This is a genomic window from Gemmatimonadota bacterium (assembly GCA_016714015.1).
In the GTDB taxonomy this organism is placed as follows: Bacteria; Gemmatimonadota; Gemmatimonadetes; order Gemmatimonadales; family Gemmatimonadaceae; genus Pseudogemmatithrix.
On record JADJNZ010000001.1, the window covers coordinates 461,374 to 692,059 of the forward strand.

The window sequence follows — 230,686 nt, forward strand, 5'->3', positions numbered from 1 at the left end:
AGCACATCCAGCGGCGCGCCGCTCGCGCCGCGCATCGCCTCGAGCACGTCGGCGGTGCCGTACGCCATCGCCTCGAGGGCCGCGCGCACGAGATGCTCGCGCGTCGTGCCGCGCGTGAGGCCCACGATCGTCCCGCGCGCCTCCGGCTCCCACGCGGGCGCGCCGAGTCCGGTGAGGGCCGGCACGAAGTAGACCCCGTCGTTCGACGTGAGTTGCCGCGCCATCGACTCGCTCTCGGATGCCCGGCCGAGCAACCCGAGTCCGTCGCGCAACCACTGCACCGCCGCGCCCGCGATGAAGATCCCCGCTTCGAGCGCGTACGCCGCGCCACCGCGTGCATCGCACGCGACCGTGGTGAGGATCCCCTGCCCGCCGACGGGGCGCGCCGCACCGGTGTGCAGCAGCAGGAAGGCGCCCGTGCCGTAGGTGTTCTTGCTCTGCCCCGCCACCCAGCATCCCTGGCCGTAGAGCGCGGCCTGCTGGTCGCCCGCGACCCCCGTGATGGGGATCGCCGCGCCGAGATGCGCGGCGGCGGTCACGCCGAACTCGCCGGACGACGCTCGCACGGCGGGGAGGATCGACATCGGCACGTTGAACAGCGTGCAGAGCTGCGGACTCCACGCCATCGCGTTGATGTCGAAGAGCATCGTGCGCGATGCGTTGGTCGGGTCGGTCGCGTGGACAGCGCCGTCGGTCAGCTTCCAGATGAGCCACGTATCGATCGTGCCAGCGGCGAGTCGCTCCGTCGGGATGCCCGCGGCGCGCGCCTTGTGCTCGAGCAGCCACTCGAGCTTGGTGGCGCTGAAGTAGGGATCGGGCACGAGCCCGGTCGCCTGATGAATCGCCTCCGCCTGGCCAGCGGCGCGGAGGGCCTGACATCGCGCCGTCGTGCGCCGGTCCTGCCAGACGAGCGCGCGGTCGATCGGCCGTCCGGTCGCGCGATCCCAGAGCACGATCGTCTCGCGCTGGTTGGTGATGCCGATCGCGTCGGGGACGACGCCCGCCTGCGCGATCGCCTCGCGCGCGCTCTCGAGCATCGAGGTCCAGATCTCCTCGGGATCGTGCTCCACCCAGCCCGGCTGGGGGAAATGCTGCGCGAACTCGCGCTGCCCGCGGCCGACCACGCGGCCATCGGCCGCGACGACGAGTGCGCGCGAGCTGGTGGTGCCCTGGTCGAGCGCGAGAACGTGGCGCATCGAATGGTCTAGGCTGGAGGAGGAAGGATGGAGGTGTCGCTCGCGAACGCGTACGGCGGCGCGAACACCCCGACGTCGGTGACGATGCGCGTGATGAGCGTGTGCGGCGTCACGTCGAATGCCGGATTGTACGTCGCCGCCCCTTCGGCGGCGATCCGCACGCCGCCGAGGTGCGTGACCTCCTCGGCGTGCCGCTGCTCGATGGGGATCGCCGCGCCGTCCTTCGTGTGCGGGTCCACCGTGCTCATCGGCGCCGCGACGACGAACGGGATGCCGTGGTGCTTCGCGAGCACGGCGAGACCGTAGGTCCCGATCTTGTTCGCGGCGTCGCCATTGGCCGCGATGCGATCCGCGCCGACGATCACGAGGTCGATCTCATCGCGCGCCATGAGACTCGCCGCCATGCCATCGGTGAGCACCGTGACGGGGATCCCCGCCCGCGTGAGCTCCCACGCGGTGAGCCGTGCGCCCTGGAGCAGCGGTCGCGTCTCGTCGGCCCAGACGCGTGGCCGCCGACCTTCCGCATGCGCGACGTACACGGGTGCGAGCGCGGTGCCGATCCCTGCGGTGGCGAGCGCGCCCGCGTTGCAGTGCGTGAGGATGCGCATCCCGTCGGTGATGAGATCCGCCCCGTGCCGACCGATCGCGAGGCACATCGCCGCATCCTCGGCGCGGATGCGCTCGGCCTCCACCCGCAGCGCGGCCGCGCGCGCCGCATCGTCCGGGTGCGCGCCGCGCGCGGTGGCGAGCATCCGGTCGAGCGCCCACATGAGGTTCACGGCGGTGGGGCGCGTCGCGCGCAGCTCCGCCGCCATCCGCTCCACCTCGCGCAGCGGGTGCCCGTCGCTCGCGACGGCGAGGCCGATCGCCGCGGCGACACCGATCGCCGGCGCGCCGCGCACCGCGAGCGTGCGGATCGCCTCCGCGACCTCGGCGACGGTGCGCAGGTCACGCGTGACGACCTCGGCCGGGAGGCGCCGCTGGTCGAGGATGCGCAACGCACCGTCGGGGGACCACCCGACCACGAGGGTCGGCGGGGCGATCTGTTCCATGTGCCAAACGTATAGATTGGGAGCGTCACCCTCCAGCGACCCAGGCCCCGAGCATGTCCGACGCCTACGAGTTCCTCCTCCTCGATGTCGCCGACCGTATCGCGACGGTCACCATCAACCGGCCCGACAAGCTCAATGCGCTCAACGCGCAGGTGATCGGCGAGCTGGACCGGATGTTCACGGCCCTCGCGGCCAAGTCCGACGTCGGCGCGATCATCCTCACCGGCGCGGGGCGCGCCTTCGTCGCCGGCGCGGACATCGCCGAGGTCGCGGCGGCCGCGGGCGAGCCGTCCGGACTCGCGGCGGTGGCGGCGTTCGGTTCTGCCGTCTTCACGCGCATCGAGCGACTCAACAAGCCCGTGATCGCGGCAGTGAACGGCTTCGCGCTCGGCGGCGGCTGCGAACTCGCGCTCGCGTGCCACATCCGCATCGCGAGCAAGGCCGCGAAGTTCGGGCTCCCCGAGACGAAGCTCGGGCTCATCCCGGGATACGGCGGCACGCAACGCCTGCCGCGGCTGATCGGGCAGGGGCGAGCGCTCGAGCTCATCTTCACCGGCGAGATGGTGGACGCCGATCGCGCGTTCGCGCTTGGGCTCGCGAACCAGGTCGTCGACGGCGCGGGCCTCATCGACGCGGCGCGGTCGATGGCGCTGATGGCGACGAAGAACGGCCCGCTCGCGCTGGCGCACGCGATCACCGCGGTGACGCAGGGAGCCGACCTGTCGATGGACGCCGCGCTCGCGCTGGAGGCCGAGCATTTCGGGGCGGTCGGCCGCACGGCCGACATGCGTGAAGGGACCACCGCCTTCCTCGAGAAGCGCGCCGCGACCTTCCGCGGAGCCTGAGCGCGTGACCCGGACCGCCCCGCAGGCCGTGGCGGCCCGGCTCCGCGCGCTCACGCTGCGCGACTTCCGCAACGTCGCGCACGCCGAGCTCGCCTGCGCGGATGACGGCATCGTGGTGCTCGGCGAGAACGGGCATGGCAAGTCGAACCTCATCGAGGCGATCGCCTATCTCCGGCTGCTCCGCTCGCAGCGCGGCGCGCGCGACCGTGACCTGATCCGCTTCGGCGAGGCGGCGTTCCATCTCTCGGCCGACCTCGAGGGCACGGGCGCGCACCGCGCGACCGCGGCGGTGGACAAGCAGGGGCGCAAGAAGATCACCCTCGATGGCGGGGAGCCGGAGAAGCTCACCGACGCGCTCGACGCGCTGCCGAGCGTGAGCTTCTCGCCGCGCGACGTCGACCTCGTGGCCGGGTCGCCGGCCGAGCGGCGGCGCTACCTCGACATCACGCTCGCGCTCACCTCGCGGAGCTACCTGAACGCGCTCCGGCACTACCGCGGCGCACTGGCCCGGCGGAACGCGGCGTTGCGCGACGCGGCGCGCGCGACGCGGGGCGCCCAGGGCGAGGCGGTGGGCGCGGTGGCGGCTTGGGAGCCTGCGCTGGCCGAGCATGGTGCGGTGATCATCACGCAGCGGCGCGACTGGGTCGCGGCTCGCGCCACGGAGTTCCAGCGGCAGTGCGTCGCCATCGGCGAGCGCGGCGCACCGACGCTCGGCTATGCCGGGAGCTTCGCGGAGGCGGAGGACGTGCGGGGCGCGTTGCGCGAGCAGCTGGAGCGGCAGCGCGAGCACGACATCCGCCGATGCCTCACGCACGCCGGGCCGCATCGCGACGACCTCGCGCTCGCGCTCGACGGCCGCGACCTGCGACTCGTCGGCTCGGCGGGCCAGCAGCGCACCGCCGCGATCGTCCTGCGGCTGCTCGAGGCGGCGACGCATCGCGATGCCAAGGGCGTGACCCCGCTGCTGCTGCTCGACGATCCGTTCGCCGAGCTGGATCGGCGGCGCACCGGGCGCATCCTCGCGCTGCTCGAGGAGGTGGGGACGGGACAGGTGGTGCTCTGCGTGCCACGCGAGGACGAGATCCCCGCGCGGTACACGAAGCTCGCGCGCTGGCGCGTGCGGGATGGGGTCTTCACGCGCGAGGCCGAGGGATGAGACATCGCGACGACCATCACGGCCCGGGCAAGCCGCGCGCGATCGCCGAGGCACTGCAGGAGGTGTTGAAGCGCACGGGCCTCGACGAGGACGTGGCGCGCGCAGGGGTGATGGCCGCGTGGCCGCAGCTCGTGGGGACGCAGATCGCGGGCGTGACGCAGCCACGGCTCATGACCGAGGACGGAACGCTCGTGGTGGGCGTGAAGAGCCACGGGTGGATGCAGGAGCTGACGATGATGGAGCGGCAGCTGGTCGCGAAGCTCGCGACGGTGCCGTCGCCGACGCCGGTGAAGCGGATCCGGTGGGAGCTGCTGCGCTAGGGTGACGCAGGGGTCGTTTCCCCTCTGAAACCGCGGTCGCGGCGCGTTGCTTTCGCCCGCACTGCCGGGTATTTTTCGGGGTCGTGCGCGAGGGGGATTCTCCCTCTGTGGCGCACCCGTCCGGACCCCCGACCCCACTACCCGACGATGGCCAAGACCAACGACGCTTCCGAGTCCTCGTACGACGCCTCAGGGATCCAGGTACTGAAGGGCCTCGAGGCCGTCCGGAAGCGCCCCGGCATGTACATCGGCTCCACGTCCCACCGGGGCTTGCACCACCTGGTGTACGAGGTGGTCGACAACTCCATCGACGAAGCGCTCGCCGGCTACTGCGACTCGGTCGACGTCACCATCCACGCCGACAACTCGATCACCGTGGCCGACAACGGCCGCGGCATCCCGGTGGACATCCACCCGGTCGAGAAGCTCCCCGGCGTCGAGCTCGCGCTCACGGTGCTCCATGCGGGCGGCAAGTTCGACAAGAACACGTACAAGGTGTCGGGCGGCCTCCACGGCGTCGGCGTCTCGGTCGTGAACGCGCTCTCGGAGTACCTGAAGGTGTGGGTGAAGCGCGACGGCAAGGAGCATTACATGGACTTCTGCCGCGGCGACACGACCACCAAGCTCAAGGTCCTCGGGACCGTCAAGAGCAAGGACACCGGCACGACGGTCTGGTTCAAGCCGGACGCGCAGATCTTCACCGAGCTCGAGTACGACTACGCGACGCTCTCGACGCGCCTCCGCGAACTGTCGTTCCTCAACAAGGGCGTGACGATCACGCTCAAGGACGTCCGCGAGGGGAAGGAGCGCGAGGAGACCTTCCACGCGAAGGGCGGCCTCAAGGAGTTCGTCGGGTTCCTCAACGCCAAGCAGAAGCCGCTCCACCCCGAGATCCTCTACCTCGAGGGCGAGAAGGACGACATCGGGATCGAGCTCGCGCTGCAGTACAACGACGGCTACAACGAGAACGTCTTCTCGTTCGTGAACAACATCAACACGCACGAGGGCGGCACGCACCTCACCGGCTTCAAGTCGGCGCTCACGAGCGTGATCAACAAGCACCTCGACAAGTCGTCGTTCGCCAAGAAGGACAAGGAGGTCAAGCTCTCGGGCGACGACGCGCGCGAAGGCCTCACCGCCGTGCTCTCGGTGAAGGTCCGCGAGCCGCAGTTCGAGGGGCAGACCAAGACCAAGCTCGGCAACTCCGAGGTCGAGTCGGCGGTGAAGACCGTCGTCAACGAGTGGCTCGCCACCTACCTCGAGGAGCATCCGCGCGTCGCGAACATCGTCCTCGACAAGGCGCTCTCGGCCGCACGCGCGCGCGAGGCGGCCCGCAAGGCGCGCGACCTCACCCGCAAGAAGTCGGCGCTCGACGTCGGCAACCTGCCGGGCAAGCTCGCCGACTGCTCGCTCTCCGACCCGGCGATGTGCGAGATCTACCTCGTCGAGGGCGACTCGGCCGGCGGCTCCGCCAAGCAGGGCCGCGACCGCATGTTCCAGGCGATCCTCCCGCTGCGCGGCAAGATCCTCAACGTCGAGAAGGCGCGCATCGACAAGATCCTCTCCAACGAGGAGATCCGCACGATCATCACGGCGATCGGCGCGGGCATCAAGGAGGAGTTCACGCTCGAGAACGTCCGGTACCACAAGATCATCATCATGACGGACGCCGACGTGGACGGCGCCCACATCCGGACGCTCCTCCTCACCTTCTTCTTCCGCCAGATGCCGGAGCTGATCGACGCGGGCATGGTCTACATCGCCCAGCCGCCGCTCTTCCGCGTCGCCAAGGGGAAGGAGGAGTACTACGCCTACGACATGGTCGAGCGCGACACCATCGCCACGCGCCTCGGCAACGGCGATGCCACCAAGACCAACATCAACATCCAGCGCTACAAGGGCCTCGGCGAGATGAACCCCGACCAGCTCTGGAAGACGACGATGGACCCCGAGACGCGCACGATCCTCAAGGTCACGCAGGACGACGCGTTCCAGGCGAACGAGATCTTCCAGACGCTGATGGGCGACGAGGTCGAGCCGCGACGGCTGTTCATCGAGGCCAATGCCAAGTTCGTCAGCAATCTCGATATCTGAGCAATGCGGAAGGAAGAAGGCAGGAGGTGCGACACGAGGGGCCCGAGCTTCAGCTCGGGCCCCTCGTTCGTCCAGTCATCGGGCTCCAGCGGGCGGGCGGCGCGCCCAGCCCGTCAGCCCCGGATCGAGTCCGCCCCGCGCGTCAGCTGCGCGCCGAACCAGAGGTGCGCCGCCGAGAGCAACGCGAACGGCATCAACGACGCCGCGGCGAGACAGAGATGCAGCACCGCGTCGATCCCGCCCGTCGGACCCGGACGCGTCACGAACACGAATGCGAGCCACGCGACGAGCGCTCCCGCGCCGACGCCCTTCGCCCCGAGGGCGGCCATCTTCTCGAAGTTTTCCATGGTCCCTTAACTTGCACCCGCACCCGGGAGTTCCTCCACCCCCTCCCGGGTCACGCGGTGCGAGACCAGTGCCCGCGGGGACGGCGCCGTCGGGCCGAGGGTGATGGCCCGCCCGAGCGCGGCACGTGCGGCGGACTCCCCCGATGCGTCGCGGGCGAGGATCGTCGCCAGCGGCTCGCCCTTCCGCACCGCCATGCCGGGGCGCGCATGCACCAGGAAGCCCACCGCCGGGTCCACCACGTCGTCGACCTTGGTCCGACCGCCGCCCAGCGCGGTGATCGCCCGTCCGATGATGCGTGGCTCCACCCGCTGCACGATCCCGTCCTCCGCGGCGACCACCACCGAACGGATCGGCGCCTGCGGCAGGATCCGCTCCGGCGCGTCCGCCACGTCCGGGTCGCCGCCCTGCGCCCCCACGATCGCCCGGAACTTGTCCAGCGCGGCCCCGCTCTCGAGCGCCTGCTCCGCGCGCGCGCGGCCCGCGGCGACGCTCTGCACCGTCCCGCCGAGCGCCAGCATCTCGGCGGCCTGCACGAGGGTGAGTTCCCGCAGGTCGGCGGGTCCCCCGCCCTTGAGCACGTCGATCGACTCGATGATCTCCACCGCATTGCCGCAGGCGACCCCGAGCGGCGAATCCATGTTCGTGAGCAGTGCGACCGTCGGACACCCGCGGCGCTCGCCGAGGGCGATCATCGTCCGGGCGAGGCGCAGCGAATCCTCCAGCCGCGTCATGAACGCCCCCGCGCCGGTCTTCACGTCGAGCACGAGCCCGGTGAGCCCTTCGGCCAGCTTCTTCGACATGATGCTCGCGGCGATGAGCGGGATCGCCTCCACGGTGCTCGTCGCGTCGCGCAGCGAATAGAAGCGCCGGTCGGCCGGCGCGATCTCGGCCGTCTGGCCGATGAGGACGCAGTTGAGCCGCTCGACCTGGCGTGCGGCCTCCTCGAGCGTGAGCCGGGTACGGAAGCCGGGGATGCTCTCGAGCTTGTCGAGCGTGCCGCCGGTGTGGCCGAGTCCGCGCCCCGACATCATGGGCACCGCCACGCCGCACGAGGCCACGAGCGGCGCGAGCACGATCGAGACCTTGTCGCCGACACCGCCGGTGGAGTGCTTGTCGATCCGCGGCACGGTGAGATGGCTCAGGTCGAGCATCCGTCCGCTGTCGAGCATCGCCGAGGTGAGCGCCTCGATCTCGCCGTCGTCCATGCCGCGGAAATAGACGGCCATGGCGAGCGCGGCGATCTGATAGTCGGGCACCTCCCCGGCCGCGTAGCGCGACATGAGGTCATGCCACTCGGGCGGCGTGAGGGTCCCGCCGTCCCGCTTGCGTTCGATCAGCTCCACGACCGTCATTGACCCACCTCCCTGCGCCAGCGAACGTTCACGTCCAGTGTCCTCTCCCAGAGACGAGCCAACCCCCGCGGCGGTCCCGTCCGCCCGCGCCGTCGAACTGCGCCGCCGGCTCGAGCAGGCCGCGCACGAGTACTACGTCCTCGACCGCCCGTCGCTCAGCGACCGCGAGTACGACGCGCTCTTCCGCGAGCTGCAGGCGCTCGAGCGCGACCACCCCGAGCTGCGCGACGCGGACTCCCCCACCGCGCGCGTGGGCGCGACGGTCTCCGAGAGCCACCTCGCCAAGCACACCCACCTCGTCCCGATGGCGTCGCTCGACAATGCCTTCGACGAGACCGAGCTCGCCGAGTGGGAGACGCGGCTCGGCAAGCTCGTCGGCGAGGCCACGCGCGCCGAAGGGTATTGCTGCGAACTCAAGATCGACGGCGCGGCCGTCTCGCTCACCTATCGAGACGGCACCCTCGCGGTGGCGGCAACGCGTGGCAACGGCACCGTGGGCGAGGACGTCACCGCCAACGCGCGCACCATCGCCGACATCCCGCGCCACCTCGACGGGGCGAACTGGCCGGCGACCATCGAGATCCGCGGCGAGGTCTACATGACCTTCGACGGGTTCGAACGGATGAACGCCGATCGCGCGAAGGCCGGCGAGGCCGTCTTCGCCAACCCGCGCAACTCGGCGGCCGGCGCGTTGCGCCAGAAGGATCCGCGCGAGACGGCGAAGAAGCCGCTGCGGTTCTACGGCTACGCCTTCGCGGTGCCGGGCAACGAGGCGTTGCCGTTCCGCACGCAGTGGGAGCTGCTCGAGACCCTCGCGTCGTGGGGGATCCCCGTCGCGCCGCATCGCCGTGCCTGCGCCACGCTCGAGGAGGTTCACGAGTGGGCGCGCGCCCTCGAGTCGACCATCCGCCCCGAACTCCCCTTCGCGATCGACGGCGGCGTGGTGAAGGTCAACCAGCTCACGCTGCAGTCGGAACTCGGCGTGGTGGGCGGCCGCGTGCCGCGCTGGGCGATCGCGCGGAAGTTCGCGCCCGACATCGCCGAGACGACGCTGCTCGACATCGAGGTGCAGGTGGGACGCACCGGCGCGCTCACGCCGCGCGCCGTGCTGGCTTCCGTCGAGGTCGGCGGCGCGACGATCAACTACGCCACGCTCCACAACTTCGAGCTCGTGGCCGAGAAGGACCTGCGGATCGGCGACACCGTCCTGGTGAAGCGGGCCGGCGAGGTGATCCCGCAGATCCTCGGGCCGGTGCCGGAGAAGCGCACCGGCGACGAGCGCGTCGTCACGGCGCCGTCGCAGTGCCCGATCTGCGGCACCCCGGCGGTGCGCGACGAGGAGGAGGTCGCGAGCTACTGCCCCAATGTCGTCTGTCCAGGCCGTCGGCTCGAGGCGCTCGCGCACTTCACCTCGCGCGATGCGATGGATATCCGGGGGCTGAGCTACCAGCGACTGGAGCAGCTGATCGCGGCCGGGATGGTCCAGGACGCGGGTGACATCTACTCGCTGACCGCCGAACAGGTCGCGGGGCTCGAGCGGTTCGCGGAGCGCAGCGCGGAGCAGCTCATCCTCGCCATCGAGACCTCGAAGCAGCAGCCGCTCTCGCGCCTGCTCAACGCCATCGGCATCCGGCACGTGGGCGCGGAGTCGGCGAAGCTCCTCGCGCGGAGCTTCGGGACGCTCGACGCGCTCGAAGCGGCAACGGTGGAGGAGCTGGAGGCGTTGCATGGCGTGGGGCATACCATGGCCGAGGCGGTGCATACCTTCCTGCATGACCCGGCCGCGGTCGGGCTCCTCGGCAAGCTCCGGGCGGCGGGCGTGAGGACGGACGAACCCCGGGCGGCGGCGGTCGATGGTGTCTTCAAGGGCATGAAGATCGTCCTCACCGGGACGCTCCCGACGCTCTCGCGCGGTCAGGCGACCGAACTCGTGGAGAACGCCGGGGGCAAGGTGACGAGTTCGGTCTCCAAGGCCACCGATCTCGTAGTCGCAGGCGAGGAGGCGGGGAGCAAGCTGGAGAAGGCGCAACAGCTGGGTGTGCTCGTGATCGACGAAGCCGAACTGAAGCGGCGCCTTGGCGCTTTGAGCGGTAGACCCTCAGCACAGGACCGATGATGACGACCCTTTCCATCAGCCCCGCCACGCTCTCCTCGGTCCCGCACAGCTCGCTGCGCGCGCTGCGCGGCGCCCTCGTGCGCACCATGGGCGACGGCTTCGCCTCGGTGCTGCAGGAGGCGGGCTACGCGGGCGGCGCGGCCGTCTTCGAGGCCTTCCGCGATTGGTGCCTCGACCAGGGAATGGGCGCGGCGGAGTCCCTGCCGCTGAGCCGCTTCCAGAGTGCCGCCGCGCGGTTCTTCTCCGAGGCGGGCTGGGGAACGGTGACCATCAACGCGCTGGGCGACGCCGCGGTCGCGTTCGACAGCCCGGACTGGTCGGAAGCCGAGCCGGAGGCGGCGATGCCGTACCCCTCGTGCTACTACTCGGCGGGACTCCTCGCCGACTTCTTCGGCCGCGTCGCCGACGGCCAGCTGGGCTGCATGGAGGTCGAGTGCCGGTCGAACGGGGCATCGCGCTGCCGCTTCCTGCTCGCGAGCCCCGAGGTCCTCGCCCACGTCTACCAGCGCCTGACCGAGGGCGTGGGGTACGAGACGGCGCTGGCACAGCTGTAAAGGCGCCAGGATGATCGAAACGGGGGGCGCGGCCGAAGGCCGCGCCCCCCGTGAACGTTCGACCACTGTTCAGTTGACGGTGATCGTCCCGGTCATCCCCGCGTGCAGCGAGCACTGGTACGGGAAGTTGCCGGCCGCCGCGAAGGTGCGCGTGTAGGTCCCGCTCGACTGGTCGGGCGAGGTCGGGCCGTCGGCGAAGGTGACGTTGTGGGTGTTCGCCGAAGGGCTCCAGCGGAACGTCACCGTGGTGCCGACGGCGACGGTGCGGGTGGCCGGCGAGAACGAGTTGTTGCGGACACTCACCTCGTCCGCGGGCACGGGGCCGGTGGCCTCGTCGCTGCTGCAGGACGCGGTAAGGGCGAGCGCGGCGAGGCCGATCCCGCGCACGAGGCGGCGGCGCAGGGCAGCGAGGGAACCAGCGAGCATCGGATCTCCGGCAGTGGGGGTGACAGCGAGGGCCGGACGCCGCGCGGCGTCCGGCCCTCATCCTACCCCGGCAGAGGCTTCGGCGTGACGAGGCGACCCCGTCCGTCAGTACCGGCCACCATCCTCGTACTTCGGGTTCTTCCGGAGTTGCCCGTCCACGATCGTCTCCCGGTCCCAGGGCAGCACGATCATGCTCTCGGTCTCGAGCGCATGGAAATCCGGCTTGTAGCTGCCGGTCCGGAACGACACCGCCGTGCGCACCTCGGCCGCGCCGGCGTTGATGATCGCGGCGCGCGCGAGCCGCATCGTGTCGCCGGCGTTGCAGGTCTCGTCGACGATGAGGACGCGACGGCCGAGGACGTCGGCGGGGGCCGCCGAGAGCACCGCGGGGGTGTCGCGCACGGTCTCGGCGCGGAAGCGGCGGCTGACGATGATCGAGTGGAACGGCCGGTCAAGCATCGCGGCCACCACCGCACCCGGGACGACGCCGGCGGTCGCGACGCCGACGACGAGCTCGGGATCGAAATCCTTGGACACCTTCAGGGCCAGCGCCCGGGAGAGCTCGCCGAAGAGGGGCCAGTCCACGTGCATGGTCTCGCGGACGGGGATCGGCGGACTCTTGCGGGGCGGCATCGGGAGGCCTCGGGCGGGATGGGGTATGCACGCAACCTAGGGGGGTGCTCCGGCGGACGGAATGCGGTTGCTGGGGGTCCCGCCCATCTATAGCTTGTGCGGGATACCCGCCTCTCCCGATACGCCAGCCATGTCATTCTGGGACCGCCTCTTCGGCGGCCGCTCCGAGTCCCAACAGAACCGGCAGCGTCTCGACTACTTGAACGAGGCGCTGGTCTTGGAGCGTCAGGGCGACTTCGACGCCGCCGTGACGAGCTATCGCCTCGCGTTGCGCGAGCGCCCGAACGACCTGAAGATCCTCCAGAACATGGCGATCGCGCTCACGAAGATCGGGCGCGTGGAGGAGGCCATCCGCGCCTATCGCAAGGCGCTCGAGATCGACCCATCGCTCGGCGGGTCCCACTACGGGCTCGCGTTCCTGCTCATCAAGCGCGGCGACGCGACCGGTGCGATCAAGCACCTGTCGGCGTTCCTCGCGCATCCGCCCGAAGGACCCGACGCGGCGCGCTGGGTGGCGCATGCGCAGGGCACGCTCGATCAACTGCGCGCTCCCGACGGGATCGCGCCTCAAGCCGGGGAGTGACGTGGGGACCGTCCTCGCGATCGTGAGCCAGAAGGGCGGCGTCGGCAAGACGACGACCGCCGTGAACCTCGCCGCCGCGTTCGCGCGCCGCGGCCTCAAGACGCTGCTCGTCGACGTGGACCCGCAGGGCTCGGTGCGCTTCGGCGCCGGCCTCCGCCGCGGCCACCCGACGTACGGCTTCGCCGACTACCTCTCGGGCGAGCGCGAACTGCGCGACGTGCTCCTCCCGACGATGCTCCCCTGGCTCCGCGTGATGCTCGCGGGCAGCGTCACCGACGAGGCGGACCACACGCGCTACGGTGAGCAGATCGCGTCGTCCGATCTCCTGTCGAAGATGCTCGGCGCGGCCGCCGAACGCTGTGACATCGTGGTCGTGGACACGCCACCGGGCCTCGGTCCCGTCACGCGCGCTACGCTCGCCGCCTCGGACCGTGTGCTGATCCCGCTCCAGGCCGAGCCGCTCGCGCTGCAGACGACCCCGCAGATCCTCCGCGGGGTACAGGACATCGTGAGCACCCACGAACGACTCGTCTTCGACGGCATCCTCCTGACGATGTACGAGGAGGGGAATCCGGCGTGCGAGACGACCGCGAACTACATCCGCGAGAAGGTCCCGGCGCACCTGATGATGGACATCGTCGTGCCGCGGAGCCATGCGGTCGCCGAGGCGTTCGCGGCCGGGCAGCCGGCGGTGGTGCGCGCGGCCTCCGATCCCGCGTCGCAGGCGTACGTGAACCTCGCGACACGACTCGCCGAACGGCTCGGTCTGTGATCCGTCCGCACCGTCGTCGGGCCGGTCGCCGTGCGGTGCTCGCCGCGTGCGCGGCGCTCGGCATCGCCGTCGCCTGCGCCGACCTCGGGACCGGGCTGGACGAGGTGTCGTACATCGCCTTCGACCGCATCCCGTACCCGGCGCTCATCGCCGGAGACACGATGCGCGACTCGCTCGGCGCGGCCGCGCCGCTTCGCGCGAGCGCGTTCGACGCAGGGGGCCGCGAGATCACCGGGGCCGCCTTCACCTATCTCACGCTCGACACCGGCGTCACCATCGACGCCGACGGCTTCCTGCGCGCGACCACCCGACGCGACGGCACCGTGCGCCTGGTCGCCTCCTTCAACGGACTCCAGACCGACGACCGCACGGTGCGCGTCACGCGCCGGCCGGACTCGCTCCTCACGTCGGGCGCCACCGCGCTCTCGCTCTCGTACGTGATCCCCGATGTCGCGGCGACGAACATCAGTCCGGAGCTGCGCGTCTCGCTCGTGAGCCGCGACACCGTCGGCGTCGGCCCCGCCGTCGGCGGCTGGTTGGTGCGATGGACCACCGTCCACGGCACCGACACGCTCGGCGTGACCGACACGACGCTCGTCGCGTTGCAGACCGCGAACGGGGCGCGGCGCAGCACGGACACCACCGCCGCCGACGGCAGCGCGAGCCGACGCTTGCGGGTCTTCGCGAACCGCCTGACGGTCGCCGTCGACAGCTTCGTGGTCCTCGCCGACGTACGACTCCACGGCGTGCGCGTGCCGGGCAGCCCGGTCCGCTTCGTCGTCCGCATCGCCCCCCCCGCCGCGCCCTGATCCCCCCAGCCCGAGCCGGACTCCCATGCACGCTTCCGGTGGACCCCGCCCCGCGCCGACCACGCTGACCGCGATCTTCTTCGACGCCGTCGAGCGCCACGCGCTGCCCAACGCGTACCAGTACAAGAAGGACGGCAAGTACACGCCCCTCTCGCACGCCGACGTGCTGCGACGCGCGCGATGCCTCTCGCTCGGGCTCACCGCCCTCGGCGTCCAGCGCGGCGACCGCATCGGGATCATGTCGGAGAACCGTCCCGAGTGGGCGATCGCCGACTGGGCCTGCCTCGGCGGCGGGATGACCGACGTGCCGATCTATCCGACGCTCCCCGCCGACCAGATCGTGCATCCGCTCAACGACTCGGGCGCGGTCGTGCTCTTCGTGTCGAGTGCCCAGCAGGCGGAGAAGGCGGCGTCGGTGCGCGCGCAGTTCAAGACGGTGCGCACCATCGTCTGCTTCGCGGAGCCCAAGGTCGCCGGGGCGGACCTGACGATCGCGGAGCTCGAGGCGAAGGGGGCGGCGCTCGACTCGCCGTCGAAGGCGTCGGAATGGAAGGCAGGGGCACTCGCCGTCCAGCCGAACGACCTCGCGACGCTCATCTACACCTCCGGCACGACCGGCCTCCCGAAGGGCGTGATGCTCACGCACGACAACATCGCGTCGAACGTCCGCGCCTCGCAGCAGAAGGTGCCGCTCGTGGCCGGCGAGGTCGCGCTGAGCTTCCTGCCGCTCTCGCACATCTTCGAGCGGATGGGCGACTACCTGTTCTTCTCGTGCGGCGTGAGCATCGCCTACGCGGAGAGCATCGACACGGTGCCGTTCAACCTCTCGGAGGTGCGACCGCACTTCGCGATGTCGGTGCCGCGCCTGTTCGAGAAGATGTACGCCCGCGTGATCGAGAACGCCGTCTCCGGCGGGGCGCTCAAGGCGCGCATCTTCCACTGGGCGCGCGGCGTCGCTGACCGCTGGGCGGATGAGACGCTCGCGGGACGCCAGCCGGGCGGATTCCTCGCCTGGCAGTACGGCCTCGCACAGAAGCTCGTGTTCAGCAAGCTCAAGGAGCGCACCGGCGGCCGGCTCCGCTATTTCGTCTCCGGCGGCGCGCCGCTCGCGCCGTCGATCAACAAGTTCTTCTATGCCGCCGGACTCACGATCCTCGAGGGCTACGGCCTCACCGAGACGTCACCCGTGATCGCGGTGAACAGCCCGGATGCGTTCCGCATCGGCTCGGTGGGCAAGGCGGTCGCCGGCGTCGAGATCCGCATCGCCGAGGACGGCGAGATCCTGACCAAGGGCCCGCACGTCATGCAGGGCTACTACAACCGCCCCGACGCCACCGCCGAAGCGATCGACGCCGACGGCTGGTTCCACACGGGGGACATCGGCGTGCTCGAGGATGGCTTCCTGCGCATCACCGACCGCAAGAAGGACATCATCGTGACCGCGGGCGGCAAGAACATCGCGCCGCAGCCGATCGAGAACCGCATCAAGATGAGCAAGTACGTGTCGCAGGCGGTGATGATCGGCGACAAGCGGAAGTATCCGATCGTGCTCGTCGTGCCGAACTGGGACAACCTGGAGAAGTGGGCCGCGCTGAAGAACATCATCTGGACCGAGCGCCGGCAGTTGCTCGAGATGCCGACCATCCGCGCGAAGATGGACAAGGAGGTGCGCAGCACGATCGAGGGGCTCGCGAGCTTCGAATCGCCCAAGAAGATCGGCCTGCTGGAGCACGACTTCTCGATCGAACGCGGGGAGCTGACGCCGAAGCTCAGCGTGAAGCGGAAGGTGATCGATGCGAGCTACAAGTCGCTCATCGATGGGCTCTACGCGGGAGAGGAAGGCTGAAGGCGGAGGGATGCGCGCGCTCCATCGCGCGGTCATCCCTCCACATCGAGCCGTCGGCCTCTCCCCAGCTCGACGATCGCGCCGGTCACCTCGCGCGCGGCGACCCACTCGCGGTCGTCGCGCGCGAGTTCATCGAGTCCCGGCGGCGCCACGACGGACGCGGCCGCGACGACCCGGCCGCCGTTCACGATCACGCGCGGCAGGTCTGCGAGGAGCGCGGAGGGGAGCGACGCGTCGATCGCCGCGCCGCGGAACGTGCCGTCGGTGAACGGGATCGTCGCCGGGGCGCCGAGGACCGCGCAGACCAGGTCGTCGGCCGGCGGCGCCGGGTCGCCATGCAGCACGATGGCGCTCACGCCCGTCGCCGCGGCGAGTGGCGCGGCGAGCGCGGCGTATCGACCGGCCAGCAGCACCGTACCGCTCGGATCACCCAGCCCGAGCAGGGGGATCACGCGCTCGAGATCAGGCAGCGGCGCGGTCGTCGCCGCGTCGCCCGCAGACCCTTCGCCGACGTCGGCGGCGGGCGGCGACGCCGTGAAGCGCAGCTGGCCCTCGACGAACGGGACCTCCATGTGGCAGACCGGACAGCCGGCGAAGCCCGCCCGCAGTTCCCGATCCCGGGTCTCGCGGGCGAGCACGATGAGCGGCGTCGGCGCGTGCGCGCCCGGACAGCGGAGCCGTTCGGCGAGATCGAGTCGCATGGGGCGAAGGATCGCCGCCCGCGGACGCTCCGGGCAAGCGTGTCCTGCGCCCGATCAGCGCTTCTCCTGCGCCTCTTCCTCGGTCGCGTCGGCGATGCGCTGCACCCGCGACGCGGCGCGGCCGGACCACCCGATCGACGTCCCGAACCAGAGCTTCGCCCCGCGCGAGGCGTTGGGCGAGGCCACGAAGGCGTTCGGATCGACCCCGAAGAGCACGTGCACCGCTGGCACCACAGACATCGTGCCCACCGACCACTGCGTCGACGCGCTCACGTCCACATGCGTGAGGCCATGCCGGGCGAAGTAGCCGAGGGCGCCGCCATCGCCGGGGGACTGCCCGAGGTTCCATCCGCCGATCGCTCCAAGCGCGACCGGCCCGAGCTCGTGCGACACCCCGAACTCGGCGTAGGCACCGCGCACCTTCTGCACATCCTGCCAGACCGCGACCGACGGCGCGAGCGGCGCGTCGAGCGCGACCCGCGCGTACGCCTCGACGGTGTTGGACGCGCCGGTCGTGCCGAGCCGGTTCGGATAGCTATAGGTGGAGGCGCCGATCGTGACGCCGAAACGACCGAACTCGCGCGCCCCTTCGATGCGGAGGTCGTACTCCGCGAGCCCCGGGCGCTGGCCACCGTTCTCGCTGATGTGTCGCTGCGCATCGTCGTACCGGCCGCCCTCGAGATTCGCCCATGCACCGAAGGTCAGGCTCCCCTGCCCCGCCGGGAACGAGACGGCGAGGTCCGGCTGCACGACGCCGCGATTGGTGGTCGTGAGGCCGCGCCACTGGTACTGCGAGTTGAACCCCACCGAGACGGCGATCTCCGCCTGGGCGTTGGCGGCCGCGGCAGGGAACAGCAGGGCGAGGGCGGCGAGGGCGAGGCGGCGGATGGTCATGGCGGATCGGGCCGGAGGGAGGGACGGATGCTGTCGGTCCTCTCAGGGTCGGCCGGTCCACCCTCCGCTTGAGCGCGCCGTCAGGTCGTGACGGATCGGGTGAGGTCCCGGGAGTCACGGGAGGTGGAGCAGTGCCGATACTCCGCGACGACCCCTCACCCACACCCGCGCCTCGATCCCTCCCTCCGCTCGAGCGCACCCGGGCCGACGTCGAACAGGGCCATCTGCCGACCACTCGACCCACATGGATCGCCGAGCATGTCGCGGCGATCCCCAGCATCACCGCCGGCATCGCCGAGGCGGCACAACGGCAGAGCCACGAGATCGGACAGGTGGATCAGTCGGTGGACGCCGTGCGTGCGATCGCGCCGCAGTCGGTCGCGCAGCAGTCGGCCGCGGCGGAGGAGGAAGAGGCGGCGGCCAACCAACTGGCCGCGCGATCCGTGGAGCTGCGCGAGATGGTCGCGCGGTGCCAGCTGGAGGAACACGCGTCAGAGCCCGATGTCCGTGGCACCGCGGGCCTCCCGCGTTCGCTCAGCTCCGCGCGATCCGCAGCTCCTCGACGTCGACGTGCGCCGGTCGGGTGACCGCCCACAGCACCGCGTCGGCGATGTCCTCGGCGCGCAGCATCTCGTGCCGCGAGGGCAGGTGCGCCGTGGTATCCGGCTCGTGCGGGTCCCAGATCGCCGTGTCGGTCGCCGACGGTGAGATCAACGACGCGCGGATCCCGGTCCCGCGCGTCTCGGCGCGGAGCGTCTCGTGCACGGCCCGCACCGCGTGCTTGGAGGCGGCATAGGCGGCGTTGGACGGGAAGATGTTGCGGTCGGCCACCGACCCGATCGTGACCACATGCCCCGCGGCGCGCGCGCGCATCGCGGGGAGGAGCGCGCGCGTCAGGCGGAGCGGAGCCGCGACGTTGAGGGCGAGCGCGCGGTCCAGCTCGGCGTCACCCACCGCTTCCATGGCCGACATGGGGAAGCTCCCGGCGGCGTGCACGAGGATGTCGGGGGCGGCGCCCAGGACCTGCTGCGCCGCCTCAGCGACCCGCTGCGCCGCCGTGGGCTCGGCGAGGTCGCCGGGCAGCCCGACCGCGCCATGCCCGATCTCGCGCGCGATGACCTGCAAGGGCCCGTCACGCCGCGAGACCAGCACGCAACGCGCCCCCGCCGCGCCGAGCGCGCGCGCGCACGCCTCGCCGATCCCGCGCGACGCGCCCGTGACGAGCGCGGTCCGGCCGGCGAGCGGGAGCGGCGCGGTCACGTCAACGCCGTCCGACGGACGAACCGTAGGCGAGGCTCAGGAACTCGTCGCGCGTCTTCGCGTCGTCCTTGAACGACCCGCGCAGCGCGGAGGTGATGGTGCGCGACGACTGCTTCTCCACCCCGCGCATCATCATGCAGAGATGCTCGCACTCGATCACGACGCCCACGCCGGCCGGCTGGAGCACGTCCTGGATCGCCTGGGCGACCTGCTCGGTGAGCCGCTCCTGCACCTGCAGGCGGCGCGCGAAGACCTCGACGATGCGCGGGAGCTTGGAGAGCCCGACGATCTTGCCGTTCGGGATGTAGGCCACGTGCGCCCGTCCGAAGAAGGGCAGCATGTGGTGCTCGCACATCGAGTAGAGCTCGATGTCGCGCACCATCACCATCGAGGCGTGCTCCTCCTCGAAGACCGCGTCGCCGACGACGTCGGCGACGTCCATCGCGTAGCCGCGCGTGAGCCAGCTCATCGACTTCGCCACGCGCTCCGGTGTCTTGAGCAGCCCCTCGCGATGCGGGTCCTCGCCGATGATCTCCAACTCGCGCCGGATGATGTTCTCGAACTCCAGCATGCGGTCGCCGCGGATCGGCGGATCGGCCTCGAACTGGTCACTTCCCGAGATGGGCTTCGCCATAGGATGCGCCGCCTCAGCGGCCGTCGTACTCGACATACTGGTTCTCCGTCTCCCAGAGCTTGAGCTTCGCGAGTCGCGCGGGCGCGACGGCGGGCGCGAGGACGCGCCAGCATGCGAGTACAAGGTTCTCGGTGGACGGAATGGTTCCCTGCATGAACGGGACGTCGAGATTCAGGTTCTTGTGGTCGACGACGTCCACGATCTCCCGCTCCGCGACCGCCTTCACGTCCCGGAGGTTCACGACGAACCCCGTCTCGGGGTCCACCTCACCCTCGACGGTCAGTTCCAGGACATAGTTATGACCGTGCCAGTTCGGATTGTTGCACTTGCCGAACGTGCGCCGATTGCGCTCGTCGTCCCAGGCGGGATTGTAGACGCGATGCGCGGCATTGAAGCGAACGATCCGGGTGATCGAGACGATTGGCATCCTGACTGAATCCTGAGGAGGGGTCGACTGTTCCGCAAACCCGTCAGGGGGAAAAGACCGAAGCCCCGTCCCTGGGGGACGGGGCCTCGGCAAGGAGTGGGAGCAGAGAGGGGTTCTTGAAGCCCTGTCGAATGCTGAGGCCCTCACCCTGCTTCCGTCTTCCCGGCGTCCGGGCATGGCGTCGACAGAGATATCGGATCCGCTTCGGAGGACTTATCGGCTCAAGAAGTGCTTCTCTCCGTCCCGATCGCTACTGCGTCCGAATGTAGGGCGCGTTACTTTCAAGGTCAACGACCCTGACCCCTTGACCGTGGACCTGCTCACCATCGCCGGAATCGCCATGCTCGCCCTCTGGGCGGCGGGCACCTTCGCGTTCGACGCGCCGGGCCTGATCCACGGCCTGCTCACGCTCGGCGTCTTCTGCATCGTGCTCGCCGCGGTCAAGCGGGCGGAGCGGGCGCGTCGCGCGAAGTGAGACCGGGGCCCTGAGGGCGCCGCGTCACCGCCGCGCCGTCAGATCTCCCAGTTGGACAGCACCAGGCCGTGCACCGGCGGCCGCTCCTCGAAGCCGCCCAGGCTCATCCGCAGGTCGGTCCATCGCACCCGTGCCCCGCGCGCGATGAGCGAGCGGAACGCCGTCGTGTACTCCCCCTGAGCCCGGATCGCGCACCGGAGCGCCCCGCTGCGCCGCGCCTGCGCCGCGAGCGCCTCCGCCATCCGCGCCATCATCGACTCCTCGGCGAGCACGCACTTGAGCACGCGGATCTCCTCCTTCATGCGTCCCTCGACGAGCGGCACGTCGTGGAAGAGCGCGAAACCCTCGAGGAGGCCGGCGTCGTTCCGCAGCAGGACGACGTCACCGATGCCGTACCGGAGCGTGAGCTCGATCTCGCGCGTGAAGTCGACCCCCGGCCGCACGGCGCGCGTGAGGGTGAGGCACTCGGCGATCACCGCCGCGCGCTCGCCGAGGGCGTGTGCACCGAGGAGCGGTGGCCGCTGGTCGGTGAGCGGCGTCGCCTCGACGGTGAGGGTCAGGGTCAGCCGGCCGGGGGTGAACCCGAGCCCGGCGTAGAACCCGATGTTGTCCATCGTGCGCGGCATCGTCTCGAGCCCGATGACCGTGCACCCGGCGGCGCGCAGGCGCTCGATGCCGGCCCGCACGATCGTGCGACCGAGCCCGCGTCCCTGGAGGTCCTCGCGCACCGCGAGCGGCCCCATCCATCCCTCGGTGCCCGACGCGTGCGCGATGTTGAACGCGGCGATGCGGCCGAGGCCGTCGCGCCAGAGCATGGCGCCGTCACCGGCGCCCTCGATCGCGAAGCGCCAGATCGCCGGGTTGAGCGGCGGCACGCGCACGCCGGCCATCCCGTCCCGGCGATAGCGTTCGCTGAAGGCGTCGCTGAAGAGGACGTTGAGACCACCGAGGTCATCGCCGCGGATGGGGAACGGTCCGGTGATGCGCTGTGCGACGTCGGTCATGCGGCGCTCCCGGCGGTGAGGAGGGCGTCGTCGCCCCTGGCGGGATCGGGCGTCGTCACGACGGCCGCCCCGCTCCGTTCGTCGAACCCGACCGAGATGACGCGGTCGAGCCCGTCGCGCACCCCTTCGATGTGCGTGATGACGATGACCTGCTCGAAGCGGTCGTGCAAGCCGCGGAGCAGCGTCAGCACGTTCTGGCGCCGGACCTCGTCGAGCGACCCGAACACCTCGTCGAGCACCAGCAGCGAGAAGGCCTGCCCCGCGCGGTCCGCGATCATCTGCGAGATCGCGAGGCGGAGCACGAGGTTGGCGATGTCCTCCTCGCCCCCCGAGATCACCGGCTTCGGCACGCCCTCCTCCAGCACGAGGAGGCGATACTTGTCGTCGAGCTCGAGCTCCGTGTAGCGCGCGTCCGTGAGCTCGGTGAGGAAGTTCGACGCGATCTCGGAGACCTCCGGGCGCAGCTGGAAGTTGAGGTCGGTCCGCAGGTCCGAGTAGGCACGATGCAGCTCGTCGTGCAGGCGGCGGTCGCGCTCGAGGTCCTGCACGCGCTCGGCGAGCCGGTCGTGCTCGGCGCGCGCCTCGGCGGCGCGCCGCGCGGATTCGACGGCGATGTCGCGGCCGGCGCGCGCGCCGGCCGCGGTCCGCGACGCCTCCGCGTACGCCGCGGCCACCTCATCATGCAATCGGCGCAACTCGGCGTACTCCTCCTCCGGGTATCGCAGCGTCGCGAGCCGGGCATCGGCCACCGCGCGTCGCGCGGTGAGCGCGGCCCGCTGTCGGGCGAGCGTCTCCTGTTCGCGACGGAGCGCCGGCTCGCGCTCGATCCGCGTGGAGAGGCGATTGGCGAGCGTGGTGGACTCGGCGAGTCGCACCTGCTCCGACTCGAGGGCGCGATGGCGCGGCTCGTCGTAGCCGCCGGGGATCGCCGCGAGCTCGGTCGTCGCGGCCTCGAGGCGCGCGCTCTTCGCCTTGAGCTCCCGTTCCACCTGCGCGAGCTGGGCGACCGCGGCCTGCACCTTCGCGAGCTTCCGCTCGAGCTGCCCGACCTCCCCCTGCAGCTTCTTGCGCGTCTCGTCCAGGTGCGCGATGTCGGCCGGCATCGCATCGAGCTGCTCCAGGCGCGACCGGAAGTACGCGCCGTCGGCCTCGACGGTCTCCATCTGCCGTTCGATCACGTCGAGCACGTTGCGGAAGTGCTCGCCGAGCGGACGCGTGCAGGTGGGGCATGCCCCTTCCTCGCCGAGCTGGAGCAGCTTGTCGCGCTGGTCGCGCAACTCCGCGTACTGCCCGCGCAGCGCCCGGAGTCGCGTGTCGACCTCCTGACGGTCGCGCACCCAGTCGGTGCGTCGCGCCTCCAGCTTCCCTTGCGCGTCCTCGAGGGCGCGCCGGCGCTCCTCGAGCTCCAGCGTCGCCTCCTCCTCGAGCTGCGGCGCGACGGCGAGCCGGTCGCGCTGCTCACCGAGCGCCTGCACCTCCGCCGTCAGCGCGACCTGCGATTCGAGCAACGCGCGTCGCCGACCGTCCTGCATCGCCAAGGCGCGCATCGCCTCGAGGTCCGCCTGCGCGCGATCGAAGGCCGCGAGGTCCGGGAGCAACGGCGCGAGCGCGAGTCGGGCCTCCTCGACCTGCGCGAGCTCCTGCGCGAGCCGCTCCTCGGCGCGCGTGAGCGCGAGGGCCTCGCCGTCGACCGCGGCGACCTCGTTCTCCAGCCGCTGCCGCTCGTCGCGGCCCGTCTGCGCGGCGAGCCACCGCGGCGCCACCGTCTCCAGTGCGAGCTTCGTGTCCGTCTCCGCCCGCTCCGCGTCGGCCGACGCACGCTGTGCCGCGGAGAGCGTCAACTTGGCCTCGCGCTCCTGCGCGTCGATCACGTCTCGGTCCGGCATCCCCGACCGGAGGCCGGCGATCTCGCTCGCGAGTTCCTTCCGCCGGGCATTGCAGAGTTCCTGCGCCACACGCAGCCGCTCGTAGCCGAGCACGCGCGAGAGGAACTGCGCGCGCTCGCTCGCGGTGAGCGCGTTCATCACGGCGAGATCCTTCTGGCCCGTGAAGTACGTGTTGAAGAACTCGTTGCGCGTCATGCCGATGCGCCGCTGCAGCATCTCGGCGACCGCGGTGACCGAGTTGGCGATCGGATCCGCTCCACCATCGAGATAGAGCTCGGCCATCGAGAGGCCGCGCACCACGCGGTACCGATGCCCGGAGAGCTCGAACTCGAGTTCCACCCGGACCGGGGCACGGGGCCCGGCGCGATGGAAACGCAGCGTCTCGTTCCCGCCGCGCAGCGTGTTGCCACCGTAGAGGGCCCACGCGATCGCCTCGAGGATCGTCGACTTGCCGGCGCCATTCGGGCCGATGATCCCCGTGAGCCCGGTGTCGAACGCGATGTCCGACTCCGCGTGCTGGCGGAAGTTCACGAGCCGGAGGCGGGTGAGCCTCATCCGTCGCTCCCCGGGATCTCGCGTGCGGGCTCGGCCATCTCCGCCGCCTCGAGATAGCGGAGGCCGAGCGCGACGAGTTCGTCGCGCTCCACGCCGGTCGCGACGGCGCGCGTGCGCAATGCCTCACGGAGCGTCTCGGCCAGCGAGGGGCGGCGCCCGGGAGACCCCGACGACTCCCGCCGCACCATCTCCGGACGCCGCATGTCGAGGTGGAAGTGCAGCGCCTTGCGTTGCAGCTCGCGCAGCGCCTTGTGGTCGAGTTCGCGCGCGATGTGCCGCGGCACGTTCTTCGCGACGAGGCGCACCACCTTGCCCTCGATGCCGCCCGCGATCCGCGCGACCGCCGACTGGATCGCCGCATCGAGGTCGGCCGCACTCATTCCGCGCCCCTCCACCGGCGGCAGGTCGAGCACCGGCCGGCTCGGCGCGAGCGGATGGAACGTCTGCTTCCCCGTCGCGAGGTCGCGCTCGATCATCCCCTTGCCCGGGAGCTTCGCCGAGCGCTCCTCGGCGAGCTCGCCCCAGGGATTGGAGCTCGTGTACTCCAGCGAGCCAGAGTAGTAGACGTGGTCGGCGATGCGCTTGTAGACGTGGTAGTGCCCGAGGGCCACGTAGTCCCAGCCCGTGCGGGTGACCTCCTCGAGCGGGATCTGCATCGCCGCGCGGTCCGAGTCGTCGGCGGCGGGCAGCGCCCCCTTCACCTCGCCGTGCATGAGGAGCACGTTGTAGCGCGCGGCGGGGTCGGGCGTGAGCTCGACGGTGCCCGGCGGGAGGTCGGGCACGGCGAGCACCGAGAGCCCGAGGTGCGGGAAGCTGAGCCGCCGCGCGTCGCGGTCCGCCACGTAGATGGGCAGCGCCGGGAGCGTGACCGCACCGGCATCCGTGGCGCCGTCGCCGCCGGTACGCTCCTCCCCGTGTCGCGCGACGAAGCCCTGCTCGAAGAGGCGCAGGATGCAGATCGTCTCCGTCGAGCGCGGCATGTCGTGGTTGCCGGCGACGACGATGACATGCGTCTCGGGCAATGCGTCAACGAGCCGCGAGAACTGGCGGAAGGCGTGCAGGATCGCGGTGTTGGTCGGGCGGACGGTATGGAACACGTCCCCGCCGATGAGGATCACGTCCGGCGCGAGTTGGATGAGCTTGTCCACCGCGCGGGCGAACGCCAGCGCGACGTCAGCTTCGCGCTGGTTGATGCCTGCGGGCGTCTGCCGCTGGAACTGCCGGAAGCCGAGATGCAGGTCGGAGAGGTGGACGAGGCGCACGCCCGGGGAAATGTACGGGCAGAGGGCAGAGGAGAGAATGGAGACGGCAGGAGCGCGACCGACGTGCCGCCTTCGCTGCCCCGTCAGCCGTACGGATCATCCGACGCCGGTACGCGCAGCGCCGGCGGCCCGCGCCGCCCGGACACCTCTGGCGTCGCACGCTTCCGCAGCTGCGCCTTGAAGAACGCCTTCACGTCATCGGGCCGCGCCTGGAGGGTGCGGTTCCGCGCCCGCAATACGCCGTCCTCATCGTCCCCCGCGAGGGCGAGCACGTCCTGCATCCAGCCGAGGGTGATCGACGGGTCGAGGCGACGGAGCGACTTGGTCACCGCCTGCTCGAGGGTCTGCTCCTCGGCCTGCGGGAACCGCTCCACCCCCTCGCGCCCGGTCAGGACCGCAGGGCGCGGGAAGCGCACGAAGATCGGCTGTCCGAAGTGCGGGTGCCGCACCATCAGCTGCCCCTTCTCGAGGGTCGCGAGGCGCGCCTTGGTGGCCGGGGCCAGCGTCTGGTACCCGGGCGTCGCGAGCTCGTCTGGATCCATCCGGCCGTAGAGGGTGGTCCCGCTATTCCCCACCACGCGCCGATGCACCTGCGACCGGAACTGCTGCGCGCCGAAGAGCACGAGTCCGAGGTATCGGCCGCGCTCGGCGATGTCGAGCAGCATCTTGCGCACGTACGTGTCCGGGCCGTCGGCCGGCGCGTACTTGTTGAGCTCGTCGACGAACACCACCACCTGATCCACGCCGAGCTGCCGCTTCTCGAGGTGCTCGCGCAACTGCGAGACGATGCGCGCGAAGACGAGGTCCTGCGCATCCTCCTCGAGGTTCGCGACGTCCACCACGTACACCGCGCGGTCCTCGAAGCCCTCCTTGAACGGGAGGTCGCTCACCATCCCGTCGTCGGTGACGAGGCCCTTGCACCGCGTCGAGATGTTCGTGAGCCGGTTGCGCACCTTCCGGATGGTCGCGACATGATGGGTGCGCCAGACGTCGGCGTTGCGGCCCTCCATCGCGCGCAGGAGCTCACGGAACCACTGCTCCAGCTCCGTGAACGAACGCACCTCGTGCGCACCTTCGAGCAGCGGGTCGGTGAACGGCTGGTCGAGCACCCGCTCCTTGATGAAGTCGATCAGCGCATCGGCCTTCGCATCGACGTCGTCCTTGTTGAGCAGCACCTCGGCGTACTGCAGCGTCTCGCGCAGGCCCCAGGTGAGCGGTTCCACGTTCGCCTGCAACGCGTCGTTCGAGCGTAGCGTCGCGAGCTGGTGGCCCCTCGCGCTCCAGGGCGCGTAGTAGCGCACGTTCGCGAACGGCTCGGCCGGCACACCGAGCGTTGCGTACATCTCGCGGTCCGCGTCGGAGAGCGCCGAGGCGGGCTGGTCGAGGAAACAGAGATCGGGTCCCTTCACGTTGAAGCAGACCGCCGCGACCTTCCCCTTCGACGGCGGGCAGTGCGCGAAGATGCTCGCGAGCAACCACTCCACCGCGCTCGTCTTGGTCGCGAGCCCGGAGACGCCGGAGATGCTCAGGTGCGCCGCCTCGGGACCGAGCAGGAAGTCGGCGTCGAGGTGGATCGCCGCCTCGGTGCCACCGGCGCGATAGACGCCCACCGGGATCCCGCGCGCGGCACTCCCGCCGACATAGGTGTCCATGCGCAGCGCCAGCTGCACGTCCGCCTCCGTCGCGAGCTGCACCGTCCCCATCGGCACCGGCTGCAGCGGCTCCTCGGGGACCTGCCGCAGCACTGCGGCCGTGTAGAGGCGGATCTCGGTGCGCTCGGTCGGCGCGAGGGCGCTCGCGCCCGGATCACCGTCGGCGCCGAGGACGTCGTGCAGCGGCGTCTGCAGGTCCGTGTAGCCGAAGCCCTCGGTCACCACGCCGTAGATGCGCGGCAGCACGCCGTTCACGGGACGCCCCGACTCGACCACGACGATCGTCCCGATCCCGACCGGCGCATCGAGCGCGGTCCAGAAATGGAACTCGTGCGGCGTGTTGGGCCGACGTTCGGTGGCGACGACGCGCCCGAGGACTGGTGTGCTCACGCGGTGCTCATCTGAGGATGGCCGAAAGGTACTGCTCGCACTCGCGGACGCCGTAGACCATCACGTCCCATCGCGCATCGGGGAGCGCGACGGGCGCGCGCTCGGCGAGCAGCCAGCGGGAGACGAGGTCGGCGCGCGCGGTGAGGTCGGCCGTCACCGCCACCTCGACGCGCACGAGGCCGAAGAGCGGACCGCGGCCCGTCGCGTCGCGCGTGCGCAGGTACCACGAGGCCACCGGATGCCGGCGCGGCGAGCTGAGGCTCACCGCCGTCGTGCGCTCCCCCTCGCGGAGGCCGAGCACCAGCGGCAGCGCCGCGGCGTCGGCGTAGAGCGTCCGGTGCGACTTCACGACGCCCAGCACGCGATCGCTGCGCGCGCCTTCCGCGCTGTTGCTGATCCCGCCGTCCACCAAGAGCGGTCCGTGACCGCGCTGCACCCAGTCACTGATGAGCGCGAGTTCGGCCGCTTCGCGCGCGCGCTGCACCGCCGTGAGGGCGCGCGCGATGTGCTCCTGTGGATGCTGGATCCCCGGGGCATCGGGCTCCGGCTCGCCGGTGTCGTGGAGCGGGACGGACGCGCCGAGGAGGCGCACGACCCCCGCCTCGAGTCGCGCGAGCGGCGCATAGAGTCCCTGCGAGATCCGCGGCGCCTCCCAGGTGCGCGGGCGGCGCTCCACGCGTTCACGAACGGCGGCCGCGACGGCTCCGTGCACCACCGGGATCGTCCCCGCGTGCGCGAGGACGCGCGACCGCTGGATGCCGTCGAGGAAGGCGACGATCCCCTCGATCGGTCCGTCGGGAAGGGGTCGCACACGGACGCCGTCCCCTTCGAGCGGCGCCGCCGCCTCGATCCGGGGCGATTCGTCAGGGGTCCGCTGGGCTTCGAGCGTCATCGTCGGTGCGCTCGCGCCGAGCCCGCTCTCCCGCAGCGCACGGAGGGCGTCTCGAACGCTTGCCGCCCCCTCGGACGGGCCATAGCTTGGCCCTATGCGCCGACCCGTGCTCATCGCGAGCATCCTAGCCCTGCTCTCGGCATGCGACAAGCCGCAGGAGCAGCCCGCCTCCGACGTCCCGGCCGCACCGCAGACCGCGGTGACGCCCACGTCCACCATCCTCTTCCAGGTCTTCGGCGCGAAGGACGAGCCGAAGCTGGTGCCGATCGTCATCGCCGACGGCGGGCACCTGGCGCCGATCACGCTCGACGCGAACGGCTGGCGGTTGGTCGACTCCCTCTTCTTCGCCAAGGGGAAGAAGCTCCCGATCTACCGCAACGGCGCCGAGTCGGGCACGGTGGAGATCGTCCGGGGGATGTGGACCGACGAGGGGGCGCTGTACTCGCTCCCGGCCTGCTCCGCGGTCGTCCCGCAGGCGCTCGGCAAGCTCGATGCGAAGGGGTTCGTCGAGGCGAGCGTCGAGTATCTCGCCTCCACCACGCCGCTCAAGCAGCCGCCGGCGCAGCGCGCCGTGCCGACCGAGTCCGAGGCGCCGGGGCGGACGCTCGCCAATACCGTCGCCGCGGCGAAGCAGATCGGGAAGGAGGAGATCGCGGCGCTGGACTTCGTCTCCCGCTGGCTCCCGACCGGCGCCGGCCCGAGCGGCCGGACACTCTTCGCGAGCTACATCGACCCGAACGGCGGCGATGCCGGCGCCGGCGCGGGCCACACGGTGATGGTGATGGCGCTCGCCGAGGACTCGGCGGGGGTCCACACGCCGAGCTATCAGCATGTCTCGAGCGGCGAGGCACGCACCGTCGACTTCCAGCGCCTGGTGAACCACGCCGACCTGGACGGCGACGGGATCGACGAGATCCTGCTCGAGGAATGGCGCTACGCCGGCATCCCGGAGGTCGCGGTGCTCAAGTACGCGCAGGGGAAGTGGCGCCTGGTGTTCCGCGTGAGCCAGAACTGGTGCCTCGACACCAAGAAGCCCGACTGACGCGTCAGTCGACGCCCATGTCCCACGCCTGCTCGAGGTCGGCCTTGGAGTAGGCGCGGAAGGCGGTGAGGGTCGTCGTCTTCACGAGTCCCGGCACCTCGGGGAACTGCTCGGTGACGATCTTCGCGATGTCCTCGTACTGCTTCACCTTCACGATGACGACGAGATCCCACTCGCCCGAGACCGAGTAGACGTCGGTCACGCCCGCGATCCCGGCGAGGGCGGCCGCCGCCTTGGGGATGAGTCGCGGCTCGGCGTTGACGAGGACGATGGTGGTGATCATCAGGAGGCGGGGAACGGGGGAACGTTGAGGAACCAGAGGCCGGCGATCCGCGACCGGCCATCGACCTCGACGAGCAGGTCCTTGGCGACGCGGAGGGCCCGTGTCGAACGCGGCGGACCGATGCGGAAGTGTATCGTCCGCTCGGCCTTGTCGGCTACCGCCCGGATCGCGGTGTCGACCTCGACGGCGGCGAGGCCGGGTTGCGAATCGCGCGACGGGACGCGGATCCGCGCGGCCCCTGCCGCCTCGGGCACCACCAGCGGTTCGACGGTCTTCACGTCGGGCCAGACCGCGACCTCCACGGCCGCGAGCCTCCCTGCCGTCAGCTCGAGCATGAGCCACGCCCCGTCGGCGCCCTCGATGTCCATCGACCCGGTCAGCCCCTCCGCCACGCCGGCGGAGCGGAGGATGACGCTCAGGATCTCGGTGTCGGCATCCCACCGGTACGCCACCGGGGGGAGTTCCGACTCACTGATCTCTTCCACGCGCACGTCGAGCGACACGACGATCTCCGGTTCAGGGTGCCGCGACGATACGGCGCCGCGGCCCAGCCCCCGTCAGCGGAAATCTGCGGACCGGTCCCTCGTCGCGCATCGGGAGATCACCCGGCGGCGATCGCATCCGCGAGCTTGGCGATCCGGCGGCACGCCTCCACCACCTGCGACTCCGCCGCGGCGTACGAGATCCGCACCCAGTCCGGCGTGCGGAAGGCCGACCCCGGCACGATCGCGACCCCGTGGTCCTCGAGGAGCCTCGTGCAGAACGCCGCGCCGGCGTCCGGTCCGGCACCCGGGACCTTCACGTAGAAGTAGAACGCGCCGGCCGGGTCGAGCACCGTGAGCGCCTTCGACGCACGGAGGATCGGCAACGCGGCATCGCGCCGCTTCTTGAATTCGGCGACCATCGCCACCACCGCTTGGTCGACGGGCGCACCGAGCGTGAGCGCCGCGAGCGCCGCATGCTGCGAGACCGTGGCCGCGTTGCTCGTGGTGTGCGACTGGAAGGCGTTCATCGCCTTGGAGACGGCCGGCGGCGCGATCGTCCACCCGATGCGCCACCCGGTCATCGCGTAGGCCTTCGCGACCCCGTCCACGACGATGAGGTTGTCCCGGCGCGTCGTGACGTCGAGCGCCCCGACCGCGGGCGCATCATAGGCGATGTCGACGTAGATCTCGTCCGAGATCACCCACCAGCCGCGGTCGGCGGCGAGGTCGAGGATCGCCTTGAGCTCCGCGGCCGAGTACACCGAGCCGGTCGGGTTGCTCGGCGAGTTGAGCATGAGCCCCTTGGTGCGCGGCGTCGCATGGGCGAGCAGCGACGCCGGATCGACCTTGTAGCCGTTCGCCGGCGCGCCGTGCACCTCGACCACCGTCGCGCGCGCGAGCGTCACCATCTCGTAGTAGCTCGTCCAGCTCGGCGTCGGCACGAGCACTTCGTCCCCGGGGCCGAAGAGCACCACGCAGGCATTGTAGAGCGACTGCTTCGAGCCGTTGGACACGACCACCTCGCCCGGCGTGACGCGCGCCTCGCCCTTGAAGCGCGCATTGGCCTTGGCCGCGATCGCCTCGCGGAGGGGCAGGATGCCCTCCACGGCGGTGTAGCGCGTCGCTCCCTTGTCGAGCGCGTCCTTGGCCGCCTGCCGGATCTGGACCGGCGTATCGAAGTCCGGCTCCCCCGCCCCGAGATCGATGACCTCGCGTCCCTGCGCCTTCAGGGCCTTCGCCCGCTGGGAGACCGCGATGGTGGCCGATTCGCGGAGCTCCGCGATGTTCGCCGACGGGTGGAAGACGTGGGGTCCGGGCACGAAGAGTCCTCCTCGAGGACGCGAGGGGTGGCGGGGGCCGAGTTGTGGGAGGGCGCGGCGCGTCGCGGGGGGCGACTATATTTCGACGCTCAGAGAAGTTATCCCCGCGCCGACTGGCGCGCCATTGAAAACCGAGGTCCCGCAGTGCCTGCTTCCGAGCGCGCGACGGCTGGTGCCGTCCGCTCCGCCCATGTGGCGCATTTCCTCCCCCCCGATTGGGGCCGTGTCGCCCGACTCACGGCTCCGGCGCTCGAGCGTGCTGCGCGTGACCTCGCTGCCACTCAGGTCCTCATCCTCGTCCCCGACGCCGGTGCCGCCGTCGCGCTCGCGCGCGCCCTGGCGCCGCTCGACGCGGCCGACGGTCTGCGGGTCGTCGCCGCCACCACCGCGTCGCGCGCCAAGCGTCTGCTCGGCGCCGGTGCGGCCCATGTCGTGATCGGTGCGCCGTTCGCGCTCGCGCCGGCACTCTCGGCCTCCGTGCTCAAGCTCGACAAGGTCGCGACGGTGATGTTCGCTGCCGCCGATGAGCTCGACGCCGAGGATGCCGACCTCGCCGCCGTGGTCACCGAAGTGCCCAAGGGCGCGAGCCGCGTCCTCTCGGCCCTCGAGGCCACCGAGGGCGTCGAGACGCTCATCGAGCGGTACATGCACAAGGCGCGTCGCGTCACCGAGGACGTCACCGCGGCGATCGACAGTGCGGAGGGTGTCACCAACATCCGCTGGCTCGCCGTCCTGGGTTCCCCGGCCGACGCCGTGCCGCAGGTGCTCGATGATGTCGATCCGCCCACCGCGACCGTCGTCGCGACCGACGCCGACGCGGCGGAGGCGGCGCGCGCGGTGCTCCACGCCATCGGTCACGGCGACGAGGCGATGGCGCGCGTGAGCGACGGCGAGGTGGCGGCCAACACCGCGCTCGTCGTCGTGCTGGGCGTCCCCACGGGAACGGTCTGGGCCCAGGTCCTCGCCGCCAAGCCGGCGCAGGTCGTCTGCATCATCGCGCCGCGCCAGCGGGCCTCGCTCCAGCGGCTCGCCGGCGAGCAGCCGGTGCTGCCGTTCGTCCCGCGGTCGGCCGTGCTCAAGGCGCGGGCGGCCGAGGCGCGGGCGCGCACCGAGTTGCGTGACGTCCTCGTGAACGGGATCCCCTCGCGCGAGGTGCTCGCCCTCGAGCCGCTCATCAGCGAGTTCGATGGCCTCGAGATCGCCGCGGCGGCGCTGCGACTGCTCGAGAAGGCCCGCGCGGCGCAGGACGAGGCGGTGCGCACGGCCGAGGGCCGCGTGCGCGCGCTGATGAAGGAACAGCAGGCGGCCGAGCAGGCCGAGTCGCGTGGCGGCGACCGTGACGAGCGCGGTCCGCGCAGCTTCGCGCCGCGCGGTGACAAGCCGCGTGGGTTCGCCCCGCGTGGGGACAAGCCGCGTGGGTTCGCCCCGCGGGGTGCCGGCGACAAGCCCCGGAGCTTCGCGCCCCGCGGTGACCGCCCCGATTCCGATCGCGGACCGCGTTCGCGCGGCGGCGACGACTTCCCGCTCCGCGAACCGTCCGAGCGCGCGCCGCGGTCGTACTCGCCCCGCGAAGGTGGCGACAAGGCGCGCGGGTACGTGCCGCGGGCGAGCGCGGACAAGCCGCGCGGGTTCGCGCCGCGTGGTGGCAGTGACAAGCCGCGCGGCTTCGCCCCGCGTGGTGACGGCGACAAGCCCCGTGGCTTCGCCCCGCGCGGCGACAAGCCGCGTGGCCCGCGTCGCGACGACGATCGCGGCCCGCGGGGTCCGAGGGGCCCGCGGTGAGCGGCGGGTTCCAACTCACTGGCGGTTGGATGGAGGTCATCGCCGGCGTGATGTTCAGCGGGAAGAGCGAGGAGCTCATCCGCCGCGTCCGCCGGGCGATGATCGCCAAGAAGCGTGTCCAGGTCTTCAAGTCGCATCTCGATGACCGGTATGCCGGCGGCGTCTACGCCGTCGGCAGCCACGACGGCCGGACCATCGAGGCCCTACCGGTGGATTCGTCGCACCAGGTCGCGCTCCGGCTCGACCCGCTCGCGCAGGTGGTCGCGATCGACGAGGTGCAGTTCCTCGACGCCGGGATCGTGCAGCTCGCGTGCGACCTCGCGTTGCGCGGCCGTCGCGTCATCCTCGCCGGCACCGACACCGATTTCCGCGGCGAGCCGTTCGGTCCCATGCCGCAACTGATGTGCGTGGCCGAGGTGGTGGACAAGCTGCACGCGATCTGCGTGCTCTGTGGCAGCCCGGCGAGCCGCAACCAGCGCCTCATCAATGGGAAGCCGGCCGCGTACGATTCGCCGATCGTGATGGTCGGCGGGGCCGAAGCGTACGAGGCGCGCTGTCGTGCCTGTCACGCCGTCGCCCCGGCGGACGCCGGCCAGCTCCGGCTCGACGGCGCGGACTGACCAGGGATCCCGCGCGTCTCAGCGCGGGATCAGCAGCTCCTCGAAGTACGCCACGGCCCGCGCGTCCCCCGACTGCCCGAGCCAGAAGATCGCCGACCGTCGCATCTCCGGATCGCGATGCGCCCTGGCGATCCGCAGCAGCGCGGGGACCGACTCGTCCGCGGGTCGCTGCGAGAGCGAGAACACGGCGGTCTTCCGGATCTCGCGATCCCCGTTCGGGTCGTCGACGATCTCCTGCAGGCCGCGCGTCGCGGCCTCGGCCGCTCCCTGCCCCACCCAGAAGACCGCATCGTTGCGGACCGACCGCGGGCGACGGGCATCGCGGGCGAGCGCGAGCAGGCGTCGCCAGGGCTCCGCCCCTTCGGCCAGCATCGCCGGGAAGATCGCCGACTTCGCGGGCTGTTCCGGCGCCGTCTCGGCGAGCGTCAGGAGGAACTCCGTCGCCTGGGCCGCGGGTACCGCACCGAGGTCCGCGGTCGCTGCGCCGCGCCAGCGACCGCCGACGTACGCACGCACCTCGGTCACCGACCCTGACGCGATGTCGAGCGCGATCCGCACCGGCCCGGGCTCGCACTCGTCCTGCCACTCGCGCTCGGCGAACTCCCCTCGCGCGATGCGCGGCGCGCCCTCTCGCCGCATCTGGATGTTCCCGCGCCCATTGCCGCATACCCCATCGGCCGCGGGGAACTCGAACCGCACCGTGCCGCCACGCACCGCGCGAACGCGCGCGGCCAGATCCTGCGCCTCGGCGCGCGTGGCGACCGCGGCCCCCACGAGCGCGCCGATCACGCCGAGCCCATGCGACACCCTCCGCCACGCCGGTCGCCGCACGGTCGTGCGGCGGGCCGCCCCGATCCCGGTCACCGTCGCCACTCAGCGGTTGATGAGTTCTTCGAGGAACTTCGCCGCACGCGGGTCCTGCGACTGGCTGAGCCAGAAGACGGCCTGCTTGCGGAGCTCGCGGTCCGGCTCCTTTCGGGCGATGTCGATCAACTTGGTGATGGCGTCATCCCCACGCCGCTGCGACAGCGTGAAGATCACCTGTTCGCGCAGCTCGCGATCGTCGCCAGCGGAGTCGTAGACCTCGGCGAGATCCTTGACCGGCACCCCGCCCTGCCCCGCCCAGAAGAGCGCGGACTTGCGCATCTCGTTCGACAGCGAGCGATCCTTGGCGCGCGCGAGGAGGAAGCGCGAATTCTCCGGCGACGGATGCTGCGACAGGGAGAAGATGATCTTCTCCTGGACCTCCGAGGCGCGGACCGTCGGGAAGAGTTCGCGCAGGAAGGCCGAGTGCTCGCCGTCCCCCGACTCGCCGAGCCAGAAGATCGCCTCGGCGCGGACCTCCGGATCGACGTCCTCGCGCCGGACGAACTCCCGGAGCGCGCGTCCGCTACGCGGCGTCTCGCTCTGGGCGAGCGAGAAGAGCGCCTTCTTCTGCATCTCGCGATCGGCGGACTTGTCGAGCAGGATCGCCTCGAGCACCTCGGCGGCGCGCTCGCTCCCCGTCTGCGAGAGCCAGAAGACCGCGTCCTCGCGCGTGCGGCGGTCGGGATCGGTCTTCGCGACCTCAACGAGGATGTCCGCCGCCGCGTCCCCTTCCTGCTGCGAAACGAGGAAGACCGCCTTGCGCCGCAGGATCTCCGAGCACTTGTCGCGCCGCTGCAGGACGCGCTTGAGGATCGGAAGCGCCTGATCGCCATTCATCTGCATGAGCGCGTTGAGCGCCTCGATGCGCTCGTCGTCGATCGCCCCTTCACAGCCGGGCGGGATGTCGCCCTGCTCCCCCTCGAACCCACCGCGAAGATGCGCGAGCTCCGCGCGGGCCTCCGCCAGACCGGCACGCATCGCCGGCTCCACGGCGGCGAGCGCCGCGCGCATCGCCGGTTCCGCCTCGGCGAGCGCGCGGGCGGTCGCCGCCACACTCACGGAGGCGATCTCGTCCGCCAGCTCGGCCACGTCCACCGCGGCGGCGGCGTCGCCGCCGCGCGCGAGCCGCCCCTTCAGGCGCGTGAGCAACGCGCCCGACTCGCCGGACTTGAGCGTCTGCGCGTTCCCGTAGTCGTCCTTCTGTCGCTCGAGCGCCGCGACCGCGCGCCGGAGGTCCGACTGCCGGCCGAGGCGCTGCAGCGCGAACGCCTCCCAGTAGAGGGCGTCACCCGCATAGGCGGAGCGCGGATAGCGGTCGACGATCTCGCGGAACGACTCCGCGGCGCGATCCCACGATTCGTCGGAGATGGCGATGCGCCCGCGCCGCCAAAGCGAGTCGCCGGTGTCCGCAGGCGCCCAGGAGGCGGCGGGGAGTCGCGGGTCGGCCGCATGCGACTGCGTGACGACCGCGGTGCCGGCCGTGAGCGCGGCGACGAGCGAGAGTGCGATGAGCTTCATGGTGGTGTGTCCTCAGGTTCCGGTCGCGCCAGAGCGCAACCGCGTCAGGAGCTGGGTCTTCTCGAGCGTGCGATCGAGCATGTCGCGGTCCTCGTCGATGCGGCCGCTGCGTTGCACCAGCTGCACGAGCACCGTCTCGAGGTCCTCGAGCAGTCGCCGCCGGAGCGGGTCGTCACCCGCGGGGGAGTCGAGGAGGAGCCGCGTATTGGTGAGCACGTCCTTCGCCCACCGGGCGGTGAGGGAGTCCATCATGGCGTCGCGCGGCATCGCGGCGACGACCGCCACGAGCGCCTCGGCACGCGTGAGATGCTGCTGTGAAGCGACGGAGTAGGTACCGGAGTTGCCGCCGCGTCGCGAGAGCGTTCCCGCGCCCGACAGTGCGGGTGCCGGCACAGGTCCGGTCGTGGATTCGGGCGCGCGCCGGCCGTCAGCGGCGAAGCGGACCGCCGCGCCGCGCGGAGCCTGCGCGTGCTCGATCGCCGCGCCGGTCGAGGTGGACGCCGCGGTCTCGCCACTCGGCACGCCCGACGTCGCGAGGTCCGGCACGCGTGTCGTGAGGCCGGAGGTGGCATCCGTTCCCGACCTCAGCGCATAGCGGCCGATGCCGACCCCCAGCAGGAGCGTGGCGGCCATGCCGATCCAGGGCGCCGCGCGCATCGGTCGGCGCGGCGAGAGGGGGAGCGCGGGCGGAGTGGCCGGTGCGACCACCGGCGCCGGTGCCTGGCGGCGCGCGGCGCGCGCTTCGGCGATCTGCGCCCACATCGCGTCGCGCGGCACCTCGGCCGGCGGCGCGTGGTACGCGCGCGCCTCCCGATCCAGGAATGCCTCGAACCTGTCGTCGTCGTGCGTCATGAGGCCCACTCCCCCGCGAACTCCGCCAATGCCGTGCGCAGCTTGGCCCGCGCCCGGAACAACTGTGCCTTGCTGGTGCCGGGTTGGATGCCCAGCGCCGTCCCGATCTCCTCGTGCGTGAAGCCTTCCACGTCGTGCATCACGAACACCGTCCGATAGCCATCCGGCAGCGCGTCGATCGCCGCGCGCATCCGGTGCTTCAGGTCCGGCTCCGACTCGCGCGCACTGATCGTCACCTCCGGCAGCTCGTCCCCGCCGATCTCCCGGCCATGGATCCGCCTGACCTTCTTGAGCCCGTTCAGGATCACCGAGACCGCGATCGTGTGCAGCCAGGTCGAAAGGGCGCTGTCGCCCCGGAAGTCGGTGAGCCGTTCGAAGGCCCGGATGAACGTGTCCTGCGTGAAGTCCCGTGCCAGCGTCTCGTCGCCGGACATCCGGTAGGCGAGACGATACACGCGATCCACGTGCGCGTCGTAGAGCTCGCGCTCCGCCCGCACGTCCCCCTGCAGCACCGCAGCGATGATCTCGGGTTCGGTCACGGCGGGGGGTGGGGTGGGGCGCTGGCTCGTGGACGTCCCAGAGACAGGGGGTCCGCGAAAAGGGTTGCGCGGGGCGCGGACGCGAAAGGGGCGGGACCGGCCGTTCGGCCGTGTCCCGCCCCTACGGCCCCGGCGTCGGGGCGGTGTCGGCCGGCGCGCCGGGGCGTTCCGCCCTACAGGACCCTGCCCTTCAGGCGGAGGAGGAGCGTCCGGATCTTCGTCGGCGTGTTCGCCTGGCTCGCGTCCACCTCGAGTGACCGCACGAACGCGTAGCGGTTCGTCAGCGGGAAGAACGGCGGACGGTTCTGCGTCGCCTGGCAGCGATCGGGGGTGTGCAGCGTGCGGAACCCCGAGTTGGTGACCGAGCTCGAGTAGACGGACGAATAAGTCCGCATCGCCAGCCCACCGGTGACGGCGAAGCAGCCGCCATTGGAGTCGGTCGACCCCGCGCCGTCGTCGGGGCACGGGAGCTGCGCCGAGTTCGCCCCCTGTGTCACGTTCGGCTGCTCGACACCGACCGTGCCCGTGAGGCTCATCAGGTTCGCCTGCACGGAGAAGCGGGGCTCCCCGCCGAAGTGACCCGAGATGCTCGAGCCGAGGAAGCTGGAGAGGCGCCGCACGCGCGAGGTGAGGCCGGAGACGACGAGGACGTCGCCTGTGGCGAGGAGCCCGAGGCGGTCAGTGCACGCGGCTTCGTCGGCGTCGTTGGGGTCACGTTGCTGGAGCAGCTGGTCGACGATCACCGCGCGCCCGGCGACGCGCAGCGTCACGGGGCCGGCGACGCGACCGCTCACGTAGACCGGGCCGCTCGTGGCGCTGATGACGCCGCGCGCATTGGTGTTGTATGCGCTGTGCAGGGGCCAGAGGTACGGACGCTCGACCGACTGCACCACCGAGTCCGGGGCGGAGCCGATGGGCGTGCCCGCGAAGGCGCGCCAACTCCCGACGTCGAAGAGCGTACTGAAGACGCAACGCCCCGATCCGCTGCTGCTGACCTGGCACTGGCGACTGCGGATCGAGAAGGTCGTGTCACTGCCGCCGTATCCGTTGGGGGAACTCAGGGGCCATCCACCGGGCGGCGCCACGACGCCGAAGGGCACGGTGTCCGCGGCGGTGCCGGTGATCGCGCCGGCTGAATTCGTCATGCGCTCGGACGGCATGAGATACGGCGAGCCGGCCGGGAAGCAGCGCGAGGTCGGCTGTCCCATGATCGTCGTGACGGCATTGAGATCGTAGTCATCCATCTGGTTCATCGTGCCCGCGCTGACGGTCGGGTACGAACCGGCAGCGGCGGAGACGACGACCGAGTAGACGTACGACCGACGATGGGCCGAGATCGGGAAGAAGTGCCACCGCCCCGCGCGGAGATAGAACGCCCCGCACTGGTTCTGCACGATCGGGTCGTCCCACTGGAGCCAGGTCGTGCCGAAGAAGCTGTAGGTCACGGGGGAGGCGCGCAGCCGCGTCGTATCCCCGCCCGTCGCCGCCGCGTCGAACACGCGCGCGAACCCTTCGGTGGCCTCGACGGTGCCGTCGCCATCGATGTCGTAGGCGACGAACTCGAGCCGCGTCCCGCGCGCGCCACCCGAGACCGGCGCGAACGAGAGGTTCGCCGCGGACGCGAGCGTGTCGAGGCGGGGGAAGGTCGAGTCGCGCGGATAGGTGATCCTGGCGATCCCGACGATGCTGTCGATGTCGAAGGTGCCGGTGCCCGTCACTGAACCGACGGCGGTCACCGTGTCACGATAGCGATTTCCCGACGACGACTGGCGCCAGGTCCCGTTGGTGTGCACGCGGCCGTTCACCACGGCCGGTCCGTGCGTCGCGGTGGAGGGGAACGAGTCGACGAAGTAGCCGTACCGCGAGAAGCTCTCACGCCGCAGGTCGAGGCGGCGCACGTAGCGCGTGCCCCCCTGGTCATAGGCGGCCGCGATGAGCGTCACCGTCGGGAGCCCTCGACCAGTGGTATCGCCGGTCGCCGCCGCATACAGGTTCACGCGGACGCGGGGGATCACCGCCCCGGACGCATCGCGGATCTGGAGGCCGGCGAGCACCTGCCGCATGCCGGTGTCCGGGACCGCGAACGATGAGTCGCGCTCGAGTCGCGAGCGCACCATCTCCAGCGCCGATTCAGCCGCCAGCCGATACTCGCGCTCCTTGTCATAGAACGCCGAGAGCAGGTTCGCGCTCGAGGACATGAAGATCGCCGCGATCGAGAGGCCGGCGATCGCGAGCGTCATGAGCAGGACGAGGATGAGGGCCGAGCCCCGGCGCGCGCGCATCATGGCAGCGTGAAGGTCGGCGCCACCGCGCGCGTGGAGGCGCCGGTGCAGTCGAGGGCGCGCACACCGTACTCGTACGTGCCGCTCACGAGCGGCAACGTGTGAATGAACTCGTAGTCCGACTGCCGGGTCGCCGGCACCGACGCCAGGACCTTCCAGTCGCCGCCGTTGAGGCGCCACTCGAGGAGGTACTGTCGCACGTCGAGCGACCCGCTCCCGTCATCCGACGAGGCGTCCCAGTCGATGTCCACGCGGAACGGTCGCGAGTTGGTGGTCTTGTTGGCATCGAACGCCGGCGGGGCCGAAGGCGCCGCGCCACACCCGGTCGTCAGCCGCGTCGAGGCGTTCGGCAGCACCGTCGTCCACTGCACCGTCCGGATCGTCTCGGCGCCCGTCGTCCGATTGCGGTAGAATCCCGCCGCGCGGATGCCGACCGAGCGGATCGAGTCCACCGCGAGCGAATCCCACCAGAGCGGGAGCCGTGAGGCCGCGATCCGCGTGAGGACACCGGCCACGGGCCGATAGTAGGCGAAGAAAGCCGAGTCGGCCGGCACGTGCAGGTTGCGGACGACCTGCACCGAGTCGCGCGCGTTGACCCGTCGCCAGAGTACGTAGATGTCGCTCCGCCCCGACACGGTATCGGGATGGAGGAAGTAGCTGATCGTCTCGTTCCGGCTCACCGTCCCGGCGCCGTCGAGATAGTCCTGCGAGGGATACGAGCGCCCGCCCTTCGGCACCGCGGCCGCATCGGCGAACCGCCACGACACGGTGAGGGAGGTCGCCGCCCCCGATTCGACGTCGGCCGCACCGGGGTCGAGCGAATCGCTCGCGAGCAGGTTCGCGTTGAACGAGATCCCCATGGGGCCGGCGTAGACGAGCAGGGGTTGGCCGGGGTCGGCCGTCGCGAGGCGGAGGTCGGAGTCGACGGCGCGCTGCGCGTACCGTGCGACCTGGTCCGCATCGAGCCGCCCCGCGCTCTGGCCCAGCGCGTTGGTCTGCGCCCGTACGAACGGCAGCGTGATCGCGAAGACCGCGAGCGTCAGGGTCATCGCGACGATGATCTCGACGATGGTGAAGCCGCCGCGCGGGCGCTGCCGGGGCCGATTCATCGGAACGCGGCGATCACGGCCGTCTTCTTCAGGGGGCGACTCAGCACGGCCGCGCTCACGGTCACGGTCACGGTCACGAAATCCGTCGTGTCGTTCTGCGTGCGCACGGCGGCGGTCGTGCGCGTGTATCCCGTGTAGCCCGACATCGGCGGGTTCGCCCCCGAGGTCGCGGGCGTTTCGGTGGTGCCGTTGTAGGTCGAAACGAGCGTCGTGTACGTCGTGTGCCCGCGGATCGCCTCGAGGCGCGCCGCCGCGAGGTCGCTGGCGACGGCGAGGTTCGCCGAGTCGCGCGCCGCCCGCGTGAACGCCTGGCCGAATCGCGACATGGCGAGCATGACGCCGGCGAGGATGACGATGGCGAACATCACCTCGATGATCGTCATGCCGCGGCGGACGCGGAGGCGGTGGGCGGGCATTCGGGCGGGCACGGGGACAGGTGGGACCGGACGAGAGGATGACGCGCCGGACCGCCTCGTGTCACATCGTGACAGGCGACCCCCCGGGGCGTACCTTATCTTCAGGAGCAGGTCCCGTGCCGGGACCGCGCCGCTCGCCGCCCTACCCTGTCGGAGGTCCGGATCTTGGCCGCCATCGCCACCATGCTCCCCGACGCGCGGGCACTGCAGCGCGTCAACGCCGCCGTGAAGAACGAGCATCGCCTCGTCCACTGCCGCACCTGGGAGGAACTCGAGGTCGCCTGCCGCGACGAGGAGGTCTCGCTCGCGATCATCGACCTGTTCTCCGACGGGCAGGCCCGCTTCGACATGGTCCGACGGCTGAAGATGCGCGCCGAGCGCCTCACGCTCGTGGCGTACGTAAACCTGTCGGCCGAGCGCGCCCGCGACCTCTTCGACGCCGGCCGCGCCGGCTTCGACGGTCTCCTCCTGCTCGGGCAGGATGACACGCCTGCCGCGTTCCGCGCGGTCCTCGAGCGTGCGACCGCCCGCGGCGCGGCGCAGCTCCTGCGTCCGCACCTCGCCACCGTCGAACCGCTCGTCCGCGACGCGGTCATGGTCGCCGTCACCCGCGCCCACCTCCGCCTCACCTCGCACCGGCTCGCCGAGATCTGCGGCTCACCCAAGCGCACCTTGCTGCTCGCCCTCGAACGCGCCGGCTTCCCGCCGCCACAGAAGCTCCTCGCCTGGGGGCGCCTCATCGTCGCCGCCCAGATGCTGGAGGACCCGGCCAAGGCCGCCGACGCCGTCGCGCGTCAGCTCGACTTCCCCTCCGGCTCGGCCTTCCGCAACACCTGCCAGCGCTATCTCGGGGCCACGCCGCACGAGATCCGGGACCACGGCGGCGCCGCCTGGGCGGCCGGCAAGTTCCTGCAGGAGTTGGGGAAGGCCCGCGGGGGCTGATGAGCCGCACGCGCGCGGCAGCGCGGCAGCTCAGTTGTCGCGCTGCCGCCAGCCGCCCGCGCCGTTCGACCAGAAACCCGTGCGGGCGGTCGCGCCGATGATCGTCATCGCGCGGAAGTCCTCGTCACGGTGGCGCGGAGACCCGATGTAGACGACGGCGTCGCCGCTCAGCGCGCCGTTCGGCCCGATCCGGATCGCCCGCTGGAGCGGATTCCCCGTCTCCACCACGCCGGATCCGGTGATGTATGCCGCCGCGACTCCGTCGATCGTGCTCGGCGGCGCCTGGAACTCCGCGCCGTCCGCGAGCGGCCGATACCGCACCGTGTCGGTCGCGTCCATCACGCCGTTGTTGTTGTAGTCCTGGAGGATCCGCAGGCGGTGGTTGTTCGCGTCGAACATCACCTGCACCGCGACGTTCTTCGTGATGGCGGTCTGCTGCGCCCCGATGATCGCGTTCTGCATGAGGCGGATGTTCGCGTCCATCCGGAACCCCCAGAAGCTCACCCGCGTGACCGCGAACCCGGCGACGATGCCGATGAGCGCGAGCACGAACAGGATCTCGACGAGGGTGAAGCCGCGAGCGGCGCGGGGGCGGGGCATCCGACAATTACGCCCGCCCCCACCGTGGCGTCACACCCCCGATGCGCGTACGCTTCCCGCATGCGCATCGTCGGACTCACCGGGAACATCGCGGCAGGGAAGAGCGCGGTCGCCGCACGACTCGCGGCGCACGGCGTGCCGGTCGTCGACGCCGATCGGCTGGCCCGCGAGGCGGTCGCCCCCGGCTCCCCCGCCCTCGCGGCGATCGTCGCGCGCTGGGGTCCGTCGGTCCGCCTTCCCGACGGCACCCTCGATCGCGGGGCGTTGCGGCGCATCGTCTTCGCCGATCCGACCGAACGACGGGCCCTCGACGCGATCGTCCACCCCGAGGTCGCGCGCCTCCGGGACGCGGCGCTCGCGGCGCACCGCGCCCACGGCGAGCGCCTCGTCGTGTGCGACATCCCGTTGCTGTTCGAGGCCGGGCTCGAGGACACCGTGGACCACATCGTGCTCGTCGATGCGCCAGCCGTCTTGCGTCGCGAACGCCTGCTCCGCGACCGCGGTCTCGCGCCCGAGGACGCCGACGCGATGATCGCCGCACAGCGGCCGAGCGCGGAGAAGCGCGGCCGGTCGCAGGACATCATCGACAACACCGGCACCCGGGCCGAGCTCGACGCGGCGGTCGACGCGCTCCATGAGCGGTTGCTCGCCCTCGCCGCCGGTCCGCCATCAGCTTGACCCTCGCCCCGGGCGCAGGTAGCCTTCGATTCCGAACGTCCCGAACACACACCCCCCGCCGCACCGGAGCCACGCGTGTCGTCCATCCCGCAGGACCTCCTCTACACCGCCGACCACGAGTACGTGAAGAAGACCGCCGACGCGACCGTGGTCCTCGTCGGGATCACCGACTACGCGCAGGGCGAACTCGGCGACATCGTCTTCCTCGACCTCCCCGCCGCCGGCAAGAAGTTCGGCCACCATGAGGTCTTCGGTACGGTCGAGGCGGTGAAGGCGGTCTCCGAGCTCTACTCGCCGCTCGCCGGCGAGGTACTCGAGGTGAATCCCAAGCTCGAGGGAGAGCCGGCGCTCGTGAACACCGACCCGTATGGGGACGGCTGGATGATCAAGGTCAAGATCGATCCGTCGGCGCTGAACGGCCTCATGGATGCGGCGGCGTACACCAAGCATCTCGGCTGATCCCGCTCAACTGCTCTCGCCACAGAGAGCACAGAGAGCACAGAGGACACAGAGGACGGCGGAGGGAAGCGAATCGAAGGGGGCGCGGCGGACATTTCTGTCCCCCGCGCCCCCTTTTCGAAACAGTGCTCCGTCGTTCTCTGTGCCCTCTGTGTCCTCTGCGGTGAACGCGGTCGCCGTTCACCACGCATCAGTCATCAGGCCGACGCGTACTCCTCGATCGGCGGGCACGAGCAGACCAGGTTGCGGTCGCCGAACGCCGACTCGACGCGCCCGACCGCCGGCCAGAACTTCCGCTCGCGCACCCAGGCCAACGGGAACGCCGCCCGCTCGCGCGAATAGCCGCGCGACCAGCCATCGCTCAGCGTCACCTCGAGCGTGTGCGGCGCATGGTGCAGCGGGTTGTCCTCCTTCCCGAGCACCCCGGACTCGATGTCCTTGATCTCGCCGTGGATCGCGATGAGCGCGTCGCAGAACCGGTCGAGCTCCGCCTTCGACTCCGATTCCGTCGGCTCGATCATGAGCGTCCCCGCCACGGGGAAGCTGACCGTCGGCGCATGGAAGCCGTAGTCCATCAGGCGCTTGGCGATGTCCTCCACCTCGACACCCGACGACACCTTCAACGGCCGCGTGTCGATGATGCACTCGTGCGCGACGCGCCCGTTCTTCCCCTTGTAGAGCACCTCGTAGTGCCCGCGGAGCTGGTGCGCGACGTAGTTCGCGTTGAGGATCGCGATCTTCGTGCTCTCGGTGAGCCCCTCGCTCCCCATCAGGTCGATGTACATCATCGAGATCGGGAGGATGCTCGCCGAGCCCCAGGGCGCCGCCGAGACCGCGCCGATGCCCTGCTCGCCACCGGTCCGCACCACGGAGTGGCTCGGCAGGAACGGCGCGAGGTGCGCCACCACGCCGATCGGGCCCATGCCCGGGCCGCCGCCGCCATGCGGGATGCAGAACGTCTTGTGCAGGTTGAGATGGCAGACGTCCGCGCCGATGTCGCCGGGCCGGCAGAGACCGACCATCGCATTCATGTTGGCGCCGTCCAGGTACACCTGGCCGCCATGCTCATGGATGATCGCGCAGATGTCCTTGATGCTCTCCTCGAACACGCCGTGCGTGCTCGGGTACGTCACCATCAGCGCGGCGAGGTTGGCCGAGTGCTGCTCGGCCTTCGCGCGCAGGTCGCCCACGTCGATGTTGCCGCTCGCGTCGGTCTTCACCACGACGACGCTCATCCCGGCCATCACCGCCGAGGCGGGATTGGTGCCGTGCGCCGACTGGGGAATGAGGCACACCGTGCGATGGCCCTGCCCGCGCGCCCGATGGAAGGCGCGGATCACGAGCAGGCCCGCGTACTCGCCCTGCGAACCGGCGTTGGGCTGCAGCGAGACGGCGGAGAAGCCGGTCACCTCGGCGAGCGCCTTCTCAAGCCGCTCGAACATCGAGGTGAAGCCCTTGGCCTGCGCCCGCGGCGCGAACGGATGGATGCCGCCGACCTCACGCCAGGTCACCGGGAACATCTCGGCGGACGCGTTGAGCTTCATCGTGCAGCTGCCCAGCGCGATCATCGAGTGCGTGAGCGAGAGGTCGCGCGACTCGAGCTTGCGCATGTAGCGGAGCATCTCGGTCTCGCTGTGGTACTTCGAGAAGACCGGGTGCGTGCAGAAGGTCGAGGTCCGGGCGAAGCGCTCGTCGTAGCGCGCGTCCACGGCCTGGCCCAGCGCCGCGAGGTCGAGCCCGTGTGCGCGGCCGCCGTTGAACGCGTCGAGCAGGTCGCTCACATCCTGCACCGTCGTGTTCTCGCCCGTCGACACGCCGAGCGTGCGGCCGTCGATCACCCGGACGTTGATCCCCGCCGCGTCGAGCGCGCCGAGGATCGTGTCACGCTGCGCGCCGACATCCACCGTGACGGTGTCGAAGCTCACCGCCGGCGCCGGCGTCAGCCCGAGCTTGCGCAGCCCCGCCGCGAAGGTCTCGCTGCGATGGTGCACGCGCGCGGCGATGCGCTTGAGCCCCTCCGGCCCATGCCAGACCGCGTACATGCCGGCCATGACCGCGAGCAACACCTGCGCGGTGCAGACGTTCGACGTCGCCTTCTCGCGGCGGATGTGCTGCTCGCGGGTCTGCAGCGCCATGCGCAGGGCCGGCCGGCCGCTCGAATCGCGCGACACGCCGATGATGCGGCCGGCGAGCTGGCGCTTGTACTCGTCCTTGGTCGCGAAGAAGGCCGCGTGCGGGCCGCCGTAGCCGTACGGCACGCCGAAGCGCTGCGAGTTGCCCACCGCGACGTCAGCCCCCCACTCCCCCGGCGGTGTGAGCAGCGTGAGGGCGAGGAGGTCCGTCGCCACGATCACCATGCCGCCGGCCGCGTGCACCCGCTCGCAGAGGGCGCGATGATCCTCGACCGCCCCGAAGGTGTTCGGGTACTGGAGCAGCACGCCGGCCGTCGTCGCATCGGGCTTCATGTCCGCCGGCGCCACCACCCGCACCGCGACCCCGCGCGCCTCGGCGCGGGCCTGCACCACCTCGATCGTCTGCGGATGCAGGTCGCTCGCGAGCAGGAAGACGTCGCGCCCGTCCTTCCCGACGATCCCATGCACCATCGTCAGCGCCTCGGCCGCCGCGGTCCCCTCGTCGAGGAGCGAGGCGTTCGCGATCGGCAGGCCGGTCAGGTCGCTCACCATCGTCTGGTAGTTGAGCAGCGCCTCGAGCCGGCCCTGCGCGATCTCCGCCTGGTAGGGCGTGTACGCCGTGTACCAGCCCGGATTCTCGAGGATGTTGCGCTGGATCACCGCCGGCGTGTGCGTGTCGTAGTAGCCCATGCCGATGAAGGCGCGACGGATGTCGTTCGCCGACATCTCGGCGCGGAACGCGGCGAGCGCCTCCTGTTCGGACTTCGCGCCGGGCAGCGCGAGCGGCCGGCGGAGCCGGATGTTCTCGGGGATCGTCGCGTCGATGAACGCATCGAGCGAGGCATAGCCCAGCGCCTGCAGCATCTCCGCGACGTCGCTCGGCGACGGGCCAAGGTGGCGGCGGATGAAGGTGTCGGGCTGGGGATGGGCGGACGTGGACACGGGGGGTTCCTCGCAGGGGGCCGACGGCCCGTTCAGTGACATCGAAAACTACACAGGGCCCGAGGCCCTCGTACATTCCCATCCATGTCCGGACCCATCCTCGACCCCACCCCCCAGCCCCGCATGCGCTCCTCGACCCGCGTCGTCGAGGTCACACGCGCCGGGGCCAGCTTCGGCTCCGCCCTCGCGATCGTGATCTCGTGGAGCGTGAACCACTCCATCCTCTGGGCCATCATCCACGGGCTGATGAGCTGGTTCTACGTGCTCTACTTCGCGCTCACGCGCTGACCGGGCGCGTGGCCGTCCCGTCGCTCGCCGCGCTCGCGCCACGCTGGCGCCTGCTCCACTCCGGCGCAGCGGACGGCGTGACGAACATGGCCACCGACGCGGCATTGCTCGCGCACGCGCGCCGCTCGGGCGAGGCGACGCTCCGCCTGTATGCCTGGGACGGCCCCACCCTGTCGCTCGGGCGGCACGAGCGCGCCCGCGACCTGTTCGATCCCGCGCGACTCCGTGCGGAGGGCGTCGGCGTGGTGCGACGCCCCACCGGGGGGCGCGCGCTCCTGCACCATCGCGAGGTCACCTACAGCGTCACGGCCCCCACGACCCTGACCCAGGGCGAGAGCTATACGGCGATCAATTCACTGCTCCTGGACGCGCTCGCGCGGCTCGGCGTGCGCGCCGCGCTCGCGGCGCCCCGCGGCAGGCCGCTCCGCCCCGATGGCGCGGCCTGCTTCGCCGAACCCGGCCCGGGTGAGGTGGTGGTGGACGGCGCGAAGCTCGTGGGGTCGGCGCAACTCCGCGAGGACGGCGCATTGTTGCAGCACGGCTCGATCCTCCTCGCCGACGACCAACCGATGATCGCCCGGCTGCGCGTGCCCGTCGCCACGCGCGACGGGACGACGAGTCGCGAGACCGCGCGCCCGCTGGCGGCGGCCGCGACCCTGGAGCAGACGCTCGGTCACGCCGTCGAGGCCGCCGCGGTCGAAGCAGCAGTCGCCGCCGCACTCACCGCGCGTGTGCCGGCAGACCCGCTCGACCCGGCCTTACTTCAGGCCGACCTCGCGCGTCTAGTGATTGCGTTCGCCGCCCAGGAGTGGACCTGGCGGCGGTGACGCCGTCCCCCCTGAGCCCCGATTCCGATGCGCCGATCCCCGCGTCCGCTGCTGCTCTTGGCCCCGTTGCTCCTGGCCCTCGCATGCGACGGCCTCGGTGGTGCCACCGGTGGCGGCACCGTCATCATCACCTCCGCCGCCGACGCGGACGCCCTCGTCCCGCCGCTCCGCGTCTCGATCGGCGGCCGGATGATGAGCGAGCTCCTCTACGATCCGCTCGTCGAGATCGGGGCCGACCGCGTGCCCTTCGGCGACGCCGGCTTCCAGCCGCGCCTCGCCCGGAGCTGGCGCTGGAGCGACGACTCGCTCGTGATCGTCTTCACGCTCGACCCGAAGGCGCGGTGGCACGACGGCCGTCCGGTCGTCGCGACGGACGTCGTCGCCGGCCTCGCCGCCATCCGTGACCCGGCCAACGGTTCCACGACCATGGCCGACATCCCTGACATCGACTCGGTGCACGTGATCGACGAGCGGACGGCCGCCGTGCACTTCAACGCGCGCTCCTCCGAGCAGATGTACGCGGCGTCGCTGGTCTTCCCGCTCCCGTCGCACCTGGTCGACACCATCCCGGCCGGCACGCTCCCGACCAGCGCGTACGCCCAGCAGCCCGTGGGCTCGGGCCCGTATCGCTTCGTCTCGCGCGAGCCGACGGTCCGCACCGAACTCGCGGCGGTCGAGGACCACTACCGCGGACGTCCCGGACCCGATCGCATCGTCCTCCTCGTGTCGAAGGAGCCGGCGACGGCGATCGCGAAGCTGTGGACGGAGGAGGCGGACGTGTACGATGTGCTCCCGCCCCCCGACGTCGCCGAGGCGGCGAAGCATCCGCACGTGCGGCTCGTCCGCTCGCTCGGATTCGACTACACGTTCATGGGATTCAACTTCCGCGATCCGCGCGACACGTCGCGCGCGCATCCGCTCCTCGCCGACACGCCGATGCGCCGGGCGATCGTCCACGCGATCGACCGCCAGGACGTGGTGCGGGCGCTCTTCGACACGCTCGGCGCGCAGGCCCTCGGCCCGTTCGCGCGGATCCAGGCGACCGCGGACACGACGGTCCCCCAGCCCTCCTTCGACACCGCGCGCGCGAACGCACTCCTCGACTCCCTCGGCTGGAGGACGCGGGGTGCCGACGGCATCCGCATGCGCGACGGCCGTCGACTCGCGCTGCGCGTGCTGGTGCCAGGCCCGAGCGCCAATCGCGTCCGGGCCTCGGTGGTCCTCCAGGAGCAGTTGCGTCGCGTCGGCATCGACGCACCGCTCGACAAGGTCGATGGCCAGGCGTTCGGCGCCGCGCGCGATGCCGGCAGCTGGGACCTGCTCCTCGGCGGCTGGGGCACCACGCCCAGCATGCGTGGCATCCGGGGGACGTGGGGGAGCCGGAGCCACCCCGGCTGGGGGCGCCTGAACGCCGGCAACTACTCCAACGTCGACTTCGACCGCGAGGTCGAGGCCGGCCTCGCGGCGATCACCGCCGACAGCGCGCGCGCACACTTCCGCGCGGCGTTCCGCGTGATCGCCGAGGACGTGCCCGCGACGTGGCTCTACGAGGTGACGCCCGTGAGCGCGGTGCACGCCCGCTTCGAGGTCCCGTCGTGGCGGCCCGAGGCGTGGTGGCGCACGATCCCCCTCTGGCGCCTCGACCGCTCCCGCGCGCTGCTGCGCGACGCGCGCCCCGCCGCGCAGTAGTCGCGTCGTGCGCGCGGCACTCCTCTCGCGCATCGGCCAGGCGGCGCTCGTCGTCCTCCTGGTCGTCGCGACCTGCTTCACGCTCATCCGCCTCGCGCCGGGCGATCCGTTCTTCCGCGCCCTCGACGAGGCCACCGTCACGCCGGAGCAGCGCGCCGAGCAGCGCGCGCGCTTCGGGTACGACCGTCCGGTCGTCGAGCAGTTCGTGCGCTATGCGACGAACATCGTGCGCGGCGAGTTCGGCTGGTCGCACTCGCGCGGCGAGCCCGTCTCGCGCGCGCTCGTGAAGGCGATCCCCAACTCGATGCTCCTCGCCGGCACGGCCCTCGTCCTCGCGTTCACCGCGGGGATCGCCATCGGGGCGTGGCAGGGCTGGCGGCACGGCACCCTCCTCGCGCGGGCGAGCGATGCCTTGGGCCTCGTGCTCGTCTCCATCCCCGACTTCGTGCTCGCGGTCCTGGCGGTCATGGGACCGGCGCTCGCCTGGCGGCTCTTCCCCGTCGGCGGGATGCGCACCGAGTTCGGCCCCGGCGGCGTCGAGGGTGTCGTCGACCTCCTGCACCACCTCGTACTGCCCGCCCTCACGCTCGCCATCCCCATCGGCGCGGTCGCGGCGCGATTGCAGCGCGCGGCGATGCTCGGCGTGCGCGACGCCGACTTCGTGCGCGCCGCCCGCGCGCGCGGCGCCACCGAGACGCGCATCGTCACGCACCACGCGCTGCGCAACGCACTCGTGCCCGTGCTCGCCTACGCAGGCGTGCAGGTCTCGGCGCTCATGGGCGGCGTCGTCATCATCGAGCAGGTGTTCGACTGGCCCGGGATGGGGCGACTGATGCTCGCCGCCGTGCAGGCGCGCGACTACCCGCTAGTTGCCGGGGCGGTCCTCGTGAGCAGTCTTGGCACCGTGCTCGGGACCATGGCCGCCGACGTCGCACTGCTCTGGGCCGATCCGCGGCAGCGGAGCATCGCCTGATGAGCCGGCGCGCCCGACTCGCCGTGCTCGTCCTCGTCACGCTCGCGGCCGCGGCCGTCGCGGCGCCCTGGCTCGCGCCGGCGGACCCGCGCACACAGCACGACCTCGCGCTGATCTGGCGACCGCCGAGCGACGCCTTCCCGCTGGGGACCGATTCCGCCGCACGCGACGTGCTCAGCCGCCTGCTGCACGGGAGTCGCGTCACGCTCGGTGTCGCCGGGCTCGCCGTCCTCGTCTCGCTCACGCTCGGGACGCTCGTCGGCACCGGCGCGGCGGTGCTGCGCGGGACCGCCGATGCGTTGCTCATGCGGTTCACCGACGCGATGCTCGCCTTCCCGCGACTCCTGCTCCTCATCCTCGTCGTCGCCGGCATCGGGGACCCGGGCAACGCGATGCTGGCGGTGCTCATCGGCGCGACGGGGTGGATGACGACCAGCCGTCTCGTGCGGCAGGAGACCCGCCGCATCCTCGCCACCGACTACGTCACTGGCGCGCGCGCGCTCGGCGTCCCGCGTCGCCGTCTCCTCGCGCGCCACGTGCTCCCCGCGCTCGCGCCCACCCTCGCCGCGGCCGCCGTCCTGTCGTTCGCGTCCGCCGTCCCGCTCGAGACGGGCCTCTCGTTCCTCGGGCTCGGCGTGCAGGCGCCGAATCCGAGCTGGGGGAACATCATCGCCGACGCCGACTCGCGTCCGCTCGCCCACTGGTGGCTCGTGCTGTTCCCGACCCTCGCGATCGCCGCGACGGTGATCGCCGCCAACGTGATCGCCGAGAGTGTGGCACGTGCCGCGCGCGATGCGGCCGCCCCGCGGCGCGACGAGGACGACGCGTGAGCCTGCCCCACTCGGCCGCGTGGGCAGCGGACAACGCGCTGTTGCGCGTGAGCGACCTCACCGTGCGCAGCGCCCGCGCGGCGCGTCCGCTCGTCGACGGGATCTCGTTCAGCATCGACACCGGACGCGCCCTCGGCGTCGTCGGCCGCTCCGGTGCCGGCAAGTCGACGCTCGCGCTCGCCATCGCCGGGCTCCTCCCGCGGGACGCCCGGCTCGCGGACGAGAGCGCCATCCACCTTGGCACGAGCGAGCTGCATCGGCTCGGGCCGACCGAGATGCGCGAGGTGCGCGGCCGGCGCATCGGCTACGTCTTCCAGGAGCCCGCCCTCGCGCTCGACCCGGCCATGCCGGTCGGCGACCAGGTCGCGGAGCCCGCGATCGTGCACGGCGCGCGGCCGCACGACGCGATGCAGAAGGCGATCGCGATGCTCGATCGCGTGGGCTTCGCCGATGCGCGCCGCGCCGCGCGCCGCTTCCCGCACGAGCTCTCAGGCGGCATGCGCCAGCGCGCCGTCATCGCGTCGGCCATGATGCTCTCGCCCGAGCTGCTCATCGCCGACGAGCCCACCACCGCGCTCGACCCGACGATCCAGGCCCAGGTGCTCGACCTCATCGATCGCCTGCGCGAGGAGTCGGGGACCGCGCTGCTGCTCATCTCGCACGACCTCGCGACCGTCTCCGAACGGTGCGAACGCGTGCTCACGCTCGACCGCGGCCAACTCGTCGACGACTCGATCGCGCGCGAGGCCCTCAAGCGCTGGCGCGCCTCGCGCCCGGCCGCGCCGGCGCGACCGGCGGTGCCGCCGACGCCCGCGCCGCCGCTGCTCGAGGTGCGCGACCTCTCCGTCACGTACGACGCGAGCGCGCTCTTCCCCTTCAACGCGACCCTGCCCCGACGCGTCGCTGCCGTCGCCGGCATCGACCTCACCCTCGGGCGCGGGGAGGTCGTCGCGCTCGTCGGCGAGTCGGGGTGCGGCAAGTCGAGCACCGCGCACGCGGTGCTGCGCCTCGTGGCGGCCGACGGCGGCACCGTCCGCTTCGACGGCATCGACCTCCGGGCGCTCGGGCGCGAGCCGTTGCGCCGCCTGCGGCGCCGGATGCAGCTGGTCGCACAGGACGCGGGGGCGTCGCTCACGCCGCACCTGTCGGCGGAGACGATCGTCGCCGAGGGGTTGGAGGTCCACGGACTCGCCGAGGGCACGGAGGCGCGACGTCGCGCACGCGCGCTCCTCACCGAGCTCGGGCTCGCCGCCCGCGTGGCCGATGCGACGCCGCGCGAACTCTCGAGCGGCGAGCGCCAGCGCGTCGCACTCGCGCGCGCCCTCGCGCCCGATCCCGACCTGCTCGTGTGCGACGAGCCCTTCGCGTCGATCGACGAGACCTCCCGCACGCAGGTCCTCGCCGCGCTCGAATCGCGGCGCGTCAGCCGCGGACTCGCCGTCCTCCTCGTCTCGCACGACCTGGAGATCGTCCGCCGACTGGCGTCGCGCGTCCTCGTGATGTATCTCGGCAGGGTCGTGGAGTGGTCGGAGGGCGAGGTCGCCCTCGCCGCGCCCCGCATGCCGTACACGCAGGCGCTCGTCGCGGCGATCCCCACCGGAGAGCCGTCCGCGCGCCTCCGCCGCGCGCTGTTGCGTGGCGAGCCGCCCATCTTCGCTCCCCCGCACGCCGGCTGTCCGTTCCATCCGCGCTGTCCCCATCCGTTGAAGGACGACCGGTGCACGAGCGAGCGTCCGTCGCTCCGGCCGCTCTCGCCTGACCAGCCCGACCATCGCGCTGCCTGTTGGAAGGCCACTCTCCCCCCGAGCTCATGACCCCGTCCAGTCCCTCCCCCGCGAAGCCGGTCAGTGCCGACCTGGCACCGTTCGTCAACGACAAGCGCTTCTTCGGCCACCCCCTCGGACTCTCGACGCTCTTCGCGACCGAGATGTGGGAGCGATTCTCGTTCTACGGCCTGCGGCCGCTGCTCATCCTGTTCATGTCGGCCGCGCTGGCCGAGGGCGGCTTCGGCTTCGACCGCACCGATGCGGCGACGATCGTCGGCATCTACGCGGCCTCGGTCTACCTCGCCTCGCTCCCCGGCGGCTGGATCGCCGATCGCCTCCTCGGTCTCAGGCGCGCCATCCTCCTCGGCGCGATGCTCATCACCAGCGGCCACCTCTCCATCGGCCTCTCGGGCGTCGCCGGCGCCGGCGCCGGGAAGATCTTCTTCTTCCTCGGCCTCATCCTGATCGTCCTCGGCACCGGCCTCCTCAAGCCGAACATCTCGGCGATCGTGGGGGACCTGTATCCCGAGGGGGGCGCCCGACGCGACGCCGGCTTCTCGATCTTCTACATGGGCATCAACACCGGCGCGTTCGTCGGGCAGCTCGTCACCGGCTGGCTCGGCGAGCGCGTGAGCTGGCACTACGGCTTCGGCGCCGCCGGCGTGGGCATGCTCGCGGGCCTGCTCTGGTTCTGGCTCCGCCAGCAGGCGACGCTCGGCCCCATCGGCAAGGATATCGTGCGCGACCCCGATCCCGCGGTGCAGGCGCGACGCGAGTCCACCGTGCGGAACTGGGCGCTCGGCGGGCTCGCGACGCTCGGCGCCGTCTTCGCCGCGGCAGCGGCCGGGCTCGTCACGCTCTCGCCGCAGGCGATCGGCCAGTCGATGACCGTCGTGCTCGTCGGGGTGGCCGTCGCCTACTTCAGTTACATCTTCATCTTCGGCGGCCTCGATGGCGACGAGAAGAAGCGCGTCGCGGTCATCTTCGTGCTGTTCGTCTTCGCCGCGATCTTCTGGGCCGCCTTCGAGCAGGCCCCCACCTCGCTCAACCTCTTCGCCAACGACTTCACCGATCGCTCGCTGTTCGGGTGGGAGGTCCCGGCGACCTGGTTCCAGTCGATCAACTCGGCGTTCATCATCCTCTTCGCGCCGGTCTTCGCCGCCGTCTGGGTGTGGATGGCGAAGTCGGGGATCGAGCTGTCGAGCCCCGCGAAGTTCACGCTCGGGCTCGCCGTGACCACCGTCGGCTTCGCGATCATGATCAGCGCGGCGAACGCGGTCGTCGCCAGTGGCGGCACGGTGAAGGTCTCGCCCTGGTTCCTCATCGTCTCCTACCTGCTGCAGACCTTCGGCGAGCTCTGCATTAGTCCGGTCGGCCTCTCGTCGATGACGAAGCTCGCGCCGCGCGCCTACGTCGGGCAGATGATGGGCATCTGGTTCCTCGCGACGTCGGTCGGGAACCTCGTCGCCGGGCTCGTCGGGGGGCACGTCGACCCCACCAAGCTGGAGCAGACGCCGCTCGTCTTCACCGGCACGACGATCGCGCTGCTCGCCTCGACGCTCATCCTCGCGGCGATGATCGTCCCCATCCGCCGGATGATGGCCAACGTGCGCTAGCGCTCGGCGCGGGACGGCGGGACGGGATGGGGCGCGAGTCTACTCGCGCCCCATCTTCTTCTTGAGGGCCTCGAGCGCCGCGTCCGCACCGGCCTCGCGATCGGCCCGCTGCCGCGCACGACCGAGCGCATCGAGCTCTGAGTTGAGCGGCGCGTCGTTGCGCAGGCCGAGCTCCGCATCGGACACGCCCCCCGCGCCCCCCATCATCCGGTCGTGCGCGCCCGCGGCCATCCCGCCGCCCACGCCGCGATCGGCCCGCTTGAGCTGCGCGAGCATCTCGTCGTAATCGCGTTCCACCAGGCCGAGCTCGGCCAGTTGCACGTCGAGCTTCCGCTCGAGCACCCCGAGCCGCTCCTGATGCTGCGCCCCGTACTTCTCGGCGATCGCCGCCGTCTCGGCGTCGTTGATCCCTTCGGCGAGCGTCCGGCGACGGGACGCCGTCTCGAACTGCTCCCGCTCCACCTCCACGCGACGCTTCGTGAGTTCGACGCCCTCCTTGAGGTCGTCGAGGCCCATCTTCGCCTGGACCAGCGCACGCTTCATGTCGGCGATGACGGCACGCCGGTCGGCGGGGGCGACGCGACCGCCGAGGAGGTCGCCGATCGTCGCGCGAAGGGATTCGAACACCTGTGGCGGGCTCCGGTGCGGGTTCGCCCGGAAACTACTCGGCGTGCCGCCAGCGCGCCTCGTCGCGCACCTGCCGCAGCAGCCGGTCAGGCGAGTGATGGCGCGGGAAGAGCAGCGCATCGCTGATCCGGTTGAGCGCCAGGCGCAGGACGGGGAAGCGCGCCGACATCGCCGCGAAGAGCAGCGCGAGCCCGTGCTCGTTCGCCAGCCGGTGGCGCGACGCGAGCTGGAATCCGCGCTGGCCCATCTGCTCGAAGTAGCCCAGCCCCGGCGCGCCGCGCCGGTGCCGCCGATGCTCGATGTGATCCGGGAACATGCCGCTCATCCAGAGCGCATAGTTGCCGAGGTGGGCCTGCACCAGGAACGCGCGTCGCGGGTCGGGGCCGGCGGCGGCGTCGGCGAGCCCCACGAGCGTGTCGAACCGCTCGTCGTCCGCGTCGGCGACCTTGTGCGCGCGGTCGCGCAGGCCGAAGTGCAACAGCACCGACGCGGCGTAGTCGGCGAGCACGCGATCGCGCACTCCGCTGGCGACCAGCGCTTGCCGCACCACGACGTACGCGAGGAGCGGCAGAGAGGCGTGGGCGCCGCGCGGGGTCTCGAGCAACGAGGAGAGGAGCGCCGGATCGTCGAGCAACGCATCGAGCCCCTGCTCGCGCAGGGCGGTCTCGCCGCGGTCGCGTGCCTCGGCGCCCTGCTGGGCGAGCAGGGCCAGCGCGAGCGCGGCATCGTCACGGGTCAGGCGGGAGCGGACGTCGGCCAGGATCATCGCGGCTTCCTCCAGTCGGTCGTCTCAACGTTATTACGCACGTGCCTTCCCTTCGTCACCCATGAGTCTCGGCCGGGTTCCGTCACTTCGCGTCCTCCACGTGGATGCGGCGCGCGATTGGCGTGGCGGCGAGCGGCAACTGCTGCTCCTCGTGCAGGGCCTCCGGGCGCGCGGCGTCGAGCCGCTCGTCGCCGCGCGACCCGCCTCCCCGCTGCTCCAGCGACTGAAGACCGAGGGCATCGCGACCGCGGCGCTGAACATGCGGTCCGACCTCGACCTCCTCGCCGTTCGGCGCCTCCGTCGCCTCATCGCGACCTGGCGTCCTGCCGTCGTGCATGCGCACGACGGACGGAGCCAGGTCCTGGCGCTCGGCGCCCTCGTCGGACGCCGCGGCCGAATCCCGCTCGTCGTGACGCGCCGGTCGGCCGCGGTCCCGCGCGGACCCCTGCGATTCGGCCCGCGCGTCGCCCGATTCATCGCGATCTCCGAGGCGGTACGCGAGGCATTGCGTGCCGGTGGCGTTGCCGACGCGCGCATCAGCGTCGCCTACCCCGGTGTCGCGGCGCGCGCTCCCGAGCGCCCGCGCGATTGGCGGGCGGAGTGCGGCTGGCCGGCGGGGACGGTCGTCGTCGGCATCGTCGGCCCGTTCGCCGCCGAGGCCGAGCTCGCGCGGCTGGAGTCGCTGCTCGCGGCCTTCCCCACCGAGGTCACCCGCCAGCTCGGGCTCGTCCTGCTCGGCGGCCACGCCACCGGGCGCGGAACGGTCGGCGATGTCCGGAGCTTCCGCGCGGGCTTCGTCCACGACGTCCCGCACGCCCTCGCGGGGCTCGACCTCCTCCTGCATCCGGGCGGCGCCGAGGGCCTCGGCACCGCGGTCGTCGAGGCGATGGCCCTCGGCGTCCCGAGCATCGCCTTCGCGGCCGGTGGGCTCGCGGAGATCGTCGCGGATGGGGTCGATGGCGCCCTCGTCGCCCCCGGCGACACGGCCGGCTTCGCCCGCGCCACCGCGCGACTGGTCACCGACGCGGAGGCCCGGCTGCGGCTCGGCGCCGCCGCCCCCGAGCAGGCGAAGCGCTTCTCCCCCGACCGCATGGTGGGAGCCGTGCTCGACGTCTACCGTGACGTACTGGAGCGTTCCGGGGTCTGACGGGATATATCGGTGTGGTCCCTCGTCTCGCCCCCGTCTAGCTTTCCTCCGTGCTCTATATCTGCATCCCGACCTTTGATGAGGCGCCGACCGTGGGCGTGCTCCTCTGGCGCATCCGCAAGGTGTTCCAGGAGTACGCGCGCGAGTACGAGATCCTCGTGTACGACGACGCCAGCACCGACGCCACGCGCGACGTGCTCGAGCCCTACGCCAAGGCGCTCCCCCTCACCGTGATCGGAGGGAAGGAGCGCGTCGGCTACGCGCGAGCCGTCGAGGCCCTACTCCGCGAGGCCTCCCAGCGCACCAAGTATCCGCGCCGTGACGCGGTGATCCTCCTCCAGGCGGACTTCACCGACCAGCCCGAAGGGATCCCCGAGCTCGTGAAGCGCTTCGAAGGTGGCGCGGACGTGGTGGTCGCCGAACGCGTGGTGCCCGACGGGGCGCCGGAGACCATCCGCAAGCTGCACAAGCTCGCGGGGTGGTTGCCCAAGGTCTGGCCCATCCGGAAGGCGGTCACCGTCCCCGGCGTCTCGGACCCGTTCGGCTCGTTCCGCCTGCTCCGCATCACCGTCGTGCGCGACCTGCTCAAGGCGTCCGGCGACGGACCGGTCACGCGTGCCGAGGCGCCTTGGCAGGCGAACCTGGAGTTCCTGCAGGCGGCGGCCGCGCAGGCGCGGCGGCTGGAGAACGTCTCCTTGCCGCAGCGCTTCGACGTCCGCGTGCGCGACACGCGACGCGACGCATGGCCGGATGCCTGGGCCCTCCTGCGCGCCGGGTGGGCCGCGCGTGGTCGCGCCGGGGCCCGCCCCGCGACGTGATCCGCTCCGTGGCGCACCTCCTTGCGACCGCCGCGCTGACGGGGGCGCTCGCGCTCCCCGCCGACGCGCAGGTCGCCTCGAACGGGCGGGCGCCGGCGCCGGTCCCGTTCCAGGCGGGGGAGAACCTCACGTACGACGTGCGCTTCGGTGCCATCAAGGTCGGGACCGGCCGGATGCGCGTGGTCGGGATCGAGAACATCCGCAGTCGCCCCGCGTGGCACGTGCTCTTCACGCTCTCCGGCGGCACGTTCTTCTACCAGGTGGACGACGTCTACGAGAGCTGGATGGACGTCATGACGCTCAACTCGCTCCGCTACGTCCAGAACCAGGACCAGGGCCAGCGGGAGCGGAAGCGCACCTTCGAGATCTTCCCCGAGCGCGCGGTCTACAACGAGGTCTTCAAGAAGAACCGCGAGATGCCCTCGGTCGCGAACCCGCTCGACGACGGGTCGTTCCTGTTCTACATCCGCACCGTCCCGCTCGAAGTGGGGCGGACGTACGAGTTCAATCGCTATTTCAAGCCCGACCGCAATCCCGTGGTGATCCGCGTGCTCCGCAAGGAACGCGTGCGCGTCCCCGCCGGGACCTTCGACGCGATCGTCCTGCAGCCGATCATCAAGACTTCGGGCATCTTCTCCGAGGGCGGCCAAGCCGAGATCTGGCTCACCGACGACGACAAGCGGATGATGATCCAGATGCGTTCGCGCCTCTCGTTCGGGTCGCTCAACCTGTACCTGCGCTCGTACCGCTGGGCGGCCGACTCGACCGCGTCGGGCGATCCGGACGACACCGGGAGCCCACGATGAGCGGCGATCGGCGCCCCCCGCGCGAGATCGACCTCGCCCGCGTTCGGACCGTGCCCATCGCCGTGAGGCCCAACAAGGTGCGCGCGGAGGAATTCGCCAAGGCCCCGGGCGAGGACCGCTCGTTCGGCGCGTTCATCACGGCACTTCCCGACGTACTCAAGGCGCAGGACTTCCGGCGGGTCGTGGACGCAGTCGTCCGCGCCGCGAAGCGCAAGCGCGCGGTCATCGTCATGCTCGGTGGCCATGTCGTGAAGACCGGCATCGGCCCCGTCCTCGTCGACCTCATGAAGCGCGGTGTCATCACCCACCTCGCGATGAACGGGTCGGCCGCCATCCACGATTACGAGATCGCCCGTTTCGGCGGGACCTCCGAGGATGTGGCCGCCGGACTGAAGGACGGGTCGTTCGGCATGGCCGAGGAGACGGGGCGCGGACTGAATGAGGCGTTCATCGCCGGCCAGACGCACGGCTGGGGCATGGGCGAATCGGTCGCGCGCGCACTCGAAGGGACACCCCAGCTCGCGCATCCCGAGCACTCGATCATCCTCGCCGCGCACCGGCATTGGCTGCCGGTGACCGTACACGCCGCGCTCGGCGCCGAGATCATCCATCAGCACCCGGCCGCCAGCGGCGCCGCGATCGGTGATACCAGCCATCGCGACTTCCGTCGCCTCGCCGCGAGCTGCGAGGAGCTGCATCAGGGCGGCGTCGTCCTCAACCTCGGCAGCGCGGTGATCATGCCCGAGGTCTTCCTGAAGGCGCTCACCGTCGCGCGCAACGTGAACGGCGGGAAGCCGACCGACTTCACCACGGCCGATTTCGACATGCAGCGCCACTATCGTCCGAGCGAGAACGTCGTGCGTCGGCCGGTGCTCGCGGGCGGCGAGGGCTTCCAGATCACGGGGCACCACGAACTCATGATCCCGCTTCTGGGCTGGGCGGTGGCTGATGCGCTCGACCATCGCTGACCCGATCGGGTGATCGGGGTCACGGCGCGGCGGGCATCGGTGGGCGAGGTTGCGGCATGCGACACGAGCGCGCGCCGATGGATCGACCGGATGCGTGGCCGGGGACCCGCGCCGGCACGAGGGCGATCCGTGCGGCTCACGGCCGAGTGATCGTGCCGCTCGTGCTCGTGCTCTCCCTTCTGGCCGCCTGCAGCGGTGAGGCGCCATCGGAGGCACGGACGGACGGCGACTGCGTCCCCGTAAGCACGACGACGCCGCGGGTCGACGCGCCGCCCGACACCGCCAGGATCGGGCCTGTTCTTCCCCGTCCCGTCCCGCCGTGCGTCATCCGGCGCGACTAGGGCGTGCGCCCCCCACCCGAGGCGGACGCGGGGGAAGCCGGTCGAATAGAGCACAGAAGGGCGGGGCCATGATGGCCCCGCCCTTCTGTCGTGCTCCAGCCGCTGCGATACGGGTGTCAGCTCCCGTTTCCGCCGAACTTGTCGCGGAGGTCCTTCGCCGTCTCTGGCGCGAACAGCCGCAGCATGAAGTAGACAAGGAGGCCGAGGAAGAAGATCGGGATGGCCTTCCACAGGAGCCAGAAGAAGACCGCGAACACCCCGCCCAGGATCCCGAAGGCGAGCTTCAGGAGGAAGAGGCCGGCCAGGGCGAGAAGGCCGATCATGAAGATGGTCTGGAGCATGGCGTCGATCCTGTGAAGAGGAGTTGTGAGAGCGTACGCGCGAGCGCGGCTGCAGGTTTCGGGGCCCCGGCGGGCGCGTCGTCCGGCGCGTCGCGACCACCCCGGGTGGGTGACCATTGCTAACTTTCACAACATTGTATTGACGGTTACCGCAACTGGTCATTTCTCGACCCCGTCGGTATCCTCCACATCCGCCACACCCGCTCCCCTCCCCCAACCGGGCACGGATCAGAGATGGCCGAGCACCTCTATCAGATCATGGGTCGGCACCGCGCCGAGCCGCTCCCGGAGCGCAAGCCGTCCTGGCTCAAGGTCAAGGCGCCGGGCGGGAAGAACTACCTGCATCTCAAGAACATGATGCGGGACCTCGACCTGCACACGGTCTGCGAAGAGGCCCACTGCCCGAACGTCGGCGAGTGCTGGGAGCACGGCACCGCGACCTTCATGATCCTCGGCGATGTCTGCACCCGCAACTGCGCGTATTGCGCCGTCGCGCACGGCCGGCCGCCCAAGTTCGACCCGGCGGAGCCGAGCCGGGTGGCCGAAGCGGCCCTCAAGATGAACCTCCGCCACCTCGTGATCACGAGCGTCGATCGCGATGACCTCCCCGACTTCGGCGCCTGGGCGTTCGCCGAGACCATCCGGCAGGTGCACGAGGCGGTCCCGGGCTGCTCGGTCGAGGTGCTCGTGCCCGACTTCCAGGGGAACGAGGACGCGATCCGCTCGGTCCTCGAGGCGCGTCCCGAGATCTACAACCACAACACCGAGACCGTGCCGCGCCTCTACAAGAAGGCGCGGCCCGGCGGCCGCTACGAGCGCGTGCTCGAGATCTTCCGCCTCAGCAAGCGCCTCGCCCCCGACATCCCGACCAAGACGGGCATCATCCTCGGGATGGGGGAGACCAACGAGGAGGTCCTCCAGACCATGCGCGAGCTGCGCGCGGTCGACGTCGACATCCTCACGCTCGGCCAGTACCTCCGCCCGTCGAACGACCACATCGCGCTCGACCGCTACGTCACGCCGCAGGAGTTCCGGATGTTCTACGAACAGGGCATGACGATGGGCTTCAAGCACGTCGAGTCGGCGCCGCTGGTCCGGTCGAGCTACCACGCCTGGGAGCAGGTGCAGGCCGCGGGAGTCGCCGTCGAAGGTTGAAGGATGGAGGGTGAAGGAGACCCCGCATCCCGCACCACGACCGCATCCCGCCCCCGCAGCGAGCCCTTTCATCATTCATCCTTCAGCCTTCATCCCCTGATGGCCGCCAAGAAGAAGACGGACAGCAAAGGCCTGCCCGGCGACGCGACCCTGCGCCGCGAGCTGCTGCACTCGATGCTCCTCCAGCGCCGCTTCGAGGAGAAGGTCGGCGAGGCCTACGCGCTCGGGAAGATCGGCGGGTTCTGCCACCTCTACATCGGGCAGGAGGCCGTCTCCACCGGCGTGCTCTCCATGCTCCGCCCCGACGACTACGTCATCACCACCTACCGTGACCACGGCCAGGCGCTCGCGCGCGGCATGACGCCCCGGTCGATCATGGCCGAGCTCTTCGGTCGCATCGATGGCTGCTCGCGCGGCAAGGGTGGCTCGATGCACCTGTTCGACCGCAACCTGAACTTCCTCGGCGGCCACGGCATCGTCGGCGGGCACGTGCCGATCGCGGCCGGCGTGGGCTTCGCCATCAAGTACCGTGGCGGCGACCAGGTCATCGCCTGCTTCATGGGCGAATCGGTCGTGAACACGGGGGCGTTCCACGAGGCGCTCAACATGGCCGCGCTCTGGAAGCTCCCCTGCCTGTTCATCATCGAGAACAACAAGTACGGGATGGGCACCGCCGTCGAGCGCGCCGCGGCGATCAAGGACCTCTCGCGCCGTTCCGACGCGTACGACGGCATGCATGGCGAGTACGTCGACGGCCAGGACGTCTTCGCCGTGCGCGAGGGGATGGAGCGCGCGCTCGAGATCGCGCGGCGCGAGTCGAAGCCCGTCCTCCTCGAGATCCGCACCTACCGCTACATGGGCCACTCGATGTCCGATGCGGTCTCGGGCACCTATCGCACCAAGGCCGAGCTCGACGAGTACCTCAAGCGCGATCCGATCAACCTGCTCAAGGCGCGCATGATGGAGGCGGGCGACCTCACCGACGCCGACGTCGCCGCCATGGAGCAGGAGGTCAAGGCGACCTGCCAGGACGCCTGGGACTTCGCCGACGCGAGCCCCGAACCCCCGCTCGAGGCGCTCTACGAAGACGTCCTCGTCGACACCACGAGCTGAGCGAAGGCACACATACCATGGCCATCATCACGTACCGCGAAGCGCTCAACCAGGCCCTCCGCGAAGAGATGTCCCGCGACGACCGCGTCTTCCTCATGGGCGAGGAGGTCGCCGTCTACAATGGGGCCTACAAGGTCTCGAAGGGCCTGCTCGAGGAGTTCGGCGAGATGCGCGTCGTCGACACGCCGATCACCGAACTCGGCTTCGCCGGCGTCGGCGTCGGCGCGGCGATGGTCGGGCTGCGCCCGATCATCGAGTTCATGACCTGGAACTTCGCCCTCCTCGCGATCGACCAGGTCGTGAACGCGGCCGCGAAGATGCTCTACATGTCCGGCGGCCAGTACCCCATGCCGATGGTCTTCCGCGGACCCAACGGCGCCGCCCTCCAGCTCTCCGCGCAGCACTCGCAGGCCTTCGAGTCCTGGCTCGCCCACATCCCGGGCCTCAAGGTCGTCACCCCGGGCACGCCGTACGACGCGAAGGGCCTCCTCAAGGCGGCCATCCGCGACGACAACCCGGTGATCATGCTCGAGGGCGAGATGCTCTACAACACCAAGGGCGAGGTCCCCGAGCACGACTACATCGTGCCCATCGGCAAGGCCGACCTCAAGCGCGAGGGCGACCACTGCTCGATCATCACGAACGGCAAGATGGTGCTCGTCGCGATGAACGCCGCCGACCAGCTCGCGAAGGAAGGGATCCGCGTCGACGTCGTCGACCTCCGGACCGTCCGCCCGATGGACGTCGAGGCCATCACGACCTCGGTGCGGAAGACCAACCGCGCCGTGGTCCTCGAGGAAGGCTGGGAGCTCGCCGGCATCGGCGCGCAGGTCGTCGACTACGTGCAGCGCGAGTGCTTCGATGACCTCGATGCGCCGGTCATCCGCGTGCACCAGGCCGACGTCCCCATGCCGTACGCGAAGGCGATCGAGAAGGCCGCGAAGCCGGACCTCGCGAAGACGATCGCCGCGGTGAAGAAAGTCATGTACCTCAACTAGGCGATCGAGTCATGGCAACGAAGATCTTCATGGAAGCCCTCAGCCCCACGATGGAAGAGGGTCGCCTGGTGAAGTGGGTGAAGGCCGAGGGCGCCGCCGTGAAGGCCGGCGACATCCTCGCCGAGGTCGAGACGGACAAGGCCGTCATGGAACTCGTCGCCCGCGGCGATGGCGTGCTGCGCAAGCAGCTCATCCCCGAAGGGACCACGGCGCCGGTGAGTTCGCTCGTCGGCGTGATCGCCACGGCGGATGAGGACATCAGCGCCCTGCTCGGCGGCGCGGGTGCGCCGGCGGCCGCCGCGGCTCCCGCTGCCGCAGGGGGAGCCGCGGCCGCGCCGGTGGCGCCTCCGGCGGCCCCTGCGGTGACCGCTGTGGCGCCGGTTCCCGCGGCCCCGGCGGCCGCCATTCCCGCCGGGCGCGTCATCGCCTCACCGCTCGCTCGCCGCCTCGCCGGTGACTCGGGGGTGAACCTTGGCGGCGTCCAGGGCTCCGGCCCGGGCGGCCGCATCGTGAAGCGCGACATCGAGCAGGCGCTCGCGGGGGGCGGAGCGTCCGCTGCCGCCCCCGGCGCCGCGCCTGCCGTGCGCCCGCAGTCTTCCGCCGTCGCCGGCGGTGCGTCGTATCGTGACGAACCGCTCACCCAGATCCGCAAGACCATCGCGCGGCGCCTCGCCGAGTCGATCGGTCCCATCCCGACCTTCTATCTCACGGCCGAGTTCGACCTGGGTCGTGCGGCGGAGATGCGGGCCGCGGCCGCCGAGCTCGGCGACGCGTTCAAGTTCTCGTTCAACGACCTCATCCTGAAGGCGACCGCGACCGCGCTCACCCAGCACCCCGAGGTGAACGCGCACTGGCTGGGCGACCGGATCCGCTACTTCGACACGGTGCACCTCGGCATGGCCGTCGCGACCGATGACGGCCTCATCGTCCCGGTGATCTTCGACGCGCAGACGAAGCGCATGAGCGAGATCTCCGCCGAGTCGAAGACCCTCGCGAAGAAGGCGCGCGAGCGGAAGCTCAAGCCAGAGGAGTTCACCGGCTCGACCTTCTCGGTCTCCAACCTCGGCATGATGCAGATCGACCAGTTCACGGCGATCATCAACCCCCCCGAGGTCGGCATCCTCGCGATCGGCGCGATCGAGGACAAGGTCGTGGTCGGCGCGGACGGCGGCTTCGAGGTGCGCAAGAAGCTCCGCGTGACCATGAGCTGCGACCATCGCGTGATCGACGGCGCGGTCGGCGCGAAGTTCCTGCAGACGCTGCGACGGCTCGTCGAGAACCCGTTGCTGCTGGTGTTCTGAACGTCAGGATGAAGGCTGAAGGAGGAAGGATGGAAGTCACCTCGCATCGCTTCAGCCGTTCGCCATTCATCCTTCAGCCTTCACCCTCCATCTGATCCCCCAATGGCCCAGTACGATGTGATCTATCTCGGCGGCGGCCCCGCCGGCTACGTCGGCGCCCTCCGCTCCGCCCAGCTCGGCCAATCCGTCGCCGTCGTCGAGCGCGAAGGCCTCGGCGGCACCTGCGTCCTCTGGGGCTGCATCCCCGCCAAGGCGCTCCTCGAGGCCGCGTCCATCGCGCAGAAGGTCGCGAAGGGCAAGGAGTTCGGCGTCACCGCGGAGAAGGTCACGCTCGACTACGGCGTCGCCATGAAGCGCTCGCGCGCCGTGAGCGCGCAGAACTCCAAGGGCGTCGAGTTCCTCTTCAAGAAGAACAAGATCACCTGGCTCAAGGGCACCGGCGTGCTCGGCGCGGGCAAGACCGTGAAGGTCACCGGCGCCGACGGGAAGAGCGAGACGCACACCGCCACCAAGGGCGTGGTCATCGCGACCGGTTCGCGCGTGAAGGGCCTGCCGCAGATCGGGCTCGACCTCGACAAGACCCTCGTCCTCTCGTCCGACGAGGCGCTCACGCTCGACAAGGCACCGGCGACCATCGCCGTCATCGGCGCCGGCGCCGTCGGCTGCGAGTTCGCCGACGTCTTCAACGCCTTCGGGTCCAAGGTCACCATCCTCGAGGTCATGCCGCGCATCCTGCCGGTCGAGGACGAGGACTGCTCCGTCGAGCTGGGCAAGGCGTTCAAGAAGCGCGGCATCGAGATCGTCACCGGGGCCAAGCTCGGGACCGTGAAGAAGGGCAGGGGCAACGTCACCATCCCGGTCGAGGCGAACGGCGAGAAGAAGGAGATGACCTTCGACCTCGTCCTCGTCGCCGCGGGCCGCGCGCCGAACATCGAGCACGTCGGCCTGAAGGAGGCCGGTGTGCAGACCACCGAGCGCGGGTTCATCCGCATCAACGAGCGCTTCGAGACCAGCGCGCGGGGCATCTACGCCATCGGCGACGTCGCCGGCCCGCCGATGCTCGCGCACAAGGGCTCGCGCGAGGGCCACGTGGTCGCCGACATCCTCGCCGGGCATGCGCATCACCCGGTGAACTACGGCAACATCCCCAATGCCACCTACTGCCATCCCGAGGTCGCGAGCATCGGCCTCACCGAGGCGCAGTGCAAGGAGAAGGGGCTCAAGTACAAGGTCGGCAAGTTCCCCTTCTCGGCCAACGGCCGCGCCCGCACGAGCGGCGAGACCGAGGGTTTCGTGAAGGTCATCCGCGACGAGAAGTACGGCGAGATCCTTGGCGCGCACATCTGCGGGGCGCATGCCACCGAGCTGATCCACGAGTTCGCCGTGGCCCGCGAGAACGAGTACACCGTCGAGGAGATCGACCTCGCGATCCATGCGCACCCGACCCTCAGCGAGGCGATCGCCGAGGCGGTGCTCGACTCGATGGGGAAGATGCTGCACGCGTGAGCGTGAGCCTCGCGCGCGCATGAAGGACTTCCTCGTCCTCGACCTCGGCCTCCGCAGCTATGCGGAGGCCTTGTCGTTCCAGCGCGCGCTCGCGGCGGCGCGGATCGCGAAGCGCGTCCCGCACGACGTCCTCGTCCTCGTCGAACATCCACCGGTGATCACGACCGGGCGCTCGACGAAGGCGGGGAACCTGCTCGCGTCGCGCGAACTGCTCGCCGCGCGCGGCGTGGAGCTCTTCGACATCGAACGCGGGGGCGATGTCACCTTCCACGGCCCGGGGCAGCTCGTCGGCTACCCGATCGTGGACCTCACGGAGCACCGGCAGGACCTGCACTGGTACCTGCGGCAGGTGGAGGAGGTCGTGATCCGCGGCGTCGCGTCGGTCGGGATCCCGGCAGGCCGGCAGGCTGGCCAGACGGGGGTGTGGACTCAGGGCCGCAAGCTCGCGAGCATCGGCGTGCACGCGCGGAGCTGGGTGACCTGGCACGGCTTCGCGCTGAACGTCACGACCGACCTGGGCTACTTCGACCTCATGGTCCCCTGCGGCATCGCCGACGTGGTGATGACCTCGGTGGAGCGCGAACTGCTCGAACGCGCCGATGGCACCTGCCAGGCGCCGTCGCCCACGCTGGGCGATGACATGCGCGCGACGATCGTGCGATCTTTCGGCGAGGTGTTCGAGCGCGCGCCGCGGGAGACCACGCTGGCGGAGCTCGGACCGGCACTGGAGGAACGGACGTGATGGGAACCGGCATGAGGATGGACCGACGCGCGATCGTCGCGGTCGCGGCGCTGCTGGCCCTGAGCTGCGGCGGCGCGCCCGCCGCGGGAGCACCCGCGCCGGTGGTCACGCCCGACTCGAGCGGCCTCATCCTCCTCCCCGCTCCCGTCGAGTCGCTGCAGGTCCTGCCGACCGAGCCGCTCGTGCCGACCGTCCCGCGCGCCGAACTCCCGCGCGGCTGGAACGACCTCGACACCAACAGCGTCCGCATCCCGCTCCTCGTCGCGACCACCCGCAACTACATCAACGCCGACTGGCCGGGGAACCGCTTCGGCACGACCGACGCGAACACCCTCTCGTGGGCCGTGGCCCAGGTGAACGTCCCGTCGTACCGCGTGCGCGCCGAGGGCGTGATCCCGCGCGCGAGCGCCGCCGACTCGCCCGATGCGGCGCGCACGATGTACATCAACTCGCTCATCCTCGCCGACTCGGTGCGCTTCCTCCAGCGCGTCCGCGATGACCTCGCGCGCACCCGCTCGCGCGATATCCTCGTCTTCGTGCACGGCTACAACTCGTCGTTCGAGGATGCCGCGGTCCGCGTCGCGCAGATCGCCGCCGACATGGGGTTCGACGGCACCGCGATCCTCTTCGCCTGGCCGTCGCAGGGCGCCCTCTCGGGCTACATCCGCGACCAGCAGACCGCGCGCAATGCCGGCTGGCACCTGCTGCGCCTGCTGCGCGACCAGCTCCCGCGCGCCAATCCCGACCGCATCCACGTGATCGCCCACTCGATGGGCTCCGAGGTGCTGAGCAAGGCGATGTCCCTCGTCGATCCGCGGGACTCGCTCCCGCGGCTCGGGCAGGTCGTCTTCGCCGCGCCCGACGTCGATGCGCGCATCTTCTCGCGCGAGATCCTCCCCATCCTGCGCGCGCGCGCCCAGGGGGTCACACTCTACGCCTCGAGCGAGGACGAGGCCCTGCGCGCCTCACGCGTGCTCAACGGCGTCCTCCGCCTCGGACTCGGCGGCGACTCGCTCACCGTGCTCGACGGCATGACCACGGTCGATGCGACGCGCGTGCGCGGCGACCTCCTCGGCCACACGCTCTTCGGCAACTCGGCGCTGCTGAGCGACCTGCACGCGGTGCTCACCGAGGGGCGCACCCCGGCCGAGCGGCGGCTCCTGCAGGTGCGCCGCGCCGACGGCTCCGTCTTCTGGCGGTTCCGCTAGAAGTCGACGAGCAGGATCCCGACGAGCGGCGTCCCGCCGCCCGCGGCATCGGTCGCGACGACCGTCCGCATCGCGCGCTCGGAGATGAGCTGGTTCATGTCCAGCACCACCGTCCTGGTGTTGGCGGTGGTCAACCGGATCCGGTACCGGCCGACCGGGAGCGTGAAGTAGTCCGTGTTCCCGCGGAACACCACATCCTCGAGGATGGGGGTCGCGGAGTCGATCGGGACGCTGGGGTCGGTGATGTAGACGTCGACCGTCCCGGCCGAGGGTGCCGCCTGGATGACCCGGAGCTTGATCTCGCCGGGCCCAGGGATCGCCGCGGTGTCGGGGACCACCACGGCCTCGACGGCACCGACGACGCCAGTCGAGAACAGGGTGTAGGCACGCGGGAACTCGATCGGGAAGGTGTGGTCGAGCAACGGCGTCGCGGACCCGTTGGGGAAGAGCCGAACGCGCCGTGTCCCCGCCTCCACCTCGAGGAACCCGGACGAGGAACGGAATCCGATGCCCGACAGGTAGGGCGTCGAGTCGACGACGAGTTCCATGATGGGCGCATTCGCCACCGCTTGCACGACGCGCAGGTGCGAGGACGGACCCTCTTGGGTGATGCCGTCGCTGATGCTGCAGGCGGCGGAGAGGATGACCGGAAGCAGAAGGGCGAGGCGCCGGGCACGGCGTCCGACGAGCGTGTGTTCCATCCGCGGAATTACACCACTCGCGGTGCGGCGGACCAGTCGGCCGCACCCCGCGCCGAACGGTCGGCAAGGCGTCGCGCCGGACGGCGGCGTGGTGGTACGGCGTGCTGTCCGCTTCGGGATATATTCAGGGCGTGTCCGACAAGCCCATCGCCTATCCCGCGCGCGTGCGCGAGGTCGCCCCGCGACGGGCGGTCGACTTCGACGCCGACCTCAACGAGGCGCAGCGCAAGGCGGCCACGCATCCGGACGGTCCGCTGCTCATCGTGGCGGGCGCCGGCACGGGGAAGACGCGCACCCTTGTCTACCGCGTCGCGCACCTCATCGAGCGCGGCATCCGCCCCGAACGGATCCTCCTCCTCACCTTCACGCGCCGCGCCGCGCAGGAGATGCTCGGCCGCGCCGAGAAGCTCGTCGGCTCGGAGAGCCGGGCGGTGCACGGCGGCACCTTCCACGGCACCGCCCACCGGCTGCTCCGTCGCTTCGGCGCCGAGGCGGGGCTCCCCGGCGATTTCACCATCCTCGACCAGGGCGACGCCGAGGACCTGATGCAGCTGTCGCGCGCCGCGTGCGGCCTCGCCGACAAGACCAAGCGATTCCCCAAGAAGGAGACGCTCCACCACGTCTACTCGCGGCACGTCAACACCGAGTTCCCCGTCGGCGCGATCCTCCGTGAGGAGTATCCGCGGTTCATCGAGTTCGAGGACGACTTCACGCGCGTCTTCGCCGACTACACCGCGCGCAAGCAGTCGCGGAATCTGGTCGACTACGACGACCTCCTCCTCTACTGGGCGATGCTGCTCGAGACCGAGGCCGCCCGCGCGATCGGCGACCGCATCGGCGCGCTCTACGACCACATCCTCGTCGACGAGTTCCAGGACACCAACGTCCTCCAGGCGCGCATCCTCAAGGGGATGTGCCGCGTGCACCGCAACCTCACCGTCGTCGGCGACGACGCACAGAGCATCTACGCCTTCCGCGGCGCGACCATCCGCAACATCCTCGACTTCCCGCGCGACTTCCACGGCGCGTCGGTCGTCACGCTCGAGCAGAACTACCGTTCCACCCAACCCATCCTCGACGCGAGCAACCTGCTCATCTCGCGCGCCGAGGAGCGGTTCACGAAGGAGCTCTACACCACGCGCACGGGCGGCGAGAAGCCCTGGCTCGTCACGGCGCAGGACGAGTCGCAGCAGACGCGCTTCGTGGTGGACCGGATCCTCGAGCTCCACGAGGCGGGCACGCCGCTCCGCGAGATGGCCGTGCTCTTCCGCGCCGGCTACATGAGCGCCGACCTCGAGATCGAGCTCACCGCGCGCAACATCCCGTTCGAGAAGTGGGGTGGGCTCAAGTTCCTCGAGGCCGCGCACGTGAAGGACGTGCTCGCCTTCCTCCGCGTGCTCGAGAACCCGCGAGACGAGGTGAGCTGGTACCGCCTGCTGCAGCTGATGCCCGGCATCGGGGAGACCACGGCGCGCCGCGCGATCGAGGCGCTGGCCGAGCGCGATTGGAACCCCGAGGCCTTCGCCGAGTTCGTCCCGCCGCCGCGCGCCAAGGACGCGCATCGCGGTCTGGTCGACCTGCTCCGCGCGCTCCGCCGCGCGGACCTCGAAGGGGACGGCGGCGTCGCCAAGGACATCGTCCGCATCCGGACGATGTACGACGACATCCTCCGCGCGCGCTACGACCGCGAGGAGCCCCGCCTCGCCGACCTCGACCGGCTCCAGGCCATCGCCGACGGCTACGGGTCGCGCACCGACTTCCTCGCGGCGATCTCCCTCGACCCGCCCGCCTCCTCCACCGACCTCGGCTTTGGCAGCGAGTCGGAGGATGACGTGCTCATCCTCTCCACCGCCCACAGCGCCAAGGGGAAGGAGTGGGATGCGGTCTTCCTGATCTGGGCCGTCGACGGCTGGTTCCCCATGTCGCGCGCACTCGGGGACGACGACCAGATCGAGGAGGAGCGCCGACTCATGTACGTCGCCCTCACCCGCGCGCGCGACCACCTCGCGGTGACGCACCCGTTCAACGTCTACCAGTCGCGGCGCGGGGCGGACTACTCGCTCTCCCAGCTCAGCCGGTTCATCGACCGCGGCGTCGTGCGCACGTTCCAGCAGGTCGTGCTCGAATCGACCGAACGTCTGCCCGAGGCCGAGATCCCCACGGCCGCGACGCCGACGGTCGACCTCCGTGCGCTGCTCCGGAGTCGGTTCTCGAGCTGAGGGCCGGTCATCCCGCCGCGACCGCCGACTCGTGCACCCCGGCGATCGCCCGCCCCGACGGATCCGCCGCCGCCGCGAACGACGCGTCCCACGCGATCGCCGCCGGTGACGAGCAGGCGATGGACTTCCCGCCCGGCACCGTCGCCGCGCAGACCGCCCCGGGGAAGTGCTGCTCGAACAGCACGCGGTAGACGTACCCCTCCTTCGTCGTCGGCGGGTTCACCGGGAACCGCGCCGCCGCGCTCGCCAACTGGGCATCGGTCACCTTGGCCTCCGCCGACGTCTTGAGCGCGTCGATCCACCCATACCCCACGCCGTCGCTGAACTGCTCCTTCTGCCGCCAGAGGATCGCCTCGGGCAGCGTCCCTTCGAACGCCGTGCGCAGCAGGTGCTTCTCGATCGGGCGCCCTCCCGGAACGCGCGGCCGCACCCGCTTGTGCTCCGCATCGATCGACATCGCCGCGTCGATGAACGCCAGGTCGAGGAACGGCACCCGCGCCTCCACGCCCCACGCGGCCATCGACTTGTTCGCGCGCAGGCAATCGTACAGGTGCAACGCGCCGAGCTTCCGCACCGTCTCGGCGTGGAACTCCTCGGCCGATGGCGCCTTGTGGAAGTAGAGATAGCCGCCGAACAGCTCGTCCGATCCCTCGCCCGAGAGCACCATCTTGATCCCCATCGAACGGATCCGGCGCGCGAGCAGGAACATCGGCGTCGACGCGCGGATCGTCGTCACGTCGTACGTCTCGATGTGTCGGATCACCTCCGAGAGCGCATCCATCCCTTCGGCGACGGTGAAGTGGAACTCATGGTGCGCCGTCCCGATCGCCTCGGCGGCGACGCGCGCCGCGACGAGATCGGGCGCGCCCTCAAGGCCGATCGCGAACGAATGCAGTCGCGGCCACCAGGCTTCGACCTTCCCGTCCTCCTCCACGCGGCGCGCGGCGAACTGCTGGGCGCACCAGGCGACGATCGACGAATCGAGCCCGCCCGACAGCAGCACGCCGTACGGCACGTCCGACATGAGCTGTCGCTTCACCGCCGCGAGCATCGCGGCGCGGATCGCCGCCGGGTCGGCGGGCACGCCGCGTACGGCCGAGTAGTCACGCCAGGCGGGCGTGTAGTAGGGGCGGATGATGCCCTCTGCGCTGTCGAGGAGGTGCCCCGGCGGGAACGGCTCGATCGTCTCGCACACGCCGACCAACGCCTTCATCTCCGAGGCGACCCAGAGCCGCCCGGCGGCATCGCGTCCATGGTAGAGCGGACAGACGCCCATCGGGTCGCGCGCGATGAGGTAACGACGCGCCGCCGCATCCCAGAGTGCGAATGCGAAGATCCCGTTGAGGCGCGAGACCAGCGCCGCGCCCTCCCGCTGCCAGAGGGCGTTGATCACCTCGCAGTCGGAGTCTCCCACGAACGCGTACCCGGGCGCGCCGGCTGCGAGCTCCCGGTGGTTGTAGATCTCCCCGTTCACGCAGAGCGCGAGCGTCCCGTCCGTACTCGGGATGGGCTGCGCGCCGCCCTGGATCCCGACGATGGCGAGTCGCTCGTGCGCGAGGATTGCACCGTCGTCCGCGTACACGCCGCTCCAGTCGGGCCCGCGATGCCGCTGCCGCGACGAGGCCGCGACCGCCTGGCGACGGAGCGCCGCCAGGTCGTCGCCCGGCTTGAGATCGAACACTCCCACGATGCCGCACATGGACACACCCTCGGGATCTGGAGGAAACGGAAAAGGCCCGCATCGTCGATGCGGGCCTCGGAGACTTCGTCGCTGGTGCTGCCGTGTGCGCGACTAGACGCCGACCCGCTGAGGCGGATTGGCGTTGGTATTGCTGGCGCGCTCGGCGCGGGCGGACATCGTCGGCATGGTCCTATGGTAGTCTCGGCCGGAGCGCCGCGCAATCAAGTGCACGGCCGCGCCCGGGAACGTGGCATCATCGTGACGCGGGTGGTCCCGCCTCGTGCTCCTCGATCAACCGCCGGATCGCCACCTCGAGGTCGCGCCCCGACGCCTCGAACACCCGCTCGAATCGTTCGAGGTCCGTCAGGTAGATGCGCCGCGCGAGCAGCGCCGCGTTGTCCAGCCGCACCCGCTCGGCGTAGACCCGCGGGATCGTCAGGAATCGCGGGCCGACGGAATCCACGAGGAACCGCCGGGCATCGCGATAGGTCGAATCGCGGATGGCGAGCCGTCGCGTCTTGAGCGAATCCGCCGCGCTGGCCTTGAACGCCGAGTCGAGTGCCGTGTAGAGGCGCGCCCAGTACGCGGCGAGCAGCCGATCATCCGCCCAGCGGTCCACGGAGCGCTTCGCCGAGGTCGAGTCCCCCCGCGCGAGGAAGAACCGCTCCGCCCCGCGCGCCCCGACGAAGTTCGCGAACGACTCGTTGAAGACCGCGCCGTCCTTCGCGTAGTAGCGGTTGTGCGTGAGCTCGTGGATCACGGTGTTCACGAGGTCCACCGTATCGGCGACGAGCGTCGTCGACAGCAGCGGGTCGTTGAACCAGCCGAGCGTGCTGAACGCGGCCGCGGGGCGCAGGTACGTGTCGTATCCCTCGGCGGCGAGCTCCCGCTCCGCCCGCTGGGCGGCCGCCACGTCGAAGAAGCCCTTGTACGGCACGCGACCGACGACGGGGAACCACCAGCTCTTCCCTTCGAGTCGGTCCTTCCGCGCGCCCGAGAGCACGAGCACCAGCGTGTCCGACTCCAACTGGGTGAACTGCGTGAAGGCGTCCTTCGCCGGGAGCCGCAGCGAATCGCGCGCGAAGGCCCGCGCCTCGAGCACCAGCTGCAGCTTGGCGCGCGTGGCCGCGTCGAGCGTCGAGTCCTGCGCGAGGCGCGCGATCGGTCGGCGGCCCCGGAGGATCTTCCCCTCCTCCCACGCGGCGCGCGCGAGGTAGCGGCCGAGGGGGGTCGCGGCGAGGAACAGCGCGCCCCCTGCGGCGATCGCGAGCAGCACGATCCCCACCCCTCCCCAGCGCAACTTCAAGCGGCCAGCCCCCCGTGTGCGGTTCGATGACATCGACCGGAATCTGGGCGGCGTTTCCCGCGATGCAAGCCGAGCGCTCGCAACGAGTTACACGCACGAATCAAGGGCACTCCGTGCATGGCGGTGCGCCCCCGCGAGCGCTATTCTTCCGGGTCCATGTCCTTCGTCCATCTCCACTGCCATTCCGAGTACTCGCTGCTCGACGGCGCCAACCGGATCGATGACCTGATCCGCCGGGCGCAGGAGTTCGAACAGCCGGCGCTCGCGATCACCGACCACGGCAACATCCACGCGGCGTGGGAGTTCCAGGAGAAGGGCAAGAAGGCCGGCATCAAGCCGATCCTCGGCATGGAGGCGTACGTCGCGCCGAGCGACCGCCGCCTCAAGACCCGCGCGGCGCAGGGCGAGAAGAACTACTTCCACCTCGTCCTCCTCGCCCGCGACCTCGTGGGCTACAAGAACCTCGTGAAGCTCACCTCCCTCGGGTACACCGAGGGCTTCTACGGCAAGCCGCGCGTGGACCGTGAGCTCCTCGCGAAGCACAGCGAGGGCCTCATCGTCTCCAGTGCCTGCATGGCCGGCGAGGTGGCGCGGCACCTGCTGCAGGACCAGTACGAGGAGGCCAAGGCCGCCGCCGCCTGGTACGCCGACGTCTTCAAGGACCGCTACTACCTCGAGGTCCAGGCGCACGAGGCCGGCGAGCAGAAGAAGCTCAACGACCTCGTCTTCCGGCTCGCGAAGGACCTCTCGCTTCCGGTCGTCGCGACGAACGACGCGCACTTCCTCAAGGCCGAGGACCACGCGGCCCACGACGTGCTGCTCTGCATCGGCCTCAAGAAGGACCGGCTCGACGCGGACCGCATGAAGTACGACCGCGGCCTCTACTTCAAGAGCGCGCCGGAGATGGCCGCGCACTTCAAGGGCCGCCCCGACGTCCTCGAGAACACCCTCGCGATCGCCGACGCGGTCGACGTGAAGTTCGACAAGAAGTACTACGTCCCCGCCTTCCCGCTCCCCGCGGGCGTGAAGAGCGAGAACGACCTCCTCGTCCAGCTCGCCACCGAAGGCGCGAAGAAGCGGTACGGCGACCCGTTCCCCGCGGAAGTGCGCGAGCGGCTCGACTACGAGCTCGGCGTGATCACCAAGACGGGCTACGCCGGCTACTTCCTCATCACCGCCGACTTCATCCAGGCGGCCCGCGACCGCGGGATCCCCGTCGGGCCGGGTCGCGGCTCGGCCGCCGGCTCCCTCGTCGCCTACGCGACCGGCATCACGAACGTCTGCCCGCTCAAGTTCGACCTGCTCTTCGAGCGCTTCCTCAATCCGGAACGCGTCTCGATGCCCGACATCGACGTCGACTTCTGCGAGGAGCGCCGCGGCGAGGTCATCGAGTACGTCCGCGACAAGTACGGGCGCGACTCCGTCGGGCAGATCATCACCTTCGGGACGCTCAAGTCCCGCGCCTGCATCAAGGACGTCGGCCGCGTGCTCGGCTTCACGCCGGCCGAGACCGACGCGATCGCCAAGCTCATCCCCAACGCGCCCAACTTCTCGCTCACCGTCGCCGAGGCGATCGAGAAGGTCCCCGAGGTCGCCAAGCTCTACGACCAGGACGAGCGCCACGCGCAGCTCTTCGACTTCGCGATCTCGCTCGAAGGGCTCTCGCGCCACGCGGGCGTGCACGCGGCCGGCATCGTCATAGCGCCGGGACCGCTCGACGACTACGTCCCGGTCTGCACCGCCGAGTCGAAGGGCTCGGGCGGCGGCGACGGCGACGAGCGCGTGGTGGTCACGCAGTACGACATGATCGCGCTCGAGAAGGCCGGGATGCTCAAGATGGACTTCCTCGGCCTCACGACGCTCACGATCATCACCGACGCGGTGAAGGCGATCAAGGCGCGGCGCGGGATCGACATCGACGTCGACGCGCTCCCGCTCGACGACGAGGACACCTACCGCCAGCTCCGCGCCGGGCGCACCGCCGGCGTCTTCCAGTTCGAGTCGCCGCTCGCGACCGAGATGGTGCGCGGCATGCGCGCCGACCGCTTCGACGACCTCGTCGCGTCCAACGCGCTCATGCGCCCCGGCCCGCTCGATGCGGGCATGCACAAGGTCTACCAGCGCCGCAAGAAGGGCGAGGAGCCGGTGAGCTACCAGCTCCCCGAGCTCGAGGAGATCCTCGCCCCGACCTACGGCGTCATCACCTATCAGGAACAGGTGATGCGCATCGCGCAGCGGCTCGCGGGCATCTCGCTCGCCGAAGCCGACGTGCTGCGCAAGGCCGTCGGCAAGAAGGACGCCGAGCTCATCAGGAAGGAGCTGGGCAAGTTCGTCGAGAAGGCCGTCGCCAAGGGCTTCCCGCCCAAGGTCATCGACGAGATCTCCGCGCAGATCGAGACCTTCGGCCGCTACGGCTTCAACAAGTCGCACTCGGTCGCCTACTCCGTCCTCTCGTACCAGACCGCCTGGCTCAAGACGCACTACACGCCCGAGTTCATGGCCGCCGTCCTCTCGGCCTCCATCGGCGACACCGACTCGGTCGTGAAGTACATCAACGAGGCGCGCGACCTCGGCATGGAGATCCTCCCCCCCGACGTCAACGAGTCGGGGTGGAAGTTCACCGTCGTCGGCGACAAGCGGATCCGCTTCGGCCTCGGCGCCATCCGCAACGTGGGCTCCTCCGCCGCCGATTCGATCATCAAGGGACGCGAGGAGAAGCCGTACACCTCGCTCTACGACCTCTGCGAGCGCGTCGACCTGCGCACCTGCAACAAGCGCGTCTTCGAGGCCCTCACGCACGCCGGCGCGCTCGACGGGCTCGACGGACATCGCGCGCAGTTCGTCGCCGCCCTCGATGGCGCCATGCAGCATGCCTCGCTCGCCCAGACCGAGCTCGCCACCGGCCAGGGCTCGCTCTTCGGCGACCTCATGGGGGCGCCCGAGGAGGGCGCCTCGAAGGCCCCGCTCACCCCCATCCTGCCCAACCTCCCGCCCCTCTCCGAGAGCGAGCGGCTCACGCAGGAGAAGGCGATCCTCGGCTTCTACATCTCCGGCCACCCGCTGGACCCGTTCCGCGCCGAGTGCGAACTGCTCGCCTCGCACACGGTCTCGCAGCTCGGCAAGTGGAGCCCGGAGGCGATGAGCCTCGCCGGCGTGGTGACCGCGATCAAGCGCCAGATCTCCAAGAAGTCGGGCGCCGAGTTCGCGCGCCTCACCCTCGAGGACTTCTCCGGCTCCGCCGAGATCCTCGTCTTCCCCGAGGCGTGGGCCGCCATCAGCGATCGGGTCCGCACCGATGTGCCCATGCTCGTGAAGGGGAACTACTCCAAGCGCGACCAGGACGCCGACAACCCCACGTTCATCGTGGAGTCGGTCACGCGACTCGCCGAGCTCCGCGCCACCGGCCAGTTCGCGATCTCGCTCGAGCTCGACGCCGCCGCCGCAGTCCCCGCCGCCGTCTTCAAGGACGTGCGCGCCGTGGCGATCGCCCATCCCGGCTCGGCGCCGCTGGAGCTACGTTGGAAGGGGAAGGACGGCGCCCCGGCGCGCCTCCGGTCGGCCTCCCTGAAGCTGTCCACCGCCGGCCCCGCCCTGCTGGAACTCCGCGCACTGCTCGGGACCGAGCGCGTGCGACTCGTCAGAGGAGGTTGATCGTGGGAACGTCCGCCCTGGAATTCGAGAAGCCGCTCGCGGAACTCGAGAAGCAGATCGAGGATCTCCGCAAGTCGGCCGAGGAGCAGAAACTCGACGTCACGCCGGAGATCCAGCCGCTGCAGGCCAAGCTCACCGAGCTCCGCCGTGACGTCTACAAGAAGCTGACGCCCCTGCAGCGCGTCCAGGTCGCGCGCTCGGCGCGCCGGCCCTTCACGCTCGACTATCTCCGCCTCGCCTTCACGGACTTCATCGAGCTCCACGGCGACCGCGCCTACCGCGACGATCCCTCGATTGTCGGCGGCTGGGCGCGCCTCGACGGGGAGACCGTCATGGTCATCGGCCACCAGCGCGGCCGCGACACCAAGGAGAACCTGCACCGCAACTTCGGGATGCCGCACCCCGAGGGCTATCGCAAGGCGCTCCGCCTCATGAAGCTCGCCGAGAAGTTCCACGTGCCGATCATCACCATGATCGACACCCCGGGGGCGTGGGCCGGTCTCGGCGCCGAGGAGCGCGGCCAGTCGGAGGCCATCGCGCGCAACCTCCTCGAGATGTCGCAGATCACCGTGCCGATCGTCGCCACCGTCATCGGCGAAGGCGGCTCGGGCGGCGCGCTCGCCCTCGGCGTCGCCGACCGCATCCTGATGATGGAGAACTCCGTCTACTCGGTGATCACCGTCGAAGGCTGCGCCGCGATCCTGTGGAAGGACGGCAAGAGCGTCGAGATGCGCGAGAAGGCCGCGCAGTCGCTCAAGATCACCGCCCCCGACCTGATGGAGCTCAAGGTGATCGACGAGATCATCCCCGAGCCCGAGGGCGGCGCGCACGCCAATCACGCCGAGGCGGCCAAGGGCGTCCACGACGCGATCCTCCGGAACATCGACGAGCTCCGCCGCCTCAAGCCGGACAAGCTCGTCCGCAAGCGCCGCGAGAAGTACCTCAAGATGGGTGCGTGGAACGAGTGACGGCCGCCGCGGTCCAGACGCACCTCGTCGAGGTCGAGTTCAAGGGGAATCGGCGCGCGTTCTTCACCTGGGCGGGTGAAGCGCCGCCGCCTGCGCGCGCCGCCGTCATCGTCCAGGTCGAGCGCGGCGAGGACCTCGGCCGCGTCCACGCCACCGGCGAACTCGCCGAGAAGCGGAAGGCCGGGACCACGCACGGCAAGGCCTCGCCGAACGAGCTGCCGCGCGTCGTGCGCCTCGCCACCAAGGCGGAGATCGAGACCGCCGTCCGCCTCCGTGCCGATGAGGACGCCGTCCGCCGCGCGGCGCTGGAGATCGTGCGCGAGCTCAAGCTCGACATGAAGGTCAGCGACGCCGAGTGGCAGTGGGACCGCCGACGCCTCACCTGCTACTTCACCGCCGAGGAGCGCGTCGACTTCCGGCAGCTCGTGCGGCAGCTCGAGAAGCGCTTCGGCGCGCGCGTGCACATGTGGCACATCGGCGTGCGCGACGAGGCCCGTCGCCTCGACGGCATCGGCCGGTGCGGGCGGCAGTTCTGCTCGAGCTCCTGGCTCCCCGAGCTGCGCCCCGTGAAGTCGAGCAGCGCCAAGGACCAGCGCCTCTCGACGCTGAACCCGGCGCAGATCTCCGGCACCTGCGGCCGCCTCATGTGCTGCCTGCGCTACGAGCACGAGTTCTACGTGCAGTCCCGCAAGCGCTTCCCGAAGGAAGGGAAGGTGCTCGAGACGGCGGTTGGCGAGGAGAAGGTCGTGAGCAACGACATCTTCCGCGACCAGGTCACGCTCCGCACCGCGGCCGGCGAGTATCGCACCATCCCGCTCAATCAGCTCAAGCGCGAACTCGGCGACACCTCCGTCCCGGTGGATGACGAGCCGACGCATGACGACGACTCGCCCGAGGAGTCGGAGATCGTCACGCTCTCGCGCGCCGAGCCGCCGAAGGCGGCGCCGTCGCGTGAGCGTGAGCGCGCCCCGCGTGCGGAACGCCCGGCGCGCCCCGAACGCCCCGCGCGAGCCGAGCGCAATGAGCGTGTCGAGCGCCCTGCCGTCCCCGCACCGCCGCGGCAGTCAGCCCCGCCGACGGCCGTCAACGTCCCGACGCCCGACCTCGAGGAGGACGACGACGAGGGCGAGGAGACCGAGGACGCCACGTCGTCCGGAGACTCGGCCGAGGCGTCGACCGACGGCGGAGCCGACGCGCGCAAGCGTGGACGTCGCCGCCGCGGACGCCGCGGCGGTCGTCGTGGCCGCGGGGGGAACACCGGGAACCCCGGCAGCGACGGCGGGGGCGCGCCCGGTGGTGCGCCGTCCGGTCCGCCTTCAACGAACTGACGCCCCATGGCCCGCTTCTACCTCACGACCGCGATCGACTACGCCAACGGCGACCCGCATCTCGGGCACGCCCTCGAGAAGATCGGCGCCGACGCCATCTGCCGCTTCCGCCGGCAGCTCGGTGACGACGTCTGGTTCCTGATCGGCATGGACGAGCACGGCCAGAAGGTCGCGCAGACCGCGGAGGCGGCCGGCCTCGCGCCGCAGGAGTTCGTCGATCGCGTCGCCGCGCGCTTCGAGTCGATGTGGGCCACGCTCGGGCTCTCGCACGACCAGTTCATCCGCACCTCGCACCCCACCCACCACGCGGCGGTGCAGGAGCTCCTCGAGCGCATCTTCGCCAAGAGCCCCGACGACTTCTACGAGCGCTCGTACACCGGCCTCTACTGCGTCGGGTGCGAGAGCTTCAAGCAGCCCGCCGACATCGTCGACGGGAAGTGCCTCCTGCATCCCACCCGCACCCTGCAGGAGATCACCGAGCGCAACTGGTTCTTCCGGCTCTCCGCCTACACCGAGCGCCTCAAGGCCCTGTTCGCGCGGCAGCCCGGGTTCCTCGAGCCCGAGTCGCGGCGCAACGAGATCCTCGCCCTGCTCGACCAGGGACTCGAGGACATCTCCGCCAGCCGTGCCCGCTTCGCCTGGGGCGTCCCCTTCCCCAAGCCGCTCAGCGACGGCGAGACGCAGACCACCTACGTCTGGTTCGACGCGCTGCCGAACTACTGGACCGCGCAGTTCTTCGCCGGCTCCGGTGCCAGCTGGCCCGCGAGCGTCCACGTGGTCGGCAAGGACATCACCCGCTTCCACACCGTCATCTGGCCGGCGATGCTCATGGCCGCCGACCTCCCCCTCCCCGAGCGCGTCTGGGGGCACGGCTTCATCTCCCTCGGCGGGGAGCGCTTCAGCAAGTCGGCCGGCGTGAAGCTCGAACTCAGCGACGCCATCGCCCGCTTCGGCGCCGACGCGTTCCGCTACTATCTCCTCCGCGATATCCCCTTCGACGGCGACGGTTCGTTCTCGTGGGAGCGGTTCGAGGCCGTCTACACCTCCGAACTCGCCAACGGCATCGGGAACCTCGCGAGCCGCACGACGGCGATGATCGAGAAGTACTGCGAGGGCATCGTCCCTGACGGCGCGCCGGGCGACGTCGACGTTGCCGATGCCGCCGACCATGCGACGGCGCGGGCGGCCCTCGATGGCTCCCGTGGCTTCCTCTGCCACGAGGCGCTCGAGGCGATCGTCCGCACCGTCGGGCGCGCCAACCAGTACATCCAGGACACCAAGCCGTGGGTCCTCGCCAAGGACCCGCTGAATCGCCCCGAGCTCGAGCGCGTCCTCGCGTCGCTCGTGCGGCAGCTGGCGCGGCAGGCCGTCTACCTCGCGCCGTTCATGCCGGAGAAGGCCGAAGCCCTCTGGCGGGCCATCGGCGGCCCGGGAACGGCCGCCCGCGTCCGATTCGCGGAGCTTGAGTCGCTGCGGTGCGCCGGATGGCGTGTGAGCAAGGGCGAGGGACTCTTCCCGCGGCCCGAGCCACCCGCCAAGACCTGACGGCCTGTTCGGGGTATCATCGGGGCCGGAGCCTCCGCCGCCACCCTATCTTCCGAAGATGGACCGCCGTCGCTGGACCCTCCTCGTCATCCCGCCGAAGAACGGGGCCACCCGGGAGCTCTCGCTCCCCGGCTGGACCTTCCGTGCGCTCGGCTGGGTGGCAGTCGTGGCGGTCCTGCTGGTCGGCGGCGCGGTGACCGTGCTCTTCACGCCCTGGGGCACCCCGGGGGCCCGGCTGGTCGCCAGCGAGAACGCCGTCCTCCGTTCCGAGATCGCGGAGGTCGAGGCCCGGTTCCGGGTCCTGGAGGACACGCTCTCCCTCCTCGCCAAGCGCGAGGAGCAGCTCCGGATGCTCGCCGGCATGCCGGTGGAGGCCACCCGGATCAGCGACTCCGCGAGCCCAGCCAGCGCCGCCAGCGTGGTCGCGGCCTCGCTCGACGCCCCGCGCGACGAACCCGGGCCGGGGGCCGCGGTGCCCCGCCGCCGCCCCTTCCTCGGGCGCCTCGGCTGGAGTTCGCGGCCCGACGTCGACGGCCTGATCACGCGCGCCTCGAACCTCGCGCGCTCGTTCAGCCTCGTCTCGGACACGCTCCAGCGGAACTTCGAGAAGTTCGCCAACACGCCGAGCATCATGCCCACCACCGGCTGGCTCTCGAGCCAGTTCACGACGAGCCGCTTCCACCCGATCCTGCACGAGAACCGGCCGCACGAGGGCATCGACGTCACCGCCCCGACGGGCACGCCGATCGTCGCCCCGGCCACCGGCATCGTCGTCACCGCCGGCAATGACAAGGGCTTCGGCCTCTCGGTCGAGATCGACCATGGCAACGGCATCCGCACCCGCTTCGCCCACTGCTCGCGCCTCGCCGTCCGCACCGGCCAGCGCGTCACGCGCGGCCAGCTCATCGCCGCCGTCGGCATGACCGGCCTCGCCACCGCCCCGCATCTCCACTACGAGATCCATGTGAACGGGAAGCCGGTGGACCCGCTCACCTACGTCCTGCCCGACGCGCAGTGAGCGGTCGATTAAGGCAGAAGGATGAAGGATGAAAGAGGAACGCGGGGGTGGCCGATCAGGCCACCCCCGCGTTCTCTCATCTCCCTTCTGACTACAGCCCTCGCGGCGGCTGCGCCGCCGCTAGAACTTCACCGTCGGCGCCGTCGCCGCCGCCGGATTCGTGACCTCGAAGTACTCCCGCGCCTTCGCTCCCGTCACCTTCGCCGTGAGCACCGCCGGGAACTTGCGGATGTACGCGTTGTAGTCGCGCACCGCGTTGTTGTAGTCCGTGCGCGCCACCGCGATGCGGTTCTCCGTCCCCGTCAGCTCGTCCTGCAGCCGCAGGAAGTTCTGGTCGCTCTTGAGCGTCGGGTAGGCTTCCGAGATCGCGAGCAGCCGGCCGAGCGCCCCCGTCATCTGGTCATTGGCCGTCGCCATCTGCCCGACGTTGCCGCCCTGCACCGCGCCGAGGAGTCCGGCGCGCGCCTGCGCGACGGCCGTGAAGATCGTCTCCTCCTGCTTGGCGTATCCCTTCACCGTCTCCACGAGATTCGGCACGAGATCGGCTCGGCGCTGCAGCTGGACCTCGATCTGCTGCTTGGCGGCCGCCGCCGTCTCGTCCATCGTCTGGATGCTGTTGTAGCCGCACGCCGAGAGGACCAGCGGCAGCGCGAGCAGGAACCACTTCTTCATCGATCGTCTCCGAATGAGGGACTGTTGGATAATACGCAGGGAACGCGGCGCGGTGTCAGGCGCCGGACGGCGGTGCGGCCCGGACGCGACGCTCAGGGGCGCGCGTCGAGCCGGTCGACATGCGCCACGAACGTCTCCAGTCCGGCATGGTAGGCCGTGAGGATGGCGTCCGCGCGGTCCGCCGGGATCTTCGCCGACCCGGCGACGTGGCCGACCACCTGCAGGAACGGGGACGGGTCGAACCCGGCGCGCGCCGCCGTCCGGCGCACGACGTCCTCCGGACCGTCCGTCCCCGACTCGCCGTGGATCCGCAGCAGTGTGCGGAAGAGCACCAGGATCGCGCTCTTCGACGCCGCCAGCAGCTCGAGCTCCCGCTCCGGCTTCGCCCCTGACGCGAGGATCCCCTGGCGCAATGCGAGCAGCTTCCCCATCGCCTCGAACTCGAGTTGGTGCCGCAGGTGCTCCGTGGAGACGCGCGACGGCGAGGACGGCATCGCCCCGGCGAGCACACGGTGCCGCTCGAGGATGTCGGCCACTTCCATCGCGAAGATGTCGCCGCTCGCGCCCCACTCCGCCTCGGTGAGGATCAGCGGCGGCGGGTTCCCCGCCTCGCCCCACGCCTCGGCCGTGGACGCGAGCGTCCGCAGCGCCGCCGGCGTGAGCGCGCGGACGATCACGAGCACGTTGTAGTTGGCACGCGGGTCGCTGCGCTCGTTCCGGGCCGCCGATCCGTACAGGACCGCCGCCACGAGCGTCTCGCCCAGGTCGCGTTGCAGGCGCTCCGTGAGCGCCTCGAGGGTCATCGTCGTCTTCGCCATCTAGAAGCTCCCGCTCGAGCCACCGCCCGAGAATCCACCGCCGCCCCCGAACCCGCCGAACCCGCCACCGCCGAATCCACCGCCGCCGAACCCGCCACCGAAGCCGCCGCCGCGACGGCCGAGCGGGAACGGGACCACCACCAACCCGCCGCGCCGGCCGCGCCGTGTGGCGCTCATCACGTTGATCAGGACGAAGATCACCATGATGATGGCGGCCGGAGGGATCTTCGGGCGCTTCCTCGTCGCGCGCTTGGGCGCGATGGTGCCGTCGAGCGCGAACTGGAACTCCGCCGCATAGCGCTCCGCGAGGCGGCCCGTGATGAGCGTCAGCGCCTCGCCGTACGCACCCCGCTGCAGCGCGGGCGTCGCCTCGCGCCGGATGTCCCCGGTCATGCCGTCGGTGATGAAGCCCTCGGCCCCCTGCCCCGTCTGGATCGAGATGTAGCCGCGGCCATCCGCGCTCGTCTCCTTCGGCACCAGCAGCACCACGACCCCGGCGTTCCGAGCGCGGTCGCCGCTGTTCGCACTCGCGCCGACGCGCCATTCGCGGCCGATGCGGAGCGCGACGTCTCCCACGTCGCGCCCGGCGAGGTCCCGCAGCGTGACGACCGCGATCTCGCCCTGCGAGCCGGCGCGCACCGCGTCGACGAGCCGCGTGATCCGCGCCTCATCGTCCGGGCTCAGCACCTCGGCGAAGTCGTTGACGAAGCCCGTGGGGGCCGGGATCTGCGGGGGCTGCTGCAGCGCGACCGTCAGCGCGAGCAGCACCGGGGCGAAGGGGATCACGAGTGAATACTACTGGGGACGCGCCCGCGAAGTTGCAGGTGGGCACCGCCCCGTGGCGCCCTGCTGGCGGTCGCCGCCGATCAGGGGCGGCGGGTGGGCCGGTCCAGCCGTGATCTCGTGTAGATCGCGATCGCGCCGAACGGCGCCCGGTCGCCGAACTGCACTCGTGCCTCCGAGGCGCCCAGGATCGCGAGGAAATAGACGTCGTTGGGCAGCACCAGCGCGGTGGGGCCGAGGACGAGGCCGTCCACCACGATCGCGAGACACTGGTTGTTGCGCGTCGCCCGGAAGCAGTCGTTCGGTCCGCGGGGCGGATACACGCTCGTCACGCCGAGGGTGCGCATCAACTGCGGGAGATCGGCCGTGCGATCCCGCACGGACGCGATCAACTCGGGTTCGTACACCCGCCACCCACGCCGGTACGCTTCGCTCAGCCGCTTCTCGTTGAGCGAGGCGGCGCCCTCGACCCGCACCGCCTCCGCGGCGGCGGCCACCTCGACGAGGAGGAACTCGTACTCGATCGTGTCGGCGGCCTGAGGGGCCGGCACGACGTACGAGCCCATCTCGAACCCGAGCCGCCGCACCCGCAACTCCATCGGTCCTGCGACGCGGCGGACGCGGAGCGCCCAGAGGCCAGCCGAGTCCGAAGTCGCCATCGCCAGCACGTTCCCCGCCGAGTCCCGCGCTGTGACCGTCGCGAGCGGGATCGGTTGCGCGGTCGCGGCGGTCCGGACGGCGCCGCGAAAGATCTGCGCCGGCAGGAGCGACGGGAGCCCGGTGCACACGGCAAGCAATACGAGCGAAGCGCGGATCCGGAGTGGGAATCGCATTGCGTGGAGGAGTGAGGGCAGGGCCCAACGGCCAGCGGCCACCGACCCCAGAGTGGGGTCGGTGGCCGCGTGCCGCAAGGGTGGTGCGTCTTACGGCGTGGTCGTGCGGGGTGGCTGACGATCAGAGAACCAGACGATCGACGGGGCCGCCGCGGCGGCCGCCGGCGAGCCGGCGACCGAGGCCGGGAAGGCGATGGCCGTGAGGACCGATCCACCGACCGTGGCGCCCGCGATCGGGTCAGCCGCAGCGGTGCCAGCGACGCCCGCCGGGGCAGCAGCGCCCGCGAGGGAGACGGTGGTGCCGGTCGCCGCGATCTGCGCCGCGACCTGCGCGACGCCGAGGTTGGCGTAGGCCGTGGTGGTGTTGAAGCCCACGTTCGCGAAGGCCGGCGCCCCGGCGAGCGCGGTGTTGGCGAGCGGCGTCGTGAAGACGTCGACGGCGCCGATGCCGAGCCCGGCGTGGATCGCCCGGACCGCGACCTGGGTGTTCGACGGGGTCGGGACCGCGTCGTTCAGGATGTACACGCGCTGGGCCGGGGTCTGGCCGGTGCGCGAGTAGCCCAGGTGGAGGAGCGTGTAGTACTGGCCGGCGACGAACGTGAACGTCGTGTCGGCCATCTGGGCCGTGACCGCCGGCAGGCCGCCGGTCGGGGTCGAGAGGCGCGGATCGTAGGTGAACACGCGCAGGTGGCGCGAGCCCGCCTCGAGACCCTGATAGCCGCCCTGACCCATGCCGCGGAACGGCACGTTCACGAACGTCTGCGGGGTGAACTCGAGCTGATCGATGAACCGGACGGTGAGGTTGTTCGTGTCCGGCACCGCGTTGATATAGCGGACGAAGGCGAGCGGCGGGATCGACGATCCCACCGCGCTGCCGTCGTCCGTCTGGCAGGCCGCGGCTCCGAGGAGCAGCGCGCCGACGAGGGCGATTCGAGACATACGCATCAGAAGGAACTCCATGGAAAGTGCGAGACTGAGGAGATGATTGGCACGACGAACGGCATCACTTCTCGTTGCAGTTGGAGGTGCAGCCGCCCGTATCGAACGGACGTCCGTTCCCGCCTGCGACGAGGGAGATGAGACTTCCGAGCGCCATCACGCCGGCGACGACGCCGAGCGCGAGGAACGCGGTCCTCCCCCGCGAGAACTCCCGGACCCGGTAACCACGCACCCCCTCCCGGGGGATCACCACGCGCTCGCCGGTCCAGACCACCGAAGAACCCTGCATCAACACCGTTCGCGCCACACTCAAGGTGACCGAGGAGTCGGTCGAGCCGATCAACTGGCCCTGCACCTGCAACACCGACTCCCCCAACTGCCCGCCGACCAGCACGCGCCCGCGGTCATTCAGTTCGACCGAGATCGCCCGACCGGCTGCCGGCACCGGCTCCTGCGGTGCGAGATAGGCATGACAGCCCATCTGCGTCGCGAGCGCCAGCATGCTGAGCCCGGCCGTGAATCGGCGGGGCCAGCTGCGGCCCCGCGATCCACTTCGGTCGGCGCGATCCATCGATCAGAAGCCGTACGTCGAGGCGCCGGCCTGCTGGCGGGTGCCATCATAGAACGGCTGCTGACGGGCCTGCATCTCCTGGAACGGCACCGGCCACTCGATCGCCGTGTTGGCCGGCAGGTCGTTCCACCCGCGGCTGTCCGTGAACCAGACCATGTAGCCCGTGAAGGCCGTCTCCATGCGCTTCTCGTACTTCATCGCCTCGAGGAGCGTGCCGCAGGTCCCGGTCGGCAGCTTCGGAACGCACGCAGCACCACCCGGGACGACACCGGCGCCGACGCCGACGACCGACGGCAGGCCGTTGCGGAGGCGCGAGATGTTGATGAGCGGTTCGGCCGCCGCGAAGTTGCCCGCGCGGATGTAGCCCTCGGCCGCGAGCATGTCGATCTCGGTCTTCGAGAGCTCGGTGTACGGGCCGGCAACGGTCGTGTTGACCTGCGTGGCGCCGTAGCGACGGTGATCGTAGAAAGACTCGCCGTCGCCCGCCGCGACCACATCGTCGCCGGTGGGACGATTGCGGATGTACTTCGGGAGGATCTGGTTGTTCGGCGTGCTCGCCTGCTGCGCCGCACGGCTGTCACCGGTCGGCCAGCGGCTGTCGAGCGTGGCGACGACGAACGCGCGACGGCTCGACGGAGCGGTGTTGATCCACGCCTGATACGCGCCGGAGCTGTCGGCCATGCCGAGGTACTTCATGGGAACCGAGTGCCAGCCGCCCACGACGTAGATCTGACCGGCGTCGAAGCCGGCGCTCCAGCCCGTGTTGCCGTTGATCTGGACGACATGGTCGGCGGTGATGCCGGCTGTGGCATCCGCGATGACCGCGGTCCAGTTCACCGCGGCGCGCTCCGCCGGGGTGCGGGCGATGGCCACCCGCGCGCGCGCGCGGTAGCTGCGCACGAGGCGCTGGAAATCCGCGGCCGACATGTCGGCCGTCTGGCTCAACCACGTGGCCGGCAGCCCGACACCCGTGCCGCGCGCCGCGATCGCCGACGCGGAGTCGTAGTACTCGATCGCCTTCACGTTCGCCGCGGCTGCCGACAGCAGCCCGGGGATCACCGACGTCCCCGTCGCTTCGTCGAGCACCGCGAGCGAGTCATACGCGACCGCCGCATTCGCGACCGAGCGCGCGGCGATGAAGTACGCGAACGCGCGCATCTGGTTCTCGGCGTCCGCCGAGAGCGACGTGATGCCGGAGTTCCGCGCCTTGATGTCGGCGTATGCCTTGAGCGCCGTGAACGCGAGGCGCTGCACGCGCTGGTACGAGTTGAAGTTGTTGAAGTTCGACGCCGAGTTGTCGTTCCCGAGATCGTTGTCGATCTGGGTCCGGTTCGCGACGCGCGCCGCCATGCCGAAGTTCGCGACCGAGGCGAACGACTCCTCGGACATGATCTTCGCCTGCGTGTTCACGGACTCGCTCGTCCGCTGCGGATTGTTGAGCTGCGCGCCCAGACCGGCGACCAGCGAGACGACCGACGCCTCGTTGGAGAGCACCCGGGAGACGTCAGGGTTGTTGTAGTTGTTGACCGCGAGGGCTTCACCGCAGGCTGTGAGGCCCACGAGCGCCAACGCGCCAACGATTCGTGCGTGATATCGCATCATCATTCCTCAGAAGTGGGGTGGCCGGGGCGGGAGGCGAACCTCCCGCCCCGGCATCACCATCAGAAGCTGGTGCCGATCTGGAAGGAGAGCGTGCGCAGGTTCGGGAAGGTGAACCCGTCGATCGCATTCAGGGCACCCGACCCGAGCGTGCCGCCGCCCAGGCCGACCTCAGGATCGAAACCGCGGTAGTCGGAGATCGTGAGCAGGTTGCGGCCGACGAGCGAGACGCTCCAGTCGCCCACGCCGGCCAGACGGCCGATGCGATAGGCCACCGAGAGCTCGCGGAGCTTCACGAACGAAGCATCCTCGCCGGTGTTGTTGTTCGGTCCGAGCACGTCGTACAGACCGCCGACGCCGCCCGTCGAGGTGGCGCGGAAGTAGTAGCCGATCGGCTTCGCGGTGCCGACCGAACGACCCGTCTGGTCGGTCTCGCGGTGCATGAAGTCACCGAGCGACCACTGACGGCCGATGTTCCACACCGTCTTGCCGACCGTGGCGTCGAGCAGCGCGTAGGCCGAGAACTTCTTCCACGACCCCTGCTGCGAGAGCGACCAGCGGTACTTCGGGAGCGCCTGACCGATCGGCGTGTTGGGCACCGCGCCGTTCGCATCGCGCGCGAGGATCGGCATGCCCCAGCCGAGCGGCTCGCCCGCGCTGCCACCGGCCCACGGCGCGTTCGCCGCGGCGAGGCGGGTCATCCACAGGTTCTTGGTGATGCCGTCGCCGAGCGTGTTGCCGGCGCCGACCCACACCACGAACCCGTCGCTGTTGCGCTGGAACTCCGAGCCCGCGCCACCGCACTGCGAGGCCTGCGGCGCCGGGAGCTCGCTGCACTTCGTGACGAAGCGACGGCCGTACAGCTGACCGAACGTCCCGCCCTGGACGATCTTGAACATCGTCTCCGAACCCTGCTGACCCGCGGCGCTCGTGAAGAACTCCGGGATGTCGAGGCGCGCGATCGTCGACGTCGTCCGATCGTAGTTGATGCGCATCGAGTAGTTCAGGTCGCGCGTCTGGATGATCGGGATGTTGAGCGAGACCTCGATCGTCCGGTTGCTCAGCTTGCCGACGTTGCGCCACTGGCTGCCGAAGCCGGCGATGGCCGGCGGCGGGACCGGCATGATCTGCTGGTCGATGTCGTTCGCCGCGTGCGTCAGCGTGAGCCCGTACTTGCTGAAGAACTCGATGTCCGCGCCGATCTCGGTCTCGGTCGAGACCTCGGGACGGAGCTGTGGGTTGCCGATCTGGTTCGGCGAGAGCGTGACGCCGTCGCCGCCGATCGAATACGTCTCGTACTGCGCCGAGAAGCTCGGGCGGTTGCCGGCCTGACCGACCGACGCACGGAGCTTGAGGTCCGACACGGCGTCGAGCCCGAACCACGACTCCTCGCTCACGCGCCACGCCATCGAGCCGCGGCCGTAGGTCTGCCACCGACGGTCGGCGCCGAACAGCGAGGCACCGTCACGGCGCACCAGGCCGCTCACGATGTACTTGCCCTGCCAGTCGAGGTCGAGGTTGACGAACATGCCGATCTGACGGACCTGCTGGATGTACGAGTCACCGCTGCGCGTCGTCTGGCGCGTCGCCGAGATGTCGGCTAGGCCCGGCACCACGAGGTCCGAACCGTTCACCGAGAGCCCGCGGTCATCCTGGGCCTCGAAGAGCGTGCGGAAGGTCACGCGCGACGAGAGGTTGTCGGCGAACCAGTTCTTGCGCGCCGTCATGTCCATCGACGCGTTGAGCGAGACGCCACGATCGGAGCCGCGGCTCGCGGCACCGAGCTGCGTCGAACCGGCAGGGCCCGCCGTGGTGCGATAGCCCTTCGGGGTCTGCGTCTCCTGCAGGCTCTGACGGAAGTCGTAGCCGAAGTTCGCTTCGGCGTCGAGCCACAGCAGCGGCTGCCAACGCGCCGTCGCCTGCCCGAGGAAGCGGTTCGCGCGGTTGAGCGGCTGGAACTCCTCCGCCACGCGCGCCGGGTTGTCGTTCTGCGCGCCCTGCTGCTGCGCGACCGAGCGGACGTAGAGACGCCCGCGCGAGTCACGACCCAGCACGTTCGCCGAGGCCGGCTGACGCGTCACGCGGAACCAGCTGAAGCCGGAGTTCCAGTCCTGCGCGTCCGTGAAGTTCGTGCGGACCGAGAAGTTCCACGACGACGCCAGCTGCTGGTCGACGTTGAGGCGGATCGAATTGCGGGTGTAGCCCTTCATGAACCGCACCGCGCCTTCCTGCCGGAACTGGTTCGCCGACGAGAAGAAGTTCGTGCGGCCCACGCGACCCGTCGCGTCGACGGTCGAGTTCATCGTCTGCCCGTTCGTCAGGACCTGACGGATCGGGTTGTAGGTGCGGACGAAGGGCGTGATCTGATAGATCGAACGGGCGTTCTGCGCGCCCGGGTTGCGGGCGATGCCGGCGTCGTTCGCCAGCGTCACCGGCGTGAGGGCGAAGAACTCGCCTTCGTTGATGCGGCGCGTCTCGGCCTCGATGTCCACGGTGCGCGAGCAATCGCGCGCGCCGGCGGTCACGGTGCAATAGCGCGAGTAGTCCTCGTTCATCAACATGAAGTGCGTCTTCGGGAACTCGTACTCGTTCTCGATCGACGACGTGCCGTACTCCATCTGCGAGCGGAAGCGGACACCCTCACCCGCGTTCTTGCCCGTGCGCGTGGTGATCTGGATGACGCCGTTGCCCGCGCGCGAGCCGTAGAGGGAGGACGCCGCGGCGCCCTTCACCACTTCCACGTTCTCGATGTCCTGCGGGTTGATGTCCTGGATGCCACCGGCCGAGATCACGCCGTCGATGATGATCAGGGGGTCCTGACCACGACCCGACGCGTTGATCGACTGGGGGCCACGGAGGATGATCGCCGGCGCGGTGCCCGGACGGCCCGAGGCCGACACGATGTTCGCACCCGGCACCTTGCCCTGGATCTGCGAGAGCGGGTTGGCACCCGGGACCGGCATGTCCTCCGCCGTCACCTGGGCCACCGTGAACGGAAGCTTCTTCACTTCCGTCGCGCCCGTCACGCCGGTCACGACGACCTGGCTCAGGCGGTTCACGTCCTGCTTCAGCTCGAAGTCCTGGGTCTGCGACCCGGCATTGAGCGTGATGGTCTTCACCATCGGCACGTAGCCGATCGCACGCGCGCGGAGCACGACCTGCTGCCCGCGGATACGCGCACCCGGCACGTTGATGGTGAAGCGGCCATCCTCTCCAGTGCCAACGGAGATGTTGAGCGCCTCGATGGTGACATTCGCTCCGAAGAGCGGCTGACCCGCGTCACTCTTGACCGTGCCCGTGACCACCGCGCCGGCCTGCGCGCTGGCGGTCACCGCCGTCGTGAGTGACAGGAGCAGCGCGAGGATGGAGGCGCTGAGCCTCCGCATCCCGATCCGTCCCAGCATGAGCATACCTCGTGAAGGGGTTTTCCGACGGACGGTCACGTGCTCACGTGCCGTCGCCTGGCCAACGAACCGCCGGGATCCACTCGATCCCGCAGCGGTACTACGACAACAACCGCGTAACAACACCACATCCCCGCCCCTGGGCAGGGGTGGGGCACCAAAGCTCCCTACGGTAACTCATCCCATCAGCAGACCGCAACCCTGCCCGCCGGAGGAACCCTGACCGGCAAGGGGGCTTGCGGACCTCTGCGATAGGACTACCAAGGGGTGAGCCACATCACACGGAATCCGTGGATTCCATCCCTCCATACCCACCCCCGGCTCCCCCCGTCACAATCTCCCTTCGCCCACCCCCCGAGGGCGCGTCGGCCCGGCATCGCTTACCTTCCCCCTTCTATATGACCCTCTCCGCCCGCCGCCTCCTCGGCCTCGGCCTCCTCCTCGCCGTCGCCGCGCCGCTCGCCGCCCAGTCGCGCCCCGCCGCGCCCCAGGCGCCCGCGGCGGCCCCCGCCGTCGACCCCGCCCGCGACGCCCGCATCGCCCGGGCCGACCGCGCCCGCATCCGCGGCGCGCAGAACGGCATCTGGATCGTCGTCATCTCCGACTTCCAGTGCCCCTTCTGCAAGAAGTGGCACGAGGAGACCGAGCCGCTCATCGAGCGCGACTACATCCGCACCGGAAAGGCGCAGATCGCGTACATGAACTACCCGATCCCGAGCATCCACCCCAACGCCATGGCCACCCACGAGGTCGCCATGTGCGCCGCCGAGCAGGAGAAGTTCTTCCCCGTCGCCGACGCGCTCTTCCGCACCCAGGGCGACTGGAAGTCCCGTCGCGACATCAAGGCGTACCTCGATTCCCTCGTGGGCACGCTCCCGCTCGACCGCCCGCGCCTCCAGACCTGCCTGCGCTCGGGCGAGATGCGCCCGCTCATCGAGGCCGACATCGACCGCTCCACGCGGATCGGCGTCGGGTCCACGCCGAGCTTCCTCGTCGGCGGCCGCCCCGTCATCGGCGCGCAGCCGTACGAAGCCTTCCGCCAGGCGATCGAGGCGGCGCTCGCGGCCGCGGCAGCCGCGAGGCCCGCGCCCTGACCGCGGCCTGATCGCCGCCCCACCGCTCGCACGCGACCCCGGCGCATGCATCCGCTCCTCTCCGCGCCGTTCGCCGCGGCCGTCGGGCTCGCGGAGCTCCTCGCCCGCGCACCCTTCGTCGGCGCGGGAAAGGCTTGGCGCGCCGTCCGCGCCCGGCATGGGCTCCTCGAGCGCATCGAACGCTGGGCCGACGAGCACCGCGATCCGTCGCGTCCCCTGCTCTGGATGCACGCCCCCTCCGTCGGCGAAGGCTTGCAGGCGCGCCCGGTGATCGAGCGCCTCCGGGCGGCGCATCCCGACTGGCAGGTCGCCTACACCTTCTTCTCGCCGAGCGCCGAACGTTTCGCCGCGAGCATCGGCGCGGACCTGCACGACTACCTCCCCTTCGACTCCACCGCCGCCGCGCGACGGCTGCTCGACGCCCTCCGCCCCTCGGCGCTCGTCTTCGCCAAGCTCGATCTCTGGCCGCGACTCGCTGAAGCGGCGTGGGCCCGCGCGATCCCGCTCGGCATGATCTCGGCGACGTTGAGCGAAGGGTCCGGTCGGAGCGGCGCGCTCGCCCGCGCGCTCCTCGGCGATGCCTACCGCGCGCTCGACGCCGTGGGCACCATCGACGCCGCGGACGGCGCGCGACTCGAGACACTCGGTGTGCGCGCGGACCGCATCCGCGTCACGGGCGACACCCGCTACGACCAGGTCGCGGCGCGCGCGGCCGCCGCCGACCGTACGAGCCCGCTGCTCGCGCCGCTCGCGAGCGCTCGCCCCACGCTCGTCGCGGGGAGCACCTGGCCCGCCGACGAAGCCGTGCTGCTGCCGGCGTGGCTGGCGCTGCGCGAGCAGGTACCCGACGCGCGACTCATCATCGCGCCGCACGAACCCACCCCGGAGCATCTCGCACCGGTGGAGCGCTGGGCGACCGGCGCCGGACTCTCCCTCGCCCGGCTGGCCGACGCGCGCGCCACGCACGACGTGGTCCTCGTCGACCGCGTCGGCGTCCTCGGCGAGCTCTACGCGCTCGCGACGGCGGCGTACGTCGGCGGCGGCTTCCACGCCGCCGGCCTGCACTCGGTGCTCGAACCCGCCGCGTTCGGCGCCCCGGTGCTCTTCGGCCCGCGCCATAGCAACAGCCGCGACGCCGGCCTCCTCATCGCCGCGCGCGGCGGCGAGGCCCTCGAGGACGTCGCAACGATGACGCGCGCCCTCCGCATCGTGCTCTCCGAGCCGGACACCCGTGCCAATGCGGGCGCCGCCGCACGACGCGTGGTGCACGCCGGCCTCGGCGCCGCCGCCCGCTCGGCCGCACTCGTCGAGGACCTGGTCTCGCGCGCGAAGTGACGCGTTCGCGTACGAGCGGATGAAGGCAGGACCCGGAAACGACGAAGGGCCGCCCGAACGGGCGGCCCTCCTTCATCCTTCAGCCTTCCTCGCTTACTTCCGCAGCCCCTTCGGCGTCCACGCGAACGACAGCGCCACCGCATCATCATCCCCGAGCGCCGCGGCCACGCGAATGGCCATCTGCGGCTTGAACTCGAAGTTCGCGCCGATGTCCACGTTCAGGTTGGTGTCGCTGTTGGAGTTGCCGTTGAACGACGCGCGGTCCCAGCTGAGGCGCGGGTGCACGAACGGCGTGATCGCGATGTCGCCCTCGAGCGGGAAGCGATGGCCGATCGCCGCGCCGAACGGCACGCGGAGCGTCGTGACGTCGTCGCCCGTCGTGAGGCCGAGCCCGCCGGCGAGCACGATGTCGAACGGCATGTCGGTCGTCGCCGAGGTGAGCTGGTAGGCGAGCCCGCCGCCGATCAGGAGGCGCGCATCGGCGTTCGGCGCGTCGGGGTCGGCGAAGCCGGCATCGAGCGTGAACTGCAGCTTCGGATTGCCGAGCCCTTCACGCCACTGGAAGATGAGGCCGGTGCCGAACCCGTCGCCCATGTCGGCGAGCGCGAAGTTGTACTCGCGCTCGGCGATGCGGGACGGCTGGAGCGCGGGATAGACGTAGGCCTGCGCCTGGAGCGGCGCGGCGGCGGCGAGGACGAGGGCGCTGAGCGCGGCGATGCGACGAAGCATGGTCGAGACCTTCCGTGGGGAACGGTGAGAAGGGCGATGGACATTGCCACCGCGGAACGAAGACGGGCGCCGCGCGTTGCGCAGCGCCCGTGTCAGGACGAGTACACCGGAGCCCCGGTTTCAGTTCCGCCCGGGGTGGTCCTAGAGGCGCGACGCCTTCTCGGTGACGACGCGCACGACGTCATCGACGACCTGGAGGAACCCGCCCTCGACCTGGAAACGCGTGTTGCCGTCGCCCACGCGCAGCACGCCGGCGCCGAGGGTGGTGACCATCGGCGCGTGCATCGGCAGGATGCCCACCTCGCCATCGAAGGCGGGCGCCGTCACCGACGGCGCCTCCCCCTCGAACAGCGTCGCCTCGGGCGAGATGACCGAGACCTTCAGCATGCCGCTCACGCCTGCATCGCCTTGGCGTTCTCGACCACGTCGTCGATGCCGCCGGCCATGAAGAACGCCTGCTCGGGCAGGTGGTCGAACTCGCCGGCCACGAGGCGCTCGAACGAGGAGATGGTCTCCTCGAGCTTCACGAACTTGCCCGGACGGCCGGTGAACTGCTCGGCGACCGAGAAGGGCTGCGACATGAAGCGCTGGATGCGGCGCGCGCGGCCGACGATCTTCTTGTCGTCCTCGGCGAGCTCGTCCATGCCGAGGATCGCGATGATGTCCTGGAGCTCCTTGTAGCGCTGCAGGATGCGCTGCACGGCGGTGGCGGCCTTGTAGTGGCGCTCGCCGACGAACTGCGGATCGAGGATGCGGCTGCCCGACGCGAGCGGGTCGACGGCGGGGTAGATGCCGAGCTCGGTGATCGCGCGCGAGAGCACGACCGTCGCGTCGAGGTGGGCGAACGCCGTCGCCGGCGCCGGGTCCGTGATGTCGTCGGCGGGCACGTAGATCGCCTGCACCGACGTGATCGAGCCGTCACGCGTCGAGGTGATGCGCTCCTGGAGTTCACCCATCTCGGTCGCGAGCGTCGGCTGGTAACCCACGGCGGACGGCATGCGGCCGAGGAGCGCCGACACCTCCGAACCCGCCTGCGTGAAGCGGAAGATGTTGTCGATGAAGACGAGCACGTCCGACTTCTCGACGTCGCGGAAGTACTCGGCGACCGTGAGGCCGGCGAGACCGACGCGGAGACGGGCACCCGGCGGCTCGTTCATCTGGCCGTAGATCAGGGCGACCTTGTCGAGGATGTTCGCTTCCTTGAACTCGAGGTACAGGTCGTTGCCCTCGCGCGTGCGCTCGCCCACGCCGCAGAACACCGACTTGCCGCCGTGCGCCTTGGCGACGTTGTTGATGAGCTCCTGGATGACGACCGTCTTGCCGACGCCGGCGCCGCCGAAGAGCCCGATCTTGCCACCCTTCACGAACGGGGCGATGAGGTCGACGACCTTGATGCCCGTCTCGAAGATCTCGGTCTTGGGCTCGAGGTTGACGAAGTCGGGGCGCTTGCGGTGGATCGGCCAGCGCTCGACCGAGGCCGGGATCTCGGCGCCCATGTCCACCGGCTCGCCGAGCACGTTGAGGATGCGGCCGAGGGCGGCGGCACCGACCGGGACCGCGATCGCGGCGCCGGTGTCGCGCACGTCCATGCCGCGCACGACGGCGTCGGTGGAGCTCATGGCGACGGCGCGCACCTGGTTGCGGCCGATGTGCTGCTGCACCTCGGCGACGACGCGGACCTCCTGGCCCGACTCGGTAACGGCCTTGATCTCGAGCGCGTTGTAGAGCTCGGGCAGGTCGCCGGAATCGAAGGCGACGTCGATGACCGGTCCGATGACCTGGACGATCTTGCCGATGTGGGTAGCGGTAGCGGTAGTCATGAGTGGTCAGCCCTGGAGCGCAGAGGCACCGCCGACGATCTCGGCGATCTCCTGCGTGATCTGCGCCTGGCGGGCGCGGTTGTAGGTGCGACGGAGGAGTTGCAGCATCTCGCCAGCGTTGTCGGTGGCGTTCTTCATCGCCGTGCGGCGCGCCGACTGCTCGGCGGCGACGGTCTCGACCAGCGCGCGATAGACGGCATTGCGCACGTAGGACGGCAGGAGCTCGGTGAGGATCGCCTCGGCCGAGGGATAGAGCAGGTAGTCCTTCTGCCCGCCCTTCGCGGCCGGCGGCGTCACCGGGAGGACCCGGTCGGCGGTCGGCGGCGTGGAGAGGACGGAGTTGAAGCGCGACCCGACGACGTAGACGGCATCGAGGTCGCCCCCGACGAAGCGGGCCATCAGCGAGTCGACGAGCGACGCGGCATCGGCCGCGGTCGGCTTGTCGGTGATGTCGATGCGGCTCACCGCGACCGCGCGCCCGACGTACTTGAAGTAGCCGAGGCCCTTCTTGCCCACGACGTGCAGCTCGACCTTCGTGCCCGCGCCCTCGAGGCGCGTGAGCAGCGCACGCGCCTCCTTGATGAGGTTCGCGTTGAAGGCGCCGGCGAGGCCGCGGTTGGACGTGAGGAGGATGACCGCCGCGCGCGCCTCCTTGGCCGGCTGCCGGAGGAGCGGGAAGCGCTCCGCCAGCTCCGGGTTGTAGAGGCTCGCGATCACGTCACCGAGCGCGCGCGCGTACGGCCGCGCCGCGACGACGCGGTCCTGTGCCCGCTTCATCTTCGACGTCGCGACCATCTCCATCGTGCGCGTGATCTTGCGCGTGTTCTCGACGGACTTGATGCGACCCTTGAGTTCTCTGCCCTTGGCCATGTCTTATGGGAGACCGGATGAAAGTCGAAGGTTGAAGGGGGCGAGGCCGTACGGCCTCGCCTCTTTCATCCTTCAGCCTCTATCTGCTGTTCTTGTACTGCTCGATGGCCCGGCGCAATTCCGCCTCGGTGTCCTTCGACACCACCTTCTCCTTCTTGATCTTCTCGCCGATCTGCGGGAACTGGGCCTTCACGTAGGTGTGGAAGCCGGCCTCCCACTCGCGGACCTTCGACACGTCGACGTCGTCGATGAAGCCGTTGGAGATCGCGAAGATGATCATGACCTGCTGCTCGACCGGCATCGGCATGTACTGGCCCTGCTTCAGGACCTCCACCGTGCGCGCGCCGCGGTCGAGCTGGCGCTTGGTCGCCGCGTCGAGGTCCGACGCGAAGGCCGAGAAGGCCTCGAGCTCGCGGTACTGCGCGAGGTCCAGGCGGAGACGGCCGGCGACGCCCTTCATCGCCTTGATCTGCGCCGAGCCGCCGACGCGCGACACCGAGATGCCCACGTTGATCGCCGGACGGACGCCGGCGAAGAACAGGTCGGCCTCGAGGAAGATCTGGCCGTCGGTGATCGAGATGACGTTCGTCGGGATGTAGGCCGACACGTCGCCGGCCTGCGTCTCGATGATCGGGAGCGCGGTGAGCGAGCCACCGGCGGCGAAGATCGTCTTGTTGTCGATGATCTTCGGGTCGGCCGAGAGCTTGGCCGCGCGCTCGAGGAGGCGCGAATGGAGGTAGAACACGTCGCCCGGGAAGGCTTCGCGGCCCGGCGGGCGGCGGAGCACGAGCGAGAGCTGGCGGTACGCGGCGGCCTGCTTGGAGAGGTCGTCATACACCGCGAGCGTCGCCTTCCCCTCGTGGTACATGAAGTACTCGGCCATCGCGACGCCCGAGTAGGGCGCGATGTACTGCATCGGGGCCGGGTCGGAGGCCGAGGCGACGACGACGATGGTGTACTCCATCGCGCCGGCGGCCTTGAGCTTCTCGACGACGCTCGCCACGGTCGAGGCCTTCTGGCCGATCGCGACGTAGACGCAGACGACGTCCTGGCCCTTCTGGTTGATGATCGTGTCGATCGCGATCGCGGTCTTGCCGGTGCCGCGGTCGCCGATGATCAGCTCGCGCTGGCCGCGGCCGATCGGGATCATCGCGTCGATCGCCTTGATGCCGGTCTGCATCGGCTCGCCGACGGGCTGGCGGACGATGATGCCGGGGGCCTCGGACTCGACCTTGCGCGACATGGTGGTCGCGATCGGCCCCTGCCCGTCGATCGGGCGGCCGAGCGCGTCCACGACGCGGCCGATCATCGCCGGACCCACCGGGACCTCGAGCACTCGGGCGGTGCGGCGGACCTCGTCGCCTTCCTTCAGGCGCAGGTAGTCGCCGAGCACCACGGCGCCGATGTTGTCCTCTTCGAGGTTGAGCGCGAGGGCGGTGATCGTCTCGCCGGTCTCGGACGAGAGGATCTCGAGCATCTCGCCGGCCATCGCCTTCTGGAGGCCGTAGATGCGCGCGATGCCGTCCTTCACCTCGAGGACGGAACCGACTTCCTCGACATCGAGGCTGTTGAGGTCCGCCGCTTCGATCTCGCGGAGGAGGATGTCCTTGATCTCACCAGGGCGGAGCGACGTCTGGGAAGCCATGTTCAGGGGGGCAGAGCGTTGGTAAGTCGGGAGGCCTTCGCGCCTCGTCGGGCCCACACGAACGGGTGGGTCCGGGCGCGGTTCCGGTATAGCTTGTGAAAATTATCACAAGTCGCCGGGACCTGCAACACCCCCCTGCTGTTCCCAGTCCTTCCCGGCGGCTCCAACGGCCGTCACCACAGATGGCACAGAGGACACAGAGAACGGCGGAGGAAACGCTGTCGCTAACTGCCGTTCCCTCAAGCATTTAAGCAGTTGGAATGGCAGGCGAGGCGCACGAGACCTCGGAGGCCCCCGAAGCCCTCCGCCGTTCTCTGTGCCCTCTGTGTGCTCTGTGGTGACCGCCGTTGCGGTCCACGAGGACCTCAGGCCACCCGCGACCGCCCCCGCCCCTGCTTCACGAACCGGTCGATCAGGTCCGCCGGCCGCAACCGCGCCAGCGACGACGACCGCACCCCGATGATCCGCTGGCACGACGCGCTCAAATGCGACGCCGACGCGAATCCCAGCGTGCGCGCCACGTCCGGCAGGTCGTAGCCGGGATTCTTCGCCAGGTCCGCAGACGCGAGGATCCGCACGAGGTCGATGATCCGCTTGAGGTTCGGCGCCCCGTCCGCGGAGAAGCGCCGGCTCAGGTGCTCGCGCGTGAGCTGCACCGACTCCGCGAGCGCCTCGGTGCGCACCGTGCGCCCGCCATGACCGAGCACGAGCCGCCAGACCGCCCGCTGCAGGTCCCCCGTCAGGCCGAGCGCGGTGTCCGCGTCCAGCAGCGACTCGGCGAACCGGACCGTGAAGGTCAGTGGCAACACGAGCTCGCGGTGCATCGCGTCCTCCACCCCTTCCACGAGCACGTCGGCGAACTCGTACTCGGCGCAGGCGCGCGCGAGGTGCGGCACCTCCGCGGGCCGGAGCGGCGCCAGCGCGAGGAAGGGGATGCTCGGGAACTCGCGCGCGAGCGACGCCACCGCCCAGTGCTCGTCGCCCGGCTGCGCCAGGTCGACGACGACCGCGTCGGTGAGCGATGCGCGCAGGGCGTCGAGCGCCTCGGCGCGGCTGCGGACGAGCGTCAGGCGCCCGCGCCGCCGCGGGAAGCCGCGCTTGAGCACGTCACGCGCGCGCTCGCGGACGGCGAACGCGACGACCGCCGGCGGCGGCAGTGGGCCCAGCACGCGCTCCGGCATCAGTGCGCGCCGGGCGGGACGACGGCGCCGTCGCTCTCGAGGAGGGCTTGTGCCTGTCGGAGCACGGCGCGGGCATTGTCGTACGCCACCATCCGCTCGGCCTGTTCGAACGAGGCCCAGCGGCAGGCGGTGATGCCCTCGGCCCGCAACGGCTCGGTGCGCTGGTCCGGCGTCTCGATCAGGAAGAAGTGACAGGTCTTGTGGATGCGACGGCCGCGGAAGCGGAACTCCCAGTCGATGGTCTCGATGGGGGCGCGCAGCGCGAGCTCGGCGAGCCCGGTCTCCTCGCCCACTTCGCGCAGCGCCGCCTGCTCCGGCGCCTCGCCGTCCTCGAGGTGACCCTTGGGAAAACCCCAGTTGCGGTACGAGTCGCGGATGAGGAGGTAGAGCGTGCGCTCTCCGTCGCGGCGGAAGACGATGCCGCCCGCCGAGACCTCCTCGCGCGGTCGCCGCTGCCGCGTCACGCGCCCACGGCCGCCGCGGGCTCGAGCTCCGCCCGGCCCTCGATGAATTGGCGCACCACGGGGTCCGTCGAATGTTTGATCTCGTCCACGGTGCCCACCTGGCGCACGGTGCCCTCGTAGAGCATCGCGATGCGGGTGCCGACGGTGTAGGCGCTGCGCATGTCGTGCGTGATGACGATGCCCGTCACGCCGAGCTGCTTCTGCATGCGGACCATGAGCGCGTCGATGATCGCGCTCGTGACCGGGTCGAGGCCGGTGGTCGGCTCATCGTACAGCAGGTACTTCGGCCGGAGGGCGATGGCGCGGGCGATGCCGACGCGCTTGCGCATGCCGCCCGAGAGCTCGGCGGGGAGCTTGGTGCCGACCGACGGGTCGAGGTCGACGAGGTCGAGCGCCTCGCGCACGCGCGCGTCGATCTCCTCGTCGGAGAGGAGGCCCTGCTTGCGGAGCCCCATCGCGACGTTCTCCGCGATGGTGAGCGAATCGAAGAGCGCGGCGAACTGGAAGACGTAGCCGATCTTCGCGCGGAGCGCATAGAGGTCGCGCCGGGAGAGTGACCCCACCTCGACGCCATCGACGTGCACCGTCCCCTCGTCGGCCTCGAGGAGCCCGACGATGTGCTTGATCGCGACCGACTTCCCGGTGCCCGAGAACCCGATGATGACCATGGTCTCGCCCTCGTTGACGTCGAGGGTGAAGCCGCGGAGCACCTCGTTGTCGCCGAAGGCCTTGTGGACGTTGTTGAAGCGGATCAACGGCGGATGAAGGCTGGAGGATGGAGGATGAAAGTGAATATGCAAAGAAGAAGGGCGGACCGCACGGTCCGCCCCCCTTCAACCTTCAGCCTTCATCGAGCGGTCAGGCAGCGAAGCTGCCAAGGGCGCGCCCCACATCGCCTTCGCGCAGCCGCTTGAGCGCGCGGTCACGGAGCTGGCGGACGCGCTCGCGGGTGACGCCGAGCATGGAACCGATCTCCTCGAGCGTGTGCTCGCGGCCGCCCTCGAGCCCGAAGTAGAGGCGGAGGACCTTGGCGTCGCGCGGCGGGAGGGTGCCGAGGGCGTGCTCGATCTCGTCGTTGAGGAAGCGGTTCATCGCCTCCTCCTCGGTGTCGGGCATCTCGTCGGCGACGAAGCGCTCGATGAGGGAGCGATCGCCATCGGGATCCATCGGGGCATCGAGGCGGACGTCGCCGGTGTTGAGCGCGGCGAGCGACTGCACGACGTCGACGGAGAGGCCGGTGAGCTGCGAGAGCTCCTCGGGGGTGGGCTCGCGGCGGAGCTTCTGCCGGAGGATCTCCGAGGCCTTGATGATGCGCGAGAGGTCGGCGGTGCGATTGAGCGGCACGCGGACGGTGCGCCCCTGCCGCGCGAGCGACGAGAGGATCGCCTGGCGGATCCACCACACGGCGTACGAGATGAACTTCACGCCCTGGTCCGGATCGAACTTCCGGGCGGCCGTGAGGAGGCCGACGTTGCCCTCGCCGATGAGGTCGATGAGGGGGAGGCCGCGGTTCTGGTACTTCTTGGCGACGGAGATCACGAAGCGCAGGTTGCGCTTGACGAGTTCCTGGAGGGCGTCCTGGTCGCCCGCGCGGATCTTGCGCGCGACCTCGATCTCCTCGTTGCCCTTGAGCAGCGGGTAGGTGGAGACCTCGTACAGGTACTGGTCGAGGATGTCGCGCTCCGGCTCGCTGGGAGCGATCCCGGCGGGGGCCGTGCGGCGCTTGCGCTTCTTGACTTCGGTGGCCATTGCGATATGTCCTGGGCGGCTGGGACGGCCCGCCATGCATTTCAGAAGGTTCTGCGGCGAGCCCTAAGATAAAACGAATCAGCGATTTTGCCAGTTTCCGCGCTTGACCTCTGACCTACCCGCGGATAGCTTCTTTGGTTCCTGTCAGGACCCGGGAGCGGCATCCATCCCGGACCTGCGCGGGGGCGTAGCTCAGTTGGGAGAGCGCTTGAATGGCATTCAAGAGGTCAGGGGTTCGATTCCCCTCGCCTCCACTGCCGGAGGGGGTGCGGGTGGGGCCCTGCCGGTGTGGATCGTCGGTGCACCGGCCATAGTATCGGCCGACTGCGGGAATAGCTCAGTTGGTAGAGCACAACCTTGCCAAGGTTGGGGTCGCGGGTTCGAGTCCCGTTTCCCGCTCTGTCATCGCCTTGCTTCGCTTCGGCGGTGGCTGATGTTCAACGCTCGTCGCGTGCGGAACGTTGGAAGGCGCGATGGGTAGAGAGGGCGGTTAGCTCAGTTGGTTAGAGCGCCACGTTGACATCGTGGAGGTCACAAGTTCGAGTCTTGTACCGCCCATCGCCTCACGGGATAACACTCGTGAGGCGTGTTTTCTTCCAGCCGGTCCCCCATCGGTGCGGCGTCCACGCCCGCCCCGGTCCCTCCAGCCCCGCCGAACGATGCGTCTCCTCCGAGCCCTCCCGGCGCTCACCGTCCTCCTCGCCGCGCGCGTCGCGCAGGCGCAGGCGACGTGCCCGGTCGACGTCTACCAGCCGAGGGAACTCGGCCAGGCCGGCATCACGATCAGCCGCGCGGCCCAGCTCGCGGACTCCTCCGCCGCCCAGAAGCCCCTGCGTGACGCGCTCAAGTTCCTCGCCGACGACCGGAAGTTCGCCAACAACATGGTCGGCGCCGGCTACCTCCGCGCGCAGATCTACATCCTCTGGCTGCACCAGAAGGACCAGCCCGACCAGATCACCCGCGAGCGCCTCGGCGACCGTGGCGTGAAGACCGAGGTCGTCGACCTCGTCGCCGCGGCCGACTCGCTCCTCAAGGCCGTCGAGGCCCTCGACCCGTCCTGCGTGGCCGAGACGATGCAGTGGCGCGCCTCCAAGCCGTGGACGGAGCGGATCAACAAGGCCTACACCTTCCTCGGCGCCGACAACGTCGACTCCGCCGAGGTCTACGCCAAGCGCTCGGCGATGCTCTACGCCAACTCGCCGTTCGTCCACAACATCTTCGCGCAGATCGCCAACAAGCGCGGCGACACGCCCGCGATGCTCGGCCGCCTGCGCATGGCCATCGCCGAGGCGGCCAAGGACACGTCGCTCGCCGAGACGCAGAAGCAGATGGAGTTCCAGCTCGCGCAGACCGCGCAGGGCTGGGCGATGACCGGTGGCGCGAGCGAGAAGACCGCGCTCCTCAAGGAAGCGACCGACATCTTCACCAAGCTCCTCCGGCAGACCCCGGGCGGGACCGAGGGGGCGTACGCCTTCTCGGCGGTGAGCGAGATCATCTCGCTCAACCAGGACTCGACCGGCGCGCGCGAGCTCCTCGCGCCGATGGTCGCCGACCCGACGCCCTACTCGGACCTCACGCTGCTCCTCGCCGCCGACCTGGCGCGCATGATGAACCGCAACACCGACGCGATGGCGATGTACGCCGGCGCGCTCGCGAAGAACCCGAACATCCGCGACGCGAACTACTTCCTCGCGTACATGTACTACGAGGCGAAGCAGCCGGACAAGATGATCCCGCTGACCGACCGCCTCATGGCGATCGACCCGTCCAACGGCGACAACTTCCTGATGCGCGCCTACGCCTACCAGCTCATGGTGGCGGCCGAGCGTGACCCGCGGAAGAAGGCCGAGCTGCAGAAGATGCAGGACGAGTACGCGGGCAAGGAGAACGTCCTCGCCGGCCAGCACAAGCTGCTCATCACGCGCTTCGAGCGCCGCGCGCAGGGCGCCTCGCTCGCCGGCACCATCGAGAACCTCGGCAAGGCGCCGAAGGCCTTCACGGTCAAGATGGACTTCCTCGATGTCGCCGGGAACGTCGTCGAGACCGTCACGGCGGAGGTCGCCGCGGTGAAGCCGGGCGAGCGTGGCACCTTCGAGATGGTGCCGACGCGTCCGGGGATCGTGGCGTACAAGTACGAGGCGCTCAAGTAGGGCGCCTGGACCGAGGGCTGGACGAACGGGGCGGACACCGACTGGTGTCCGCCCCGTTCCATTTCCCCCGAATCGACGGTTTCGGCTCGTTGACTCAGCCCCGGGTGCGGCCTATATTTTGGGTTCCCTTGGACCCGCTACCCGAGCGGCACGGCCACGGGACGAGCGCTCGTAGCTCAATTGGATAGAGCATCTGACTACGGATCAGAAGGTTGGGAGTTCGAGTCTCTCCGGGCGCACTCGTTGCAACAGCGGGATGTAGGTGGAAGGATGAAGGAAGAAAGACGGGGCGTAGCTTAGCCCGGTAGAGCGCCTGCTTCGGGAGCAGGAGGTCGGAGGTTCGAATCCTCTCGCCCCGACTACCACAAGTTGTTGAGATTGCGATACTTAGGACGAATGCCCAGCGATTTTCATCGCTGGGCATTCTGCATTCAGGAAGCATATAGGAAGCAGTCGGTGCTATGTTAGACCGGTCGCTAGTTGAGTCCGCTTCCCGGACTCGGGAGCAACAGAACTCAGTGACGATCTTCCGCTACAACCACTACGTGCCGCGCTGGCTGCAACGGCGATTCCTCGATCCGTTTGGGGTCTCGCAGTACCACTACCTCGACTTGAGGCCGGACATGGTCGTCCGCGGCACACAGCTCCATTCGGCGCTGCCGGCCACCCGAACGAATCGTGACCGAATGCTCGGCTTCGTGTGGCGGAGCATGTCATCGCCGGGCAGAGCCAACTACGGATTCGAAACGGCCCGAACGACCTATCGCTCACCATTCGCCGAATTGAGCGTCAGTAAGTTCGCAGACGTCACGCCGGTCAGTCCGAAGAGACGACCTCCGCTGAAGAACGGTCGGGGCGCCTCAGGCAGTCGCCGTGGTTGGCCGCTACCGACCGCCGTGAAAACTCCCGTCGTGCTGTTCACCAAGGCCCACAGCTGCGGCTTGGGCGCTTGATCCAGTTCGCTGCACACCGTCACGCAGAGATTGCCGCCAGAGCAAAAGGCCAGGCCGGAGATTACATCGGTGCTATGCGTGCTAACCGGAGTAACAGCAGCAGTCGTGCCACTGACTCGAGAGAGTCTATCTCGCAGTCCGAAACTGCCGAACACAACCGGAACGGGAGGTAGGCACTATCAGGACTCACGTGGCTTGCTGGGGTCTGGTGACTGAGGTCTCGGTGACGTGGGTCACGATGACGCAAGTTGATCCGGTCGTACACTTCGAAGCGGCGTCTGCTCGAGTAGGCCGCTTGTGGGTATTTGGTACGCTCTGTAGCCTTTGGTGACGACGGACGCTTGCTCAGCTACTCGCATCGACCAACCCATCGATCCTGCTCCGTACTTGAGGACCATCCATGCTTGTCCGAACGCAACTCCGAATACTCGTGATTGCGTGCCTCAGCTTTGCATTGGGCGGCTGTCGCGATCAGGACCCACAAGGATCGATCTCCGGCGCTTGGATCGGAGTTGCCGATGGGCGCACGATCACGCTCCTGTTGACAGACAACGAGGGCGAAATCAGCGGCAGGGGACAGATCACGGACCCGAGCGGAACTCTTAGTATCACGGGAACCAGAAGCGACGCGGAGATATCAATAGAAATGCTCATAAGATCGCCTAACGGCGTCTTGAACTTCGCCAGCATTTACGGCGAGCGCCGCAGTTGGACCATCGTTGGAACGGTGTCGGGCGCAGTCTTCGACGATGAGCCAATCGTGTTGAAGCGTTGGGATCCATTCACTAACTAGGCGGAGACCGTCCATGCGACCTTCCACACGAGCGTTTCTGCTCGGCGTAACGCTGATCAATCTCATTGGGTGTGGGGATCCGAGCGGCCCGCCCCTGAGCCTGACAGGAGAGTGGGTCGGCACCGCAGACGGACGAACTATCACCCTGGTCCTCACTGACGCCGAAGGTGACATTGCCGGCACCGGTTCAATTACAAATCCGGCAAACACGCTCAACGCCGGCGGATCCCGAGACGCACGTCAAGTCTCCATCGACGTACTGGTCGGTACCACCTCGGTGTCCCTCTTCTCCCTTGAGGGTTCGCTCAGCGGAGATCACATCGACGGCACGGTCGATGGCGCGGGCTTCAGTAGTGCGACGATCCGACTTTCACGCGACTAGATGATAGCCCGCTAGCACGATAGGAATTGAAGACGCGGCGTCACGCTCTACTCGCGTGACGCCGCGTCTTGTACGAACCTGCGTTTAGGGTCGACCGAGACGACCCTCAGGCGGCTTCCGCGCAGGCGTGACGGGACGTTTCGCTTCAGCAGGGGCTGATCTGAGTTCTGGTTGGCATCCCGGGTCTTCTGGATCGCATCCCTGATTCGCGTACACGGACTTCTCAGCGTAGCCCGTGGCACCGTTGGCATCCGTTACGGTCACAGTGATCCAATGATCGGTGTACGCGCTCCAAGCCGGAGCGTAGATGCTCGATCCTGTCCCGTAGTAGCTGGCGTCAATCGTCCACACGTACGTGTAGGGCGCAGTTCCGTGTGCAAGTCCGGCTGAATACTGATTGCTCGTCCCGGATTGAACGATGGCAGGTCCGTCGACGGACGTGGTGATCGGGACTTCAACCGACTTGGTCACGATGAAGGTTGTGTCGAGCAGTAATTGGTCCACACGAATAGTGTGAGTTCCGGCAGTGGAGAGCGTGGCATACAACGTTTTCAGGTCGTTGTTCTCAGGAATCGGCGTCCCATCCACATACCAGTTGTAGCCGAATCCCAAGGTGTCGCCAGCGGGGACTACGGTCCAGTATCCACCCGTTCCCGCGTCGACGCCGGCGGGGCCGCTTATCAGGGCCGGAAGCGTATCGCGTTTCACCGACGAAACCGCCAGGAACTCACCAGCATAGTTTCCGAACGGCTTGCTGCCGCTCGAGCGCGAGATCCTCGAGAGATAGTAAATGGAGATACTGTCGCGCTCTATCAGATTCGTCACGACAGGCCAGTTGGTAACGAACTGAAGTGGGAGCTCAATCTCCTCGTAGTACTTACCGCTCTCGACGTAGCCGGTGTCAACGAACCAAATGCCGGAATTCTGCAGCGTATCTCCGCGCGCAGTGCCGTTCTGCGTGTAAGCGGTATTCTTCGTCCAAATCCTGTAATAGTTGCTCTCCCCGCCGGAATTCCCATTCTCGTTGGTGTTGAACCTGAATGTGATGCCGCCGCTGACCCTAAATGTGTCCGCCTGATACAGCGGCAGCTTGCAGTGCGACAGTTCTCGCGGCGCCGAAAAATCGCTTACAGTGTACTCCCAGTTCTTGGAGTAGAGCACCTGACACGGGCCGCCAGATGTTTCGGGAGGGCCGCCACCGCCACATGCGAGACTCGCAGCGACCACGATTGCGCATAGGATTGACTTCCTCGTCTGCATCGGCATTAGTACTGCCCTCGCGACACCGCTTCCCAGCGGATTGGCACGTCCACACGACGCATGAGGATGATTTCCCTCGATCCATTCTCGGTCCAGACGAGTTGAGGTTCGGCGCGAGACTCGTCGACAAAATCCGGATTGCCAAGCAGCACGCTCGGATCGCGCATGCCGCCGTTGATGCCGAACGCGAGCGAACCACTTTGGCGGCTCGTACCGCTGTCTCTCCCTCGTGCGACGACCGGCCGCTCTACTGGGAAGACCCAAACGCTCGTGAAGGCCGAGAACCGATGCCCGAGTCGCCGTAGCGTGGGGACGCCAGCCACCCGTTCGCCAAACTGTCGTGCCGCCTGGACGGCGCCAACCTCCGGCGACACTGGCAGAACCGCTCCTGGAACGACTGAAGCTGAGCGAAAGTCTCCTGCACGAGCGCCAATCAGCACTCCCTTGGAGTCAATAGTCAGGTCGGCTGCCTCCACCGAAACGGCGATGGCAAGCTGTTGTTCGCTTCCGCTACACAAGCCGACGAGCCATTGGGCGCCGAATCCTCGCCGATACTCCCGCGGGACATCGGGGGCCATTGGCTCGTAGGCGCTCTCGGCGAGATAGACTCGGGGACAGACCGTGAGAGTGCGAGCGATGCCGGCGCCACGCTGCTTCTCTCGTGCGCTTCGAAGTCCGGAACCGAAAGTGGTCCAGTAGGCAGAAGCGAGTTCGCGCGCGCGCGATTCCGAGATCTGTGGGACCTCGGCGGCCGGCGGAGGCGCGAATCTGAAGTGTCCACTGGCATCAACCTGGGTGGCAACGTCCTCGGTAACTGACACAAGTACCTCACTCGCGCTTACCCGCGGAGCGGTGAGCGGCTGGTCAGTACATCCCACGAAGGTGGCGAGCATTGTCGCACTCGCGACGTGTCCGAACAGGCGTCCGATCTTCATCCAGTACCTCCTGAGGTGGGCCTTCTCGTGCCGCGCTAGTGCCACCACGCGGTACTGCGCTTCCGACGCACGGCGGCAACTGGCCGAAGTAGCGGGGTCGAACGCAGCCGCTCCCGAGGCGGAGCTTGCCACGATAGTTGTGCACGGACCACAGATCCGCAACCCTGTCACTCCTGACAGGGGGGAGAAGTGGCTTCGCTTTCTCGGACAGCGAAACGACGTGCGCTATGTAGCTCGGCGGGCGGTTACGCGGCCACCCGAAGTGGCGACCGCAGGGTGAGGAAGTATGCCTCGTCGGGGGTCGTGTCGGCGAGGCTCGAGTGGCGGCGGCGCGTGTTGTAGAGCGTGAGGTAGCGGCCGAGGCCGGCCCGCGCCTCCGAGACGGTGGCGTACGCGCGCAGGTAGACCTCCTCGTACTTGATCGTGCGCCAGAGCCGCTCGACGAAGATGTTGTCGCGCCAGCAGCCTTGGCCATCCATGCTGATGCGAATGCCGTGCGCCGTGAGCAGCCCCGTGAAGTCGGCACTCGTGAACTGACTGCCCTGGTCCGTGTTGAAGATCTCCGGCCGCCCATAGCGCGCGATCGCCTCGTCCACCGCCTCGAGGCAGAAGCGACTGTCCATCGTCGTCGACACGCGCCAGCTCAGGACCCGGCGACTGGCCCAGTCCATCACCGCGGCGAGATATACGAAGCCGCGCGCCATCGGGATGTAGGTGATGTCCATCGCCCAGACGTGGTTCGGGCGCGTGATCGTCTGGTGGCGCAGGAGGTACGGGTAGACCGGATGCGCGCGGTGTCGCTTGCTCGTGCCCGGCTGCGGGGCCACCGCGCTGATGCCCATCTTCGTCATCAGTGTCGCGATGCGCCGCCGACCGACGCCCGGGAAATCGGGCGCGAGCATGCGCCGGAGGCCTCGAGCGCCCCACCACGGCATCTCGAGGTGCAGGGCGTCGATGCGGCGCATGAGCGCGAGGTCCGCCTCGGACGGCGGCGCCGGCGTGTAGTAGATCCCGCTCCGGCTGATGCCCAAGGCAATGACCTGCTTCGTGAGGGGCAGGGCGTGGGTCCGGTCGATCATCGCTTGGCGCTCAGCCACCCGGCCTTGGTGAGCGCACGTTCCAAAAATCATTCTCCAGGGTGATCTCGCCGATCTTGGCGTGCAGCGCCGTCACATCGACGGGCGGCTCGGCGGGCTTCCCCCCGGAGGCGAAGACCTCGACGGCGCCAGCGAGCAGCTGTTCGCGCCATTGGCCGATCTGGTGAGCGTGGAGCTCGAAGCGTTTCGCGAGCTCGGCGAGCGTGGCATCGCCTTTCAGCGCGGCGAGCGCCACCTTAGCCTTGAAGGCTGGGGAGTGATTCCGACGGGGACGGCGGGGCATGAGGGCTCCAGGGAAGTGAGCGAAAGATCGCTCAGGGAGCCCGCCTGTCTACAGAGCGTGCTGTCCGAAGAACCGGGGCCACTTCTGTTTCTGTTCGCAGGCCTCGGACTCGCGGCGAGGGCGATCCAGCCGGGTGAGAGCGAGCACTTCCTTCGCGATGCGCTCGCTGAGCAGCTGCAAGTGCTCGTTCTGATGGAGTTTCTCGTGAGTTCTTATACGCTCTCACTCACCGCCGAACTCGTTCTTGTCCCCATCTTGTTCTCGGTCACTGCTGTGCACGCGATGGCGTCAACGCGGCCGGAGCGCCGTTCGGTTGAGCGTCTCGCGTCTGGGATCCTCAGCCTAGCTGGTCTCGCCTTCATTGTGAATGCTGTGGTTGTCCTGATACAGACCTTCTCACCGACAATCGCTGCCCAGACGATTCAAGCTATCGTTGCTCCGCCTCTCCTAACCGCGCTTCTCCTGCCGGCCGTGGTTCTGCTCGCCCTCTACAGCGCCTGCGAGAACCTTGGGCTTCAGCTGCAAAGCTGGCGTCCTGAGCGCCGCGGGCTGGGGAGATATACTACACGCCGCATCTTGTGGCATTGTCGCTTCTCTCCACAGGCGGTCCGCAAGTTCTCGCGCGAGTACCGACTGGAGCTGATGAGAGTACGATCGCGCGAGGATGCAGACGCATTGCTTCACACTGTGAAAGCAGGCGTACGTGGCGAGGCACAGCAATAGACAGCGGTGTCGGCTAGCAGCGGTTGGTCAGATGGACAGTGTCAGTCGAACTCAACGCTTTGATGCGAGGTGCATTTGTCAGACTCCAGGAAGCTCGCAGGAATCACGGTCGGAGCGCTGGTCGAACTGCTAAGAGCCTTCGATCCGGACTGTGAGCTGACAATGGGTGGGCTCCAGTTCTATCGCCTGAAACTGCGCGGCGAGAAGCTGTTGCAGCTTGAGTTCGCACAGCAGGTATATCGCGACTCGAAAGGCAAGCTCATCGCTGAGGACGTCGCGTAGGCTTGCTGACGCGCGCCGCCACCCTCGAATGAACATCATGGAACAGGAATCAATCGCTCTCGACGTGATTGTGGATGCGGTCGGTGCCGTCGTGAACAGAGAGAGCATGCTATTCTATGGCGAGGGCGTGGACGTCGAGATTCAGTTTCAATCGCATTTGACGGCGCGCCTGGGATCGGCGCTGATCGCTGATTTGCTTGAGCCGATGAGCGCTGAGCTTGTAGGTGGCAAGCTCAGCGTTCCGGAGGTTCTCTCTCGGATCGCCCAAGAGCCACAGTTCGACCAGAACGGCTCGGTAGAAGTGGCCCCGGTTCTTCGGACAGCACGCTCTGTAGACAGGCGGGCTCCCTGAGCGATCTTTCGCTCACTTCCCTGGAGCCCTCATGCCCCGCCGTCCCCGTCGGAATCACTCCCCAGCCTTCAAGGCTAAGGTGGCGCTCGCCGCGCTGAAAGGCGATGCCACGCTCGCCGAGCTCGCGAAACGCTTCGAGCTCCACGCTCACCAGATCGGCCAATGGCGCGAACAGCTGCTCGCTGGCGCCGTCGAGGTCTTCGCCTCCGGGGGGAAGCCCGCCGAGCCGCCCGTCGATGTGACGGCGCTGCACGCCAAGATCGGCGAGATCACCCCTGGAGAATGATTTTTGGAACGTGCGCTCACCAAGGCCGGGTGGCTGAGCGCCAAGCGATGATCGACCGGACCCACGCCCTGCCCCTCACGAAGCAGGTCATTGCCTTGGGCATCAGCCGGAGCGGGATCTACTACACGCCGGCGCCGCCGTCCGAGGCGGACCTCGCGCTCATGCGCCGCATCGACGCCCTGCACCTCGAGATGCCGTGGTGGGGCGCTCGAGGCCTCCGGCGCATGCTCGCGCCCGATTTCCCGGGCGTCGGTCGGCGGCGCATCGCGACACTGATGACGAAGATGGGCATCAGCGCGGTGGCCCCGCAGCCGGGCACGAGCAAGCGACACCGCGCGCATCCGGTCTACCCGTACCTCCTGCGCCACCAGACGATCACGCGCCCGAACCACGTCTGGGCGATGGACATCACCTACATCCCGATGGCGCGCGGCTTCGTATATCTCGCCGCGGTGATGGACTGGGCCAGTCGCCGGGTCCTGAGCTGGCGCGTGTCGACGACGATGGACAGTCGCTTCTGCCTCGAGGCGGTGGACGAGGCGATCGCGCGCTATGGGCGGCCGGAGATCTTCAACACGGACCAGGGCAGTCAGTTCACGAGTGCCGACTTCACGGGGCTGCTCACGGCGCACGGCATTCGCATCAGCATGGATGGCCAAGGCTGCTGGCGCGACAACATCTTCGTCGAGCGGCTCTGGCGCACGATCAAGTACGAGGAGGTCTACCTGCGCGCGTACGCCACCGTCTCGGAGGCGCGGGCCGGCCTCGGCCGCTACCTCACGCGCTACAACACGCGCCGCCGCCACTCCAACCTCGCCGACACGACCCCCGACGAGGCATACTTCCTCACCCTGCGGTCGCCACTTCGGGTGGCCGCGTAACCGCCCGCCGAGCTACATAGCGCACGTCGTTTCGCTGTCCGAGAAAGCGAAGCCACTTCTGGTCGAGGAATTGCGCGTTGCCGCGCAAGCTCTCTCCGCGTGGCTCGACGCCACCGTGGATGCGCCAGCGTACCTACCAACGAGTGCGATACACGTCACGCTTCAGTTAACGCGCCGCGAGCTGTTGACGATCTGCGGGAACCTGTCCAAGCACAATCGGTCACGCTTGACCGGCGTCGCTGGGAAGCTCGAGGGTATCTTTGCGCGGTCAAGCGCTCCTCTGAGTCGATTCGCAGTGCTAGAAGCTATTGACGACATCAACGATCGGTTCTTCTACGATGCATTCAGCCACATGACCATGCCTCTGGCGGAGCATCTAAGTGCCGTGCGGTGGGGGGTGCAGACCTACCTGCTTCCAGAGTTCCGACGCGCTCTCCAGCAGGATCCCGGTCACACGGAGTACTCGTATCGTGTTCCGCAGCAGATCGAGAATCCGCTTGCGCGCGCATGTTACCTTAATCTGATGAACGCCGTGCGCTCAGGCCCCTACATACCCCGATTCAAGGTGCGGAAGCCGTCGAGGCCTACGTAGTGAGGCGGTGCGGCAGAGATTTCGGTTCAAGTTTGGCTGTTCACGCTGCGTGAGGAAGGGAAGTAGCGGGCGGATGCCGCCAGGCCACCCGTGCGGGCGTTCGAGGTTGGTGCAATCTTGGACGTCGGGCAGCGCGTTGTTGTGTTCCCGCGAGGTGCGATGTCGCCGCTTGTATCCCCTGGGGCGGAGCATGGTCTGGACGAAGCGCTCGGCTTTGCCGCTGGCCTGCGGGCGATAGGGCCTGATGCGCAGATTCCTGATCCCTCTGCATCCAGCGCGACGCGCATCGCGTGTCTCGCGCAGGCCCTCGCGCTGTCCATCATGACGCCGTGGACCGTACTCCCGAACTGGGCGAACCAGCGCCAAGCGTGTTCGAGGAAGCGCACGATCGCCGCGGCATCCTGAGAGGGTAGCAGCTTCGCGTAGGCGAGGCGGGTCGCGTCATCGCTGGCGCCGTGCGGGTGGCCCCTTCCGAGCCCGCGCTGTCGGCCGACCCTCGATCGATTGCCGTGGACGCGATGCCCCGTGGCGACAGAACGACCCAACGCCATAGGTGTCGATGTGGGCGAGTTCACCCAGCTCCTCGCGTGGGTAGCGCGACCCAGCCGTCGCCCCCTGTGCCTCAAGAGGGCCGCGGCCCGCCTGCGTGATGATGCGGTCGGGCAGGCGCAGGCGCTCCGCAATCGCCAGCCCCTTGAGCCGCTGTGCGAGCAGTCGCGGTATGCGCTCGACGAGCTGCGGTTTCGTGGCCGTCGTCGAGCGATTCGCGGCCGCGACGAGCGATAGGAATGCGCCTCCCACACCAGACCGCGCAGCGCCGCAACCACTTGTACGCCGAGCCCGTGCTCACGTCGAGTGCGGCCGTGATGGTGGGACCGGCTCCCGATCGAGAACCTCACCGGCGGACGGGCTCGGCTCGCCCGCAGGCGGTCAACCCGCATTGATTTGGATGCTCACTTAAGCCTCTTGCTGAAGATGCGGTGGGTCGCACCTCCAGCCTCTTCCGCTATACCTCAGTGAACAACTTCCTTGGATTCGATAATCTGCGAGCGCAAGCCGACGCGGTGCGACTAGCTCGTCAAACGGACACTTGCGGGACTGAGCTGCCAATGACCAATCGTACCGAATCTACTTGGGAGCGAATACATGTGCATACTTAGTCGAGAGCTCGGCGGCCAAGTGCTCAAGCGCCGCCTGCACCGCCTTCGCCTGCCGTTCGTCGTGCACCTCGAGAAGGTCGAGCGAGAGAACGGCGAGGGCCCTCCCTGCAACCTTGGGGTGCCTTCCGAATGGAACGGCGACGATCCTGAATGCCTGCGGCCGGCCTTCGAGCAACGCTGCGTTGGGAGCGTGAAGCTCGGGCATTGCTGCTCCCTTCTCGACCGACTGCACGCTGTTCAACGTGACGGCGTTGCCCGCAACCCCCTCACCTGGAGTGAGTCGCAACCTAAGCTCCGGTGCCCAGCGTTCGAAACGAGCGGAGTTCGAAATCGCGAGGAAGCCGCCCTCCCAACGGAAGACACACGCCCGCCAAGCGAGATGCGGGGGAATGCTCTGATCGAGGCCTTCGAGCAAACGACTTACGTCCGCGGTCGCATTCGCCAGAAGAGAATCCGACGCAAGCTTCCTCTTCACCGCTTCATCAAGCACTTGCCAGTCCGCAGACTTTGCCGTATCGATGCGCTCGCTCTGCTCGAAAACAACGTTTTCGATGTGTTCCCCAGGCAGGTAGAGAAGCCGAGGCCCGTCAAGTTCGTAGCCATGGTTCCTGTGGCTACCGGTTGAGCCTATTCTGACAGATTCCAACGCGGTTGTCACCGGCGCTTCAGGGCGGTACCTCAGATAGAAGCGCTGTACCGGCTCTTGCAGCACAAGGTACTTGATTTGCCCCTCGACACCGACGCCGAAGCTGTTGATTGCGCCCTGCAGAATCATGTTCGCGCCGGGCAGCTTCTCAACGCCCGAAACGTGACGCGAGGTCATCACCGACGCCACGGTCTGCCGTGCGCCACCGTCATGAAGACGAAGCTTGAATAGCCATCTGTGTTGGGAGATGCGCCAGAAGAACGGCCACTGGTTCACAATCGCCGTTCCAAGGATGGCGCCATATACCGCGCCGAGAGAGCACGAAGCCAGCAGGTATCCGAGAATAGAAATCGAGTTGCTTCGGAGGAGCAAAGCAAGCTCGTGGACGGTATCGCGCACTGCCGCGGGACTTGCGGGGCCGGGAACTGCCGCACCGATACCCACCCCTCCGGGTGCCTTAAGCGCTTCGCCTCCGATCATCACCCTGAGTAGCAACTCGAGGTCGGGCGAGGGCCATCCGGCCGTGCGCCATACGAGAACGAGCGAAAGGTGAACGAGAGCGGACGCAAAGAGGGCGCCCGCCACATGACTCAGGGGGCTACGGTCGACGGCGATTCGAGTAAATCGATCGGGGAGCCCTAGCCCAAAGAAGAAGAAGAACCCCGGCAACAAGACGAGCAGGACGACTAGGGTCGACCAGGCGAGTGTCACTTGGTGACAGCTGCTCGAAGGCCGGGACTTCTACTCTTTGCGCGCGAACTGCTGCGGAGCGTGCCCCTCGCCACTCGAACTTGTCAGGCGAACTACAACTTGACCGAGCGTCGGAGTCTTGTTGAACTCACGCTTTAAATCAGAGATGACGCCCCAGACCTTGGCCCGATCCCCGTCCGCGAGAAGAGTGAGCTTCTCGAACAGGACGTTCGCGTCTTCAATCGACATCACAGTCCTCGTGATTGCAGTGACGTTGCCCAGGAGTCACGCACCTCGGCTCGACAGTCAAGGTCAGGCCAGAAAATCCACCAAAGTCCCGAAGTCCGCAAGAGGCTCCGAAACACGGACGACCCGGCGGCGGACTCGTTTCGCGGCCTCCGATGAGGCGCGAGCGCAAACGGAGCCGCCGGATAGGTCCCCGCGGTTGCAAGATCTCTAGACGTGTAGTGAATACCCCACCAACCCCCTCGGTTCCACCGTTCCGCACTAAGCCTCCGCCTCCTCGTTTCGTCCCTACGCGGACCGGGCGGGCGGTGATTCAGGACGCCCTGAAGAGGCCGCCGTGCTGGTCTTCGAACGGCGGCGAACCCAAGATACAGTTTCGTCGGATGTGGCGCAGACTTCACCGGCGGCCCCTCCCCCTGACGCTGCTGGATTCCATGGCGCGACCGGGACTCCGCGGCACCACCTCAGAGTTCAGGCCCGATGACCGGTGGCCCGCGCGTCCCGCTGACTTCGGCGCGGACGAGAGCTACCCAGGGCAGAGGTCTCTGGGGTGTTTGTGGTACCGCGCGCGGCATCTACAACCTCAAGACTCACGGCAATAGCGGAGAGCTTGTGCTCGCCTTTGCGCTCGAATCGCTGCTAAATCCGCCTCTGGTTCCCGACCTCGCAGAATGCCCCCGTCCGAGAACCGTATCAACAGTTTCACTTTCCGCTCTTGATAGACCCGAGATCAACCGGTCCGCGGAAGCCTCGCCACGCTTCCCTTAGACGTCGGTGCAGTACTCCGAGGGACCTCCGTCCTAACCACCGTCACCGGCGCACCGCAGCTTGGACGGCGGTATGGACCAGCTTCGGAGCAATGGTCTGCGCTTCGATCCACGCCACGCCGAGCAGCCGCCTCGTCGCCTCAATCGCGATCACTAGCCGATGGGCACTGATGTACAGGTAGTTCGAGCCGATGCATTCTGCCGCGGGCGTTCAAGGCATTTGTGCCCCTGCTCGCCGAGTTGGTTCACGAATCGCGTCAGGGCATTCCCGTCCGGGATTCGCCCGACTGCAGCATTCCGGCACCGTCCCTAGCATACGGGCGCGTCGCCCCACCCTCGCCCGCACATGCCCGGCCTGCTCACCATCGTCTACGTCAGCCACGCCGCGATCGAGCTGCACGACACCGACCTCGAGCTGCTCCTCGCGACGTCGCGCCGCAACAATGCGCGCGACGGCATCACCGGCGTGCTGCTGCACCGCGACGGGAACTTCATGCAGTGCCTCGAGGGCGAACCGGAGGCCGTCCGGCGCACCTTCGCGCGCATCGAACGCGATCCGCGGCACGCCGGCGTGATCGTGCTGCTCGACGAGCCCATCGCCGAGCGGAGCTTCTCCCGGCATTCGCTGGGGCACCTGCAGCCCACGCGTTCAGACCTGCTCGCGCTCTCCACCGAGGGCTGGCGGGACGAGGCGTCGAGTGCCTCGCGCACCTCGCGCGGGCTGGCGGCGCTGCGGAGCTTCGCGGAGCGGGACCGGCACGCGCCCTGACGCGCGCTCAGGCGCCAGGCTGACGCGTCAGGGCGCGGCGGCGAGCACGCCGTAGGCGCGCGGCGCGTCGTCGAGCGGACCGGCCAGGAACACCCGCGCGCCCACCGCACCGCGCAAGCCCTCGGGCGTGTACGTGAGCGGCACGACCGTGCCATCCACGAGGCGCAGCGCGTAGGACTCGCCCGTGCGCACGAGGATGCCGTCGATCGCCGGCACGCCGGCCGCGCGGCGCACGGCGAAGCGCACGACCTCGAACCCGATGCGCGACGGCGTCAGGCCCGTCGGCGCACCCGCGCGGCCGACGAGCATCACCTCGAGCCCCTCGGCGGCGCGCAGCGCGTCGAGCGATGCGCCGGTCACGTCGGACACGGCGCCGGTCGTCGCCTCGAGCACGAGCAGGCCGGGCTCGCTCCCCACCAGGCGCACCGTCCCGCGAAGGGTGTCGGTCGCGGGCGCCCGCGACGGTGCCGAGCGCCCATCCGTCACGCCGACCTCGACACCGACCCCGACACCGACCTCGGCGCGCCGCGCGCAGCCGCCGAGCGCGACGCCGCACGCGAGGAGCGCCCACGCCCCGCGCGACATGATCACTGCACGCGCACGATCGCGAGCCGCGCCAACGGGCTGAGCGCCGCGCCCGACGGCCCGCGCAGCACGAGCAGTTGCGGCGCGGACTGCGTGCCGAGGATCTCGACGAACAGATGGCCACCCCCGCGCAACCCGGTGCGCGTGACGGTGAACGACCCATAGCTCACGGCCGTGCGCGCGACGGGATACGGCGTGTTGAACCGGCCGGACCACGCCGGATCCGCGTTCAGTCCCGCATAGATGTCGCGCAGGTTCCAGGTGGGGAACTGCACGTCGGGCGACGGGCTCGCGAGCCCCGGGTAGTCGTCCGCGATGAGCGCGAGCCCCCACGCACCGACGAGCTGCGACGTCGTCGCGCCGGTCACGCCGGCGAGGTTGGTGAGGCCGTTGGTGTTCGACTGCGTGAGCGCGGTGAGGAAGGCCGCGTCGCTCGTGCCGTACCGGTCGGCGGCCCAGCGCACGAACGACCAGGTGGTGTTGTAGAAGACCGAGCCCGACTGGCCGGTGCCGTCGCCGTACGGCGACCACCCGGCGGGATCCTGGAGCTTGGGCAGGATCTCGTTCAGCTGCCGTCGCATCCCCCACGTGGGACGGCGGAACGGATCGTTCGCCACGCACGAGGCGTTCGCCAGGTTGAAGTCGCAGAAGAGCCCGTTGCCCGCCGCGGTGCCGTAGCCGGTGTTGGCCTTCCACGCGACGCGATGCAGCGAGTCGCGCACCCAGACCTCCTCGGCGTGGCGGGCGGTGCCCTCCTCGAGCCACGAGCTCTCGAAGGTGGGCGACCCATTGGCGAAGCGCGCCGAGAGCGAGGCGATGTGCTTCACCTCGTGCACGACGGTGCGGCTCATGAACGCGTACCAGCCGTCGGGGCTCGCGGTGCTGTTGACGTTCGGCGTCGCCGTGGTGGGGACGGTCCCGTAGAAGTACTCGCCGTAGTTGCCGCCGGCCGTGGCCGCCTGGCGCACGACCATGTCGCAGCTCGTCACGTACGCGGCAGCGCCGGTGCCGTTGAGCTTCTGCGTGAAGACCATGTGCAGCAGCCCGTCATCATCGAGGTCGCGACGGATCGGGTCGCCGAAGTAGGTGCGGACGGTCTCGTACTGGTCGCGGTCGAAGACCTCGCCCATGCGCGCATAGGCCGCCGCGAGCTCGGGGACGTTCGCCGCGACGAGCGTGTTCGCCGAATCCTCCCACACCACGGCATGCGTCCCCACGCGGATGGCGCGGGCCCGGATGATGTTCGTCGAGTCGGAGCACGAACTGAAGTTGAAGTGGAGCGTGCGCATGTCGCCGGCGACGGGCGGCGCGACGAGACGCGGCCGTCCCGCGCGCTTGGGCGGCACGCGGTCGAGCCCCTGCGCCCGCAGCGAGGCGTAGAGCGCGCGCTCCCGCTCGAGATGCTCGAAGTGCGCCCGGTCGCGATCGGCCTGCGCGCGCGAGGGCGGCGCGGCGGTCGCGGTGGCATTGGCGGTGACGTTCGCGATCGCCGCGGCGACCGCCGCCGCCGCGGGATTGCCGGAGAGCTCCACGTCGATGAGCGTGTTCGCCGTGGTCCCCATGCTGAACGCGGCGATGAAGTACCGCGCCGTGCCACCCACGTTGGTGAGCTCGTTGCACGCGCTCTCGGCGTCGCTCTGCAGGACGATCGCCTGGCCCACCGCGAGCGTGCGCTGCGTGACGGCGAGCGGCGCGTTGAGCACGGTCCCGGGACCGGACGGCCCCGTCACCTGCAGCGCGACGGTCCCGCTGTTCATGCAGGGCACGCGGAAGGTCAGCGCGGTCGCGCTGGCGCTGAGCACCGGCACCACGGTCCCCGCGACGCGCAGCGTGTTGTTCGCGGGGAGGAGGTCGAAGCCGGTGCCGTCGAGCGTCACGACGGTCCCCGGCACGAGCGTGGACGGCGTCACCGTCGAGAGCACCGGGCCGGCGGCGGCGTTGATGGTCACGCTCACCACGCCGGTCCGCGTCTCGCTCGTCGCGGTGATGTTCACCGGCCCGGCACCGACGCCGGTGACGAGCCCGCTCGGCGAGACGGTCGCGCGCGAGAGGTCGGCGCTGCTCCAGGTGACGGTGCGTCCCGTGAGCGCCGCGCCGGTCGAATCACGCGGTTCGGCGCTGAGCTGCACCGTCGTGCCCACGAACGCGGAGGGCGTCGCGGGCGTCACGGCCACGGTGGACACCGGCACCGACGCCACCGTGATGGTGATGGAACCGGTCTTCCCTTCCGAGGTCGCGGTGATCTGCGCAGTGCCGAGCGAGACGGCGGTGACGACCCCGGTCGTACTCACCGTGGCGACGCCGAGCTGCTGGCTCCCCCACGCGACGACGCGCCCCGGGAGGGCGGTCCCGTTCGCCGCCTTCGTGACCACCGCGAGCTGCGCCGTCTGGCCTCCCGCCGGTCCCACGAAGAGCGTCGGTGCGGGGGCGGTGATCTCCACCGTCGCGACCGACGCCGGTTCGGTCGAGCCGCCACCACAGGCGACGAGTCCCGCGAGCAGGGCGCCCGCGAGCAGGGGAGCACGGAAGGGGCGAATGGGCATGATGGCGAATATGGCCGTCGGGCACGGACCCGGCCACCACGCCGCCGGGCGGTGCTGTCAGATCGTGACAGCCACGGGCCGATGCGCCCGCCGCAGCCGATGCTTTCGCCATCCTTCCCACGCATTGGCCGCGAGCACGCCGGCGAGCAGGAAGTACGCCGCGCCCACGAGCATGAGCACCGCGAACGCCACCCCCGCGGTGAGGAGCGAGAAGACGACCTGGTCGCGCGGCTTGGGCGGCGACGTCGGCGGGTCGGTGAGCATGAACGCGGCGAAGAAGAGCGCGGCATGCAGGTCCGGCGCACGGAAGATCTCCACCACCGCGACCGGATCGCCGACGTACGCGAAGACGGTCGCGCAGGCGAACCAGGCGCCGAGGAAGACGAGCGCCGCGACCGACTTGTGCAGCCGCTGCGCCATGATCGCGCCGAGCACGAGGAGCAGCGCGATCCACCAGGCGCTCAGCTCGGGCAGTGCGCCCCACCAGCTCTGGCCGGTGTCGAGCAGGTGGTACGACACGACGAGTCCGGCCGCGGCCGGATTGAGCACGTTCGCGCGCCCCGCATGCCAGACGTGCTTCGCGCCGATCGCGAGCGCCGCCGTCATCGCCGCGTGGGTCCACGGTTCGTGCGGGCTCAACACGAGCGCAACGAGCCACCCGGTGAGGAGCGCGCCGTCGGGCAGCGTCCACTTCCCGCGCCGCCAGCGCAACAGCGGCGCATCGAGCGCGCCGGCGGTGAGGATCGCGGCGGCGAGCCCTGGCGTGACGAGCCGCCACCCGGCGACCGACGCCGCGGGCACGGTGCAGGCGAGCAGCATCAGCGCGAAGATCCCCTTCGGCGTGCGGAGCCAGCGGCGGAATGCCTGCATCCTCAGGCCGCCACCGCGTGCGACGTCCAGCCTCGCGTCGCATGTCGCTGCTGCGCGGCGGTGACGAGCAGCCCCTCCACGCCCTGTGCCTCGAGGAACGCGATGCCCGCCTCGGCGCCGAGCACCGCCGCCGCGGTCGCGAGCGCATCGGCGACCATCGCCTGCGGCGCGATCACCGTCGCGCTCGCGATGCCTCCTGCGGGACGCCCCGTGCGCGGATCGACGAGATGCGTCGCGCCGTCGGCGAGCGGGCGCGCGTAGTCGCCGCTCGTGCAGACCGCCGCGTCGCGCACGGTGAGGGTCTCGAGGAGCGCGTCCGCCTGCCGCGGATGCCGCACGCCGATGCGCCACGGCGCTCCGTCCTCCGCGTGGCCCGCGGCGAGGAGATCACCGCCCGCGTCGATCACGAACCCGGTGACGCCGTCCGCGCCGCTGAGCGCGCGCGCCGCGAGGTCCACGGCGAGTCCCTTCGCCACCGCGCCGAGATCGAGCGCGAGTGGGCGCGCGAGTCGCACCGTGCGGCGCTCGGCGTCGAGGATCACGTCGCGCCAGGTCGGCGTGTCGCCCTGCACGGCCGCCGCGTCCGTTGCGTCCGTTGCGTCCGTCGGAGCGACCCGCGGCACGCGGGCGTCGTCGCGCCAGGCGCGATCATGCCCGCGCGCCAGCATCGCCGCCCCCACCGTGGGATCGAACGCCCCGCCGCTCGACTCGGCCACCGCGAGCGCGAAACGCAACGGCTCGAAGAGGAGCGGACTCACCGCGACCGGCGCGCCGCCCGCGGCGACGACGCGCGAGAGTTCGCTCGATGCATCGAACCGGCTGCACGACGCTTCGACCTGACCGAACCAGGCGTACGCCTCGCCGATGGCGCGCACGGCAGCGTGCGCCTCGCCGATGGCGCGCACGGCAGCGTGCGCGTCGCCGACGACGCGCAGGCAGACCGTGGTCCCCATCGCCGGCCGGACCCGTTCGATCGTGCTCACGGCGGTACTCACGGCCGCGCGGCGACCTTGAGCGCCTCGACGACGGCGTAGTAGAAGGCGTTCACGCTCTGCGTCGCGCCGGAGACGAAGTCCACCTCTGGGCCCTGACGATCGACGACCTGGATCTGGAGGTGATCGATCCACGAGCAGGAGTACCGCGTGAGGCAGCGACTGATGTAGGCGTCGGCGATGCGACCGGCGCGGATGACGACGGTCGCTTCGATGCTGCCGTGCCGCGAGTCGCCCCAGCCGGTGTAAGTGCCGTCACGCCACTTGGAGGCCGCAGGGGCGGCGGGAGCGGTGACGGTGTCGGCGGGCGGAGGCGACGCGGGCGGTGCGTCCGGCGGCGGTGCCGCCGCGACAACGGGCGACGCGGCGGTCGGGACGGACTCGACGGGCGCCGTGGTCGCGACGGTGTCCGTGCGCGCCTTCGCCGTCGCGCGCGTCGCGCTCGCGGGGACGGCGGCCGCGACCGGGGCTTCGACCGGGACTTCGACCGGCGCGGCGCTCGGCGCAGCACTGGGCGCCGCCACCGGCGTGCTGGCCAAGGTGTCGGCGATCGGCCGCGGCACCAACACGGGCCGCTGCCGCGCCGCATCCTCCGCCTCGAGCCGCAGCGCCGCCGCGCGCGTGCGCGCGTGGCCGGCCGCGTAGATCGACACGACGGCGGCGGTGCCGAGGAGCAGGAGACGAGGCGAGGAGGCGTCGGACATCGTGAGTGGTCGAGAGGCCTACGCTGTCGCGCGACGGTCCGTTGAGCGCGCCAACAGGGGGACCGACGCACGACGGCCCCCGCCCGCGTGGGCGGAGGCCGTCGGCGCGCGCGGCGGTCTCAGGGCTTCTTCTTCGCCGCGTCGCGGAACGTCATCCGCTCCTTGTCCCACTCGAACCGGAGCTCGGCGCCGCGCTCCATGCCGGCGATCGCCGCCTGCGACGAGTCGATCGGCACCTCGAGCGAGACCATGCGATCGAGCACCACGCTGTCGCGGATGGCGATGTCGAGCGCGTACCAGCGATAGAGCGTCTTCATCGCGTCGCGCACCGAGACCTCCTTCACGACGAGCTTGCCGTCGAGCCAGCTGAACGCCGTCGCGGCCTCGTCGGCGGTCGCGTCGCGCAGCGTCGAGTCGCGGCCGATGACGATCGTCTCGCCCGCCTTCAGCGCCCGCTCGGTCTTGCCGATCTTCACGCCCACGCCGTCCGAGCGCGCCTGCACGAGGGCGAACGGCTCGTCGGCGAAGTCGCGCACCGCGAGCTCACCGGCCGCCGCCGTCACCGCCGCGCCACCGGCGCGCATCTCGAACGGGAGCGTGCTCCCCTTCCCGATCGTCACCGCCGCGGTGCCGGTGACGAGCGCCGTCCGGTGCTCGCGTCCGAAGTTCGCCACGCGGATCAGCCGGCTGTCGGCGCCGAGGCGCACGACGCTGCTGTCGGCGAGGGCGAAGGTGCCGAGCTGGCCGGGGCGCGAGTTCACGGTCGGCGCGTTGCTCGCCTGGAGCAGCGAGGTGACGAGCGACGCCTGCGACGACTGCATCACCGAGCCATACGCGAAGTAGAGCGCGACCGCGCCGACGACGGCGAGGGCGGCCGGCACCTTCCAGTTGCGGGGCTTGGCGACCCCGGCGATGTGGCCGGCGGCCTCGTGCGCGAGATGCGCGCGGCGCTCCTTCGCGGCGGTCGCCGGGTCCACCACCGGCTGGTGGAGGGCCGTGGCGATCTCGGCCCAGAGCTGGTCGGCGGTGGGGGCCGCATGGCTCTCGAGCGGCTTCACGCCCTCGGTCTTCTCGAAGCGGTGCACGGCCGCGAGCCGCGACCGGATCGCGCGCGCCCGGTTGCGCAGCTCCTCATTGATGAAGCCCTCGATCTCGCCGCTGCTCTTGAACGCGGCGCGCTCGTCCCAGACGGCGCGGACGACGCCGGCCACGAGGCGCGGCGCCGCGGCCTTCTCGTCGGTGAGGCGTTCATGCGCGCGCTCGACGAGCACGTCGAAGTGCGAACGGAAGATCCGCTCGAGTGCGGACTCATCGCCCTTGTTGAGGGCGGCGATGGTCTCGGCATCGATCGCAGCGAAAGGGGTGGGCATCCACGGCTCCTGGCGACAAGGGGGAAAGAGCGGGCCGACGGGGATTTGCGCCCCTCGACTCCGCATACGATAGGGCGGGTCGGGGTTTCCCGCATCCATCCACCCCCCGACGGGGTGTCAGGGAACCTCCTCCGCGGCCTACCCGGAGCCCGGTCCCCCGGCTACATTTCCCGGTTCGCGCGAGTAGCTCAGCTGGATAGAGCGCTGCCCTCCGGAGGCAGAGGTCGTGGGTTCGAATCCCGCCTTGCGCATGCTCCCGTTCCTCACCCGGGCCAGCCCCCGACTCCCCTCCCGCGCCCCCTGTCGCGCGGGCCGGCGGCCCTGAGCACCTCCCCCTCCCTCGCGTGGACCTCGTCTCCCTCCGCCGTCAGTCCGCGGCCGAGCTGCACCGACTGGCCGACGAACTCGGCGTCACCGCCCACGCCGAGCTGCGTGGGCCGGAACTGCTCGTGCCCATCGAGCTGGCCCTGCTCGCGCGGGGCGACACCCTCGTCGCCGAGGGGACGCTCGAGCTGGTGCCCGAGGGCCACGGCTTCCTGCGCAGCCCCGACCACTCGTACCTCGCTGGGAGCGACGACATCTACGTCTCGCAGACGCAGGTGCGGCGCTACGGCGTGAAGACCGGCGACACCATCCGCGGCCCCGTCCGCCCGGCGAAGCACTGGGAGAAGTTCCTCGCGCTGCTGGAACTGGAGTCGGTGAACGGCCAGCCGCCGGAGGCGATCAAGGGGCGCGTGACGTTCGACGCGCTGCGGCCGCGCTATCCCGACCAGCGCATCCGCCTCGAGTCCAAGAGCGGCGGACTCTCCATGCGCCTCGCCGACCTCATCGCCCCGCTCGGCAAGGGACAGCGCGGGCTCATCGTCGCGCCGCCGCGCGCGGGCAAGACGATCCTCCTCCAGCGGATGGCGAACGCGATCGCCGAGAACCACCCGGAGATCAAGCTCATCGTGCTGCTCATCGACGAGCGCCCCGAGGAGGTCACCGACTTCATGGCGAGCTGCCCCACCGCCGAGGTGATCGCGTCGACGTTCGACGAGCACGCCAAGCGGCATGTGCAGGTGGCCGACATGGTGATCGAGAAGGCGAAGCGGCTCGTGGAATCGAAGCAGGACGTGGTGATCCTCCTCGACTCGATCACGCGCCTCGCGCGCGCGCACAACACGATGACGCCCATGTCCGGCAAGATCCTCTCGGGCGGCGTGGACGCGAAGGCCCTCGAGAAGCCCAAGCGCTTCTTCGGCGCGGCGCGGCGCATCGACGGCGGCGGCTCGCTCACCATCGTCGCCACCGCGCTCGTGAGCACCGGCTCGCGCATGGACGAGGTGATCTTCGAGGAGTTCAAGGGCACCGGCAACATGGAGATCGTGCTCGACCGCGACATCGCGAACCGCCGCATCTACCCGGCCTTCGAGATCGGCAAGTCGGGGACGCGCAAGGAGGAACTCCTCCTGACGGAGAAGGAGCGGAACCGCATCTTCCTCCTGCGCCACTTCGTGGGCGACATGGCCCCCGACGAGGCGACGAACTTCGTGATCCGCCGGTTGCAACAGACGGCGACCAACGAGGAGTTCTTCCAGCGGATGGCGGAGGGCGCGTGATGGCGAGCGGCGCGGCGACGCGGCAGCGGCGATGGATGGCGGTCGACCTGGGCGACCGTCGCGTGGGGATCGCGGTGAGCGATTCCCTCGGCATGATCGCGTCGCCCGCGGGCCATGTCGAACGCCGCGCCGGCAAGCGTCCGCCGCTCACCGCCCTCCTCGCCCGCGCCACCGAACTCGGCGCCGAGGGCTTCGTCATCGGGTTGCCGCTCGACGAGCAGGGCGAGGACACGCCCCGCGCCGCCGAGGCGCGACGCCTCGGCGTGGAGCTCGGCGCGCGCACCGGGCACCCGGTGGAGATGGTGGACGAGCGCTTCAGCACCGCGGCGGCGCTCCGCGCCATCAAGGAGATGGAAGGCTCCACGCGGGGACGGAAGGGTGACGTCGATGCGCTCGCCGCGGCGATCCTCCTGCGCACCGCCCTCGAGATGATGGATTCGCGTGATGGCTAAGCTCCGGGTGAATCGGGTGCTCATCGGCTCGGCGGTCATCGTCGTGCTGCTGTTGCCGTTCGTGCCGTTGCTGCTCGACCTCATGGGCAACCGCGACCAGACGCGCGTGACGCTCACCATCCGCCAGGGCTCGCCCTTCCGCGAGGCGGCGGACTCGCTCGCGGCGCACGGCATCGTCGACCATCCGCGCGCGTTCGGGTTCTACGCCTCCAAGCGGGGGCTCGACCGCTCCATCCGCTACGGCACCTATCTCATCCGGCGCGGCTCGAGCTGGAACGAGGTGCTCCTCGCCCTGCGCGAGGGCAAGGGCATCATGAACCGCGTGACCATCCCCGAAGGGTGGCCGCTCTGGGACATCATCCCCGCCATCGCGAAGGGGCTCGAGATCCCCGCGGAGTCGCTCGAGGTCGCGGTGCGCGACACGCTGTTGCTGCAGCGCGTGGAGGCGCCGCTCGGGACCGAGACGCTCGAGGGCTATCTCTTCCCCGACACCTACGACTTCCCCGGCGGGACGACGGCGCACCAGGCGGTGGAGCTGATGGTGAACCGCTTCCTGCAGGTGTGGAAGCCGGACTGGAACGCGCGGCTCGCCGAGCTGAAGATGTCACGGCACCAGCTCCTCACGCTCGCGTCGATCGTGGAGAAGGAGGTCCGCCGCGGCGAGGAGCGTCCGCTCGTGGCGGCGGTCTACTCCAACCGCCTGCGCATCCGCATGCCGCTGCAGGCGGACCCCACGGTGCAGTACGCGCAGAAGAAGCGCCCGGGGCGCGTGCTCTACCGCGACCTCAAGGTGGAGTCGCCGTACAACACCTATCGCCGCGTGGGACTGCCGCCGGGCCCCATCGCGTCACCCGGCGCGTCGAGCATCGAGGCGTCGCTCTTCCCGGCGAACGTGCCGTACAAGTTCTTCGTCGCGCGCCCCGACGGGCGGCACGAGTTCCGTACGACCTACCGCGAGCATCTCGCGGCGATCGCGATGGTGCGCTCCATGCCCCGCCCCGACTCGGCCGAGCGCGCGCGACGGGCGCAGGCGGATGTGGACTCGGCGTTGCGGGTGCTCGGCTTGCCGCGTTCGGCGTACGACTCGCTCGCGCAGGTGCGGCCGCCCTCGCCCGAGTAGCGCCCGCAGGCGCCCCCAAGCGGTACGGCAACGGCGTTCACCACAGAGGGCACAGAGGGCACAGAGAACGGCGGAGCACTGCCTTTTCTCTTGAAAAGCACCTCTCCGCAGTTCTCTGTGTGCTCTGTGCCCTCTGTGGTGATCGGTTGCCGTTCCCTGCTGGATCCCGGCCAGGAGCGCGACGCCGTCACCGGCGTGCCATCGTCTCCAGGGCCCTCGTGCCGCGTCAGTCGGCGAGCAGATCCGCGCGGAGCAGCACCGCGTCGCGCAGGTAGACGTGCCGGATCTCGCTCCGCAGCCGCCGCGTCTCGGCGTGGATCATCACGCGGATGCAGCGCGGCAGCGCCCCGGTCACCGGCAGCTCCTGCGCGCAGAGCAGCGGGATGTCGTTCCACCCGAAGAGCCGCGCCGCATGCGCCGGGAACTCGCTCACCAGGTCGTGCGTCGCGGTGAAGACCGCCGAGACGACGTCGGCGGGGACGATGTCGTTGTCGTTGAGGATCGCCTCGAGCAGCTCGGTGACCGCCTCGCGGATGAGCTCGGGCTCGTCGGCGGTGACGGTGGTCGCGCCACGGACGGCGCGGACGGAGCGGAGGCGGAGGGGAGCTGACACGAACACAATAGTGTCGCGCGTTCCCGCCGATGTCCATGCGAAGGAGCGAGGAGCGAGGGGAAGGGAAAGGAAGAAGAGAAAGGGGGGGGGAGCGGTGAGGGAGAGGGGAAAGGGGGAGGGCGCTTCCCCTGCTCGCTTCCCCTTCGGCTTCCCGCTTCCCCTTGGTCCTTTCTCTTTCCCTCGCTCCTCGCTCCTTCGCTCCGCCGCCTAGATTCAAGGGATGAGGAATACGGGTATCATCTCGTTGCGCGGTGCGCGACGCTGGGCTCAGGGCCATCCCTGGGTCTTCCGCTCCGACGTCGTCGGCACGCCTGACGCTGCGCCGGGGGCGATCAGCGTCACCGACCAGCAGGGGCGCCCGGTGGGGACGGCACTCTGGAGTCCCGGCTCGGAGATCTCGTTGCGCTTCGTGTCGCGGCAGCTCGGCACGCGGCTCGACCTCGCCTGGTGGCGCGAGCGGATCGGCGCGGCGATCGCGCGGCGCGGCGGGCTGCTCGACGGCGAGACCAATGCGTGCCGCTACGTGCATGGCGAAGGCGATGGCCTCCCCTCGCTCGTCGTGGATCGCTTCGACCGCTGGCTCGTCGTCCAGCTCCTCTCGGCGGGGCTCGAGGCGTATCGCGCCGAGATCGTCGAGGCGCTGGTGCAGCTCGTGCAGCCGGAGGGGATCCTCGCGCGCAACGACGCGAGCGTCCGCGGCCGCGAGGGGCTGGGGCGCGACGTGGAGCTGCTGCACGGCACCGTCCCCGACACGATCGAGGTGCGGGAGCACGGGGTGAAGTACCTCGCGGCGCCGCGGACGGGGCAGAAGACGGGGGCCTTCCTCGACCAGCGCGAGGCGCGGGTGCTCGCGGCGAGCGTCGCGCGGGGCCGCGCGCTCGATGTCTTCAGCTACCACGGCTCGTTCGCCCTGCATCTCGCGCGGCGCGCGGAGACGGTGACCGCGGTGGACGCCTCCGGCGCGGCGATCGCGCGCGCGGCGGAGAACGCGGCGCTCAACGGCCTCACCAACATCACCGGTGTGGAGGCGGACGCGTTCGACTTCCTGCGCGCCGAGGAGGGGCGCGGGGCGCGGTACGAGACGATCGTGCTCGACCCGCCGGCCTTCGCGAAGAACCGCGGGTCGATCGACGGCGCCCTGCGCGGCTACAAGGACATCAACCTGCGCGCGATGCGCCTCCTCGCGCCGGGCGGGATGCTCTACACGGCGAGCTGCTCGTATCACGTCGGGAAGGCGCAGTTCCTCGCGATGCTCGGCGAGGCGGCGGCTGACAGCGGGCGGCGCATGATCCTGAGGCAGATCACGGGGCAGCCGGTGGATCATCCGGAGGTGGTCACCATTCCGGAGACGGGATATCTGAAGGGGGCGCTGCTCGAAGCTGGGGAGTGAAGGAGCGAGGAGCGAGGGGAAGAGGAAATCGAGAGAGGGAAAGGGAGAGGGGCGAGCGGCCAAGTGCGAGAGGGAGGGCCCTTCACCTCAGCGCTTGGACTTGGCCCCTTTCCTTCGCCCCTTCCCCTTCCCCTCGCTCCTCGCTCCTTCGCGCTGACACGTCGGGCACAGGTAGGTCCCCCGCCCCGATTGCGTGATGCGAATGATCGGCGCGCCGCACCGCATGCACGGCTCGCCGTCCCGATCGTAGACCTTGAACGGGATGGGGCGCGTGCCCTGGTGGTACCGGCCCGCGTTCACGTGACCGTCCGCGAGCGCGCCGCGGATCGCGACGAGGAGGCGCTTCACCTGCGCGAGGGAGAGGGCCTGCGCGGGGGTGGCGGGATCGAGCTTCGCTCGCCAGCAGGCTTCCTGCGCGTAGATGTTGCCGATGCCGGCCAGCAGGCGCTGATCGAGCAGGAGCGGCTTGATGGGGCCGCGCTTCGCCGAGAATCGCGCGTGGAGCCATTCCGCCGTCACCGCCGGGTCCTCGGGCTCGGGACCGAGGTCGAGGGCAGGAGGCTTGCCGGGCGCGTGATAGGTGATGGTGGCGAGCGCGCGCGGATCGGTGAGCGACGCGCGCCGGTCGGCGCCGCGGGTGGCCGACAGGTCGAAGGAGACGCGCGCGTGTTTCGGCAGCGCAGTGGCGGCCGCCGAGACGACCCAGTCCCCATCGAGCCGGAAATGCACGAGCAGCGTCGCCCCGTCGTCGAGATGGAGGAGCTGATGCTTCCCGCGCCGCGTGACGTCGGCGACGGCGCGCCCCACGCAGCGGCGCACGACGGCCGGCGTGAGCGTGCGCGCCTGCGCGCGGTGATGCGCGCGCAGCGCCGTGATGCGGCGACCGCGGATGACGCGCCGGAGCTGGCGGACGGCGAACTCGACCTCGGGTAGTTCGGGCATGAACGGAATAGTGCTGCACGAAGGAGCGAGGAGCGAGGGAAAGGGAAAGGCTCGAGGGAAAGGGAGAAGGCGAAGTGGAAGCAGGAGGGAAGAGGACCCTCTCGCTCTCCCCTTCCTCTCTCCCCTCCCCCTTCCCCTCTGCATCCTCGCTCCTTCCCCTCGCTCCTCGCTCCTTCGTACCGTTACCTTGCAACGTCCCCCACCCTCCCCCATGGCCAGTCGCCAATCGGCCCGCTCGCTCCGCCAGGAGTACCAGCAGTACCTGGAGCGCGAGGTCGAGGACTACAAGATCTCGGTCCCGACGGCGGTGCTGCACGGCATCGCGACGGAAGCGGCGCGCGCACTGGACGAGGGGGCGCAGATCGGGATGCGCGAGGTGATGCTCGCCGACGAGGTGGACCGGATCATCGTGGCGCGGTTGCGCATCCCCTCGTACGACACCTGGCGCCGGCGGCGCGAGAAGAACGCGAACGAGCTGCGGCGGCCCGAGCACTGGGGCCTGCGGCACGACACGCCGCTCACGCAGGCCATCCCGCGCATCGCGGGGACCTCGCCTTCCGTCGTGGTGGCCGGCGCGCGCGTGGAAGGGTCGGCGCTCTACCTCGCCGCCAACGGCTGCGAGGTGACGGCGATCGAGCCCGAGCAGGCGGTGGTCAATCGCGTGCTGCGCGCGGCGCAGGATGCGGGGCTCACCGAGAAGGTGCGCGGCTTCGTCGCGGACCTGGTGAGCTTCAGTCCCGATGGACCGATCGCCGCGGTGATCTGCACCCCCGCGGCCTTCGCCGGCCTCTCGGTGTTCGAGCGCGAGCAGGTCTTCCAGCTGCTGCAGCACTCGACGACCGACGGCGGCGTGCACCTCATCGAGACGCTCATCGCCGGCCAGCAGGTGCTCACCGAGGAGGAACTGCGGAAGCGGTACGACGGCTGGGAGATCTCCATGGTGCCCGAACCGGGGGCCTCGCGGACCTTCATGGCGAAGAAGCCGCTCATGTGAGGCGCGATGTGAGTCGCGATGTGACGCGGCCGGTCTTGTATTGGAATGACACACCGGAAGCGTTCCGGCTCGTGTCAGAGTGCGACGACAGGGTCATCCGCGCCGGACGCGGGTGACCCTAACCCGTTGTGGGATATGATGGTTACGCCGCGAGGAAACTGGCACCCAACGTGCGACGTCCTACTGGCATAGGGAGCGCCTTTCGCGCCCCCACCTATTAGGTAGTCGGACGGAGGAGTCCATGGATCGGATCGCGCAGGCTCAGGTGGAACAGGAGCCGATCGGCATCGTCATCTCGAGCGGCAACCGCACCGAGGCGCAGCCGCGCTTCTGGGCGTATGAGTGGTGGCCGGGGCCGGAGGAAGCGCCGGAAGTCGTGCTTGCGGGGGCGAATCGGGCAGCGTGATGGGGCGATGAAGGCTGAAGGATGAAAGGGGGGCGCCCGTACGGGCGCCCCTTTTTTCGTGCGCGCGATCGCTTTCAACCTTCCTCCTTCGACCTTCATCCCGATAACAACAAAGGGACCGGCGCAGAGCGCCGATCCCTTTGTTGTGTGGAGCAACAGCTTACTTCTTCTTCGCGGCCTTCTTCTTGGTGGCCTTCTTCGCAGTCTTCTTCTTGGCAGCCATGGTACTATCTCCTGGAAAGGAGGGGTTCGTCCCTGCCGATCCCCCGGTGGATCGGTGGGTCATGCGACGATCGAACGACCGCCGCATCTTGGACCGCCGCGTACCGAATGGAGCATCGCGGCGGGTGGATCAGACAGCCTCGGAGAGGCTGGTGAAGTTGAAATCTCGGACCTTGATCGCCGGCATCACCACCGCTCCACCGGCTTCCGTCCCTGCGAGCCGCTCTGCCGTACCGAGCATCTCGAGGTTGTTGAGCATGAACAGCGGCGACTCGTTGAACCGCAGATTGCGAATCGGACGCGAAATTCTTCCCTCTTCAATAAGGAAAGTTCCGTCCCGCGTCAAGCCCGTATAAAGAATGGTGCGTGGATCGACTTCGCGCAAATACCACAAACGGGTGACCAGGATGCCCCGCTGCGTGCTCCGGATCATCTCGTCCATCGACGCCGATCCGCCCTGCATCTTCAGCGACGTCGTGCCGCCCGTCGGCACCTTCCCCTGCTTCTTCGCCCAGAAGCGCGAGTACTGCAGCTGCTTCAACGCGCCGTTCTCGAGCCATACCTGCCGCGCGATCGGGAGTCCTTCGCCGTCGAACGGCTGCGTGAGCAGCTGCGCATCGGACGGATCCGAGTAGAGCGTCACCCGTTCATCGACGATCTTCTCCCCGACCTTGTTACCACCGCCCTGCTTCGCGAAGGGCGATCGCCCCTCGTCGGCGAGGCGCGCATCCGCATAGCCGGCGACGAGCTGCACGAGGTCGCCCACCGCCTGCGGCTCGAGGATCACGGTGTAGCGCCCCGGCTCGATCGCCTGCGGATTGCGCGACGTGCGCGCCTTGTCGATCGCGCGCAGCGAGACCTTCTCGAAGTCGATCTGCTTCCAATCCGGATGATCGGCGCCGGCCCACCCCGAGCCCGTCCCGTCCGTCGTGCGCACGGTGAGCGTGTAGTTCACGCTCGTGCTCGGGTGGTACGCGAACATCCCCTTGTTGTTGCCGAGCGCGTTGCAGCCGGCGCCGACGACGAGATAGCCCGCCGCCTTGATGTCCCCCGCCTTCCGCGCCGGCGCCAGTGCCGTGAGCGCCGCCTGCGCCCGCTCGGCGGCCTGGATGTTCGCCGTCGTGTCGATGTAGCCCTTCACGTCCACGTAGCGCTGCGGCTCCAGCTCCGGCATCGCCTCCGGATCGTCCGGCGCGAGGCGCGCGAGCCGCTCCGACTGCTCCACGCAGCGGCGCAGCGAGGCCTCGGAGAGGTCGTTCGTGGTCACCACCGCGTGCTTGGGCCCGAACGAGCTCTGCACCGCGATGCCCGCATCCACCACCGACCCGGCGGTGCTCATCTGGTTGTCGGCGAAGCGGACGTTGCTCGTCCACCCCGTCCCGACCGAGACGTTGATCGAGTCGGCCTTGGACATCTTCACGACCTGCTCGACGATCGCCTGCGCCTCGGCGCGCGAGAGGAGCGCGCCAGCCGGCACGGCGTCCCGAAGGCTCTTGGGGGCGGTGCTCACTGGGTCCTCCCGGTGTTGATCACGTTGACCTGACGGAAGCGGGCCGGCGGCGCGCCGTGGCTCACCGCGTTGCTCTGGCTCGGCTGACCCTTGCCGTCGAAGAACGACCCGCCGAGCTCGTAGCTCGCGCGGCCGCCGATCGCGTCCATCGAGTTCCAGAAGTCGGGCGTGCGGATCTGGTAGGCGACGTCCTTGAGCATCCCGCCGAGCTTGCCGCCCTTGATCTCGTAGTACGTCTGCCCGCCGAACTGGGCGTTGTAGCGCTGCTGGTCGATCGAGAACGAGCCGTCGCCCACGATCGCGATGCCGTTGTCCACGCCGGCGATCAGGTCGTTCCAGCTCGTATTGTCGGCCGCCGGGAGCAGCGAGACGTTGGGCATGCGCTGGAAGGCGACGCTCCCCCAGCTGTCCGCGTACGAGCAGCCGTGCGAGCGCATTTGCTGGCCCTGCCTCGCGTACCAGCTCGAGAGCCACGGCGCCTGCTCGCGCGTGGTCTGGTAGTCGTTGAAGATCCCGTTCTTGACGATGAGGAACTCGTCGGGCTTCACGCCGTCGTCGTCGTAGCCGATGGTCGCGAGCGCGCCCTCCTGCGAACGGTCCCCCTGGATGTTCATGAGCGGCTTGCCGTACTGGAGCTTGCCGAGCTTCTCCTCGGGCGGCGCGATGAAGCTCGTGCCGGCGTAGTTGGCCTCGTAGCCCATCGCACGGTCGAGCTCGGTCGGATGCCCGATCGACTCGTGGATGGTGAGCCAGAGGTTGGACGGCGCGAGGACGAGGTCGTACTTCCCCACCTCCACCGGCTTGGCCTTGAGCTTCTCGGCGGCCTCCTCGCCCCACTTGCGGGCGCGGCCGGCGAGGTCGGCCTGCAGCACGTACTCGAAGCCGCGTCCCATCGGCGCGACCTCGTTGGCGGCGCGCGACTGGAAGTCGGAGAAGTCCGGCGCCACCGCGGTGGCGGTGAAGAGCGGCCAGCTGCGGATGAGCGTCTGGTCGATGACCGAGCCCTCGGTGCTCGCGAACTGCCGCTCCTGCTTCACGAAGAAGAGGACCGAGTTCACGAACTTCACGCCGGGGACCTTCATCGCCTCGGCGTTGGCCTTGAGCAGGAGGTCCACCTTCTGCTCGAGCGGCACCTCGAACGGGTCGGTCGTGTAGGGCGACTTCCAGGTGGCGTTGGGATAGGCCGGCGTGGGCGCGAGCGTGACCGCGCGGTCGCGGGCGACGCGGTTGGCCTTGGCGATGGCGACCGCCTCGCGGGCCGCGCTGGTCACGCCGTCGCGCGTGAGGGTGCGCGTGGCGGCGAAGCCCCAGCAGCCGTCCACGAGGGCACGGACGCCGGCGCCGAGGGTGTCGGTGTCGACGACGTTGATGATCTGCTGCTCGCGCGTGACGACGAAGTTCTGCTGGAAGCGCGCGATGCGGCAATCGGCGTAACTGGCGCCGGCCATCTTGGCCGCGTTGATCGCGTCGAGGAGGAGCTCCTTGGACGCGCCGCTGCGGAAGCGGTCGAGGTGTTCGTGGGCCGGTGCCGCGTGGGCCCGGGCGGGACGGGAGGCGATGGCCAGACCCACGGCCGCCGCTCCCGTCGCCTTGAGGAAGTCCCTGCGATCGGTCATCAGATGGCGTCGCTCGTGCTGGTGAAGTTGAAGTCGCGGCACTTGAGCGGCGGCACGATGATCGCCTGCCCCGGTCCGCCCGACTCCGACGCGCTCACGCGCTCGGGCCGGCCCATGTCCATGAGGTTGTTCAGCATGAAGATGGGGGATTCGTTGTACCGCAGGTTCTTGACCGGACGCGTGACCTTGCCGTTCTCGATGAGGAACGTCCCGTCGCGCGTGAGCCCGGTGAACAGGATCGTGCGCGGGTCCACCCCACGGATGTACCAGAAGCGCGTCACGAGGATCCCGCGCTCGGTCCCGGCGACGAGTTCCTCGATCGACTTCGTCCCGCCCTGCATCGCGAGCGTGCCGCCGGCGTTCACCGGCGCCTTGCCCGTCTTCTGCGCCCAGAACCGGTCGTACGCGAGGTTCTTCACCACGCCGTTCTCGATCCAGGTCACCTTCTGCGTCGGCATCCCGTCGCCGCCGAAGGTGTTGGCCGGCACGCGCGGGTCGAGCGGGTCGGAGACGAGGGTCACGCGCTCGTCTACGACCTTCTCGCCGATCTTGTTTCCGCCGCCGGCCTTGGAGAAGAAGCTCCGCCCCTCGTCGGCGCCGCGCGCGTTCACCGCGCCGGAGATGAGCTGCACGAGGTTCGCGACCGCGGTCGGCTCGAGCACCACCGTGTACCGCCCCGGCTCGATCGCCACCGGGTTCACCGACCGCCGCGCCTTCTCGATCGCCCGCTCGGCGAGGAGCCGCGGATCGATGCGCCGCCAATCGTTGTCCGACGCACCGGCCCAGCCGGAGCCGGTGCCGTCGGGCGTGCGCACGGTGGTGGTGAAGGCCGTGGAGGTGTTCCGCGAGTAGGCGAAGAGCCCCTTGCTGTTGGCGATCGCGAAGGAGTTGGCGTTCGCCTCGATGTACCCGGTGGAGATGAACCCGGCGCGACGCGCGGGCTCGGTGATCGCGCGCACCGCGTCGGCGCGCGCCTCGGGCTCGAGCGACGCGGTCGCATCGCTCCAGTTGATCGCCTCCTGGTACTGCTGCGGCCCCAGCTCCGGCAGGAGCTCCGGGTCCTCGGGCGCGAGCCGCGCGATCCGCTCGGCGTTCTGCACCGCCGCGCGCAGCGACGCGTCGTCGAGCCGGTTCACGGTGACGTTCGCCACCCGCTTGCCGATCACCGCGCGGATGGTGACCGCGGCGTTGTAGTCGTCGCCGGCGGTGGAGATCTGGTTCACCGCGAAGCGGGTGTTCTGGCGCATCCCGCTGTTCACGGTGACGCGGCACTCGTCGGCGGTGGAGTAGCCGAGGACCTTCTTGGTGATGGCCTCGCACTCGGCGCGCGAGAGGTGCGGGGCGATGGCGTAGAGCGACCGGGCGGGCATCAGGCGGTCCTCCCGGTGTTGATCACGTTGATCTGCTTGTGTCGCGTGGGCGGACAGCCGTGACTGACCGCATTGGACTGCGCGGGCTGGCCCTTGCCGTCGCCGAACGCCCCGCCGAGCTCGTAGCTGCGCTTGCCGCCGATCATGTCGAGCGCGTTCCAGAACTCCGGCGTGCGGATCTGGTAGGCGACGTCCTTGAGCATGCCGGTGATCTTGCCGCCCTTCACCTCGTAGAAGAGCTGGCCGCCGAACTGCGCGTTGTAGCGCTGCTGGTCGATGGAGAACGAGCCGTCGCCGACGATGGCGATGCCGTTGTCTGTCGCGGCGATGAGGTCCTCCCAGACGAGGTCGCGCTCGCCGGGCATGAGGTTCACGTTGGGCATGCGCTGGAACTGGACGTCGGCCCAGGTCTGCGCGTAGGAGCAGCCGTGGCTGCGCGTGGGCTTCCCGTTCTGCTTGTACCACCAGTCGAGCCACATCGCCTGCTCGCGCGTGGTCTGGTAGTCCACGAACATGCCGTCCTTCACGATGTGGAAGTCCTCGGGGGCGACGCCCTCGTCGTCCCAGCCGCAGGCGGAGAGCGAACCCGGCGCCGAGCGGTCGGCGAGGACGTTCATGAAGCTCGGGCCCATGCGGAACTTCCCGAGCTTCTCCTCCGGCGGCGAGAGGTAGCTCGTGCCGGCGTAGTTGGCCTCGAAGCCGTAGGCGCGGTCGAGCTCGGTCGGGTGCGCGATCGCCTCGTGGATGGTGAGCCAGAGGTGCGTCGGGTGCAGGATGAGGTCGTAACGGCCCACCTCCACCGGCTTGGCGCTGAGCTTCTCCTTCGCCTCCTCCACCCAGCGCGCGGCGTGCTGCTTCATGTCGTTGTCGAGCACATGCTCGTAGCCGAGCCCCTTGGGCTGGATGTCCGTGCTCTGCCGCGTGGTGAAGTCGCGGTTGTCCGGCGACGTCATGGTGACCGTCATGCCGGGCTGGGCGCGGAAGATCGTCTGCTGCGTGACGGTGCCGAGCGTGCTCGCGAAGGTCTTCTCGTCCTTGAGGAAGAACATGTTGGAGTTCACGAAGCGCGCGCCGGCGGCCATGGCGGCGGCGTTGGCGTCGAGGAGGTAGGCGACCTTGTCCTCGATGGCGACGGTGAACGGATCGATCCTGATGGGCGATCGCCAGACGCCGTTGGGCACCGGCGGATGGTGGATGGGCGCGAGCTGGAGCGGCTTCACCATCGCGGCGCGGTTGGCCTTGGCCTGCGCGACGGCCTGCCGCGCGACGCGCACCACCTCGTCCGGGGTGAGGTTGCTCGAGGCGGCGAAGCCCCACGCGCCGCCGACGAGGACGCGGACGCCGAAGCCGAAGGTCTCGTTGTCGCCGATGTTGGTCACGCGCCGCTCGCGCGTGCCGATGTTCTGGGAGCGGGCGCTCGAGATGCGGCAATCGGCGTAGTCGGCGCCGGCGGACTTGGCGGCGTCCACCGCGCGGATGGCGAGTTCCTTGTGGGCGGGGTCGCCCTGGAAGACGGCGGGCGGCTGGGCCGCCGCGGGGCGACCGAGGGCGGCTGAAGCCAGGCCGACGGCGGCCGCCGCGGCGGCGGACTGGCCGATGAATTCTCTTCGGGAAGCGGTCACGCGGTCCTCTTCGAGGGATGAAGGCTGAAGGATGAAGGGTGAAAGGGGCCGCTCCTTCATCTCGGGCATGTTCGCTCTCGCGTCAACGCATCGCAAGCCGTAGCCGTTGCCTTTCGTCACCGGCGCCACGATCCTTGAGACACCCCCTGGCCCACGAGAGTTTCTCGGCATGCCCCGTCTGGTCATCAACGGTCACGAGTGCGACGCGCCCGCGGGCGCGACCATCCTCGATGCCGCGCGCGCCTTGGGCGTCGATGTCCCGACGCTCTGCTGGTATCCGAAGCTCCCCACCGTCGGCAACTGCCGCATCTGCCTCGTCTCCGTCGAGGGGAACGCCAAGCTCGTCCCCGCCTGCGCCACCCCTGCCGCCGACGGCATGGTCGTCCAGACCGAGTCGCAGGCCGCGGTGAAGAACCGCCAGGGCGTCCTCTCGCTCCTCCTCGAGCGCTATCCCGTCGAGACGATCCCCGAGGACCGCGCGCGCAACGAGTTCGAGGCGCTCGTCCATCGCTACGACGTCCCGCTCCGCCGCTCGGGCGAGAACCCGCTCCGCACCGGCGACGAACGGCCGACCGACCACATCATCACGCACGACATGAGCACCTGCATCCTCTGCACCCGCTGCGTGCGCGCGTGCGAGGAGATCCAGGTGGTCGGCGTCCTCGAGATGGCCCAGCGCGGCGAGCACGCCGAGATCATCGTCGGTGCCGACGGCAACCCCGAGCACGCCGGCTGCACCTGGTGCGGCGAGTGCGTGCGCGTCTGCCCCACCGGCGCCATCCACGACATCCTCCCGCTCGCCAAGCTCCGCGCCGGCACCATGGAACAGCCGGCCACCAAGGTCCGCTCGGTCTGCCCCTACTGCGCCGTCGGCTGCCAGCTCGACCTCGAGGTCCGCGACGGCCAGGTCGCGCGCGTCACCTCGCCCTGGATCGAGGAGGCGACGCCCAACGAGGGCTCCACCTGCGTGAAGGGGCGCTTCGGCACCGACTTCGTCCTGCATCGCGACCGGCTCACCACGCCGCTCATCCGCCGCGGCTGGACGCGCGACGCGGCGGGCGTCTGGTCGTACGATCCCGCGCACGCCCATGCCGCGCACCCCGACGCCGCGCGCTGGCCGCGCCGCGGCGGACCGTGGGTGGATGTCGAGGTCGAGGGCCACGCCGCGAAGGACCGCCGCCCGCGCACCAACCCGTTCCGCCGCCGCGTGGACGCCGGCGCCGAGTCCGCGCAGGTCGCCGCACTCGGCGACCCGCGCGACCGCATCGCCACGCCTCCCGAATGGTTCGCGCCCTTCCGCGAGGCGACCTGGGACGAGGCGATGGAGCTCACCGCGCAGCAGCTCGCCCGCCTCCGCGACACGCACGGTTCGCGTAGCCTCGCCACGTTCCAATCGGCCAAGTGCGCCAATGAGGAGAACTACGTCCTCCAGAAGCTCTTCCGCGCCGGCATCGGGACCAACAACGTCGACCACTGCACGCGGCTCTGCCACGCCTCGTCGGTGAGCGCGATGCAGCGCGCCATCTCCACCTCCGCCGCGTCGGGCTCCATGCGCGAGGTGGAGCACGAGAGCGACGTCATCTTCATCCTCGGCGCCAACACCACCGAGAGCCACCCGGTGTTCGGCGCGGCGATCAAGCGCGCCCTCAAGCGCGGCGCGAAGCTCATCGTCGCCGACCCGCGGCGGATCGAGGTCGCGGCGCGGGCGCACCATCACCTGCAGATCATCCCCGGCACCGACGTCGCGCTCCTCAACGGGATGCTCCATCACATCCTCGCGCAGGGGCTCGAGGACAAGGCCTTCATCGCCGCGCGCACGACGGGGTTCGAGGCGGTGCGCGAGGCGGTCGCGCACTACTCGCCCGAGGTCGCCGAGCAGATCACCGGCGTGCCGGCGGCGACCATCCGCGCGGCGGCCGAGCTCTACGCGCGCGGCCCCAGGTCGGCGACGCTCTGGGCGATGGGGCTCACGCAGCATCACACGGGCACCGACATCGTCACGTCGCTGCTCAACCTCATGCTCTGCTGCGGGATGATCGGGCGCTGGGGCGCGCCGATGATCCCCATCCGCGGGCAGAACAACGTCCAGGGTTCGAGCGACATGGGGGCGATCCCCTTCGCCTTCACCGACTACCGGCGCGTGGACGATCCCGCCGTGCGCGCCGAGTATGCGGCGGCGTGGGGGATCCCGGTGGAGCGCCTCGACCCGAAGGTGGGGCTCAAGGTCACCGAGATCGTGAAGGAGGGCTCGCCGGTGCGCGGGCTCTACATCATGGGCGAGAACCCGATCATCTCCGATCCCGACGTCGCGCACGCCGAGGAGTGGTTCCACGGGCTCGAGTTCCTCGCGGTGCAGGACCTCTTCCTCACCGAGTCCGCGCGCGCGGCGGACGTGGTGCTGCCGGGCTCGTCGTTCGCCGAGAAGGACGGGACGTTCGTGAACACCGAGCGGCGCATCCAGCTCTCGCGGAAGGCGGTGGAGCCGCCGGGCCAGGCGCGCGCCGACCTCGACATCGTCCTCGACCTCTCGCGCCGCCTCGGCGTGCCGACGCCGTATACGACGGCGGCCGAGGTGTTCGAGGAGATCGCGCGCGTCACGCCCAACTGGCGCGGCGTCTCGCATGCGCGGCTCGCCGAGCGGGTGGGCGGGCTGCAGTACCCGGTGCCCGACGCGACGCACGAGGGGACGGCGTTCCTGTTCGACGAGCGCTTCCCCACGCCGGACGGTCGCGCGCATCTCACGGCGGTGACGTATCTCCCGCCCGCCGAGCTGCCGGACGCCGCGTATCCGTTCTTCCTCAACACCGGCCGCCAGATGTACCACTGGCACACCGGGACGATGACGCGGCGCTCGACGGCGCTCGACGCGCGCGAGAGCACGGCGACGGTCGAGCTCAATCCGCTCGACGCGGCCGAGCTGGGGGTGGGCGACGGCGAGGAGGTGGCGATCACCTCGCGGCGGAACACCATTCGCATCGCGGTGCGGCTCTCCGAGCGCGTGGCGCGGAAGCAGGTGTTCATCCCCATGCACTACCGCGAGGCGGCGGCGAACCTGCTCACCAACCCCGCGCTCGACGGCCCGTCCGGCATCCCCGAGTTCAAGGTCTGCGCCGTCCGCGTGGAAGCGGTGAAGCCCGCGCTGGTTTAATTTCCGCGCACCTCGCAGGAACACCCCGAACATACGAGTCCCCGGTGCGCGCACTGGTCAAGGCAACGGCAGCACAAGGCTTCGTCCTCAAGGACGTCCCGGTCCCCACGCACCGCGAGCACGAGGTGCTCATCAAGGTGAAGGCGGCCGGCGTCTGCGGCACCGACGTGCACATCCACGAGTGGGATGCGTGGGCGCAGGGGCGCTGCAAGCCGCCGTTCACCGTGGGGCACGAGTTCGCCGGCGTGGTGGAGAAGGTCGGGTCGCTCGTGACCGACGTGAAGGTGGGTGACCGCGTGACCGCCGAGGGGCACATCGTCTGCGGGCACTGCCATCTCTGTCGGACGGGCAATGCGCATGTGTGCCCCAACACGAAGATCATCGGCGTGGACCGCGACGGCGCCTTCGCCGACTACATCGTGATGCCCGCCTCGAACGTCTGGCCGCTCGACGCCGACGTGCCGTTCGAGATCGGCGGCATCCACGACCCGATGGGGAACGCCTTCCACACGGCGCTGCACGGGACCGAGCTCCCCGGCGCGACGGTGCTGGTGACCGGCTGCGGCCCGATCGGCATCTTCGCCGTGGGGATCGCGAAGGCGGCGGGGGCCTCGCACATCGTGGCGAGCGACGTGAACCCCACCCGCCTCGCGCTCGCGCGGAAGATGGGCGCGCACTCGGCGGTGCAGCCGCAGGACGCGGAAGCCGCCGTCCGCGCCGCGACGCACGGGCTCGGCGTGGATGTGGTGCTCGAGATGAGCGGCGTCCCCGCGGCGATCCACCAGGCCTTCAAGCTCGTGCGCGTCGGCGGGCGGGTGCAGATGCTCGGCATCCCGGCCAAGCCGATGGACGTGGACTTCGCCACCGAGGTGATCTTCAAGGGGATCACGATCTACGGGGTGGTGGGGCGGCGGATGTACGACACCTGGATCCAGATGACGCAGTTCCTGCGGGCGAAGCAGTTCGATCCGACGCCGGTGATCACGCATCGGTTCCCGCTGGAGCAGCATGCGGAGGCGATTCAGGTGATCAAGTCGGGCGAAGCTGGGAAGGTCGTCTTCGAGATCGGATGATGCTCCGATGAAGGCTGAAGGATGAAGGGTGAAAGTGGACCGCCCGGCCCCCGCATCCCGCACTTCAACTTTCCTCCTTCATCCTTCAGCTTTCATCCATGAACAAGACCTTCGTCACCCAGCTGCAGTCCGGCCTCGCCGACCTGGCCGCCAAGGGCACCCTCAAGAAGCTCAACCACCTCGCCTCCCCCCAATCCGCTCGCGTCCAGATGGAAGGCCGCGGCGAGGTGCTGATCCTCAGCTCCAACAACTACCTCGGCCTCTGCGACCAGCAGGAGGTCGTGGACGCGGGGATCGCGGCGCTCAACAAGTTCGGCGCCGGGACCGCGAGCGTCCGCTTCATCTGCGGCACCTTCACCGTGCACCGCGAGCTCGAGGCCGCCCTCGCCCGCTTCGTCGGGACCGAGGCGGCGATGAGCTACGTCTCGGCGTGGAACGCCAACGAGGGCCTCACCGCCTCGATCGTCGAGGAGGGGGACTTCGTCATCTCCGACGCGCTCAACCACGCGTCGATCATCGACTCGGTGCGCCTCGCGAAGGCGATCACCAAGTGCACCACCGCGGTCTACCAGCACAGCGACCTCGACGACCTCGTCGCCAAGCTCAAGGCCAACGCCGGCGCGCGGCGGAAGATCATCTGGACCGACGGCGTCTTCTCCATGGAAGGCTCCGTCGCCAAGCTGCCGCAGATCCTCCAGGTCGCGCGCGACCATGACGCGATCGTCGTGATGGACGACTCGCACGCCACCGGCGTGCTCGGCGCCACCGGGCGCGGGACCGCGGAGCACTTCGGGGTGCTGGGTGAGGTGGACATCATCACCAGCACGCTCGGCAAGGCGCTCGGCGGCGCGGCGGGCGGGTTCGTCGCGGGGCCGAAGGCGCTCGCCGACACGCTCACGCAGCGCTCGCGCCCGCAGCTCTTCTCCAACGCCCTCCCGCCGACGGTCGCCGCGAGCTCGCTCGCCGCGGTCGAGTTCATCGAGGCGCACCCCGAGCGCGTGCAGACGCTGCGCGAGAACGCCGCCTATTTCCGCGCGGCGATCAAGGAGGCCGGGTTCAGCCCGCTCGAGGGCGAGACGCCGATCGTGCCGATCATCATCGGCGAGACGGCCGACGCGATCCGCATGAGCGAGCTGCTGCTCGACGAGGGGATCTTCGTGACCGGCTTCGGCTTCCCCGTGGTGCCGCAGGGGACCGCGCGGCTCCGCTGCCAGATCTCGGCGGCGCACACGCGCGATGACCTGGACTACGCGGTGCGGGCGATCAAGAAGGTCGGGATGCAGGCGGGGGGTGATCAAGTGAACGCCGACCGTCAGGACACCCTGCGCGCCGGCTGGCGCATCCCGCTCCTTCGCGCGCTGCCTCCCGGCCTTCGTGCGTCCCGCAGCGGCGCAGCAGCCCGCGGGTCCGCGCGCGCGTCCCGCGATCGAACCGCTGGTGACGACCGAGTGGCTCGCGCGCGAGGCCGCGTCGCCCGACGTCGTGGTGCTGCAGCTCGGGCCCGCCGAGTCGTTCGCGAAGGGGCATCTCCCCGGCGCGGTCGCGCTCGACTACTTCCGCGAGGTCGTGGCCCCCGCGACCGAGGGCGGCCTGCAGGTGGAGCTCCCCACGCCCGAGGCCTTCGCCGCGATGCTCGCCGCGAAGGGCGTGGGCGCGACGAGCCGCGTGGTGATCGTCTTCGACACCGCGACGGCCTTCGCGCGCGCGGGACGGACCTTCTTCACGATGGAGTGGGGCGGCCTCGAGGGGCGCGTCGCGATCATGGACGGCGGGCTCGCGCAGTGGAAGCGCGAGGGGCGCGAGCTGGAGGCGGGGACTGGACGCGCGGTCACGCCGGGGCGCGCCGGTGCCCTCACGGCGAACGCGCGCCTCCGTGCCACCAAGGCCGACGTGGTCGCGATGGTCGGCCGCGCGGGGATGCGGATCGTGGACGCGCGCGACACGGTGTTCTACCAGGACCTGCGCGACAACCAGATGCCGCGCGGCGGGCACATCCCGACGGCGGTGAACCTGACCTTCTCGAGCGTGACGAACGCGGACGGGACGCTGAAGCCGCGCGCCGAGCTCGAGGGGCTAGTGCGCGCGCTGGGGATCGCGGACGGCGACCAGCTCACGACGTACTGCCACATCGGGGTGCAGGGATCGTGGATGTACTTCGCGCTGCGCGTGCTCGGGCGGGATGTGCGGGTGTATGATGGGTCGTTCGATGAGTGGAGCCGGGATGCGTCGTTGCCGGTCGAGGGGGCCAAGCCGCGGCCGTAGGACGGCACGAAGGAGCGAGGAGCGAGGGGAAGGAGCGAGGGGCGAGAGGAAGTGAGAGAAGTGAAGTGAAAGTGCAAGCGAGAGGGCCCTTCTCCTTCACGCTCACACTCGCTCCTCCCCCTTCCCCTCGCCCCTCGATATTTCCCCTCGCTCCTCGCTCCTTCGCTCCACACTCGCGGCAGGTCCGGAAACACGAAACCCCACGGAACCTCCAGTGCCGCCGGAGATTCCGTGGGGTTTCCGCCCTCATGGCCCGTCAGTTGTCGTCACGCGTGGCGCTCAGGCGGCGGCGGGCACCTCCTGCTCCGTGGCCGCGATGCGCCGCACGCGCTTGGCGGAGCGCCATTCGGCTTCGAGGGCCTCGTTGCCGACGATGGTGTGCATCACGAGGGCATCGAGCGTGGCCACCGCCTGACGGCCCTTCGTCAGCGCGCCGCGGATCTCGCTCGTCACGCCGGTCTTGCGCACCCGCCCCGACGTACCCGCGTCGAAGGACCGCTGCACCGCCGCGGCCGCCGACCGCAGCTGCTCCAGGTAGTCGGCGGGGAACTCTGCCGCGCTCAGAGCCTCCACGTGCTTCTCCGCCGCCACCGCCATGGCCAGCGCCGTCTGCACCAGGCGTTCGCGTTCCAGCGCCCGCGTCGACGGCGTGATCGACGCGAACTCCGGCGTCCCGCGGAGCGACGCGCGGGCGAACTTCAACAGCGGTGTCACGTACTTCCGGAGCAACGTGCGCTCGAGCTCGATGCGCCGCTGCACCTCGCCGCGGACGGCACGCGCGAGACTGCCCTGCTCCGTCGCGGCCCGGTCGAGCTCCGCGACCGCTGCGTCTAGCGTCCGCTTCGCCGCACTCGCGACCGCCGCCGGCACGGCGTTCGCGTGCACCGTCAGGAACTGCTGTACCTGGCGGAGCGACTGCCCAACGTGGAACTGTGAACGTTGCATGACTCTCTCCTCGTGGAACGGTGATGGACGCGGATGGAAGACCACCGGCATCGCCCGCGTCCAACGCGAGGCCGGTAGAGCTGTGCGGAAGCAGTGAGTGATCCAGCAGCGGTGTCGCCGCGATCGCGCGGCCGCGGTGTTCGGCGCGCGGACCGGCGGTCTCGCATCAGGCAGCAGCACCGGTCGGGCCAAGCACTACGGTCTCTGCGGCGTGCGGCAGCCCCCTTTCCTGCCGGGCACTGCCTCCTCTTCATCGCGCGGCAGCACCGTTCGCGTCGTGTGCCTGCGCCGTTCGGTCCGTGCGTCTGCGCGGTTCGGTCCGTGCACCTGCGCCGTCCGGTCCTAGCACCCCGCAGCTCGCTTCATGCACCTGCGACGTCCGCGTCGTGCACGTGCGCGCTTCGCGTCGTGCGCCAGCGCTCTTCGCGTCGTGCGCCTGCGCCCTTCGCGTCGTGCGCCTGCGCCCTTTGCGTCTTGCGCCTGCGCCCTTCGCGTCATGCGCCTGCGCCCTTCGTCTCGTGCAGCTGCGTGGATCGAGTCGTGCTGCGGATCCCTTGGATCGAGCACCGAGCACCCTTCGCCTCGCGCGCCGCCCCCCTGCCTGCGGTCGCACACCCTCTCATCCATTCCCCCGGATTTCGGCCGTCTGGCGCCCGTCACCCGCGCCTTGTGCCGCAACACCTTTGGTGCCAACGTCTTACGCTTCTCCTGAGGAAATCGGCCCTTTCACGATCGGTAGTGGTTTTCAGGAGAAGCCCGCCCGCCCCCGCGTTCCCCGCCACCCGCAACCCTCGTCCCCGTTCCGCATGCGTGTCCTCTCCATCCAGCAGCCGTGGGCCGAGCTGGTGATCCGTGGCGTCAAGACGTTCGAGGTCCGGACCTGGTCCGCCAAGCACGAGGGGGGGCGCATCGCGATCCACGCGAGCGCCAACATCGAGCTCAAGAAGGTCGAGGCGCTCTGGGCGGATGACCGCGCGGCCGCGCAGTGCTTCGCCGACCAGGGCTGGATGGACCGCGACGACCTGCGCGCCCTGCCGCGCTCGGCGATCATCGGCAGCGTCGCGCTGCGCGGCGTGCATCCGGCGACGGCGGTGCACGCGGCGAATCTCGACCTGTCGGCGACGAACTGGGTGGAGGACGCGCTCGAGACCGCGGTGCGCGATCCGGTGTCCGGCGCGTTGCGGCCGGGCCCGGCGCCGGTGCGCACGCTCCCGGTGGCGGTCCCGGCGCGCTCGTGGGTGTTCGGGTTCGCGCGGGCGCTCGCGGTGGAGCCGATCCTCGACGTCGAAGGGCAGCAGCACCTCTGGGCGCTCCCGCCGGCGCTGGCGACGGAACTCGCGGCGCGCGAGGCGCGTGCGCGGACGGGGGAGTGGACGCGCCCCGCCCCGTCGCCGGAGCGCGTGAAGGCCGCGCGCGACGCGTGGCGCGAGCGGTTCGAGAGCGAGGAGACGCGCTATGGGCTGCGCCTGATCCGCGAGGCGCTGGACGAGGCGGCGAACGACGCGATGAAGCTGGAGGACGAGGGCGCCGAACGTATGCTGAAGGAGACGATGCGCAAGCTGACGTCGGGCCGCGATGCGCGCGACGCGGACGGGCGCCTCTGGGTGCGCGTGCCGAAGGCCCTGCGGCCGCTCTTCGACGACGCGGAGCGCGTGCCGGCGACGCGGTTCGAGGCGGACCTGCGGATGCTCATGCACCGGGTGCGACTGCAGGAGCAGGCGAACGTGGAGTACCAGAAGCTGCTCGACGCGGCGGTCGAGCGGGTACGGGAGGGGGCCGAGCGCGCGGAGCGGTCGCCGAGTTCACGGTCGGCGCTCGAGGCGGAAGTGAAGCGGGCGTTCAAGCGGGAGTGGCTCGAGGTGGAGGCGGAGCTCGGGAAGTCGGAGGGGTTCTTCCACTTCCCGGAGTACTGAGATCGCATTCCGATGTCGTGCGGGGCGCCTTGCGACGTCGGGAACCGGCTCCGAGATTCTCAGCGTGTACCGTGCCGGCCTCCCTCTCGGTCATGGATCACGCCGGTCGTTGGAGACCACGTCAGGGCGATGACAACGGAGTTCGTGCAATGCCGGTGACGCGCATCAACGAGTTCCATGCGGCCCCGGGCCGCGAGGCGGCGCTTCGCGCGTTCCTCGACCGCGTGATCGCGCTCGTGTCCGCGGCGCCCGGGTGCGCGTCCTGCGAACTCCTCGTCGATCCGACCGACGCGAGTCGCCTCCTCATTCTCGAAGCATGGACCGACATCGCGGCACACCAGGCTGCGGCCTCGCAGGTGCCGCCGGACATGTATGCTGCGTTCAAGGAGTTGATCGCCGAGCCGCCTCGCGGCCGCTATTACGCATCGCCGGCGTAGGGCGAGTCCTGCGCGAACGCCGTCTCCCTCCGGAGGACGAACCATGCGACGCCCGTTCCGCTCCATCGCCCTGTTCCCGATCCTCTCGCTCCTCGCGTCCGCCTGCACGCTCCGCTACTCGCAGACGACGTTCAAGGATCCCGTGCTGCAGAGCGAGAAGGCCGGCTTCTCGATGCAGACCGGGCTCGTGCTCTTCGGGCGCGATCATGCGTTCGGTCGCACCGATGCGCAGCTGCTGCTCAATCGGCAGGAGTTCGCGTCACAGCCCAAGACCGTCCTGCAGAACGTCTCCCTGACCGCGCGCTACTTCCCGGTGCGCTCCGGATTCGTCCGGCCCTTCGTCGGCGGCGGATACGGGCAGCGCGCCTTCTTCACCGAGACGACCGTCAGCACCTGCCCCTCGGGCTACATCTGCTTCCCCGGCTACGACGAGGACTTCCAGGACACCAACCGCCAGCGACTCAACACCGGATACAATCCGCTCGTGACCTTCGGCGTGGAACTCGGTGACCGGAAGGCACAGGGCGCGTCGTCCACATGGGTCATCGACGCGACGCGCGAACTGGCGACGCCGGACGGCGACTGGGACTTCCGCGCCTGGCGGGTGAGTCTCGGTCTCGTCTGGAGACTCTGGTGAGGATCCCTGCGGATCGTGCGGAACGGTCCGGTTCGGCCGTCATGGATCGGGTCGGTCTGCCCTGTCCGGATTCGCTTGACGAGAGTCGGTCCTGCCCACTGCATGCTTGTGGTATTTCGACCGCTTACGCAGGTTTCTTCTATGGCCGACGCACCCGACATCCGCCCCGACGCGAAGCGACTCGTCGATCAGCTCCCTCCGAGCGCGAGCTGGGACGACTTGGCGTACGAGATCTACGTCCGACAGTCGATCGAGCAGGGTGTCGCTGACGCCGACGCGGGCCGCACGCTGGATCACGAGACGGCTCTCGCACGCGTGCGCGCCCGGATTCGCCGCGCATCGTGATGCTGCCGCTCCGCTGGACGGAGCACGCCGTCACACAGCTCGAAGGCATCGTCCAATACATCAGCGCCACGTCGCCCGTCTACGCCGAGGGCGTGGTGCTGCGGATCGATCAGCGGTTGCAAGCAGCGCGCCTTCAGCCTGGCATGGGGAAGCCGGTTCCTGAGAAGGACGATCCGACGATCCGGGAGCTTGTCTCGCCGCCGTACCGCGTGTTCTACCGGCCCCGCAGCGAGTGCATCGAGGTGCTCGCCATCGTGCACGGTCGGCAGGTGCTCGACGACGCCTTCTAGAGGCCACGCGCCGCAAGCTGACGTCAGCTCGCACGAACCCGCACTGGAGAAGCCAGTGGATCCCAAGGCGCCGCACGGTCCCGAGTCGATCCCCGAGACGGTCGCGCAACGCGTCCTCGCACGCGCGGCGGAGTTGGACGCCGCATGGCGCGAAGTGTCGGCGCTCACGCAGCGCGAGGCGGCGGTCGCAGCCGATGCGCGTGCCCGTCCCGGTGTGTTCCACCAGCTCTGGCGTCGCCTTCGACACCCGGATGATCCGGCCATGCGCCTCAGCACGGCGGATCGCATCCTCACGGGTGCGACCGCGACGGCCGGTGCGCTCGGACTGTGGATCGGACTGGTCCAGCTCGCCGACGCATTCGGCGCACCGTGGCTCTTCCTCCCGCTCAGCCAGTTCGTCGCAGCCGGTCTCGCGATCCGCAGCGGTCCTGCGCATTGGGCGCTCATGCTCGCGGGTATCGCCGGGGTCGCGCTGGGTGCGTTCCTCGGGTCGCGGCGCATGTCGCCGGAGTTCACGCTCCCGGCGCAGGCACCGTTGTTGGCGGGATAGTTCGGCGCCCGTCTCGCCCGTGCACGGATCGTCCACCACCCGCCCTCGGGCGACCACCCACCTTCGATCGATCGTGCTCCCCATGCCCGCACTTCTCCTCTTGGCGTCGCTGTGCGCCGCCACCGCGCAGGCACCGGCCCGTCCCGCGGCGGATTCCGTGCAGGTCCGCATGCAGCGGATCGCCGACAGCGTCGTCGCCGCGAGGCCGCGCATGCCCGGGATCATCATCGCCGTCGAACACCCGGCCACGGGCAGGCGATGGAGCGTGGCGGCGGGACTCGCGGATACGGCGCGGAAGACGCGGCTCATGCCCGACCAGCCGGTCCGGCTGGCGAGCAACACGAAGACCTACACCGCCGCCGCGGTGCTGCGGCTCGTGGAGATGGGACGGCTCGCGCTTGGTGATCCGTTGGCCAAGCACCTGCCGCCGCCGATCGATTCGCTCCTCCGGCGCGATGGGTACGCGACCGACAGCATCACCATCGAGCAGGTGCTGAATCACCGGGCGGGACTCAATGAACACCCGGCCGTGCGAAGCTATGTCGCGATGCTCCGCACCGATCCACAGCATCACTGGACGCCGCGCGAGCAGCTCCAGTGGCTGGTGGACAGCCTCTCGCCGGTGGGGCCGCCCGGTGCGCAGTTCCGCTATTCGGACGCCGGCTACGTGATGCTGGGGCTGATCGTCGAGCGGCTTGTCGGACAGCCCCTCGGCCCCGCGGTGCGGTCGCTCGTGCGCTTCGACCGGCTGGGACTCCGCCACACCTGGTGGGAGCAGATGGAGCCCGCGCCCTCCGGCGTACCGGACCGGGCGCACCAGTATCTCGGTGGGCTCGACGCGTACGGCATCGACCCCTCGTTCGACCTCTACGGCGGCGGCGGCATCGTGGCGCCGATGGCCGAGCTCGCGCATTTCCTCACCGCGCTGCTCGACGGACAGGTGTTCGAGCAGCGCGAGACGCTCGACGCCATGATGCGCCCGCGGAGCGCGGAGATGAACGGCTATGGGATGGGCCTCTTCGGATCGCGGGTGGACGGGATGACCGGGCGTGGCCACAGCGGCTTCTGGGGCACGACCGCGATGGTGTTCCCGGACGCGGGCGTGACGATCGCGGTGGCGATCACCGAGCAGGGTGAGTTTCGGCAGGCGAACGCCGTGATGGGCGCGGTGCTGAAGGTGCTGGGGGACGGACCATAGGACATCTGGTGCGTGGAATGCCACGAGCGCCCCACCGCGATCGCTCGATCGAGCGTCGGACCACGCGACGTCAGACGGACCGGCAGTGGATCGATTCCCTTGACCACGTGTACGTTGTACATACATTCAGGAGATGAGCGCCATCCGCTTCGAGTGGGATAGCACCAAGGCGGCGTCGAACCTCCGCAAGCACGGCGTCGCGTTCGAGGAGGCGCGCACCGTCTTCGAGGACGACGAGGCGCTCTTGATCGCCGATCCGGAGCACTCCGCCGCCGAGGAGCGGTTCGTGCTCATCGGCCTCAGCGCCGCGCTGCGGGTCATCGTGGTCGTGCATTGCGAACGAGACGACGGGGATGTCATCCGCATCATCTCGGCGCGCAAGGCCGATCGCGGTGAGCGCGCCGATTACGCTTCCAGGAGAACACCATGAAGAAGCACTACGACTTCTCGAAGGCCATCAAGAATCCGTACGCGAAGCGGTTGAAGCGGTCGGTGACGATCCGCCTCGATGAGTCGACGGTCGAGTATTTCAAGGCGCTCGCCGAGGAGACCGAGCTGCCCTATCAGAGCTTGATCAATCTGTACCTTCGCGACTGCGCGGCGTCGGGCCGGCGGCTGGCACTGACCTGGCGCCCGCTGCGCGCCGCGGGCGTCTAGCGGCACTCGGCGCGGAAACGCCCTCTCCCCTTCACCCTGACACTTCTCCTCGGACCCCGCCCCGTCACGGCGCCTCGAAGATCTTGAGCCCCGACCGAAAGCGCGTCGCCGTCGCCCACGTCGTCGGCAGCACGTTGGCGAACGCACCCGCATACGCCACGAATCCCGCCGGCGCGGGCTCGCCCGCCGGGTGCACCACGACGAACATCACGTTGAAGTTCTTCTGCGACACGCTGCTCGCGGGCGTGCGCACCCCGTGCAGGGCGACGATGTCGCTGATCTTCACGATGCGCTTCTTGATGAACTTGTACGGCTCGCCGCACAGGGGGCCGGCCGCGTTGTAGGCGTCGTTCCCGGGGATCGGGGCGAACACGTGCTGCGTCACCGGCGCGACCTGTGCCGGCGGGATCAGCCCCATCAGGTAGAGCGACAGGTCGGAGAAGCGCGTGGTGGTGCCGGGACTCCCCTGACTCACGCACGTCGTGCGGTTGCGCACGATCCAGTGCGCGTTCGCCAGCGGATCGACGACCGTCGAGTCCCCATTGAAGAGATCGAGGGTGTTCTGGTAGTGGCCGGGATACGTGGTCCCGAAGTTCTCGATGCCCATCAGCCAATAGTGGCCGAGTTCGTGGAGGAGCTCGTTCTGGAAGCCCGTGAAGAAGAGCATGGGATCGAAGCCGACGGCGTCCGCCATAGCCCAATGCTGGTAGAAGGCCAGTTGGACGACGTTCTTGAGCTGCGGCGCCTCGGGGAACGCGCACGAGTCGCATGAGCCGATGCCCGAGATCTGTCGGTTGGCCACGAAGCTGCTGGACGTGATGAGCGGCTTGGTCGGCAGGACGACGAGGAAATCGACCGTGCTGATGTCGCCGTAGACCGCCTCGAGGCGATCGACGAGCGCGACGTAGTCGATGACGTAGCGCGCATCGGGCGGCGGGTACGCGGCGTGGATGTTGAGGATCGACCCGGGCGCGGTGTCCTCGAGCACGTGCACCGTCGGCCACGCCGTGGTCGCGGCCGGGGTCGCGGACGTGGTCCTGGTCGCGGGCATGTCGGCCGGCGCCACGACCTCCCTGTCCCGCGCGCAGGCCGACATCGCGAGCGAGAGGAGGGCTGACAGCGCGGTGCGGCGGAGGAGCGCGGGCGCCGCCGCGCGGCCACGAAGGTGGGGGACGTGCATGGTCAGCTCTTGGAAGTGGAGGTGATCGGAATGGACGTGCAAGCGCGGTCCGCTGGTGCGCGAATATGGAGCGTGTTCGAGGAACTCATGCGATCCGTGGGCGACCTCCTCTCTCCAGAGTACTGAGGCGCGATGGGCGAGAAGGGAGGGAAACGTCCCGGGGTGAGGGAGAGGGTGTTCCCGCTCTCGCGCCCCCCGCCGGCCCTTGGGACCCGCACGCGATAGCGACGACTAGTCGAGGTGGAGCTCCGCGGCCCGAACCTCACTGATCGGAAGCTGCGCGAGCACCGCGCCGCAATCCGCCAGCAGTTGCACGACCCCTCGCTCAGGCACGTACCGGACGTTGTCGTCGTGGAGTACACTCCGCAGGCCCGCGACGTCGTCCTCCGCGACCATGCGGTAGATGTCCACTACGGGGTCGATCGACGAGACTGCGCAGGTGTGGTAGGCGCAGGTCAACGCATCGACGACGCACGAGTGGTTGCCACGCCCGTGCGTCCCGTCCTGCGATGCCGCATTGACCTCGTGCCCCGCATCGCCGGCACAGAGGTTGCACTTCGCCGTACATACCTCGAAGCGTGATGCCTCCAGCTGCGCTTGCAGGGTCGCCGTCGACCGCACATCCGCTGGACTGCCGGATCCTGCCGCGCCTGCCAAGAGGAGGAGGCAGGCGGACGTTCCAAGGACTCGTGTCATCGTCATTCGGGACTCCGTCGCTGGTGTTCGGGTGAGATGCTGACTTCCATGACCACGAGCCGCCCGTTGCCGCCTCCGGGACCGATCCCCCAGAGGCGTCCGCCGCCGAGGTTGCCTGCGATGTACTCGTCGAGATCCCGCATGGACACCAGCGTGCGCGTCTTCGGATCGAACACGAAGAGCCGCGTGTTGAAGTAGCGGCCCCAGTCGTCGATCTCGATGGTCGGCTGCCCATCGACCGTTCGACTCGGGGCGAGTGCCTCCGCCCACCGCGGATCACGATACGCCATGGTCACCAGCAGGCGGCCGTCGGCGAGCTGTTCGATCGCATGGAACATCTGCCCGACCAGTCGTGGCTCGCGCGTCACATGGAGCGCCTCGAACTCCGGTATCGGCAGGTCCCACACCTCCAACTGCTCGCCCGCGGCACTCCAGCGCTGCAATCGCGGCGCCCTCGCCGCGACGGTCCAATACGTGCCATCGCGCTCCGCCCGGACGGGAAGTCGGAGGCGCGGGACCTCCGCCTCGTTCGTGATCCTCGCCGAACGCGTATTGCCGAACGACCGCACCAGTTCGGCCTTCCGGTCGAACAGGTGCAACGGCATGCCGAACGAGAGTCGCGTGTCGTAGCGCTCCGACACGACGAACCCGCCTCCCGCGGCGAGCATGATGTGCAGAGGCTTCCGGCCGCTCCACGGTTGGGATCGCGCGAGACCGCCGTCCGGTGCGAAGAGGGTGAGCCTCGCGTTCGCCTCGTCGAAGACGGCAGTGGAATCGGCCCACCATCGCGCGACGAGTGCCGGTCGCCGGAACTCGCCGGGCCCAGCGCCGACTCCACCGATCGGGGCGATGTAGCTGCCGTCGCGCGAGAAACGATGCACGCGATCGGCGATGGGGTCCGACACCGCCCAGTCATGTGTCGCGAACGGCGAGACCGCGTCAGGCAGCGGCGGGAGGCCGCCATCCGGCCAAGACGCGTCGAATCGGACGCGCACCACCACATCGAGATGGCAGCGCACACACGTCGGTCGCAGGTCGATGACCGGCTGCGACCAGGCCGGTGGGGCGAGTAAGCCCGAGAGGAGATGCGCCAGGCCGAACGCGAACAGGCGGGCCGTCCCTCGCTTCTGGATGCTCACGCGGCGGTCCTCCGGATGCCGACGGCACTAGGCTCGCATCGGGACCGGCGGCGCGCAAGAGTCCGAGGTTCCCGAGGAACGAAGAGCGAGAGGAAGGGGCGAGGCGTGAGAGGGAGGGAGCAGTGTCAGAGATCTCACGCATCCAGCACCGGATCCACGCACGAGCGGGGCGCCCGGCTCACCGGACGCCCCGCTCGCCTCATCACCGGTCGCGCTCTCGCGCGACCGTGACGCGTTCGCCTACTTGGCCTTGGCCTTCTTCGCCGCCGGCTTCTTGGCCTTGGGCTCCTTCTCCGCCTTCTCGGCCTTCGCCGGCTTCTCCGCCTTCGGCTCCTTCACCGCAGCCTTCTTCCCCTTCCCCTTCTTCTCCTCGGCGGCCGGCGCGGCCACCTCGGCGACGACGGGCGCGGCCGGCTCCTCGACCATGCCGAGGAGCAGCAGGCCCTGCGGGATCCCCGCCGGCTTGCCACCACCACGACGGTTGCTCGGCACCGAGCGCGGACCCATCCCGCGCGGGGCGGGCGCCGACGGCGCTGCCGTCGGCGTCGCGGCCTTCTCGGCCACGGCGAGCTGGTCGGCGATGCTCGCCGCACCCGAGGCCGCGAGGACCTCGAACGCTTCGCCGCGCTTGCGGAGGTCCACGAGGCCCGCGTCGTGCGCATCCTTGAGGATGCGCGCGAAGTTGCGCTCGGAGAGCGACTCGCTGTCGCGGCCGAGGAGCTGGTGGGCCTTCACGCGCACCGTCTCGCTCGGGACCGGATCCTCGGTGTTGGCGACCGCGGCGACCGCATCACGCACGAGGCCGAAGGCCTCGTCGCGCGTGAGACGGATGCCACCGGCGCCGATGGACGGGTCGCCGGCGGGACGCGGCGCGTGCTGCTCGCGCGGCGGACGCGGCGCATGATGCGAGCGCGGCGCGTGCGCCGGCGCAGCGGCCGGAGCCGACGGCGCGGCGACCGTCTCGGTGGCATCGGCGGCGACGGCCGCGGTGCCCTCGGCGGGGGTGCTGCCCCCCTCGCGCGGACGGTCGTCGCGATCGCGACCGCGACCACCACGACCACGACGACCGCGACGGCCACGGCCCTCGCGCTCCTCGCGCTCGCCACGCTCACGCTCGCCCTCGGCGGCGGGAGCCGACGACGCGGCGGCGGACTCGACGGCCTTGCCCTTGGGCGGACCGACCTCGAGCTGGCCGTTCTCCAGCTTGTGCACGTGGAGCAGGCCCTTCGACTGCGCCTCGAGGCAGAAGCGCGAGAACTTCGACATGCCGAGATCCTTCTCGTCGAAGCTCGCGTCGATCTCCTGCATGACCTGCTTGAGGCGGTCGGAGCGCATGACGTCGCCGTTCTTCTGCATCCGGCCGATCGCCTCGGTCACCAGCTCGTACGGGTCCCACTTCTTGGTGCCCGACTCCTCGCCCGACTTCACGAGGCCGGCGAGGGCGTTGTAGCTGTAGTACTCGTCGCAGTTCTGGACGAGGAGGTCGCTCGACGACTCGCGGATGCCGACGCCGATGACGTACTTGCCGTACTCCTTGAGCTTGAGCACGAGCGACGAGAAGTCGCTGTCGCCCGAGAGCAGGATGTAGGTGCCGATCTCGGGGCGGGTGAAGACGAGCTCGATCGCGTCGACGGCGAGGCGGATGTCGGTCGCGTTCTTCTTCGACGAGCCGTAGGCCGGGGCGAAGATGAGGTCGATCGACGACTCGCTGAGCGGCACGATGTACTGCGGATAGCGGCGCCAGTCGGCGTAGGCGCGCTGGACCGCGACCTTGCCGGAGATGATGGCGCTGCTGAGGAGGTTGCGGAGCTCCGTCTGCAGGTCGGAGCGGATCCCCATCGTGACGTTGTCGAAGTCGATGAGGAGGGCGGCGTTGGGCGCGTGGGAATGGGCGCCGGCGGTCATCGCCTGGGGCCCCCGATGGAGCGGGGCCACCGCGGTGCGCGCAGGACGCGCGGCCGCGGAGAGGTTGGAACGAGGATGCATCTGGTCCTGGCGCGCTGCGCCAAATGAAGTGAGTGGCGCGGGGGCGCTCGCGCTCAGCCACTCGTCCGGACGCTCACACAGTCCGGAGGACGCCGCTGGCGCAAACGCGCTCCCGCCTCGGGGCGCCCGGCGTGCCGATGGTCGCGCTCCCATGGCGGCGATCATCGACGCGCTAGGCGCGTCCCATCAGGAAACCTAGTCCGATGGGTCGCAAATGACAGTGGGGGGCCGACTTCCGCCCCTCCACCACCCCTGCGCGCCCCCCGGTGGATGCATAGACTTGAGGGGCGAAACCACCCTTTCCGCGCCCCCGTACGGGCCCCAGGCATCGTGAAGCACCCACGCTTCCGTACCCGGCTGTTTCTCATCCTCGCGCTCTTCGCGTTCGTCCCGGCCATCCTCCTCACGCTGGCCTGGAGCTACGCCGCGCGCGCGACCATCCCCCAGCTCAGCGGGTCGGGGGCGTGGGAGCAGGTCGCCGCGAGCGGCGAGCGGGCGATCGCGCTCGCGCGGGCCAAGCCCGGCAGCACGGAGACCGAGGCGGCGCTCGCCGCCCATCAGGACGCCCTCGGCGAGGCGCGGGTGCGCGCGCGGCAGGTGCGCTTCATCTCGGAACGGGCGGCCACCGCGATGGCGATCGGCGGCCTGGTCATCGTGGGGCTGCTCACGATCCTCGCCTCGCGCGTCGCGGGACACCTGAGCCGCCAGCTCTCGCGTCCGCTCGACGAGATCGTCGGCTGGACGGGCCGCATCGCCAACGCCGAGCGGCTGCCGCTGCCGCAGGAGGGCGAGGCGAAGGGCGCGCCCGAGTTCGGCGTACTGCGGGAACGGATGCGCACCATGGCCGCCGACCTCGAGAAGGGGCGGCAGGCGGCGCTCGAGGCGGAGCGGCTCTCGGCCTTCCGCGAGTCGGCACGCCAGGTGGCGCACGAACTGAAGAACCCGCTCACGCCCATCCGCTTCGCCATCGCGTCGCTGCGGCGCACGGCGGTGGAGGGACAGCAGGATGCGGTGGAGGTGCTCGACACGGAGTCGGCGCGACTGGAAGCGATGGCGAAGAGCTTCGCGCAGTTCGGCCGGCTCCCCGAAGGACCGACGGCGACGGTGGACCTGCTCGAGCTCGCGCGCGAGACGGCCCGCACCACGCTGCCGGCGGAGATGACGGTGACGGTGACCGGCGACCTCGGCGTGCTGGTGCTCGGGCAGCACGATGCGCTGCAGCGGGCGCTCTCGAACGTGCTGCTCAACGCGGTCGATGCGACCGGCGGGCGCGGGACGCTCGCGGTGACGGCGCGCGTGCAGGGCGCCGAGGGAGTGCTGGCGGTGAAGGATGACGGGACCGGGATCCCCGCGGAGCAGCTGCCGCGGATCTGGGACCCGTACATGACGCAGAAGACGGGCGGGACCGGCCTCGGCCTCGCGATCGTGAAGCAGACGGTCGTGGCGCACGGGGGCCGCGTGGACGCGGTGAGCGCGCCGGGTGAGGGGACCGAGATCCGGCTCCGCTTCCCGCTCGTGAACGGACGCAACGGCTAGGGGACGCATCTCAATGGACGACATCGTCGCGATCGTCGGATTCTTCGGCACCGTGATCACCATCGTGATCGGGCTGCCGCTCGTGCGCGCGCACATCCGCGCGAAGGAGCGGCAGCCGATGCTCACGCCCGGCGAGCGGGAGCGCGACGAGCGCCTCGCGCGCATCGAGACCGCGGTCGAGGCGATGGCGATCGAGATCGAGCGGATCAGCGAGGGGCAGCGGTTCGTGACGCGGCTGCTCGCCGAACGCGAACCGGCGAAGGTGCTGCCGCCGCACGAGGGGACGCGCTGATGGACGGCCCCGTCATCCTCGTCCCCGTCTTCGCGGTCGCGTTCGGCATCCCGTTCGTGCTCGCCCCGCTGGCCAAGGCGATCGCCCGCCGCATCGAGCACGGGGTGAGCGGCGGCAGCGGCGTCGATCCCGCGCTCCAGGAGCGGATGAACAACATGGAGCGCAACATCGACGTGATCGCGGTCGAGATCGAGAAGCTCGCCGAGGGCCAGCGGTTCGTGACCAAGCTCCTCGCCGAACGCGAGCGCCCCGGCGGGGTATTGCCCCCGTCCCGCGACTGACCCCCGCCACGCGCCCATGCCCTCGATCCTGATCGTCGACGACGAACCCAACATCCGCCGGATGGTGGGCGCCCTGCTCGGAGCCGAAGGCTACGAGGTCCGTGATGCGAGCGATGCGGCGGCCGGACTCGCGCGCGCGGTGGAGTACGAGCCGGACCTCGTGCTGCTCGACCTCATGATGCCCAACCCGACCGACGGGCTGGAGCTCCTCGAGCAGCTGCGCGGCCGCTTCCCCGACCTGCCGGTGGTGATGATGTCCGGCCGCGCGGGGCTCGCCGATGCGGTGAAGGCCACCCGACTCGGCGCGGTGAACTTCCTCGAGAAGCCGCTCACCCCCGAAGGCGTGCTTCTCGCCATCGCCAGCGCGCTCGAGCTGCGCCAGGCGCGGCGCGAACGCTCGGCCCTGCGCGCCGACCTCGGCCTCGCGGGCGAGCTGGTGGGCGACTCGCCGGCGATGCGCAGCGTGCGCGAGATGATCGGCCGCGTGGCGCCGAGCGATGCGCGCGTGCTCATCGGCGGCGAGTCGGGGACCGGCAAGGAGCTCGTCGCCTCGGCGATCCACGCGCAGAGCCCGCGGAAGGACAAGCCGTTCGTGCGCGTGAACTGCGCGGCGATCCCGCGCGACCTGGTGGAGAGCGAGATGTTCGGCCACGAGCGCGGGTCGTTCACCGGCGCGACCGAGCGGCGCATCGGGCGCTTCGAGCTCGCGCACACGGGGACGCTGCTGCTCGACGAGGTGGGCGAGCTCTCCCCCGAGGCGCAGGCGAAGCTGCTGCGGGCGATCGAGGCGCGGGAGATCGAGCGCGTGGGCGCGGCGAAGCCCATCAAGGTGGATGTGCGGATCCTCGCCGCGACCAACCGCGACCTCGCGCGCGAGGTGCGCGAGGGCCGGTTCCGCGAGGACCTCTTCTTCCGCCTCAACGTGATCCCGATGGAGATCCCGCCGCTGCGCGAGCGGCCCGGGGACATCGCGGCGCTCGTCTCGCACTTCGCGGCGCTGCACCGGCGACGGTCGGGCCAGGCCGCGCCGACCTGGACGCAGGCGGGCGTGGATGCGCTCTCGCGCTACCGCTGGCCCGGCAACGTGCGCGAGCTCGCGAACATCGTCGAGCGGCTGAGCATCCTCTTCGCGGGGCAGGACATCGGCACGGCCGAGGTCGCGAGCGTGATCCCCGCGGGGGAGCACACGACCGCCAAGCCTCCGGCGCTCCCCGACGGCGAGCGGCTCGACGTGGCGTTGAGCGAGGCGCTCGACGAGTACGAGCGGCTGCTCATCGCGCGCGCGATGTCGGCGGCGAACGGGGTGGTGGCGGAGGCGGCGCGGCGGTTGCAGACGGACCGTCCCAATCTCTATCGCCGGATGAAGCGGCTCGGCATCGCTGGCGCGCCGGAGTGATTCTGACACGCGGGTGTGACACACCTCACGCCGCGCTCTATTGAAGCACACGGCGGCACGCCGCCTGCCTTTGGTGGTGCTGTCCTGAACCGAACGGAGCATTCGATGCGGAACCTGTTCCTCCTGATCGCCCTCGCCGTCGGCCTCGCCCCCGGTGCGGGCCGCGCCCACGCGCAGCAGCGCGCCCGCGCCGCCGGCACCATGTGGGGCGCGGTCGGCATCTACAACAACGCGGGGACCACGCGCATCTCCGGCCCGCTCGACGTGGCCGCCGAGCGCGAGATCTCCGGCGACGTGGCGGTGCTCAACGGCCCGGTCGTCATCTCCGGTCGGATCACCGGCTCGCTCGTCGCGATCAACGCCGACGTGCGGCTCAAGGCGGGGGCGCGGATCGGCGAGGACGTGATGATCGTGGGCGGCGTGCTCACGCGCGAGGACAGCGTGCAGGTCGGCGGCGAGGTGCGGACGCAGGCCGAGCTGATGCGGTACACCATCGAGGGCGACCGGCTCGTGCCCGAGGAGGACCGCATGAGCGAATGGCGGCCGCGCCTCGACCGCCCCGGACGCGAGCGCGGCGAGTCGTACACCGACCTCTTCTTCGTCGCGGCGCGCACGTACAACCGGGTGGAAGGGCTGCCGATCATGGTCGGCCCGCGCTTCCGCCGCCCGACGAGCTGGGGCCGCGTGCAGGTGGAGGCGTTCGGCGTGGTGCGCACCGCCGATCCCATCCGCTGGGACCGCGGCACGCTCGGTCACGACGCGCGCGCCGACCTGCGGCTCGGCGTGCGCAGCGGCCTCGTGCTGAGCGCGCGCGCGTTCGACGTGGTCGATGCCGTGGAGAGCTGGCAGCTGAGCGACACGGAGGCGGGGCTCGCCGCCTTCGCGCTCCACCGCGACATGCGCGATCACTACGGCCGCCATGGCTGGGAGAGCGGGATCGGCGCGCGGATCGGCGAGGAGGCCTCGCTGAACTTCGTCGCCGGGAGCGAGCGGTGGCGGAGCGTCGCGGCGCGCGATCCGTTCTCGCTGCGCGAGGACCTCCGGCCGTGGCGCCTCAACTCGCTCATGGACGAGGGGAAGGTGGACCTCGCCTCCGTCCGGATGCGCATCGACACCCGCGAGCGCGTGCGGTCGCCGCTCTGGGGCGGCTGGTACCTCAACGCCGACGTCGAGCGCGGCAGCGGGACGATCACGCGGAACCAGGGACCGGTGCCGGTGGGACCGGTGCTGGCCGAGCAGGTCACCTACACGCGCGGCTTCATCGATGCGCGCCGCTACAACCGCGTCTCGCCGGGGACGGAGCTCAACCTCCGCCTCGTCGCCGGCGGCTGGATGGGCGGCGACCGCCTGCCGCTCCAGCGCCGCGTCTCGGTGGGCGGGCCGGGCTCCATCGAAGGGTACGACTTCCGCCGCAACTGGTACGATGCCGACGACGTCTTCTCCTGCGGCGGCATCGCCGCATGGGACGGCCGGCCGACGCTCTGCGACCGCATCGCGCTCGCGCAGGTTGAGCTGCGACAGTCGCTCGACTGGGGCTGGTACCGCGGCGACAACTGGTGGCGCTTCAGCGATCTCACGCCGGCGTGGGTGCTCTTCGCCGACGCGGGGCGCGGGTGGACGACGCCGGACACGCCGGGCCCGGTGAGCCACGGCAACGGGCTCCCGCCGCTCTCGACCTTCCGCACCAGCATCGGCGCGGGGATCGATCTGGGGGAGATCGGGTTCTACTTCTCGAAGTCGGTCTCGACCCCGGACGAGACGCTCAACTTCACCGTTCGCCTGGGCCGACGCTTCTGATCGCACGCCGCCTCCTCTCGCTGCTGCTCGCCGCGAGCGCGCCCCTGGTCACGGGGGCGCCGCTCGCGGCGCAGTCGCGCGCGGGCGTCGAGATCCAGCTCCCCACCGCCACGCGGCTCACGGCGGAGGGACCGCTGGTGCGGGCACGGGCGATCCTCACCGATCCCTACCTGCGCGAGCTGCTCGAGAACGGCTTCCCCGCGCGGCTGCACTACCGCGTGGAGCTCTGGGCCGACGGGCGCTTCTTCGACGAGTTGCAGCGCTCGGCCGAGTGGGAGGTGCGCGTGGTGTCGCGCGGCACGCAGCAGCGCTTCGAGGTGATCCAGATCGTCGGGCAGCGGCCGCTCTCGCTGGGTGCGTTCGTGCGCCTCGAGGACGCTGACGCGGCCGCGTCGCGCCCGGTGCGCGTCCCCATCCAGGCGCCGGCGGAGGATCGCCGCTTCTATTACCTCGTCACGCTCGAGGTGGAGGCGCTCTCGGTGAGCGACCTCGACGAGGTGAACCGCTGGCTCAGCGGCGATCTCTCTCCCGCGGTGCGCGGCGAGCGGAACCCGGGCAGCGCGCTCGGTCGCGGCCTCCGGTCACTCGCGAGCCGCCTCCTCGGCGGCGAACGCCGCGAATACGAGGAGCAGAGCCCGACCTTCCGGCCGGCGAAGTAGGCGCACGCGCGAACGGGTGAGGGTCGACTCGCGTCGCCCCCACCCGTTCGGCCCTGATCGCGCCCCCACGGCACGATCCGAATGCGACTGGTCCCTGCTGGGACTCCTGCTAGAACTCCTCGAGCAGCGCGACGTTCTCGCTCTGGCGCGACGACGGAGCCGACGCGTGGCTCGCATGGTTGGCGTGGCCCGCATGCGCGACCGGCGGGGCCGGGGCGCGACGCGGCTTGGCGTTGAGACTGGGCGGACGCCGATCGTAGCGCGCGCTGCTCGGCGCCGAGCGGACGGGGCCGGAGCCGAGTGAGAAGGCGCCGACCGCTTCCTGCATCGATGCGGCCTGGCTCGCGAGTTCCTCGGCCGCGGCCGCCGATTCCTCGGCGTTGGCCGCTGCCGACTGCGTGCCCGAGCTGATCTGCGTGATGGCGACGGTGACCTGCTCGAGGCCGACGCGCTGCTGGTCCGCGGCGGCGACGATCTCGCGCATGATCTCGGTGACCTCGCCGGTGCGCTGCGAGATGGCGCCGAGCGCCTCGGTGACGCGTCCGGTCGCGCCCACACCGGCAGCGGCATGCTCCGACGCCTGCTCGATGAGCACGGTGGTGGACTTGGCCGCGTCGGCGGCGCGGATGGCGAGGGCGCGCACCTCGTCGGCGACGACGGCGAAGCCGCGTCCCGCATCGCCCGCGCGCGCCGCTTCGACGGCGGCGTTGAGCGCGAGGAGGTTGGTCTGGAACGCGATCTCGTCGATCTTCTTCACGATCGCGGCGGTGGCGCGCGACGACTCCTCGATCTTGGCCATCGCGACGACGAGCTCCTGGAGCCCCGCCTCGCCGCGCGTGGTGGCCTGCTGCGCGCCCTCGGCCATGGTGCGGGCCTGTCCGGCGGCCATCGACGCCTGCTTCGACATCGCCTCGACCTCGTTGAGCGAGCTCGAGATCTCCTCGACGCTCGCGGCCTGCTCGCCGGCGCCCTGCGCGAGCGACTGGCTGCCGTCGGAGATCGCCGCCGAGGCGACGGTGACCTGCTCGGCCGAGCGGGCGACGCCGGTGAGCGCCTCCTGCAGGTTCTGCGCGGCGAGGTTGATCGATTCCTTGATCTTCGCGTGGTCGCCCTTGTACTCGCCATCCACGCGCGCCGTGAGGTCGCGGGCCGCGAGCTGCTCGAGCACGACCGAGGCCTCGTCGATGGGCGTGATGACCGAGTCGAGGATGTCGTTGGTGCCCTTCACGAGCTCGGCGAAGGCGCCGTGGAACTTGGTGCTGTCGCCGCGGGACTGGAGGTCGCCGGCGACGGCCTTGGCGTTGAGCGCCGAACCCTCCGCGATGACGTCCCGAAGCACGCCCTGCGTGGAGGTGAAGTCCGCGACGATCGCCTGGGTGTTCGCGATCATCGCGTCCACGGTCGTCGCCAACTGCCCGATCTCATCCCCGCGATCGAGCTGGAGGGGGGCGGTCGACGGCGTCACGGTGACACCGAGGTCGCCGGTGGCCATGGCCTGGAGACCCTTTCGCAGCTCCGTCATGCAGTTCGACCGCAGGGCGTCCGCGCGGCCGATCGCGAGCTGCAGCGGGCCGGTGATGTCCTTCGTGAGGGCGAAGCCGAGCCCGAGGGCGAGCACGACGGCGAGGCCCATCGCGATCCAGACGATGGTGCTGCCGCGCGAGGCGGTGGCCTTCGCGTTCGCGAGGTCCTCGGCGGTGACCCGCATGCTGGCGGCGACGATCGAGTCGGCGTCGGCGGCGACGGCAGCGAAGAGCCGCTTGCCGCGCGCGACGACGGGGGCTGCCGCCGCCACCTCGCCGGCGTCGAGCAACCGGCGCACCGAATCCACATGCGAGCGGAACGACTCCAGGCCGCCCTTGAGGTCCTGCCACTGCTTCTCCTCCTCCGGGCTGCGCGCGAGCGCCTCGAACTCGGCGATGCCCTTGTCGAGTTCGGTGCGGGTGACCTCGTCGAGGTCGGCGAGGTTGGCGCGGTAGGCGATCTCGTCCTGGGCTTCCTTGGAGTTGAGGATCGCGAGCTCGAGACGGCGCATGTCCGACATGCCCAGGTGCGTGAGCATGATGCCGCGGACGCTCGGCAGGTTGACCTCGGCGATCTCCATCGCGACGGCGTCGATCCGCCGCATGGAGTAGAGTCCGAACGCGCCGACGGTGACCACGAGGAGGGCAACAGCGATGAATCCGCTGGTGAGCTTGGTACCGATACGGAATCGGGCGAGCATGGGGGTTCCCTGACACGGTGCGGGTGAGGGAGACGGAGTCTCCACCCTTCATTCTCGACCGTCCAGCGGAATTCCTGAGAACCCCTGCGCGCGCTCAGCCCGTGAGGATCCGCGCCTCGGGGGGCAAAGTGCCCCCGTTCCGCCGCTCCATCGCCTCGAGCTTGTGCACCACCTCGCTCCCGTAGAAGAGCTTGATGTAGTGCGACTGCGTGGGCGTGAGCCGACGCACCGCCCACGAGAGGTGGACGAAGTGCGGCTCCACCGGGGCGTGCAGGAGCTGCAGCCCGCACTCGTGCACGAGCCGGTCGGCCTTCCGCGTGTTGCAGCTGGAGCAGGCGGTGACGACGTTCGTCCAGACGTTCAGGCCGCCGCGCGAGATGGGGACGACATGGTCGCGCGTGAGGGACTCGCGCGGCCGCAGCTCCCAGCTGAAGCGCGTGCAGTACTGGCACCGGTAGGCGTCGCGCGCGAACAGGAAGGTGTTGGTGACCTGGCGGCGGAATCGGCGCGGGACGTGCACGAACTTGCGCAGGCGGATGACCGCCGGCCGCGGCATGGCGATATGCTCGGAGTGGACCGTGCGCTCCCGGTCCGCTTCCACGATCTCGGCCTTGCCATCGATCACCAGGCGAAGGGCCCGCTTGAGCGGGACCATCGTGAGGGGTTCGAACGACGAGTTCAGGGCGAGACAGCCGACGGTCACGACATCCTCCAGGAGGCAAGGGTCCTCGTCGGCTGGCGCACGGTCAACTCCGGTGCGCCGCGGCGGGGACGGGGGTGAGCCACCCTCTGCTGTCGGGGGCTCGTCCGGTCACGGTGGCGAGGTACCGCTCTTGGATGGCCGCGGTGATGGGGCCTCGCCTCCCCTCCCCCACGGGTATGCGGTCGATGCTGCGGATGGGCGTGAGCTCCGCGGCCGTCCCGCTGAAGAAGACCTCGTCCGCGATGTACAGCATCTCGCGCGGCATCAGCGTCTCCCGCACCTCGTACCCCAGGTCCTGCGCGATCGCCACGACGGTGTCGCGCGTGATCCCCTGGAGGATGCTCGCGGCGAGCGGCGCGGTGTGCAGCACCCCGTCGCGCACGACGAAGAGGTTCTCGCCGCTCCCCTCCGCCACATGGCCGGCGTAGTCGAGCATGATCCCCTCGACGTAGTCGTCGGCCTTCGCCTCGAGCTTGGTGAGCTGCGACGCGAGATAGTGGCCGCCCGCCTTCGCCATCATCGGGAGCGTGCCCGGCGCGGCGCGGCGCCAGCTGGAGACGGTGACATCGACGCCCTGCTCGAGCGCGTCGGCGCCGAGGTAGCGCCCCATCTTCCAGAGGATGACGAACGTCTCCACCGGGGCATTGATGGGATTCACGCCCATCTCCTGCCCCGCGCGGACGGCGAGCGGTCGGATGTAGCACTCGTCGAGCCCGTTCGCGGTGATCGTCTCGACGACGGCCGCGCAGAGCTGGTCGACTGTGTACGCCATCGGCATGCGATAGATGCGCGCCGAGTCGACGAAGCGCCGCATGTGCTCGCGGAGGCGGAAGACCGCACCACCTTCGGGGGTCCGGTAGCACCGGATCCCTTCGAAGATGCTCGAGCCGTAGTGCACGACGTGGCTCATCACGTGCAGGGTGGCGTCGTCCCACTCGACGAGCGCGCCATCCCGCCAGATCCGATCCGTCGCGCCGGTGCCGCGTGCGGTCATGCCCGACCCTTATGGTTGCGAGGGGAGGGGGAAAGGACCCCGAAAGCTAACCGACGATGCGCGCGCGGCGCCACTCGGCCATCCGTGCTGCCGATGCGCGCACGCGATCGACCACCGCGGGGTCGAAGCCGTGCACCACGCCATCGCGCGCGCGCTCCACGCCGGCGACCACCACGCGATGCGCATGCACGCCGGCCGACGCGAAGACCAGTGCCGCGCACGGATCCTCCGCGGGCGCGCCGAGCGCGTCGATGCGGAAGGCGACGAGGTCGGCCTGCTTCCCTGCCTCGAGCGCGCCGATCTCACGGTCCAGCCGCAGAGCTTCCGCGCCGCCGAGCGTCGCGAGCCGGAACGCGTCGCGCGCCGGGAGCAGGTCGGCGCGTCCGGTGCGCGCGCGCTGCGCGAGCGCCGCGAGCCGGGCCTCGCCGAGCAGATCCATCGCGTCGTTCGACGCCATGGAATCGGAGCCGAGTCCCACCCGCGCTCCCGCGGCGACGAACTCCGCGAGCGGCGCCGTGCCGTGCCCGAGCTTGGCGTTCGAGGCCGGGCAGTGCGCGACCCCGCATCCGGCGTCGGCGATCCGGTGCACGTCCGTATGGCTCGCGCGGACGCAGTGGATGAGCAGCGTCCGCTCGCGCAGCAGCCCGGCCGCGTCGAGCAGCGCGACCGGACCGCTCGCGCGCGGCGCGACGGCGATCCCCCGCCCGCGCAGGAAGGGTGCGAACGCCCCTTCCCCGCGCACGACGAGCGCCTGCTCGTCCTCGCTCTCGGCCACGTGCACCGCCACCGGGAGCGCCTTGCGCGCGGCGAAGGCGGCGACGGCGCGGAAGAGGTCGTCCGAGACCGAGTAGGGCGCGTGCGGCGAGACCCCCACCTGCACGAGCGGCGTCGCGTCGGCGCGCATCGCGCGCACCGCCTCCTCGAGGTAGCGCATCGCATCGCCGCACTGCCGCGGGTCGGGGCCGAAGACCTCGCGGAAGGCGATGCCGCGCACGCCGAGCGCGCGCATCGCGTCGAAGGCCGCCCGGTTGTCCGCCGTGTCGCCGAAGGTCGTGATGCCGCGCGACAGTCCTTCGGCGACGCCGAGGAGCGCGGCGTCGGCGAACTCGGGTGCGGTGAGCAGGTCGCGCTTGGCGCTGGAGAGCGTACGGACCCAGTCGTAGAAGCCGAGGTCCTCGAGTCCGCCGCGCATCATGGTGAGGTCGAGATGCGTGTGCGCGTTCACGAGGCCGGGCGTGAGGATGCAGTCGCCCAGCTCCTCGTCGCGCGCGCCGGGTGCCGCCGCGGGCGCATCGGCGCGCCGCCCGACCCAGGTGATGCGGTCGCCCTCGGTGATGACCGTCCCGTCGGCGATCGGCGGCGTCGCGACCGGGAGGACCCAGCGCGCATGCCAGCGGACCGGCGTGGTCACGGGATCTTGGTGCACTCGGACTGCGGCTCGGTCCCGGGGAGGAAGTACTCCATCCGCACCGAGTCGGACATGCAGGCGGGGCCGGCGCGGAGGCCGGTCACCGGATCGATCAGCATCGAGATGATCCCGAACGGCCGCGGCCAGTCCGGCGGCGACGGCTTCCGCTCGTAGACCTCGCGCATGAACGCGGTCCACGCCGGCGCGGCGAGCTGGCCACCCTGCGCGTTGTCCTTGATGCGCTTGGGCTGGTCGAAGCCCATCCAGACGCCGGCGACGAGGTCGGTGGTGTAGCCGATGAACCAGACGTCGGTGTACTCGTTGGTCGTGCCGGTCTTGCCGGCGGCGGGGAGCGTGAAGCCGCCGCTGCGCACGCGCGTGCCGGAGCCGCGCGTGAGGACGTCCTTCATCATGTCCACCATGATCCACGCCTCCTCGCGCCCGAGGACCTGGATGCGCTCCGGCTCGGCCTCGAAGAGGCGGCGGCCGTCGAGCGTCTCCACGCGGAGGATCGGCTGCGCCGGCACGCGCCAGCCGAGGTTGGCGAAGGTGGCGTAGCTCGCGACCATCTCCAGCGGATAGACCTCGGCCGAACCGAGCGCGATGGAGGGGAAGGGCGGGACGCGCGTGGTGAGGCCGAAGTTCTTCGCCATCTCCACCACGCCGCTCTCGCCGAGCTCCATGGTGAGGCGGATGGCGGGGAGGTTGCGCGACTGGTAGAGCGCGCGGCGCATGGTCACGCGGCCCTCGAACTTGTTGTCGTAGTTCTGCGGCGTCCACAGGGAGCCGTCGAGCTGCGGGACCTCGATGGGCTCGTCGTCGAGGAAATAGGACGGCGGACGGCCGGTCTGGATGGCGGTGGCGTAGACGATGGGCTTGAAGGTCGAGCCCGGCTGCCGGAGCGCGCGCGTCACGCGGTCGAACTTGCTGTCGTCGAAGTCGCGGCCGCCGACGAGGGCGCGCACGGCGCCGTTGCGCGGGTCGATCGCGACGAAGGCGCCCTGCAGGTACGGCGAGTTGGCGGCGGACTCGTCGTTCGTCCCCGCCGCCGCCTTGGCCATGTAGGCCTCGTAGGTGTCGTGCGGATACGGGCCGAAGGTGCCGGCCTCCACCGCGCGCAGCTGCCGCTCCATCGCGCGCTCGGCGGCGCCCTGCATGTCGAGGTCGAGCGAGGTCATCACGCGGAGCCCCTGCTCGTACGCCTGCTTGCCGAAGCGCTTCACGAGCTCGGCGCGCACCCACTCGACGAAGTAGGGCGCGATCTCGCCCGCGCCGCGCGCCGGGCGGTAGAGGCGGAGCGGGTACGCCTTGGCGACCGAGGCGTCGGCGTCGGAGAGCGCGCCCTCGCGACGCATGAGCTCGAGCACCGTGTTGCGGCGCTGGATGGCGCGGTCGGGGAAACGGCGCGGGTTGTAGCGCGACGGCGCCTTGGGGAGCGCGGCGAGCATCGCGCCCTCGGCGACGGTGAGCTCGTTGATGGGGCGGCCGAAGTAGCGCTGCGCCGCCGACTCCACGCCGTAGGCGCCGGAGCCGAAGGGGATCTGGTTCAGGTAGAGCTCGAGGATGCGTTCCTTGCTGAACTTCGTCTCGAGCTCGCGGGCGACCTTCGCCTCGCGGAACTTGCGGAGCACGTTCTGCAGCGCGTTGCGCGCCTTGCTGCGCGAGGGGAGCTGCTCGGGGAAGATGTTCCGCGCGAGCTGCATGGTGATGGTCGAGAAGCCCTCGGACATGCCGCCGGCCTTCACGTTGGCCCAGACCGACCCGAGGACGCGGATGTAGTCGATGCCCGCGTGGCGGTAGTAGCGCTTGTCCTCGGTCATGACGAAGGCGTCGATGACGTGCTGCGGCACCTGCTCGAGGCGCACGACCGAACGGCGCTCGAGCCCGACCTCGGCGATGAAGCGGCCGTCGGCGGCGTAGAGGCGGGCCGGCTGCGCGGGCCGGTACTCGTCGAACTGCGCGATCGACGGGCAGGCATCGCCGGCGCAGAGGAACCAGGACCAGTAGGCCGCGAAGCCGGCGAGGCCGACGATGCCGAGGCCGACGGCGGAGAGGGCGAGGATGAGGAGTTTGCGCTTCATCGCGATGGGCGGAAGCTAGGCCCGTGAGGGGGGTGGGGCAACGCGCGAGGCGCACGCGTCGGGACTGACTTCACCGCGCCTCCCCCCTACCTTTCCGGCATGGCGAACGTTCCCTCCTCCCCCTCCCTGCCGCTGCTCGAGGAACTCGAGTGGCGCGGCCTCCTGTTCCAGCAGACGGAGGGGGCGGCGGCCGCCCTCGCCAAGGGGCCGGTGAAGGGCTATTGCGGGTTCGACCCGACGGCCGAGTCGCTGCATGTGGGGAACCTCGTGTCGATCATGGGGCTCGTGCGCCTCGCGCGCGCCGGCCACACCGCCGTCGCGCTGGTGGGCGGCGGCACGGCGATGATCGGCGACCCGAGCGGCAAGTCGGAGGAGCGTCCCATCCGCGCCGCCGAGGAGATCGCGGCCAACGCGCGGCTCATCGAGACGCAGATCCGCCGCGTGATCTCGAACGCCCTCGGCGGCTCCGACGCCGGCGACCGCGTGGTGTTCCGGAACAACGCCGACTGGCTCGGCGCGCTCGGGCTGATCCCGTTCCTGCGCGACACCGGGAAGCACTTCACCGTGAACTGGATGATGCAGAAGGACTCGGTGAAGTCGCGGATGGACGCGGGGATCTCGTTCACCGAGTTCAGCTACATGCTGCTGCAGGCGCATGACTTCCTGCACCTGCACCAGCACGACGGCGTGACGCTGCAGCTGGGCGGGAGCGACCAGTTCGGCAACATCACCGCGGGGACGGAGCTCGTCCGCCGCGCGGCGCGCGGCGAGGCGCATGGCGTGACCTTCCCGCTGCTGACCGACGCGAACGGGAAGAAGTTCGGGAAGACCGAGTCGGGCGCGGTGTGGCTCGATGCGGAGCGGACGAGCCCGTACCAGTTCTACCAGTTCTGGATCAACGCCGGCGACGCGGACGTGGGGCGGTTGCTGCGCACGTTCACGCTGCTCGACCGCGCGACGATCGAGGGGATCGAGGCGGCGCATGCGGCGTCGCCGCACCTGCGCGAGGGACAGAAGCGGCTCGCGTGGGAGGTGACGGCGATGATCCACGGCGAGGCCGCGGCCGCACTGGCGAAGCGCGTGTCGGACACGGTGTTCGACAAGAAGACCGACGCGCACGCGCTCGACGACACCGTGTTCACGACGCTCGCCGCGGAGATGCCGTCGGTGCGCGTGCAGGCCGTGGACGGCCAGGTGGACATCGTCGCGGTGCTGGAGCAGGCGTTCGGGCTGTCGAAGACGGCGGCGCGGAAGCTGATCCAGCAGGGGGCGGTGACGATGAACGGGGGGAAGCTGGCGAGCGATGTGCAGCTGGTGCCGGCGCAGGAGTCGGTGCGCGGGCGGTGGTTGCTGGTGCGGAAGGGGGGGCGGGATATCGCGATCGGGGAGATCGGCGCCGCCTGACGCGCGTTCCTGCTCAGCCGTTCGCCGGCCCGAGCAGGTCCCACTTGTTCCCTTCGCAGTCCTCGAACACCACCACGCTGCCGTAGTCCTCGCGGCGCGGCGTGCCGTGGAACCGAACCCCCGCGGCGACCATGCGCGCGTGCACCGCGTCGAAGTCCTCGACGCGGAGGAAGAACCCCACCCGCCCCGCGAACTGCGCACCGATCGCCCCTTCCTGCGTCGCGCCATCGGCGCGCGCGAGGAGAATACCCGTGCCGCCCTCGGGCGGACGCACGACGACCCACCGCTTCGGACGGCCATCGTTCGTGAGCGACGGACGATCCTCGGCGAGCACGAAGCCGAGCACGTCGACGAAGAAGCGGATCGCGGGATCGTAGTCGCGCACCACGAGCGCGACGAGGTCGAGGTGCGGCATCAGCGGCCGGGCGCGCGGATCAGTGCGCGCAGTTGTCGCAGCTCGGGCCCTGCGCCTTCCGCGCCCGCGCCTGGAGCACCGCGCGCCGCACCAGCCAGGCCGCGGCCGCGGCGACGATCGCGAGCGCGAGGAAGGTGTCGGTGGTCATGCTCAAGCATACCCCAGTGCGCGCCCGACGGTCACCACCAGCCAGGCCGCGCCGTACGCGAGCGCGAGCATGTAGCCGAACTGCACGCCCGCCCACTTCCACCCGAGCCTGCCGCCCCCCGCCTCGCGCACCGTCACCGCGATGGTGCTCATGCACATCAGCGCGTAAACGTAGAAGACCATGAGGCCCACCGCGATGAGCGGCGTGTACGCCGGGGAGCCGTCGGCGCGGACCTCGCTGCGGAGCTTGTCCTGCAGCAGCGCGTCATCGGTGCCGCCCACGCCGTAGATCGTCCCCATCGTCGAGACGAACACCTCGCGCGCCGCGAAGCTCGCGACGATGCTCACGCCGATCTTCCAGTCGTAGCCGAGCGGCCGCACCACCGGCTCGATCGCGTGGCCGAAGCCGCCGAGCATCGAGTGCGCGAGTTGCTGCTCCTGCTGCTGCTCCACCGGGAGCGTGGGATCGACGTCGGCCTTGGGATAGGTCGCGAGCGCCCAGAGGATGATGCTCAGGCTGAGGATCACCGTCCCCGCGCGGCGCAGGAAGAGCTGGCAGCGCTGCCAGACGGAGACGCCGAGCGAGCGGAGCGCCGGCATGCGGTAGGGCGGCAGCTCGAGGATCATCGGCCGCACCGGGCCGCGGAGGAGCGTCCCGCGGAACAGCGCCGCCACGCCGAGCGCGGTCACCGTGCCGAGAAGGTACATCGCGAGCATCGTCGCGCCCTGCAGGTCGAGCCCGGGGAAGAGCGGCAGCGCGGGGACGAAGGTCGCGATGAGCAGCGTGTACACCGGCAACCGCGCCGAGCAGCTCATGAGCGGCACGACCATGATCGTCGCCAGCCGGTCCTTCGGGTCCTCGATGGTGCGCGTCGCCATGATGCCGGGCACCGCGCAGGCGTAGCCGGAGAGCATGGGGATGAAGCTCTTCCCGTGCAGCCCCACGCGCCGCATCACGCGGTCCATCAGGAAGGCGGCGCGCGCCATGTAGCCGCTCTGCTCCAGCACGCCGATGAACGCGAAGAGGAAGGCGATCTGCGGCAGGAAGACGAGCACCGAGCCGACGCCGGCGAAGATGCCGTCCACCACGAGCGACCGCACGTCGCCCTCGGGGATCAGGCCGCCCACCGCCGCGCCGACGGCGTGGATGGTGGCCTCGATCGCATCCTGCAGCGGCGTCGCCCAGCTGAAGACGGCCTGGAAGACGAGCGCCATCACCGCGAGGAAGAGGATCGGTCCGCCCAGGCGGTGCAATGCGACCGCGTCGAGCTTGTCGCTCCAGGTCCCGAGCGACCGCGCCTTCCGCGTCACGGTGCGCGAGACCACGCCGCCGATCCACCCGTACCGCGACTCGGCCTCCACCCGTTCCGGGATCAGGCCCACGTCGCGCAGCGCGCCGCGCGCGTCGTCGAGGAGGCGCGGGAGGTCGGGCACGTGCGCGAGGTGCGCCTCGCGCGTGCTCACGCCGAGGAGGCGGAGCGATTCCATCGCCGCGGCCGACGGGGCGAGGCCGCTCTGCACGAGCTGCGTCTCGAGCGGGCCGAGCGCGGCATCGACGTCGGGTGCGAGGGTGAAGCGGCGCGCGGGCGGCGGCAGCGTCGCCGCGATGAGGATCGCCTGCTTGAGCGGGTCGATCCCCTCGCCGCGCGACGCGATGGTCGGCACGATCGGGACGCCCATCTCGTGGATCAGCGCGGGCACATCGACCGTGATCCCCTTGTCCGCGGCCGCGTCCACCTGGTTGAGCGCGATGACGACCGGCAACCCGAGCTCGCAGACCTGGCTCGCGAGGAAGAGGTTCCGCTCGAGGTGCGACGCATCGACGACGACGAGCACGACCTGCGGCCGCCAGTGCGCCTGGTCGCGGCCGAGCAGCACCTCGAGCGCGATCGCCTCGTCGGGCGAGCCGGCGGAGAGCGAGTAGCTGCCGGGGAGGTCGAGCACCGCGATGCGGCGCCCGTCGGCCATGCGGTACGCCCCTTCGACGCGCTCGACGGTGACGCCGGCGAAGTTGCCGACGCGCTGCCGGAGTCCGGTCAGCGCGTTGAAGAGGGTCGTCTTCCCGGTGTTCGGATTGCCGATGATGGCAACGCGCAGCGGCTCGGTGGCGGTGAGCCGCTCCGGCCCGACGGTGGTGCTCACGTCAGCTCGCGGCGCGTCCCTGCGGACGGACGGTGATGCCACCGGCGAGGTCGGCGCCGAGCGCGAGGCGCGTGCCGCTCACGTCGACGAGGAGGCAGTGGCGCTTGCCGACCACCGAGACCTGCGCGCCCTCGTACACGCCGAGCGCCCGGAGGCGGCACGCATCACGCTCGCCGCACTCGATCGCGACCACCGTCGCCGCCGCACCCGTCTCGGAATCGACGAGGGGGCAGGTGCAGACGGGGAGTTCGCGGGAGTTGGGCGCGGTCATCTCAGTGGAGCTCGCAGTGCGTAACGAGTGTGTTCTCAGCGTGCGACAGCGTGATGAGAATGGTTCTCAATGGCTGTAGATGTAGTGTAATCCGCCATTTGGGGGCCGCACAAGGGAAAGGCGACAGAATATTCCGGGATTACAGGAGAGAACGGGGCGGAGGTCCGGTCGGACCCCCGCCCCGCGCTCTTTCATCCTTCCCCCTTCAACCTATTTCCATCTCGTGATCTCGATCCGCGCCTTCCCCTCGGTGTCGCGGAACCCGAGATAGACGATGCCGCCCTTCCCGAAGCCCGCGATCTGCCGCCCCTGCGGGATCTGCACGCGGTCCACGATCTCGTTCTGCCGATTGATCACGTAATAGATGGGCCCCTCGGCGCCGGCCGGCGCGCTCGTGCGCACCCAGAGCAGGCCATCGAGGTCACCCAGCGCCGACTGCTGTCCGAACGGCGGACGATAGTCGGGGAGCTCGTTCGCCGGGACGAGATTCACCGCGGGGATCTGGAAGCCGCCGGGGCCACCGGGGCCGCCCGGGCCACCGCCCTGACCGCCACCCTGCCCACCGCGCTGGCCGCCGCCCTGGCCACCACCACCCGCGCCCTGCGCCGGGGCGGCCGCGGCCCCGCGCTGCGGCGGGGCACCGCCGCCACCGCCGCCGAGCATCACCATCGCGCGCTCGCCGCCGCCACCCTGGATGAACGCCGCCGGACCGCCGGCCGCGTTCATCATCCGCTGCGCTTCCTCGCGCTGCTTCTCGATCGCCGTGCGCGCGCTGTCGATGATGAACTGCTTGTCGTCATCGGAGAGGCGCTGCCACTCGAAGGGGAGCTTGGGGCCCGAGGTCACGGAGCCGTCCGGCGCGCGCCAGTCCACATGGAAGTCGTGGCCGCGGATCACGGCGATGGTGCCGTCGCTGAGCAGCGCCCAGTCGTCCACCATCGGCATCGGATTGGTGGTCGTCTGCACGTTCATCCGGCCGTCGGCGCCCTGCGTCATCTTGATGTCGATCTTGGGGATCTTGATCGAGCCGAGCGTGTCGAGCGCGCGCGAGGCGAGATCGATGCGGAAGATCGGCGCGGAGTCCGGCAGCTCGGGCGCCTGGAAGGTCATGCCGCCGGGACCTTGGAAACCGCCGCCACCACCGCCGCCGCCGCCACCGCCGCCGCGACCGCCACGGCCACCCTGCTGCTGCTGCCGCGGGCGTCCCTGGCCGCGGTAGACGAGTCGTCCCTGCGGATCGAATCCCGGACGGCCGTTCGGGCCGCCGGCGAGGAGGCCGATCTCGTTCGCGCGCGGAACGGCGCGCACGGTGGTGAGCTCGCCGCTGCTGTTGATGACCATCATCGAGAGCGAGGCGGGATCGATGAAGAGCGCCGAGTCGCCGCTGTAGCCGATGAGGCCACCGCCGCGCTGGCCGTAGGCGTTGCCGGTGGCCGCGGTCGAGTCGGCGACGACGGTCACGTTCTTGAGCGTCGAATCGAACATCACCACGCGACGCTGCAGGATGTCATTCACCAGCACGCGGCCGCCCGGGAGGGGGACCGCGGTGGAGATGGCGCTCATCGGCTCCTCGGAGCGCGCGAGCACGGGACCGATGGAGCGGACGGGCGGCAGCTTCGGTGCCTGCTGCGCGGCGAGCGGCGATGCGAACAGCGTCGCGAACGGCGCCGAGAGGGCGAGCGTCGCGGCGAAGGTGACCCGCGTGGCGCGGGAGCTGGATCGGATCATGGTGTGCCTCTGAGTGAACGACATGGGTGATGCACCTGCGTCTGCGAACTCGCTCGCGAACTAGCGCCGGACCTCGAAGCGGTTGCCGCCGATCGCGCCGACGTCGAACCCACCCGGTACCCCGAAGCCCGTACCGGCGGTCCCGTTGCGGACCGAGCGGAGATAGCGCTTGTCGAGGTAGCTGGCGATGAAGGCCGGGAGGCGGCGCTTCTGTTCCTTGGTGAGCAGCGCGTTGAGGCGCGGCTCGAGCTTGAGGAGGAGGTCCACCGAGGCCTGGCGGGCCTTGGTGTACTTGATGAACGCCGCCTCGCGGTCGTAGCCGTCGGGGAGGCCCGCGAACTCCTTCGCGAGCGGCGCCCAGATGGAGTCGAGCCGGATGAGGTACCAGCGGTTCATCGTGGCGAGGCTGTCGGCCTGCGGGCTCGTGAGCTGGAGCGTGTCGGCCGAGCGGAGCATCGTGGCCATCGGGTTGGGCAATCCGGCGCTGCCGTACTGCGCCTTGAGCTGCGCCTCGGGGGCCTTGGTGCCCTCGTGCGAGCGGCCGCGATCGAGCGTCTGCAGGAGCAGCTGGCGCTCGCGCGTGGGGCCGAGGTCGAAGCGGAACTGGAGCGTGACGGCGACTGGCGCGCGGATCGCCGAGAGCTGCGGGTCGGTGTTGCCGAAGCGCTGGTTGACGTCGTAGCGGAAGCGCTGCGTGCCGGCGTCGTAGCCGCGCACGTAGAGCAGCGTCGCATCGGGCGTGCGGGCCTGGCCCCAGCCCTTGATGCCGTCGGAGCCGTGGAGGAGCAGGTCGGCGGCGCCGAGCGGGTTGGAGACGCTGAGCGAGAGGGTCATGCGCTGCGGGAGGTGGAACTTCTGCGGATTGAGCGACATCGACATCACCGCGGTCTGCAGCCAGGGGCCCTGGCAGCTGTTGCGGTCGGCGATGCGCCCGATCTGGTTCCGCAGGCATTCCTGTGCGGCGCCATCGGTGCTGGCGAGGAGCGCGGTCATCGCGCTGGCGACGGCGGGATCGGCCGCGGTGGCCGGGTCGAAGATGAAGGCGCGGTCGTTCGAGTAGCCGTCACCGTTCACGTCGCCGGCGACGACCGGCGTGTACGGGTTGCCGGAGCGGAACGAGCCGGACCAGTTCACGCGCACGGCGTCGAAGAAGTTGTAGCCGAGGTTGTAGCTGATCTGGTGGCGCGTGTCGAAGTTGGCGCGCGCCCACTCGACGAGGAGCGGGTTGCCGGCGGTGTTCTGGAAGCCGCGCACCTCCTGCTTGTTGCTCGAGTACACATAGGCCGCGCTCCAGCTGAAGCCGGTGCTGAAGCGGGTCGGCGAGATGCGGAGCGACACCTGGCGGCTCATCCCCGCCAGGTCGGAGACGGACTGCGAGACGCGATTGAAGGTCGTCGAGATGCGATTGTCGCCGGGCGCGATGGCGCCGGTGGCCGGGAAGATGCTCGTCGGCTGGACGAAGACGGGACGATTCCCCTCGCTCGCGAGGGCGAAGCGCTGCGTCGGATTGAAGTTCAGGTCGATCGCGCTCTGCTGCTGCTCGTTCCACGAGTAGGTGAGCTCGAGCGTCGCGTTGAACGTGTTGTTCAGCACGGGCCCGTTCCACTGCAGGTTGGAGCGCACCGAGCGCTGCGGGTCGTAGCCGGGGCTGAAGAGCGTGACGTTCGGGAGCCCGTTCGCGAAGACCGAGCCACCGCCGACGCAGGTGGTGGGGATCTGCGAGAGGTCGTTCCCGTAGAGCGTCCAGTCGGGCGCCGGCGCCGAGGCGCCGGTGCAGATGAGGTTCTGGATGCCGGTGGTGAGGCCGGTGTTGTCGAGCGCGGTGCCGGTGAGGTTGGTCGCCGGCGTGTTCTGGAAGAGGCCGATGCCGCCGCGCACGACGGCGCGCGGGCCGCGCACCGCGCCCTCGAAGCCCGGGATCTGCGGCGCCTGGCCGTAGGTCCACGAGAAGCCGAGGCGCGGGCTGACGAAGGCGCGGTTGGGCACCACGTCGTTGCGCACGCCGAAGATCGAGTCGACCACCGGATTGAACGTCGGGACGTCGTTGTACCGATTGGCGTCCACGCGCACGCCGTACTGCAGCTGGAGGTCGGGGTTCACGCGCCACGAGTCGCCGAGCGACGCGCCCATCACCCACTGGCTCGCCGTGCGCGTGCGCGGCAGCAGCGAGCGGCTGAACGACGAGGGGATCCCGTTCTCGAGGTCGGAGAGGGAGTTGAAGCGGAAGGTGCCGAACTGGTTCGCGTTCTGGTCGGTGGAGTACCCGTCGCGCCGCAGCTCGGTGGTGAGCTTGAGGCGGTGGCGGTTGTTGAGGCTGAACCAGCTGAGCGTGTTGTTGAAGCCGAGGTTGGACGTCGTGTTGGTGGCGAAGAGGTTCGAGTTGCCGCCGAACGCGATGCTGCTCACGCCGTTGGAGCCGTCGGCGAAGGTCGAGTTGATGAGGACCGAGCCGTTGGGCAGCATGACGTACGGGTCCGAGGCGTTGCGCGACGCGTTCACGCCGATGTTCGTCTCGGAGAGGAAGATCCCGTAGAAGTTGGTGTGCCGGAGCTGCACGCCGCCGCTGCCGTTGGTGCGCTCGCCGGACCAGGCGGGCATGGCGTTGGAGAGGCCGTTCACCGGCGCCTGCTTGGAGATGTTGCCGTTGAACGAGATGTTGAGCGCCTGGCCGGTGAGCGACCCCGGCGGCGCCCAGTCGAGCGCGCCGAAGACGCTCAGCTGGTCGTTGTCGCGGTTGGACGGGATGCCACCGACGGTCGCCGGGATGCCGTTCGCCGCGAGGATGCCGAGGAGGCGCGTCACCGAGTCCTGCGCGATGCCGGAGGTCTGCAGGCCGAGCGGGCTCGTGTTGAGCAGCGTCTGCAGGTCGTTGGCGCGGCGGCCGACCTGGTACGAGAAGTTGTAGAACGCCTTGTCGAACTGGATGGGCCCGGAGAAGCTGCCGCCGAGCGAGGCGTTGGAGTACTCCTGGTTGAGCGCGCGCCCCGCCGCGTCGGTCCACTGCAGCGTGGGATTGTCGAAGTTGAAGCTCGAGGACCGGACGACGAAGTTCGAGCCCGAGCGGCTGCGCACGTTGAACTGTCCGCCGCTGAAGCCGCCGCGCGAGACGTCGTAGGGCGTGGTGACGAGCGAGCTCGAGACCGCCGCGTCGCGCGGCAGGTTGGTCGCGCTCGAGTTGAGGCCGTTGAGCGTCGTCTGGTTCTGGTCGGCGGTGAGGCCGAGCACCGAGAAGCCGGACGGGTCGCCGTCGGCACCGGGGAGGAACTGCACGCCGGGGAGCGAGGCGGCCATCGCCGCGAGGTCGCCCTGCTGGTCGGCCGCGAGCGCGCTCGCGTTGACGTTGCGCTCGGTGCCGGAGATGTCCTGCGGATTCTGGTTCCGGTTGACGCGGTTGCGCTCGCCGGCGATCTGCACCGTGTCGAGGTTCTGCGCCGCGAGCGACATCTTGGCGTCGGCGACGAGGATCTCCTGGTCGGCGGTGCGCTTCACCTGGAAGCGGCGCGCGGCGTAGCCGATCGCCTGCACCATGAGGAAGTAGTCGCCGTCGCCGCCGGGGAAGGCGATGGTGTAGCGGCCGTCGCGGGCCGTGCGCGCGCGGCGCGACACGTTGCCGCTCACCGACGTCGCGGTGACGATCGCGCCGGAGATGGGATTGTCATCGGGCCCGGTGACGCGACCGCGGATGATGTCGGCCGCCTGGGCCTGCGCTCCCGCTGGCACGAGACAAAGGAACAGCACGCCCGCGAGGGCGATCAGACGACGGAGATGCACGGTGGGCTCGGCAGCGGGTGGGAAGGGCCAGCGTGATATCTGACCCGGGTTCTCATGAGACGGTTGCAGCGGGGCTGTCGTTAGTACGCATGGGGACCGCAAACGGTTTGGAATGGACGCGTCGAGGGCCCGGCGCGGGTGGCGCACCGGGCCCTCGCACCGCCCACCGACCGAGGGATGACCCTCGGCCGGGGCGCGACGTCACTCCCGCGGCTTGGTCTTGATGACGATCACGCCCTTGGCGCCGTCGGGACCGTAGAGGGCGACCGCCTGCGCGCCCTTGAACACCGTCACCGACTGGATGCGGTCGGACGGGATCTCCTTCAGGCTGGACTGGTCGGCGCGGATGCCATCGACGATCAGGAGGCCGGTGAACGCCTCCTTCGCCGTCTCGACCTCGAGCGGGCGGCCACGCACGAGCATGCGGCGCTCGCCGCTCGTCTCGGAGGAGTCGCGCACGACGACGAACGGCATCCCTTCGACGCGACGCTCGACGACGCCCGCCGGCGCGGCCGCCGCGCCGGCGCGCGTGAGCACGCGGATCTCCGGCGAATCGCCCTTCACCACCTCGACGCTCGCGATGTCGTCCGGCGTGATCGCCTTGGCGAGCGCCTCGGTGGAGGGCTTGCCGTCCACGACGTAGCGCACGGTCCCCGTATCGAGCATCACGACCCCCGCGACGCGACGTTCGACCATCGTCGCGTCCATCGACGCGACCTCGGCATCGGTGGGAAGGCGCGACTCGCAGGCGGCGACGAACGCGACCGCGCCGAGCGCGGCCACCGCGAGACGCCGCGCGGTGATGAGACGGACGGGACGTTCGGTCATGGCGATGATCCTCTGGGCGAGATGGGAAGTGTGGGGCGAGAACATGGGATGGAGCATGGCCGGCCGGTGGGCCGGGGTGGTGGCAGCGGCGAGGGCGATGAGCAGGTCGCCGTACGCCCGCTTGGAGGTGCCGTCGCGCAGCAGGCGACGATCGCAATCGAGCTCGATCGCGAGCCGCAGGCGCGAGACGAGGAGCCAGGCGAACGGATTCCACGGCTGCAGCGCCGCGAGCGCCACGCCGCACATGAGCAGGAGCGGATCGCCGGCCGCGACGTGCGAACGCTCGTGCCGCACGACCAGCGCCTGTTCCTCCGCGGGCAGCGTGAGCAGCCACGCCGGCACCGCGACGATCGGCGCGCGCACGCCGACGACGGCCGGGCCGAGGTCGCGCGTGAGGCGCACCGGCACCCCATCGATCTCATGCGCCGGTGCGGCGCCGAGCGCGCGGCCGAGCCGGCGATGGCTCGCGAAGAGCAGGAGCAGGATCGCTCCCGACGCGAGTCCCCAGAGGATGAGCGCGACGCGCGCGCCGACCGGCGGGATCGCCCGCGCCGCATCGGCCGCGAGCGTCGTCGGGGCATCGAGCGTCCGACGGATCCGCGCGGTGGCGGCGGCGGTCCACGCCGCGGGGGAGAACCGCGTCGTCGCGTCGAGTGCAGCGCCCGTGAGCGGCATGCCCTGCACCACGACCTCCCCGCCGGCGGCGCTCGTGCGCCAGAGGCGGATCGGCGAGACGAACGTGAGCAGCGTGGCACCGAGCAGGGCGAGCGCCCAGATGGCGCGCGCCGGCACCGCGTCACGGGCGATCCACTGCAGCAGCGCCGCGGTGGCGGCGAGGATCGCGCCGATCAGCATCGCCTGCATCCACCAGGCGGCGAGCAGGGAGGCGGTCACTTCTCCTCCTTGAGCCGCGCGTCGAGGAGTGCGCGCATCCGTTCGAGCTCGGCGCGTCCGAGCTTCCGGTCGCTCACCATCTGCGTGAGCATCGCCTCGGAGGAGCCCTGGAAGATGGCCTCCTTGATCCGCGCGATCGCGCTGCGCCCTGCGCGGTCGGCGGGGACGGCGGCCTCGTAGCGATACGCGCGCCCGACGGCCTCGTGCGTGACGTACCCCTTCTCCTCGAGCGTCTGGAGCGCCGAGAGGACGGTGGTGTAGGCGAGATCCTCATCGAGTCCTTCGCGGACCTCGGTGACGGTGCTCGGTCCGAGGCGCCAGAGGACGCTCATGACGGCGAGTTCGCGCGGGGGGAAGTGGAGGTCGGTCATGGTGGGTCCGGGTGATGTACTATCTTTCCCGTAGTATGTGGGGTGTTCGCGCGGCTGTCAACTGGCTTTTCCGTAGTTGACGGCAAGTGCTTTCACCACAGAGGGCACAGAGAGCACAGAGAACGACGGAGGGATGCCTTGGGGGCTTCGGGGGAGATCATCCCCTGAAGCCCCCCGTGTGCCGTTCTCCGCCGTTCTCTGTGTCCTCTGTGCCCTCTGTGGTGACCGCCGTTCTCAGGGCGCCGCGTCGAAGAACTTGAGCCCGAGCGACTCGGCCCGCTCGAGCGCCCAGCGCAGCCGCCACTCGTCCCGGAAGAGGATCACGGGATGGTTCTTCGCATCATATAGAAGCGACAGGTCCTGCGACTCGCCGAGCTTCTGGATCTCCGCCTCGGGCCCGGTCACCCAGCGCGGGTAGCGGAAGGGGAGCTTCTCGAGCGTCGTGGGCGCGCCGTACTCGTGCTCCAGCCGGTGGAGCATCACGTCGAACTGGAGCAGACCCACCGCCCCGACGACGGGGATGGGCCCCATCTGCGTCTCGGCGAAGAAGACCTGCGCCGCGCCCTCCTCGGTGAGTTCGCGGAGGCCCTTGTCCATCGCCTTGCGGCGGAGCGGGTCCTTGGAGAGGATGCGCGCGAAGTGCTCGGGCGCGAAGCGCGGGATGCCGACGTACTCGAGCAGCTTGCCGTCCGCCGTCTTCGGCGCGTCGGGCGTCGCGAGCGTGTCGCCGATGCGGAGCGAGCCGCGGTCGTGCACGCCGACCACGTCGCCCGGCAGCGCCTCCTCGGCGAAGGCGCGTTCGCGGCCGAGGAACTGCTGCGGCGGCGCGAGCTTGAAGCTCTTCCCCGTGCGCACGTGCATCACCTCGAGCCCCGCGGCGTAGCGGCCGGAGCAGACGCGCACGAAGGCGATGCGGTCGCGGTGCCGCGGGTCCATGTTCGCCTGCACCTTGAACACGAATCCCGTGAACGCGCTCAGCCCCGGCGCGACCGGACCGGCGGAGCTCTCGCGCGCGACCGGCGACGGCGCGAGCGGAAGGAAGTCCTCGAGGAAGGGCTCGACGCCGAAGTTCGTGATCGCCGACGCGAAGTACACCGGCGTCTGCTCGCCGGCGAGGATCGCCTCGGCGTCGAACTCGTGCCCCGCCATGTCGAGGAGCTCGATGTCGTGCGCGAGCTTGGCGACCGCGGCGACCGCCGTCTCGTCGCCGCCGAGGGCGTCGACGAGCTTCTGGTCGTCAGGCGATGCGAGGTCGAGCGTCTCGGTCTCGACGCGCTTGGCGCCGTGGTGCGTGCCACGCTCGAAGAGGAAGGCGCGCTTGCGCCGGCGGTCGTACACGCCGACGAAGACGGTGCCCTGCTCCGCCGTGTCCTGGTGGATGGGCCAGTGCGCGGCGACGGCGGTGATGCCGAGTTCGTGCTCGAGGTCGCTCACGAGCTTGAGCGGATCCTCGCCCACGCGGTCGCACTTGTTGACGACGGTGAAGATCGGCATCCGCCGGCGGCGGCAGACATCGAAGAGCTGGCGCGTGCGTTCCTCGACGCCCTTTCGGTTGTCGAGGAGCATGACGGCGCTGTCTGCCGCGATGAGCACGCGGTAGGTGTCCTCGCCGAAGTCCTGGTGGCCCGGGGTGTCGAGGAGGTTCACCTGGTAGCCGTGGTACTCGAACTGCAGCACCGAGCTGGTGACGGAGATGCCGCGTTCCTGCTCGAGGGCCATCCAGTCGGAGGTCGCGTGGCGCTGCGACTTGCGCGCCTTCACCGCACCGGCCTGGTGGATGGCGCCGCCGTAGAGGAGGAGCTTCTCGGTGAGCGTCGTCTTGCCGGCGTCGGGATGCGAGATGATCGCGAACGTCCGGCGCCGCGCGATGAGCGCGTCGAGGGGGCCGGCGGGGATGGTGGCGGGGGCGGTCACCCGTGAAAACTAACCCCGGGCCGAAGCCCTACCGACCGATCGCCGCGATGACCGCCTCGACCTCGTCCATCGTGTTGTGGAAGTGCGGCGCGAGGCGGATCGCCCCCTCGCGCACCGAGTGCGTCACCTTCGCCGCGCGGAGCTTCGCCGAGTCGGCGGCGAGGTCCGGCGTGGCGAACGCGACGATCCCCGCGCGACGTCCCGCGGCGGCGGGCGTGAGCAGCGTGACGCCGCGCGCCTGGGCCGCCCACTCCATCAGGCGCGTGGTGAGCGTGCGCACATGCGCCTCGATCGTCGCCGGCCCGAGCTCGAGGAACAGCTCGAGCGCCGCGTTCATCCCGACGATGTCCTGGTACGGGATGGTCCCGACCTCGAACTTGCGCGCATCGAGGTGCCAGGCGGCATCGTACGCGAGGAACTTCCCGAAGTCGCCGGAGCTCGCCTGCGCGAGCCATCCGGCCGCCGGGGGCTCGAGCGTCTCGACGAGCTCGCGCCGCACGTAGGCGAAGCCGCTGCCCCAGGGCGAGCAGAGCCACTTCTGCGCGCCGCAGCTCAGGATGTCGATCTGCGCCGCGCGCACGTCGAGCGCGAGCGCGCCGAGTCCCTGGATGGCATCGACCGCGAACCAGATGCCGCGCGAGCGGCAGGCGGCGCCGAGGCGCGCGACGTCGATGCGCGAGCCGCTCCAGAAGGAGACCCACGAGAGCGCGACGCCCTTCACGCGCGGGTCGCTCGTGATCCGACGCATGACCATCTCCTCGTCGGCGGCGGCGCCGGCGAGCGGGAGCAGCTCGTAGGTGAAGCCGCGCGCCTTGGCCGCGGCCATCCACGGATAGACGTTCGCCGGGAACTCGCCCTCGCTGCCGAGCACGATGTCGCCCGGCCCGAGCGGGAGCGAATAGGCGGCGAGGTTCACGCCCCAGCTGGTGTTGGTCGTGAGCGCGATCTCCCCCGCCTGCGCGCCGATGAGCTGCGCGATGAGCGCGCGGCCGCGGTCGAGCACGGGGAAGAAGTCATCATTCCCCAGCCGGTGCGGCTCGGCGCGCTTGAGGAGGTACGCATCGGTCGCATCACGCGCGCGCTGCGGGATGGGCCCCACGGCGGCATGGTCGAAGTGGATCGCGTCCCCGGCGGCCTCCCAGGGATACTCGCGACGGCGGAGCGATTCGAGGTCGTACATGATGGTCTCGTCGGTGAGAGCGAACGAACACTTTCATCCTTCATCCTTCAGCCTTCATCCGCCCTCAGGGTTCCTTCAGCTCCGCCGGAGTATCCTTTGGTTGTCCCTTCCACCGCCGATGCTGCCAGAAGTACTGCTCGGGATGCTCGCGCACGAGCCGCTCGAGCACCTTCGTGTAGCTGAGCACGGTCGCATCGATGTCGGACTCCTTGTCCCCCGTCTGGACGAGCGGGACATCCTCGAAGTGCGCCATGTAGCGGCCGTCCGGCTGCCGCAGCGCAACGACGAAGACCATGGGCAGGTCGTTGCGAAGAGCGAACACCGCGGCGCCGCGCGGCGTGCGCGCTGGCCGGCCGAAGAAGGGGATGAAGGTGCTCGCGAGCCCCTTCGCGCTCTGGTCGCTCAGGAACCCTACGCCGCGCCCGTCGCGCAGCGCCTTGGGGATCGCGCGCACCGATTCGTCGGCGAAGAGGACGCGCGTCCCGAACCGTTCGCGCGTCCGCTTGAAGAAGGCGTCGCTCAGCGGGTTCGCCATGTGCATCGCGATCGCGTCGATCGGGAGGCCGCGCGCGGTCATGTACGCGGCGCTCAGCTCCCAGTTGCCGAGATGCCCCGCGACGAGGATCACGCCCTTCCCCTGCGCGAAAGCGCGTTCGAGCACCGGGAAGGTCGGCGAATCGACGAAGACATCGAGCACATCCCGCTTCTCGGCGCGCGAGAGGATGATGCTCTCGATCGCCACGCGACCGAGGCCGCGATAGCTCTCGCGCGCGACCTGCTGCACGCGGTCCTCGCTGAACTCGGGGAAGCAGGCGCGGATGGTCCGCTCGACGCGCGCGCGGCGCATGCGGAGCGGCCACCAACCGAGTCCGCCGACCATCGCGCCCACCGACGAGGCGGTGCGCCACCCGAAGGGCCGCAGCAGCGTCGCCACGGTGCGGAGCGCAGCATACTCGGCCCACTGCGCGAAGGTCGGCCGCGGCGGGGCGGCCGCGGGGACCGAGGTCGCCGCGGGCCTCGCGGCCGGCTCAGGCATCGTCATCGTCGTCCGGCAGCTCGAGCGCGGGCTCCAACGGTTCGGGCGCCGCCTCGGGGAGCGGGGCCTGCACGGTGCGCTGCTGCATGGCGTGGAGGCGTGCGTATGCGCCTTCGAGTCCGAGCAGTTCGGCGTGCGTGCCGCGCTCGATCACGCGCCCCTTCTCGAGCACGAGGATCTGCGTCGCGTGGACGATGGTCGAGAGCCGGTGCGCGATGACGAACACGGTGCGTCCGGCGAGCAGGCGGTCGATCGCCTCCTGCACGAGCCGCTCGCTCTCGGTGTCGAGCGCCGAGGTGGCCTCGTCGAGGATGAGGATGGGCGGGTCGGTGAGGAGCGCGCGCGCGATGGCGAGCCGCTGCCGCTGGCCGCCGGAGAGGCGCGTGCCACGCTCGCCGAGGACCGTCTCGTAGCCCTGCGGGAGGGCCATGATGAAATCGTGCGCGTTGGCCGCGCGGGCCGCGGCCTCCACCTGCGCCGGCGTGTACCGCCCCTGCGCGCCATAGGCGATGTTGGCGCGGACGGTGTCGTTGAAGAGCACCGTGTCCTGCGAGACGATGCCGGTGAGCGCGCGAAGCGAATGGAGCTTGATCTCGCGCGAGTCGAGGCCGTCGACGAGCACGCGGCCGCCGGTGGGTTCGATGAACCGCGGGATGAGATCCACGAGCGTGCTCTTCCCCGCCCCGCTCGCGCCGACGAGCGCGACGATCTCGCCGCGGCGCGCGGTGAGCGAGACGTCGGTGAGCACCGCCTCCTCGCCGTACGCGAACGAGACGTGCTCGAACGCGACGCCCTGCGTGAGCGCGGTGATCTCGCGCGTCCCGCGGTCGGTCTGCGTCTCGGCCGGCTGGTCGAGCACCTCGAAGAGGCGTTCCGCCGCGGCGAGCGACTGCTGCGCGGTGGTGGGCGCCTGCGAGAGCTGCTTGATCGGCTGGAGCAGGCGCATCACGAGGATCATGAAGCCGATGAGCACGCTCCCCTGCATCCCGCCGCCGCCGAGCACCTCGCGCGCGCCGATCCAGAGGACGCCCATGGCGATGATGGTGCCGAGCACCTCGGTGAGCGGGCTCGACATGAGCGATAGGCGCTGGATGCGGGTCATGCCGCCCGAGTAGCGCGCCGAGGCCTTGATGAAGCGGTCGTCCTCGTACGCCTCGCCGCGGAACGACTTCACGAGGCGGATGCCGCTCACGACCTCCTGCAGCACCGAGGTCATCTCGCCGTACTCGTTGCGGAGGCGGCGGCTCCCCTTCCGCAGTTTGCGCAGCAGCGGCTGGAGGAAGGCCATGATCACCGGCGCGATCACGAGCGCGACGAGCGTGAGGCGCGGCGAGATCTTGAAGAGGATGATCACCGTGACGCCGATGGTCGCGGCGTTCTGCACGGTGCGCGTCGCGACCTCGGCGAGGATGAGCTTGGTCTGCTCGGTGTCGGCGAGGACGCGCGAGATGATCTGCCCGGTCTTGGTGCGCCCGAACCAGGGGAGCGGGAGCCGCTGCATGTGGGAGAAGACCGCGGCGCGGAGGTCCCGCGTGATCATCTCCTGCAACGAGGCGCCGAACTGCCCGCCGGCCCAGAGGAAGATGTTCTTCACCGTGACCATGAGGAGGATCACGATGATCACCGCGCGCAACGACCCCATGGGCTGGGCGGGATCGAGGAACGGGCCGATGAGCCGGTCCTGCAGCGCGGTGAGCCATCCCATCCCGCCGACGATCGGGGTGTCGGACTTGAAGAGCGTGTTGAGGAACGGGATGAGCAGCGTGAAGGCGATGCCGTCGAGGGCGGCGGCGATCACGTTGAAGATGACGTTGCCGCCGAGGCGCCAGGCGTGCGGGCGCAGGAAGCGGAGCAGGCGGCGGTAGACGCGCATCAGCGACGGCGGGTCGGGCGCAGGGACGTCGCGATGTGCATGGTCAGGGAAGATAGTCCGTGTCAGGGATGCGTTCCAATCGCCGTTCGCCCCTTCCGGACGGCGCGGGTGGGGCCGCAGTTTCTCGGAGTGACGCCGCCCACTTCGCCGTTCGCGCCTCATCGCGCGACCTTCCCCTGTCCCGCGCTCCTTGCGCAGGCGGGCCGGGCCGGGCTCGGCGGTCCGCGGGAGGCGCTGCTCGGTGCGGTGATGGCGGTGCGCTTGGTGCACGGGATCCGCCTGCCTTGGCCGCTCGATCCGGCGGTCCGTGCGGCACGGGCCGAGGCCGCGCGGCAGTGGCTGGTGGCGGTCACGATGCCGGCCAAGACGCGGACCGCGCTCCAGCGGGCCTTCGCGACGAGCGCCTCCGGGGACCCCGCGACGGCCGCCGACGCGCTCGAAGTGGTGACGGAGGTCACGCTTTCGCACCTCGACAAGGCCGCGCGCGCCGAACTGGTGCGCTTGGTCACGGCGCTCCGGGCGGACGCGGCCCAACTTGCCGGAGATCGTGACCGAGCCGTAGAATAGGACAGCACGTTCGTCCTTACCTTAGAGGCATCCTGCGCCCCACCGACATCTCCCCGATCTCCCGCGTCATGCGTCGGATCGACCTGGTGGCGGATGGCGCGCTGGCGGGGGACACCGTGCGCACCGGCTTCCCGAGCATCGATCGGTGGCTGGGTGGCGGGATCCGCGCGGGTGACCTGGTGGTGCTCGGCGGGGATGTGGGGAGCGGCAAGTCGGCGCTCGCGCTGGCGATGGCGCTCCGGATGGCGGAGACGGGGACCAAGGTGGCGTTCCTCACCGGCGAGATGTCGGCGGAGCGCGTGATGGAGCGGGCGCTCGCGATCGAGGGGCGCGTGAAGATGGACGACCTGCGGCAGGGGAAGCTCGACGACCTGCAGCGATCGGCGGTGGGAGCGGCGGCGGTACGGCTGCGCGAGCGTTCGCCGCGGTTCGAGGTGCTGGCGCACGAGTCGGCCGAGGGTCTGGGGTCGCGGATCCGCGCGCTGGGCGTGCAGGTGGTGGTGGTGGACTCGTTGCAGACCCTCGCGGCGTCCTCCCGGGCGCAGGACGAGGAGCTCGCGGCGGTGGTGCGGATGCTGAAGGCGGAGGCGGTGTCGCAGGACCTGTGCGTGCTGGTGACGGCGCAGCTGCCGGCGCTGACGGCGCGTCCGGACCCGCGTCCCCTGCTGGGGGACTTCGGGGCGATGGGCGCGGTGCAGCAGTCGGCGGATGTGGTGCTCGCGGTGTATCGCGAGGAGATGTACGCGCCGGACAGTGGCGTCGAAGGGGCGACCGAGCTCCTCGTGCGCAAGAACCGGAACGGCACGACCGGGTACGTGGACCTGTACTTCTACAAGCAGTGGCTCCGTTTCGAGGACATGCTGGATCCCGATCGATAGGAGATGTGATGCGACTCGTTCGTCCCCTTGCCGCCCTCATGCTGCTCGCCCTCGCCACCGCGCCCGCCGTGGCGCAGGGACGTGGCGACGCCATCGCCCGCCTCGAGGCCGCGCGCGCGCGCAGTCCGCAGAACGCGGCGGCGCTCCGCGCGCTGGGCGTGGCGTACTACAAGGCGCAGCGCTACAAGGACGCGCTGCCGGTCCTCGACCAGGCGCGGCGCCTCAACCCGCGGGACGGCGTGAGCGCCGTCTACACGGGCATGGCCGCCGAGCAGACGGGGGACCTGACCGTGGCGCGCAACGCGTACGAGACCTACCTGCGGGTGGGGACGTCGCGGCGCGCGAAGAACGACGTGCGCACGCGCCTCGTCGGGCTGGCGCGCCAGGAGGCGATCGCCGCGGCCAAGGCGGCGGTGGCCAACGAGGCGCGGCTCTCGCAGACGCCGGGCAATCCGCTGACCGTCGCGGTGCCGCCGTTCCGCTTCACCGGCAGCGACAGCATGCTCAAGCCGCTCGAGCGTGGCATCGCCGACCTGCTCATCACCGACCTGTCGGTGTCGTCGCGGATCACGGTGGTGGAGCGTGACCGGATGCAGGCGCTGGCGGACGAGATCCGGCTCTCGCAGTCGGAGCGCGTGGACGCGGCGACGGCGGTGCGGGCGGGCAAGCTGATCCAGGCCGGCACGCTCGTGAACGGCGTCATCCAGCAGACCGGCGCGACGATGGTCACGCTCGACGCGAGCCTCGTGAACGTCGCGAACGGGAACATCGGACCGGCGGCCTCGGCGAACAACACGCTCGACCAGATCTTCGACATGGAGAAGCGGATCGTCTTCCAGCTCTACGACCGGATCGGCGTGACGCTGACGCCGGCCGAGCGGCAGCGCGTGGAGCGGCGTCCGACGACGAACCTGCAGGCGTTCCTGTCGTACAGCCGCGGGTTGCAGGCGATCGACGACGGGCGGTTCCAGGATGCGTCGCGGTTCTTCGAGAATGCGCGCCTGCTCGACCCCGGGTTCGGTGCGGCGTCCGACCGCGCCGCGGCGGTGCAGGCGTCCATCCAGGGCGGGCAGCAGGTGACCACGACGACGATCGAAGCAGGGCTGACGGGGGCGGAGAGCCAGGTGGTGCAGGCGGCCGACCGTGGCAGCTCGGCGCCGACGTCGAACGCCCTCGAGGAGGCCGCGCGTCGCGCGGCGCAGACCGTGAACCCCCCGGCGACGAACCTCGCCGTGGGCAGCGGCTCGACCACCGTCACGTCGGCGCCGCCGGAACGTGACGCCCCCAGCTCGGGCACCGGCACCGATACGCCGAACCGCACCGGGCAGGTCATCATCGTCATTCGTCGCCCGTGAGCGAGGATCGATACGTGAAGCGCACCCTCATCGCCGCCTCGCTCCTCGCCCTGCCCGCCGTCCTGCCCGCGCAGGGCCTCGGCGACATGGGTGTCATCCTGGCGCCGCACTCGACCGTCTATACGATCACGTCCCCGGCCGGCGGCAAGCGCTCGGTCGCGCAGACGGCCATCCCGCTCGTCTTCACGCTGCCGGTGAACGAGCGACTCAGCATCGACCTCAGCACGGCGTACGCCGTCACCGACGTGATCGCCGACGGCAACTCGGTCAGCGCGATCAAGGGCCTCACCGACACGCAGCTGCGCGGCAACTTCACGCTGGGTGACCGGCTCCTCGTCTTCACGGTCGGCCTCAACCTGCCGACCGGTCAGTACACGATCCCCGAAGGACAGCAGGAGGCGGCGGGCCAGATCGGCAACGACTTCCTCGGCTACCCCATCAGCTCGATGGGCAACGGCTTCGCCGGCACCGGCGGCGTCGCCTTCGCGCGCGCCCTCGGCAACTGGAACGTCGCCGGCGGCGCGAGCATCCGGAAATCGACCGAGTTCGCCGCGTACAGCGTGGCGAACGCCGAGTTCCGCTTCACGCCCGCGGACGAGTATCGCGTGAATGTCGGCCTCGACCGGCCGGTGGGCGACGGGCAGGTGCAGCTCGGGCTCTCGTACTCGGCGTTCGGCGAGGACCTCGCGGACACGACGTCGTACAGCACGGGCGACCGGCTCATCGCGTCGGGCTCGTACAGCTTCCCGGTGCGCAGCACCTCGGTCTTCCTCTCGGGCTGGAACCTGATGCGTCTCTCCGGGCAGCAGCTCGGCGGCGATGCGCCGCCGGAGAACGTGCTGAACCTCGCCGGCGGCGTGAGCTTCACGGCGAAGGAGATCCTCATCCAGCCGAACGTCGAGCTCCGGCTCTGGCAGGTGGACGGCGTGAAGGCCGGCAACCTGATCAACACCGGCGTGCGGCTCCGCTTCACGGCCGGCAAGTTCAGCTTCTATCCGCAGGTGGGCTACAGCATCGGCAGCCTGTACAGCCTGCAGGACGGCAGCGCGGACGACGTGACGGGGATCCGGAGCAGCCTCACCATTCGCTGGAACTAGGCTGACGGTCGAAGGATGAAGGAGCGGGGCGGCCTCCCTCGGGGGGCCGCCCCGCTCCCGTTCCGTCCCTCCACAACCGCCGGGGGAACGGAGTATCTTACGGCCTTGGCTGAAGGAGGCCTTCGTCCTCCATCCTTCACCCTCCATCCGCAGTCCAATGGCCGGCCACTCCAAGTGGAAGCAGATCAAGCACTACAAGGCCGCCGCTGACAAGAAGCGCGGTGCCATGTTCACGAAGCTCCTCCGCGAGATCACCGTGGCGGCCAAGGCCGGCGGCGGCGACCCGGACGGGAACGCGCGTCTGCGGACCGCGATCGAGAACGCGAAGGCCCAGTCCTGCCCCAAGGAGAACATCGAGCGCGCCATCCTCAAGGGGACGGGCGAGCTCGAGGGCATCGACTACTCCGAGGTGCTCTACGAGGCGTACGGTCCGGGGGGCGTCGCCCTCATGATCCAGGCGCTCACCGACAACCCGACGCGCACCGTCGCCGAGGTGCGGTTCAAGCTCTCGAAGTTCGGCGGCAACCTCGGCGCGAGCAACTCGGTCTCGTTCATGTTCGACCGGAAGGGGCAGATCTACCTCCCCACCGCCGGCAAGAGCGAGGACGACGTGATGGAGCAGGTGCTCGAGGCCGGCGCGGAGGACTTCACCGCCGAGGACGAGCAGTTCATCGTGACCACCGCGCCGAACGACCTGCACGCGGTGAAGCAGGCGCTCGAGAAGGTCGGCATGGTCGCGACCGAGGCCGAGCTCTCGTGGATCCCGAAGAACACGGTGAAGGTCGAAGGGGCCGCCGCCGAGTCGCTCGTGAAGCTGCTCGAGGCGATCGAGGACCTCGACGACGTGCAGAAGGTGGACGCCAACTTCGACATGGACGTGTCGGAGCTGCAGGCGGGGTGACGCGCGACGGCGGGGCTTCACGATGCTGATCCTCGGCATCGACCCCGGCACCGCCGTCACCGGCTATGGCGTGGTGCGCGCGGGCGCGACGCACCAGCTCGTGGAATGCGGCGTGATCCGCACCCGCGCCGACCGGCCGCTCGCCAGCCGACTGAAGGACATCAGTGACGGCGTGCGCGAGCTCATCGCGCGACACCGGCCCGACGCGCTGGCGGTGGAGGACGTGTTCTACGCGCGGAACGTCCGCACCACGCTCGTCCTCGGCCATGCGCGCGGCGTGATCCTCCTTGCCGGCGCCGATGCGGGACTCACGATCCACGAGTACTCGCCGGCCGAGATCAAGAAGGCCGTCGTCGGCACCGGCGCGGCGACCAAGACCCAGGTGCAGTTCATGGTGACGAAGCTGCTGCGACTCAAGAGCGCGCCCCAGCCCGCCGACGCCGCCGACGGCGTGGCGGCGGCGCTCACCTGCGCCATGCGCGCGCCGCTCGCCCGTGCCGTCGCCGGCATGGGCGCGGGTGCGCGCGCGGGAGCGGCACGATGATCGCGCGCATCCAGGGGACGCTCGTGAGCGGGGGACTCGACCGCATCGAGGTCATGACCGCCGGTGGCCTCGCGTACGAGGTGCTCGTGCCGCTGGGCGTGCTGGAGACGCTGCCGCGCGTGGGCGGCGAGATCGCGCTGCACACCGCGATGGTCGTGCGCGAGGATGCGTGGCTCCTCTTCGGGTTCACGAGCGTGGAGGAACGGAAGCTCTTCCAGCGCCTCATGGGCACGACCGGCGTGGGCCCGTCGCTCGCGATGAACCTCCTCTCGACGCTGAGCGGCGAGCGGCTCGTCCGCGCGATCCGCGACGGCGACCTCGCCGCGCTCACGCAGGTGCCGCGCGTGGGGAAGAAGCTGGCCGAGCGGCTCGTGCTGGAACTGCGCGACAAGCTCGAGGGGACGGGTGTCGAGGCGGCCGCGTCGCCGGGCAAGCCCGCGGGCGCCTCGGGCCCCGGCGCCGACGCGGTGCGCGCGCTCGTGGCACTCGGCTACGCCCCGGCAGAGGCGGAGCGTGCGGTGCGCGCCTCGCTCGAGCAGGCGGCGAAGGGCGAGTCGACCGCCGACCTGATCCGCCGGTCGCTCGCGGCGATCAAGAAGTAGATTCCCGCTCATGTCCCGCCCCGAGATCACCACCCCGGAATCGCTCGCCGACGAGTCGGTCGTCGAGCTGTCGCTGCGTCCGCAGCGCCTCGCCGAGTTCATCGGGCAGGGGAAGGTGAAGGACGCGCTGCGGATCTACATCGACGCGGCCACCGCGCGGCGCGAGCCGCTCGACCACACGCTCCTCTTCGGCCCGCCGGGCCTGGGCAAGACGACGCTCGCCGAGCTGATCGCGCGCGAGATGGGCGTGAACATCCATACGACGTCGGGGCCGGCGCTCGAGAAGCCGGGCGACCTCGTCGGCACGCTGACCAACCTGCGCGCCGGCGACATCCTGTTCATCGACGAGATCCATCGCCTCCGGCCGATCATCGACGAGTTCCTCTATCCCGCGATGGAGGACTGGAAGATCGACATCCGGCTCTCCGAGGGCCCGAAGGCGCAGACGATCACGATGCCGATCGAGCGGTTCACGCTCATCGGCGCGACGACGCGCCTGGGGATGCTCACCGCGCCGCTGCGCGCGCGCTTCGGGATCGAGCTGCGGATGAACTACTACCCGACCGCCGAGGTGGAGGAGATCGTGCACCGCACGGCGGCGGTGATGGGCGCGGGGATCGATGCGCCGGGTGCGCACGAACTCGCGCGCCGGGCGCGCGGCACGCCGCGCGTCGCGAACCGGCTGCTGCGTCGCGTGCGCGACTTCGCGCAGGTGAAGGCCGAGGGGCACATCTCGCAGGCGGTGGCGCGCGAGGCGCTCGCGATGCTCGACGTGGACGAGTACGGCCTCGACGAGATGGACGGACGCATCCTGCGCGCGATCGTCGAGAAGTTCGAGGGCGGCCCGGTGGGCGTGGGCACGATCGCCGCGGCGGTGGGCGAGGATGCGGACACGATCGAGGAGGTGTACGAGCCCTTCCTCGTGCAGAACGGGTTCCTGCAGCGCACGCCGCGCGGGCGCATGGCGACGGCGCAGGCGTACCGGCACCTCGGGTATCAGCCGCCTTCGGCGTCCGCGGAGCAGCTGGAGGCTCTCTGACGACGAAGGGGGAAGGAGGGAGGGGGAAGGTGATGCGCACCGCTGACTTCGACTTCCTCCTCCCCGAGTCGCTCATCGCGCAGGAGCCCGCGGCGCGGCGCGATGCGAGCCGGCTCATGATCGTGCACCGCGACCGCGGCACGATCGAGCATCGCCGCTTCACGGACCTCGCCGAGTACCTGCGCGCGGGGGATGCGCTCGTGCTCAACACCACGCGCGTCTTTCGGGCGCGGTTGCTCGGCACGCGCGACTCGGGCGCGCCGGCGGAGGTGTTCCTGCTCCGCGAGGTGGCGCCGGATACGTGGGAGGCGATGGTCCAGCCGGGGAACAAGCTCAAGCCCGGGCGGCGCGTGCACATCGCGCCGGGGTTCGACGCCGAGATCCTCGAGGCGACCGCGCGCGGCACGCGGCTCGTTCGGCTGCACGCTGGCGACCCGCGCGCGGCGATCGCGGCGCATGGGCACATCCCGCTGCCGCCGTACATCGCGCGCGGTGACGCCCCCGCCGATGCGGAGCGCTACCAGACGGTCTTCGCGCGCGAGGAGGGATCGGTGGCGGCACCGACGGCCGGGCTGCACTTCACGCCGGAGTTGCTCGCCACGCTCGAGGCCAAGGGGGTCCGCCGCGCGGAGGTGCTGCTGCATGTGGGCGCCGGGACGTTCAAGCCGGTGGACGTGGAGGATCCGGCGGACCACGTGATGCACGAGGAGTGGTACGACCTGCCGTCGGCGACGGGCGCGCTGCTCGACGCCACGCGTGCCGTGGGCGGGCGCATCTGCGCGGTGGGCACGACGAGCCTGCGCACGCTGGAGAGCGCGTACGAGGCATCGGGGAGCGGGGGGCGGTACCGCACCGGGAGCGGCGAGACGTCGATCTTCATCCGCCCGCCCCATCGCCCGCGTGCGGCCGACCTGCTCGTCACCAACTTCCATCTTCCCCGTTCGACGCTGCTCATGCTCGTCGCGGCGATGGCGGGGTACGACCTGACCATGCGCGCCTACGAGACGGCGGTCCGCGAGGGCTACCGGTTCTACTCGTACGGTGACGCGATGCTCGTCACCTGACCCGGGCGGGGCGCACCCGATAGATTTCCATGGGTGGCCGCGCGCGTGGACCGCGCGGGCCCTCGAACGTCCCCCCAGCCTTCCGACCGCCCCATGCATCCGATCCTCTTCGCCCAGACCGCTGCGCCCGTCGGCCCCTCCGGCCTCGGCCAGCTGATCATGTTCGGCTCGATCTTCGCGATCTTCTACTTCCTCGTGATCCGCCCGCAGAGCAAGCAGCGCAAGGAGCACGAGGAGAAGGTGATGAACATCAAGAAGGGCGACTCGGTCGTCACCGCCGGCGGCATCGTCGGCGAGGTGATCCACATCGCGATGGGGCAGAAGGACGGCGCCACCGCCGCGACGCTCGGCGACCACATCACGATCAAGAGCGGCGAGAGCCGCCTCGTGGTCGTCCGCAACCGCATCGCCGCCGTCGGCGGCGAAGAGCTCCCGGCGGCCTGAGTCGGATGGCGATCCTCCCCATCTCGGTCCTCGGCCAGCCGATCCTGCGGCAGGAGACCGTCCCCGTGGAGGTCGTGACCGACGAGCTGCGCGCGCTCGCCGACGACATGATCGAGACGATGCGCGCCGCGGAGGGCGTGGGCCTCGCGGCGCCGCAGGTGGGGCGCACCGAGCGGCTCGCCGTCGTCGAGGTGGACGGGCAGCTCTTCACGCTGTTCAACCCCGAGATCGTCGCGCGGCAGGCGAAGATCAAGTGGGAGGAAGGGTGCCTCTCGATCCCCGACGTGTACGGGTGGATCGAGCGCTCCGAGTACGTGAAGGTCCGCGCGATGGGCCGCGACGGCGAGCCGGTGGAGGTGGAGGGCACGGGGCTGCTCGCCGTGTGCCTGCAGCACGAGATCGACCACCTGCATGGCAAGCTGTTCATCGACCATCTGAGCTTCCTCAAGCGGCGCGCCGCCCTGGCCGTGTGGGAAGAAGAGCGCGGCAAGTATCCGGACGGGCTCCGGGTGCTGGCGGGAAGGACCGAAGAACGAGGGGAAGGAGCGAATTCGGAGGATGTGAAGTAGAAGTCTCAGGGGGAGGGCGATGGGACAGGGACTTCGTCGCTCTCCCTCACGTCTCCCCCTTTCCCTTCTCCCTTCCTCTCGCTCCTCGCTCCTTCGTGCGAATCCTCTTCTTCGGCACCCCCGACTTCGCCACCCCGCCCCTCCGCGCCCTGATCGGCGAAGGGCACGATGTGGTCGCGGTGGTGACGCAGCCTGACCGCCCGCAGGGGCGCTCGCGCTCGACGCTGGTGCCGTCGCCGGTGAAGGTCGTCGCGCTCGAGGAAGGGATCCAGGTGCTGCAGCCGGACCGGCCGCGCGGCGAGGAGTTCATGGCGGCGCTGCGCGCGCTCGAGCCGGACCTCGCGGTGGTGGTCGCCTACGGGCACATCCTCAAGCAGGACCTGATCGACCTTCCGCGCCTCGGCACGCTCAACATCCATGCGTCGCTGTTGCCGCGTTGGCGCGGTGCCGCGCCCATCCAGGCGGCGATGCTCGCCGGGGACGAGGAGACGGGCGTCTGCATCATGCGCATGGTGCTCGCGCTCGACGCGGGGCCGGTGCTCCTCGCGCTCCGCACGCCGATCGACGAGATGGAGACGGCGGGCGAGCTCACCGAGCGGCTCGCGGAGCTGGGCGCCGAGGCGATCGTCGAGGCGGTCACGATGCTCGACCTCGGGGGCGTGGAGGAACAGCCGCAGGACGAGGCCGGCGTCACCTATGCGCCGAAGATCGAGCGCGCCATGGCGCGGATCGACTTCCGGCAGTCGGCCCGTCAGGTCGCGCGCACCATCCACGGGTACGACCCCAAGCCGGGCGCGTGGGGTCTGCTCCGCGGCGGCGAGGTGCGCCTCTTCGGCGCACGCGCGATCGAGGACCGCCAGGGCGACCCGGGCGAGGTCCTCGAGGTCGGCGAGATGGGGATGATCGTCGCTTGCGGGAGCGGGGCGGTGGCGGTGGAGGCGGTCCATCCCGCCGGGAAGCGGCGGATCGCGGCGCTCGACTGGGCGCAGGGGCGAGGCGTCAGCCCCGGGGACCACTGGGAGGCGGCCGACGGTCCAGCCGCCTGACCGTGACTAGATTTCGAGGGTATGCCGCCCTCGCTCTCGATGGTCACTGAGTCCCGCATCGCCGCCGCCGACACCCTGGCCGACCTCCGGCAAGGGGTGCTACTCGACGCCGCGTTCGACCGCCGCGCCAGCGCGCTCGACCCGCGCGACCGTCGGTGGACGCAGGAGCTGGTGTGGGGGATGCTGCGCCGTCGCGGGTGGATCGACCACCTGCTGGCGCCACGCGTGCGCGGGGGCATCGCGCGGCTCGACGGCGACCTCGCCGACCTGCTCCGCCTCGGGGCCTACCAGCTCTTCCACATGGGGAGCGTGCCGCCGTACGCGGCCATCGCGCAGACGGTCGAGCTGGCGAAGCACCGCCACGGCATCGGCGCGAGCAAGCTCGTGAACGCGGTGCTCCGGCGCCTCGACCGCGAACGCGGCGACGCGCTCGAGCCGGCGCTGCCGTCCGACCCGGTGGAGGCGCTCGCGATCGAGGGCTCGCATCCGCGCTGGCTCGTCGCGCGCTGGGTGGCGCGCTGGGGGGCCGACGAGACGCGCGCGCTCCTCGAGGCGAACAACCGCGAGGCGCCGCTCATCGTGCGGCCCTGGGGCGTGGTGCGCGAGCAGCTCGAGGCGATGCTCGAGACCTCGGGCGTGGAGGTGACCGACGCGCCGCTCGTCGCCGACTCGATGCAGCTCGCGCCGGGCACCGTGCTCACCTCGCTCGGTGCGTTCCAGCAGGGCCGCTGCTTCGTGCAGGACCCGGCGGCGACGCTCGTGACCCAGTACGCGGCGATCCCCGCGGGGGCCAAGGTCGCCGACCTCTGCGCCGCTCCGGGCGGCAAGACGGTCGAACTCGCGCGCACCGCGAGCTACGTGACCGCCGCCGACTCGAGCGAGGCGCGGCTCGTGCGATTGCAGGAGACGATCGACCGTCTCGAACTCGACCATGTGACGGCGGTCGTGAGCGACGCGCGTGACGCGGCGCAGCTCGGCACCTTCGACGCGGTGCTCGTTGACGCGCCCTGCACCGGCACCGGCACCTTCCGGCGGCACCCCGACGCGCGCTGGCGGCTCCGCACCTCCGACCTCGCCGTGATGGGCGCGACGCAGCGCGCGGTGCTGCGCGCGGCGGCGCAGGCGGTCGCGCCGGGCGGCCTGCTCATCTACTCCACCTGCTCGCTCGAGCCGGAGGAGAACGACGCGCAGGTCGAGTCGTTCCTCGCCGACAATCCCGGCTGGACGCTCGAGCCGCCGCCCGAGGGCGCCGTGCCCGCGACGGTGCTCGACGCCGGTCGACTCCGCGTGCTGCCGCAGCGGCACGGTACCGATGGTTCGTTCGCGGCGCGCCTGCGCCGGGGAGCACTCTGATCATGCGCAAGGTCCGCATCGCCCCGTCCCTGCTCTCGGCCGACTTCGGGAAGCTCGCCGAGGACCTGAAGATGTTGGAAGAGGGTGGCGCGGACTGGCTGCACGTGGACGTGATGGACGGCGTCTTCGTGCCCAATCTCACCTTCGGCGCGAAGGTGATCGAGACCTGCAAGAAGCTCACGTCGCTGCCGCTCGACTGCCACCTGATGGTCGTGGAACCCGAGAAGTACTTCGACAGCTTCGCGAAGGCGGGCGCGGACACGATCACGATCCACGTCGAGACCGCGCCGCACCTTCATCGCCAGGTGATGCGCATCAAGGAGCTCGGCGTGCACGCCGGCGCGACGCTCAACCCGAGCACCTCGCTCGAGACGGTGCGCGAAGTGGCGGCCGACCTCGACCTGCTCCTCATCATGAGCGTGAACCCGGGCTTCGGCGGGCAGAAGTTCATCCCCGGCTCGGTGTCGAAGGTGGCGCGCGCGCGCCGGATGCTCGACGAGGCGAACAGCCGCGCCCTGCTCGAGGTGGACGGCGGCATCGCGCGCGAGACGATCACCGCCTGCTGGGCGGCGGGGGCCGACACGTTCGTGGCGGGGAACGCGGTCTTCTCGGCGAAGGACCCTCGCGCGGAGATCCGGGCGCTGCGCGCGCTCTGCGCGGAGCAGGCGTGACGGACCGGAAGCAGTGGTTGATCATCGCCGGCGCCGTCGCCTTCATGGCGGCGGGGCTCTGGGCGGCGGTGACCGCGCTGGGTGACGAGTTGTTCCCGCTCAAGATCGGCGGCGAGGCTCCCACCTTCTCCGCCGTCACGCTCGCCGGCCGGACGAGCGGTGGTCAGACGCCGGGGAGCGCGAAGTCGATCGACGACTATCGCGGCGAGGTGGTGCTGCTGAACATCTGGGCGACGTGGTGCGGCCCGTGTCGCATCGAGATGCCGAGCATGGAGCGGCTGCAACAGCGACTCGGGCCCAAGGGACTCCGGATCGTCGCGGTGAGCGTCGACGACCCTGGGATGGAGGCACGGATCACGGCCTTCGCCGAGGAACTCGGCCTCTCGTTCGAGTTGCTGCACGACGCCCCGGGCGCGATCCGACAGCAGTACCAGACGACAGGCGTGCCCGAGACGTTCATCATCGACCGCGAAGGCACCATCCGCCGCCGCATCATCGGCGCGGACGACTGGTCGAGCGAGACCAACATCGCGTTCCTCGAACGACTCCTCGCCGAGCCGCGGCCCGACGGACTCCCTGCCCCGAAGGCCCCTGTGACGCTCCCCGCCTCGGCGACCCCCAATGACACGGCTGCTCGCGCTCGAGAGCTCGTGCGATGAGACCTCGGCCGCGGTGGTGTCCGGTTCGCCGGACGCCCCGCGGCTCGAGTCGCTCGTGATCCTCTCGCAGGACGTGCACCGCATCTTCGGCGGCGTCGTCCCCGAGATCGCGTCGCGCGAGCACCTCACCGCCGTCGTGCCCGTCACGCGCCAGGCCCTCGCCGACGCGGGGCGCGGCTTCGACGACATCGACGCCATCGCCGTGACGCATGCGCCGGGCCTGGTGGGCGCGCTGCTCGTCGGTGTGAGCTACGCCAAGGCGCTGGCCCACGCGCTGGGCAAGCCGCTCGTCGGCGTGCATCACATGGAAGGGCACCTCTTCGCGACGGCGCTCGAGCATCCGCTCGCCACGCCGCCCTTCACCGCGCTGCTCGTGTCGGGCGGTCACACGCTGCTGCTGGACGTCGAGGCGTGGGGTCGCTATCGCCTGCTGGGCGAGACGCGCGACGACGCGGCCGGCGAGGCCTTCGACAAGACCGCGAAGCTGATGGGCCTCCCCTACCCCGGCGGCAAGCACATCGAGGCGCTCGCGCGCGAAGGTGAACCGGGCCGCTTCAAGTTCACCAAGCCGATGCTCCACAGCGGCCAGCACCTGGGCGACGCCGACTATTACGACTTCTCGTTCAGCGGACTCAAGACCGCGGTGCTGCTCGCCGTGCGCGCGAGCGACGACCTCGAGCGCGACCGACCGCACATCGCGCGCGGCTTCCAGGACGCGCTCATCGGGACGCTGGTCGCCAAGACGATCCGGGCCGCGCGTGCGCATGGCCGGACGCGGATCGTGCTCGGGGGCGGGGTGGCGTGCAACCGGACGCTGGCCGAGGCGATGACGATCGCCGCCGCCGAGATGGGTGGGACCGTCTTCGCGCCCTCCCCGCGGCTCGCGACCGACAATGCGGCGATGATCGCCGCGGCGGGACTGTTCCGTTACACGGCGGGCCAGCGGGACGGGGCCGCGCTCAACGCGCACGCGGCGCTGCCGATCCCGGGGCTCGTCGCCCCCGCGACGGCGGCCGGATAGCTTTCGGCCCATGGAACCGATCACCCACCATCCGTTCGCCTACCAGTTCGGGCCGCTGGAACTCACCGGCTTCGGGCTCGCGATGCTGCTCGCCTTCCTCATCGGGCAGTCGGTCGCGAGCGAGGAGCTCGACCGTCGCGGCTGGGGCTCGGAGATCATGGGCGACATCACCGTGGCGTCGGTGATCGGCGGCCTGCTGGGCGCCAAGCTGTACTACGCGTTCCTCGTGGGCGACATGAGCGCGCTGTTCAGTCGCGCGGGGTTCGTCTTCTGGGGCGGCCTGATGGGGGGCATCCTCGGGAGCGTTGTCGTGGTGCTCATGAAGAAGGAGAGCTTCGCGAAGATCTCGGATGCCACGGCGCCCGGACTCGCGGCCGCGTATTCGGTGGGCCGCAGCGGATGCTGGGCGGTGGGCGACGACTACGGCACGCCCTGGAACGGCCCGCTCGCGGTGGCCTTCCCCGACGGTGCGCCACCGAGCACGGTGCAGAATCTCGTGCAGCAGTTCGGGCTGAAGGACTTCGCCGACATGCCGGCGCAGCAGGTGCTGGCGGTGCACCCGACGCAGCTCTACGAGACGGCGATGGGCCTGGTGATGTTCTTCATCCTCTGGCGCCTGCGCGACCACAAGCACGCGCAGGGCTGGCTCTTCGGCGTCTACTGCGTGCTGCAGGGGACGGAGCGGTTCATCGTGGAGTTCTTCCGCGCGAAGGACGACCGGTTCTTCGGGACGTTCACGATGGCGCAGATGATCGCGCTGGGGTTCGTGGCGGCGGGGGCGACGTGGATGGCGCTCAGGAGCAAGGTCGGGCCGGGGCGGCCGGCCGTGATGGCGTGAGAAGGAGCGAGGAACGAGGGGAAGGGGAAGGACGTGAGGGGAAGGGGGATGGCGTTAGGGGGAGGAGTCAGGGGTGAGCGGGAGGGCCGGTTCCTCGTCCTTGGCTCAAGCGGATTCTTGCTTGACCTTCGGTCCTTGCTCCTCGTTCGTCCTCACGGGTTGAGCCAGTAGCTGAACTTCACCAAGAACGTATTGTCCGGGTGAAGGTCGAACAGGTCACCCATGTCGCGGCGGAAGTCGAAGTCCGTCGGCGCGTCGAGGCCGCGATCGCGGCCCTGCTGCCAGACGAAGAACAGGACCGACCCGGGGCGGTACTCCCAGCGCACGACGGTGTTGGTGCGGAGCTGCTTGAAGTTGAAGCCGCCGGGATCGGCGCCGCCGCCGTAGGGGACGAAGCGCGTGTCGTAGTCGCTCGCCCGCGCGTCGCCGAGTTCCTTCCATTCGCGGAAGTCGCCCACCGAGACGAACGGCTGCGCGTAGAGCTGGATGGAGAGCGTCGGCGTGGCCGTGAAGTTGAGCCGCGAGGTGATGCCCACCGTCCACTGCTCCAGCTCGGCGAAGGTGATGTGCGCCGTGTCGCTCGCGACGTCGCCGGCGTTGGAGTGCCACTGCGTGTCGTTGAGCCCGTAGTTCACGTTCCCCGAGAGGCTCGCGTTGAAGCGCGACGAGAGGCGGAACTGGAAGCCCGGGTTGACCCACCAGCCGCGCGAGCGCCACTCGTCGCCGCGCCACATGCCACCGAAGAGAGTCGGCGTGTAGGCGATGCGACGGTCACCTTCCCAACCCATCCACCCCTCGACGCTCGAGGCGCGCCGGAAGGCGGGGCCGCCGCGCGCGCTCCGGTCGTCGTATGACCCGGGGAGCGTGCCGTTCATGCCGAAGTGCACCCAGTGGGTGTTCGGCAGCTCGACATGCGAGTTGGTATTGAGTCCGAGTTGGGTGCGCAGCCCGCCGGTGGTCCAGTTCGCCACGGCGTTGAGGTTCACGAACGCCCGGCGGTAGAGGCGCGTCGGCTGCTGCAGCTGGAACGAGAACCAGTTGCGGAACATCTGGTCGTCGGCGCGGGACTGGAAGCCGAGGTCGTTGGACTCGAATCCCGGCGAGTAGCGCTGGTAGACCGACTGGAACCGGGTGATGCCGCCGCCGAACTTGGAGACGGAGATGCGCTGCGCATCGCCGGCGAGCGCGGTGCGGAGCGAGTCGAAGGCGATGTCGTCATCGCGGCGCTGGTACCGGTGCACGCCGTCGCGCTGGGTCGAGGCGATCGCCGTACGGTCGCCGCGCACGAGGCTGCCGCTGAGCGAGGTGTGCAGCTCGTAGTTCCCGCCGAGGAACCGCTGCCGCATGTCGAGCCCGCCGGTGTAGGCCTCGCCGCGGAGGAAGTCGCGCGTGTCGGCGTCGAGCGTGCGGTTGACGGCGGTGAGCATGAGCCCCACGCCGCCCTGCCCCTTCCGGAGTTCCTGCTGCACGCGCGCCACCGCGTAGTTGGTGCGTGGCTCGATCGTCCGGCCGAGCCCGCCCTGCTCCTCCTGCGAGACCGCGTCGAGGAACCCGACGTTGAGCCCGTTGCTGAACCGGCCCGACATCTTCGCCGCCCCGAGGATGCGCGAGGAGGTGGGATTGGCCGGATCGAAGTAGCGGCCGCCCAGCTGCGGCGCGCGCCCGATGCGGCGCGAATAGAAGAGCCCCGTGCAGCCCTCGTCGATATCGTCGCAGGCGGTACGGAAGTCGAAGATCCCGGCGCCCTCGAGGAAGAACGGGCGCCGCTCCTCGAAGAACTGCTCGAAGGCGGAGAGGTTGAGCACCGCCGGGTCGGCCTCGACCTGGCCGAAGTCGGGGTTGATCGTCGCGTCGAGCGTGAGGTTGGACGAGATGCCGTACTTCACGTCGGCGCCCAACGTCTGCTGGAACGGGTGCGTCCACTGCCCCGGCCCGTCGGGGCGCGTGAGGTTCTTCGTGACCGAGTAGGGCACGATCTCGAGGCGACGCGGCTGCGGCAGCCGCCCGATCCCGGTCACCTCGCCGCCCTGCGAGACGTAGCCTTGCACGTCGCGGCGATAGAGCGGCCACGAGATGCGCTGGCGCGTGCGCGCGACATCGCGCACGGCGAGGAAGCCGAAGGTGTGCGCGTCGAGGTCGGCGAACCGCATCTGGCTGAACGGGATGCGGAACTCCGCCACCCAGCCGAGCGAGTCGATGCCCGCGGCGCCGTCCCAGACGGCATCCCACGTGGGGTCCTCGACGTTGTCGTTGTAGACGTAGAAGTCGCGCTTGACGCCGGCCGGATTGAGGATGAACTGGTAGGCGGTGCGCCGATCGTGGTAGGAGTCGATCACGAGCTTGAGCTGCTCGCTCTCGGTGCGCACGTCGCGGCGCGACAGCAGCGAGATGATCGAGTCGGGGGCCGGGTCGTGCATCCGGCCGAGGATGTAGAGGTAGCGATCGTCGTAGAGGATCCGCAACTCGGTGCGGAAGCGCGGCTCGGCCCCGGTGTTCGGCTCGTACTCGAGGAACTGGTCGATGACGGGCGCGGCACCCCAAGCGGCATCATCGGGGCGGCCGTCGATGACGGGCGCGATCGTGGTGCGCGCGGCCTGGGCCGCTCGGGTCTGGGCGACGAGCGGTTGGGACGCCGCGAGGGCCGCGGCGGTGAGGAGCATGCGCAACGACATGGGACCGCTCGGTCGGGGAGGGCGCCGGCTCGAGCCGGCACGACGCGTGGGGCGAACACGCGATTCGACAGCGGTACCGCCGGAATGGTTGCGAAGCGCCGCGCGCTACGCTTCGAGGATCACCACGCCACCGGCCACTTCGTCGGTGTGACTGAGCGTCAGGTGCACCCGCGTCACCCCGAGTTCGGCGGCACGGGCGGCGGCGCGACCGGTGAACACGAGCACCGGCGGCCCCTCGCTCCCGCGGACGACCTCGGCCTCCTTCCAGCCGATGAGCTTCGCCTCGTCGGAGCCGGTGAGCGCCTTGAAGGACGCTTCCTTGGCCGCGAGCCGCGCCGCGAGGTGCATCGCCGGCCGCGCCCGTGCGAGCGCGTAGGCCTGTTCATGGGCCGTGAAGAGCCGGTCGAGCGCGCGCTGCTCCTTCCGCGCGAGCATCTGCTCCACGCGCGCGATCGCGACGAGGTCGAACCCGACGCCGACGATCACGAGGAGCGTCCCAGCACGCGCCGCCACAGGGCGCCGCGCCGGCCGCGCGGGTCGCCGAGCACGGGGAGGGCGGCGCGCCACCAGTCGTCGGCGGCGTCGAAGGTGCGTTGCACGGCATCGACCCATCGCTGCCACAGCGCGCGCCGTTGATCGGGCGTGGCCGCGCGCGCGGCGGTGCCGGCCACTTGCAGCGCCTTGAGCGCGGCCCACACCGGCGCGGCGAGCGTGTCGAGTTCGGCTTCGAGCGCGCGGCGATCCGGCGCCGAGGCCGCGTGCCGCGCCGACGCGAGCGCGGCGATCGCCTCGCGCCACTCGCGCTCCAGGCGCGTCGGATCGAAGGCCGCGACCTGCGCGTCCACCGACTGGACCTTCTGGGCCGCCGTGCGCGCGGCGATGAGCGGCTTGAACACGCGGTCGTGGTCGGAGCCCGGCGTGGACGGGACCGCGAGGGCGCGCAACGAGCGCGTGAACTCGGGAAGCTCGTACTCAGGCATCGGTCGCGGAGTAGCGGTAGTCACCCTGGAGTTCGCGGTCGCAGATCGCGGCGCGCTCGCCCGTGCGCTCCTCGAAGAGGCGCACGAAGTCGGGGAGCCGCTGGGTGGTGAACGCCTCGCGCGGCATCGCGAGCGCGGCGATCGCGCGCTCGATCGCCGCCGGGTCGCCCTCGACCTCCACGAGCACGTCCATCCGTGGATAGTGCTCGAAGCGGATCGTCGCCCCCTCCCATTGGTACTGCTCGATCCGGCGGTCGATCTCGCGCGTCACGACGTACCCGAGCCGCTCCAGCAGGGTCGCGAGCGCGTCGGGATCGCCGGCGGTGGTCGAGAGCTCCTCGCGCACCTTGTAGCCGGACTCGTACGCCGTCGGCCCCTTCCAGTCGAGCATCGCGCGCACCGTGGCCGCGCGGTAGACGCGCAGACGGAGTACCTGGTCGCGGAGCCGCAGCGCGAACTCGGGCGTGTCGTAGCGGCGATCCTCGAGCCGACCCTCATAGGCGAGCGCCGCCCCCGCCCGACGGATCGCGTCACGCGCGGCGTCCGCGTCATCGACGATCGCCTTGAGTTCGACCTCACGCATCGCGGATCGCCTCGAGCACGCGCGCCGTGTCGCGAAGGTCGGCGAAGGTCGCGGCCGGCGCGTGCGAATCGAGCTCCTCGACGCTGTACCCGCCCGTGGCGACGGCGATCGCCCGCGCGCCGACGCCGCGCCCGCAATGCACATCGGCGGGCGTGTCCCCGATGATCACGAGGCGATCGCCGGCCAGCGCGCGACCGAGCAGCGACTGCGCGCGCGCGAGCGCCACCGGCGGGAGCTGCGACCGATCCTCGTGGTCGGAGCCGTACGCGCCGAGCGCGAACCGGTCGAAGGCGAGGTCCACGGCCGCGAGCTTCGCGCGCGCGCCCTCGACCACGTTCCCCGTGAGCAGCCCGAGCACGAGGTCGTCGGCCGCCTCCACCGCGTCGATGAGTGGCCCCACGCCGGGCAGGAGTTGCGCGCGGCGCGCGGGGTCCGCGAGGGCGACGCGCAGGTGCTCGAGATAGCGCGCCAGGACGGCGTCCATGCGCGCGTCGATCTCGGCGTCGGTGAAGCCCTCCATGCGCATCATGTCGCGCACGATCAGCTTGTCGGTCTTGCCGTCGAAGCGGTACGACGGGGAGCCCGCGGTGCCGAAGTACTCCCGCAGCGCCGGCTCGATCGCCGCACGGCCGGCTCCCGCGCTCAGCAGGATCGTGCCGTCGATGTCGAAGAGGACGACACGCGTCATCGCCGCGAGAGGTAGAGGCCGCCGATCACCGTCGCCGCGCCGGCCCCTTGGAAGAGCGTCGGCACCTCGCCGAGCACGACCCAGGCGACGGCCACCGCGACGATGGGCTGGAGGTTGCCGTACATCGACGTGCGCGTCGGGCCGATGCGATGCACACCGCGATACCAGAGCAGGTAGGCGACGACCATCGCCATCACGCCAGAGTAGAACACCGAGAGCCAGGTGAGCGGCGTGACGGCCGGCCAGTCGACGCGGAGCAGCGCCGGCGTCGCGATGAGCCCCAGCGGCACCACGCCCCCGACGAGCGTCCACGCGGCGACCTGCACGGCATCGACGCGCTGCGTGAGTTCCACGAGCCAGTTGGTGTAGAACGCCCAGCAGGCGACGGCGGCGAGGATCATCAGGTCGCCGGTCACATGTCCCGCCCCCTCGTCGCTCATCGTCCCGCCGAGCACGAGGAAGACGCCGGCGATCGAGAGTCCGATGCCGGCGACGGCCCGCAGGGGCAGCTTGTCATGCCCGAACATCCGCGCCACGAGCGCGACCATCGCCGGGCTCGCCGCGATGACGAGCGACGCGGTGCCGGCACGCGTCCGCGCGATGCCGCTGATGAAGAGCACCTGGTAGATGCAGTGCCCGAGCACCCCGAGGAGCAGGAGGCGCCGGAGATCGGCCGGGGACGGCCGCTTGCCGGGCCGCCACCTCGCCAGCGCGAGCAGGACCGTGCACCCCAGCGCCATGCGGAGCGCGTTGTACGCGAGCGGCTCCATCACCTGCGTCCCGTACTTCACCACCGAGAAGTTCACGCCCCAGATGGTGGCCATGAGCACCAGCGACATCTCGGTCGCGTGGGAGGCCGGGCGATGGGACGGCAGGGGGTGTTGGGGGGTGGACACGTCAGGGAACTTAATGTGGGAAGAAGGCTGAAGGCGGAAGGAAGAAGGCAGAAGCCTGTACCATCGCGTTCCGCCATCTGCCTTCTGCCTCCCCGTACCGTCACAGTCCCCATGCGAATGCTATCTTCCCCTCATGCATGTCTCCTTCGCCCTCTTCGCCGACGCCGCGAACATCTCGCAGGAAGGCAAGCTCAACATCCTCGGCGTGTTCGACGCGCTGCAGGTGGGAGCCCTGCCGACCGTGCATCCGCGCGCGACGCTCATCGTCCGGCTCAAGGCCCTGCCCGATGACGTCGGTCGGCACACGCTCGCCTTCGCCTGGATCGGACCGGGCGGGGACGAGCACTGGTCATCGTCGGGCGAGCTCGAGGTGGGGGCGCCGCCACCGGGGGCGACCGAACTCGATGTCCCGGTGATCGCCGCGATCGACCTGCCCATCCATGAGACCGGCACGCATGTGATGCGGGTCGCGCTCGATGGCGACCTCTGCGCCGAGCTGCTGCTGCATGTGCGCTCGGGCGGCGCGGTCACGCTCCCGCCGATGGGCGGGATGGTCTCCTAGCGGCCGGCGGCGTCCGCGAGGCCCGGGACGCCGTCCCGTCCTCGCGCGAGGCGCACCGCGCGCTCGATCGCAGTCTCGAGCGCGGCGACGACCAGTGCCTCCGCCTGCGCCAATGGCGCGCGCGGACCGTCCATGGGCGAGAGCGCGAAGACGATGTCGCCGTCGAAGCTCGACCCGGCCGGCGCGAGGCGGCGGTGATAGGCGGCCGTCGCCGATCGCGCGAGCTGGTGCAGCTCCACGCGACTGAAGGCGGCATCGACCGCGACCACCGCGAGCGTGGTGTTGGGAGTGCCACCACCCGACGCGGCACCTCCGAACGCGCGCTCCGGACCGCCCGCGGCCAGCACACGCTCGGTGCCGGCGAAGCCGCCGCCGGGCGCGCGGGCCCCCGCGATGATCGCGCCTTGCGCGTCGCGCACATCGCCGAAGGCGTTCACCGCGACCATCGCCGCGGCCGAACAGCCGACCCCGTCCACCACGCTCACTCCGAACCCGCCCTTCATCGCCCCGTCCCGGCCGAGGACCTTCCCGACCGTGAGACCGGTACCGGCACCGACGCTTCCTTCGGCGATCGCCGTGCTCGTGGCCCCTGCGCATGCGGACTCGGCCATCGCCGGCGTCGGCCGCGCGTCCCACCGCCCGCAGGGCCCGAGATCGAAGAGGACGGCGGCGGGCACGATCGGCACCACGCCAGCACCGACGGCGAACCCACGACCCTGCGCTTCCATCCATCGCATGACGCCGGCCGCCGCGTCGAGCCCGTAGGCCGAGCCGCCAGCGAGCAGGATCGCGTCGACCCGCTCGACGAGGTGCCCCGGCTCGAGGAGGGCGAGTTCGCGCGACCCCGTCGCGCGGCCGATCACCGCGACGGCGGCGCGGTGCGGGGCGTTCGTGCCGCGGATGACGGTGCATCCCGTGCCGCCCGCCTCGTCGGTCGCATGGCCGACCGCGAGGCCGAACCGCTCGAGCGAGACCGTCACGCGCGCGCGCTCACGCCGGCCCGGGGCCGTTCGCGTCGCGCGTGGCATCCTCGATCGCGGCGCACGAGGCGCAGAGCGTGACGCCGCGCAGCTCGCAGATCTGGCAGATGAACGTGCCGCAGCGCTCGCAGGGATATCCCTCCGACGCGCGCTCCTTCTTGCCGCAGGCGCGGCAGATCATCGCATCGACTTCCTCCGACATCGCTACCTCCCGGAGAGCGGGGACGTCCGGCGGCTCACCGCGGCTTCTCGGCCAGGTCGTACTCGCGGATCTTCTTGATGAGCGTCGCGCGCGAGATGCCGAGTTCCTTGGCCGCGTGCGTGCGGTTGTGCGCATGCGCGCGCAGGGTGCGGTCGATGTGCGCGCGCTCGACGTCGGCGAGCGAGCGCGGCTCGTGGTGCGTGACCGCGCCTCCGGTCGCGCCCTGCACCTCGCGCGGCAGGTGCTGGAGCTCGACCGCGGGCTGTCCGCGCGCGACGAGCATCGCGCGCTCGAGCACGTTGCGCAGCTCGCGCACGTTCCCCGGCCACGGATACCGCAGCATCGCGTCGAGCGCCGGCTCGGCCACCGTCGTCGGCGCGCCCGGCACCGAGGGCGCGAGCGAATCCTGCACGCTCGCCACGAGCTCGACGAGGTCCTCGCGCACGCGCTCGCGGAGCGGCGGGAGCTTGATCGGCATGACCGCGAGGCGGTAGTAGAGGTCCTCGCGGAACCGTCCTGCCGCGACCTCGGCGACGAGATCCTTCGACGACGCGGCGATGACGCGGACGTTCGGCGTCACCTCCACCGTCCCGCCGACGCGACGGAACCCCTTCCCCTCGAGGACCCGCACCAGCTTGGGCTGGAGCACCGGGTCGAGATCGCTGATCTCGTCGAGGAAGATGGTGCCACCGTCCGCGACCTCGAACGCGCCGAGCGTCGTATGGCCGTTCGTCGCCGGCGACCCCTCCACGCCGAACAGCTCGGAGTCGAGCGACTCGGGCCGCAGCGTCGCGCAGTTGACCTCGACGAATGGCTTCGTCGCCCGCGGACTCGAGGCGTGGATGAGTTCGGCGAGCCGCCCCTTCCCCGACCCGCTCTCCCCGAGGACGAGCGCCGTCGTGCGGTCACTGCCGGCGAGGAGCGCGACCTGCGCCTGCAACTCGCGCATGGGGGCCGACGACCCGAAGACGAGGTCCTTGCCGCTGCCCCGCTTGCTGGTGAGCCAGCGGCTCAGCCGACGCAGCTGCGCCTTCTCGAGCGCGCGCTCGGCGGCCGCCGCGAGGTGGCTCAGGTCCACCGGCTTCGTGAGGAAGTTCTCCGCGCCCTTGTGCAGCGCGTCGACCGCCATCGGGACATCGCCGTACGCGGTCACCATGATCACGACGGGATGGTCGTCGCGGATCGCGTCGAGCACATCGAAGCCCGTCATGTCGGGCAGGCGGACATCGAGGAGGACGAGGTCGGGCTTGATCCGGCGGAACGCCTCGATGCCCTCGCCACCGGTGTGCGCCTCCGTCACCTGGTGCTTGCCGTCGTGACGGAAGAACATCGCGAACGCCGTGGCGATCGCGACCTCGTCGTCGATGATCAGGATGCTCGCCATGCGGTCAGGATTCGCGGGAACGGGAGGAACATCGCACGCATGGAAGATGGCACTCGGCGCGGATCGCGCAATGCCGATAGGACGGACCGTCCGGGGTCAGAATCGCCAGGCGCGGAAGAGATCGAAGCCGAACTGCTGCGGCGCGGGGACGAAGCCGCGGGCGCTGATGTTGGAGTTGCAGAGGACCGCGCTCGTCGGGGGCTCGACGCCGGCCGAGACGGTGTAGCCGCCGCGGAGGAGGTAGTCGAGCTTGACGCCGATGGAGTTGGCGAGCGCCGATGCGTTGAGCGAGTTGCCCCCACCGACGAATTGCCCCACCTGACAGAGTCCGGCGTCGAGGCGCACGAAGGCATTCCGCCCCACCTGCTTGCCGCAGTTGAAGCGGGTGCCTTCGAGCACCGCCGCCGTCCCGGTCCGCAGGTTGCTCTTCTCCACGTCGCTCGCGGCGGTGGAGACGCGCGCATCGTCGCACAGGCCGCCGGCCTTGCCGCCGAGCATGCTGCCGAGGGAGCTGATCACCAGCCGCGTCGCCGTCGACGTATAGTTGGCGCCGGCGGCGCCGATCTCGAAGCTGGGTCCGCCCGTGACGAGATAGCTGATGAGGTCGGCGCTCTTCACGCGTGCCGAGTCGGGGGACGAGAGCAGCGCCGTCGGTTCGTTCAGCGTGCCGCCGATGTTCACGCGCACGCGCACATCGGGCTGCGCTCCCTGTTTGGTGTACTGCCGCACCGTGTGCTGGGCGGAGATGTTGAGGTTCGGGTTGAAGACGAAGTCCGGGTCGCCGAACCAGTCGATCGAGCCCTGCTGGACCTCGAAGGTGCGCTGCACCGGGCCGATGTTGAGCTGGTAGGTGCCGCGCACGGTGCGCAGCGAGCCGGTGAGGGCGAGCTGGGCCTCGTCGCTGCGCCGCCCGCGCGCCTGCTGCGCGCGCATGATCGAGATCTCGCCGCCGAGGTTGATGTTCGCCTCGGTCGAGCGCAGCCAGACGTCGTTGCCCATGCGGAGCGGGACGTTCCGCACGGTGAGGTTCCGGATGAACGCCGGCAGCACGCGCGGGGCGAGGCGGCGGTCGAGCAGCGCGCTCGTGTCCACGACGCCGAACTGGTCGAACTCGGTGAGCGAGATGACGTCCTTGGTCGCGATCTCGGGGATCGAGATGACGGCGCGATCGGCGGTGAGCGCGCCGCGCAGCGTCGCCGCGTTCATCGTGCCGTTGATGCGCAGGCTGTCGGAGAGGTCGATGTCGGCGACATTGCGCACGTTGTAGACGTGGAAGTTGCGCGCGCGCACCGACAGGTCGAAGGCGGGGTTCTCACGGTCGCTGACGCGCGCCCAGCCACTCACCGACGCGCTGCCGTTGCGCCCGGCCGAGGTCGAGTTCGCCGTGAGGCGCCGGATCGCGAGGCTGTCGCCGATGAGCCCGATGTCCGCCGTGAGGTTGCGCCACCGCACGTCCCCCAGCGGCGCCAGCGAGACGTTGCCGTTGCGCACGAGGAGCCCGCCCTCGACGCGCGGCTTCTCCCACGTGCCCGAGACGTCCAGGTTGAGCGCGAAGCTCCCCGGGTCACCGTTCGCGCGGCTCGTGATCGCGTCGAACAGGCGCAGGCTCACGGTGTCGCTCGTGATGCTCGCCGAGATCGGCGCGCGCTCATCCATGCTCGAGCCCCGCTCGTCGAGGCGCAGGTGGAACGGCAGCGTGCCTTCGCCGATCATGACCGGGCGTCCGGGAGGGCCGAGGGTCGCGGCGAGCCGCAGTGCGTCCGACGACCCCGAGGCCGTGAGCATCAGCGTGTCGAGCCGGATCCCCGCGACGATGCCACCGGTGATCGACCCGGTGGCCTCGAGCTGCGGGGCCGCGCGCGTCCCCTCGAGCCGCGCGTCGATGGCGATCTCGCCCTCCTGCTTCCCCGGGGTCTGCAACAACTCGGCCAGATCGGCCACGGGGAGGCCACGCGCACGGAACCGGAGGCTGCTCTCTCCGGTGGTGGGCACCGCGCCCGCGAGCCGCAAGGTCGAACCACCGGCCCCGTTGAGCACGAACGAATCCACCGCGAATCCCGGCGCGCCGGCGGTGAAGCTGGCGGGCGACGCGAGCAGCCACTGCTGGCGGCCGGTGCGCAGGGTCAGCGAATCGAGGAGCACCTGCACGGTGTCGGTGGCCATCGCCACCTGCGCGCGCGCGGCCGCGCGCGTCCCGTTGGCCCCGTTCATGTCGAGATCGAGCATGGCCCCGCCGCGGCCATCCAGCGTCGCGCGCGAGAAGAGACGGGAGATCGCGAACCCCGCCGCGCGCAGCGTGTCCGCGGCCAACGAGAGCGTGCCCTTCGCCGCCGAGGGGAGCCCGGTGAGCTCCGCCGATCCCGTGAGCAGGCGCACCCCGGCCGCCCCGACGAGCAGCCCCTCGCCGTCGAGCGTCGCGTCGAAGGCGAAGTCCCGCACCCAGCCGCGCGCCACGCCGTCGATCTGGAGCCCGCCGTCGAGCGTGTCCGTCGCGCTCGACGTCAGCCAGCGCCGGAAGCCGCCGAGCGAATCGACCCGTGCGGTCACGTTGAGCGAATCCTCGCGGCCGGCGTGGAGGCCGAGCGCGCCGCCAGCGTCGACCTGGACCACCGTGGTCTCGACGTGCAGCGTGTCGAGCGTCATCACGCCCCCGCCGAACCCGAGCCGGGCATCGCCGGCGAACAGGCGCACGCCGGCGAGGGTCGAGCGGTCGAGCCCGAGCACCACCGTGCCGGTGAGGTCAGCGAGCGAATCGCCGCCGATGTCCGTCGTGAGGCGCGCGTTGAGCTCGCCGCTCGGCAGCGTGGAGTCCGCGAACGCGACGCTCGGGTCGAGCGCGGTGATCCGCGTCTCGCCGATGAGGCGGTACTTGGGGAGCTCCATGTCGACCATGACGTTCGCGGCGATCCGCCCGGCGTCGCCCTCGAAGTCGGCGTCGACGAACAGGTCGTGCAGCGTGCCGCGCACCTTGAGGGGACCGGAGAAGTCGCCGCGCAACGGGAGCTCGGGGAACGAGCTCGCGAGCGTCGTCATCGCGAGCGGCTGGGCCTCGAACGCGACGTCGTACACCATCTCGACCTCGCCCGAGGTCACCCGTCCCGCGCCGAGGAAGCGCGAGCGCGGCAGGTCGCCGTCGAAGTGGACGAAGTCGCCCTGCGAGAATCGCATGTCGAGCCACGACGAGTCGAGCACCGCCGAGCCCGAGAGCTTGCCGTGCAGCAGCGGGAAGTCGGGATTCACCGCCTGGATGGTCCGCAGGTCGAACGAGTCGAGCGCGACGGTGAAGCCGCGGAACTCGGTGTACGCGGGCTCGTAGATGTCGAGCATGCCGCGCGCGCGGCCCGAGGCGAACGCGCCCGGCACGTTGCCGTCGCGATAGGACATGCGCAGGTCGTCGATCACGAAGCGGTCGAGCGGGCCACCGCGCCCGCGCATCCGTCCCGTGATCTGGCCGGCGAACGGATAGGCGAGCGGTCCCTGGTTGAAACGCTCGATGAGCGCGAAGTCCACCGGCGCCGCCTCGAGGTCGACGTCCTTCATGATCGCCACCGGCCCGCCGATCACCCACGTCATGCGGCCGCGCACGCGCGAGCGGTGCGCGAACACGTCCATGTCGCTGATCGCGTACTCGAAGACCTCGGACGAGCGGGGCTGGTTCCGGATGTCGAGCGTCATCCGCCCGCGCCCCTCGGTGGGGAGCGAGGGCGAGATCCAGGCGACATCGGCGAGCGCGACCGAGTCGCCGACGACGTGGATCCGGTAGTCGGGAGTCTCGCCCGGCGTCCACCAGACGTTGCCGGTCGCGCGGCCGGTGGAGCCGGCGAGCGCGAAGCGCGGCAGGTCGAACGCGATGGAGTCCCCGAGCCAGCGGATCTCCCCGGCCACGTGGTGGAAGGTGAAGGGCGGGTTGCTCTCCTTCGCGTCGAGCCGGGCGAGCGCGATCTGGCGGCCCGCCGAATCCGGATGCAGCAGCCGCATGCGGGGGACGTCGACGAGGATGTCGCGCCACTCGTAGGTGCGCGTGAAGCGCCGCCCGCCCGCGCGCCGGATGCCGGCGATCGGATCGGCGAGCATCACGCGCACGGCGGAGTCGCGCGCCGCCCCGCGGAGCGAGTCGGCGGGGGCCCACGGCATCGTCAGCGCGAAGTGGCCCTCGCGCACGGCGACCTGCTCGAGCACCAGCAGCGACCCGAAGCTCGCGCGGCTCCGCGCGCGGCGCGGGCCCGGCGGCCTCGGCCAGATCCGCTCGGTGTTCCAGCGCGAGTCGAAGCCGCGACGGAAGTGCACGCGCGGGCGGGCCGCGTCCACGGTGCGGATGAAGAGGCGGCCGTCCATGAGGTCGCGCGGATCGAACGTCACCCGGATGGGGCCGGTCGCCGCGAAGAGCGAGTCGTCGGGGTCCCGGATCTCGAGCGAGTCGATGGTGAGGTCGGTGATGAACGACCCGCTCAGCGTCCCGAGCCGCACCGTCCCCTGCATCGTGCGGCCCATCTGCGCCTCGACGACGCCGCGGATGAAATCGCGCCCGCGCACGCTCTGTGTCGCCGCGACGAACGCCCCGATGAACCCCGCGCCGATGGCGAGCATCAGCAGGGTGCTCCAGAGCATCACGAGGCGACGGCGTCCCATCATGCTAGAAGGCCTGCCCGATGGCGATCGACGTCGTCAGCCGGCTGAAGACGGTGCGCGGGCGCGGCGGGCGGAAGCTGCCCGGGCACACGCCGGCGCGCTGTTCGAGGAACCCCTGCGCGTTCAACGCCGCGCCGAGCGTGTTCCCCGGACTCACGCAGTACAGCAGGCCGCCCTCGTCGAGCGGGGCGTCGAAGTACGCCGCCCCGGCGGGCCGCTGGTAGTCGTTGTACGCGAGGTCGGCGCGCAGGTAGCCGATGGGCGTGCGGATGCGGATGCCGATGCCCGGCGTGAGCGCGAGCGTCTTGAACTGCAGTCGCCCGACGTTCGACCCGCGCTGCCAGACGCGGCCGAAATCGAGGAAGGCGACCCACTTGAGCAGCGCGGGGAGGAACGGGCTCGTCACGCGCATCTCGAAGTTGCCGACGACCATCGCGTTGCCGCCGGTCGGCACGGCGCGATTCGAGATGGAGTCGGCCGACCGCAGGTAGACGGTGTCCCCGGGCGCGATCGCGGCCACCGGCAGGCCGGTGACCCGCGAGACCATCTCGTAGGAGTCGGGGATGTAGACCGTGGGCCCGAGCTCGTTCTGCCGGTACCCGCGGACCGTGTTGGGCCCGCCGCCGAAGAGCCGCTCCTGCGCCGGGACGAAGCGGTCGCTCTCGTCGAGCGCGAGCGTCGGCCCGAGCACGCCGCCGACCCGCAACCGCAGCGCGAAGACGATGTCGTTGCCCATCGGGAAGTAGGCCGCACCGTCGGTGGAGATGCGGGCGAACTGGATCGTCGTGTCGGAGCCGGTGAGGCGGCTCGCGTAGCGCGCATCGATGCGCGCCGTCACCCCGCGCGTCGGATCGACCGCGTTGTCGGTCCGCTCGTATCCCGAGCCGGCGCTCAGCACGGCCACGCGCTGGAGCTGGCGCAGTTCGTCCTGCTCGTCGAGCACGCACACCTGGAAGACCGCGCAGAAGAGGGCCGGCTGCGCGTCCGTGCGTCCCAGTTCGATGCTGTACCCGAAGGTGTGCGTTCGGCGCGGCAGCGCGCGGGTGAAGGCGAGCGCCGCACCCACCGGCGTCGTCCGCAGGAACGCCTTGTACTCGCTGCGCCGCTCGGAGTAGAGCGAGAGCGTGGGGACGAAGCTCGCGCGCAGCAGCGAGGGCTGGCTGAGCGTCGCGCTCACGTAGTAGTTGAGCGTGTCGCTATACGGATCCTCGCGCGCCACGCGACTGCACAACCCCTTCGCGCCGTCGATCGGCGCGCCGATGCCGATCTTCGACACGCGGCCACGCAGCTCGAGGCGCGTCGCCGTGCGGAACAGGTTGTAGTCGGTCAGCTCCGCCGTGGCCCGCAGGCAGTCGAGCGTTCCCCAGCCCCCGCCGAGCCGCGCCGAGCGCAGGAAGGACTCGGCCACGGTCACGTCCACCGAGAGGGTCGAGTCGGGTCGCGCGGTCCCCGGCTCGACGTCGACCTGCGCGAAGGCCTCGCTCTGGTAGAGCGTGCGCTTGGCGCGCTCGAGGTTGCGCTCGCGATACAGGTCGCCCGGCTGCAGCCCCGCGAGCCGGCGCACCGCCGCCTCCGTCACCCGCGCCTCGCGGCCCTCGCGCCCGGTGCGCGTGACGAGCACCGTGCCGATCCGGCGGCGCGGCCCGGTGCTGGCGGCGAAGATCACCGTCGCACGACGTGCCTCCGTCCGCAGGTCGTACCCGAGGAACGCCTCGGCCTCCGGATAGCCGCCGTCGCGCAATCGGCGCGCCAGCGAGTCCTTCGTCGCGCGGTTCGCGTAGCGGTCGAAGCGCCCGCCCACCACGGTCGGCAGCCCCGCCATGAGGGCGGCGCGCTCGGGGACCGCATCGAGACCCTCGAAGCGCACCGTGTCGACGAGCACCGGCTCGCCCTCGGTGATGCGGAAGAGCACGTCGATGCGATCCTTCCCCGCCGAGGTCACGACGGTGTCGACGGTCGCATCGACGAAGCCGTGGTTGCGGTACCAGACCGTGAGGCGCAGCACGTCGAGCGGGAACTCGCGCCGGTCGAGGCAGCGCCGCGTGCCGCCGACCTTGAACAGGCGCCGCAACAGCGACGACGGGGTCGTCACGATCCCCGCCGCGAGATCCGCGTCGCTGAATGCGGCATTGCCGCTGAACGCGAGCGTGTTCACCTCCACGTCGCCGCGCTCGCACCGGGTCTCCTGCGCGCCAAGCGCCGGCGCGCCCGCGAGGAGCAGCGCCAGTCCCACGAGTGCGGAGCGGCGCCGGATCATCGGCTCAATCGTCCTTCTGTCCGAAGACGGCGAGGTTGGAGGAATGGCCGGGATTGACCTTCTTGTCGGGATACACCCAGTGCACCGCCTGGTTCACCGCGACGCACGACTCGGCGAAGCCCGTCGCGATGAGCTTGAGCTTGCCGGGGTACGTGTTCACGTCGCCGCAGGCCCAGATCCCCGCGCGCCCGGTCTCCATGAGCTGCGTGACCTGGATCTCGTCCTTCTCGAGATTGAGGCCCCACTCGAGCAGCGCGCCCATGTCGCTGACGAAGCCGAGCATCGGGAGCACCACGTCGCAGTCCACGCGACGCGTGGTCTTCGCCTTGATGTCCTTGAGCTCGAGCGCGACGATCCGCCCGTCCTCCGCGATCACATCCGCGAGCTCGTGGAACGTGTGCACCGCCGTGCGACCCTCGGCCGCGGCCGCCATCACCTGGTCGACCGTGGCCTGATGCGCGCGGAAGCGGTCGCTCCGGTGCACGAGGGTGATGCTCTTCGCCACGCCCTGCAGCTGGTGCGCCCAGTCGAAGGCCGAGTCACCGCCGCCGATGATGGTCACGTGCTTGCCGGCGTAGGCCGTCGGCTGGAGCACGACGGCATCGATCCCCTTGCCGTACCACGGCTCGGCGCAGGCCTGCGGCAGCTTGCGCGGCGAGAAGGCACCGATGCCGGCCGCGAGGATGATCGCGCGCGACGGGAAGCGGTCGGTCTCGGTGATGAGCGTGAAGATGCCGTCCTGCTCCTCGAGTCCGACGACGCGCTGGCCGAGGTGGATGGGCTGCTGGAACTGGCCGGCCTGCTGGACGAGCGACGTCACCAGATCCTTCGCGAGGACCTTCGGGAAGCCCGCGACGTCGAAGATGTGCTTCTCGGGGTACAGGGCGGCGAGCTGGCCGCCAGGCTGCGGCAGGGCGTCGATGATTTGCGCCGAAGCGCCGCGCATGCCAGCGTAGAAGAGGGCGAAAAGCCCGGCGGGACCGGCGCCGATGATCGAGAGGTCCCGAATTTCGTGATTTCGCATCTTATTAAGTTCGCCCTCTCCCGCGTCCCGGACAACGGGCCGCACCGTCCCCCTTCACCACCCGACGATGGCCGCCGATCCCGAACTGATGACGACCAACCGCTTCGTCCTGGTCCGCGAGGTGGCGCGCGGCGGGATGGCGACCGTGCACGAGGCCGAGCAGGTCGGCCCGGCGGGCTTCACCAAGCGGATGGCCCTGAAGATCATCCACGACCGCTTCGGCCGGCATCCCGAATGGCGGCAGCTGTTCATCGACGAGGCGAAGCTCTCGGCCAACCTCGTGCACGGCAACATCGTCCAGATCTACGGACTCGGGGAATCGGCGGGGACGCTCTTCATCGCCATGGAGCTCATCAAGGGCCTCTCCCTCCGGACCCTGATCAACACCCACCGCGCGCGGCGCATCGCCATGCCGCCTGACGTCGCCGCCTATTGCGCGAGCCGCGTCTGCCGAGCCCTGGACTTCGCGCACCACTTCGTCGACGAGAACGGGAGCCGGCTCGACATCGTCCACCGAGATGTGTCGCCCGGCAACGTCATGCTCACCTGGGACGGCCACGTGAAGCTCGGCGACTTCGGGATCGCCAAGGCGCGCACGATGGCCGACCCCTCCGCCACGCGGCAGGTGCTCCTGGGCAAGAAGCACTACATGAGCCCCGAGCAGCTGATGGGGATGGCCGTCGACTCCCGATCGGACGTCTTCTCCATGGGTGTCGTGTTGTTCGAGCTCTTCGCCCTCCGGTCGCTCTTCACGGAGGATGAGACGATGGCCGCCTTCGACGAGGTGGTGCTCAATCCGAGCCCCGACCTTTCGATGCGCCTCCCCGATGCCGACCCCGAGATCCAGACGCTCGTGGCGCGGGCCATCGCGAAGGACCCGTCGGGCCGGCCGAACGCGGCGATCCTCGGACGCGAACTGGACGCCTGGTGCGCGCGTCAGGGGACGCCGGGCTCTCCGGAGCGCCTCCAGGCCCACCTCGCCGAGCTCTTCCCCGAGAGCTACAAGCCGCCCACCCGGCCGAGCGAGGCGATGAGCCCGATCACCGGACCCTCCGCGACGCCGCGTTAGATTCCCGCGATGACCAACAAGATCTACACCAAGACCGGGGACGACGGCGACACCGGCCTCTTCGGCGGCGGGCGCGTGGCGAAGGACCATCCCCGCGTCGAAGCCTACGGCGCCGTGGACGAGCTCAACGCGGTGATCGGCATGGCCCGATCGGCCGAGATGATGCCGCGCATCGACGAGGTCCTCGCGCCGGTCCAGCGCGACCTCTTCGCGCTCGGCGCGCTCCTCGCGACCCCCGACCTGGAGAAGATGCGTGAGCAACTCGCCAAGGCGCGCATCTCCGACGCGCGCATCGCCCAGCTCGAGCAGGCGATCGACGACGGCGAGGCCGAGCTCGAGCCGCTCAAGGCGTTCATCCTCCCGGGCGGCACGCCCAAGGCCGCCTCGCTCCACGTCGCACGCACGACCTGCCGCCGGGCGGAACGCGCGGTGATCCACCTGCAGCGCGACACCGAGGTGCCGCAGATCGTGATCGTCTACCTCAACCGGCTCTCCGACCTGCTCTTCGTGCTCGCCCGCGTGGCGAACAAGCGCGCGGGCGCCGGCGAAGTGACCTGGTAGCGTGCACGCACCCCTGACGCTCCACGGCGCGAGCATCGAGGTCGCGCCGGGCGCGCTCGAGACCCTCGGCGCACGCGTCAGCCAGCGCGCGCCGGAGCACCGCGTCGTCGTCATCGCCGACCAGGCGGTGGCGACGCTGTATGGTCAGGCGGCGCTGGCCGCGTTCGGGAGCACCACCCCCACACCGCTCCTGCTGACGTTCCCGTCGGGCGAGAAGAACAAGACCCGCCAGACCTGGTCCACCCTGACCGACCAGCTCATCGCGGCCGGCTGCGGCCGTGACACGGTCATCGTCGCGCTCGGCGGCGGCGTCACCGGCGACCTCGCCGGGTTCGTCGCGGCGACCTTCCTGCGCGGCGTGCCGCTGGTGCAGGTGCCCACCTCGCTGCTCGCGATGATCGACTCGTCGATCGGGGGCAAGACGGGAGTCGACACCCCCGCGGGGAAGAACCTCGTCGGGGCGTTCCATCATCCGACGCTCGTCATCGCCGACCCGCGGCTCCTGACCTCGCTGCCGCCGAAGGAGATGCGCGTCGGGCTCGCGGAGGCGATCAAGCACGGCGTGATCGCGGACCCGGTCTACTTCGGCTGGATCGCCGCCAACCTGCGCCAGATCCTCCACGCCGACGCACCCGACGACGCGACGCAGATGCATCTCGTGCGCCGGTCGATCGAGATCAAGGTCCAGGTGGTGCGACAGGACGAGCGCGAGGGCGGCCTGCGCAAGATCCTGAACTTCGGCCACACCATCGCGCACGCCATCGAGCAGGTGACCGCGTACGGCGTCTCGCACGGTGAAGCGGTCGCGATCGGGATGGTGGCGGAGGCGGTCCTCGCCGAACGGCTGCGCCTCGCCGAGCGTGGCCTCGCCGACGCGATCGCGACGGTGTGCGATGCCGCCGGGCTCCCGGTGCGACTCCCCGACGGCGTGAGCCCGGCCGAGATCGTCACGGCGACGCGCACCGACAAGAAGGCGCGCGCCGGACAGGTGGAGTTCGCCCTGCCGCGGGCGATGGGCGAGATGGCCGGGAGCGCGACGCGCTACGGCGTCCGGGTGAGTGACGCGGATACCTTGCGGGCGCTCGAACATTTGTGAGCGGTCCTAACACATTGTGATACAACGGGATGGCGCGGTGCCGACGGGACGCTGTCGCATTGGCACGCTTCTTGGCTGTTGACCGCCCTTCCCCTCCTCATATAGCCTTGGGCGTCCGGAGAGGTCGATCCGGAGGCCGCCGTCAGGTGACGGCCTTGTATCAAGTTCGCCGCACGTCCCACAGAGCGTCGCAGGTACTGGCTCCCCAAGCGGGGCGCCGCCTCCTTCAACACGCAGGTATGGGGATGGGTATGCAGCACGCGACCGAAACGAGATCGAAAGGCTATTTCCGTTCCTCACCCTCTTCCGCGTTCGACCAGTACCTCTCGGACATCCAGAAGCTCCCGCTGATCACCGACGCCGCTGAAGAGCGTCGACTCGCCCGACTCGCCCAGAAGGGCGATGAAGCCGCCGCCGAGCGGCTCGTGACCGCGAACCTCCGGTTCGTGATCAGCTACGTCAAGAAGTACCAGGGCCACGGCCTCGACCTCTCGGAGCTCGTCGCCATCGGCAACGAGGGACTGCTGAAGGCGGTCCGCAAGTTCGATCCCGACCAGGGCGTGAAGTTCATCTCGTACGCCGTGTGGTGGGTGCGCCAGGCGGTCCTCAAGGCGCTCGCCGAGCAGACGCGCTCGGTCCGCATCCCGCTCAACCAGAACTCGCAGCTCATCCGGCTCTCGCGCGCCGAGACGGTCCTGGCCCAGGTCCTCAAGCGCGACCCGACCGACAGTGAGATCGGTCGCCTCCTCGAGGAGACCCCGGAGCAGGTCCGGGCCGCCAAGCAGATGTCCTCCACCGAGCTCTCGCTCGACGCGCCAGTGGATCGCTCCGATCGCGAAGCCTGCACCCTCGGCGAGCGGTTCGCCGGCGGCGACGGCGTGGAGATCGAGGAGCGCACCGACTTCAAGCTCATGCGCGAGTGCATCGACAAGGTGTTCCGCAACTACCTGACGCCGCGCGAACGCAAGATCCTCAACCTGTACTACGGTCTCGATGAAGGGGCCGAGGCGATGACGCTCGAGAAGATCGGCGCGCTGATGGGCGTGACCCGCGAGCGCATCCGGCAGATCCGCGAGCGCGCGTTCGACAAGCTCCGTACCTCGCCCGAGGGTCGCTCCCTCGCCGGGTTCTGGGCGATCACCTGATCGTGTAGGTCGCAGCCGCTCGTCGCGCGCCCGGTGATCGCGCGGCGAGGGTCGAAGGGGGTCCGGATGCGAATCCGGGCCCCCTTCGTGCATCCATTCGTGTAGTTTCTCCGACGTGACCGACCTCGTCGCCGAGCTCCGCCGCCTCGTGGGCGATTCGCACGTGCTCGTGCGCGTCCCGAAGCTGCTCGTGTACCGCTCCGATGCGTTGCCGGGGCTCCAGCGCGCCCCGTCGCTCGCGGTCTTCCCGGGGACGCGGACCGAACTCATCGAGGTCGTCCGCGCACTCGCGGCGGCGGCGGTCCCGTTCGTCGCGCGCGGCGCCGGCACCGGCCTCTCGGGCGGGGCGCTCGCCGACGGCATCACGCTGCTCGGCCTTCATCGCCTCAAGCGGATCATCGCCATCGACCCGTTGGCGCGCACGGCCACGGTCGAGCCGGGCGTCGTGAACGCCCTGCTCACGCGCGCGGCGGCCCCGCACGGGCTCCACTACGCGCCGGACCCCTCCTCGCAGTCGGCGTGCACCATCGGCGGCAACATCGCGGAGAACGCCGGCGGGCCGCACTGCCTCAAGTACGGCGTCACGCTCGACCATGTGCTGCGCGCGACGGTGGTCCTCCCCGATGGCGAGGTGCTCACGCTCGACCGCGGTGACGTCGGCGGGTACGACCTCCTCGGCGCGTTCGTCGGCAGTGAAGGGTGCTTCGGCGTCGTGGTGGACGTGACGGTGCGGCTCACGCCGGATCCGGAGTCGGTCGTCACGCTCCTCGCCGACTTCACGAGCGTGCGCTGGGCGGCCGAGGCGACATCGCGGATCGTCGCGGCGGGGATCCTGCCTGCGGCGCTCGAACTCATGGACCAGGCGACGATCGAGGCGGTGGAATCGAGCGTCTACGCCGCGGGATATCCGCGCGACGCCGCCGCGGTGCTGCTTGCGGAGGTGGATGGTGCGGCGGCCGGGCTCGACGCGGACGCCGAGGCGATCGAGCGGCTCTGTCGCGCGTCCGGCGCACGCGACGTGCGCGTGGCGCGCGACCCCGCCGAGCGGGCGCGGCTCTGGCAGGGACGCAAGAAGGCCTTCGGCGCGATGGGGCGGGTGGCCCCGCACCTGGTGGTGCAGGATGCCGTAGTGCCGCGCTCGCGCCTGGCCGAGGTGCTCGACGACATCGCCGCGATCGGCGCGCGTCACGGCCTGCGGATCTGCAACGTCTTCCACGCCGGTGACGGGAACCTCCATCCCAACATCCCCTACGACGCCAACGACGCGGACGAGTCGGCACGGGTGCACGCCGCGATGAAGGAGATCATGACGCGATGCATCGCGGCCGGCGGCACGATCACCGGCGAGCATGGCGTGGGGCTCGACAAGCTGCCGTACATGGAACAGCTCTTCACCGCCGACACGCTCGATGCGATGTGCTCGCTGCGAGACGTGTTCGATCCGGCGCGGCGCGCGAACCCGGGGAAGACGGTGCCGGTGCGCGCGTGCCGCGAGTGGCATGCGGCGGCCGCCGCGCGCCCGCAGGCGGCGGGCACGTGACGCCACTGGCCTCCGGTGTGGTCGGGCCGCGCACCCTCCACGCCGAGTTCCCGCGCACGACCGACGAGCTCGCGACGCTCGTGCGCGATGCGCGCGCAGCGCGCGCAGGGCTCCGGCTCGCCGGCCTGGGCACGTGGCTCACCGCGGGGCATCCGGTGCGTGCAGCGCGGACCGTCTCGCTCCGGGCGATGCACGGCATCGTCTCCTACCATCCTGCGGATCTCACGCTCTCGTGCGGCGCCGGGACCACGCTCGCCGAGCTCGACGAGGCGACGCGACCTCACGGACAGTGGTGCCCGCTCGCACCGCCCGGCACGGACCTGACGAGCACCGTGGGCGCGACGGTCGCGACCGCGAGCGAAGGACCGTATGCCGCCGCCCTCGGTCGGCCGCGCAGCCTCGTGCTCGGGCTGGAGTGCGTCGACGGGACGGGACGGATCATCGCGGCGGGGGGACGTGTCGTGAAGAACGTCGCCGGATTCGACCTCACGCGCGCGATGACCGGCGCATGGGGCACGCTGGGCGCGATCACGGCGGTGCACCTGCGCCTGCGCGCACGCCCCGTCGTCGATGAGACCTGGGCGATACGACTCCCATCCTCGGACCGCTCGGCGCTCGAAGCGTACGTGCGCGGCCCGCTCGCACCGCTCGCCTGCGTGCGGCACCAGCCGCCGAACGGAGAGTCGGGCGACCCCTCTCTGTTCCTCGTGCGCCTGGGCGGCAACGCGGCCTTCGTCGAGGCGTCGCGGGCGGCGTTGCGCGCGCTCGGCGAGACGATGCCGCAGCCACCCGACGCGCTGGATGCCTGGCGCGCGTTCGACGATCCGCCCGCGCGCGCGCTCTCGTGGCGGTGGGATCCGATCGCCGTGCGCCTGCGCGACCGCTTCGACCCGGATCGCATCCTGAATCCCGGCCTCCTCGGGGAGCCCGCATGAGCGCGTCGTCCCTTCCGCTTCTCGACGCCGCGCGCGCGGGCTTGGACCAGTGCGTGCACTGCGGCTTCTGCCTCCCCGCCTGCCCCACCTATCTCGCGCTCGAGGACGAGAACGACTCGCCGCGTGGTCGGCTGCTGCTGATGGGCGCGCTGCTCGAGGGCACGGTACGCCCCGATGACCCGCAGGTCGGCGCGCACCTGGACCAATGTCTCGGCTGCCGCGGATGCGAGACGGCCTGTCCGAGCGGCGTGCCGTACGGTGCGCTGCTCGAGGCGACGCGCGCCTCGCTGGTGCCGCATCGGCCGCTGCCATGGGTCGCGCGTCTTGTGCTCGCGGTCTTCGCACGCGAGTGGTTGCTGCGACCGGCACTCGTTGCAGCGCGCGCGATGCGCGGGAGCGGACTCGCGGCCTGGTTCGCCGCGCGACTCCCCGCGCGCATGGCGATGCCGCTCGCGATGCTCGCGTCCACCGCGCGGCCGTCGTCACCGCGATGGACCCCGCGCGGCGATGGCGCGCGGGGCACGGCCGCGGTGCTCACCGGGTGCGTGATGGAGGGCCTCTTCACCGGCGTGAATCGAGCGACCGAGCGCGTGCTGGTCCACAACGGGTGGCGCTTGCAGGAGGCGCCGGGACAACGCTGCTGCGGCGCGCTGCACGCGCACGCCGGCGACCGCGCGACCGCGCAGGCCCTCGCGCGGGAGAACATCGCGGCATTCGAACGAAGCGGCGCCGAGGTGATCGTGCTCAACTCGGCCGGCTGCGGCGCGATGTGCAAGGAGTATGGACACCTCCTCCACGATGATCCTGCGTGGGCGGCGCGCGCCGGGGCCTTCTCGACGAAGGTGCGCGACGTGCACGAGGTGCTCGCTGAAGCCGGGCTGATCGCGACGCATGCGGTCGCGCCGGGCGAGGGCGCCGCCGTGGGTGTTCCGCGCGTCGCCTACGACGCGCCGTGCCATCTCCAGCATGCGCAGCGCGTGGTCGCGCCTCCGCAGGCGGTGCTCCGGGCCTGCAAGCATGTCGCGCTCGTGCCACTCGCCGACAGCGACCAGTGCTGCGGCAGCGCCGGCATCTACAACCTCGTCCAGCCGGACGTCTCGGAGCGCGTGCTCGCCCCGAAGTTGGCGCGGATCGCCGAATCCGGCGCGACCGTCATCGCGACGGGGAATCCCGGCTGCCTGATGCAGATCGGCGGTGGCCTGCGCCTCGCGGGGAGTCACGTGACGGCGCGTCACCCGGTGGAGCTCCTGGCGGAGGGCTACGCGCAGGGCCGTCGGCCCGGTTAGCATTCGCCCATGGATGTCCCGGTCCTGCTGGTCGAGTTCGAGGGTGTGATCGTGGAGACGGCGCCGGCGCGACGCGCCGCGCTCGCGGAGTCACTCGCGGTGGAGGGGATCGTCTGCACCGAGGCCATCCTCGAGGAGGCGGCCGGATACGCGACGGAGGACGCGGTGCGGCGCGCGCGACGCGCGGCTGGCGCGCCCGAGGACGAGACCGCGGTCGAACTCGGTCGCCTGCGCGCCGAGCGGGCCTTCGCCACCCGCGCCGGGAAGGGGCTGCCGCTCGCCCCCGACGCGCGCGTCGTCTTCGAGCGGCTCGCCGCCCATGCGCGGCTCGCGCTCGTCACGCGCGCCTCCCGTCGCGAGGTGGAGTTCCTGCTCGGGCTCGCCGACATGGAAGGGCTCTTCCGCCCGATGATCGCGGTGGAGGACGTGCTGCCGACCAAGCCGGCGCGCGAACCCTGGCTCGCGGCCCTCGCACGCATCGGCCAGCTCTTCCCCGGTCAGCAGTTGAAGGCGCTCGCGGTGGAGGATCATGTGGTCGGGCTCCGGGCCGCGCGCCGCGCGAACATCGCGAGCGTGGGCGTCGGGCCGCTCCCGGCGCACGAGGCGATCGAGGGCGATGCCTGGATCGAATCGCTCGTGGACCTCACACCGGAGCGCATGCGCGCGCTCACGGGCACGAGCACGGAGCGCCGCCGGTGAGCCGTTTCGTCCACGACCGGACGGCGCGGATGCGCATGACCTTCAGCGGCGAGCAGGCGAAGGCGGCGCTCGGCGGACTCGTGACCAACGATGTGGTCACGCTGACCGCGGGCGCCGGGCAGCGCGCGGCGGCGCTCACACCGAAGGGGCGCGTGATCGCGCTCTGCCGCATCTTCGACCGCGGGACGGATCTGCTGGTGGACTGCGATGCCGCCGCGGGTGAGGGCTTCGCGGCGATGATCCGCAAGTTCGTGAACCCGCGACTCGCGAAGTACGCGCTGGTCACCGAGGCCACCGATTGCCTCGGCGTGCACGGCGACGACGCGGCGGGGGCGCTGGCGCGCGCGCTCGGCGGGGACGAGGCGATGCGGGATGCGATCGAGGCGCTCGCGCCGCTCGGTGGCCGCTGGAGCGGCGCGGGCGACGATGTGGCGTGGGTCGTGCGATCGGATGACCTCTCGGTGCCGGGCTTCGACCTCTTCGCCACGCGCGCACGCGTTGCGACGCTCCGCACGGCGCTGCTCGCGGTTGGCGCCCGGTCAGCCGGCGCCGACGAGGTGCGCACTTGGCGCGTCGAGCGCGGGCTCCCCGAGTTCGGCGCGGAGATGGATGGGGAGACCATCCCGCAGGAGGCGGTGCTCGATGCCCTCGACGCGATCTCGTTCAACAAGGGCTGCTACACGGGCCAGGAGGTGGTGGCGCGCATCCACTTCCGCGGGCACGTGAACCGTCACCTCCGCTGGCTCGTGAGCGGGGCGCCGCTGCGAGAGGGTGCGCGTGTGCTCGATGCGAGCGGGACCGACGTCGGCGAGGTGCGGACCGCCGTGGTGTCCGCGTCGCGCGGACCGCTCGCGATCGCGATGCTGCGCCGCGAGGTCGAGCCGGGTGCGACGGTGCGCGTCGAGGATGTCGCGCGCACGGCGCAGGCGACGAGTGCGCGCGTGGAGCGCATGCCGGCGTCGCAAGGGTAGGAACGCGAAACGCGCGATCCCGAGGGATCGCGCGTTCGAGACCAGCAGGGACCGAAGCTTAGTGCTTGGTCGTGTCGGCCATCGGCATCGCGGCCCCGGTCGAATCCTTCTTCGTGGTATCGGCCATCGCGGCCGTGTCCGTCATCGCGGCAGGCGCGG

General features: G+C 70.3%; 206 protein-coding genes, 6 tRNA genes and 2 pseudogenes (2 of these 214 running past the window's edge). 111 read left to right on the forward strand and 103 right to left on the reverse strand.

The genetic code is table 11. The features are described 5' to 3' along the window. Together glpK and mtnA are read right to left on the reverse strand one after the other, a co-directional pair. Positions 1–1,196, reverse strand: partial view of a glycerol kinase GlpK gene (glpK, locus tag IPJ78_01900; protein MBK7905296.1) — the 5' portion only. 286 nt of this gene lie to the left of the window's left edge; only the first 1,196 of its 1,482 coding nucleotides appear in the window; the start codon lies at positions 1,194–1,196; the stop codon falls past the left edge of the window. Between the two features lie 8 nt (positions 1,197–1,204). After that, the gene (mtnA, locus tag IPJ78_01905) at positions 1,205–2,248 is read right to left on the reverse strand and encodes an S-methyl-5-thioribose-1-phosphate isomerase (protein MBK7905297.1); all 1,044 of its coding nucleotides are present in this window, start codon (positions 2,246–2,248) and stop codon (positions 1,205–1,207) included. Positions 2,249–2,301: 53 nt separating this feature from the next. Between mtnA and IPJ78_01910 the strand changes: the two genes are divergently transcribed. From IPJ78_01910 to gyrB, 4 genes are all read left to right on the forward strand, one after another. Beyond that, the gene (locus tag IPJ78_01910) at positions 2,302–3,093 is read left to right on the forward strand and encodes an enoyl-CoA hydratase/isomerase family protein (GenBank protein ID MBK7905298.1); all 792 of its coding nucleotides are present in this window, start codon (positions 2,302–2,304) and stop codon (positions 3,091–3,093) included. A 4-nt stretch (positions 3,094–3,097) separates the two neighbouring features. Then, on the forward strand, positions 3,098–4,249 hold the full coding sequence (gene recF / locus IPJ78_01915) for a DNA replication and repair protein RecF (protein ID MBK7905299.1): 1,152 nt from the start codon (positions 3,098–3,100) through the stop codon (positions 4,247–4,249). After that, on the forward strand, positions 4,246–4,569 hold the full coding sequence (locus IPJ78_01920; protein MBK7905300.1) for a DUF721 domain-containing protein: 324 nt from the start codon (positions 4,246–4,248) through the stop codon (positions 4,567–4,569). Before recF ends, IPJ78_01920 begins: the two co-directional genes overlap by 4 nt. Before the next feature lie 147 nt (positions 4,570–4,716). Continuing rightward, entirely contained in the window at positions 4,717–6,663 is a 1,947-nt protein-coding gene (gene gyrB / locus IPJ78_01925) for a DNA topoisomerase (ATP-hydrolyzing) subunit B (GenBank protein ID MBK7905301.1), read from the forward strand. Between the two features lie 113 nt (positions 6,664–6,776). Here gyrB and IPJ78_01930 read toward each other — a convergent pair whose 3' ends face one another. After that, positions 6,777–7,010 carry a hypothetical protein gene (locus IPJ78_01930; GenBank protein MBK7905302.1) on the reverse strand — a complete coding sequence of 78 codons (234 nt, stop codon included), beginning with the start codon at positions 7,008–7,010 and terminating at the stop codon, positions 6,777–6,779. Positions 7,011–7,016: 6 nt separating this feature from the next. Further along, on the reverse strand, positions 7,017–8,363 hold the full coding sequence (locus tag IPJ78_01935) for a thymidine phosphorylase (GenBank protein MBK7905303.1): 1,347 nt from the start codon (positions 8,361–8,363) through the stop codon (positions 7,017–7,019). Here IPJ78_01935 and ligA point away from each other — a divergent pair. Continuing rightward, on the forward strand, positions 8,290–10,479 hold the full coding sequence (ligA, locus tag IPJ78_01940) for an NAD-dependent DNA ligase LigA (GenBank protein MBK7905304.1): 2,190 nt from the start codon (positions 8,290–8,292) through the stop codon (positions 10,477–10,479). The two genes, IPJ78_01935 and ligA, sit on opposite strands and share 74 nt — an antisense overlap. Further along, positions 10,479–11,033: a hypothetical protein gene (locus IPJ78_01945; GenBank protein MBK7905305.1), complete on the forward strand. Its 555-nt coding sequence runs from the start codon at positions 10,479–10,481 to the stop codon at positions 11,031–11,033. The genes ligA and IPJ78_01945 overlap by 1 nt, the downstream gene beginning before the upstream one ends. Before the next feature lie 69 nt (positions 11,034–11,102). Here IPJ78_01945 and IPJ78_01950 read toward each other — a convergent pair whose 3' ends face one another. Both IPJ78_01950 and IPJ78_01955 read right to left on the reverse strand, forming a co-directional pair. Continuing rightward, complete coding sequence (locus IPJ78_01950; GenBank protein MBK7905306.1) at positions 11,103–11,459, reverse strand: cupredoxin domain-containing protein; 357 nt, start codon at positions 11,457–11,459, stop codon at positions 11,103–11,105. A 105-nt stretch (positions 11,460–11,564) separates the two neighbouring features. Beyond that, on the reverse strand, positions 11,565–12,092 hold the full coding sequence (locus IPJ78_01955) for a phosphoribosyltransferase (protein MBK7905307.1): 528 nt from the start codon (positions 12,090–12,092) through the stop codon (positions 11,565–11,567). Positions 12,093–12,222: 130 nt separating this feature from the next. Here IPJ78_01955 and IPJ78_01960 point away from each other — a divergent pair, with 130 nt between their 5' ends. Genes IPJ78_01960 through IPJ78_01975 form a run of 4 tightly spaced genes read left to right on the forward strand, consistent with a single transcriptional unit; the run spans position 12,223 to position 16,102 of the window. Beyond that, positions 12,223–12,675, forward strand: coding sequence for a tetratricopeptide repeat protein (locus IPJ78_01960; GenBank protein MBK7905308.1), 453 nt, complete (start codon positions 12,223–12,225; stop codon positions 12,673–12,675). A 1-nt stretch (position 12,676) separates the two neighbouring features. After that, the gene (locus tag IPJ78_01965) at positions 12,677–13,447 is read left to right on the forward strand and encodes a ParA family protein (protein ID MBK7905309.1); all 771 of its coding nucleotides are present in this window, start codon (positions 12,677–12,679) and stop codon (positions 13,445–13,447) included. Then, positions 13,444–14,256, forward strand: a complete 813-nt coding sequence (locus tag IPJ78_01970) for a hypothetical protein (GenBank protein ID MBK7905310.1) — start codon at positions 13,444–13,446, stop codon at positions 14,254–14,256. Before IPJ78_01965 ends, IPJ78_01970 begins: the two co-directional genes overlap by 4 nt. A gap of 25 nt (positions 14,257–14,281) precedes the next feature. Next, positions 14,282–16,102 (forward strand): long-chain fatty acid--CoA ligase, encoded by a 1,821-nt coding sequence (locus IPJ78_01975; GenBank protein ID MBK7905311.1) that lies wholly within the window; start codon positions 14,282–14,284, stop codon positions 16,100–16,102. 32 nt (positions 16,103–16,134) lie between these two features. On the opposite strand, the gene IPJ78_01980 is transcribed toward IPJ78_01975, so the two are convergent. Next, on the reverse strand, positions 16,135–16,803 hold the full coding sequence (locus tag IPJ78_01980) for a hypothetical protein (GenBank protein MBK7905312.1): 669 nt from the start codon (positions 16,801–16,803) through the stop codon (positions 16,135–16,137). 54 nt (positions 16,804–16,857) lie between these two features. Continuing rightward, complete coding sequence (locus tag IPJ78_01985; GenBank protein ID MBK7905313.1) at positions 16,858–17,697, reverse strand: hypothetical protein; 840 nt, start codon at positions 17,695–17,697, stop codon at positions 16,858–16,860. Positions 17,698–17,828: 131 nt separating this feature from the next. On the opposite strand from IPJ78_01985, the gene IPJ78_01990 reads away from it, so the two are divergent. Beyond that, entirely contained in the window at positions 17,829–18,284 is a 456-nt protein-coding gene (locus IPJ78_01990) for a hypothetical protein (GenBank protein ID MBK7905314.1), read from the forward strand. On the opposite strand, the gene IPJ78_01995 is transcribed toward IPJ78_01990, so the two are convergent. The 3 genes from IPJ78_01995 to IPJ78_02005 are packed head-to-tail and all read right to left on the reverse strand — an operon-like array spanning position 18,232 to position 20,018. Further along, positions 18,232–18,957 carry an SDR family NAD(P)-dependent oxidoreductase gene (locus IPJ78_01995; protein MBK7905315.1) on the reverse strand — a complete coding sequence of 242 codons (726 nt, stop codon included), beginning with the start codon at positions 18,955–18,957 and terminating at the stop codon, positions 18,232–18,234. The two genes, IPJ78_01990 and IPJ78_01995, sit on opposite strands and share 53 nt — an antisense overlap. A 1-nt stretch (position 18,958) precedes the next feature. After that, entirely contained in the window at positions 18,959–19,591 is a 633-nt protein-coding gene (gene folE, locus IPJ78_02000) for a GTP cyclohydrolase I FolE (GenBank protein MBK7905316.1), read from the reverse strand. A gap of 13 nt (positions 19,592–19,604) precedes the next feature. Next, positions 19,605–20,018 carry a 6-carboxytetrahydropterin synthase gene (locus IPJ78_02005; protein ID MBK7905317.1) on the reverse strand — a complete coding sequence of 138 codons (414 nt, stop codon included), beginning with the start codon at positions 20,016–20,018 and terminating at the stop codon, positions 19,605–19,607. Between the two features lie 304 nt (positions 20,019–20,322). Between IPJ78_02005 and IPJ78_02010 the strand changes: the two genes are divergently transcribed. After that, the gene (locus IPJ78_02010) at positions 20,323–20,493 is read left to right on the forward strand and encodes a hypothetical protein (GenBank protein ID MBK7905318.1); all 171 of its coding nucleotides are present in this window, start codon (positions 20,323–20,325) and stop codon (positions 20,491–20,493) included. Between the two features lie 38 nt (positions 20,494–20,531). Here IPJ78_02010 and IPJ78_02015 read toward each other — a convergent pair whose 3' ends face one another. The 5 genes from IPJ78_02015 to IPJ78_02035 form a co-directional block, all read right to left on the reverse strand. After that, positions 20,532–21,497, reverse strand: coding sequence for a GNAT family N-acetyltransferase (locus IPJ78_02015; GenBank protein MBK7905319.1), 966 nt, complete (start codon positions 21,495–21,497; stop codon positions 20,532–20,534). Beyond that, a complete protein-coding gene (locus IPJ78_02020; protein MBK7905320.1) occupies positions 21,494–23,938 on the reverse strand; it encodes an SMC family ATPase in 2,445 nt (814 codons plus the stop codon). Before IPJ78_02020 ends, IPJ78_02015 begins: the two co-directional genes overlap by 4 nt. Further along, complete coding sequence (locus IPJ78_02025; GenBank protein ID MBK7905321.1) at positions 23,935–25,200, reverse strand: DNA repair exonuclease; 1,266 nt, start codon at positions 25,198–25,200, stop codon at positions 23,935–23,937. The genes IPJ78_02020 and IPJ78_02025 overlap by 4 nt, the downstream gene beginning before the upstream one ends. An 83-nt stretch (positions 25,201–25,283) precedes the next feature. After that, positions 25,284–27,242, reverse strand: coding sequence for an ATP-binding protein (locus tag IPJ78_02030; protein ID MBK7905322.1), 1,959 nt, complete (start codon positions 27,240–27,242; stop codon positions 25,284–25,286). A gap of 7 nt (positions 27,243–27,249) precedes the next feature. Then, positions 27,250–28,134 carry a hypothetical protein gene (locus tag IPJ78_02035; protein ID MBK7905323.1) on the reverse strand — a complete coding sequence of 295 codons (885 nt, stop codon included), beginning with the start codon at positions 28,132–28,134 and terminating at the stop codon, positions 27,250–27,252. A 94-nt stretch (positions 28,135–28,228) separates the two neighbouring features. Here IPJ78_02035 and IPJ78_02040 point away from each other — a divergent pair, with 94 nt between their 5' ends. After that, positions 28,229–29,176 carry a hypothetical protein gene (locus tag IPJ78_02040; protein ID MBK7905324.1) on the forward strand — a complete coding sequence of 316 codons (948 nt, stop codon included), beginning with the start codon at positions 28,229–28,231 and terminating at the stop codon, positions 29,174–29,176. 4 nt (positions 29,177–29,180) lie between these two features. On the opposite strand, the gene IPJ78_02045 is transcribed toward IPJ78_02040, so the two are convergent. The 3 genes from IPJ78_02045 to IPJ78_02055 all read right to left on the reverse strand — a co-directional run bounded on the left by IPJ78_02045 (position 29,181) and on the right by IPJ78_02055 (position 31,263). Further along, positions 29,181–29,459 (reverse strand): Lrp/AsnC family transcriptional regulator, encoded by a 279-nt coding sequence (locus IPJ78_02045; protein ID MBK7905325.1) that lies wholly within the window; start codon positions 29,457–29,459, stop codon positions 29,181–29,183. Then, positions 29,459–29,962, reverse strand: a complete 504-nt coding sequence (locus IPJ78_02050; protein ID MBK7905326.1) for a hypothetical protein — start codon at positions 29,960–29,962, stop codon at positions 29,459–29,461. The genes IPJ78_02045 and IPJ78_02050 overlap by 1 nt, the downstream gene beginning before the upstream one ends. 98 nt (positions 29,963–30,060) lie before the next feature. Continuing rightward, on the reverse strand, positions 30,061–31,263 hold the full coding sequence (locus tag IPJ78_02055; protein MBK7905327.1) for a pyridoxal phosphate-dependent aminotransferase: 1,203 nt from the start codon (positions 31,261–31,263) through the stop codon (positions 30,061–30,063). Positions 31,264–31,407: 144 nt separating this feature from the next. On the opposite strand from IPJ78_02055, the gene IPJ78_02060 reads away from it, so the two are divergent. Together IPJ78_02060 and IPJ78_02065 are read left to right on the forward strand one after the other, a co-directional pair. Further along, on the forward strand, positions 31,408–33,045 hold the full coding sequence (locus IPJ78_02060) for a hypothetical protein (GenBank protein ID MBK7905328.1): 1,638 nt from the start codon (positions 31,408–31,410) through the stop codon (positions 33,043–33,045). A gap of 29 nt (positions 33,046–33,074) precedes the next feature. Next, positions 33,075–33,665, forward strand: a complete 591-nt coding sequence (locus IPJ78_02065) for a thymidine kinase (protein MBK7905329.1) — start codon at positions 33,075–33,077, stop codon at positions 33,663–33,665. Positions 33,666–33,683: 18 nt separating this feature from the next. Here the strand turns inward: IPJ78_02065 and IPJ78_02070 are convergent, their stop codons facing one another. The 7 genes from IPJ78_02070 to IPJ78_02100 form a co-directional block, all read right to left on the reverse strand. Beyond that, positions 33,684–34,529: a HEAT repeat domain-containing protein gene (locus tag IPJ78_02070; protein MBK7905330.1), complete on the reverse strand. Its 846-nt coding sequence runs from the start codon at positions 34,527–34,529 to the stop codon at positions 33,684–33,686. 9 nt (positions 34,530–34,538) lie between these two features. Next, a complete protein-coding gene (locus IPJ78_02075; GenBank protein MBK7905331.1) occupies positions 34,539–36,050 on the reverse strand; it encodes a HEAT repeat domain-containing protein in 1,512 nt (503 codons plus the stop codon). Positions 36,051–36,062: 12 nt separating this feature from the next. Beyond that, the gene (locus tag IPJ78_02080) at positions 36,063–36,902 is read right to left on the reverse strand and encodes a hypothetical protein (GenBank protein MBK7905332.1); all 840 of its coding nucleotides are present in this window, start codon (positions 36,900–36,902) and stop codon (positions 36,063–36,065) included. After that, a complete protein-coding gene (locus IPJ78_02085; protein ID MBK7905333.1) occupies positions 36,899–37,441 on the reverse strand; it encodes an RNA polymerase sigma factor in 543 nt (180 codons plus the stop codon). Before IPJ78_02085 ends, IPJ78_02080 begins: the two co-directional genes overlap by 4 nt. Positions 37,442–37,614: 173 nt before the next feature. Continuing rightward, positions 37,615–39,723, reverse strand: coding sequence for a hypothetical protein (locus tag IPJ78_02090; protein ID MBK7905334.1), 2,109 nt, complete (start codon positions 39,721–39,723; stop codon positions 37,615–37,617). Beyond that, on the reverse strand, positions 39,723–40,832 hold the full coding sequence (locus IPJ78_02095) for a hypothetical protein (protein ID MBK7905335.1): 1,110 nt from the start codon (positions 40,830–40,832) through the stop codon (positions 39,723–39,725). Before IPJ78_02095 ends, IPJ78_02090 begins: the two co-directional genes overlap by 1 nt. Next, the gene (locus IPJ78_02100) at positions 40,829–41,248 is read right to left on the reverse strand and encodes a type II secretion system protein (protein ID MBK7905336.1); all 420 of its coding nucleotides are present in this window, start codon (positions 41,246–41,248) and stop codon (positions 40,829–40,831) included. Before IPJ78_02100 ends, IPJ78_02095 begins: the two co-directional genes overlap by 4 nt. A gap of 165 nt (positions 41,249–41,413) precedes the next feature. Between IPJ78_02100 and IPJ78_02105 the strand changes: the two genes are divergently transcribed. Further along, positions 41,414–42,190: a hypothetical protein gene (locus IPJ78_02105; protein MBK7905337.1), complete on the forward strand. Its 777-nt coding sequence runs from the start codon at positions 41,414–41,416 to the stop codon at positions 42,188–42,190. 30 nt (positions 42,191–42,220) lie between these two features. Here IPJ78_02105 and IPJ78_02110 read toward each other — a convergent pair whose 3' ends face one another. After that, positions 42,221–42,790 carry a prepilin-type N-terminal cleavage/methylation domain-containing protein gene (locus IPJ78_02110; GenBank protein ID MBK7905338.1) on the reverse strand — a complete coding sequence of 190 codons (570 nt, stop codon included), beginning with the start codon at positions 42,788–42,790 and terminating at the stop codon, positions 42,221–42,223. A gap of 60 nt (positions 42,791–42,850) precedes the next feature. Between IPJ78_02110 and IPJ78_02115 the strand changes: the two genes are divergently transcribed. Both IPJ78_02115 and gcvH read left to right on the forward strand, forming a co-directional pair. Further along, positions 42,851–43,468, forward strand: coding sequence for a dephospho-CoA kinase (locus IPJ78_02115; GenBank protein ID MBK7905339.1), 618 nt, complete (start codon positions 42,851–42,853; stop codon positions 43,466–43,468). A 75-nt stretch (positions 43,469–43,543) separates the two neighbouring features. After that, positions 43,544–43,927: a glycine cleavage system protein GcvH gene (gcvH, locus tag IPJ78_02120; protein MBK7905340.1), complete on the forward strand. Its 384-nt coding sequence runs from the start codon at positions 43,544–43,546 to the stop codon at positions 43,925–43,927. 197 nt (positions 43,928–44,124) lie between these two features. Here gcvH and gcvP read toward each other — a convergent pair whose 3' ends face one another. After that, on the reverse strand, positions 44,125–47,043 hold the full coding sequence (gene gcvP, locus IPJ78_02125; protein ID MBK7905341.1) for an aminomethyl-transferring glycine dehydrogenase: 2,919 nt from the start codon (positions 47,041–47,043) through the stop codon (positions 44,125–44,127). A 42-nt stretch (positions 47,044–47,085) separates the two neighbouring features. Between gcvP and IPJ78_02130 the strand changes: the two genes are divergently transcribed. Genes IPJ78_02130 through IPJ78_02160 form a run of 7 tightly spaced genes read left to right on the forward strand, consistent with a single transcriptional unit; the run spans position 47,086 to position 54,990 of the window. Further along, positions 47,086–47,289, forward strand: coding sequence for a hypothetical protein (locus tag IPJ78_02130; protein ID MBK7905342.1), 204 nt, complete (start codon positions 47,086–47,088; stop codon positions 47,287–47,289). 8 nt (positions 47,290–47,297) lie between these two features. Continuing rightward, entirely contained in the window at positions 47,298–48,116 is an 819-nt protein-coding gene (locus IPJ78_02135) for an octanoyltransferase (GenBank protein ID MBK7905343.1), read from the forward strand. A gap of 27 nt (positions 48,117–48,143) precedes the next feature. Beyond that, positions 48,144–49,805 carry a peptide ABC transporter substrate-binding protein gene (locus IPJ78_02140; GenBank protein MBK7905344.1) on the forward strand — a complete coding sequence of 554 codons (1,662 nt, stop codon included), beginning with the start codon at positions 48,144–48,146 and terminating at the stop codon, positions 49,803–49,805. A 7-nt stretch (positions 49,806–49,812) separates the two neighbouring features. Continuing rightward, positions 49,813–50,778 carry an ABC transporter permease gene (locus IPJ78_02145; GenBank protein MBK7905345.1) on the forward strand — a complete coding sequence of 322 codons (966 nt, stop codon included), beginning with the start codon at positions 49,813–49,815 and terminating at the stop codon, positions 50,776–50,778. Beyond that, entirely contained in the window at positions 50,778–51,608 is an 831-nt protein-coding gene (locus IPJ78_02150) for an ABC transporter permease (GenBank protein ID MBK7905346.1), read from the forward strand. Before IPJ78_02145 ends, IPJ78_02150 begins: the two co-directional genes overlap by 1 nt. Beyond that, entirely contained in the window at positions 51,605–53,422 is a 1,818-nt protein-coding gene (locus tag IPJ78_02155; protein ID MBK7905347.1) for an ABC transporter ATP-binding protein, read from the forward strand. The genes IPJ78_02150 and IPJ78_02155 overlap by 4 nt, the downstream gene beginning before the upstream one ends. Next, complete coding sequence (locus IPJ78_02160) at positions 53,419–54,990, forward strand: peptide MFS transporter (protein MBK7905348.1); 1,572 nt, start codon at positions 53,419–53,421, stop codon at positions 54,988–54,990. Before IPJ78_02155 ends, IPJ78_02160 begins: the two co-directional genes overlap by 4 nt. 39 nt (positions 54,991–55,029) lie before the next feature. Here IPJ78_02160 and IPJ78_02165 read toward each other — a convergent pair whose 3' ends face one another. Beyond that, positions 55,030–55,617 (reverse strand): hypothetical protein, encoded by a 588-nt coding sequence (locus IPJ78_02165; protein MBK7905349.1) that lies wholly within the window; start codon positions 55,615–55,617, stop codon positions 55,030–55,032. Positions 55,618–55,651: 34 nt separating this feature from the next. Further along, on the reverse strand, positions 55,652–56,383 hold the full coding sequence (locus IPJ78_02170) for a hypothetical protein (protein ID MBK7905350.1): 732 nt from the start codon (positions 56,381–56,383) through the stop codon (positions 55,652–55,654). A gap of 61 nt (positions 56,384–56,444) precedes the next feature. On the opposite strand from IPJ78_02170, the gene IPJ78_02175 reads away from it, so the two are divergent. Genes IPJ78_02175 through IPJ78_02190 form a run of 4 tightly spaced genes read left to right on the forward strand, consistent with a single transcriptional unit; the run spans position 56,445 to position 60,122 of the window. Continuing rightward, positions 56,445–57,530 carry a glycosyltransferase family 4 protein gene (locus IPJ78_02175; protein MBK7905351.1) on the forward strand — a complete coding sequence of 362 codons (1,086 nt, stop codon included), beginning with the start codon at positions 56,445–56,447 and terminating at the stop codon, positions 57,528–57,530. A 50-nt stretch (positions 57,531–57,580) separates the two neighbouring features. Further along, positions 57,581–58,348 carry a glycosyltransferase family 2 protein gene (locus IPJ78_02180; GenBank protein ID MBK7905352.1) on the forward strand — a complete coding sequence of 256 codons (768 nt, stop codon included), beginning with the start codon at positions 57,581–57,583 and terminating at the stop codon, positions 58,346–58,348. Between the two features lie 8 nt (positions 58,349–58,356). Beyond that, positions 58,357–59,154 carry a DUF3108 domain-containing protein gene (locus IPJ78_02185; GenBank protein ID MBK7905353.1) on the forward strand — a complete coding sequence of 266 codons (798 nt, stop codon included), beginning with the start codon at positions 58,357–58,359 and terminating at the stop codon, positions 59,152–59,154. Continuing rightward, on the forward strand, positions 59,151–60,122 hold the full coding sequence (locus IPJ78_02190) for a hypothetical protein (GenBank protein MBK7905354.1): 972 nt from the start codon (positions 59,151–59,153) through the stop codon (positions 60,120–60,122). Before IPJ78_02185 ends, IPJ78_02190 begins: the two co-directional genes overlap by 4 nt. A gap of 457 nt (positions 60,123–60,579) precedes the next feature. On the opposite strand, the gene IPJ78_02195 is transcribed toward IPJ78_02190, so the two are convergent. After that, entirely contained in the window at positions 60,580–60,804 is a 225-nt protein-coding gene (locus IPJ78_02195) for a hypothetical protein (protein ID MBK7905355.1), read from the reverse strand. A gap of 258 nt (positions 60,805–61,062) precedes the next feature. Between IPJ78_02195 and lipA the strand changes: the two genes are divergently transcribed. The 7 genes from lipA (at position 61,063) to IPJ78_02230 (ending at position 68,827) form a co-directional block, all read left to right on the forward strand. Then, positions 61,063–61,959 carry a lipoyl synthase gene (lipA, locus tag IPJ78_02200; protein ID MBK7905356.1) on the forward strand — a complete coding sequence of 299 codons (897 nt, stop codon included), beginning with the start codon at positions 61,063–61,065 and terminating at the stop codon, positions 61,957–61,959. Positions 61,960–62,058: 99 nt separating this feature from the next. Continuing rightward, positions 62,059–63,072 (forward strand): pyruvate dehydrogenase (acetyl-transferring) E1 component subunit alpha, encoded by a 1,014-nt coding sequence (gene pdhA, locus IPJ78_02205; GenBank protein ID MBK7905357.1) that lies wholly within the window; start codon positions 62,059–62,061, stop codon positions 63,070–63,072. Positions 63,073–63,089: 17 nt separating this feature from the next. Beyond that, positions 63,090–64,070, forward strand: coding sequence for a pyruvate dehydrogenase complex E1 component subunit beta (locus IPJ78_02210; protein MBK7905358.1), 981 nt, complete (start codon positions 63,090–63,092; stop codon positions 64,068–64,070). An 11-nt stretch (positions 64,071–64,081) separates the two neighbouring features. After that, positions 64,082–65,371, forward strand: a complete 1,290-nt coding sequence (locus tag IPJ78_02215) for a 2-oxo acid dehydrogenase subunit E2 (protein MBK7905359.1) — start codon at positions 64,082–64,084, stop codon at positions 65,369–65,371. 102 nt (positions 65,372–65,473) lie between these two features. Continuing rightward, positions 65,474–66,877, forward strand: coding sequence for a dihydrolipoyl dehydrogenase (lpdA, locus tag IPJ78_02220; GenBank protein ID MBK7905360.1), 1,404 nt, complete (start codon positions 65,474–65,476; stop codon positions 66,875–66,877). A 19-nt stretch (positions 66,878–66,896) separates the two neighbouring features. Continuing rightward, positions 66,897–67,619: a lipoyl(octanoyl) transferase LipB gene (lipB, locus tag IPJ78_02225; GenBank protein ID MBK7905361.1), complete on the forward strand. Its 723-nt coding sequence runs from the start codon at positions 66,897–66,899 to the stop codon at positions 67,617–67,619. A gap of 11 nt (positions 67,620–67,630) precedes the next feature. Next, positions 67,631–68,827, forward strand: a complete 1,197-nt coding sequence (locus IPJ78_02230; GenBank protein MBK7905362.1) for an alpha/beta hydrolase — start codon at positions 67,631–67,633, stop codon at positions 68,825–68,827. Here IPJ78_02230 and IPJ78_02235 read toward each other — a convergent pair. Next, positions 68,824–69,528 (reverse strand): DUF4397 domain-containing protein, encoded by a 705-nt coding sequence (locus IPJ78_02235; protein ID MBK7905363.1) that lies wholly within the window; start codon positions 69,526–69,528, stop codon positions 68,824–68,826. The two genes, IPJ78_02230 and IPJ78_02235, sit on opposite strands and share 4 nt — an antisense overlap. Before the next feature lie 131 nt (positions 69,529–69,659). On the opposite strand from IPJ78_02235, the gene IPJ78_02240 reads away from it, so the two are divergent. Beyond that, complete coding sequence (locus tag IPJ78_02240; GenBank protein MBK7905364.1) at positions 69,660–71,747, forward strand: ATP-dependent helicase; 2,088 nt, start codon at positions 69,660–69,662, stop codon at positions 71,745–71,747. Positions 71,748–71,754: 7 nt separating this feature from the next. Here the strand turns inward: IPJ78_02240 and asnB are convergent, their stop codons facing one another. Both asnB and IPJ78_02250 read right to left on the reverse strand, forming a co-directional pair. Continuing rightward, complete coding sequence (gene asnB, locus IPJ78_02245) at positions 71,755–73,446, reverse strand: asparagine synthase B (GenBank protein MBK7905365.1); 1,692 nt, start codon at positions 73,444–73,446, stop codon at positions 71,755–71,757. 235 nt (positions 73,447–73,681) lie between these two features. Beyond that, complete coding sequence (locus IPJ78_02250) at positions 73,682–74,767, reverse strand: aminopeptidase (GenBank protein ID MBK7905366.1); 1,086 nt, start codon at positions 74,765–74,767, stop codon at positions 73,682–73,684. A gap of 123 nt (positions 74,768–74,890) precedes the next feature. On the opposite strand from IPJ78_02250, the gene dnaE reads away from it, so the two are divergent. The 5 genes from dnaE to IPJ78_02275 are packed head-to-tail and all read left to right on the forward strand — an operon-like array spanning position 74,891 to position 83,244. Further along, positions 74,891–78,385, forward strand: a complete 3,495-nt coding sequence (gene dnaE, locus IPJ78_02255; protein ID MBK7905367.1) for a DNA polymerase III subunit alpha — start codon at positions 74,891–74,893, stop codon at positions 78,383–78,385. After that, the gene (locus IPJ78_02260) at positions 78,382–79,353 is read left to right on the forward strand and encodes an acetyl-CoA carboxylase carboxyltransferase subunit alpha (GenBank protein ID MBK7905368.1); all 972 of its coding nucleotides are present in this window, start codon (positions 78,382–78,384) and stop codon (positions 79,351–79,353) included. The genes dnaE and IPJ78_02260 overlap by 4 nt, the downstream gene beginning before the upstream one ends. Continuing rightward, the gene (locus IPJ78_02265) at positions 79,341–80,681 is read left to right on the forward strand and encodes a hypothetical protein (GenBank protein ID MBK7905369.1); all 1,341 of its coding nucleotides are present in this window, start codon (positions 79,341–79,343) and stop codon (positions 80,679–80,681) included. Before IPJ78_02260 ends, IPJ78_02265 begins: the two co-directional genes overlap by 13 nt. Before the next feature lie 6 nt (positions 80,682–80,687). Continuing rightward, the gene (locus IPJ78_02270; protein ID MBK7905370.1) at positions 80,688–82,226 is read left to right on the forward strand and encodes a methionine--tRNA ligase; all 1,539 of its coding nucleotides are present in this window, start codon (positions 80,688–80,690) and stop codon (positions 82,224–82,226) included. Between the two features lie 58 nt (positions 82,227–82,284). After that, positions 82,285–83,244: a M23 family metallopeptidase gene (locus IPJ78_02275; GenBank protein ID MBK7905371.1), complete on the forward strand. Its 960-nt coding sequence runs from the start codon at positions 82,285–82,287 to the stop codon at positions 83,242–83,244. Between the two features lie 120 nt (positions 83,245–83,364). Here the strand turns inward: IPJ78_02275 and IPJ78_02280 are convergent, their stop codons facing one another. The 8 genes from IPJ78_02280 to IPJ78_02315 all read right to left on the reverse strand — a co-directional run bounded on the left by IPJ78_02280 (position 83,365) and on the right by IPJ78_02315 (position 92,863). Continuing rightward, positions 83,365–83,916 carry a LemA family protein gene (locus tag IPJ78_02280; GenBank protein ID MBK7905372.1) on the reverse strand — a complete coding sequence of 184 codons (552 nt, stop codon included), beginning with the start codon at positions 83,914–83,916 and terminating at the stop codon, positions 83,365–83,367. 92 nt (positions 83,917–84,008) lie between these two features. Beyond that, a complete protein-coding gene (locus tag IPJ78_02285) occupies positions 84,009–84,734 on the reverse strand; it encodes a hypothetical protein (protein ID MBK7905373.1) in 726 nt (241 codons plus the stop codon). Continuing rightward, the gene (locus tag IPJ78_02290; GenBank protein MBK7905374.1) at positions 84,735–85,520 is read right to left on the reverse strand and encodes a TPM domain-containing protein; all 786 of its coding nucleotides are present in this window, start codon (positions 85,518–85,520) and stop codon (positions 84,735–84,737) included. It lies immediately after the preceding gene. A gap of 80 nt (positions 85,521–85,600) precedes the next feature. Further along, the gene (locus tag IPJ78_02295; protein MBK7905375.1) at positions 85,601–86,350 is read right to left on the reverse strand and encodes a carboxypeptidase regulatory-like domain-containing protein; all 750 of its coding nucleotides are present in this window, start codon (positions 86,348–86,350) and stop codon (positions 85,601–85,603) included. A 90-nt stretch (positions 86,351–86,440) separates the two neighbouring features. Beyond that, positions 86,441–87,295: a DUF4397 domain-containing protein gene (locus tag IPJ78_02300; GenBank protein ID MBK7905376.1), complete on the reverse strand. Its 855-nt coding sequence runs from the start codon at positions 87,293–87,295 to the stop codon at positions 86,441–86,443. Between the two features lie 58 nt (positions 87,296–87,353). Beyond that, positions 87,354–87,791 (reverse strand): hypothetical protein, encoded by a 438-nt coding sequence (locus IPJ78_02305; GenBank protein ID MBK7905377.1) that lies wholly within the window; start codon positions 87,789–87,791, stop codon positions 87,354–87,356. Between the two features lie 72 nt (positions 87,792–87,863). Next, entirely contained in the window at positions 87,864–89,459 is a 1,596-nt protein-coding gene (locus tag IPJ78_02310; protein MBK7905378.1) for a hypothetical protein, read from the reverse strand. A gap of 62 nt (positions 89,460–89,521) precedes the next feature. Further along, a complete protein-coding gene (locus IPJ78_02315) occupies positions 89,522–92,863 on the reverse strand; it encodes a SusC/RagA family TonB-linked outer membrane protein (GenBank protein MBK7905379.1) in 3,342 nt (1,113 codons plus the stop codon). Between the two features lie 398 nt (positions 92,864–93,261). Here IPJ78_02315 and IPJ78_02320 point away from each other — a divergent pair, with 398 nt between their 5' ends. Together IPJ78_02320 and IPJ78_02325 are read left to right on the forward strand one after the other, a co-directional pair. Beyond that, positions 93,262–93,957 carry a thioredoxin domain-containing protein gene (locus tag IPJ78_02320; GenBank protein ID MBK7905380.1) on the forward strand — a complete coding sequence of 232 codons (696 nt, stop codon included), beginning with the start codon at positions 93,262–93,264 and terminating at the stop codon, positions 93,955–93,957. 45 nt (positions 93,958–94,002) lie between these two features. Further along, positions 94,003–95,292 (forward strand): hypothetical protein, encoded by a 1,290-nt coding sequence (locus tag IPJ78_02325; protein MBK7905381.1) that lies wholly within the window; start codon positions 94,003–94,005, stop codon positions 95,290–95,292. A 93-nt stretch (positions 95,293–95,385) separates the two neighbouring features. Here IPJ78_02325 and IPJ78_02330 read toward each other — a convergent pair whose 3' ends face one another. From IPJ78_02330 to IPJ78_02370, 9 genes are all read right to left on the reverse strand, one after another. After that, positions 95,386–96,021 (reverse strand): hypothetical protein, encoded by a 636-nt coding sequence (locus IPJ78_02330; protein MBK7905382.1) that lies wholly within the window; start codon positions 96,019–96,021, stop codon positions 95,386–95,388. 141 nt (positions 96,022–96,162) lie between these two features. Next, the gene (gene atpC, locus IPJ78_02335; GenBank protein MBK7905383.1) at positions 96,163–96,417 is read right to left on the reverse strand and encodes an ATP synthase F1 subunit epsilon; all 255 of its coding nucleotides are present in this window, start codon (positions 96,415–96,417) and stop codon (positions 96,163–96,165) included. After that, on the reverse strand, positions 96,414–97,841 hold the full coding sequence (gene atpD, locus IPJ78_02340) for a F0F1 ATP synthase subunit beta (GenBank protein ID MBK7905384.1): 1,428 nt from the start codon (positions 97,839–97,841) through the stop codon (positions 96,414–96,416). The genes atpC and atpD overlap by 4 nt, the downstream gene beginning before the upstream one ends. Positions 97,842–97,847: 6 nt before the next feature. Beyond that, entirely contained in the window at positions 97,848–98,711 is an 864-nt protein-coding gene (gene atpG / locus IPJ78_02345; protein MBK7905385.1) for an ATP synthase F1 subunit gamma, read from the reverse strand. A gap of 79 nt (positions 98,712–98,790) precedes the next feature. After that, on the reverse strand, positions 98,791–100,356 hold the full coding sequence (locus tag IPJ78_02350; protein MBK7905386.1) for a F0F1 ATP synthase subunit alpha: 1,566 nt from the start codon (positions 100,354–100,356) through the stop codon (positions 98,791–98,793). A 365-nt stretch (positions 100,357–100,721) separates the two neighbouring features. Further along, a complete protein-coding gene (locus IPJ78_02355; GenBank protein ID MBK7905387.1) occupies positions 100,722–101,525 on the reverse strand; it encodes a helix-turn-helix domain-containing protein in 804 nt (267 codons plus the stop codon). A gap of 11 nt (positions 101,526–101,536) precedes the next feature. Beyond that, on the reverse strand, positions 101,537–102,001 hold the full coding sequence (locus IPJ78_02360) for an NUDIX domain-containing protein (GenBank protein ID MBK7905388.1): 465 nt from the start codon (positions 101,999–102,001) through the stop codon (positions 101,537–101,539). Continuing rightward, on the reverse strand, positions 101,998–102,756 hold the full coding sequence (locus IPJ78_02365) for an ATP-binding cassette domain-containing protein (protein ID MBK7905389.1): 759 nt from the start codon (positions 102,754–102,756) through the stop codon (positions 101,998–102,000). The genes IPJ78_02360 and IPJ78_02365 overlap by 4 nt, the downstream gene beginning before the upstream one ends. A gap of 103 nt (positions 102,757–102,859) precedes the next feature. Further along, a complete protein-coding gene (locus tag IPJ78_02370) occupies positions 102,860–103,750 on the reverse strand; it encodes an RNA polymerase sigma factor RpoD/SigA (GenBank protein MBK7905390.1) in 891 nt (296 codons plus the stop codon). A 181-nt stretch (positions 103,751–103,931) separates the two neighbouring features. Between IPJ78_02370 and IPJ78_02375 the strand changes: the two genes are divergently transcribed. The 8 genes from IPJ78_02375 (at position 103,932) to IPJ78_02410 (ending at position 108,028) form a co-directional block, all read left to right on the forward strand. Further along, a tRNA-Ala gene (locus tag IPJ78_02375) sits at positions 103,932–104,004 on the forward strand. Positions 104,005–104,076: 72 nt separating this feature from the next. Beyond that, positions 104,077–104,149: transfer RNA gene (locus IPJ78_02380), tRNA-Gly, on the forward strand. Between the two features lie 85 nt (positions 104,150–104,234). Next, positions 104,235–104,308, forward strand: a tRNA-Val gene (locus IPJ78_02385). Between the two features lie 101 nt (positions 104,309–104,409). Then, a complete protein-coding gene (locus tag IPJ78_02390; protein ID MBK7905391.1) occupies positions 104,410–105,900 on the forward strand; it encodes a tetratricopeptide repeat protein in 1,491 nt (496 codons plus the stop codon). A 165-nt stretch (positions 105,901–106,065) separates the two neighbouring features. Continuing rightward, a tRNA-Arg gene (locus IPJ78_02395) sits at positions 106,066–106,139 on the forward strand. 46 nt (positions 106,140–106,185) lie between these two features. After that, a tRNA-Pro gene (locus tag IPJ78_02400) sits at positions 106,186–106,259 on the forward strand. A 159-nt stretch (positions 106,260–106,418) separates the two neighbouring features. Further along, entirely contained in the window at positions 106,419–106,853 is a 435-nt protein-coding gene (locus tag IPJ78_02405) for a hypothetical protein (protein ID MBK7905392.1), read from the forward strand. 806 nt (positions 106,854–107,659) lie between these two features. After that, positions 107,660–108,028, forward strand: coding sequence for a hypothetical protein (locus IPJ78_02410; GenBank protein MBK7905393.1), 369 nt, complete (start codon positions 107,660–107,662; stop codon positions 108,026–108,028). 84 nt (positions 108,029–108,112) lie between these two features. Here the strand turns inward: IPJ78_02410 and IPJ78_02415 are convergent, their stop codons facing one another. The 3 genes from IPJ78_02415 to IPJ78_02425 form a co-directional block, all read right to left on the reverse strand. Continuing rightward, positions 108,113–109,189 (reverse strand): hypothetical protein, encoded by a 1,077-nt coding sequence (locus tag IPJ78_02415; protein MBK7905394.1) that lies wholly within the window; start codon positions 109,187–109,189, stop codon positions 108,113–108,115. A gap of 104 nt (positions 109,190–109,293) precedes the next feature. After that, on the reverse strand, positions 109,294–110,223 hold the full coding sequence (locus tag IPJ78_02420; protein MBK7905395.1) for a hypothetical protein: 930 nt from the start codon (positions 110,221–110,223) through the stop codon (positions 109,294–109,296). A 245-nt stretch (positions 110,224–110,468) separates the two neighbouring features. Next, a protein-coding gene (locus IPJ78_02425) for an IS3 family transposase (protein ID MBK7905396.1) occupies positions 110,469–111,603 on the reverse strand; the annotation gives its coding sequence in 2 pieces (ribosomal slippage) (positions 110,469–111,333 and positions 111,332–111,603; 1,137 coding nt in all). 57 nt (positions 111,604–111,660) lie between these two features. Here IPJ78_02425 and IPJ78_02430 point away from each other — a divergent pair. From IPJ78_02430 to IPJ78_02445, 4 genes and pseudogenes are all read left to right on the forward strand, one after another. After that, entirely contained in the window at positions 111,661–112,326 is a 666-nt protein-coding gene (locus IPJ78_02430) for a hypothetical protein (GenBank protein ID MBK7905397.1), read from the forward strand. Positions 112,327–112,395: 69 nt separating this feature from the next. Then, a complete protein-coding gene (locus tag IPJ78_02435; GenBank protein ID MBK7905398.1) occupies positions 112,396–112,608 on the forward strand; it encodes a hypothetical protein in 213 nt (70 codons plus the stop codon). 37 nt (positions 112,609–112,645) lie between these two features. Continuing rightward, positions 112,646–112,960 (forward strand): hypothetical protein, encoded by a 315-nt coding sequence (locus tag IPJ78_02440; protein MBK7905399.1) that lies wholly within the window; start codon positions 112,646–112,648, stop codon positions 112,958–112,960. 31 nt (positions 112,961–112,991) lie between these two features. Next, positions 112,992–114,127 (forward strand): annotated as a pseudogene (locus tag IPJ78_02445) (IS3 family transposase). 538 nt (positions 114,128–114,665) lie between these two features. On the opposite strand, the gene IPJ78_02450 reads toward IPJ78_02445, so the two are convergent. The 3 genes from IPJ78_02450 to IPJ78_02460 form a co-directional block, all read right to left on the reverse strand. Continuing rightward, on the reverse strand, positions 114,666–115,085 hold the full coding sequence (locus IPJ78_02450) for a transposase (GenBank protein ID MBK7905400.1): 420 nt from the start codon (positions 115,083–115,085) through the stop codon (positions 114,666–114,668). Positions 115,086–115,847: 762 nt separating this feature from the next. Then, positions 115,848–117,236 (reverse strand): hypothetical protein, encoded by a 1,389-nt coding sequence (locus IPJ78_02455; GenBank protein MBK7905401.1) that lies wholly within the window; start codon positions 117,234–117,236, stop codon positions 115,848–115,850. 30 nt (positions 117,237–117,266) lie between these two features. Further along, entirely contained in the window at positions 117,267–117,464 is a 198-nt protein-coding gene (locus tag IPJ78_02460; protein MBK7905402.1) for a hypothetical protein, read from the reverse strand. Between the two features lie 1,110 nt (positions 117,465–118,574). Here IPJ78_02460 and IPJ78_02465 point away from each other — a divergent pair. Further along, positions 118,575–118,997 (forward strand): BLUF domain-containing protein, encoded by a 423-nt coding sequence (locus IPJ78_02465; GenBank protein MBK7905403.1) that lies wholly within the window; start codon positions 118,575–118,577, stop codon positions 118,995–118,997. Between the two features lie 27 nt (positions 118,998–119,024). Here IPJ78_02465 and IPJ78_02470 read toward each other — a convergent pair whose 3' ends face one another. The 6 genes from IPJ78_02470 to IPJ78_02495 all read right to left on the reverse strand — a co-directional run bounded on the left by IPJ78_02470 (position 119,025) and on the right by IPJ78_02495 (position 126,061). Next, on the reverse strand, positions 119,025–119,588 hold the full coding sequence (locus IPJ78_02470; GenBank protein ID MBK7905404.1) for a hypothetical protein: 564 nt from the start codon (positions 119,586–119,588) through the stop codon (positions 119,025–119,027). Then, entirely contained in the window at positions 119,585–122,125 is a 2,541-nt protein-coding gene (locus IPJ78_02475; protein ID MBK7905405.1) for an Ig-like domain-containing protein, read from the reverse strand. Before IPJ78_02475 ends, IPJ78_02470 begins: the two co-directional genes overlap by 4 nt. A 57-nt stretch (positions 122,126–122,182) precedes the next feature. Next, a complete protein-coding gene (locus IPJ78_02480; GenBank protein MBK7905406.1) occupies positions 122,183–122,995 on the reverse strand; it encodes an RnfABCDGE type electron transport complex subunit D in 813 nt (270 codons plus the stop codon). A 2-nt stretch (positions 122,996–122,997) separates the two neighbouring features. Further along, complete coding sequence (locus IPJ78_02485) at positions 122,998–123,978, reverse strand: FAD:protein FMN transferase (protein MBK7905407.1); 981 nt, start codon at positions 123,976–123,978, stop codon at positions 122,998–123,000. Positions 123,979–123,986: 8 nt separating this feature from the next. Continuing rightward, positions 123,987–124,691: an FMN-binding protein gene (locus IPJ78_02490; protein ID MBK7905408.1), complete on the reverse strand. Its 705-nt coding sequence runs from the start codon at positions 124,689–124,691 to the stop codon at positions 123,987–123,989. Between the two features lie 119 nt (positions 124,692–124,810). After that, on the reverse strand, positions 124,811–126,061 hold the full coding sequence (locus IPJ78_02495) for a FecR domain-containing protein (GenBank protein MBK7905409.1): 1,251 nt from the start codon (positions 126,059–126,061) through the stop codon (positions 124,811–124,813). Between the two features lie 177 nt (positions 126,062–126,238). Between IPJ78_02495 and IPJ78_02500 the strand changes: the two genes are divergently transcribed. From IPJ78_02500 to mltG, 4 genes are all read left to right on the forward strand, one after another. Next, positions 126,239–126,312, forward strand: a tRNA-Arg gene (locus IPJ78_02500). 93 nt (positions 126,313–126,405) lie between these two features. Then, positions 126,406–127,662, forward strand: coding sequence for a transcription termination factor Rho (rho, locus tag IPJ78_02505; protein MBK7905410.1), 1,257 nt, complete (start codon positions 126,406–126,408; stop codon positions 127,660–127,662). Continuing rightward, entirely contained in the window at positions 127,662–128,114 is a 453-nt protein-coding gene (ruvX, locus tag IPJ78_02510) for a Holliday junction resolvase RuvX (protein ID MBK7905411.1), read from the forward strand. Before rho ends, ruvX begins: the two co-directional genes overlap by 1 nt. Then, positions 128,107–129,234 carry an endolytic transglycosylase MltG gene (gene mltG, locus IPJ78_02515; protein ID MBK7905412.1) on the forward strand — a complete coding sequence of 376 codons (1,128 nt, stop codon included), beginning with the start codon at positions 128,107–128,109 and terminating at the stop codon, positions 129,232–129,234. The genes ruvX and mltG overlap by 8 nt, the downstream gene beginning before the upstream one ends. Before the next feature lie 226 nt (positions 129,235–129,460). On the opposite strand, the gene aroH is transcribed toward mltG, so the two are convergent. After that, positions 129,461–129,847, reverse strand: a complete 387-nt coding sequence (gene aroH / locus IPJ78_02520; protein ID MBK7905413.1) for a chorismate mutase — start codon at positions 129,845–129,847, stop codon at positions 129,461–129,463. Between the two features lie 220 nt (positions 129,848–130,067). On the opposite strand from aroH, the gene IPJ78_02525 reads away from it, so the two are divergent. Then, a complete protein-coding gene (locus IPJ78_02525; protein MBK7905414.1) occupies positions 130,068–131,237 on the forward strand; it encodes a class I SAM-dependent rRNA methyltransferase in 1,170 nt (389 codons plus the stop codon). An 87-nt stretch (positions 131,238–131,324) separates the two neighbouring features. Here IPJ78_02525 and mutM read toward each other — a convergent pair whose 3' ends face one another. After that, positions 131,325–132,179 (reverse strand): bifunctional DNA-formamidopyrimidine glycosylase/DNA-(apurinic or apyrimidinic site) lyase, encoded by an 855-nt coding sequence (gene mutM, locus IPJ78_02530; protein ID MBK7905415.1) that lies wholly within the window; start codon positions 132,177–132,179, stop codon positions 131,325–131,327. A 211-nt stretch (positions 132,180–132,390) separates the two neighbouring features. On the opposite strand from mutM, the gene IPJ78_02535 reads away from it, so the two are divergent. Together IPJ78_02535 and IPJ78_02540 are read left to right on the forward strand one after the other, a co-directional pair. Continuing rightward, positions 132,391–133,173 carry a hypothetical protein gene (locus tag IPJ78_02535; GenBank protein MBK7905416.1) on the forward strand — a complete coding sequence of 261 codons (783 nt, stop codon included), beginning with the start codon at positions 132,391–132,393 and terminating at the stop codon, positions 133,171–133,173. A gap of 241 nt (positions 133,174–133,414) precedes the next feature. After that, positions 133,415–133,579, forward strand: a complete 165-nt coding sequence (locus IPJ78_02540) for a hypothetical protein (GenBank protein MBK7905417.1) — start codon at positions 133,415–133,417, stop codon at positions 133,577–133,579. A 352-nt stretch (positions 133,580–133,931) separates the two neighbouring features. Here the strand turns inward: IPJ78_02540 and IPJ78_02545 are convergent, their stop codons facing one another. The 4 genes from IPJ78_02545 to IPJ78_02560 form a co-directional block, all read right to left on the reverse strand. Beyond that, positions 133,932–135,215, reverse strand: a complete 1,284-nt coding sequence (locus IPJ78_02545) for a TldD/PmbA family protein (protein ID MBK7905418.1) — start codon at positions 135,213–135,215, stop codon at positions 133,932–133,934. A gap of 92 nt (positions 135,216–135,307) precedes the next feature. Continuing rightward, entirely contained in the window at positions 135,308–136,927 is a 1,620-nt protein-coding gene (locus tag IPJ78_02550; protein MBK7905419.1) for a TldD/PmbA family protein, read from the reverse strand. After that, the gene (locus IPJ78_02555) at positions 136,927–138,297 is read right to left on the reverse strand and encodes a TldD/PmbA family protein (protein MBK7905420.1); all 1,371 of its coding nucleotides are present in this window, start codon (positions 138,295–138,297) and stop codon (positions 136,927–136,929) included. The genes IPJ78_02550 and IPJ78_02555 overlap by 1 nt, the downstream gene beginning before the upstream one ends. Continuing rightward, entirely contained in the window at positions 138,297–139,919 is a 1,623-nt protein-coding gene (locus IPJ78_02560) for a TldD/PmbA family protein (protein MBK7905421.1), read from the reverse strand. The genes IPJ78_02555 and IPJ78_02560 overlap by 1 nt, the downstream gene beginning before the upstream one ends. Positions 139,920–140,088: 169 nt before the next feature. Between IPJ78_02560 and fdhF the strand changes: the two genes are divergently transcribed. The 4 genes and pseudogenes from fdhF (at position 140,089) to IPJ78_02580 (ending at position 146,402) form a co-directional block, all read left to right on the forward strand. Next, entirely contained in the window at positions 140,089–143,067 is a 2,979-nt protein-coding gene (fdhF, locus tag IPJ78_02565) for a formate dehydrogenase subunit alpha (protein MBK7905422.1), read from the forward strand. A gap of 44 nt (positions 143,068–143,111) precedes the next feature. Next, on the forward strand, positions 143,112–144,140 hold the full coding sequence (tdh, locus tag IPJ78_02570) for an L-threonine 3-dehydrogenase (GenBank protein ID MBK7905423.1): 1,029 nt from the start codon (positions 143,112–143,114) through the stop codon (positions 144,138–144,140). Positions 144,141–144,238: 98 nt separating this feature from the next. Beyond that, positions 144,239–145,387 (forward strand): annotated as a pseudogene (locus IPJ78_02575) (glycine C-acetyltransferase). A 127-nt stretch (positions 145,388–145,514) separates the two neighbouring features. Continuing rightward, positions 145,515–146,402 carry a sulfurtransferase gene (locus IPJ78_02580; GenBank protein MBK7905424.1) on the forward strand — a complete coding sequence of 296 codons (888 nt, stop codon included), beginning with the start codon at positions 145,515–145,517 and terminating at the stop codon, positions 146,400–146,402. A gap of 279 nt (positions 146,403–146,681) precedes the next feature. On the opposite strand, the gene IPJ78_02585 is transcribed toward IPJ78_02580, so the two are convergent. Then, complete coding sequence (locus tag IPJ78_02585) at positions 146,682–147,347, reverse strand: hypothetical protein (protein MBK7905425.1); 666 nt, start codon at positions 147,345–147,347, stop codon at positions 146,682–146,684. Between the two features lie 806 nt (positions 147,348–148,153). On the opposite strand from IPJ78_02585, the gene IPJ78_02590 reads away from it, so the two are divergent. The 9 genes from IPJ78_02590 to IPJ78_02630 all read left to right on the forward strand — a co-directional run bounded on the left by IPJ78_02590 (position 148,154) and on the right by IPJ78_02630 (position 153,374). Beyond that, positions 148,154–149,260, forward strand: a complete 1,107-nt coding sequence (locus tag IPJ78_02590; GenBank protein ID MBK7905426.1) for an ASCH domain-containing protein — start codon at positions 148,154–148,156, stop codon at positions 149,258–149,260. A gap of 149 nt (positions 149,261–149,409) precedes the next feature. Further along, positions 149,410–149,697 (forward strand): antibiotic biosynthesis monooxygenase, encoded by a 288-nt coding sequence (locus tag IPJ78_02595; protein ID MBK7905427.1) that lies wholly within the window; start codon positions 149,410–149,412, stop codon positions 149,695–149,697. 43 nt (positions 149,698–149,740) lie between these two features. Continuing rightward, complete coding sequence (locus IPJ78_02600) at positions 149,741–150,334, forward strand: hypothetical protein (protein ID MBK7905428.1); 594 nt, start codon at positions 149,741–149,743, stop codon at positions 150,332–150,334. Positions 150,335–150,475: 141 nt separating this feature from the next. Continuing rightward, entirely contained in the window at positions 150,476–150,679 is a 204-nt protein-coding gene (locus IPJ78_02605; protein ID MBK7905429.1) for a hypothetical protein, read from the forward strand. Next, positions 150,679–150,969, forward strand: a complete 291-nt coding sequence (locus IPJ78_02610) for a type II toxin-antitoxin system RelE/ParE family toxin (GenBank protein ID MBK7905430.1) — start codon at positions 150,679–150,681, stop codon at positions 150,967–150,969. Before IPJ78_02605 ends, IPJ78_02610 begins: the two co-directional genes overlap by 1 nt. A gap of 55 nt (positions 150,970–151,024) precedes the next feature. Then, positions 151,025–151,519, forward strand: coding sequence for a hypothetical protein (locus tag IPJ78_02615; protein MBK7905431.1), 495 nt, complete (start codon positions 151,025–151,027; stop codon positions 151,517–151,519). Between the two features lie 82 nt (positions 151,520–151,601). After that, complete coding sequence (locus IPJ78_02620) at positions 151,602–152,717, forward strand: beta-lactamase family protein (GenBank protein ID MBK7905432.1); 1,116 nt, start codon at positions 151,602–151,604, stop codon at positions 152,715–152,717. Positions 152,718–152,850: 133 nt separating this feature from the next. Then, entirely contained in the window at positions 152,851–153,147 is a 297-nt protein-coding gene (locus IPJ78_02625; protein ID MBK7905433.1) for a BrnT family toxin, read from the forward strand. Further along, a complete protein-coding gene (locus IPJ78_02630; GenBank protein ID MBK7905434.1) occupies positions 153,144–153,374 on the forward strand; it encodes a BrnA antitoxin family protein in 231 nt (76 codons plus the stop codon). Before IPJ78_02625 ends, IPJ78_02630 begins: the two co-directional genes overlap by 4 nt. Before the next feature lie 64 nt (positions 153,375–153,438). Here the strand turns inward: IPJ78_02630 and IPJ78_02635 are convergent, their stop codons facing one another. The 4 genes from IPJ78_02635 to IPJ78_02650 form a co-directional block, all read right to left on the reverse strand. Then, complete coding sequence (locus IPJ78_02635) at positions 153,439–154,554, reverse strand: hypothetical protein (protein MBK7905435.1); 1,116 nt, start codon at positions 154,552–154,554, stop codon at positions 153,439–153,441. 231 nt (positions 154,555–154,785) lie between these two features. After that, positions 154,786–155,256 (reverse strand): hypothetical protein, encoded by a 471-nt coding sequence (locus IPJ78_02640; GenBank protein ID MBK7905436.1) that lies wholly within the window; start codon positions 155,254–155,256, stop codon positions 154,786–154,788. Next, a complete protein-coding gene (locus IPJ78_02645) occupies positions 155,253–156,389 on the reverse strand; it encodes a hypothetical protein (protein ID MBK7905437.1) in 1,137 nt (378 codons plus the stop codon). Before IPJ78_02645 ends, IPJ78_02640 begins: the two co-directional genes overlap by 4 nt. Positions 156,390–156,629: 240 nt before the next feature. Continuing rightward, the gene (locus tag IPJ78_02650; GenBank protein MBK7905438.1) at positions 156,630–158,375 is read right to left on the reverse strand and encodes an NYN domain-containing protein; all 1,746 of its coding nucleotides are present in this window, start codon (positions 158,373–158,375) and stop codon (positions 156,630–156,632) included. Between the two features lie 330 nt (positions 158,376–158,705). On the opposite strand from IPJ78_02650, the gene IPJ78_02655 reads away from it, so the two are divergent. The 6 genes from IPJ78_02655 to IPJ78_02680 all read left to right on the forward strand — a co-directional run bounded on the left by IPJ78_02655 (position 158,706) and on the right by IPJ78_02680 (position 164,336). Continuing rightward, complete coding sequence (locus tag IPJ78_02655; protein MBK7905439.1) at positions 158,706–159,911, forward strand: HAMP domain-containing histidine kinase; 1,206 nt, start codon at positions 158,706–158,708, stop codon at positions 159,909–159,911. Between the two features lie 13 nt (positions 159,912–159,924). Further along, positions 159,925–160,203, forward strand: coding sequence for a hypothetical protein (locus IPJ78_02660; GenBank protein ID MBK7905440.1), 279 nt, complete (start codon positions 159,925–159,927; stop codon positions 160,201–160,203). Beyond that, entirely contained in the window at positions 160,203–160,484 is a 282-nt protein-coding gene (locus IPJ78_02665; protein MBK7905441.1) for a hypothetical protein, read from the forward strand. Before IPJ78_02660 ends, IPJ78_02665 begins: the two co-directional genes overlap by 1 nt. Positions 160,485–160,500: 16 nt before the next feature. Continuing rightward, a complete protein-coding gene (locus tag IPJ78_02670) occupies positions 160,501–161,880 on the forward strand; it encodes a sigma-54-dependent Fis family transcriptional regulator (GenBank protein MBK7905442.1) in 1,380 nt (459 codons plus the stop codon). Positions 161,881–161,985: 105 nt separating this feature from the next. Then, positions 161,986–163,677: a BamA/TamA family outer membrane protein gene (locus IPJ78_02675; protein ID MBK7905443.1), complete on the forward strand. Its 1,692-nt coding sequence runs from the start codon at positions 161,986–161,988 to the stop codon at positions 163,675–163,677. Between the two features lie 137 nt (positions 163,678–163,814). After that, entirely contained in the window at positions 163,815–164,336 is a 522-nt protein-coding gene (locus tag IPJ78_02680; GenBank protein ID MBK7905444.1) for a hypothetical protein, read from the forward strand. 109 nt (positions 164,337–164,445) lie between these two features. Here the strand turns inward: IPJ78_02680 and IPJ78_02685 are convergent, their stop codons facing one another. From IPJ78_02685 to IPJ78_02705, 5 genes are all read right to left on the reverse strand, one after another. Further along, complete coding sequence (locus IPJ78_02685; protein MBK7905445.1) at positions 164,446–166,560, reverse strand: MCP four helix bundle domain-containing protein; 2,115 nt, start codon at positions 166,558–166,560, stop codon at positions 164,446–164,448. Between the two features lie 94 nt (positions 166,561–166,654). Then, a complete protein-coding gene (locus IPJ78_02690) occupies positions 166,655–167,263 on the reverse strand; it encodes an HNH endonuclease (protein MBK7905446.1) in 609 nt (202 codons plus the stop codon). A 43-nt stretch (positions 167,264–167,306) separates the two neighbouring features. After that, on the reverse strand, positions 167,307–168,257 hold the full coding sequence (locus IPJ78_02695; GenBank protein MBK7905447.1) for a branched-chain amino acid transaminase: 951 nt from the start codon (positions 168,255–168,257) through the stop codon (positions 167,307–167,309). Positions 168,258–168,303: 46 nt separating this feature from the next. Then, entirely contained in the window at positions 168,304–169,668 is a 1,365-nt protein-coding gene (locus IPJ78_02700) for an amidohydrolase family protein (protein MBK7905448.1), read from the reverse strand. Next, positions 169,665–171,746 (reverse strand): PBP1A family penicillin-binding protein, encoded by a 2,082-nt coding sequence (locus tag IPJ78_02705; GenBank protein MBK7905449.1) that lies wholly within the window; start codon positions 171,744–171,746, stop codon positions 169,665–169,667. Before IPJ78_02705 ends, IPJ78_02700 begins: the two co-directional genes overlap by 4 nt. Positions 171,747–171,845: 99 nt before the next feature. Between IPJ78_02705 and IPJ78_02710 the strand changes: the two genes are divergently transcribed. Beyond that, a complete protein-coding gene (locus tag IPJ78_02710) occupies positions 171,846–173,150 on the forward strand; it encodes a tyrosine--tRNA ligase (GenBank protein ID MBK7905450.1) in 1,305 nt (434 codons plus the stop codon). Between the two features lie 13 nt (positions 173,151–173,163). Here the strand turns inward: IPJ78_02710 and IPJ78_02715 are convergent, their stop codons facing one another. The 11 genes from IPJ78_02715 to IPJ78_02765 form a co-directional block, all read right to left on the reverse strand. Beyond that, positions 173,164–173,565, reverse strand: coding sequence for a VOC family protein (locus IPJ78_02715; GenBank protein MBK7905451.1), 402 nt, complete (start codon positions 173,563–173,565; stop codon positions 173,164–173,166). A 150-nt stretch (positions 173,566–173,715) separates the two neighbouring features. Next, positions 173,716–175,896 carry a ferrous iron transport protein B gene (gene feoB, locus IPJ78_02720; protein MBK7905452.1) on the reverse strand — a complete coding sequence of 727 codons (2,181 nt, stop codon included), beginning with the start codon at positions 175,894–175,896 and terminating at the stop codon, positions 173,716–173,718. Beyond that, positions 175,856–176,125, reverse strand: a complete 270-nt coding sequence (locus tag IPJ78_02725) for a ferrous iron transport protein A (protein ID MBK7905453.1) — start codon at positions 176,123–176,125, stop codon at positions 175,856–175,858. The genes feoB and IPJ78_02725 overlap by 41 nt, the downstream gene beginning before the upstream one ends. A 210-nt stretch (positions 176,126–176,335) precedes the next feature. Next, positions 176,336–177,853, reverse strand: a complete 1,518-nt coding sequence (locus IPJ78_02730) for a hypothetical protein (GenBank protein MBK7905454.1) — start codon at positions 177,851–177,853, stop codon at positions 176,336–176,338. A 60-nt stretch (positions 177,854–177,913) separates the two neighbouring features. Continuing rightward, positions 177,914–181,624: a TonB-dependent receptor gene (locus IPJ78_02735; GenBank protein MBK7905455.1), complete on the reverse strand. Its 3,711-nt coding sequence runs from the start codon at positions 181,622–181,624 to the stop codon at positions 177,914–177,916. A gap of 201 nt (positions 181,625–181,825) precedes the next feature. Beyond that, a complete protein-coding gene (locus IPJ78_02740) occupies positions 181,826–183,346 on the reverse strand; it encodes a TonB-dependent receptor plug domain-containing protein (protein MBK7905456.1) in 1,521 nt (506 codons plus the stop codon). After that, positions 183,343–183,717, reverse strand: a complete 375-nt coding sequence (locus IPJ78_02745) for a BlaI/MecI/CopY family transcriptional regulator (protein ID MBK7905457.1) — start codon at positions 183,715–183,717, stop codon at positions 183,343–183,345. Before IPJ78_02745 ends, IPJ78_02740 begins: the two co-directional genes overlap by 4 nt. Positions 183,718–183,951: 234 nt before the next feature. Continuing rightward, a complete protein-coding gene (locus IPJ78_02750) occupies positions 183,952–185,613 on the reverse strand; it encodes a peptide chain release factor 3 (protein MBK7905458.1) in 1,662 nt (553 codons plus the stop codon). Between the two features lie 46 nt (positions 185,614–185,659). Further along, on the reverse strand, positions 185,660–186,811 hold the full coding sequence (locus IPJ78_02755) for an aminotransferase class V-fold PLP-dependent enzyme (GenBank protein ID MBK7905459.1): 1,152 nt from the start codon (positions 186,809–186,811) through the stop codon (positions 185,660–185,662). A gap of 64 nt (positions 186,812–186,875) precedes the next feature. Continuing rightward, positions 186,876–187,847 (reverse strand): lysophospholipid acyltransferase family protein, encoded by a 972-nt coding sequence (locus IPJ78_02760; protein MBK7905460.1) that lies wholly within the window; start codon positions 187,845–187,847, stop codon positions 186,876–186,878. Next, a complete protein-coding gene (locus IPJ78_02765) occupies positions 187,840–189,720 on the reverse strand; it encodes an ABC transporter ATP-binding protein (protein MBK7905461.1) in 1,881 nt (626 codons plus the stop codon). Before IPJ78_02765 ends, IPJ78_02760 begins: the two co-directional genes overlap by 8 nt. Before the next feature lie 129 nt (positions 189,721–189,849). Here IPJ78_02765 and IPJ78_02770 point away from each other — a divergent pair, with 129 nt between their 5' ends. From IPJ78_02770 to IPJ78_02850, 17 genes are all read left to right on the forward strand, one after another. Beyond that, positions 189,850–190,287, forward strand: coding sequence for a hypothetical protein (locus tag IPJ78_02770; GenBank protein MBK7905462.1), 438 nt, complete (start codon positions 189,850–189,852; stop codon positions 190,285–190,287). 68 nt (positions 190,288–190,355) lie between these two features. Continuing rightward, positions 190,356–191,165: a DnaB-like helicase C-terminal domain-containing protein gene (locus tag IPJ78_02775; GenBank protein MBK7905463.1), complete on the forward strand. Its 810-nt coding sequence runs from the start codon at positions 190,356–190,358 to the stop codon at positions 191,163–191,165. 8 nt (positions 191,166–191,173) lie between these two features. Continuing rightward, positions 191,174–192,520 (forward strand): tetratricopeptide repeat protein, encoded by a 1,347-nt coding sequence (locus IPJ78_02780; GenBank protein ID MBK7905464.1) that lies wholly within the window; start codon positions 191,174–191,176, stop codon positions 192,518–192,520. Next, positions 192,517–193,617, forward strand: a complete 1,101-nt coding sequence (locus IPJ78_02785) for a hypothetical protein (GenBank protein MBK7905465.1) — start codon at positions 192,517–192,519, stop codon at positions 193,615–193,617. Before IPJ78_02780 ends, IPJ78_02785 begins: the two co-directional genes overlap by 4 nt. A gap of 157 nt (positions 193,618–193,774) precedes the next feature. Further along, positions 193,775–194,518 (forward strand): YebC/PmpR family DNA-binding transcriptional regulator, encoded by a 744-nt coding sequence (locus IPJ78_02790; GenBank protein ID MBK7905466.1) that lies wholly within the window; start codon positions 193,775–193,777, stop codon positions 194,516–194,518. 22 nt (positions 194,519–194,540) lie between these two features. Beyond that, positions 194,541–195,062: a crossover junction endodeoxyribonuclease RuvC gene (gene ruvC, locus IPJ78_02795; GenBank protein ID MBK7905467.1), complete on the forward strand. Its 522-nt coding sequence runs from the start codon at positions 194,541–194,543 to the stop codon at positions 195,060–195,062. Then, positions 195,059–195,664 carry a Holliday junction branch migration protein RuvA gene (gene ruvA, locus IPJ78_02800; GenBank protein MBK7905468.1) on the forward strand — a complete coding sequence of 202 codons (606 nt, stop codon included), beginning with the start codon at positions 195,059–195,061 and terminating at the stop codon, positions 195,662–195,664. The genes ruvC and ruvA overlap by 4 nt, the downstream gene beginning before the upstream one ends. A 10-nt stretch (positions 195,665–195,674) precedes the next feature. Continuing rightward, positions 195,675–196,703 carry a Holliday junction branch migration DNA helicase RuvB gene (gene ruvB, locus IPJ78_02805; GenBank protein MBK7905469.1) on the forward strand — a complete coding sequence of 343 codons (1,029 nt, stop codon included), beginning with the start codon at positions 195,675–195,677 and terminating at the stop codon, positions 196,701–196,703. 32 nt (positions 196,704–196,735) lie between these two features. After that, positions 196,736–197,767 carry a tRNA preQ1(34) S-adenosylmethionine ribosyltransferase-isomerase QueA gene (gene queA / locus IPJ78_02810; protein MBK7905470.1) on the forward strand — a complete coding sequence of 344 codons (1,032 nt, stop codon included), beginning with the start codon at positions 196,736–196,738 and terminating at the stop codon, positions 197,765–197,767. A gap of 93 nt (positions 197,768–197,860) precedes the next feature. Beyond that, positions 197,861–198,211, forward strand: a complete 351-nt coding sequence (yajC, locus tag IPJ78_02815) for a preprotein translocase subunit YajC (GenBank protein MBK7905471.1) — start codon at positions 197,861–197,863, stop codon at positions 198,209–198,211. A 5-nt stretch (positions 198,212–198,216) separates the two neighbouring features. Beyond that, positions 198,217–198,780 carry a peptide deformylase gene (gene def, locus IPJ78_02820; protein ID MBK7905472.1) on the forward strand — a complete coding sequence of 188 codons (564 nt, stop codon included), beginning with the start codon at positions 198,217–198,219 and terminating at the stop codon, positions 198,778–198,780. Between the two features lie 95 nt (positions 198,781–198,875). After that, positions 198,876–199,826 (forward strand): methionyl-tRNA formyltransferase, encoded by a 951-nt coding sequence (locus tag IPJ78_02825; protein ID MBK7905473.1) that lies wholly within the window; start codon positions 198,876–198,878, stop codon positions 199,824–199,826. 21 nt (positions 199,827–199,847) lie between these two features. Then, positions 199,848–201,179, forward strand: coding sequence for a 16S rRNA (cytosine(967)-C(5))-methyltransferase RsmB (gene rsmB, locus IPJ78_02830; protein ID MBK7905474.1), 1,332 nt, complete (start codon positions 199,848–199,850; stop codon positions 201,177–201,179). Between the two features lie 2 nt (positions 201,180–201,181). Then, entirely contained in the window at positions 201,182–201,850 is a 669-nt protein-coding gene (locus IPJ78_02835) for a ribulose-phosphate 3-epimerase (protein ID MBK7905475.1), read from the forward strand. Further along, on the forward strand, positions 201,847–202,509 hold the full coding sequence (locus IPJ78_02840) for a TlpA family protein disulfide reductase (GenBank protein ID MBK7905476.1): 663 nt from the start codon (positions 201,847–201,849) through the stop codon (positions 202,507–202,509). Before IPJ78_02835 ends, IPJ78_02840 begins: the two co-directional genes overlap by 4 nt. Beyond that, positions 202,472–203,530, forward strand: coding sequence for a tRNA (adenosine(37)-N6)-threonylcarbamoyltransferase complex transferase subunit TsaD (gene tsaD / locus IPJ78_02845; protein ID MBK7905477.1), 1,059 nt, complete (start codon positions 202,472–202,474; stop codon positions 203,528–203,530). Before IPJ78_02840 ends, tsaD begins: the two co-directional genes overlap by 38 nt. A gap of 10 nt (positions 203,531–203,540) precedes the next feature. Then, positions 203,541–204,368 (forward strand): prolipoprotein diacylglyceryl transferase, encoded by an 828-nt coding sequence (locus IPJ78_02850; protein ID MBK7905478.1) that lies wholly within the window; start codon positions 203,541–203,543, stop codon positions 204,366–204,368. A 152-nt stretch (positions 204,369–204,520) separates the two neighbouring features. Here IPJ78_02850 and IPJ78_02855 read toward each other — a convergent pair whose 3' ends face one another. The 6 genes from IPJ78_02855 to IPJ78_02880 all read right to left on the reverse strand — a co-directional run bounded on the left by IPJ78_02855 (position 204,521) and on the right by IPJ78_02880 (position 210,187). Next, positions 204,521–207,040, reverse strand: a complete 2,520-nt coding sequence (locus IPJ78_02855) for a carbohydrate binding family 9 domain-containing protein (GenBank protein MBK7905479.1) — start codon at positions 207,038–207,040, stop codon at positions 204,521–204,523. A 105-nt stretch (positions 207,041–207,145) separates the two neighbouring features. Then, the gene (gene acpS, locus IPJ78_02860; GenBank protein ID MBK7905480.1) at positions 207,146–207,526 is read right to left on the reverse strand and encodes a holo-ACP synthase; all 381 of its coding nucleotides are present in this window, start codon (positions 207,524–207,526) and stop codon (positions 207,146–207,148) included. Beyond that, positions 207,523–208,020: a hypothetical protein gene (locus IPJ78_02865; protein ID MBK7905481.1), complete on the reverse strand. Its 498-nt coding sequence runs from the start codon at positions 208,018–208,020 to the stop codon at positions 207,523–207,525. Before IPJ78_02865 ends, acpS begins: the two co-directional genes overlap by 4 nt. Beyond that, the gene (locus tag IPJ78_02870) at positions 208,013–208,603 is read right to left on the reverse strand and encodes a CYTH domain-containing protein (protein ID MBK7905482.1); all 591 of its coding nucleotides are present in this window, start codon (positions 208,601–208,603) and stop codon (positions 208,013–208,015) included. The genes IPJ78_02865 and IPJ78_02870 overlap by 8 nt, the downstream gene beginning before the upstream one ends. Further along, positions 208,596–209,291 (reverse strand): haloacid dehalogenase-like hydrolase, encoded by a 696-nt coding sequence (locus IPJ78_02875; protein MBK7905483.1) that lies wholly within the window; start codon positions 209,289–209,291, stop codon positions 208,596–208,598. Before IPJ78_02875 ends, IPJ78_02870 begins: the two co-directional genes overlap by 8 nt. After that, a complete protein-coding gene (locus IPJ78_02880) occupies positions 209,288–210,187 on the reverse strand; it encodes a DMT family transporter (GenBank protein ID MBK7905484.1) in 900 nt (299 codons plus the stop codon). Before IPJ78_02880 ends, IPJ78_02875 begins: the two co-directional genes overlap by 4 nt. A gap of 133 nt (positions 210,188–210,320) precedes the next feature. Between IPJ78_02880 and IPJ78_02885 the strand changes: the two genes are divergently transcribed. After that, positions 210,321–210,749: a hypothetical protein gene (locus IPJ78_02885; protein MBK7905485.1), complete on the forward strand. Its 429-nt coding sequence runs from the start codon at positions 210,321–210,323 to the stop codon at positions 210,747–210,749. Here IPJ78_02885 and IPJ78_02890 read toward each other — a convergent pair. From IPJ78_02890 to IPJ78_02915, 6 genes are all read right to left on the reverse strand, one after another. After that, on the reverse strand, positions 210,746–211,729 hold the full coding sequence (locus tag IPJ78_02890; GenBank protein MBK7905486.1) for a P1 family peptidase: 984 nt from the start codon (positions 211,727–211,729) through the stop codon (positions 210,746–210,748). The two genes, IPJ78_02885 and IPJ78_02890, sit on opposite strands and share 4 nt — an antisense overlap. Before the next feature lie 10 nt (positions 211,730–211,739). After that, the gene (locus IPJ78_02895) at positions 211,740–211,931 is read right to left on the reverse strand and encodes a hypothetical protein (protein MBK7905487.1); all 192 of its coding nucleotides are present in this window, start codon (positions 211,929–211,931) and stop codon (positions 211,740–211,742) included. A 34-nt stretch (positions 211,932–211,965) separates the two neighbouring features. Then, complete coding sequence (locus IPJ78_02900; protein MBK7905488.1) at positions 211,966–213,315, reverse strand: sigma-54-dependent Fis family transcriptional regulator; 1,350 nt, start codon at positions 213,313–213,315, stop codon at positions 211,966–211,968. A gap of 96 nt (positions 213,316–213,411) precedes the next feature. Then, a complete protein-coding gene (locus IPJ78_02905) occupies positions 213,412–217,944 on the reverse strand; it encodes a translocation/assembly module TamB (GenBank protein ID MBK7905489.1) in 4,533 nt (1,510 codons plus the stop codon). A 4-nt stretch (positions 217,945–217,948) separates the two neighbouring features. Continuing rightward, positions 217,949–220,201 (reverse strand): BamA/TamA family outer membrane protein, encoded by a 2,253-nt coding sequence (locus IPJ78_02910; GenBank protein MBK7905490.1) that lies wholly within the window; start codon positions 220,199–220,201, stop codon positions 217,949–217,951. Between the two features lie 4 nt (positions 220,202–220,205). Continuing rightward, on the reverse strand, positions 220,206–221,225 hold the full coding sequence (locus IPJ78_02915) for an NAD(P)/FAD-dependent oxidoreductase (GenBank protein ID MBK7905491.1): 1,020 nt from the start codon (positions 221,223–221,225) through the stop codon (positions 220,206–220,208). Between the two features lie 67 nt (positions 221,226–221,292). Between IPJ78_02915 and IPJ78_02920 the strand changes: the two genes are divergently transcribed. From IPJ78_02920 to IPJ78_02960, 9 genes are all read left to right on the forward strand, one after another. After that, positions 221,293–222,294 carry a serine/threonine protein kinase gene (locus tag IPJ78_02920; protein ID MBK7905492.1) on the forward strand — a complete coding sequence of 334 codons (1,002 nt, stop codon included), beginning with the start codon at positions 221,293–221,295 and terminating at the stop codon, positions 222,292–222,294. A 9-nt stretch (positions 222,295–222,303) separates the two neighbouring features. Continuing rightward, positions 222,304–222,855 carry a cob(I)yrinic acid a,c-diamide adenosyltransferase gene (locus IPJ78_02925; protein ID MBK7905493.1) on the forward strand — a complete coding sequence of 184 codons (552 nt, stop codon included), beginning with the start codon at positions 222,304–222,306 and terminating at the stop codon, positions 222,853–222,855. Between the two features lies 1 nt (position 222,856). Beyond that, complete coding sequence (aroB, locus tag IPJ78_02930; protein ID MBK7905494.1) at positions 222,857–223,951, forward strand: 3-dehydroquinate synthase; 1,095 nt, start codon at positions 222,857–222,859, stop codon at positions 223,949–223,951. A gap of 251 nt (positions 223,952–224,202) precedes the next feature. Continuing rightward, positions 224,203–225,096, forward strand: a complete 894-nt coding sequence (locus tag IPJ78_02935) for an RNA polymerase sigma factor RpoD/SigA (protein ID MBK7905495.1) — start codon at positions 224,203–224,205, stop codon at positions 225,094–225,096. 148 nt (positions 225,097–225,244) lie between these two features. Further along, positions 225,245–226,636 (forward strand): FAD-binding protein, encoded by a 1,392-nt coding sequence (locus tag IPJ78_02940; GenBank protein ID MBK7905496.1) that lies wholly within the window; start codon positions 225,245–225,247, stop codon positions 226,634–226,636. Next, positions 226,633–227,571, forward strand: a complete 939-nt coding sequence (locus IPJ78_02945; GenBank protein ID MBK7905497.1) for an FAD-binding protein — start codon at positions 226,633–226,635, stop codon at positions 227,569–227,571. Before IPJ78_02940 ends, IPJ78_02945 begins: the two co-directional genes overlap by 4 nt. Then, positions 227,568–228,857: a 4Fe-4S dicluster domain-containing protein gene (locus tag IPJ78_02950; protein MBK7905498.1), complete on the forward strand. Its 1,290-nt coding sequence runs from the start codon at positions 227,568–227,570 to the stop codon at positions 228,855–228,857. Before IPJ78_02945 ends, IPJ78_02950 begins: the two co-directional genes overlap by 4 nt. A gap of 9 nt (positions 228,858–228,866) precedes the next feature. Further along, positions 228,867–229,556, forward strand: coding sequence for an HAD family phosphatase (locus tag IPJ78_02955; protein MBK7905499.1), 690 nt, complete (start codon positions 228,867–228,869; stop codon positions 229,554–229,556). Beyond that, the gene (locus IPJ78_02960; protein MBK7905500.1) at positions 229,553–230,527 is read left to right on the forward strand and encodes a folate-binding protein YgfZ; all 975 of its coding nucleotides are present in this window, start codon (positions 229,553–229,555) and stop codon (positions 230,525–230,527) included. Before IPJ78_02955 ends, IPJ78_02960 begins: the two co-directional genes overlap by 4 nt. Before the next feature lie 58 nt (positions 230,528–230,585). On the opposite strand, the gene IPJ78_02965 is transcribed toward IPJ78_02960, so the two are convergent. Then, positions 230,586–230,686 carry the 3' portion of a hypothetical protein gene (locus IPJ78_02965; GenBank protein MBK7905501.1) on the reverse strand. It continues 91 nt past the right edge of the window, so 101 of the gene's 192 nt are visible here — the last part of the coding sequence; its start codon lies beyond the right edge, outside the window; the stop codon is at positions 230,586–230,588.

Excerpts from the sequence above, each read along its gene's own strand:
- lipB (MBK7905361.1), top strand. The coding sequence starts at position 66,897 with ATGAAGGACTTCCTCGTCCTCGACCTCGGCCTCCGCAGCTATGCGGAG.
- IPJ78_02900 (MBK7905488.1), bottom strand. The coding sequence starts at position 213,315 with ATGGCGAGCATCCTGATCATCGACGACGAGGTCGCGATCGCCACGGCG.
- IPJ78_02305 (MBK7905377.1), bottom strand. The coding sequence starts at position 87,791 with ATGCTGGCGCTCGCGACGCAGATGGGCTGTCATGCCTATCTCGCACCG.
- IPJ78_02195 (MBK7905355.1), bottom strand. The coding sequence starts at position 60,804 with ATGCTCCAGACCATCTTCATGATCGGCCTTCTCGCCCTGGCCGGCCTC.
- IPJ78_02475 (MBK7905405.1), bottom strand. The coding sequence starts at position 122,125 with ATGCCCATTCGCCCCTTCCGTGCTCCCCTGCTCGCGGGCGCCCTGCTC.
- IPJ78_02175 (MBK7905351.1), top strand. The coding sequence starts at position 56,445 with ATGAGTCTCGGCCGGGTTCCGTCACTTCGCGTCCTCCACGTGGATGCG.
- IPJ78_02310 (MBK7905378.1), bottom strand. The coding sequence starts at position 89,459 with ATGCGATATCACGCACGAATCGTTGGCGCGTTGGCGCTCGTGGGCCTC.
- IPJ78_02235 (MBK7905363.1), bottom strand. The coding sequence starts at position 69,528 with ATGGAACACACGCTCGTCGGACGCCGTGCCCGGCGCCTCGCCCTTCTG.
- IPJ78_02675 (MBK7905443.1), top strand. The coding sequence starts at position 161,986 with ATGCGGAACCTGTTCCTCCTGATCGCCCTCGCCGTCGGCCTCGCCCCC.
- IPJ78_02330 (MBK7905382.1), bottom strand. The coding sequence starts at position 96,021 with ATGCTTCGTCGCATCGCCGCGCTCAGCGCCCTCGTCCTCGCCGCCGCC.
- IPJ78_02875 (MBK7905483.1), bottom strand. The coding sequence starts at position 209,291 with ATGACGCGTGTCGTCCTCTTCGACATCGACGGCACGATCCTGCTGAGC.
- tsaD (MBK7905477.1), top strand. The coding sequence starts at position 202,472 with ATGACACGGCTGCTCGCGCTCGAGAGCTCGTGCGATGAGACCTCGGCC.
- IPJ78_02665 (MBK7905441.1), top strand. The coding sequence starts at position 160,203 with ATGGACGGCCCCGTCATCCTCGTCCCCGTCTTCGCGGTCGCGTTCGGC.
- IPJ78_01935 (MBK7905303.1), bottom strand. The coding sequence starts at position 8,363 with ATGACGGTCGTGGAGCTGATCGAACGCAAGCGGGACGGCGGGACCCTC.
- IPJ78_02545 (MBK7905418.1), bottom strand. The coding sequence starts at position 135,215 with ATGTCCAAGGCCGACTCGATCAACGTCTCGGTCGGGACGGGGTGGACG.
- IPJ78_02905 (MBK7905489.1), bottom strand. The coding sequence starts at position 217,944 with ATGGGACGCCGTCGCCTCGTGATGCTCTGGAGCACCCTGCTGATGCTC.
- IPJ78_02190 (MBK7905354.1), top strand. The coding sequence starts at position 59,151 with ATGAGCGGCGATCGGCGCCCCCCGCGCGAGATCGACCTCGCCCGCGTT.
- IPJ78_02160 (MBK7905348.1), top strand. The coding sequence starts at position 53,419 with ATGACCCCGTCCAGTCCCTCCCCCGCGAAGCCGGTCAGTGCCGACCTG.
- IPJ78_02110 (MBK7905338.1), bottom strand. The coding sequence starts at position 42,790 with ATGCCCCGCCCCCGCGCCGCTCGCGGCTTCACCCTCGTCGAGATCCTG.
- IPJ78_02090 (MBK7905334.1), bottom strand. The coding sequence starts at position 39,723 with ATGCGCGCGCGCCGGGGCTCGGCCCTCATCCTCGTCCTGCTCATGACG.
- IPJ78_01945 (MBK7905305.1), top strand. The coding sequence starts at position 10,479 with ATGACGACCCTTTCCATCAGCCCCGCCACGCTCTCCTCGGTCCCGCAC.
- IPJ78_02600 (MBK7905428.1), top strand. The coding sequence starts at position 149,741 with ATGCGACGCCCGTTCCGCTCCATCGCCCTGTTCCCGATCCTCTCGCTC.
- ruvX (MBK7905411.1), top strand. The coding sequence starts at position 127,662 with ATGGCGAGCGGCGCGGCGACGCGGCAGCGGCGATGGATGGCGGTCGAC.
- IPJ78_02525 (MBK7905414.1), top strand. The coding sequence starts at position 130,068 with ATGAGGAATACGGGTATCATCTCGTTGCGCGGTGCGCGACGCTGGGCT.
- IPJ78_02670 (MBK7905442.1), top strand. The coding sequence starts at position 160,501 with ATGCCCTCGATCCTGATCGTCGACGACGAACCCAACATCCGCCGGATG.
- pdhA (MBK7905357.1), top strand. The coding sequence starts at position 62,059 with ATGGCCGCCAAGAAGAAGACGGACAGCAAAGGCCTGCCCGGCGACGCG.
- IPJ78_02280 (MBK7905372.1), bottom strand. The coding sequence starts at position 83,916 with ATGAAGAAGTGGTTCCTGCTCGCGCTGCCGCTGGTCCTCTCGGCGTGC.
- IPJ78_02535 (MBK7905416.1), top strand. The coding sequence starts at position 132,391 with ATGGCCAGTCGCCAATCGGCCCGCTCGCTCCGCCAGGAGTACCAGCAG.
- rsmB (MBK7905474.1), top strand. The coding sequence starts at position 199,848 with ATGCCGCCCTCGCTCTCGATGGTCACTGAGTCCCGCATCGCCGCCGCC.
- IPJ78_02065 (MBK7905329.1), top strand. The coding sequence starts at position 33,075 with ATGGAGGTCATCGCCGGCGTGATGTTCAGCGGGAAGAGCGAGGAGCTC.
- IPJ78_02370 (MBK7905390.1), bottom strand. The coding sequence starts at position 103,750 with ATGGCCACCGAAGTCAAGAAGCGCAAGCGCCGCACGGCCCCCGCCGGG.
- mltG (MBK7905412.1), top strand. The coding sequence starts at position 128,107 with ATGGCTAAGCTCCGGGTGAATCGGGTGCTCATCGGCTCGGCGGTCATC.
- IPJ78_01975 (MBK7905311.1), top strand. The coding sequence starts at position 14,282 with ATGCACGCTTCCGGTGGACCCCGCCCCGCGCCGACCACGCTGACCGCG.
- IPJ78_02685 (MBK7905445.1), bottom strand. The coding sequence starts at position 166,560 with ATGCTCGCCCGATTCCGTATCGGTACCAAGCTCACCAGCGGATTCATC.
- ligA (MBK7905304.1), top strand. The coding sequence starts at position 8,290 with ATGAGGTCATGCCACTCGGGCGGCGTGAGGGTCCCGCCGTCCCGCTTG.
- IPJ78_02215 (MBK7905359.1), top strand. The coding sequence starts at position 64,082 with ATGGCAACGAAGATCTTCATGGAAGCCCTCAGCCCCACGATGGAAGAG.
- IPJ78_02300 (MBK7905376.1), bottom strand. The coding sequence starts at position 87,295 with ATGCGTATGTCTCGAATCGCCCTCGTCGGCGCGCTGCTCCTCGGAGCC.
- IPJ78_02410 (MBK7905393.1), top strand. The coding sequence starts at position 107,660 with ATGCGACCTTCCACACGAGCGTTTCTGCTCGGCGTAACGCTGATCAAT.
- yajC (MBK7905471.1), top strand. The coding sequence starts at position 197,861 with ATGCATCCGATCCTCTTCGCCCAGACCGCTGCGCCCGTCGGCCCCTCC.
- IPJ78_02140 (MBK7905344.1), top strand. The coding sequence starts at position 48,144 with ATGCGCCGATCCCCGCGTCCGCTGCTGCTCTTGGCCCCGTTGCTCCTG.
- IPJ78_02465 (MBK7905403.1), top strand. The coding sequence starts at position 118,575 with ATGCCCGGCCTGCTCACCATCGTCTACGTCAGCCACGCCGCGATCGAG.
- IPJ78_01985 (MBK7905313.1), bottom strand. The coding sequence starts at position 17,697 with ATGACCATCCGCCGCCTCGCCCTCGCCGCCCTCGCCCTGCTGTTCCCT.
- IPJ78_01950 (MBK7905306.1), bottom strand. The coding sequence starts at position 11,459 with ATGCTCGCTGGTTCCCTCGCTGCCCTGCGCCGCCGCCTCGTGCGCGGG.
- IPJ78_02865 (MBK7905481.1), bottom strand. The coding sequence starts at position 208,020 with ATGCCTGAGTACGAGCTTCCCGAGTTCACGCGCTCGTTGCGCGCCCTC.
- IPJ78_01955 (MBK7905307.1), bottom strand. The coding sequence starts at position 12,092 with ATGCCGCCCCGCAAGAGTCCGCCGATCCCCGTCCGCGAGACCATGCAC.
- IPJ78_02850 (MBK7905478.1), top strand. The coding sequence starts at position 203,541 with ATGGAACCGATCACCCACCATCCGTTCGCCTACCAGTTCGGGCCGCTG.
- IPJ78_02915 (MBK7905491.1), bottom strand. The coding sequence starts at position 221,225 with ATGCGAAATCACGAAATTCGGGACCTCTCGATCATCGGCGCCGGTCCC.
- IPJ78_02885 (MBK7905485.1), top strand. The coding sequence starts at position 210,321 with ATGCATGTCTCCTTCGCCCTCTTCGCCGACGCCGCGAACATCTCGCAG.
- IPJ78_02635 (MBK7905435.1), bottom strand. The coding sequence starts at position 154,554 with ATGCACGTCCCCCACCTTCGTGGCCGCGCGGCGGCGCCCGCGCTCCTC.
- IPJ78_02710 (MBK7905450.1), top strand. The coding sequence starts at position 171,846 with ATGGCGAACGTTCCCTCCTCCCCCTCCCTGCCGCTGCTCGAGGAACTC.
- IPJ78_02480 (MBK7905406.1), bottom strand. The coding sequence starts at position 122,995 with ATGCAGGCATTCCGCCGCTGGCTCCGCACGCCGAAGGGGATCTTCGCG.
- IPJ78_02610 (MBK7905430.1), top strand. The coding sequence starts at position 150,679 with ATGCTGCCGCTCCGCTGGACGGAGCACGCCGTCACACAGCTCGAAGGC.
- IPJ78_02870 (MBK7905482.1), bottom strand. The coding sequence starts at position 208,603 with ATGCGTGAGGTCGAACTCAAGGCGATCGTCGATGACGCGGACGCCGCG.
- folE (MBK7905316.1), bottom strand. The coding sequence starts at position 19,591 with ATGGCGAAGCCCATCTCGGGAAGTGACCAGTTCGAGGCCGATCCGCCG.
- IPJ78_01980 (MBK7905312.1), bottom strand. The coding sequence starts at position 16,803 with ATGCGACTCGATCTCGCCGAACGGCTCCGCTGTCCGGGCGCGCACGCG.
- mutM (MBK7905415.1), bottom strand. The coding sequence starts at position 132,179 with ATGCCCGAACTACCCGAGGTCGAGTTCGCCGTCCGCCAGCTCCGGCGC.
- IPJ78_02630 (MBK7905434.1), top strand. The coding sequence starts at position 153,144 with ATGAAGAAGCACTACGACTTCTCGAAGGCCATCAAGAATCCGTACGCG.
- IPJ78_02350 (MBK7905386.1), bottom strand. The coding sequence starts at position 100,356 with ATGGCTTCCCAGACGTCGCTCCGCCCTGGTGAGATCAAGGACATCCTC.
- ruvA (MBK7905468.1), top strand. The coding sequence starts at position 195,059 with ATGATCGCGCGCATCCAGGGGACGCTCGTGAGCGGGGGACTCGACCGC.
- IPJ78_02950 (MBK7905498.1), top strand. The coding sequence starts at position 227,568 with ATGAGCGCGTCGTCCCTTCCGCTTCTCGACGCCGCGCGCGCGGGCTTG.
- IPJ78_02625 (MBK7905433.1), top strand. The coding sequence starts at position 152,851 with ATGAGCGCCATCCGCTTCGAGTGGGATAGCACCAAGGCGGCGTCGAAC.
- IPJ78_02540 (MBK7905417.1), top strand. The coding sequence starts at position 133,415 with ATGGATCGGATCGCGCAGGCTCAGGTGGAACAGGAGCCGATCGGCATC.
- gcvP (MBK7905341.1), bottom strand. The coding sequence starts at position 47,043 with ATGTCACTGAACGGGCCGTCGGCCCCCTGCGAGGAACCCCCCGTGTCC.
- atpD (MBK7905384.1), bottom strand. The coding sequence starts at position 97,841 with ATGACTACCGCTACCGCTACCCACATCGGCAAGATCGTCCAGGTCATC.
- asnB (MBK7905365.1), bottom strand. The coding sequence starts at position 73,446 with ATGTGCGGCATCGTGGGAGTGTTCGATCTCAAGCCGGGCGACGACCTG.
- IPJ78_02315 (MBK7905379.1), bottom strand. The coding sequence starts at position 92,863 with ATGCTGGGACGGATCGGGATGCGGAGGCTCAGCGCCTCCATCCTCGCG.
- IPJ78_02095 (MBK7905335.1), bottom strand. The coding sequence starts at position 40,832 with ATGAATCGGCCCCGGCAGCGCCCGCGCGGCGGCTTCACCATCGTCGAG.
- IPJ78_01930 (MBK7905302.1), bottom strand. The coding sequence starts at position 7,010 with ATGGAAAACTTCGAGAAGATGGCCGCCCTCGGGGCGAAGGGCGTCGGC.
- ruvC (MBK7905467.1), top strand. The coding sequence starts at position 194,541 with ATGCTGATCCTCGGCATCGACCCCGGCACCGCCGTCACCGGCTATGGC.
- IPJ78_02790 (MBK7905466.1), top strand. The coding sequence starts at position 193,775 with ATGGCCGGCCACTCCAAGTGGAAGCAGATCAAGCACTACAAGGCCGCC.
- IPJ78_02325 (MBK7905381.1), top strand. The coding sequence starts at position 94,003 with ATGCATCCGCTCCTCTCCGCGCCGTTCGCCGCGGCCGTCGGGCTCGCG.
- IPJ78_02705 (MBK7905449.1), bottom strand. The coding sequence starts at position 171,746 with ATGAAGCGCAAACTCCTCATCCTCGCCCTCTCCGCCGTCGGCCTCGGC.
- IPJ78_02005 (MBK7905317.1), bottom strand. The coding sequence starts at position 20,018 with ATGCCAATCGTCTCGATCACCCGGATCGTTCGCTTCAATGCCGCGCAT.
- IPJ78_02695 (MBK7905447.1), bottom strand. The coding sequence starts at position 168,257 with ATGACCGCACGCGGCACCGGCGCGACGGATCGGATCTGGCGGGATGGC.
- dnaE (MBK7905367.1), top strand. The coding sequence starts at position 74,891 with ATGTCCTTCGTCCATCTCCACTGCCATTCCGAGTACTCGCTGCTCGAC.
- IPJ78_02590 (MBK7905426.1), top strand. The coding sequence starts at position 148,154 with ATGCGTGTCCTCTCCATCCAGCAGCCGTGGGCCGAGCTGGTGATCCGT.
- IPJ78_02460 (MBK7905402.1), bottom strand. The coding sequence starts at position 117,464 with ATGTCGATTGAAGACGCGAACGTCCTGTTCGAGAAGCTCACTCTTCTC.
- lipA (MBK7905356.1), top strand. The coding sequence starts at position 61,063 with ATGGGTCGGCACCGCGCCGAGCCGCTCCCGGAGCGCAAGCCGTCCTGG.
- gyrB (MBK7905301.1), top strand. The coding sequence starts at position 4,717 with ATGGCCAAGACCAACGACGCTTCCGAGTCCTCGTACGACGCCTCAGGG.
- IPJ78_02835 (MBK7905475.1), top strand. The coding sequence starts at position 201,182 with ATGCGCAAGGTCCGCATCGCCCCGTCCCTGCTCTCGGCCGACTTCGGG.
- IPJ78_02285 (MBK7905373.1), bottom strand. The coding sequence starts at position 84,734 with ATGGCGAAGACGACGATGACCCTCGAGGCGCTCACGGAGCGCCTGCAA.
- IPJ78_02640 (MBK7905436.1), bottom strand. The coding sequence starts at position 155,256 with ATGACGATGACACGAGTCCTTGGAACGTCCGCCTGCCTCCTCCTCTTG.
- IPJ78_02755 (MBK7905459.1), bottom strand. The coding sequence starts at position 186,811 with ATGTACGACCTCGAATCGCTCCGCCGTCGCGAGTATCCCTGGGAGGCC.
- IPJ78_02855 (MBK7905479.1), bottom strand. The coding sequence starts at position 207,040 with ATGTCGTTGCGCATGCTCCTCACCGCCGCGGCCCTCGCGGCGTCCCAA.
- IPJ78_02765 (MBK7905461.1), bottom strand. The coding sequence starts at position 189,720 with ATGCGCGTCTACCGCCGCCTGCTCCGCTTCCTGCGCCCGCACGCCTGG.
- IPJ78_02725 (MBK7905453.1), bottom strand. The coding sequence starts at position 176,125 with ATGACCGCGCCCAACTCCCGCGAACTCCCCGTCTGCACCTGCCCCCTC.
- IPJ78_02075 (MBK7905331.1), bottom strand. The coding sequence starts at position 36,050 with ATGAAGCTCATCGCACTCTCGCTCGTCGCCGCGCTCACGGCCGGCACC.
- IPJ78_02080 (MBK7905332.1), bottom strand. The coding sequence starts at position 36,902 with ATGACGCACGACGACGACAGGTTCGAGGCATTCCTGGATCGGGAGGCG.
- queA (MBK7905470.1), top strand. The coding sequence starts at position 196,736 with ATGCGCACCGCTGACTTCGACTTCCTCCTCCCCGAGTCGCTCATCGCG.
- IPJ78_02115 (MBK7905339.1), top strand. The coding sequence starts at position 42,851 with ATGCGCATCGTCGGACTCACCGGGAACATCGCGGCAGGGAAGAGCGCG.
- IPJ78_02250 (MBK7905366.1), bottom strand. The coding sequence starts at position 74,767 with ATGTCATCGAACCGCACACGGGGGGCTGGCCGCTTGAAGTTGCGCTGG.
- IPJ78_02935 (MBK7905495.1), top strand. The coding sequence starts at position 224,203 with ATGCAGCACGCGACCGAAACGAGATCGAAAGGCTATTTCCGTTCCTCA.
- IPJ78_02760 (MBK7905460.1), bottom strand. The coding sequence starts at position 187,847 with ATGCCTGAGCCGGCCGCGAGGCCCGCGGCGACCTCGGTCCCCGCGGCC.
- IPJ78_02650 (MBK7905438.1), bottom strand. The coding sequence starts at position 158,375 with ATGCATCCTCGTTCCAACCTCTCCGCGGCCGCGCGTCCTGCGCGCACC.
- IPJ78_02390 (MBK7905391.1), top strand. The coding sequence starts at position 104,410 with ATGCGTCTCCTCCGAGCCCTCCCGGCGCTCACCGTCCTCCTCGCCGCG.
- IPJ78_02595 (MBK7905427.1), top strand. The coding sequence starts at position 149,410 with ATGCCGGTGACGCGCATCAACGAGTTCCATGCGGCCCCGGGCCGCGAG.
- IPJ78_02270 (MBK7905370.1), top strand. The coding sequence starts at position 80,688 with ATGGCCCGCTTCTACCTCACGACCGCGATCGACTACGCCAACGGCGAC.
- IPJ78_02130 (MBK7905342.1), top strand. The coding sequence starts at position 47,086 with ATGTCCGGACCCATCCTCGACCCCACCCCCCAGCCCCGCATGCGCTCC.
- IPJ78_02045 (MBK7905325.1), bottom strand. The coding sequence starts at position 29,459 with ATGATCACCACCATCGTCCTCGTCAACGCCGAGCCGCGACTCATCCCC.
- IPJ78_02605 (MBK7905429.1), top strand. The coding sequence starts at position 150,476 with ATGGCCGACGCACCCGACATCCGCCCCGACGCGAAGCGACTCGTCGAT.
- IPJ78_02780 (MBK7905464.1), top strand. The coding sequence starts at position 191,174 with ATGCGACTCGTTCGTCCCCTTGCCGCCCTCATGCTGCTCGCCCTCGCC.
- IPJ78_02020 (MBK7905320.1), bottom strand. The coding sequence starts at position 23,938 with ATGAGGCTCACCCGCCTCCGGCTCGTGAACTTCCGCCAGCACGCGGAG.
- IPJ78_02150 (MBK7905346.1), top strand. The coding sequence starts at position 50,778 with ATGAGCCGGCGCGCCCGACTCGCCGTGCTCGTCCTCGTCACGCTCGCG.
- IPJ78_02275 (MBK7905371.1), top strand. The coding sequence starts at position 82,285 with ATGGACCGCCGTCGCTGGACCCTCCTCGTCATCCCGCCGAAGAACGGG.
- IPJ78_02555 (MBK7905420.1), bottom strand. The coding sequence starts at position 138,297 with ATGCCCGCCCGGTCGCTCTACGCCATCGCCCCGCACCTCTCGCGCGCC.
- IPJ78_02100 (MBK7905336.1), bottom strand. The coding sequence starts at position 41,248 with ATGCCCGCCCACCGCCTCCGCGTCCGCCGCGGCATGACGATCATCGAG.
- IPJ78_02715 (MBK7905451.1), bottom strand. The coding sequence starts at position 173,565 with ATGCCGCACCTCGACCTCGTCGCGCTCGTGGTGCGCGACTACGATCCC.
- IPJ78_02775 (MBK7905463.1), top strand. The coding sequence starts at position 190,356 with ATGCGTCGGATCGACCTGGTGGCGGATGGCGCGCTGGCGGGGGACACC.
- IPJ78_02550 (MBK7905419.1), bottom strand. The coding sequence starts at position 136,927 with ATGACCGATCGCAGGGACTTCCTCAAGGCGACGGGAGCGGCGGCCGTG.
- IPJ78_01920 (MBK7905300.1), top strand. The coding sequence starts at position 4,246 with ATGAGACATCGCGACGACCATCACGGCCCGGGCAAGCCGCGCGCGATC.
- IPJ78_02585 (MBK7905425.1), bottom strand. The coding sequence starts at position 147,347 with ATGCAACGTTCACAGTTCCACGTTGGGCAGTCGCTCCGCCAGGTACAG.
- IPJ78_02745 (MBK7905457.1), bottom strand. The coding sequence starts at position 183,717 with ATGACCGACCTCCACTTCCCCCCGCGCGAACTCGCCGTCATGAGCGTC.
- IPJ78_02925 (MBK7905493.1), top strand. The coding sequence starts at position 222,304 with ATGACCAACAAGATCTACACCAAGACCGGGGACGACGGCGACACCGGC.
- IPJ78_02490 (MBK7905408.1), bottom strand. The coding sequence starts at position 124,691 with ATGTCCGACGCCTCCTCGCCTCGTCTCCTGCTCCTCGGCACCGCCGCC.
- IPJ78_02495 (MBK7905409.1), bottom strand. The coding sequence starts at position 126,061 with ATGCCCACCCCTTTCGCTGCGATCGATGCCGAGACCATCGCCGCCCTC.
- IPJ78_02210 (MBK7905358.1), top strand. The coding sequence starts at position 63,090 with ATGGCCATCATCACGTACCGCGAAGCGCTCAACCAGGCCCTCCGCGAA.
- mtnA (MBK7905297.1), bottom strand. The coding sequence starts at position 2,248 with ATGGAACAGATCGCCCCGCCGACCCTCGTGGTCGGGTGGTCCCCCGAC.
- IPJ78_02895 (MBK7905487.1), bottom strand. The coding sequence starts at position 211,931 with ATGTCGGAGGAAGTCGATGCGATGATCTGCCGCGCCTGCGGCAAGAAG.
- IPJ78_02440 (MBK7905399.1), top strand. The coding sequence starts at position 112,646 with ATGGAACAGGAATCAATCGCTCTCGACGTGATTGTGGATGCGGTCGGT.
- def (MBK7905472.1), top strand. The coding sequence starts at position 198,217 with ATGGCGATCCTCCCCATCTCGGTCCTCGGCCAGCCGATCCTGCGGCAG.
- IPJ78_02035 (MBK7905323.1), bottom strand. The coding sequence starts at position 28,134 with ATGACGCTCGAAGCCCAGCGGACCCCTGACGAATCGCCCCGGATCGAG.
- IPJ78_02230 (MBK7905362.1), top strand. The coding sequence starts at position 67,631 with ATGAGGATGGACCGACGCGCGATCGTCGCGGTCGCGGCGCTGCTGGCC.
- IPJ78_02660 (MBK7905440.1), top strand. The coding sequence starts at position 159,925 with ATGGACGACATCGTCGCGATCGTCGGATTCTTCGGCACCGTGATCACC.
- IPJ78_02170 (MBK7905350.1), bottom strand. The coding sequence starts at position 56,383 with ATGATCCTGGCCGACGTCCGCTCCCGCCTGACCCGTGACGATGCCGCG.
- IPJ78_01910 (MBK7905298.1), top strand. The coding sequence starts at position 2,302 with ATGTCCGACGCCTACGAGTTCCTCCTCCTCGATGTCGCCGACCGTATC.
- IPJ78_01960 (MBK7905308.1), top strand. The coding sequence starts at position 12,223 with ATGTCATTCTGGGACCGCCTCTTCGGCGGCCGCTCCGAGTCCCAACAG.
- IPJ78_02015 (MBK7905319.1), bottom strand. The coding sequence starts at position 21,497 with ATGACCGACGTCGCACAGCGCATCACCGGACCGTTCCCCATCCGCGGC.
- IPJ78_02420 (MBK7905395.1), bottom strand. The coding sequence starts at position 110,223 with ATGAAGATCGGACGCCTGTTCGGACACGTCGCGAGTGCGACAATGCTC.
- fdhF (MBK7905422.1), top strand. The coding sequence starts at position 140,089 with ATGCCCCGTCTGGTCATCAACGGTCACGAGTGCGACGCGCCCGCGGGC.
- IPJ78_02620 (MBK7905432.1), top strand. The coding sequence starts at position 151,602 with ATGCCCGCACTTCTCCTCTTGGCGTCGCTGTGCGCCGCCACCGCGCAG.
- IPJ78_02955 (MBK7905499.1), top strand. The coding sequence starts at position 228,867 with ATGGATGTCCCGGTCCTGCTGGTCGAGTTCGAGGGTGTGATCGTGGAG.
- lpdA (MBK7905360.1), top strand. The coding sequence starts at position 65,474 with ATGGCCCAGTACGATGTGATCTATCTCGGCGGCGGCCCCGCCGGCTAC.
- IPJ78_02320 (MBK7905380.1), top strand. The coding sequence starts at position 93,262 with ATGACCCTCTCCGCCCGCCGCCTCCTCGGCCTCGGCCTCCTCCTCGCC.
- atpG (MBK7905385.1), bottom strand. The coding sequence starts at position 98,711 with ATGGCCAAGGGCAGAGAACTCAAGGGTCGCATCAAGTCCGTCGAGAAC.
- IPJ78_02910 (MBK7905490.1), bottom strand. The coding sequence starts at position 220,201 with ATGATCCGGCGCCGCTCCGCACTCGTGGGACTGGCGCTGCTCCTCGCG.
- IPJ78_02920 (MBK7905492.1), top strand. The coding sequence starts at position 221,293 with ATGGCCGCCGATCCCGAACTGATGACGACCAACCGCTTCGTCCTGGTC.
- IPJ78_02295 (MBK7905375.1), bottom strand. The coding sequence starts at position 86,350 with ATGCGATTCCCACTCCGGATCCGCGCTTCGCTCGTATTGCTTGCCGTG.
- IPJ78_02730 (MBK7905454.1), bottom strand. The coding sequence starts at position 177,853 with ATGATCCGATCCAGCTCCCGCGCCACGCGGGTCACCTTCGCCGCGACG.
- IPJ78_02040 (MBK7905324.1), top strand. The coding sequence starts at position 28,229 with ATGCGCCGACCCGTGCTCATCGCGAGCATCCTAGCCCTGCTCTCGGCA.
- ruvB (MBK7905469.1), top strand. The coding sequence starts at position 195,675 with ATGTCCCGCCCCGAGATCACCACCCCGGAATCGCTCGCCGACGAGTCG.